Source organism: Pseudomonas sp. Z18(2022) (assembly GCF_036346535.1).
In the GTDB taxonomy this organism is placed as follows: Bacteria; Pseudomonadota; Gammaproteobacteria; order Pseudomonadales; family Pseudomonadaceae; genus Aquipseudomonas; species Aquipseudomonas yamanorum_A.
In genome coordinates this window covers 167,304-395,411 of sequence record NZ_JAOTOA010000005.1, presented here as the reverse complement: position 1 = coordinate 395,411, position 228,108 = coordinate 167,304, and the positions used below count along the sequence as shown (strand labels likewise).

Below are 228,108 nucleotides of genomic sequence, written 5' to 3'. Positions count from 1 at the left end.
GCTGGGCGTGGTCGGCGAGCTGTATATCGGTGGTGCGGGCGTGGCCAAGGGTTACCTGAACCAGCCGCAACTGACCGCCGAAAAATTTATCGTCGACCCGTTCGGCGATGGCCTGCTGTACCGCACCGGCGACCTGGCGAGTTGGCAGGCGGACGGTACCTTGCTGTACCAGGGCCGCAATGACCATCAACTGAAAATCCGTGGTTTCCGTATCGAACCCGGTGAAATCGAAAGCAGCCTGGCCAGCTATGCCGGCGTGAGAGACACCGTGGTGCTGGCCCGTGAAGACGAGCCCGGCGACAAACGCCTGGTGGCTTACTACACCGCCCAGGCGCCATTGAGCATTGAAGCGTTGCGGGCACATCTGCAAAGCCGCCTGCCGGACTACATGGTGCCGTCGGCCTATGTCTGGCTGGAGCTGTTGCCGCTGACCGCCAACGGCAAGCTGGACCGCAAGGGCTTGCCGGCGCCGGATCAGGCGTCGCTGCTCAGCCGTGGTTTCGAGGCGCCCGAGGGCGAGGTGGAAACGCTGCTGGCGCAGATCTGGCAGGACGTATTGAAGGTCGAGCGGGTCGGGCGGTTTGATCACTTCTTCGAACTCGGCGGTCATTCCCTGCTGGCGGTAAGCCTGATCGAGCGCATGCGCCAGGCCGGCCTGAGCGCCGATGTGCGGGTGCTGTTCAACCAGCCAAGCCTGGCGGCACTGGCGGCGGCGGTGGGCAGTGGCCGGGAAATCGTGGTGCCGGCCAACGGCATTGCGCCGGGCTGCGAGCGCATCACGCCGTCGATGCTGACCCTGGTCACGCTCGACCAGCCGGCCATCGAGCGCATTGTGGCCACGGTGCCGGGCGGCGCGGCCAATGTGCAGGATATCTACCCGCTGGCGCCATTGCAGGAAGGCATTCTTTACCACCATATCAGTGCCGAGCAGGGCGACCCGTACCTGCTGCAATCGCGCATGGCGTTTGACAGCATCGAGCGTTTGCAGGCCTTTATGGGCGCGCTGCAAAAGGTCGTGGCGCGCCACGATATCCTGCGCACCAGTGTGGTATGGGAAGGCCTGGACAGCCCGGTGCAAGTGGTCTGGCGGCATGCGGAGCTGGTGGTGCAGAACGTTGCCCTGGACCCGGCCGATGGCGACGTGATCGAGCAACTGCACGCGCGCTTCGATGCCCGTCACTACCGGCTGGACATCACCCAGGCGCCGCTGCTACGCATGGTCTATGCGCAGGACCCGGCCAACCAGCGTGTCGCCGCGATCCTGCTGTTCCATCACCTGGCGCTGGACCACACCGCCATGGAAGTGGTGGGCCAGGAGATGCGTGCGTTCCTGTTCAATCAGGCGGATGAGTTGCCGGTTGCGGCACCGTTTCGTACCTACGTGGCCCAGGCGCGCCTGGGCGTGAGTGCCCAGGAGCACGAGCAGTTCTTCCGTGAGATGCTCGCCGATGTCGACGAGCCCACGCTGCCCTTTGGCGTGCAGGATGTGCAGGGCGATGGCCGGGATATCGAAGAGGCCGAATTGCCGGTGGACGCGGCATTGGCGCTGCGGATTCGCGAGCATGCCCGGCAACTGGGCGTCAGCGCTGCGAGCCTGATGCACCTGGCGTGGGCCCAGGTACTCGGGCTGGTGTCGGGCCGTCAGGACGTGGTGTTCGGCACTGTATTGATGGGCCGCATGCAGGCCGGCGAGGGCGCCGACCGGGCATTGGGGATGTTCATCAACACCTTGCCGTTGCGGGTCGACGTGGGCACCAGCGCAGTACGCGCCGGGGTCAAGGCGACTCACGCCCGGCTCAGCGCGCTGCTCGGCCATGAACATGCGTCCCTGGCACTGGCCCAGCGTTGCAGTGGCGTGCCGACGTCGATGCCGTTGTTCAGCGCCTTGCTCAACTACCGCCACAGCACCCCGGGTGAAATGGCCCGCGACGGGCATGGCATCTGGGAAGGTGTGCAGTTGCTCGGTGGCGAAGAGCGCAGCAACTACCCGCTGACCTTGAGCGTGGACGACCTGGGAGCAGGCTTCGGCCTGACGGTGCTGGCCCTGGAATCCATCGGTGCGCAGCGCCTGTGCGACTACATGCACAGCGCCCTGGCGCAACTGGTGGACGCCCTTGAGCAAACACCGGAATTGTCGCTGAACCAGCTGCCGATCCTGCCCGCTCCAGAACGCGAAAAACTGCTGCGCACTTTCAACACCACCGGCCGCGACTACCCGCAAGGGCAAACCCTGCACGGTGCCTTCGAAGCCCAGGCCGGGCGCCAGCCCGAAGGGATTGCCGTGGTTCAGGACGGCCAGCCGCTGACCTACCAGGCACTCAACCACCGCGCCAATCAGTTGGCCCATCACCTGCTGGCCTTGGGCGTGCAGCCCGACGACCGCGTGGTGATCTGCTGCCGACGTGGCCCACAGATGCTGGCGGGCCTGCTGGCGATTCTCAAGGCGGGCGCCGCCTATGTGCCCGTGGACCCGGCGTACCCGGCCGAGCGCATCGCCTACCTGCTGCAAGACAGCGCCCCGGTCGCGGTATTCGCCGAAGAAAGCACCCGTGCCGTGCTGGGTGATGTGGCCATCGTCGACCTGCATGGCGCTTACCCCGACGCGACCAATCCCCAGGTCGCCGGGCTGACCCCGGCTAACCTTGCCTACGTGATCTACACCTCCGGCTCCACCGGCCAGCCCAAAGGGGTGATGGTGGAACACTGCACCGTGGAAAACCTGGTGCACTGGCACTGCGAAGCCTTTGACCTGCATGCCCGCAGCCACACCAGCAGCGTGGCCGGGTTCGGCTTTGATGCGATGGCCTGGGAAGTCTGGCCGGCGTTGTGCGTGGGCGCGACCTTGCACCTGCCACCGGCCCAGGTGGGCAATGAAAACATCGATGAACTGCTGGGCTGGTGGCTGGCCCAGCCGCTGGACGTGAGCTTCCTGCCCACGCCTGTGGCCGAGTACGCCTTCAGCCAGGACCTGGAACACCCAAGCCTGCGCACCTTGTTGATCGGCGGTGATCGCCTGCGCCAGTTCACTCACGAGCGACGGTTTGCAGTGATCAACAACTACGGCCCCACCGAAGCCACGGTGGTCGCCACCTCCGGGCGCGTGCACGCCGGCCAGCCACTGCATATCGGCAAGCCGATGGCCAATGCCACCGTGTACCTGCTCGACGCGCAGCAGCGTCCGGTGCCGGTGGGCGTGGCAGGCGAACTCTATGTGGGCGGCAGCGGCGTGGCCCGCGGGTATTTGAACCGTCCCGAGATGACCGCCGAACGCTTCCTGGATGACCCGTTCAACCCGGGCCGCATGTACCGCACCGGCGACCTGGCGCGCTGGCTGCCGGATGGCAATATCGAGTACCTGGGCCGTAATGACGACCAGGTAAAAGTCCGTGGCGTGCGCATCGAACTGGGGGAAATCGAAACCCGCCTGGCCGCCGTCGATGACATCCAGGAGGCCGTGGTGCTGGTGCGCGACGGTCGATTGGTGGCCTGGTTCACCGAACACGCTGCGCTGGACATCGAGACCCTGCGCGCCGAACTGCACAGCCAACTGCCCGAGGCCATGGTGCCTGTGGCCTACGTGAAACTCGACAGCTGGCCCCTGACCGCCAACGGCAAGCTCGACCGCAAGGCCCTGCCGGCGCCGGACCAGGCCGCCATGCTCAGCCGCGAATACGAAGCTCCGCGTGGAGAAGTCGAAACCACCCTGGCGCGGATCTGGGCCGAGGTGTTGCAGGTAGAACAAGTGGGCCGCCATGACCACTTCTTTGAACTGGGCGGCCATTCATTGCTGGCGGTGAGCTTGATCGAGCGCATGCGCCAGGTCGGCCTCAGCGCCGATGTGCGGGTGTTGTTCAGCCAGCCGACATTGGCTGCACTGGCAGCGGCGGTGGGCAGTGGCCGGGAAGTGGTGGTGCCGGTCAACCGCATCCCTGCCGATTGCCAGCGCATCACGCCGTCGATGCTGTCGCTGGTGGAGCTGGATCAGTCGACCCTCGATCAGGTCGTCGCCAGCGTGCCCGGTGGCGCGGCCAATGTGCAGGACATCTACCCGCTGGCGCCGTTGCAGGAAGGGATTCTTTACCACTACATCACGGCGGAGCAGGGCGACCCGTACCTGCTGCAATCGCACCTGGCGTTCGATACTCAGGCGCGCCTGGAGAGTTTCGCCCAGGCCTTGCAACAGGTGATCAATCGCCACGACATCCTGCGCACCGGCGTGGTCTGGGAAGGCCTGGCGCAGCCGGTGCAGGTGGTGTGGCGCAAGGCGCAATTGCAGGTCGAAGCGTTGCACCTGGAGGGTGACGTACTGGCCGGCCTGCATCAGCGCTTCGACGCCCGACGCTACCGCCTGGACATCGCCCAGGCCCCGCTGATCCGCCTGATGTACGCCAATGACCCGGCCAATCAGCGTGTGGTGGCGGTGCTGCTGTATCACCATATCGTGCTGGACCACACCGCGTTCGACGTGGTGCTGCGGGAAATGCAGGGTTACCTGCTGGGCCAAACCGCACCGCAGGCCGCGCCGATGCCGTATCGCAACTACGTGGCCCAGGCGCGGCTGGGTGTCAGCGAGCAGGAGCACGAAGGCTTCTTCCGCGAGATGCTCGGCGATATCCATGAGCCGACGCTGCCCTTCGGCTTGCAGGATGTGCAGGGCGATGGTCGGGATATCGAAGAATTCACCCACCACCTGGACGCCGCCGTCAGCCGGCGCCTGCGGGCCCAGGCGCGCCTGCTGGGGGTGAGCACCGCGAGCCTGTTCCACCTGGCGTGGGGCCAGGTACTGGCGGTGACGTCGGGCAAGCCGAACGTGGTGTTTGGCACCGTGCTGGTGGGCCGGATGCAGGGCGGCGAGGGGGCGGATCGTGCCCTCGGCGTGTTCATCAATACCCTGCCATTGCGCCTGGATATCGACGGGCAAAACGTGCGCGACAGCGTGCGCGGCACCCACGCTCGGCTCACCGCGCTGCTGGGGCATGAGCATGCGTCCCTGGCCCTGGCCCAGCGTTGCAGCGGGGTGGCGGCGCCGTTGCCGCTGTTCAGCTCGATGCTCAACTACCGTCACCGTGGCGGCGCCACCCGGTCACAGGACGCGCAACACGCCTGGGAAGGCATGCAGACCCTGACCAACGACGGGCGCACCAACTACCCGTTGACCCTGAACGTCGATGACCTGGGGGACGGTTATGACTTCACCGCGCTGACCCTGGCGCAGGTGGGCGCACAGCGGGTCTGCGGTTATATGCAGACGGCGTTGACCCAACTGGTGGATGCCCTGGAACACGCGCCGCACCAGGCTCTTGATCGCCTGCCGATCCTGGGGGATGCAGAGCGCAAGCAACTGCTGTTTGACTTCAACGCCACTGAGGTGGATTACGACCTGGCGCAGACCCTGCACGGCATGTTCGAAGCCCAGGTCGAGCGCACCCCCGATGCGCTGGCGGTGAAGGCGGGCGAGCAACGCCTGACCTACGCCGAGCTGAACCAACGGGCCAACCAGTTGGCCCATCACCTGCGCGGGCTCGGTGTGCAGCCGGATTCGCGGGTGGCGATCTGCGTCGAGCGCGGCCTGGAGATGGTCATCGGCCTGTTCGCGATCCTCAAGGCCGGCGGCGGTTATGTGCCGCTGGACCCGGCCTACCCGCTGGAGCGCCTGGCCTACATGCTGCAAGACAGCGCGCCGGCAGCGGTGCTGGTGCAGGGCGAAACCCGTTCGCTGTTGGGCAATGTGACGGTGCCGGTGGTGGATCTGGACCGGAACGCCTGGCAGCACCTGCCAGCGGCTAACCCACAGGTCGAAGGACTGACCCCGCAGCACCAGGCTTATGTGATCTACACCTCCGGCTCCACCGGCCAGCCCAAGGGCGTGATCAACGAGCACGCCGGTGTGGTCAACCGCCTGCTGTGGATGCAGGACGCCTATGGCCTGAACGCCACTGACGCGGTCCTGCAGAAAACCCCGTTCAGCTTCGACGTGTCGGTGTGGGAGTTCTTCTGGCCGCTGTTCACCGGGGCACGGTTGGTCATGGCGCGCCCCGGCGGGCACAAGGACCCGGCTTACCTGTGCGAAGTGATCGAGGCGCAACAGATCACCACCTTGCACTTCGTGCCGTCGATGCTCGACGTGTTCCTGGCCCATGGCGATGTCAGCCAGAGTGCCGGGTTGCTGCGGGTGATGTGCAGCGGCGAAGCCTTGCCCGGCAGCCTGGTGCGGCGCTTCAAGCAGCAGTTGCCCGGCATCGGCCTGTACAACCTCTACGGCCCGACGGAAGCGGCGGTGGACGTGACCGCCTGGAACTGCGCCAGGCCCGTGGTGCCGGACAACACCCCCATCGGCAAGCCGATTGCCAACACCCGCATGTACCTGCTGGACGCGCGGTTGCAGCCGGTGCCGCTGGGGGTGGTGGGCGAGCTGTTTATCGCCGGCGTGCAAGTCGCTCGCGGCTACCTGCACCGTCCTGAACTGACCGCCGAGCGCTTCCTCAAGGACCCGTTCAATGCCGGCCGGATGTACCGCACCGGCGACGTCGGGCGCTACCTGCCCGACGGCAATATCGAGTACCTGGGCCGCAACGACGACCAGGTGAAAATCCGTGGCCTGCGTATCGAGCTGGGGGAAATCCAGGCGCGCCTGACCGAGTACCCGCAGGTCAAGGAGGCGGCGGTGTTGGCCCGGGATGAGCGGCTGGTGGCGTACTACACCGGCGTGCAGGCCGATATCGAACAACTGCGGGCGCACCTGCTGGCGCGCTTGCCGGACTACATGGTGCCCGCCGTGTTCGTGCACCTGCACGCCTGGCCCCTGAGCCCCAATGGCAAGCTGGACCGCAAGGCCCTGCCGGCGCCGGGTGTGGAGTCGCTGATCGTGCGCGAGTACGAAGCCCCGGTGGGTGACACCGAAATCACCCTGGCGCGGCTGTGGGCCGAGCTGCTGAAGGTGGAGCGGGTAGGGCGACACGACAACTTTTTTGAACTGGGCGGGCACTCGTTGCTGGCCGTCAGTTTGATTGGACGCTTGCGTCAGGAAGGCATGGAAGCCGATGTGCGGGGCCTGTTCGAACAACCGACCCTGGCCGGCTACGCCGCAATTACCGAACGAATGGAGATCGTCCTGTGAGCATCATCGAACTGTTGGCGACACTCAAGGCCAAGGACGTGCAACTGGCGCTCAAGGGCGATCAGCTGTCGGTGCAAGGCAACAAACAGGCCCTGAGCGACGCGGCATTGGTGGCCTCGCTGCGCGAACACAAGCCGGCGCTGATCGAGCTGATCAAGGCCGGGGATTACTCGGCGACCAAGGCGGGTGAGGTGCAGGTGCCAGCCAATGGCATTGCGCCGGGCGCTACCTTCATCACCCCGCAGATGCTGACCCTGTCGAACCTCAGCCAGGCGTCCATCGACCGCATCCTCGAGACCGTCGAGGGTGGCGTCGCCAATGTGCAGGACATCTACCCGCTGGCGCCGTTGCAGGAGGGCATCCTCTACCACCATGTGAGTGCCGAACACGGCGACCCGTACATCATGCAGTCGCTGTTTGCCTTCGACAGCCTCGAGCGCTTCGAGGGGTTTGCCCGGGCCCTGCAACAGGTGATCGACCGCCACGACATCCTGCGTACCGGGGTGGTGTGGGAGGGCCTGGAAGAACCGTCGCAAGTGGTCTGGCGCACGGCGCGCCTGCCGGTGCAGGCGATTGAGCTGGACCCGGCCGACGGTGATATCGCTGCCCAGTTGCACCGACTGTTCGATGGCCGTCATTACCGCATGGACGTGACCCAGGCACCGCTGCTGCGGCTGGTGCGCGCCCGGGATGAAGCCGGCCAGCGCGTGGTGGCGATGCTGTTGTTCCACCACATGGCCCTGGACCACAGCGCTTTGGAAGTGGTGTGCCACGAGATGCAGGCCTGCCTGCTGGGCAAGGCCGAGCGGTTGGGCCAGGCCGTGCCGTTTCGCAACTACGTCGCGCAGGCGCGGCTGGGCATCAGCGAGCAGGAACACGAAGGTTTCTTCCGCCAGATGCTCGGCGACATCAGCGAACCCACCTTGCCCTACGGCTTGCAGGATGTGCAGGGTGACGGCGACAACATCGAAGAAATCAGCCTGGCGCTGGCCCCGCAACTGAGCCGGCGTCTGCGCGCCCAGGCCCGGCAGTTGGGCGTGAGTGCCGCGAGCCTGTTCCATATGGGCTGGGCCCAGGTGCTGGGCGTGCTGGCGGGCAAGCAACAGGTGGTGTTCGGCACGGTGCTGATGGGCCGCATGCAGGGCAGCCACGACACCGACCGTGCGTTGGGGATCTTTATCAACACCTTGCCGTTCCGGGTGGATGTGGGCGCCGAAGACGTACGCGCCGGGGTCAAGGCCACCCATGCCCGGCTCACCACCTTGCTGCGCCACGAACATGCGCCGCTGGCTCTGGCCCAGCGGTGCAGCGGCGTGGTGGCGCCGACGCCGCTGTTCAGCGCGTTGCTCAACTACCGCCACAGCGCCGGCAGCGCGAGTGCCGAGGCGGCATCGGCCTGGCAGGGTATTCAGGCGTTGCGTTCCGAGGAGCGCACCAACTACCCGTTGACCCTGAGCGTCGACGATCTGGGCGAGGACTTCAGCCTGAGCCTGTTGGCCAGTGCCCAGGTGGATCCGCAGCGGGTGTGCAGCTATCTGCAAACCGCCCTGGAAAACCTGGTGCAGGCGCTGGAACAGGCACCCGAAACACCCTTGAATCGTTTGTCGGTGCTGCCCGAGGCGGAGCAGCGCCATCTGCTGAAGCAGTTCAACGCCACAGCCGCCGACTTCCCCCAAGGCACCACCCTGCACGGGCGTATCGAAGCGCAAACCCTGCTGACCCCGGACGCGGTGGCCGCGGTATATCAAGGCCGCCAACTGACCTACGCCGAATTGAATCAGCAAGCCAACCTGCTGGCCCATCACCTGCTGGCGCTGGGGGTAAAACCCGACGACCGCGTGGCCATCGTGGCCCGGCGCGGCCTGGACACCCTGGCCGGGTTGCTGGCGATCCTCAAGTCCGGCGCCTGCTATGTACCGGTGGACCCGTCGCACCCCGCCGAGCGCCTGAGCTACCTGCTCAGCGACAGCGCCCCGGTTGCAGTCCTGACCCAGCACGCACTGCTGGAACGCCTGCCCGCGCTCGACGTGCCGGTGATCAACCTCGACCGTTTTACCTGGCATCACCATTCGGCCAGCAACCCGCACGTCGCCGTCACACCGTCCAACCTGGCCTACGTGATCTACACCTCCGGCTCCACCGGCCTGCCCAAGGGCGTAATGGTGGAGCACCACACCGTGGCCAACCTGGTGGACTGGCATTGCCGCGCATTTGACCTGTGCGCCGGACGGCATACCGCCAGCGTCGCCGGGTTCGGCTTTGACGCGATGGCCTGGGAGGTCTGGCCGGCCCTCTGCGTGGGCGCGACCTTGCACCTGCCGCCGGCTCACGACGGCGCGGAAGACATCGACGCGCTACTGGACTGGTGGCGCGCGCAACCGCTGGACGTGTGTTTCCTGCCCACGCCCGTGGCCGAATATGCGTTCAGCCAGAACATCGAACACCCGACCCTGCGCACCCTGCTGATTGGCGGCGACCGCCTGCGCCAGTTCACCCGGGCCCAGCGTTTCGAGGTGATCAACAACTACGGGCCCACCGAAGCCACGGTGGTCGCCACCTCCGGCCGGATCGAACCCGGGCAGCCGTTGCACATCGGCAAACCCATCGCCAATGCCACGGTTTACCTGCTGGACGAACAGCAACGCCCGGTGCCGTTGGGCGTTGCCGGTGAACTGTATGTGGGCGGCAAGGGCGTGGCGCGGGGGTATCTCAACCGCCCGGAAATGACCGCCGAACGCTTCCTGGATGACCCGTTCAACCCGGGCCGTATGTACCGCACCGGCGACCTGGCGCGCTGGTTGCCGGACGGGAATATCGAGTACCTGGGGCGCAACGACGACCAGGTAAAAATCCGTGGCGTGCGTATCGAACTGGGGGAAATCGAAACCCGCCTCAACCAGCTTCCGAGTCTCCAGGAAGTGGTGGTGCTGGCCCGTGAAGACCAGCCGGGCCAGCCACGGTTGGTAGCCTACTTCACCGAAAACCCGCAGTTCGATGCCCTTGAAGTGGGCGAGATTCGTGCGCATCTGGTGGCGCATCTGCCGGATTACATGGTGCCGGTGGCCTACGTAAAACTGGATGCGTTGCCCCTGACCGCCAACGGAAAGCTGGACCGCAAGGCCCTGCCAAAACCGGACCTGGCCGCGGTATTCACCCGCGAATACGAGGCGCCCCACGGCGATATTGAAAGCGTGCTCGCGCAGATCTGGGCCGAGGTGCTGCACGTGGAGCGCGTCGGGCGCCAGGACCATTTCTTCGAGCTGGGCGGGCATTCGTTGCTGGCGATGCGCATGGTGTCTCAAGTGCGCCAGCAACTGGGGGTCGACCTGGCGCTGGGTGAGCTGTTCGCCAATGCCGAACTGGCGGCGGTGGCGCAAGTGCTGGCCCAGGCGGGACGCAGCACGTTGCCGGATATCCTGCCGGCGGCACGGGACGCAGATTTGCCGCTGTCGTTTGCCCAGCAACGCCTGTGGTTCCTGGCGCTGATGGAAGGGGCCAACACGGCCTACAACATTCCGATCGGCCTGCGCCTGCGCGGACAGTTGCACGTCGAGGCGCTGCAACGGGCCCTGGCGCGGATCGTGGCGCGGCATGAGACCTTGCGTAGCCGTTTCGCCCAGCAGGACGACGACGCCTGCGTGCTGATCGTGCCGCCCGAAGAGGTGATGCCCCTGCAAGTGCAGGACCTGCGTCGTCACCCCGAAGCACAGCAGGTGCTGGACGCGCTGATCCAGGGCGAAGCCTCGGCACCCTTTGACCTGCAACGCGGCCCGCTGCTGCGTGGGCGGCTGGTGATCATGGCCGACGATCATCATGTGTTGCTGCTGACCCTCCACCATATCGTGTCAGACGGCTGGTCCATGGGCGTGTTGACCCGCGAACTGATGGCGCTGTACCAGGCCTTCAGCCGCGGTGAGGCTGATCCATTGCCGCCATTGCCGATCCAGTACGGCGACTTCGCCGTCTGGCAGCGCCTGTGGCTCAGCGGCGACGTGCTGCACCGCCAGAGCAGCTACTGGCAACACACCTTGGCCGGTGCGCCAGCCTTGTTGATGCTGCCCACTGACCGCCCGCGTCCGGCCCGGCAGGACTACGCCGGCAGCAGCGTCGACGTGTGCCTGGACGAGCGCCTGACCGCCGGGCTCAAGGCCCTCAGCCAACGCCATGGCACCACGCTGTACATGGTGATGATGACCGCGTGGGCCTCGTTGCTGTCGCGTCTGGCAGGCCAACAGGAAGTGGTGATCGGCTCGCCGGTCGCCAACCGCCAACGGGCCGAGGTGGAAGGTTTGATCGGGCTGTTCGTCAACACCCTGGCGGTGCGCATCGATACCTCGGGAGCGTTGAGCGCCGAGGCGTTGCTGGCGCGGGTCAAGGGCTTGACCCTGGACGCCCAGGCCCATCAGGACCTGCCGTTTGAACAGGTGGTGGAGATCACCCGGCCAGTGCGCAGCCTGGCCCATAGCCCGTTGTTCCAGACGATGCTGACCTGGCAGGACAGCGACGCGCCGGTGCTGGCCCTTGGGGACTTGAGCCTTGAAGGGATTGTGGAGGACAGTCACTTTGCCAAGTTCGACCTGTCCCTGAACCTCGGCGAGGCCCGGGGCGAAATCCGCGGCACCCTGGAGTACGCGATTGCGTTGTTCGATGAGTCGACGATGCAGCGTTATGTCGGCTATTTCACCCGCGTGCTGCAAGCCATGGTCGTTAATGATCAGGCGGTGCTGGAGCACGCTGATTTGCTGGACGGCCAGGAGCGCGAGCACCTGCTGTTCGACTTCAACGACACCGCAGTCGATTACAACCTCGACCAGACACTCCACGGTATGTTCGAAGCCCAGGTTGAGCGTACGCCCGATGCAGTGGCGGTGAAGGCGGGCACACAGTGCCTGAGCTATCGCGAACTGAACCAGCGGGCCAATCAGTTGGCCCATCACCTGCGGGAGCTGGGCGTACAGCCGGATTCGCGGGTGGCGATCTGCGTCGAGCGCGGCCTGGAGATGGTCGTCGGGCTTTTCGCGATCCTCAAGGCGGGCGGTGGTTATGTGCCGCTGGACCCGGCGTACCCGCTGGAGCGCATCGCCTACATGCTCAAGGACAGCGCGCCGGCGGCGGTGTTGGTGCAGGGCGAAACCCGTGCCTTACTGGGCGAGGTAAAGGTGTCGGTGGTGGATCTGGACCAGAACACCTGGCAGCACCTGCCGATGACCAATCCGCAGGTCGATGGATTGACCGCGCAGCATCAGGCCTACGTGATCTACACCTCCGGCTCCACCGGCCAACCGAAGGGCGTGATCAACGAACACGCGGGCGTGGTCAACCGCCTGCTGTGGATGCAGGACGAGTACGGGCTTGATACTCAGGACACGGTGTTGCAGAAAACCCCGTTCAGCTTCGACGTGTCGGTGTGGGAGTTTTTCTGGCCGCTGTTCACCGGCGCCCGCTTGGTGATGGCGCGTCCTGGCGGGCACAAGGACCCGGTTTACCTGTGCGAGGTGATCGAGGCGGAGCAGATCACCACCTTGCACTTTGTGCCGTCGATGCTCGACGTGTTCCTGGCCCACGGTGATGTCAGCCAGAGCGCCGGGCTGGTGCGGGTGATGTGCAGCGGCGAAGCCTTGCCCGGCAGCCTGGTGCGCCGCTTCAAACAACAGCTTCCCGGCATCGGCTTGTACAACCTTTATGGCCCCACCGAAGCAGCGGTGGACGTGACGGCATGGGATTGCGCCGGGCCCGTCACCCCGGACAACACACCGATCGGCAAGCCGATCGCCAACACCCGCATGTACCTGCTGGACGCGCAGTTGCAGCCGGTGCCATTGGGGGTGGTGGGCGAGCTGTTTATCGGTGGCGTGCAAGTCGCCCGGGGTTACTTGCACCGCCCTGAACTGACGGCCGAACGCTTCCTCAAGGACCCGTTCAGTACCGGCCGGATGTACCGCACCGGCGACGTCGGGCGTTACTTGCCCGACGGCACTATCGAGTACCTGGGCCGCAACGACGACCAGGTAAAAATCCGTGGCCTGCGCATTGAACTGGGGGAGATCCAGGCGCGACTGCTCCAGTTCCCGCAGCTCAGCGAAGCCGCGGTTATCGCCCGGGATTCACGGCTGGTGGCTTACTACACCGGCGTGCCGGCCGAGATCGACGCTCTGCGCAGCCATCTGCTGGAACACCTGCCGGACTACATGGTGCCGACGACCTTCATGCACCTGGACGCCTTGCCCCTGAGCCCCAACGGCAAGCTCGACCGCAAGGCCCTGCCGGCGCCGGTCCTTGCGTCGGTGATCGCCCGGGAATATGTCGCGCCAGTGGGCGATATCGAAGTCACCCTGGCCGGCCTGTGGGCGGACTTGCTCAAGGTGGAGCGGGTGGGGCGGCATGACAATTTCTTCGAACTGGGCGGCCACTCGCTGCTGGCCGCCAGCCTGATCGGCCGCATGCGCCGGGCCGGACTGTCGGCGGATGTGAAGGTGTTGTTTGGCCAGCCGACCCTGGCGGCGTTGGCTGCGGCGGTGGGTGGTGGCCGCGAAGTGGCGGTGCCGGTCAATGGCATTGCTGCCGATTGCACGCGCATCACCCCGGACATGCTCACGCTGGTGACCCTGGCACAACCTGTCATCGACCGTCTCGTCGCGACCATTCCCGGCGGCGCGGCCAATGTGCAGGACATCTACCCGCTGGCGCCGTTGCAGGCCGGGATCCTGTATCACCACCGGGCGGTGCAGCAGGGTGATGCGTACCTGTTGCAGGCGCAGTTCGCCTTTGCCAGCGTCGAGCGCCTTGAAGCGTTCGCCCAGGCCTTGCAGGCGGTGATCGAGCGGCATGACATCCTGCGTTCGTCGATGCACTGGGATGGGCTGGAAGAACCGGTGCAGGTGGTATGGCGCCAGGCCTCGCTGCAGGTCGAGGCGATTCAACTGACAGGCGATGTGCTGGAGCAATTGCAGACGCGCTTCCATGAGCATCGCCTGGACCTGGCCCAGGCACCGTTGATGCGCCTGGTGTACGCCGAGGACCCGGCCAACCAGCGAGTGGTTGCATTGTTGCTGTTCCATCACCTGGTGATGGACCACGTTGCGCTGGAAGTGCTGCAGCACGAGATGCAGGCCTGCCTGCTGGGCCGGCGCGAACAGTTGGGCGCGGCGGTGCCGTATCGCAACTATGTGGCCCAGACGCGGCTGGGAATGGGCGAGGAAGAGCACGAAGCGTTCTTCCGCGAGATGCTCGGTGAGGTCGATGAGCCGACGCCAGCCCTGAATGCACCGGGTGAAGCGCAGCAGGCGCGCCTGAACGTCGACCCGCTGTTGAACGGGCGCCTGCGCAGCCTGGCACGTCATCTTGGGGTGAGTGCGGCGAGTTTGATGCACCTGGCCTGGGCGCAGGTATTGGGCAAGGTCTGCGGCCGCGAGCAGGTGGTGTTCGGCACTGTGTTGCTGGGCCGGCTGCAAGGCGGTGAAGGCGCTGAACGTGCCTTGGGCGTGTTCATCAACACCTTGCCGCTGCGGGTCGACCTGGGGCAGCGCACGGTGCACGCGGCGCTGATGGCGACCCACGCCAGCCTGACCCGACTGCTCAGCCACGAGCATGCGCCTCTGGCCCTGGCCCAGCGTTGCAGCGGGCTGCCGGCCAATACGCCGCTGTTCAGCGTGCTGTTCAACTACCGTCACAGTGCGCCGCACGCTGGCGCAGTGGCCGAGGCCTGGCAGGGCATGCAGGTGCTCAAGGCCGAGGAACGCACCAACTTTGCGTTGTCCCTGAGTGTCGATGACCTGGGGGACGGGTTCAGCTTCGACGTGATGGGGCAGGGCGCGCCACGCCTCTGCGAGTACCTGCATATCGCCCTCGAACAGCTGGTGCAGGCCCTGGAACAGAATGCCGGGAGCGCCATCAGCCAACTGTCGATTCTGCCGGTGGCAGAGCGTGAAAAACTGCGGGTGGAGTTCAACGCCACCCAACGTGAATTCCCTCACGAACATACCGTGCAGCGCTTGTTCGAAGCCCAGGCCCAGGCGCGTCCGAGCGCCGTCGCCGTGGTGCATGGCGAACACACCCTGAGTTACGGCGCGCTGAATACCCGCGCCAACCAGTTGGCTCACCACCTGCGCACTCTGGGCGTGCAGCCCGGCGACCACGTAGCGATCCTGCTGCCACGCTCGATTGACCTGCTGCTCAGCCAGCTGGCGATCCTCAAATGCGCCGCCGCCTACGTGCCGCTGGACATCAACGCCCCGGCCGAACGCCAGGCCTTCATGGTGCAGGACAGCGGCGCGGTGTGGCTGTTGACCCACAGCAACGAATCCATCGATTACCCGGCCCGCCGGATCGACCTCGACACCCTGGCGCTGGACCCGCAACCGAGCCACAACCCCGACCTGTCACAGTCCTCGGAGCGGGTGGCGTACATCATGTACACCTCCGGCTCCACCGGCACCCCCAAAGGCGTGCTCGTGCCGCACCGGGGCATCACGCGGCTGGTGATCAATAACGGCTACGCCGATTTCAACGCCCATGACCGCGTGGCATTTGCCTCCAACCCGGCGTTCGACGCGAGCACCATGGACGTGTGGGGCCCCTTGCTCAACGGCGGCCAGGTGCTGGTGATCGACCATGCCACCTTGCTCGACCCGGGGGCTTTTGGCCGGGTATTGAAGGCCGGCGGGGCGACGATCCTGTTCGTCACCACCGCCCTGTTCAACCAGTACGTGCAGCTGATTCCCGACGCGTTGGCCGGGCTGCGCATCCTGCTTTGCGGCGGCGAGCGGGCGGACCCGGCGGCGTTCCGCAGCCTGCTGGCCCAGGCACCGGCGCTGCGCCTGGTGCATTGCTACGGCCCGACGGAAACCACCACCTACGCCACCACGTATGAAGTGCAGGCCATCGCCGCCGACGCCGAAAGCGTGCCGATCGGCAAGCCGATTTCCAACACGCAGATCCATGTGCTGGATGCGCAGTTGCAGCCGGTGCCAATGGGTGTGGTCGGGGAAATCTGCATTGGCGGGCACGGCGTGGCCAAGGGGTATTTGAACCGGCCTGAGCTGACGGCCGAAAAGTTTGTCGATAACCCGTTTGGCGAGGGCTTGCTGTACCGCACCGGGGACCTGGGACGCTGGTCGGCGGACGGGCTGCTGGAGTGCATCGGGCGCAATGACGACCAGGTGAAGATCCGTGGTTTCCGCATCGAGTTGGGCGAGATCGAAGCGCGCCTGGCGACCTGTGCCGGGATCAAGGATGTGGTGGTGCTGGCGCGGGAGGATGTGCCGGGGGACAAACGCCTGGTGGCGTACTACACCGGCGAGCCGCTGGCCATCGAGGTGTTGCGCAGCCATCTGCTGCAGCACCTGCCGGACTACATGGTGCCGTCGGCCTATGTGCCGCTGGAAAAAATGCCCCTGACCGCCAACGGCAAAGTCGACCGCAAGGCCCTGCCGGTGCCGGCGATGGAAGCGTTGGTGAGCCGCGTGTTCGAGGCCCCGGCGAATGAGCTGGAGCAGACCCTGGCGCGACTCTGGGCCGAGGTGTTGAGGTTGGAACAGGTCGGCCGGCATGACAGTTTCTTTGAACTGGGCGGGCATTCGTTGCTGGCGATCCGGCTGGTCAACCTGATGGAAGAGGCGGGGCTCGGGGTATCGCTGGCGGAGCTGTTCCAGCACGCCAGCGTGGCTTCGGTGGCTGCGATGCTCGGCCAGCGCACTGCGCGGGAGGACAACCGCTCGCTGATCACCGTGCGCGCCAGCGGCAGCCAGCCGCCGTTGTTCCTGGTGCATGAGTTCAGCGGCATGGACGTGTACTTCCCGGCGCTGGGCCGGCATCTGCCGGGTGACTACCCGATCTATGGCTTGCCCGGCGCGCCCCTCGGTGAGCCGCAATTGCAAACCATGGAAGGCCTCGCGGCGCGGCTGGTGAGGATTATTCGGTCGGTGCAGCCCCATGGGCCGTATCGCCTGGCGGGTTGGTCGTTTGGCGGGGTGCTGGCCTATGAAGTGGCGATGCAACTGCAGGGGCTGGACGAGCCGGTAGCATTCCTCGGGCTGATCGACAGCTACGTGCCGCGCATGACCGACCAGGGCAAGGCGCGCTGGGCCGGTCCGGATGCCCTCAAGCGGCATCTGTTGTTGCAGTGCACGGCGTATTGGAAGGCACAGGGAGGTGTGGATGAGTTGGCGAGCCTGGAGCAACTGGACGCGCAGATTGGACAGCTGGACTTTGCTGGCTTGCTGCAACGCTGCCGCGATCGGCATCTGTTGTACGCGCAGATGGCGGCGGCAACGGACGCGGATCTCTTGAGTTTTATCGAGCGGGAAGTCGGGCACGGGCATGCGTTGGCGCATTACAGCCTGTTCCCGATGCCGCTGGCGGTGCACCTGTTCAGCGCTGCCGAGCGGCCGACGGAACTGTCGCGGCGCAGCCTGGATTTGGGCTGGGACAAGGCGCTGGCCGCAGGGCAATTGCGCCGCATTGAAGTCCCGGGGGATCACCAGAGCATGATGCAGGCGCCGCATATCCAGGCGCTGGGGCAGGCGTTGGGTGAAGCCCTGGCGCTGAGTGAGGCGCCGCGTGTGGCGGAGCATCAGCCGTTGTTGCGGATTCAGAGTGGCCGCGCCGGGCAGGCACCGATCTTTTGTGTGCCGGGGGCGGGGGACAGCGTGACCGGGTTTGTGGGGTTGACCGAGGCGTTGGGCCGGGACTGGCCGATCTTTGGCTTGCAGCCGCGCGGGCTGGATGGAGAGGTGGTGCCTCACAGTCAGGTCGAGGCGGCGGCGCGCTGTTATTTGCAGGCGCTGGAGTTGGAATGTCCTTCGGGGCCGGTGCATCTGGTCGGGCATTCGTTTGGTGGCTGGGTGGTGTTTGAGATGGCCGCGCGGTTGCAGGCCCAGGGGCGTGAGGTGGCTTCGTTGACGTTGATTGACAGCGAGGCGCCCGGGGGGAATGGGGTGGTGGGCAGGCCGTATACCACGACGGCGGCGTTGTTGCGGTTGGTGGAGTCGATGCAGATTGCGTCGGGTAAGTCGCTGGGTGTTGATGCGGTGGATTTTGCCGGGCGGGATGAAGTGGAGCAGCGGCGGTTGTTGCATGCGGGGATGGTGGGGGTTGGGTTGTTGCCTGTGCGGTCTTCGGCGGATGCCATGGATGGGCCGGCGCGGACGTATGCGTCGGCGTTGCGTACGGTTTATCGGCCGGCTCAAAGGTATGAGGGGGTGGTGCGGCTGGTGTTGGCGGAGGATCCGACCCTGGATGCGGCGGGGAATCAGCGGGAGCAGGGGGTGATGGTTGATGGGTGGCGCCAGTGCACCGGGTCGTTGGAGGTTTGGTATGGGCCGGGGAATCATTTTTCGTTGCTCAAGGCGCCGAATGTGTTGAGTTTGGCGGCTTGGTGGCGGGATGGGGTTTTGGCTGGGGAGCGGGTTTTGTGAGGGGTTTTGATGGAGTACATATCCGTTTCTGCGGTAACGGCCACTTAGGGTTCCGCTCTTACAGCGGGTCACTTTTGGCAAACGCCCCAAAAGTAACCAAAAGGTCTTTGCCCCACCACTCGGTGCCTCGCTTAGGCTCGGCATGCCCGCAATCAGACCCGTCTCCGCGGGCCGCCGCGACGGGCCATCCATGGCCCGGCGCGGCTAAATCGGCATCCCTGCCGATTTACCCGCTCCACCGTGCCTGCTTGCGGCCATCGTGGTTAACGGGGCCCGCAGATCAAGATCAAAAGCAAGAGCACGGCGGCCTGAAAGCCGACCTGAGTGGTAGAAGCAAAGGCAAAAGCCGCTTTTCTGTAGGAGCTGGCTTGCCGGCGAAGAACCTGAGAGCGCCGCGTTCATTCAGGACGCCAACGTCATCGTTAACGACCATCGCCGGCAAGCCAGCTCCTACAGGGGAGGCGTGCGCGCTGTAGATTTTGATTTTGCCTTTGCTTCACCACACTCAAGCCGGCCTGTAGGCCGCTGTAAGAGCGGAACCAATATCAGCCGTTACCAAAAAAACGGATATGTACTCCGAGCCAAAAGCCGGACCAACTTCAACACCTCTCATGGTCATTTATGGAAAAGTCAAAGTATCGGAAAGCAGGATTGGCCCTGGTGTTGACCGTCGCAGCCGGCCTGATCATCTACACCGTGCAGGCCCCCGCAGACGCGCCGCAGTACCTGACCGCCACCGCCGAACGCAGTGACATCGAAAACGCCGTCCTGGCCACCGGCCTGCTGGAAGGCGTCAAGCAGGTCGACGTCGGCGCCCAGGTCTCCGGCCAACTCAAGTCCCTGAAGGTCAAGGTCGGCGACAAGGTCAAGAAGGGCCAATGGCTCGCCGAAATCGACCCACTGATCCTGCAGAACACCCTGCGCAAAGCCCAGGTCGACGAAGAAAACCTCCAGGCCCAACGCCGTGCCACCGCGGCTCAACTCAAGGAAACCAAATCCGTCTACCAACGCTACCAGGGCCTGCAGGAGGACGAATCCGTCTCCCGCCAGGACTTCGAAACCGCCGAGTCCAACTACGAAGTGCAGCGCGCCAACCTGATGTCCCTCGACGCCCAGATCAAAAGCGCCCACATCCAGATCGACACCGCCAAGATCAACCTGGCCTACACCCGCATCGTCGCGCCCATCGACGGCGATGTAGTGGGCATCGTCACCCAGGAAGGCCAGACCGTGATCGCCAGCCAACTGGCGCCGGTGCTGCTCAAGCTCGCCGACCTGGACACCATGACCGTCAAGGCCCAGGTCTCCGAGGCCGACGTGATCCACATCAGCCCCGGCCAACAGGTGTACTTCACCATCCTCGGCGAGGCCGACAAACGCTACTACGCCAAACTGCGCGGCACCGAACCGGCCCCGCAGAACTTTCTCGAAACCCAGACCGCCGGCACCCCCAAGCAAAACACCGCGGTGTTCTACAACGCACTGTTCGACGTGCCCAACCCCGACCACCGCCTGCGCATCGCCATGACCGCCCAGGTGCGCATCGTGCTCGACACCGCCAAGGCCGCGCTGACGGTGCCCGTGGCCGCACTCGGCCCGCGCAACGCCGATGGCCGCTTCCCGGTGCGGGTGCTGGATGCCAAGGGCCGGGCCAACACGCGGCAGGTGCAGACCGGCATCAACAACAACGTCAAGGTGCAGATCCTCGATGGCCTGGCCGAAGGCGACAAGGTGGTGATTGGCGATCCATCGCCTGCCGTGGCGGGGGGCTGATCGATGACTCAGCCACTGCTGGAGCTTAAAGGCATCGTGCGCAGTTTCATGGCCGGTGACCGTGAGTTCATTGCGCTCAAGGGTATCGACCTGACCATCCACGCCGGGGAAATGGTCGCGATTACCGGGGCTTCGGGCTCGGGTAAATCCACCCTGATGAACATCCTCGGCGGCCTCGACTACGCCACCGCCGGCAGCTACAAGATCAATGGCATCGAAACCCGCACCCTGGGGGATGAACAGCTGGCGGAGCTGCGTCGTGACTACTTCGGTTTTATCTTCCAGCGTTACCACCTGCTGGCGCACTTGAGTGCGTTGCACAACGTGGAAATGCCGGCGATTTATGCCGGCACACCGGAAAGCGCGAGGCACAGTCGGGCAGGGGAGCTGTTGGCACGACTGGGCTTGTCGGGGCATTTGACCCATCGCCCGAGCCAGCTGTCCGGCGGCCAGCAACAGCGGGTGAGTATCGCCCGGGCCTTGATGAATGGCGGCGAGGTGATCCTCGCCGACGAACCCACCGGCGCCCTCGATACCCACAGCGGCAAGGAAGTGATGCGCATCCTGGCGGAGCTGCACGCCGCCGGGCACACGGTGATCATCGTCACCCACGACCCGAAGGTCGCAGCCAATGCCCAGCGGATCATTGAGGTGCGCGATGGCGAGATTGTCAGTGACCGCGCCAACGAAAGTGTCGGCCTGGACCTGCCCACCGAGGCACCCATCGAGCCCAAGCGCAGCGGTGCGCGCAAGTTGGTGGCCAGCCTCGGGTTGTTCAAGGAGGCCTTCAACATGGCCTGGGTCGCGCTGATTTCCCATCGCATGCGCACCTTGCTGACCATGCTCGGCATCGTCATCGGCATCACCTCGGTGGTGTCGATCTCGGCCATCGGCGAGGGCGCCAAGCGTTATGTGCTCAAGGACATCCAGGCCATCGGCAGCAACACCATTGATATCTTTCCCGGCAAGAGTTTCGGTGACAGTCGCGCCTCGGCGATCGAGACGCTGTTGCCGTCGGATGTGGAGGCGCTGAACCAGCTGTATTATGTCGACAGCGCCACGCCGGTGGTGGGGCGCAACCTGTTGCTGCGCTACGGCAATATCGACCTGGACGCGCAGGTCAATGGGGTCAGCGATCGCTATTTCCAGGTCAAGGGCCTGAAGCTCGAAGCCGGGATTACCTTCAGCGAAAGCGACGCCCGGCGCCAGGCCCAGGTGGTGGTGATCGATCACAACGCGCGTCATCGGTTGTTCGGCCCCGGCGTGGATCCGCTGGGCCAGGTGATCCTGGTGGGCAACCTGCCGTGCACGGTGATCGGGGTGACGGCCGACAATAAAAACATGTTTGCCGCCAGCAAGGCGCTGAACGTGTGGGTGCCCTATGAAACGGCGGCAGGCCGGCTGTTGGGCCAGCGTCATCTGGACAGCATCACCGTGCGCATCAAGGATGGCCAGCCGAGCAAGGTAGTGGAAGAGAACGTCACCAAGCTGATGTTGCAGCGCCACGGCACCAAGGATTTCTTTACCAACAACCTCGACAGCATCATGCAGACGGTGCAGAAAACCAGCCGTTCCCTGGCGTTGCTGCTGTCGTTGATCGCGGTGATTTCATTGCTGGTGGGCGGCATCGGGGTGATGAATATCATGCTGGTGTCGGTGACCGAACGCACCCGTGAGATCGGGATTCGCATGGCGGTGGGCGCGCGGCAATCGGATATTCGCCAGCAGTTTCTGGTGGAGGCGGTGATGGTCTGCCTGATTGGCGGGATGATCGGCATCTCGCTGTCATTCGCCATCGGCTATCTGTTTTCGTTGTTTGTGAAAGAGTGGGAAATGGTGTTTTCCCTGGGGTCGGTGGTGACGGCGTTTGCGTGTTCGACGTTGATCGGGATTGTGTTCGGGTTTGTGCCGGCGAGGAATGCGGCGCGGCTGGATCCGATTGAAGCCCTGGCGCGGGATTAACCCGGGTAGAGATCAAAAGTGTGGGAGCTGGCTTGCCTGCGATAGCGATGTGTCAGTCAACATATCAGGTGACTGAGACACCGCTATCGCAGGCAAGCCAGCTCCCACATTGGTTCTGTGGTGTTCTAGAGACCGCTGCTTTCTTCCGTGGAATACATCCACCGCATCAACGAATGCCGACCACTGATGCCCATCTTGATCGCCGCCCGCTTGAGGTAGCTCTCGATGGTGTTGACCTTCAACGCCAACTGCTCCGCCAGTTCCGGCGCGGTGCGTCCGGCCAGCAACCCGACGCACACTTCAAGCTCGCGGCTGGACAGGGCCAGCCCGGATTGCGCAAGGCGTTCTTCAAAGCGCCGGCGCAAGGTGTCGATGCCTTGTTGCTGCGGCACTTCATTCTCCGGGCCGCTGGGTTGCAGGGCGCTGATGTGTTTTTCAACCATCGGCAGCAGCAGGGAAGAGAAGTCTTGCAGGATGATCCGTTCCTGCTGGGAAAAACTCTCGCAAGGGTTGGAGCGGTACACCGACAGCACGTAGCTGACGTCATTCTTGCGTCGGGTCAGGTGCAGTTGGGCGGCGGCCTGGGTCTCGTCCAGGTCGGGCAGCGGGGCGTGGTCCCTTGAACTCACGGGCATTTGGGTGATGTGCGTGGCGTCGACCGCCAGTTGGGTGAGGATCAGGTCGTGCAGCATGCGCGGGAAATGCCGGCTGCCGGTGCTGGCGATGACCTTGCCAATGTGGGGGAACAGGTGTGAGTTCATCATTTCATCCATGAGTTTCAAGGAGGGCGGCGTACAGGGCAGTGATATCCATGACTGCCGCCTCGTATGCTAGTACAGGCTGTCGCAAACGGGCCAATGAATGGATCAAATTTTTTGCGGGGCAGGGCGCAACGGGAAAAGCCCGACCTTTGCAGGCCGGGCTATTGGTAAACGTCGGGCCTGGTGATGAATTTACTTCAAGCGTGATGAACGTTGTGTTGCACCGCCCGGGATTTCGGCTTTTCGGCACAGGCGTGAAGGGCCTGGGCAACGTCGGCCAGCAGGTCGGCGACATCTTCCAGGCCTGCCGAGAGCCGCACCAGCCCTTCGGAAATTCCGTGATGGGCGCGTTGTTCCGGGGTGTAGGTGGAGTGGGTCATGCTGGCCGGGTGCTGGGCCAGTGACTCGGCGTCCCCGAGGCTCACTGCCCGGGTGAACAGCTTCAGGGCGTTCATGAAGCGCCGGCCCATGTCGATGCCACCCTTGAGTTCGAACGCGATCATGCCGCCCGACTGCTTCATCTGCCGCGCGGCCAATTCATACTGCGGGAAGGAGCGCAGGCCGGGGTAGGTCACCCATTCCACCAGTGGATGGGCCTGCAAGGCTTCGGCGATGGCCAGGGCGTTGCTGCAATGGCGATCCATGCGCAGTGCCAGGGTCTTGAGGCCGCGCATCAGCAGGGCCGCATCCTGGGGCGACATCACCGCGCCGGTCAGGTCCTTGAGCCCTTGCAGGCGAATGCGCTGGGCCAGGGCCTGGCTGCTGACGGCGATGCCGGCAGTGATGTCGCCGTGGCCGCTGAGGTATTTGGTGGCCGAGTGCACCACCACGTCGGCGCCCATTTCCAGCGGGCGTTGCAGGTAGGGCGTGCAATAGGTGTTGTCGACCACCACGGTGATGCCGGGTTGGCGGTGGGCGATCTCGGCGACGGCGGCGATGTCCACCAGTTGCAGGTTGGGGTTGGCCGGGGTTTCGAAGTAGATCATGCGGGTGGCCGGGTTGATGGCCTCGCGCAGGGCGTAGAGGTCGGTGAGGTCGACATGGCGCACCTTGATGCCGAACTCGCCGATGCCGTGGTGCAGCAGGGCGAAGGTGCAGCCGTAGAGGGTCTGGCTGACGATGATCTCGTCACCGGGGCGCAGCAGGGTCCAGAACGTCGCGGCAATCGCGCCCATGCCGGAGCTGAAGGCCACGGCGGCTTCGCCGTTTTCCAGGGTGGCCATGCGCGCTTCCAGCAGGGCCAGGGTGGGGTTGGAGATGCGCGTATAGAAGTGCCCGCTCTCTTCACCGGCGAAGCAGGCGGCGCCGTATTCGGCGGTGGGGAAGGCGAAGGTTGCCGACAGGTAGATCGGCGGCACGAGGGCGCCGTGGTGGTCTTGGGGATCGTAGCCGTGGTGGATGGCACGGGTGGAAAAGCCGAACGTATTGTGTTTATTTTTCATGGTCGGACGCTCCTTATTTCCTACAATGCTATGCTTATAACTGCGGCCGAACGTTCCATAGTTTGCTGGGAAAAGCCGGTAGATTGGGATGAAAAACAATAAAAACGAGGTTTTGAGGCAAGATATGCCCACTCATCTGGATCGGACTGACAAGGCGCTTTTAAACGCTTTGCAGGGTAATGCGCGGTTGACCGTGGCGGAGTTGGCGGAGCGGGTGTCGCTGACCACTTCGCCGTGTTGGCGGCGGGTGAAGAACCTTGAGGACAGCGGGGTGATCGGGGGGTATCAGGCGATCCTGTCGCCCAAGGCGCTGGGGTATGGGGTGACGGCGTTTGTCAGCATCATGATGGACACCCATTCGCGCGAAGTGGCCCGGGCGTTTGAGCAGAGGTTGCTGGAGATTCCCGAGATTGTGGCGTGTCATAACGTCTCGGGGCGGTATGATTTTTTGTTGGAAGTGGTGGCGAAGGATCTGGAGTCGTTTGGGGAGTTTGCGCGGGAGGTGTTGCAGGGGTTGCCGTGTGTTAAGGAGATTTATTCGAGCTTCTCGTATAAATCGGTGCGGCCGTTGCGGGTGATTCCTTTGCCGGGGTGATGGTGTACATATCCATTCCTGCGGTAACGGCTGCTTATGGTTTCGCTCTTACAGCGGGTCACTTTTGGCAAACGCAAAAGTAACCAAAACGCTCTGCCCCGCCTGTCGGCGCCTCGCTGTGGCTCGGCGTTCCCTCACTCCGGCATTGCTCCGCGGGCCGCCGCAACGGGGCGTCCCTGCCCCGTCGCGGCTAAACCGGCGTCCTGCCGGTTTACCCGCTCCTCAATCCCTGCGTTCGGCCTCGGGCTGAATGGGGCAGTCAGATCAAGAGCAAGATCAAAAGCAAGAGCACGGCGGCCTGAAAGCCGACCTGAGTGTTAAAAGCCAGATCAAAAGCCAAGGCAAAAGCAGAGCTGCTTTTCTGTGGGAGCTGGCTTGCCTGCGATGCAGGCAACTCGGTACATCAGATAAACCGAGGTGAGGCCATCGCAGGCAAGCCAGCTCCCACAGTTGACCGTGCCCGCTTTGGTTTCAGATGTTGATCTTGCCTTTGCTTCACCACACTCAAGCCGGCCTGTAGGCCGCTGTGCTTTGCTGTTGATCTGCTTTTGATCTTGATCTTAGGCGCCCCGTTAAACCACGCTGGCCGAACGCAGGTAGTACGGAGCGGGTAAACCGGCAGGACGCCGGTTTAGCCGCGACGGGGCAGGGACGCCCCGTCGCGGCGGCCCGCTTCGTGCTACCGGAGAGAGGGCACACCGAGCATTAGCGAGGTGCCGAGTGGTGGGGCAAGAGCCTTTTGGTTACTTTTGGGCTCCTTTCAAAAGTGACCCGCTGTAAGAGCGGAACCCATATCAGCCATCACCCAAAAAACGGATATGCCCCCCAGAGGCATACGTCATCCAACGTATTCCCCGCCCAACCCCATCCCCGCGAGACTGCTCCCACAGCCCAGCCACCCTCCGGGAGCACCTCGATGACCGACACCCTGATCAAAGTCGACCTCAACCAACCCGTCACCGAAAACGAGCAGATCCACAACCGTTGGCACCCGGACATCCCGATGGCCTGCTGGGTCAAACCCGGCGATGACTTCATCCTCGAAACCTACGACTGGACCGCCGGCGCCATCAAGAACAACGACGACGCCAGCGACGTGCGCGACGTCGACCTCTCCACCGTGCACTACCTCTCCGGCCCGGTGGGCGTACACGGCGCCGAACCCGGTGACCTGCTGGTAGTCGACCTGCTCGACATCGGCGCCAAGGCCGACTCCCAATGGGGCTTCAACGGCTTTTTCTCCCGCCAGAACGGCGGCGGCTTCCTCACTGACCACTTCCCCAGCGCGCAAAAAGCCATCTGGGATTTCAAGGGCATGTTCACCAGCTCCCGACACATCCCGGGCGTGAACTTCGCCGGCCTGATCCACCCCGGCCTGATCGGCTGCCTGCCCGACCCGGTAATGCTCGCCGACTGGAACCGCCGCGAGCAGGAGCTGATCGACACCAACCCGACCCGCGTCCCACCATTGGCGAACGCCCCCCTGGCCGCCACCGCCCACATGGGCAAGCTCAAGGGTGCCGCCCGTGACGCCGCCGCAGCCACCGGCGCCCGCACCGTGCCGCCCCGCGAGCATGGCGGCAACTGCGATATCAAGGATCTGTCCCGCGGTTCGAAGATCTACTTCCCGGTTTACGTCAACGGCGCCGGCCTGTCGGTGGGTGACTTGCACTTCAGCCAGGGCGACGGCGAAATCACCTTTTGCGGCGCCATCGAAATGGCCGGCTGGGTGCACATGAAAGTCGAGCTGATCAAGGGCGGCATGGCCAAGTACGGGATCAAGAACCCGGTGTTCAAGCCAAGCCCGATCACCCCGAACTACAAGAACTACCTGATCTTCGAAGGCATCTCCGTCGATGAGCAAGGTCAGCAGCACTACCTGGACGTCAACGTCGCCTACCGCCAGGCCTGCCTCAATGCGATCAACTACCTGACCAAGTTCGGCTACTCGCCGGCCCAGGGTTATGCGTTGCTCGGCTCGGCGCCGGTGCAGGGACATATCAGCGGCGTGGTGGACATCCCCAATGCCTGCGCGACGTTGTGGCTGCCCACCGAGATCTTCGAGTTCGACATCAACCCCAACGCCAGCGGCCCGACCAAGTTCCTCGACGGCAGCATCGACCTGCCCATCGCACCGGACCTGTAGCCATGCCGACCTACGAATATGCCTGTGAGTCCTGCGGCACCTTCACCATGCTGCGGCCTATCGCCCAGCGTCACGAGCCGAGCCAGTGCCCGTACTGCGACAGCCCCGGCGGGCAGTTGCTGCTGTCGGCGCCGGCGCTGACCACGCTGTCGGCCAACCAGCGCAAGGCCATTGCCGGCAACGAGCGCAGCGCCCATGCGCCGCAAACCGTCGGTGAGTACAAGGAGTCGCGCAAGCACCCGGCGGGTTGCAGTTGCTGCGGCACCAGCAAGCCGGTGGTGCCGAGCAAGGCCAACCCGTTGGGCCTCAAGACCAGGACCGGGCCGCGGCCCTGGATGATCAGTCACTGACCAAGGAGATTTGCAATGCGCCATGGCGACATATCCAGCAGCCCGGACACGGTCGGCGTTGCTGTCGTGAACTACAAGATGCCGCGCCTGCACAGCAAGGCCGAGGTCATCGATAACGCGAAGAAGATTGCCGAGATCATCGTCGGCATGAAGCAGGGTTTGCCCGGCATGGACCTGGTGGTGTTTCCCGAATACAGCACCATGGGGATCATGTACGACCACGACGAGATGATGGCCACCGCCGCGAGCATTCCCGGCGAAGAGACGGCGATTTTCTCGGCGGCCTGTCGCCAGGCCAACACCTGGGGCGTGTTTTCCCTGACCGGCGAGCGCCACGAAGAGCACCCGCACAAGGCGCCGTACAATACGCTGGTGCTGATCAATAACCTCGGCGAGATCGTGCAGCGGTATCGCAAATGCATTCCGTGGTGCCCGATCGAGGGCTGGTATCCGGGGGACCGCACCTACGTGTGTGACGGGCCCAAGGGCATGAAGGTCAGCCTGATCATCTGCGACGACGGCAACTACCCGGAGATCTGGCGCGACTGTGCGATGAAAGGCGCCGAGTTGATCGTGCGCTGCCAGGGCTATATGTACCCGGCCAAGGAGCAGCAGGTGCAGATGTCCAAGAGCATGGCCTGGGCGAATAACTGCTATGTGGCGGTCGCGAACGCGGCGGGGTTCGACGGGGTGTATTCGTACTTCGGGCACTCGGCGATCATCGGTTTTGATGGGCGTACCCTGGGCGAATGCGGTGAGGAAGAAATGGGCATTCAGTACGCCCAACTGTCGGTGTCGCAGATCCGCGATGCGCGGGCCAACGACCAGTCGCAGAACCATCTGTTCAAGCTGCTGCACCGTGGCTACACCGGCATGCACGCCTCGGGCGATGGAGACAAGGGCGTGGCGGACTGCCCCTTCGAGTTCTATCGCACCTGGGTGCTGGACGCGCAAAAGGCCCAAGAAAATGTCGAGGCGTTTACCCGCAATACCGTCGGTGTCGCTGAATGCCCGGTGGGGCAGTTGCCCCATGGCGGTAAAGAAAAAACGGCGGGCTGAACTGGCGAAACACACCCTCTGTGGCGAGGGAGCTTGCTCCCGCTGGGCTGCGCAGCGGCCCCAAAATTTAAGCAGCGCTACGCACTGGAGCACCAGCCCGGTCCCGCGGGAGCAAGCTCCCTCGCCACAGTTTATTCATTGTCCTTTTGATCGTTATAGGGTGAGGCATGCGGTTTACCTTTGAACCGGCCCAGGTCATGGCCTTGCTGCGCAGCCGTATCGTCGGCCAGGACGCAGCCCTGGCCCAGGTGGAAGGGCTGCTGAAGGTGGTCAAGGCCGATATCGGCGAGCGTGAGCGGCCATTGAGCGTCAACCTGTTCATGGGGCCGACCGGGGTCGGCAAGACCGAAATCGTTCGGCTGCTGGCGCAGGCATTGCACGGCCGGGCCGACGGGTTCTGCCGTATCGACATGCACACCCTGGCCCAGGAGCATTACGCCGCCGCACTCACCGGTGCACCACCGGGTTATGTCGGCAGCAAGGAGGGCATCAGCCTGTTCAACAGCGAACTGATCCAGGGCAGCTATAGCCGCCCCGGTATCGTGCTGTTCGACGAGCTGGAAAAGGCCAGCCAGGAAGTGGTGCGCAGCCTGTTGGGCATCCTTGAAAACGGTCAGCTGACCCTGGCGGGCGGCGCTCGCACCCTGGACTTTCGCAACAGCCTGATCTTCATGACCAGCAATATCGGTGCGCATCAGGCGCGTCGGCATCGACAGCGGTTTGCCCCGCTGCGCTGGTGGGGGCGCGGTGAAGCAGGGGTGTTGGAGGACGCCTTGCACAGCCACTTCGAACCGGAATTTCTCAATCGCATCGACCGCATCCTGATGTTCGAGCCCATCGATCATCAGTGGCTTGAAGCGTTGCTGGAGGTGGAACTCGGCAAACTCAATCAGCGCCTTGCCGCTCAGCAACGCTCACTGGTGCTGGATGAGTCGGCGCGGGCCTGGCTGTGCCGCGACCATGACCCACGGTTTGGGGCGCGTGCCCTGGGCCGTCGATTGCGGGTCGAACTGGAGCCGGCGATTGCCGAATGCGTATTGCGCGACCCGGGCGTGGGGGCCATGGGCGTGACGGTCGGCAGCGATCGTTTGGTGGTTTCACAACAAGCGCCTTGCATCCCCTGAATTTCAGGCTAATATAACCCGGGTAAAACAATATACTCCGGGTAAAAGTCATGAGCGCATCACACTGCACCGCCTTCCTCGGCCACCAACGCGTGGCCGCCGGCTCTTATGCCGACGTCGCCAAAACCCTGAAAAGCCTCGACCTGTCGGCGGGCAGCTTGCTGGTGTTTGATGACACCAGCGGTGTTCAAGTCGACTATCCCTGGCCCGCCGATTACGCACCCCAGCAGCCGACGGTTGCGGTGACCGAGGCCGAAGTGCCGGCGTCACCGGCTGTAGGCCGCCCGAAGCTCGGCGTGGTCGCCCGTGAAGTCACCCTGTTGCCGCGGCATTGGGAGTGGCTGGGGCAACAACGCGGCGGCGCCTCGGCGGCTTTGCGCCGGCTGGTGGATGAAGCGCGCAACGCCCATGCCGAGCATGACCAGCAACGCCAGGCGAAGGAATCCAGCTATCGTTTCATGAGCGCCCTTGGCGGCGACCTGCCAGGTTTTGAAGAAGCCTCGCGGGCCTTGTTTGCCCAGGATGGCGCTGACTTTTCCAACAAGATTGCGCACTGGCCGGTGGATGTGAAGCTGTACCTGGCCTGGTTGTCACGCAACGCTTTCCCTGCCTGATTGCATTGAGATCCGAACCTTCATGGAAGTCACCCAGAAACGACCGTTGTGGCAGATCTACCTGATCTTTTTGGCACCCATGGTGCTGTCCAATTTCCTCCAGAGCTTTTCCGGCACGCTCAACGGCATCTATGTCGGGCAGATGCTCGGCACCCAGGCGTTGGCGGCCGTGTCGGGGATGTTCCCCATCGTGTTTTTCTTTATCGCCCTGGTGATTGGCCTGGGGGCGGGCGCGTCGGTGCTGATCGGCCAGGCCTGGGGCGCCCAGGAAACCTCGATGGTCAAGTCGATCACCGGCGCCACCCTGACCCTCGGCGCCCTGATCGGGGTGATCGCGGCGGTACTGGGCAGCGTGTTTGCCCGCCCGGCGATGCAGGCCCTGGGCACCCCGGTGGATGTACTGGATGACGCGGTGGGTTATGCGCAGATGATGATGTTGATCATGCCGCTGCTGCTGGTGTTCATCCTGTTCACCCAACTGCTGCGGGGCGTGAGCGACACGGTGTCGCCGTTGCTGGCGCTGATGGTGTCGACCGCCGTGGGCCTGGTGCTGACCCCGACGCTGATCAAGGGTTGGCTGGGCCTGCCGCCGATGGGCATCCAAAGCGCGGTGCTGGCAGGTCTGGTGGGTAACGCCCTGGCGATGACCTTTCTGGTGCTGCGCCTGCGCCATAAAAACCACGTGATGGCGCCGGACCGCGAGTTGATGGCGGCGCTGCGGCTGGACCGGGTGATCCTCGGCAAGGTCCTGCGTATCGGCCTGCCAACCGGCTTGCAAATGGTGGTGCTGTCGCTGTCGGAGCTGGTGATTCTGGCGCTGGTCAACAGCCATGGTTCCCAGGCGACGGCGGCGTATGGGGCGGTGACGCAAATCGTCAACTACGTGCAGTTTCCGGCGCTGTCGATCGCCATCACCGCGTCGATCCTGGGGGCACAGGCGATCGGGGCAGGGCGGCTGGAACGTATCGGGCCGATCCTGCGTACGGGGATTTTGATCAACCTGTGCCTGACGGGAGGGTTGATAGTGCTGGGGTATGGGTTGTCGCACTGGTTGCTGGGGTTGTTCATTACCGACGTTGATGCACGGGTCAAGGCCGAGCACCTGCTGCATATCATGCTCTGGAGCATCCTGGTGTTTGGTTTTCAGGCGGTAGTGGGCGGGATCATGCGGGCCAGCGGGGTGGTGCTGGTGCCGGTGGGGATTTCGATCTTTTGTGTGTTGGGGGTGGAGTTGCCGGTGGCGTACCTGCTCAACGCCCGGTTCGGGCTGGAAGGGGTCTGGATGGCGTTTCCGGTAACGTACCTGGCGATGCTGGGGTTGCAGACCGCGTATTACCGGTTGGTCTGGCGGCACAAGCAGATAAAACGCTTAGTGTGAGGGGGGTGTTCCTACTGGACGATGAAGGGTTTTCCTGCCGGGAACTGGAAGTTTCGGAACCATTTTTCGGCAAGGCGCCACACAGCCTTGGCCCATCCGGCTTGGTCGTTGGTTGATCAACACCAGTCCTGGATGGGCGGTACAAGGTCTAATCCATTGGAGAATAACTTATGTCATCAGTTGGCAAACCCTATCAAACCTTCGCTCCGCCTCCACCGCCTCAACCCACGCCCGCTGCCCTGCCATCAACTGCCTACGACCAGGCCACGCCTGAAGACATCGCTGAGGCTTTTGTAAAGAACAGTTCCCAATTCGTGGACAAAAAGACCGGTGAGCTCACCCTGGAAAAACTGATAGCGGTGGGCAACCGTAAGCCAACCGGGAATGCTGCGACCGACGGTATCACGGCGCTGGCCCTGGCCGTGCTCCAGCACAGCCTGTTTGATGGAGACTTGATCGACAGGAGCGAGGAATTCCTCAGGACCGGTGGTAGAGGCGAGAAGACTAAAGGCGCTGACGCCAAAAAGGACTTGCCGGTCGGTGGCAGGGGGGATGGTCTGCAGCGTCACAGGGTCGAGAGTTCTGACAAGGACAACGGGCAACTGAATGCTTATCGCGACAAAAAGCCCGAGGACCTTGCCGATAACGCCATGGCGCGCTTCAGTTCATTGGCCGATGGCGATGGGTTCATTACCGATAAATCCCTGGCTGCGGTCGCCGCTGGAAAACACCAGGATGGTACTCCCGCTACTCAGTCGGAGATCAACCTGGCCAATGCGCTGATGGACGCGCCGGGTCTGTTCCGTGGGCTTGACGGGGATAAGGACGGGAAGTTTGACGGGAAGATATCCCGTGATGACCTGGCACAGTTCAAGTACACGTCGATGAAACCCGATGCGCTGCTCAAAGGTATCAATGAGCACTTTTCAGAGTTGTGGGTCAACGGGTCGAAAGACTATATCAACGTCGGCGAGCTTGAACTGGCGGCAGGCATCCAGGAGTCCTCCAAAACCTATAGCCCTGAGCTGAGAGCCCTTGCCAAGCAACTCCTCGCGCGTCCAGAGCTTCTTCGGGAGTTGGACATCGGGATCAAATCCGACGGAAAAACGCCAGGTATTGAAGATGGCCGATTTGACAAGGCCAACCTCGACTACCTGATCAAAAAGTACGCGTCGTCCGAGCAAAAAATTGCCTGAGTCCTTTCATAGGCCGTGAACTGCTCCCAAGGGTCGAACACAACCTTTGGGGGTTTTACATAAGCGCCCTGGCGAAATAACGACTGGGCACCTCGCCCAATACACGCCTGAACACCGTCGCAAATGCGCTCGGGCTGCTATAGCCCAGGTCCAGCGCCACCCTTGTCACCGTTTCGCCGTTACCCAGGTGCACAATCGCCGCCAGCAGGCAGGCTTGCTGGCGCCATTGCAGGTAACTGATGCCCGTGGCCTGGCGGAATTGCCGGGTAAAGGTACGGCGACTCATGCCGGCGCTGAGCGCCATGGCATCAATGCTGATTTCCAGCGAAGGCCCAGCCAGAAACTCCTCGCAGGCCTTGGCCAATCGAGGCTCCGCGGGCAACGGCGCACTGAGCGGAAGCACCGGCATCCGGGCGATTTCGTGCAGCAGCAAACCCATCAGGTAACTGTCGCGACCCCCCGCCGCATAACGCGCCGGCACCTCAACGGCTTTTTCCAGCAACTGCCCAAGCAACGGTGATACGTCCAGCACCTGACACGCCTGGGGCAGTTCCAGCCGCCGCGCCGCCTGCGGGCGAATGTAGGTGTTGAGCATCGTCACTGGCCCGCGCATCAGCATGGCGTGTGACACATGGGGCGGCACCCAGATCGCGCGTCGGGGCGGCACGACCCAGTTGCCGGTCGCGGTGTAGACGGTGATGACACCGAGGCGGGCATAGGCAAACTGCCCGCGCGGGTGAGCGTGGGCGGGGAACAGCTGGCCGTCGGCATAGTCGACGGCGGTCACGACCACGTCGCGCGGGGTGTTTTCGTAGGGATAAATATCGGACATGGCCTGATTCTAGCCTGTGTTGACCCACAATCGCAGGCGGGCCATCGCGGTTTGCGAAAAAATCGGTCGGATGCATGGCCTCTCGCCGTGCCACCGAGCAAACCGATCCCATCACCATGAAGTACAAACACCTGTTACTGGCCGTCCTGGTGACGGCTGTGTGGGGCATCAACTTCCCCATTACCAAGCTGGGCCTGGCCGAGATCAACCCGCTGTTGCTGACGGCCCTGCGGTTCACCCTGGCGGCGTTGCCCTGGGTGTTCCTGGTAAAACGGCCACAGGTTGCCGTGAAGTGGCTGGCGGCCTACGGCTTGATATTCGGGGTGGCGATGTGGGCCTTGATCAACCTCGGGATCGCCATGGGCGTGCCGCCCGGCAGCGCGTCGCTGCTGATCCAGTTCAGCGCGTTTTTTACCATGGGCTGGGGCGTGCTGCTGTTTCGTGAAAGCCTTTCCCTGGCGCAATTGATCAGTGTGCTGCTGGCGGCCCTGGGCCTGGTGGGCATGTTGGTGGGGGTGCAGGGCTCGGCCACGATGCTGGGGTTTGCCCTGGTGCTGTTCAGTGCGCTGGCCTGGAGCGTCGGCAATATCATCATCAAGGTTTCCCGGGTGCGGGAGATCTTTGGGTTCGTGGTCTGGGCCAGCCTGTTTGCACCGGTGCCGCTGCTGCTGTTGACGTGGCTGCTGGACGGCTCGCAAGCCTTTGTCGCCTTGCCTGCCCAATTGAACGGCGTGGCGCTGTTCTCCCTGGCGTTCCAGGTGTATGGCGCGACGCACTTCTGCTATTGGGGCTGGAACCTGTTGTTGCGCGAGTACCCGGTTTCCCGGGTCGCGCCGCTGTCACTGCTGATCCCGGTGTTTGGCATTGTCAGCTCGATGCTGATCCTCGGTGAGCGCCCCGGCGCTGCGCAGTGGCAGGCCATGGGCTTGATCCTGCTGGCCTTGATCGTCGGCCTGAAGAAGGGGCGCCCGTTGTGGGTCAGGCAGGACGGTCACGCTTGAGCAGGCCGTACAATGCGCTGTCCGAGACCTCGTCGCCCACCACCCAGCGCTCGCGCAACAGGCCCTCGCGGACAAAACCCAGGCGCTCAAGCAGTTTCGCGGAACCCAGGTTGCGCGGGTCAATGTCGGCTTCAAGGCGGCGCAGCCCGGCGGTGTCGAACCCATGGTCGATCACGGCGCGGGCGGCTTCGCTCATGTAGCCCTTGCCCCAGTGCTGGCGGTTCAGGGTGAAGCCGATCTCGGCGCGGCGGCATTGCTCATCGACATTGAACAGGTCGCAACTGCCGATCACCTCGCCGGTGGCCAGCAACTCCACCATGCACACCAGGTCTTCACCGGCAACCGAGGCCTCCATCAGTTGGCCGAAGCGTTCGATGGCCTGCTCGGCGCGAATCATGGTGGGGAAGGAAAAGTAGCGCATGGCCTCGGGATCGGACCAGATCGCAAACAGCGCGCGCCAATCATCCTTATGGGGAGGGCGCAGGCCCAGGCGCTTGGTGGTGAGGAGAACGGGGGCGAAAAAGGGCAGGGTCATAAAGTGCTCGTCCGTGAAAGTCACGGGCGCAATCCTGCCGGGATTGGGGGTGTTGTACAAGGGTCAGGAGAAGGCGGCGTCGTCCAGCGCCTGGGCCGGCAGTGCGCCGCTGGCCTTGATGGTTTTGGTGACGATGTAAGTGAAGTAGCGCTCGATGGCCAGGTCTTCCATCAGTAGCTGATCGATGAAGCGCTGGTACTGGTCGATGTCGGTGGCGCGGATCATCGCGATGTAGTCCACGCCGCCGCCGGTGGCGTAGCAGAACTCGACTTCGGGGGCGTCGCTCATGCGTTGTTCGAAGCGGCGCATGTCCTGGGCGGTGTGCCGGGCGAGGGTGATTTCCACCAGCAGTTGCTGGCTCTTGAACACCTGGTTCCAGTCGATCACGGCGCGGTAGCCCTTGACCAGGCCGGCGCTTTCCAGCTTGCGTACGCGTTCCCAGGCCGGAGTCACCGAGAGGTTGATGGCCTCGGCCAGGCTCGACTTGGTGATGCGCCCGTCCTCGGAGAGGATGCGCAGGATTTTCAGGTCATAGCGGTCAAGCTTGTGCATTGCGAGCAGACTCTGAAGCGGGCGGGTAAATATCAGGCCACTAAATTGTGGGAGCTGTCGAGCTTTAGCGAGGCTGCGATGGCGTCGGCATTGCAAACATTGATGTTGCCTGACCCACCGCTATCGCAGCCTCGCTAAAGCTCGACAGCTCCCACAGGCTACCTCATCAGCCCAATACTTCGCCGGCCACCTGGTCGATCGCGCCCTTGGTGATGTCGACAATCAGGTCGGCCTCAGCCCTGGTCAGGATCAGCGGCGGGGCAAAGCCGAGGATGTCGCCGTGGGGCATGGCCCGGGCGATCATGCCGCGTTCCAGGCAGGCGGCCGAGACTTTCGGGCCAACCTTCAGCGCTGCATCAAACGGCGTGCGTTGCTCCCGGTCGGCCATGAATTCCACGGCGGCAAGCATGCCGTCACCGCGTACTTCGCCCACCAGCGGATGGCCTTCGAGGGTTTCCCGCAGGCGGCGATTCAGGTAGCTGCCGACTTCGTCCGCGTTGGCGGTGAGGTTTTCCCGCTCCAGGATATCCAGGTTGGCCAATGCCGCCGCCGCGCAGATCGGGTGCCCGGAGTAGGTCCAGCCATGGCCCATGGCGCCCTCATGAGTTGAGGCTTTTTCAATCACGTCCCACACCTTCTCACCGATGATCACCGCCGACAGCGGCGCATACGCACTGGTCAGGCCCTTGGCGGTGGTGATCAGGTCCGGGCGCATGCCGTAGCGCTGGCTGCCCATTTTCGAGCCCAGGCGGCCGAAGGCGCAGACCACTTCATCGGCGATCAACAGCACGTCGTACTTGTTGAGTACCGCCTGGATCGCCGCCCAGTAACCGGCCGGTGGCACCACGATGCCGCCGGTGCCCATCACCGGTTCGCCAATGAAGGCGGCGACGGTGTCGGGGCCTTCGGCGAGGATCATTTTTTCCAGCTCGTCGGCGCAGTAACGTACGAATGCCGCCTCGTCCATGCCCGCCGGCGCCTTGCGGTACCAGTGGGGGCAAACGGTGTGCTGGATGCCCTGTTCCGGCAGGTCGAAATGCTGGTGAAACGCTGCCAGGCCCGTAAGGCTGCCGGTCATGATGCCCGAACCGTGGTAGCCGCGATCACGGGAGATGATTTTCTTCTTCTGTGGGCGGCCCAGCACGTTGTTGTAGTAACGCACCAGCTTGATCTGGGTTTCGTTGGCGTCGGAGCCGGACAGGCCGTAATAGACCTTTTTCATGCCCTCGGGCGCCCAGTCCATGATACGGCTCGACAGCTCGATGATCGCCTCGGTCGAGTGGCCGACGTAGGTGTGGTAGTAGGCCAGTTCCTTGGCTTGCTTGTAGATCGCATCGGCGACTTCGGTACGGCCATAGCCGATGTTCACGCAGTACAGGCCGGCGAATGCATCGATGAATTCACGGCCCTCGTGGTCGCGAATGCGGATGCCCGAGGCGCTCTGGATGATGCGGCCCTTGAGTGCGCCGCTGGCGTGATCATGGGCGTGGGTGGAGGGGTGCATGAAGTGCGCGCGGTCTTGTTCGAACAGGCTTTCGAGTGCTTGGCTCATGGTTGCTCTCCTTGGAATTGGCCTTGGTGATGCAGGCAAAAGTATTTGGTTTCGACAAAGGCTTCGAAGCCCTCGGCGCCGCCTTCACGGCCCAGGCCCGAGGCTTTCATGCCGCCGAAGGGAATCGGGTGGCCGGTGAATTTCACTCCGTTGACGGCGACCATGGCGTGGTCGAGGCGGCGGATCAGCGGGTAGATCAGGTCCAGGCGGTTGGAACAAATGTAGGCGGCCAGGCCGTATTCGGTGTCGTTGGCCATCTCGATGGCCTGTTCAATCGAGTCGAACGGCATCACCCCGGCGATCGGCGCGAAGTTTTCTTCGCGGTAGATGCGCATCTGCGGGGTCACATCGGCGAGTACCGTCGGCTGGTAAAACAGCCCGCCCAGTGCATGGGCTTCGCCGCCCACCAGGCCGTTTGCGCCCAGCTCCAGGGCATCGGCCACGCGCTCGGCGGTGACGTCGAAGGCGGCCTGGTGCATCAGCGGGCCGATATCGACGTTTTGCTCCTGGCCGCCGATCAACGCCGGGCCGACCCGCAGCTCCCGCACGGCGGCGGCGAAATGGCTGAGGAATTCGGGATAGATCGAACGCTCCACCATGATCCGGTTGGCGGCGCAGCAGTCCTGGCCGGAGGTTTGGAATTTGGCCTCCACTGCGACTTTCACGGCGTGCTCAAGGTGGGCATCGGCGCAGACAATAAACGGCGCATTGCCCCCCAGTTCCAGCGAGACCTTCTTCACGTCCTGGGCCGCCGCCTGCAATACCAGCTTGCCGACCCGGGTCGAGCCGGTGAAGCTCACCGAGCGCACGCGGCTGTCCTGCACCAGGGTTTGCATGGCCATCTGCGGTTCGCCCAGCACTACGTTGAACACCCCCGGCGGGAAGCCGGCTTCCTCGGCCAGTTGCGCCAGGGCCAGGGCCGAGTAGGGGGTTTCATGGGCGGGCTTGACCACCACCGTGCAACCGGCGGCGAGGGCGGCAGCGGCCTTGCGGGTGATCATCGCCGAGGGGAAATTCCACGGGGTCAGCAGGGCGCACACGCCCACGGGTTCCTTGAGGGTGCCCAGGTGCGCACCGGGGATATGGCTGGGAATGTTCTGGCCGTACAGGCGCCGGGCTTCTTCGGCGAACCATGGAATGAAGCTTGCGGCATAGGCGATTTCGCCGCGGGCTTCGGCAAGCGGTTTGCCCTGTTCCTGGCTGAGGATACGGGCGAGGTCTTCCTGGTGTTCGAGGATCAGGGCCGCCCAGCGCCGCAGGATCGTGGCGCGGGCATCGAGGCTCTGTTCACGCCAGGCGGGGAAGGCGCGGTGTGCGGCGTCGATGGCGGCGACAATCTGGGGTTTTTCCAGCATCGGCACATGGCCGATCAGTTGCTGGTTCGCCGGGTTGTGCACGGCCATGGTGCTGGCACTGGCGCTGTGGACCCAATGGCCGTCGACGTAGCACAGGGCCTTGAACAGCAGTGGGTGTTTGTAGGTCATCGGGTTCACTCCGGTTCGTCTGAGTGGGAGTAATGCTAGGGCAGGGGCGCGTGCGGGATTGGTGGTTTGGTGGGGGTGGGGCAGTGGGTTTTTTCTGATTGATGTCGCCCAAACAGGTTTTTTTGCGGCGGGTGAAAATCAACTGTGGGAGCTGGCTTGCCTGCGATAACGATGTTGAATTCACCACCGCCATCGCAGGCAAGCCAGCTCCCACATTGAATGGGTGCTACTTCGCGGTTTTTGCGGTGGCTATCCAGCCGTCAAAGGTCGCTTTGTTTTCTTTCATCCAGTCCTCCGCCAGCTTGCGAATATTGCGTTCGCTGGAGCCGTCGGCGCTGATGGTTTTTTCCCAATAACTCCACGTCGCCTGGGAGAACGTCATCTGCTCCACCAGCTTCTTGATCGCCGGATTCGCCGCGATGAACTGCTTGTTGCCGATCGCGTACCAGTTCCACGCCGCCATCGCCATGCGGCACGGATCGGCCCCGCCGGCACACCCGGCAACCCCGGGCGTGAGTGCCGACGTGGTGCTCGGTACATTGCCCGGCAATGCATCAAACGGCGTCGGCAACCACACCACGTCCTTGCCCGGCACCATGGTGTTGGTCATCCACGACGGTGCCCACGCATAGAAAAACACCGGCTCGCCACGTTTGAGGCGGGCGACGTTTTCGAACATCAGCGCTTCGTACTTGCCGCGAACCGGGTTCACGGTGTCCTTGAGGCCGAACTTGTCGAGCTGGTAATCCACCACATCACCACAGCCCCAACCCGGGTCACAACTGATCAGGTTGGCCTTGCCTTCCTTGCCGAACAGCCCGGCGATTTTCGGGTCCTTCATTTGCTCCAGGCTGGTGATGCCGTACGCATCGGCGGTTTTCTTGTCGATCATGTAGCCGTTGTAGCCGGCGCCGGTAATAAAGCCTGCGCCCACCACTTCGGTGCGGTCCTTCACCTTGTCAAAGCTGGGTTGCAGCATCGGCAAGGTCACGTCCATCGACAAATCCAGGTCGCCCTGGGCGGCGGCGGGGAAGAACAGCGTGGTGTTCACGGTGCTCAACTTGCTTGCATAGCCCAGGCGCTTGGTGGCCTCGATCGCGATTTTGGTCAGTACGTAGTTGCCGCCGGTGCTCTCCGATTGCACGAAGCGGATGGTCTTGCCGGTGCCGGGTAAATCTTCGGCCCACACCTGCGTACTTGCCAGGTACAACACTGCTGCAAATCCAAGCAAGGCTTTGAATGGATGCATCATGATTTCCTCTTTTTTTTCTCGTTATGGTCAGGGTTGGCAGTCAACAACGGGCATTCATGATTTTTTGTATTTTTAAGCGTTTACCGGGTTCGGATTCAGCAGGCGCTTGAACAGCGACTTGCGTTTGCGCACCGTCGGCTGCGCCAGGTTCTGGGTGATGCGGTCGAGCATCATCGCCAGCAGCACAATGGCAATCCCGCCCACCGCCGCGCGGCCCACGTCCATCCGCCCCAGGCCTTGCAGCACCACCAAGCCCAGGCCTTCGGCGCCGATCATCGCCACCACCACCGACATCACCATGGCCGTGAGCACGGTCTGGTTGAGGCCGCCGAGGATGGTCGGGATCGCCAGGGGCAGCTGGATTTCCCAGAGCAACTGGCGCTTGTCTGCACCAAAGGCGTGGCCAGCTTCCACCAGTTCGGTGTCGACCATGCGGATGCCCAGGTAGGTAAAGCGAATCAGCGGCGGGCAGGCAGAGATCACCACCGCCACTTCACCCGACACAGTGCCGACACCAAACAGCATCACCACCGGCACCAGGTACACAAAGGTCGGGGTGGTTTGCATGATGTCGAGAATCGGCCGCATCACGCCCCACACCCGTTCGCTGCGGGCGCACCAGATGCCCACCGGAATGCCCACCACCATGCAGATCACGATCGCCGTGGTGATCAGCGACAAGGTGGTCATGGCCTCGTCCCACACTCCCAGCGCGGCGATCACCACCAGGGCCACGGCGCTGAACACCGCCACTCCCAGGCTCGCGGCGCGATAGGCGATCACGAACATCAGCAGCACCATGACCGGGAACGGGATCGCGTGGATCACCGTGTCACTGAAGCCCAGCAAATGCTCCACCGGCCAGCGGATCGCCTGGAACATCGGCCGCAGATGAATTCCCAGCCACTCCACGCCCTGGCTGATCCATTGGTCTACGGGCAGAACCGCGAGGTCTTCTGAACTAAGCATGCTGTGCAACCTCCGCAGCGGCAGGGCGCGGGGCCGGGACGCTGGCTATGCAATCAAGAATGTGCGCGCTGTTGAGCGTGCCGACGAACAGCCCGTCGCCATCCACCACCGCCACCGGCAAGCCCGGCTTGAGCAGGCGTGCGACTTCCACCAGCTTGGCGTTGGCCGGCACGCACACAAACTGGCTCGACAGCCGTTGCAGCGCATCGGCACCGCCGCCCACGGCCAGCAGCGCTGCCGAGTCCAGTACGCCGACGGGCTTGCCGCCGGTGTTGAGTACGAACGCCGCCGCGCTGTCATTGCCCACCACGCGGGTGTCGCCCTGCACCAACAGGGTGTCGGCTTTCTCCATGATCGAGCGCGCATCGAACAGCCGCGAACGGTCCACCTCGCGGGTGAACGCCGCGACGTAATCGCTGCCCGGGTCCATCACGATTTCCTGGGGCGTGCCCTCGCGCACCACTTGGCCGTCGGCCATGATCGCGATGCGCGTGCCCAGCTTCAGGGCTTCCTGGAAGTCGTGGGTGATGAACAGGATGGTTTTTTTCAGGGTGCGTTGCAGGCGCAGCAACTCGTCCTGCATCTCGGTGCGGATCAACGGGTCGAGTGCGCTGAAGGCTTCGTCCATGATCAATACGTCAGCGTCGGTGGCCAGTGCACGGGCCAGGCCCACGCGCTGGCGCATGCCGCCGGACAGCTCGTGGGGATGGTGATCGGCCCACTTGGCCAGGCCCACGATGGCCAGCACTTCCAGGGCACGCTTGCGCCGCTCGGCGGCCGAGACACCCCGCAGCTTGAGGCCGAACTCGGTGTTCTCGATCACGGTTTTATTCGGCAGCAGGGCGAAGTGCTGGAACACCATGGAGATGCGCGTGCGGCGCACTTCCCGCAACTGGTTTTCGTCGAGGGTCACCAGGTCTTCGCCGTCCAGCAGGATCTTGCCCGCGGTCGGTTCGTTGAGGCGGTTGATGCAGCGCGCCAGGGTGGATTTGCCCGACCCCGAGAGGCCCATGATCATGTAGATCGCACCGCTTGGAATCGACAGCGATACGTTGTTGAGGCCGACCACGGTTGCGGTCTCGGCCAGGATCCGGTCTTTGCTGGCCCCGGCGGTCAAGAGCTGCATGGCTCTGTCCGGGGTTGAGGAAAAGACCTTGTAGAGGTTCTCAATCTTTAGTCGTTCGCTCACCAATTGCCTCCAATTGTTGTTTTGCAATCTGCGGAAAACTTCATCAATAGAAATTTTTGGGCTACTGGCAGTTAAAAATCTTCGAGCTATGACGACGCAAGGTGCAGTCGCAAAAATTTCTTGTTGGGGTGCCAAGGCACTTACAGCATGAGCGGTGTGACGAGTGCAAGGGTTGGCCGTCAACCGGTCGCTGAATCCGATGGAGCCATGCTTTCCCGGGCCTTGCGGGCCACGCGGAACGCCTCGACACCCGCCGGAACGCCGCAGTACACCGCGATCTGCACCAGGGCGGCGCGCAGTTCGTCGTCGCTCAAGCCGTTGCGGATGGCGCCGCAAAAATGCGTGCCGAATTCGTCCATGCGCCCCAGCGCCGCGAGCATCCCCAGGTTGAGCAGGCTGCGTTGCTTGAGGTCCAGGCTGTCGTCGGTCCAGACCATGCCCCAGCAATACTCGTTGAGTACCGCCTGGAAGGGGCGGGAGAAGTCGTCGGCGCGGCCCAGGGCCTGGTCGACGTAGCTATCGCCCAAGACTTGGCGGCGCATGCTTTCGCCCTGGGCCTGCAGTGATTTATCCATGATGGGTCTCCGAGTCGGTTAGAAAATCGCGTATCAGGGCGGCCACCTGTTGCGGCGCCTCGATCAGAATGCAATGGCGCAGCCCCGGCAGAATCTGCAGTTGCGAACCCTCGATGCGCGCGTGCATGAACGCCGCCATGCGCGGGTTGGAGCCGGCATCGTCGGCGCCGGTGGCAATCAGCGTGGGGCAGTGGATCCGTGACAGCTGTTCGCCGAAATCCGACTCGGCGAGGATGCGATACGCCGCGGCATAACAGCCGGGGTCGTTCTCGGCATTCAACTGACGCAGACGGGTGACGGCCTCGGGATGGCGTGCCTGGAAGTCCTCGGTCAGCCAGCGCGACAACGACGCCTCGTAATGCGCCACGGGCTCCCCGGCCTGCAACGCGGCGAGGCGTGCCTGCACCCGCTCGCGCTCCTCGGCGTTACGCCCGGCCACGGTGGACAGGAGCACCAAACGACGCACCCGCGCCGGATGGGTCAGGGCCATGCGCTGGGCGATCAAACCGCCCAACGAGAACCCGGCCAGGTCGAACTGCTTGAAACCCACGTGATCTGCCAAGGCCAGGGCCTCGCCCACCAGGTGATCAATTTCATAACGCCCGGGTGTGCGCGACGACTGGCCGTGGCCGCGCAGGTCGAAGGTCAGCACGGTGAACTGCTCCTGCAAATCGGCCACCGTCTCGGCCCACGCCTCGAGGCTGGAGCCCACGCCGTGAATACACACCAGCGGGCGCGGCCCATGCCCGTCCAGGCGATAGTTGAGCGTGACGTTGGCCACGCTGAAACGTTGTGCCTGGCCCATCACGCGCTGACCTTGTCGCGTTGTCTGGCGCGTTCGCGCTCGGCGAAGAACGGCATCACTTCATCGATGAACAGGCGCAGGGTCTGCTTCTGCAATTCAAACGGCAGGTTGAAGGTCAGGCCCAGGCAATACTGGTCGACACCGGCGGCTTCGTAGTCGAGCAGCTTTTCGATGATCTCCTCGGGGGTGCCGAACATCAGGTTGCGCCGCAGGTTTTCCGGGTTGTAGTTGTCTTTGCCGCGCACGCTTTCAAACGGCACCGGCTCCGGGAAACCGTTGTGCACGGTGCCGATGTTCTGCATCAGGTTTTCGAAGGCGCGGCCAAAGTCCATGCTGTGTTTGACCGGCAATTCCCAGTCGTTGGCGTTGGCGTACACGCAGGTGCGGCGCTGCATCATGAAGCGCGGGCGCGGCACGTGGGGGTTGTCGGCCACGGCCTTGTTGAATTTCTCGCCAAGCACGGCGATTTCGGCCGCCGGCAGCGAGAGCGGGGTGGACAGGATGTTCGCGCCGATGCTCACCGCCCAATCGAAGGTGCCCGGGTCCCGTGCGGCAACCCAGATCGGTGGATGGCCTTTTTGCAATGGCTTGGGCACCGCAGCGGTCTGCGGGAATTTCCAATAGTGGCCGTCGTGGGCGTAGTCGCCGGTCCAGAGCTTTTGCACCGCCGGCACCAGTTCCTTCATGTAGCCCACGCCTTCCTGTTGTTGCAGGCCGGGGGTCATGCGGTCGAATTCGTACTGGTAGGAACCGCGGGCAATCCCGAACTCCAGGCGACCTTGGGTCAGGTGATCACACAGCGCGGCTTCGCCCGCCAGGCGGATCGGATGCCAATAGGCCGCGGCGAGGGTCGCAGTGCCCAGGCGAATGCGTTCGGTGTGCTGGCCGAGCCAGGTCAGGGTCTGGAACGGGTTGGGCGCGATGGTGCATTCCAGGGTGTGGTGCTCGGAGGTCCACAGGGTTTCAAAGCCGCCGGCATCGGCGATCTTTGCCAGCTCCAGCAGGTTGGCCATGACGGTCTGCATCGGCACGTCCGGCGAGAAGCGTTCCATGCTCAGGGATACGGCGAATTTCATAAGGTGCTCCTTGAATAATCAGCGCAGGCGAATGACGAAGGGGTCCTGCATTTCGCCGGAATAATCGATGACCACGTTCTTGGCCCGGGAAAACTCGCGCATCACGTCAAAGCCACCGCGACGGCCATAACCGCTGTGTTTGAAACCGCCATTGGCGGACATGTAGGCCGAGCTGCGGTAGGTGTTGATCCACACCGTGCCGGCGTCGATGCGGTTGGCAAAACGCAGGGCGCGGTCGATGTTCTGGGTCCAGATGCCCGAGGCCAGGCCGTAGTGGGTGTCGTTGGCCAGGTTGAGCATTTGCTCTTCGGTGGTGAAGGGCATCACGCCCACTACCGGGCCGAACAGTTCATCGCGCATGAACGGCATGTCGTTGGTGGCGTTGGCCATCACCGTGGGTTCGAAGTACCAGCCTTCGGACAGGTTGGCCGCATTGGGGCGCTTGCCGCCGACCGCAATCTGCGCACCCTGTCTGGCGCCGCTGGCGATGTAGCCTTCGAGCTTTTGCAGTTGGGCTTGCAGGGCCAGCGGGCCGATGTCGGTGTGTTCTTCCATCGGGTGGCCGACGCTGATCTGTTGGGTGCGGGCCACCAGGGCCTCGACGAATTTGTCGTAGATCGGCGCCTCGACAAAACAGCGCGAACCGGCCACGCAACTTTGCCCGGCGGCGGCGAAGATCCCGGAGACCACGCCGTTCACGGCCTTCTCGATATCGACATCGGCAAACACCACGTGGGGCGACTTGCCGCCCAATTCCATCTGGCACGGCACCAGGTTGTTGGCGGCGTTGCCGGCGATGCGTCGGCCGGTGTCGGTGCTGCCGGTGAACACGTATTTGGCGATGTCCGGGTGGCGGGTCAACGCATCGCCGGTGACGGCGCCGTTGCCGGTGACCACGTTGACCACACCCGCCGGAAAGCCGGCTTCGATGATCAATTCGGCCAGTGCAAGTGTGGAGGCGCTGGCGTGTTCCGACGGTTTGATCACCACGGTGTTGCCGATGGCCAGGCACGGCGCGAGGGTGCCGGTGAGCAGCATCAAGGGCGAGTTCCACGGGGTGATCATGCCGACCACGCCCAACGGTTCCCGGCTGCTGTAGTTGAGCTGGTTGAGCTTGTTGACCGGGATCACCTCGCCTTGCAGCTTGTCGGCCATGCCCGCGAAGTAGATGTAGGCGTCGGGCAGGGCGCTCATCTGGGCGCGCATTTCCCGCAGCAGCTTGCCGTTGTCGCGGGTTTCCAGCAGCGCCAGTTCTTCGGCGTGCTCGGCCACAAGCTGGGCCAGGCGATACAGCAATTTGCCCCGTGCGGTGGGCGTCATGTTGCGCCACTGCGGATCGTTGAAGGTCTTGTGGGCGGAAGCGACGGCGCGGGCGACGTCACCGGCATCGGCCTGGGCAAACTGGTACCAGGACTGGCCTGTGGTGGGGTCGAAGCTGTCGACATAGGTGTCGCTGGCGGGCGCAACGAAGCGGCCGTCGATAAACAGGTTGAGGCGGTTGCCCTCAAGGGCGCTGACCGTGGTTTTCATGCAGGAGTCCTGTAGGTGCGTGTCAAAGGGGCGCGTTTTCGAGCATCGCGATGCGGCCGCTGGCGGCGGAGCCGGTGTAGATGCCGAATTGCTGGTTCTGGCGCTCGCGGGCATAGCGACGCACCACCGAGCGCAGTTCGTTGACCGGCATCTGTTCGATGGGCAACGCGTCCAGCGGGAAGACGCGCAGGGTGTCGGGCAGGCCGCTGTCGAACGGGCCGAGCTGGGCGCGGTAGATCAGGTAGCCGGGGTCGGTGTCGTCGACATCGAAGGCCGAGTACAGGAAGGTCGATTCCTGTTCCACCGGCAGCGAGCTGTTACCGGCGTCGATAAAACCTTTGCGTTTGCCGGCCACCGGCAGTGTCCAGCCGCCGTTGCCATCGGCGCGGAACAGGATCCCGCCGTCGGCTTCGATCAGGTAGCCGATGATCATCTTGTGGGAGTCCAGCCAGCTGGCCGGCAGCGGGTCCTGGATGTTGGCGTAGCGGCCCCGGCAGAAACACAGCGGCAGCTTGGGGCTGGTGCCGAAGGCACGTACCTGGCCGATCAGCACCAGGTGGTCGCCGGCTTCGATGCGCTGGTGCACGCTGCAATCGAACCAGGTCAGGCTGTCGGTGAGGATCGGTGCGCCGGTGTGCACGGTGTCGTGGTTGACGGTGTGGAACTTGTCCGGCGACTTGGAGGCAAAGGTGCCGGAGACGTCGACCTGGCCTTCATGCAGCAGGTTGACGGCGAACTGTTCGGTGTTGGCGAACGCGGTGTAGCTGGCGGCGGACTTGCCCACGCACACCAGCAGCAGCGGCGGGTCGAGAGACACCGAGGTGAACGAATTGGCGGTCATGCCGCGTGGGTTGCCGTCGGCGTCATGGGTGGTGATGACGGTGACGCCGGTGACGAAGGTGCCGAAGGCCTGGCGCAAGGCGCCCGGATCGACGGCTGCAACGTTGGCGCTGATCACGGTGCTCGGCATCGGGGTACTCCTTTGTTCTTGTGGTGTGAAGCAAGCCTACGAGGAAGGGAGACCGTGGGCTTGCGTCGAAAAATGGTAACGATGGTGAAAGTTTTGCTGTGCTTCGTAGTGCTCCGGCATTTCCATGACAAATACATCAACCCTGTGGCGAGGGAGCTTGCTGTGGAGAGGGAGCTTGCTGTGGCGAGGGAGCTTGCTCCCGCTGGGCTGCGAAGCAGCCCCCCAAAGCCAACCGGGTTCTTTCAGGCGGACTGTGGCGGGATTCATGGGGCCGCTCCGCGACCCAGCGGGAGCAAGCTCCCTCGCCACAGCAAGCTCCCCAGCCACAAGCAAGCTCCCCAGCCACAGGCAAGCTCCTGGTCACAGGCAAGCTCCTTAGCCACAATTGAGCGTCGTTCTTCAGTGAGGCGTCAGTCCTTGGGCAGTTCCGCTTCCATCTCCGCCATATCCTGGTAGCGATCAGCAATCCGTGGATGCGCACGGGAGCCGTCGCTGGCGCCAATGGCGATCAGCACTTCGTCGGGGCCCGGCGCATCGGCGATCTGGAAGTTGGCGGTGAGAAAGTGCGAGCGCTTGCCGGTTTCGCTCTTGTGCACCATCGGCAGCGAGAGCAGGGCGCCCGGGGCGTTGCGGGTGTTGGTGAAGCTCAGGTAGGCGGTGCCTTCCACGGCTTCGCGAAACAGGTTGCCGAAGCGCAGGGTGTGGATCAGGCCCGAGGCGTGCTCGATTTCACCGTTGACCCCCACCGCCGCCGCCTTGCCGAAGGCTTCGACCTTGCCGCCGGGCATCAGGGCGATCAGGCGGCGGGTCATTTCATAACCCAGGCCCGGGGCCAGGCGCAGGATTTCCGGGCGCAGGTTTTCGACGAAGCCCTGGCCGGCCCAAGGGTTTTTCAACACCGCGGCAACCACGATCAGGGTGATGGGTTTGCCGGCGTCCTTGCCGCCTTCGATAAGGGTTTCTTCGATAAAGGTGCAGTACTTCCTGACGCCCAGATTTTCCAGATTCATGATGACTCGTCGCCCTTGTGGCTGTTGGTTGTGGCCTTAGGCTAGGAGCATTGGCCAACAGCGTCTTCCGTGGTTTCGGAGTGCAAATCCACTGGACATTGCTCTGAACCGGCGCAAGTATCAGGCGGGCCTGGCAGGCAACGTGGCTGCCGTGACCTCCATGTTCGGGTGAGCGCCTTGAATCGAGAAATGCAGATACTGTCGTTGCGGGATGTGGCCAGTCAGATCAACTCCGGCGGTGACTTGCAGTCGATGCTGCACCAGCTGGTGTACGCCAGTTGCCGTCACACCCACTGGACCATGAGCTCGATCATGGCCATCGACATGGACGCCGGCTTCGGCCACGTCATCGCCCGCCACGACCCGACCCTGGTGCAGCGCCCGCTGGTGGATTGCTGGGAGCTGTCGTCCAGCCCGGTGATGACCGCCCTGCAACGCAACGAGGCGGTATTCATCCGCGACGTGCGCGAATGCGAGTACCCCGGCTACCGCCGCGAATCCCTGGAGCGCGATTACCGCACGGTGATGGTGATGCCGATGAACTGCACCGACTTCGATGGCCGGCCCATGGTGCTCAGCGTGATTTCCCGCACGCTGATGGACGTGTCGGAAGAAGACCGGGTGTTCCTCGGCATGATCATCCACCTGGGCGCCATCGCGGTGGAGCGTCAGCGCCAGCTGGAAGCCGAGCGCCGCGCCGCCGAGCGCATGCAGCAGGCCTTGAAGGTGCACACCACGATGCTGGAACACGTGTTGGGCGGCGGCTCGGTGACGTCGTTATCGTTGATGGTGGGCGACCAGTTGCCCAACCCGGTGATCGCCGTGGACTTCACCGCCAACCAGGTGGTGGCGGGGCGCTCGCCGGACACTGCGCTGTTTGATGACAACGCCTGGCAGGCCGCCGTCGCCGGGGTGCTCAGCGTGCAGATCACCAAGGCCGCCCAGGAAAGCTTGCGCAGCGCCCTGCGCAACACGGTCAACCTGTTCCTTGACGACGGCCAGCGCCAGTTTACGTTGCGGGCGCAGATCGAGCCGTTGATGGTCGACCACGAACTGGTGGGCGCGTTGGTGTTGTTCCCGGTGGCGGCGCCGGTCAACGAGCTGGATTTGCTGATGCTGGAAAGCGCCAAGTTCGCCTTGAGCGTGCAGATGATGCGCAGCTTTATCCGCTTTCGGTTTGAAACCCGCACCCAGACCGAGTTGTTGTTCGAAGTGCTCGAAGGCCGCTGGCGCGACGCCGATGATATCCAGCAACGGGCCCAACGCCTGGGGATCAGTTTCAACACCCCGCAGCAGATGCTTATTGTCGACTACGGCGCCAAGGCCCGGGAGGCGAAGAACCTGCACCACAACGTCGCCCGCATCCTGCAACGGGCGGGGATGCAGGCCACGGTGATCATCGTCGACAACGGCCTGGTGTGCCTGGTGCCGGCGGAAGGCGAGCGCTTGAGCAAGATCAAGCGGCAGATCGCGGATGACCTGGCGCACTACCTGGGCGCCGAGCCGATCCTGCTGGCCAGCGGCGTGTGCCGGGTGCTGGCGGATTATCCGGCTGCGTGGGAACGCTGCCGGCGCTTGATCGAGATTGCCCGTTCATTTGGTCGCAGCGGGCCGATCTCCGACCAGGATTTCGGGCCGATCCCGATCTTCGTCGCGGCCGTGGGCGGCGAGGATATTCGCACCTTCGTCAACGACAGCGTCGGCGCGATGCTCGCCCATGACCGCAAGCACCAGACGCCGTACCTGGAAACCCTGACCGCGTACCTGCGGGAAAGCTGCCGCAGCCAGGCGTGTGCGGATGCGATGGGGGTGCATGTGACGACGCTGCGCTATCGGCTGGCGCGGATTCAGGAGTTGTTCGGGATTGATGTGGAAACGCCGGAAAAGCGGTTTGCCACGGAGTTGGCGATTCATTTGCAACGGGTGATTGATAGCTGAAGACCCCCCGACAAAAATGCACAGGCAACGTACAGTTCTGGCAGTGCCGCCGTCGCGGGTTGATTCCCACACTGTGCCCTTCAACTGAAGGCACTACTGAGGAGTCAAGGCATGTCGGGTAAATTCAACAATCAGGTAGCTGTCGTCACGGGCGCTTCCACCGGAATCGGTTTTGCGATTGCGCAGGCATTGGTGGCCGAGGGCGCCAAACGGGTCTATATCACCGGTCGCTCGTCGGCAACGCTGGAAGCTGCGGCGGCCAGGCTGGGGGATAAAGTGGTAGCGGTGGTGTCCGACGTTGCCACCCAGTCCGACCTTGATGCACTCAAGGCATTGGTTGAACAGCAGGACGATGAACTGGATGCGGTGTTTGCCAACGCGGGTATATGCGAGAAAAACCCGCTTGGTGAAACCACTGAGGCGGCCTATCACCGCATGTTCGACATCAACGTCAAAGGCGTGTTTTTCACGGTGCAAACCCTCTTGCCATTGATGAAGGACGGCGCGTCGATCGTTCTGACCGCCTCGATCTGCTCCAGTAACGGCATGGAAGGCCTGAGTCTCTACAACGCGTCCAAGGCGGCGGTGCGCTCATTTGCGCGGACCTGGGCCAATGAACTCAAAGGCCGGAAGATTCGCTCCAACGTGCTGAGCCCAGGCTTCACCAGAACGCCGTTGATGGACAACGGCTTGAAGATGGATGCCAGCCAGATCGACGCACTCAGAAGCCACGTCGAGCAGATTGTGCCGCTGGGCTACATGGCCGAACCCGAGGAAATCGCCGCGTGCGCTCTGTTCCTGGCATCGGCTGACGCCAGGTATGTCAACGGTGTGGAACTGATGGTGGACGGCGGTCTTTCGCAAATCTGACTTCACCTCCGGTCGCTCAGGGTGAGCCGATCATCTCGTCTGCCAGGTCGGCGAGGGCGCGCAGGCGGTCCATCTGGCGCATATCCTGGTGATAACCCATCCAGATATCGCGCCCGGGTGGTGCCTCATCGGTGTCCAGCCGCCTGAGCACGGGCAGTTGATCGCCGAGGGCGCGAGGCAGTACGGCAACGCCCAGTCCCTGGGCGCACATCTGAGCCTGCACGGTGCGGCTGCTGCTGGTGAATACTGTCCTGGCGTGCGGGTACCGCTGTTGCAGCCAGAGCACGTCGGGGTAATGCGCTTGTGCGGTGTTCATGGTGATCAGGCCGACATCTTCGCCGGCAACGCCTGACCGAGCACTTGCGTACAGGCCGTAACTCAGCGTGGTAAGCCGTCGTTGGACGATATCGGGCTCGGTGAACGGAACGATCCGGAAGGCAATATCCGCTTCGCGGCGTGTGAGGTCGAACAACCGGTGCCCGGCGATGACCTCGGGTACGATCAAGGGATGGCGCCGCAACAGCTCGTCCAGCACGGGGCCGAGTACGTAACAGGCGAACCAGTCCGCCGAAGAGATCCGCAACAGGCCTTCAGGCTGGTCGCTTTCGCCTGCGATGCGCCGCTCGATCGTCAGCGCGCTGCGTTCCATGTCCTCGGCCAGTTCGAAAATGCGCTCGCCGCTGTCGGTCAGCACCAGGCCCGACGACGTACGCCTGAAGAACACCTCGCCGCCAGCCTGCTCAAGCACATGCAAGCGCCGCCCTACGGTGGGGTGGCTGACGCCCAGCAGCTTGGCCGCTGCCCCCAGCGAGCCGCCGCGCGCGATGGCCAGGAAGACGCGCAAGTCATTCCATTCCATGGGGTACCTCGTACAAAAGTGAACGGTGAAGATGCAGCAATGGCAGTCCCGTCGCAACCCTGTGGCCCCCAAAATAGACCCACAAGCTCAGGTAACTGATAAAGGGGTGGCATTGATGGACATCGGATTCATTGGCGTGGGAAGCATGGGGCGGGCAATCATCCCGCGACTGATCGGTGCGGGGCATCGCGTGAGCGCCTGGAACCGCAGCCCCCAGGCGCTGGCCGGTCTCGAGGGCGTGAGCGTACTGGATGAACCGACGGCCGCGTTCCAGCGGGCGGTGGTGATCAGCATGCTGGCTGATGATCGTGCGGCGCGGCAGGTGTTGCTGTCGTCCGATGCATTATCGGCCGCCACCGAGGGCTGCATTCATATCGTGATGTCGACGCTTTCACCGGCGCTGATCGAGCAACTGCGCGAGCGGCACGAGCAGGCTGGCATTGGGTTTGTCGCCGCGCCGGTGTTTGGCATACCTGCGGTGGCGGCCAGGGGCGAGATGAATATTCTGGTGGCCGGGTCCGCGGCGGCCATCGACAGGGTCCAGCCGCTGTTTGATGTGCTTGGAAAAAAGACCTGGCGATTGGGGGAGGACCCGGTGCAGGCCTGTATCGCGAAAATTGCCGGCAACCTGATGATCACCCAGGCCATTGAGTCCCTGGGGGAGGGCAGTCGGTTGGCCGAGGCCTATGGGTTGAGTGCTGCGGGCTTTATCGAAATGATCACCCAGACCCTGTTTGCCTGCCCGAGTTACCAACGCTACGGCCGCTCTATCGCGGACGCAAACCATGAACCGGGCTTCAAGCTTTCCCTGGGCCTGAAAGACGTCGACCTTGCCCTTGATGCCGCTGGCGACAAAGGCCTGGCGTTACCTGCCGCCGGAGTGGTGCGCGCCAGGATGTCCAGCGCGGTTGCCCGGGGCCTGGGAGAGCGGGATTGGTCGGTGTTTGCGAGCCTCAAGAACAGCCTGCAACCCTGAACCTTGAAACCCTGGCGGGAAAGAGGGCGACGGGAAGCAATTGCCCCGCTTAATAGGAAGCATTACTATTCACGCCCCGCCTCCCCAGTGCTCCCTTGATGACTCCTCAGCCGCCCCGCAGAACAGGCTTTTTCGAGCACTACGAAGAGTTGATCGGGACCTGGACGCGCCGCCTGAGAAACCGTCAGCAGGCCGAAGACCTGGCCCACGACACCTTTGTACGGGTGCTTGAGTCCAAGTCCACCGAGGTTGCGCAACCTCGCGCCTACCTGCATCAAACGGCGCGCAATATTGCGGTTGACGCCTATCGCCGCGAGGACCGTCGGGAGGCGATGGCGCTGGAAGCCTTTGATCAGAGTTCGCCCCACAGTGGCGACCCGGAGCATTTCATGCACGCGATCCAGCTGGCGGACTCTATCGAGCGGGCCTTGGCCGAGCTGCCGCTCAATTGCCGCAAGATTTTCATCTGGCAGAAAATTGAGGGCCTCACCCAGCAGGAAATCGCCGAACGCCTGGGCCTGTCTAAAAACATGGTGGAAAAGTATATGATCCGCACCCTGCGGCATCTACGTGACCGCCTGGACGCGATGGCCCCATGACCAATGCCCGCTTTGAAACAGGATCTTCCATGATGGATACCCGTGAGTGTGCCTGCGGCAGTGCAGCGGCCCGCGATGAGGCGGCGCAGTGGTTTGTGCGTGTGCAGGACGGCCAATTGAGCGTCGAAGAACGCGAGCGTTTTGATGCCTGGCGTGCAGAGCATGCCGAGCACCAGTATGAATTTGATGTGCTGCAAGGTTTGTGGAGCGCCACCGACCTGTTGCCAAAAGCGCGCTTGCAGGCGTTGTGCGATGCGCCGGAACCGCGTGCGAAGCGCCGGCCCGTGCTGCGTTATGCAGTGGCCGCCAGTGTGCTGGCAGTGGCCCTGGGCCTTGGTTTGTTCAGCGGCCTGGATCATCCGGCAACCTATAACGCCGAATTCAGCACCGCCCTGGGGGAGCGCCGGCAGGTGGCGTTGCCCGACGGTTCGCTGATGGATTTGAACAGCCGCAGCGTGGTCGCGGTGCACTATGTAAAAGGCCAGCGCGGTATCGAGCTCAAGCAGGGCGAGGCGATGTTCAGCGTCGAGCATGACACCAGCCGGCCCTTTGTGGTGGCGGCCGGGGCAGGGCAGGTGACGGTCACCGGCACGCGTTTCGACGTGCGCCGCGATGACGACCAGACCCGCGTGGTGGTCGAGGCCGGCACGGTCAAGGTGCAAGGACGCTCTTCCGATGAAATCGTGACGCTCACCGCAGGCCGGGGCACCCATGTGGATACCCAGGGCCAGGTGGCGGCTGCCTACGCCGTCAACCCCGAAGAACTGACGGCCTGGCGTACCGGCAAACTGGTGTTCAACAACGCCACCCTCGGTGAAGTGGCTCGGGAAGTCTCGCGCTACCGCGAGCAACCGTTGCGGGTCAGAACCGCTGCGGTGAGCAACCTGCGCTTGACCAGCGTGTTCAAATCCACTGACACGGATGCGTTGCTCAAGGCCTTGCCGCACATCCTTCCGGTGGCCTTGCGCACCTTGCCTGACGGCAGCCAGGAAATAATTTCACGATAGATTCAGGTTTTTTCCGAGTTCTTCGTCTTCTTGTGCAACTGCAACTGGTTTGCATTAACAGCCGCACACTCTTGCGATCACAGGACTCCGTTCGACGTGAAAAAACTCGCCGTGAAAAACAATAAATACTCCCGTTGGGCACCGCTCGCCCTGGCCCTGGCCGTCAGCGCCGCACTGCCGGCGGCCTATGCCGACGACGCGATTCATATCCAGGCCCAGTCCCTGGGTTCGGCCTTGAGCCAGTTGGGCCAGCAAACGTCCCTGCAAGTATTTTTCAGTCCCGACATGGTGGCCGGCAAACAAGCCCCGGCCGTGGACGGCAACCTGTCGCCGGAACAAGCCCTGCGCCAGTTGCTGCAAGGCAGCGGCCTGGATTACCAGATTGATGCCGGCTCCGTGACCTTGCGCCCACAGGGCAAGGGCACCGGCGAAGCAGGGTCCCCGCTGGAACTGGGCGCCACCGATATCAAGGTAGTCGGCGACTGGCTCGGCGATGCGAATGCCGAAGTGGTGCAGAACCACCCGGGCGCGCGCACCGTCGTGCGCCGTGAGGCTATGGTGGAGCAGGGCGCGATGAACGTGGGCGATGTGCTGCGGCGCATTCCCGGTGTGCAGGTGCAGGAAGCCAACGGCACCGGCGGCAGCGATATTTCCCTCAACGTCGGCGTGCGCGGGCTGACATCGCGTCTGTCGCCACGCTCCACGGTTTTGATCGATGGCGTACCGGCGGCGTTTGCCCCGTACGGTCAACCGCAGCTGTCGATGGCACCGATTTCCTCCGGCAACCTGGACAGCATCGACGTGGTGCGCGGTGCAGGCTCTGTGCGTTATGGGCCACAGAACGTCGGCGGCGTGATCAACTTCGTGACCCGCGCCATCCCGGAAAAATTCTCCGGCGAAGTCGGCACCACCCTGGAAACCGCCGCCCACGGCGGCTGGAAGCACATTGAAAACGCCTTCATCGGTGGCACCGCCGACAACGGCATCGGCGCCGCCTTGTTGTATTCCGGGACCAAGGGCGACGGTTACCGCGACCGCAACAATTCCAACGACATCGACGACGTGATCTTCAAGACCCACTGGGCACCGACCGATCAAGACGATTTCTCGCTGAACTTCCACTACTACGACGCCAGCGCCGACATGCCCGGCGGCCTGACCCAGAAGCAGTACGACGCCGACAAGTATCAATCGGTGCGTGACTGGGACAATTTCAACGGCCGGCGCAAGGACATGTCCTTCAAGTACATCCGGCAGATTGACGACCGTACCCAGGCCGAAGTGCTGACCTACTACTCCGACAGTTTCCGCGGCAGCAACATCGCCAACCGCGACCTGAAGACCCTGGGTTCCTACCCGCGCACCTACTACACCTTCGGGATCGAGCCGCGGGTGTCCCATGTGTTTGACCTGGGGCCGAGCACCCAGGAAGTCAGCGTCGGTTACCGTTACCTCAAAGAAGGCATGCACGAGCAGGCCACCAGCCTGGCGCTGGTCAACAACGTGCCGACCCCGGTGGGCCAGAGTGATGGCCACGTGTACCAGGACCGAACCGGTGGCACTGAGGCCAACTCGTTCTACATCGACAACAAGATTGATATCGGCAAATGGACCGTCACCCCGGGCATCCGCTTTGAGCAGATCCGTACCGAGTGGCACGACCGCCCGGTGGTGGGATTGAATGGCGCGATGGTTCAGGAGAAGCGTCGCGAGATCCACAACAACGAACCGCTGCCGGCGCTGAGCGTGATGTACCACGTCTCCGATGCCTGGAAACTGTTCGCCAACTACGAAACGTCCTTCGGCAGCCTGCAGTATTTCCAGCTGGGCCAGGGCGGTAACGGCGACCAGACCGCGAACGGTCTGAACCCGGAAAAAGCCAAGACCTACGAAATCGGTACCCGCTACAACGATAACGTCTGGGGCGGCGAAGTGACGCTGTTCTACATCGACTTCTCGGACGAGCTGCAATACGTCAGCAACGATGTGGGCTGGACCAACCTCGGCGCCACCAAGCACGAAGGTATCGAAGCGTCGGCCCATTATGACCTGTCGAACCTGGACCCGCGCCTCGACGGCCTGACCGCCAACGCCGGCTTCACTTACACCAAGGCTACCTCCGAAGGCGACGTTGCCTTCAAGGGGCGCGACTTGCCGCTGTACTCCCGTGAAGTGGCGACCCTGGGGCTGCGTTACGACATCAATCACTGGACCCATAACCTGGACGTCTACGCCCAGTCCGGCCAGCGTGCACCGGGCACCGGCACCACCTACATCACCCAGCCGACTGCCGATGGCCAGTACGGGGATATTCCCGGCTATGTATCGGTCAACGTGCGCAGCGGTTATGACTTCGGTGCGCAGCTGTCGAACCTGAAGCTGGGCGTGGGGGTCAAGAACGTCTTCAACCAGGAGCACTACACCCGCTCCAGCGACAACAACTCGGGGATTTACCTGGGCGAACCGCGCACATTCTTTGTGCAGGCCAGCGTAGGGTTCTGACGGATTGTTGAAGTAAACCGTTGAGAAAAATGTGGCGAGGGAGCTTGCTCCCGTTGGGTCGCGAAGCGGCCCCAAAAACAGGGCCTGCTGCGCAGCCCAACGGGAGCAAGCTCCCTCGCCACAGGTATGATGTTTTTCCTGGACTGATCGATATCAGCCTTTCTTCCTACCCTTTTTCGAACGATTTTCTGCGTCCGCAGGAACTGAATCCGACAGGTTTGCCACACAAGAAGGTGCCCACTTTCCATGGGGAACCTTGCAGCGTCGAGGTGCCTTTGATCCGAGAGTGAATCGTATCAATACGTCGAACTGGAGATGCCAATGTCGGTACTAGGACCCAATCAATCCGTTACCCATTCCCCCACTAACTCCGAGATGCACCAGGCCGGTACCGCCGCGTTGGCACTGGCACGCTCACTGGTCGGGCCGGAATCGGTCACCGTCAATTTCGGCGCCCCGGAGAATAAAACCGGCCCGATGTTCGCCGGCCCGCAGGCGCAGAGCACTGCGGACCCCCGTGGCTTCGCGCCAGGTTCGTTCCCGACGTCAAATCCGGGCGGCTTTCTGGACAACCTGATCACACAATTCCAGACATTTCTGAATAACCTGAAGTCGCTGTTCAGTCCTGCCCGGCCCAACCCCGGGTGCTGCCCTGCGGCCCCTGCCAAGCCTGAGCCAGGCTACGGTCGCCCGGATCCACAGTATTCGCGGCGCAGCAACGATCAACTGGGGGAGCTGCTCAAGGACAACTTCAACGCGTTCAGGGCGCCGGGCACCTCCCACGTCACCCAGCAAAGCCTGCAGGACATGGCGGACAGGCGGTTGACCGGCAATGAGGACAGGGATCAGAACATTCTCCTGGCCCGGGAACTGTTGCGACGTCCCGAGGTGCTTCAAGCCTTTGATCGAAGCGGTGGGACGGGCAATCTGGATGGTCGAATCACCCGCAAGGATCTCGACGCCGTGCTCAGCTCTGACAACCCGTTGAAGTATCAGAGCGACAAGCAGATCGCCGAACAGATGCTGAAGGACTTCAATGCGCTGAAGGGCGGTTTCTGGAAAAGCTCCATCAATATCAACGACCTGCACCGCATGGCTGCACTGCCTTTGACGGGGAACCCAAGACAGGATTCGCTCATCCAGTTGGCCAGGGAAGTCACCCAGCGTTCCAGTCTGTTGACGCAAATGGACAACTTCGCCAGTCAGGATAACGACGGCAAAATCGTCAAGGACGCGTTGCGCTGGCTGTCGCGCTAAACCCGTTTTAACCCGATCACGCCGCGAGTGCTTCGTGGCGCGATTTCCTGCGTTGATCAATCCGCTGTTTTTTACGCTTTCAGCCAGGGCTTAGACATGCCTTCAACTTCATTTGGATCGCCTAATCCCGCGCCTCAACCCGTCTGTCGTGCGCCGAGGGGCAGCGAAACCCTGCCATACGACGAGGGTGGCGAAGCACTGCGCGTGAAGAACTTCACCGGGCAGCACACGTTTCAGGCTCCCGCGTCTGACGACTTCATCAGAGGCCTGTTGCCCCATGGACAATTGCCTGCCACTGAGGCGGCCTCTGTGCTGCGCCAGTTTTGCTCAGTGCTGGGAACGATGGCCGGTGTGATCAAAGGCCTTTGGCAGGCGGCAAAACCGACTGTGCCGGGTTCCCGGAAAACTGACTGATTTTTCGTTTTTTACATGTTGTCATTGGAACACTGTGCTACTTCGGAACCATTGCCTTCAGGGCACCACACACCTTTGGCTTGTTTATCGCGCGAGCGATACGGCCATTACCGAGGGTAATAGCTTGGCAGCGTGGATCTAAAATTGGTGGAGATGAAGCATGAGAATTGATGGCGGGTCAGGCTACCTGCAGTCCGGCGCTGCAAGCCGATTTGACGTAACACCGGATGAGGGGGGGCGCACCGTTCAGTCCGCTTCAAATGAAGCCGCTGATGTTGGCCGGCACGTTAATTATCACGATGGCGCCACGGCGGTGCGTTCTTCCGGTTATCGGCCACCTTTGCGGTCGGCCCAGCCCTATGAGGTGGTGTCCCATCATCGTACGCTTCAGAACGCTGTTGCTCCCCGCGCCGGCCAGCCCAATCCCAACCTGCACTTGCCGGACAGCGAGTTGGTGAAAGCACTGAAAGCCGGTTTTCCCACGCTGAAAGAACTTCATGAAAAGTGACGGACTGACGCTGTCTTCGTTGCAGCGAATCGCCGGCAGAAAAATCGGCGACAACCCGAAGTTCGACAGTGCGATTCTGCTGGCCAAGGCACTTGTCCAGCGTCCGCGCCTGATCGATGCAATCACCGATCAGGACGGCCGCATCACCCTGGAAAGCCTTTCACAGGCCGAAAGCGTGGTGTTCGGCAACAGCGATCCCGGCGCCTTCAGCCCGGATCCTTTCCACGCCAAGAGCAATGCCGAGCTTGTCGTGGTGTTCAAGGCGATGTTCGACGAGCTGCGTGACCGGTCCCGGGACCGCAAGGGATTCTTTGAACACATCGGCTACGTCAACATCGAGTTGCTGGTGGCCATGAGCAAGGACCCGGACGAACTCGACAGTCAGGGTGAGCCCGTGCTGGACCCCGCCACAGGGCTGGCGCGGAAAAAATACGACGAGCAGCAGGTGTACATGGCGAAGAATATTGTGGACCGGCCGGGGTTGCTGCGGTCACTGGAAAACGCCGACGGCAGCGGTCGGCGGATGTTTGGCAGTCATCACCAGGCGGGCTGGCTCAGCAGCAAGACCCTCGATCGCTGGCTTGGGCACCAAAAAACCCGGTAAACCCCGGGTAACGCCTCCACGCGCGAGGCGTTACGGGGAAGCCCTTCATACCCGCAGTATTTTCCCGCTGATTGCCACGCCGATCAGCAACACCGCAATCAGTACAAAGGCGGTGCTCAGGCTGCTGCCGTGGGCGATAAAGCCGATCACCGCAGGGCCGGCGAGGATGCCGGTGTAACCCAGGGTGGTGATGGCGGGCACCGCGATGTGTTCCGGCATGACCGTCTGCTTGCCGACGGCGGTGTACAGCACCGGCACAATGTTCGAACACCCGGCACCGACCAGCGCGTATCCCAGCAGCGCGGTTTCCCACGCCGGGAACAGCGTTGCCAGCAGCATGCCGGCCGCCGCGAGGGCACCGCCGAACACGATCACCCGGGTTGCGCCGAGGCTGCGCACAATGCGGTCGCCGGTGAGGCGTCCGACCGTCATGGTCAAGGCAAAGGCTGCGTAGCCGAGGCCCGCATAAGCTTCGTCCAGGCCGCGCTCGGCACTCAGGAACACCGCGCTCCAATCCAGCACGGCGCCTTCGGCGAGAAACACGATGCAGCACAGGCAGCCGATAAACAGCACCACGCCGTGGGGCACGGCAAAGGCCGGCCCGGAGCTTTCACTGCCGTAAGGCAGCAAGTGCGGCCCGGCCTTGAGCAAGGCCACCGCAATGACCGCGATCACGGCGAACGTGGCCTGCAACGGCGACCAGCCCAACCCCAGCAACCCACTGACACCCGCCGCACCGACGATCCCGCCCAGGCTGAACAGCCCGTGAAAGCCCGACATCATGGTCTTGCCGCTGGCCCGTTCGACCATCACCGCTTGCAGGTTGACGGTGGAGTCCACGGTGCCGAGGCCGGCACCGAACACAAACAGCGCGGCCATCAACAGCGGAATCGAAGTGACGGTGGCCAGCATCGGCAGGCCCAGGCAGATCAGGAGCGTCCCGCCGGTGGCCACCCGCCGGATACCGTAGCGCGACGCCAGGGCACCCGCGACCGGCATGGCGATCATCGACCCCACCCCCAGGCACAGCAGCAACAGCCCCAGGGTGCCCTCATTGAGTTGGGCGCGGGCCTTGGCATAAGGCACCAGGGGGGCCCAGGCGGCGATGCCGAAACCGGCGATAAAAAACGCGATGCGGGTCGACATTTGTTCCAGCCGCCCGGGTACCACGGGCGCTGGGGTGCTGATGACGGTCATGAAAAATCCTTGGTTTTGCGTTCAACGAACGATGTGCAGCGCAACATCCTTGCACATCAGGCCGTATCGAGCGAGCCAGGTTCCCACGGGTGTTGCTTCATGGATGGCGCAGGCGACTGCGGGCATACACCGCCACAATCACGAAACACCCCATAGGCAACAGGTACGCCAGCGCCACCGTGCTGTTGTCTGCCACCTTGCCCATCAAGTAGGGCATCAGCGCGCCGCCGACAATGGCCATGATCATGAACGAACTGCCGCGCTTGGTATGGGGCCCGAGGTTTTTCACGCCCATGGCGAACAGCGTCGGGAACATGATCGACATGAAGAAGAACACCGCAATCAGCGCGATCACCGAGACACCTTCCAGGCCAATCACCACCAGCCCGCACAACGCGATATTGATCAGCGCATACGCCAGCAGCAGCTTCTGCGCGCTGACCCGTCCCATCAGCCAGGTGCTGAAGAAACGCCCGAACATGAAGGCCAGCATCGCGATCGACAGCAGGTAGGCGGCTTGCTGGTTGCCCATCTGCGCCCAGTGCTCGGTGACGTAGTTGATAAAAAATGCACCGACCCCGACCTGGGCCGCCACGTAGAAAAACTGCGTGATCACCCCTCCGACGAATTCCGGATACTGCCACAGGCCTTTGCCGGCCACTGGCTGCAGTTCCTGCTCCTGGGCGCGCAGATCCGGCAGCGGAGTGCGGGCGATCAACAGCGCCACCAGCAACACCAGCACGGCGATAACCACATAGGTGGTCTGCAGCGAACTCATGTCCGAGGCCGGCGTGCTGCCAGCGCTGAAGAACATCGCGCCGCCAATCAGCGGGCCGAAGAACTGACCCAAACCGTTGAATGATTGCGCCAGGTTCAACCGCCGCTCGGCGCCCTGGGGTTCACCCAGCACCGTGGCGTACGGGTTGGCAGCGGTTTCCAGGCAGCCCAGGCCGCAGGCGATGACGAACAGCGCAAACAGGAAAAACGGAAAACTCGCCGCCGCTGCTGCCGGCATGAACAGCAGCGCACCTGCCGCATACAGGCACAGGCCCAACAGTATCCCGGCCTTGTAGCCGTGGCGGTCCATCAACAGCCCCGCCGGCAGGGCGATCAGGAAGTACGCGCCGAAATACGCGCTTTGCAACAGCCCGGACTGGGCCTTGCTGACGTGCAGGACTTCCTGGAAGTGCTTGTTCAACACATCCAGCAACCCGTATGACAAGCCCCAGAGGAAGAACAGACTGGTCACCAGCATCAGTGCCCAGCGATAGGTCGGCACGACGCGTGCGCCGGTTGCCACAGGTGTGTCTTTGCTTAACATGACGCTTCTCCTGTTGTTTTTATGGGATCAAGGCGTGCGATGCAGCGGGTATCAGGGTTGGTCGGTGAGGCTGAAAATCTGGGTCAGCGGCTGCCATTTGCCGCCGGGATCAGTCCATGGCGTGGGGGCCTGGAAGCGCCACATCAGGGTTTCCCAGGCTTGCACCTCGGGGTTGGCGCGGGCGGCCTGGTCGAGCGCTTCGAAGCTGAAACCGGCGGCGGTGTCCATGACCATGAACAGCCGCGTGCCCAGGCGCCAGATCTGCATCTCCACGATCTGCTGGCCGCGAAGATGCTCGGCCACGGCGGGCCAGATGCGTTGATGCAACTGCTGGTACTCGACGATCAAGGCCTCATCGTCGATCAGGTCCAGGGCCAGGCAGTAACGTTGGCGGCTCATGTCAGCGCCCGGTCGAGGTGGGTGTAGCCACCGTCCACCACCAGCCATTGCCCGGTGGTGTGGGAAGCGCGAGGTGAGAGCAGAAACAACACGCTGTCGGCAATTTCCTCGGGGGTAGTCATCCGTTTGCCCAAGGGGATTTTTTCAACGATGGCGGCCAGCTTGGCCTCGGGGTTGTCGAAGCCGTCGATCCAGCGCTGGTACAGCGGCGTCAGCACCTCGGCGGGCACCACGGCATTGACCCGTATGCCGAACTCCAGCAACGAGGCGGCCCATTCCCGGGTCAGCGACAACTGTGCCCCTTTGGAGGCGGTGTAACCGCTGGTGCCGCCCTGGCCGGTGAGGGCCGTCTTGGAGCTGATATTCACGATCGCCCCGCGACTGGCCTTGAGAGCATCCAGGCACAAATGGGTCATCAGGTAGTAATGAATCAGGTTCTTTTCCAGGGATTCGACGAACGCTGCACGGCCTGCTTCCAGGCCCACACCGTCGTTGACCCCGGCGTTGTTCACCAGCCCGTCGATACGCCCGAAGCGTTGTAACACCTCGTTGACCGCCGCGCGGCAGGCGTCTTCATCGCGCAACTCGACACGGATGAAGTGGCTTTGACCTTGCTGTTCAAGCTCGGCTGCGAAGGCCGCCGACAACGGTTGATGTCCGAAAATCACCGGGATCGCGCCTTCGGCGATCAGCCCCAGGGAGATGGCGGCGCCAATCCCCGAGCCACCGCCGGTGACGATGATCACGCGGTCCTGCAAATGCAGATTCATGGGCAGTTTCCTTCAAGGTGATAGACCCGCTGGGCGGTGCCGCCCCAGATGGCCTGCTGTTCATCGGGCGACAGCGAGCCGAGGGTGTGTTGCAGCAATTGGCAGGTGCCCTGGTATTCCCCGGCCAGCAGGCACACCGGCCAGTCCGAGCCGAACATCAGGCGTTCGGCGCCGAACAGTTCCAGCGCCAGCTCTATATAAGGGCGCAACGCACCGGCGTTGCGCTGGTCGGGCCCGGCTTCGGTCAGCAGTCCCGACAGCTTGCAACTGACGTGGGGCAGGGCGGCCAGCGGCGCCAGGTGTTCGGCCCAGCGGGCCGGGCCGTTGGCGATGTCGGGTTTGCCCAGGTGATCCAGCACCAGGTGATGACGGTCGTGGCGCCGGCACAGGGCGGTGGCGGCGTCGAGGTCGGCGCAGCGGATCAGCACCTCGTAGACGTAGCCTTGTTGCTGCAGGTGCCGTAGGCCACGGGAGAATCCCGGGTCACCCATAAAGTGGGCGGGCTGGGGTTCGTCCTGGATCTGATGCCGGAAGCCCTTGAGCCTCGGTGCGTCGCGCCACTGTTCCAGGTGTTGTTCCAGGGTTGGGTCGCACAGGTCGACCCAGCCGACGACGCCGAGTATCCACGGGTGCCGGCGCGCCATTTCCAGCAGCGCGTCGGTTTCCTGCTCACCGGCGCGGGCCTGCACGGCGATGCAGCCATCCAGGCCGGCAGCGTCGAGCAAGGGCCGCAGATCCTGTGGGAGAAAGTCCCGCCGCAGGTCGGCCTCAGCCGCGCCGATCCACGGATAATCAGCGGCCCGGTAGCGCCAGAAATGCTGGTGCGCATCGAGCCTCAGAGGTGATGGGGACGACATTATTATTGTGCTCCGTCCATTCAAATTGCGTTTCAGCTTACGGCCGGTGGCGGTATTGCTCCCGGGACGCGGCTTTCATCTGGATCGAAAACCCCGGTGCCTGCGGCGGCAGATAGGCAGCGTCGCGTACCACGCAAGGTTCCTCGAAATGCTCGTGCAAGTGGTCGACATACTCGATCACCCGGCCTTCGTGGGTGCCGGCGATGCACAGGTAGTCGATCATCGACAGGTGCTGCACGTACTCGCAAAGCCCCACGCCGCCGGCATGCGGGCATACCGGCAGGCCGTACTTGGCCGCCATCAGCATCACCGCCAGCACTTCGTTGACCCCACCCAGGCGGCAGGCGTCAATCTGCACCACATCGATGGCTTCGCGCATGATCAATTGCTTGAAGATGATCCGGTTCTGGCACATCTCCCCGGTGGCGACCTTGACCGGCGCCACACCCTGGCGAATCTTGCGATGGCCTTCGATGTCGTCGGGGCTGGTGGGTTCCTCGATAAACCACGGCTTGGCGAATGCCAACTCGCGCACCCAGTCGATGGCGGTGTCGACTTCCCACACCTGGTTGGCATCGATCATCAATTGACGGTCCGGCCCCAGCACCTCACGGGCGATGCGCACGCGGCGCAGGTCGTCCTGCAGGTCGTGGCCGACCTTGAGCTTGACGTGATTGAACCCGGCATCCACCGCTTCCTGGCACAGCCGGCGAAGCTTTTCGTCGCCATAACCGAGCCAGCCGGCGGAGGTGGTGTAGCAGGGGTAGCCATTGGCTTGCAGGTTGGCCAGGCGTTCAGCCTTGCCTTCGGCGCGTTGGCGCAGCAAGGCCAGGGCTTCGCTGGAGGTGATGCAGTCGGTGATGTAGCGAAAGTCGATGCAGCGCACCAGTTGTTCCGGGCTCATGTCGGCTACCAGGCGCCATAAGGGCTTTCCTTCGGCCTTGGCCCACAAATCCCACGCGGCATTGACGATTGCGCCGGTGGCCAGGTGAATAGCGCCTTTGTCCGGGCCGATCCAGCGCAACTGGCTGTCACTGGTGACATGGCGCCAGAAGCGGCCCATGTCTTCGGCGATCCATTCCAGGGTCAAGCCCACCAGCAACGGCTGCATGGCCTGGATCGCCGCGCAGCAAATCTCGTTGCCGCGGCCGATGGTGAAGGTCAGGCCATGGCCTTCGAGCGCCGGGTTGTCGGTCTGCAGAATCACATAGGCGGCCGAGTAGTCCGGGTCCGGGTTCATGGCGTCGGAACCGTCCAGGGACTGGGACGTAGGAAAGCGGATATCTTCGACGCGAATCGCGGTAATGGTGGTCATGAACGGCTCCTTGGCTCTTGTCAGGCGTCGACCGTGGTCTGGTTCTGTTCGCCAAGGCCTTCAATGCCCAGGCGGATCTTTTGCCCGGGCTTGAGGTAGACCGGCACGGGCTTGATCCCCAGGCCGACACCGGGCGGGGTGCCGGTGGAAATCACATCCCCCGGCTGCAGGCTCATGAACTGGCTGAGGTAGCTGATCAATTTCGGAATCTGGAAAATCATCGTGCGGGTGTTGCCGTTCTGGTAGCGGTGGCCGTCGACTTCCAGCCAGATCGACAGTTGATGCGGGTCGGCGATTTCATCCCGGCTCACCAGCCACGGGCCCAGCGGGCCGAAGGTATCGCAGCCCTTGCCCTTGTCCCAGGTGCCGCCGCGCTCCAGTTGAAACTCACGTTCGGAGACGTCGTTGATCACGCAGTAGCCGGCCACGTGCTGCATGGCCTGGCTTTCTTCGATGTAACGGCCGCCCTGGCCGATCACCACGCCCAGTTCGACTTCCCAGTCGGTCTTGGTGGAGTGGCGGGGGATCTCGATGTTGTCGTTGGGGCCGACGATGGCGCTGGTCCACTTGTTGAAGATGATCGGTTCGTCGGGTATCGGCGCGCCGGTTTCGGCGGCGTGATCGGCGTAGTTCAGGCCGATGCAGATGAATTTTCCCACTTGGCCGACACAGGCGCCCAAGCGCGGGTTGCCCGGTACCAGGGGCAGGCTCGCGGGGTCGAGGTCTTGCAGGCGAGCGAGGTTGTGGGGCAGCAGGGCTTCGCCTGCGACATCACTGATGTGGGCGGACAAGTCACGCAGGCGACCCTCAGCGTCCAGCAGGGCCGGGCGTTCCTGGCCTTTTTCACCGTAGCGCAGCAATTTCATGAGTAATCCTCTTGATTCGCAAGTGGGCGGTCAGTTGCTCCAGCCGCCGTCAATGACTTGGGTGGTGCCGGTGGTAAACGCGCTGGCGTCGGAGCCAAGGTACAGCGCCAACTGGGCGATTTCCTGGGGTGTGCCCAGGCGGCCCATCGGCTGGCGCGCAGTGAAGGCGGCGTACACCTCGTCCTGCTGGCGGCCTTCGCGGCTGGCTTGTTCGATGATGCGTTGCTGCAGCGACGGCGACTCCACCGTGCCCGGGCAGATGGCGTTGCAGCGAATGCGTTGGGTGACAAAATCGGCCGCGACGGATTTGGTCAGGCCGATGACCGCAGCCTTGCTGGCGCAGTAGGCAAAGCGGTTGGGCACGCCCTTGAGGCTGGAGGCCACCGACGACATGTTGATGATCGAGCCACCGCCCGCCGCCAGCATTCCCGGCAGAAACGCGCGGATCATGCGGTACATGGCGGTGACGTTCAGGTCCAGGGCAAAGGTCCAGTCGCTTTCCGGGCACTCGAGTATGTTGCCGGCGTGCACTACGCCTGCGCAGTTGAACAGCACATCGAGAGGGCCGATCTCGGCGGCGAGGCGCTGGATGGCGCTGGCGTCGGTGACATCCAGTACCACCGTTTGCGCACCCGTCAGGTCGGCGAGCGCTTGTTGATTGATGTCGGCTGCAATCACTTTGGCTCCAGCCGCCAGGTAGGCTTCGACGCTGGCGCGGCCAATGCCCTGGGCGGCGGCGGTGATCAGCACGCGTTTACCGGTGAGGTCCATGACAGACTCCCTTGATTGTTATTATTGGCTCAATGGTCAGGCCATTAAGGACGTAAAACGCCTGCATCTGCGGCATAGCGAACCTGTGAGGGTTTGCTATGATCAGCACACTGGAAACGATCCAATGGTCAGGCCATTGATCCAATTTTTAGCATGGGTCTTCTCGGTCAACAAGCGGCTTTTTCGCGGGTTGATCATCTGGACCGTGCCATGCATGAATCGAGCTGAGCCTAGATGCCATTTCAAGTAATTGATAACCAACGTCTTTATCGACAGATTGCCGACCAGTTGCGGGCGTTGATCGACAGCGGAGAATTTCCGCCGGGCAGTCGCCTGCCGGCTGAGCGGGAGCTGGCCAAACTGTTAGGGGTGAGTCGCGCCTCCGTGCGTGAGGCGATGATTGCCCTGGAGGTGATCGGCCTGGTGGACGTGCGGGTGGGCAACGGCGTGCTGGTGTGCGAACCCGTGCAACCGAAAGTCAGCCAGGAGCCGGTGATGGCCCAGGCCACCCGGGATCAATGGAAGGAGTTCGACCCGGAGCTCAACCTGCACGTCGACTTCAATGCCGAGATTCCACCGTTTTCGTTGCTCCAGGCCCGTCGCCTGATTGAGCCGGAAGCGGCTGCTTTGGCGGCCAAACATGCCACCGACGAAGAGCTGGCGGGTATTCGCGAGGCGTTCGAGCGCAACGTGCAGGACAACCGCGAAGGCTCCCATACCCATCCGGGCGACCGACTGTTTCACATCCGCATTGCCCAGGCCTCGGGCAACCCGGCGTATGCGCTGATGATTGCGCACTTGCTGGGGCATCGTTACGGCAGCATGTTCCAGCGGTTGCAGGCGCATTACACCTCGGATGACATGCCGCATCGCTCGGAAGACGAGCATCGCAAGATCCTCGACGCCCTGGAACAGCGGGACGTGGAAGGTGCGCGACAGGCCATGCGCAAGCACCTCGAAGAGGTGGTGCGGATTTTCATGCGGACGGCGCAATGACCGTGTTCTATGACGCTCGCGGCAATATTTACGGCGTGGCGACCCCGGCACTGTTGCGCAGCAAAGGCATCGACGTGCCGGATGACGCCGCCTTGGCCGCGGGCACCCGCGATGCTTGGGCGTTGGCGGCGGTTGCCGCCGAATGCGAGTGGGGTTCTTTGCCACGCCCGGCTGGGGCCAAAGAGCATCGCTGCGACGGCTTGTTGGTGGGGCCGTTTCAGGCCGCACCGCCCTTCGACCTGTTGATCGTCAACACCGACGGTTCCCTGGCCGAGCGCAGTGGCAATGGGCTGACGATTTTTGCCCAGTCGTTGACCGACCAAGGGTTGATGACGCAGGGCTGTGACCTGCGTGTGCATCACGACAAGAAGGATGCACGGTCGCCGGTAATTACGCGGGTTGAGCGTGCGCAGTACGAACAGGTCCAGGGCTTTTGGCTGGCGCTGGGGCGTCCCGGGTTCGGGCCTTCGGCGGTGGGGGCGGTTGGCGTTGGCGTGGTCTCGCTGGAGGGGGCCGAGGTGAGCCATGTATCGCCACTGGCGGCGCTCAACCCCGAGTGGAATCACAGCCAGTTTGTGCGAGTGGGCAATCCTCATTGTGTGACGCTGGTGCAGGATGCATCGGCGTTGCCGGACAACGCGCAGATGCTCCGGCCAGGGTTGTTCGATTCGCTGAGGGCAATCGCTTTTGCGCCGCCTGCCGGGGCGGGTCAGCCCTGTATTTCCGGAGTCAACCTGCAATGGGGCGCCCGGGATTCCGGCAACCGTGTCATCGCCCGGGTGTTTGAGCGCGGCGAGGGGCCAACGGCGTCCTCCGGGACCAGCGCGAGTGCCGTGGCTTGCGCCGCCTGGTCTGTAGGATGGGTGACGGCGGGTGAGGTGGCGGTGGTGATGCCCGGCGGTACGGCACCGGTGCGCTTGCAGGCTGACGCGGGGGAGTTGCTGAGCGTCAGCCTGTTCGGAACGGCGCGGCGTTTATAAAAACTCCACCTGCGCCGGCCGGCGTTTCATCAACACTTTGCCTGCGCGAATCGAATACAGCGGCAGGCCCTGGCTGCGAATCACTTCATAGTCGCTGTCCGCCGACAGGATCAACAGGTTCGCCGGGCGTCCCGGTTCCAGGCCATAACGATCTCCCAGGGCCATGGCCTTGGCACTGTTGTCGGTGACCAGGTCCAGGGCGCTTTGCAGGTTGCGATAGCCGAGCATGTGGCAGATATGCAACCCGGCTTCCAGCACCCGCAGGATGTTGCCGTTACCCAGGGGATACCAGGGATCGACGATGGAGTCCTGGCCGAAGCAGACGTTCATGCCGGCTTCCAGCAGTTCGTTGACCCGGGTCACGCCCCGGCGTTTCGGGAAGGTGTCGAAGCGGCCCTGCAAGTGAATGCTTTCGGTGGGGCAGGAGACAAAGCTGATGCCGGAGTGGCCCAGCAGGCGGAAGAGCTTGGCGCAGTAGGCATTGTCGTAGGAGCCCATGGCCGTGGTGTGGCTGGCGGTCACGCGGGCGCCCATGTCGCGGCTGCGGGCTTCTTCGGCCAGCACTTCGAGAAAGCGCGAATGAGGGTCGTCGGTCTCGTCGCAGTGCACGTCCACCAGGCAACCGGTGCGCTCGGCCAGGTCCATCAGGAACTTCACCGAACTCACCCCTTGGTCGCGGGTGTATTCAAAGTGCGGGATGCCGCCGATCACGTCGGCGCCCAAACGGATGGCTTCTTCCATCAGCTCGCGGCCATTGCGGTAGGACTCGATGCCTTCCTGGGGGAACGCGACGATTTGCAGGTCGATGAGGTGGGTGCTTTCCTCGCGCACTTCAAGCATCGCCTTGAGCGCGGTGAGGTCCAGGTCGGTGACGTCGACATGGGTGCGCACATGCTGGATGCCATGGGCGGCCAGGGTCTGGATGGTTTTCCTGGCGCGGGTCTTGGTGTCTTCCAGGGTGATGGTGGCCTTGCGTTCGCCCCAGCACTCGATGCCTTCAAACAGTGTGCCGCTCATGTTCCAGCGGGGTTCGCCGGCGGTCAGGGTGGCGTCGAGGTGGATGTGCGGTTCGACGAAGGGTGGCACCACCAGGTTGCCGGCGGCGTCCAGGTCGTCGGGGCCTGCGATGGGAGCCGCGCCTTGTGGGGTGATGCTGGCGATCCGGCCGTGTTCCAGGTGCAGATCATGCAGGCCTTCACGGTTGCGCAGGCGGGCGTTGATGATGTGCATGGGCAAGTTCCTCTTGGCAAAAAACAGTCAGGCAGACAGCCGCCAGATCATCAGCGCGATGCCGATGTCCAGGCGGTCATAAGAATTGTCCAGCGTCAGCCCGCACAGGGCTTCGATGCGCTGGACGCGGTGCGTCAGGGTGTTGCGGTGAACCGCCAGCCGCTGGGCGGCGGCCACAAGATTACCATTCTCGTGGAACCAGGCCTCCAGGGTTGGCATCAGGCTTGGGCCATGGTGCAGGTCGTGGCGCAACAGCGGCCCCAGGCGTTCGTTGAGAAACTGGTCGAGCAGGGCGCGATCACGTACGCCGCTGAGCAACTTGAGTACCCCCAGCTCATCGTAGACACACAACCCGGCGCGCTCACTGAACCGCCGCGCCGCCGCCAACGCCTGGCGCGCTTCGTCCAGGGCCTGGGCCAGGCGAGCGGGCGAGTGCGCGGCGGCACTCAGGCCGATAAACAGTTTCAGCGGCGCCAGGCGCAGGTTCAGCGCTTTCAACCAGCCCGCCAACAACTGGCGGTTGGCCAATGCCTCGCCCGCGTCGGCCGCAGGCAACAGCATTGTCCATTGCCCGGCACGGCCCAGCACGGGCAAACGAGACGGATGCTGCGCGGAAAACTGGCGCAGACGACGGGTAATGGCATCGTGCTGACGGGCCAGCTGTGCTTCGACCACCGGCGCCTCGCCTTGGGCAAACAGTGCATCGCTGCCGTCCAGCTGCAACTGGACGAGCTGCCAATGCCCGGCCAATGGCATGCCCAATTGCGCGGCGCGGTGCAGCAGTAAATCCAGGGATTGATAGTCACCGGCCAGCAGGCGTTCCAATACATCGTGCCGCGAGCGCCCCAACTGTTGCGACTGGATCAACGCCGAACCGATGGCCTGGGTCACCAGCACCATCTTCAACGAGTACGGCTGCTCGATCAGCGGCATGCCCGCGTCTTGCGCGGCTTCCAGCAAGCGCTGCGGGATCGCCTGGATATAGTCCGCTCCCGTGAGAATCACCAGCCCGGCGACCTGGCGCTGACAGGCCTCGTCCAGCAACACCAGCAGGTTGGCCTCATCCCGGGGGTGATTGATACCGGTGATGAACACCAGTTCGCCCCCCAGCACCCATTCGGCGATGCCGCTGTTTTCCGCCACATAGGGCCAGCGCACCGCGTTCTCCAGGCCGGCTTCCCCGGCCCGCAGGCACATCGACTCCAGCCCGGGCAAGGCCAGCACATCGGCGATGGTCAGGCTCATGCCTGGACGTCAGCCAACGGTGCCCGCACGCGCAGGACGCTGGTCAGCACGATGTAGGTCAGCGACGCCGCCACAATCCCCACCAGCGGAGCGACCCACGGCGAATGAAAGGCCAGTACCGTGCCCACGGCATAGGCGATCAGCCCGGGCCAGTTGAATGCCGGCAGGCGCGTCTCGGCCAGGCGCGGGTAGTGGCCGCGGTAGCGATAGAAAAAGTCCGCCATGATCACCCCGCCGATCGGCGGAATCACCGTGCCCAGCAGGATCAGGTAGGGCACCAGCATGTCGTACATGCCCAGCAGCGCCAGCAGGGTGCCGATCACCGCGCCGGCCAGGGTCACCGTTTTGCGGCGTTTGGTGCGCAGCAGGTTGCAGCCGGCGACGGCGAAGTTGTAGATGGTGTTGTCCTGGGTGCTCCAGATATTCAGGAGCAGCATGGCCATGGCGGCCATGGCAAAACCTTGCAGCAGCAACACTTCGACCACGTCCGGTTGCTGGTAGACGATGGCGCCATAGGCACCAATCAGCACCATCAAGCCATTGCCGATAAAGAAGCCGATCAGGCTGGCCAGCACCGCGACCTTGGCCGAGCGCGAGAACCGCGTCCAGTTGGTGGCCTGGGTCGCGCCGCTGACGAAGGTGCCGAACACCAGCGTGATGGCGGTGGACAGATCCAGCTCGCCGGTCGGCACTACTGCCAGCAGCCCATCCAGACCGCCGACCTTGACAGTGGCCACCCACATCGACAGAAACAGCAAAATGCCCATGGCCGGTACGGCGATGTAGGACAGGATCTCCAACCCGCGATACCCCACGTAGGCCGTCGCGCAGAACACCATGCCGAACAGCACCATCAGCCCGAGCACGCTGCCCTGGCTCAACTCGAAATATTTGCCCAGCACCACAGCCGCCGTGGCGGTGCCCCAGGCGTACCAGCCGATCTGGGTGAAACCGAGGATCAAGTCGCTCAGCTTGCTGCCCACTTCGCCAAAGCAGAAGCGCCCCATCAGTACCGAATTCAAACCGCTCTTGAACGCGATGTAACCCAGCCCTGCGGCGTAGATACCCAATAACAGGTTACCCAGGGCCACGACGCCGAGCATTTGGGTGAAGCTGAAGGCCACTCCCAATTTGCCGCCGGCGAACATGGTGGCGGTAAAAAAGGTAAGGCCCAGCAGCACCATGGCGGTGGAGGCCAGGCCTTTGCGGGCATGCATGGGCACCTCGCTAAGAGGGTAGTCATTGCCCGGTTCGTTCTGCGTCATGTGCCTTTCTCCCTGAATGAGTGACGCAGGCCTATTGCACCCGGCGTGCCAACTGCAATGCAGTGACGTGCGCACGGTCAGCGCTGTGCACGTTGCACAGTATTTATAGCCAAACAGGGAGAGCACGCGGGAGGGATTGGTCTTTCTGCCCAGTCAGGCGCGAAAGCGGTGCAGGGGTGATACAAATTGGATCACCCGTTTTTCAATCGAACAGGGTGTGGGTGGTCTCCCCGCGGTGAAACGCAAAGGCGGCCTCAAGGTCGCTTTCAATGGTGCGGCCACGGGAGAGCGGCGGCAAGTCATCGAGCCTGAAGAAGCCGACGTCCGTCGTTTCGAAACCGGCAGCCGGCGCCACTTGATCAACTCGCTCGCACAGAAAATAGAGTTTGTAGAAGTCCCGGATATCGGGCCGGTACAAACCTTTGGCCTTATGGGTGACGCTGTACAGCGCCCGAGCGGTAACGGTCAGCCCGGCCTCTTCGCGGATTTCCTTGATGATGTTTTCAGCGGCCGACAAACCGATATCCGCATAGCCTCCGGGCAACGCCCAGCAACCATCCGTCAACTCACGCACCAACAGGATCCGGTCACCGTCAATCACCGCACCCCGTACATCAATCATCGGCGTCGAATAGCGCTTGGCAAAGTCCGGCACCAGCCCGGTGATGCGCTCCAGCGGCACTTCGCCCAACTGCGCGAGCATGCTGTGGGCGATCTGGGCGATTTCCTCGAGGCGCTCGCGCTCGAAGTCATCGGTGCAGAAATGCAGCCCCGTGGAGGCCAATGCTTGCAAGCGCTTGGCCTGGGCCAGCCAGGTGTTTTCCATGGGAATTCCTTCAGCGAGAGGCAGTGAGGTCTTTTTGCAGGTAAACCCGACGCAGGCCGTTTTCCTCGGCCCGGTGGGTTTCCACATAGCCCTTGCGGGTGTAAAGCGCTAGGTTTTCGGTCATTGCCTCATTGGTGTAGAGGCGCACGAAACCCTGATGGGCTTGCTGTTCTGTGAACTCCAGCAGCACGCGCCCGTAGCCCAGCCCCTGGGCGCTGGGGTCGACGGCCAGGTTATCCAGCAGCAGGTACTCGTCCTCATGGATCAGCACGACAAAGCCGTGCACCCGGCCGGAACTCTCCAGCACATGTACGCGTCCAGCAGCGACCTGTTGGCGATAATCATCCAGCATCGGCCCCGGCTTGCGCCCGATGCGTTCGATGTAAGGGGAGTAGGCGGCGTGGACGATGGTCTCGATGGTGGCGATATCGTCAACGGTAGCGGGGCGGATATGGGTTGGCATCGCAGCGCTTCCTGTACAAGAGGCCACGACTGTAAGGGAGTCACCGGCATAAAAAAACCACCGCAAGGGTGGTTTTTTCTAGATCACCGGCTCATTCGCCGCGATAAATGCAGCCACTGGTGCAGGTCTCATGGATGCGAATCGCGCTGAGTTCCGGCAACAACGGTTTCAATTCATTCCAGATCCATTTGGCCAGCACTTCGCTGGTCGGGTTCTCAAGGCCCGGGATGTCATTGAGGTAGTTGTGGTCCAGGCGTTCGTAGAGCGGCTTGAAAATCGCCTTGATCTCCGAGAAGTCACGGATCCAGCCGGTATGCGGGTCGAGGTCGCCGCTGAGGTGGATCGCCACCTTGAACGAATGGCCATGCAGGCGCCCGCACTTGTGGCCTTCGGGCACGTGGGGCAGGCGGTGGGCGGATTCGAATGTAAATTCCTTGAAGATTTCCACAGTATTTTTCAGCTCGGTCAGGTGTCTGGCAGGCGGCGAGTTTAACAGTTTGTTGCCACCGCGCGCGCACCCTACGTAGCAGCTGTCGAGCTTTAGCGAGGCTGCGTTTACGGTTTGTCTGGTAAACCGAGGTGCTGCCGACGCAGCCTCGCTTAAGCTCGACAGCTGCTACGGGGGGGTCAGAGAGCCAGCAGGCGTTCGCCCAATTGCCCGTTGTCGGCCAGTTGCAGGAATTCATCCCCCAGCCGCTGGCTTTCGCTCATCGCGGTTTGCCAGTACTTGTTGCGTCCCGGGTCATCACCCATGAAACGCTTGAAGTCACTGCGGTCCGGCAGTTTGCCGTGGGGCAGGCGCGCCAGGTATTCCTTCGACGGTGCCAGCAGCAATACATCCTGCAGGCCCTGTTGATTGGCGCGGCGCCACGGCAAGCCCTTGTCGAACCAGCCGGGAATGACCCTGTCGGTGAAGTGCGGGTACAGCACGATGTCGTCACCGTGGTAGGGCAGGTCGAGGTGATAGTCCAGCAGGCCGCCGTCGCGGTAGGTGCCTACGCCAGCACCCGGCAGGTCACGCACGCCTTGCATCACCATGGGGATCGAGCCGGACGCCAGCAACGCCTGGCGCAGGTTGCCCAGTTCCAGATTGAGGAAGCGTGACGGGAAATCCTTGAGCGCATGCAGCGGTGGCGCCTGGCGCGGGTCGTGGACGATCAGCCGTTCGAAGTGCCGTGACAGCCGAGCGCGGCCCCGCAGGTTGTCGGCGATCACCGAGGACAGGCCCAAACCGAGGCGACCGCGATGATCGTCGGCGAGCAGGCCGTGGCTTTTGACCACCATGATGTTCAGCCGATAGTTCGGGTTGTCGAGCACCCGGGCATCACGACCGGCCAGCAGGTCATCGAGCATGCGCACGCAACTCTGGCTGACTTCGGCCATGGTCACGCCTTTGGCAAAACTTTGTTCGTTGTACAGCCGGCCCAGGTCGAGCAGGCCTTGCACCGGGTCGGGCAGGCATGCGCTGGCAAACCGCCAGGAGCCTATCGAGGCGCCGATCAGTGCACGTTCGCGTGGCGCGCGGGGCAGCCAGTCACCGAACAGCGCCAGGTCCAGGCCCTGGATGCCCAGGGCCTTGGGGCCGCCAGCAGCACCGGGCAGGATGCCGACATCCGCAGGCGCCAGCCCCTGTTCGCGAATGCGTGCGAAAGCGCGTTTGCCGGCCTTGAGGGTCAAGGCGGGGAACTTCATATGGATAGCAGTCATACCGATCTCATCGACAGCGAGCAGGGCAGTATAGAAAATCCTGCGCGGTTGCAGGCAATGGTGTTGCGCAGAATTGCCATGGTGGCAATTCAGTTTCAGTTAAGTTGGATCCAGTACGGTGAGCCCCGTAGGCAAAATATCCTGAAACGGAGACTCACCATGAAAACCCTCACAGCCGTGATCGCCGGCAGTATCATCGCCCTCACTGCGGGCCTCGCCCAGGCCCGAGACCTGGGGCCGGACGAGGCACTGAAATTGCGCGACGCTGGTACCATTGTGTCTTTCGAGAAGCTCAACGCCATTGCACTCGCCAAACATCCCGGCGCCACCGTGCATGAAACCGAGCTTGAAGAGGAATACGGCAAGTACCTGTATCAGGTTGAACTGCGCGACGCCCAGGGCGTTGAGTGGGACCTGGAATTGGACGCCGTCACCGGGGCCGTCCTCAAGGATCATCAGGATACGTAATGAAGGTAAATCTACGCACCAGCGTTCAAGTGGCGCTGGTGCTCCTGGCATTTTGCTCAAGCCTGGCCGCTCGGGACCTGGGCCAGGACGAAGCGCTGCGCCTGCGCCAGAAGGGTGTGATCGCGCCGCTCGAGCATCTGCTTGGCCCGGCTTTCGAGCGCTACCCGGGCGCCAAGTTGCTCGACGCCGAGCTTGAGGAGCACAAGGATCATCCTGTGCGCTATATCTATGAAATCGAACTGCTGACAGTGGAAGGCGTAGTACGCGAGATCGAACTCGACGCCAACACCGGCCAACTGCTCAAAGACAAGGAAGACGACTGATGCGCCTGCTTCTGGTGGAAGACCACGTACCCCTGGCCGATGAGCTGTTGGCCGGGCTCAATCGCCAGGGCTATGCCGTCGACTGGCTGGCGGACGGGCGCGATGCGGTGTATCAGGGGCGCAGCGAACCCTACGACTTGATCATTCTTGATCTCGGCCTGCCGGGCCTGCCCGGGCTTGAGGTGCTGACGCAATGGCGCGCCGCCGGCTTGGCCACGCCGGTGCTGATCCTCACTGCCCGCGACTCCTGGGCCGAGCGCATCGAAGGGCTCAAGGCCGGAGCCGACGATTACCTGAGCAAACCCTTCCACCCCGAAGAACTGCACCTGCGTATCCAGGCCTTGCTGCGCCGTTCCCATGGCCAGGCCAATCAGCCCACCTTGCAGGCCGCCGGTTTGCACCTGGATGAGGGCCGCCAGTGCGTGATGCGTGACGGCGAGGAGATCCAACTGACTGCCGCCGAGTTTCGGCTGCTGCGTTACTTCATGCTGCACCCCGAGCAAATCCTTTCCAAAAGCCACCTGGCCGAACACCTTTACGACGGCGAGACCGAGCGTGATTCCAATGTGCTGGAAGTCCACGTCAATCACCTGCGCCGCAAGCTGGGCCGCAGCGTGATCGAGACCCGGCGCGGCCAGGGTTACCGGTTTGGCGCTGGCCCTGCATGAAGTCGATCCAGCGGCGCCTGAGCCTGGGGCTGATCAGTGTGATGGTGATCGTCGGCCTGGTGCTGGCGCAGACCAGTTTGTGGCTGTTCGAAGTGGGCCTGCAACGCTACCTGGAATCGGGCCTGCGCAATGACAGCGAGAACCTGCTGGTGGCGCTGGTGCGCGGGCCCACGGGTGTGCAACTGGATGAGCAGCGGCTGTCGCCGGCTTATCAGCGCCCGTTTTCCGGGCACTATTTCCGTATCGATTTTGGTGACACCCACTGGCGTTCCCGCTCGTTATGGGACCAGGAACTGCCGCAACTGCCCCAGGCCGGGCTCAAGGGCAACCTGCAACTGGGCCCGGAAGGCCAGCAACTGCTGGTGCTGCGTTCGGACTACAAGCGCTTCGGCCAATCGATTTCCATCAGCGTGGCCCAGGACTACACCCCGGTCAGGGAAAGCTTTCGCCTGATGCGCCAGATTGGCCTGGTAATCGGGCTGGCGGCGCTGTTGCTGATCCTGATCCTGCAACGGGTCACCGTGCGCCGCGCGTTACGCCCGCTGGAGACCGCGCGCAACCAGATCGCCCAACTGCAACAAGGCCAGCGCTCGCAACTGGATACCCAGGTGCCGGTGGAACTGGAGCCGCTGGTGGCACAGATCAACCATTTGCTGGCCCACACCGAAGACAGTCTCAAACGCTCGCGCAACGCCCTGGGCAACCTCGGCCATGCCCTGAAAACCCCGTTGGCGGTGTTGCTGAGCGTGGCCTCCAGCGAGCAGCTCAAGGACCATCCGCAACTGAGCAAGCTGCTGCGCGAACAGTTGGAGCAGGTGCAGCAACGGCTTAACCGCGAACTCAATCGTGCGCGGTTGGCCGGCGAGACCCTGCCGGGTGCCTTGTTCGACTGCGATGGTGAATTGCCGGGGCTGTTAGCGACCTTGAACATGATCCATGGCGAACATCTGGATTTGAGTTACCGCGTGCGCCCCGGTTTGCAACTGCCGTGGGACCGCGAGGACTTGCTGGAACTGTTGGGCAACCTGCTGGACAACGCCTGTAAATGGGCGGATGCCGAGATTGTGTTGAGCATCAGCGAAACCCCGGAAGGCTTTCGGCTGACGGTCGAGGATGACGGGCCGGGGATTCCCGAGAGTCAGCGCGACCAAGTGTTCAGCCGGGGCACCCGGCTGGATGAGCAGACTGATGGCCATGGTCTTGGGCTCGGGATCGTGCGGGATATTGTCGAGGTGTGGGGCGGGGTGCTGCTGTTGCAGGAAAGCGAGCTGGGCGGGCTGAAGGTGGTTATCGACCTGCCACGTCGCCAGTGAAAACCGACGTAGCAGCTGTCGAGCCTTGGCGAGGCTGCGTCGGCGGCATACCTGACACACCGCTAACGCAGCCTCGCCGAGGCTCGACAGCTGCTACGGGATACTCGGGCTTATTGCCAGAGAATCTCGCAGCTCATCAAACCCTGAACTGATCCATCAAACCCTGCTGCTGATTCGCCAGGCTATTCAACGCCTGACTGACCCGCGCCGATTCATTCGCCTGCTCGGACAGCGACTCGGTCACATCCCGAATCGTCGCCACGTTGTTGTTGATCTCCTCGGCCACTGCGCTTTGCTCTTCGGCGGCGCTGGCGATTTGCAGGTTCATGTCGCTGATCACCGTCACCGCATCGCCGATCTGGCGCAACGCGGTCACGGCCTGGCCCACCTGTTCGACGCTGCCTTGGGCCTGACGATGGCTGTTGCTCATGGAGCCCACCACATCCTGGGTGCCACTTTGCAGTTGCTCGATCACCAGGCGGGTTTCTTCCACCGATTCCTGGGTACGTCGTGCCAGGTTGCGCACTTCGTCGGCAACCACTGCAAAACCACGACCGGCCTCACCCGCGCGGGCCGCTTCGATGGCGGCGTTGAGTGCCAGCAGGTTGGTCTGCTCGGCGATCGCGCGAATCACTTCCAGTACCGAACCGATCTTCTCGCTGTTGGCAGCCAGGCCTTCAACCTGGGTCATTGCCGTGCTCATGTCAGCGGCCAGATGACCGATGCTGGTGGTGGTGCGGTCGATCACCGTCAAGCCTTCGCGGGTAGCCCGGTCGGCATCGCGGGCGGCCTGGGCGGCCTGGGCTGCACTGCGGGCGACGTCCTGGGCGGTGGCGCTCATCTCGTGGGAGGCGGTGGCCACCTGGTCGACCTGGCGGTATTGCTGCTCCATGCCGGCGCTGGTTTCGGTGGCAATCGCGGCCGACTGATCGGCAGTGCCACGGGCGTCCTGCACCGAACGTTTGACCTGGGCAATGATCGGCTGCAGCTTGTCGAGGAAGCGGTTGAACCAGCCTGCCAACTCACCGAGTTCATCGTGCTTGTCGTAGGCCAGGCGGCGGGTCAGGTCGCCTTCGCCGCTGGCAATGTCTTCCAGCATGCGCGCCACCCCGAGGATCGGCCGCGTCACGCTGCGGGCCATCAGCCACACCAGCAACAGGCCGACGATGGCGGCCAACAGGCCCAGGCTCAGTTCCAGCAGGGTGCCCTTGGCGTTGTCGGCGTCGAGCTTGACCTTCAGGGCTTCAGCCGGGGCGACCAGGACTTTTTCCGGCACATCCAGCAACACGCCCCACGGTTTGCCATCGGGAATCGGCAGGAACGGCGCCAGTACCTTGAGTTGATGGTCGGTGCGCACACTGCGGGTCTGGGTGCTGCTGGCCAGGGCGCTGATCAGTTGCGCGCCATTGGAGGTGTCGACGGTGTCCAGGCGCTGGCTGAGTTTGCCGGCGTCCGGGCTGTAGCCGGCCAGCAGGCCCACCGGGCTGATGATGCTGACGCTGGTCTGGCCGTTGTAGAGTTTCTGGCTGGCGCTCTGGCTGACCGCTTGCAGGCTGTTGAGGTTGATGTCCACCGACAGCGACGCGATGACTTTGCCGTTGACCATCAGCGGGAACACGATGCTGGTCATCAGCACCTTTTGCCCGTCGATGACATAGAAGTACGGCTCGATCACGCAGGGTTTGAGGGTGGTGCGCGGGCAGGTGAACCACGCGTTGGCTTTTTCGCCGCTGGGTCCGATGCTGGTGTCGGACATGTCGCTTTCGGGCAGCGACATTGAGGTCAGTTTGCCCGCGGTCGGCTGGGACCAGTACAGCGCAAAGCGGCCCTTGTCGTTGCTGCCCAGCTCCTTTTGATTGGCGAACAGTTCGTCCTTGCCGTCCAGTGCGTTGGCTTCAAACACCAGGGACAGGCCCAGCAAGTCCGGGTTGGCTTGCAACGCGGCCTTGACCTGGCGAGTCAGGTCTTCGCGCAGATCGAAGGCATCCAGGAAGCGTTTTTCTGCCTGTTCCCGCAGGAACAGCACCTGCCGGGAAAAACCGTGACCGTATTGATAGGCGTCCATGAACTGCTGGCGAATGCCCAAGGCCTGGACTTCACCCTGGGCTTCGATGCGCGCCTGGGCGGCTTCGTCGAGCATTTCCATGCTGGAGGCCTTCACCAGATCGGAGCTCTGCGCCATGCGGTACAGCGACAGACCCACCAGCAAGGTCACGATGCCCAACAGGCAGAGACCGGCCAGCAGGGTAATTTTCCATTGAATGGACAGCTGTCTGAGCGACATGGAGCCTTCCTTAACCTTTCGATACGACAGAGACGATCTGCCTGTATCGGCCGCTTGAAAGTTTTCTTTATTCAAGCGTTCAATTTAAAGCTGTTTGCGACGTCGTGCTTTGACATGCCCGCCTGCCTGCTGCAAAGTGCGCGCCCTCTAATAAAACTCCTTTAACACCTGATTTGCGGCAGCCGTCCCCGACAGCAGCCCGGGCAGGTGCGTGCTTTTTTTATGTTTTCTGTCTTGAGGTAACGATGATTAATGCAGTAATCGCCGCGGTCGGCACCATGCTGGTGCTCAGCCTGTCCCGCGTGCATGTGGTGATCGCGATCATTGTCGGTGCACTGGTGGGTGGCCTGACCGGCGGCCTGGGCATCGACGCAACGCTCAAGGCGTTCAACAGTGGGCTGGGTGGCGGTGCGACGGTGGCATTGTCCTACGCGCTGCTCGGTGCTTTCGCGGTGGCGATTGCCAAGTCCGGCCTGGCCCATGCGTTGGCCGACAAGGCCCTGCTGCTGGTGGACCGTCAGGAAGCCACCGGCGGCAGTCACGTCAAGTGGTTGCTGATCGGCTTGCTCTGGGTGGTGGCCATCGCCTCGCAGAACATCCTGCCGATCCACATCGCGTTTATCCCGCTGCTGGTACCGCCGCTTTTATATGTGCTGACCAAGCTGCAACTGGACCGCCGGCTGATCGCCTGCGTGATGACCTTCGGCCTGATCACGCCCTATATGTTTCTGCCGGTGGGCTTCGGCAATATCTTCCTGAATCAGATCCTGCTGGCCAACGTGGCCAAGAGCGGTGTCGACATCAGCCAGGTCAACGTCACCCATGCCATGGGCCTCCCGGCGCTGGGCATGGTGGTCGGCCTGCTGGTGGCGGTGTTTATCAGCTATCGCAAGAAGCGCGTGTACGACCTGGAGAAAATCGAGCGGGTCGAGCAGGTGGCGGTGCAATACAACCCGCTGACCCTGCTGGTGGCCGGCCTGGCAATTGCGGCGGCGTTCATTATCCAGCTGTGGCTGGACTCGATGATCATCGGCGCCCTGGCCGGGTTCCTGATTTTTTCGGTGTCGGGCATCGTGCGCTGGCGTGACACCGATGACCTGTTCACCGAAGGCATGAAGATGATGGCGATGATCGGCTTCATCATGATCGCCTCGTCGGGCTTTGCAGAAGTGCTCAAGGCCACCGGCGAAGTGCAGACTCTGGTGCAAGCCTCGGCGGCGTTTATCGGCCATAGCCGCGGTGTGGGCGCGCTGCTGATGCTGCTGGTGGGCTTGTTGGTGACCATGGGCATCGGCTCGTCGTTTTCCACGGTGCCGATCCTGGCGGCGATCTTTGTGCCGCTGTGCGTGCAACTGGGCTTCAGCCCGCTGGCCATCGTGTGCATCGTTGGCACGGCCGGGGCACTGGGCGATGCCGGCTCGCCCGCGTCCGACTCGACCCTGGGCCCGACCTCGGGTTTGAACATCGACGGCCAGCATCACCATATCTGGGACACCGTGGTCCCGACCTTCCTGCATTACAACATTCCGCTGCTGGCGTTTGGCTGGTTTGCTGCGATGACGCTCTGAGGGATTGTCCTACAGATTTATTGTAACTAGCCGTTAACCTCTTAAGTTGTCCCTTAAGAGAGAAGAGCCATGCGTCTGAGTCTAAAGGCCAAAGTACTGTCCCTTGCTGTCCTGCCCGTGTTGTTGTTTGCCGTGATCATCAGCCTGACCACGGTGTGGATCCTTCAGGAGCAGGCCCGCAAGGAGGTCGAAGAAACCCGTCAGAACCTGCTCAACGACGCCAAGACCACCTTGCGCGGCTACGTCGAGGTGGCCATGACCACCATCCAGCCGCTGTACGATGCTGCCGCCCAGGGCGACACGACGGTGCGGGCGCAGGTGGTCAAGCTGCTGTCCAACACCAGTTACGGCAAGGACGGCTACTTCTTCGGCTACGACTCCGAGACCATTCGCCTGTTCAAGGGCAACAGCCCGGACGGCGTGGGCAAAAGCTTCAAGGACAACCGCGACCCGAACGGCGTCTACGTCAACCGTGACCTGGTGAAAGTCGGCAAGGACGGCACCCACTACCTGCAATACAGCTCGACCCAGCCCGGCCAAACCGAACTGGTGCCCAAGCTGGGCTACACCGAATACTTGCCCAAGTGGGACATGGTGATCGGTACGTCGGTGAACCTGGACGGCATCGACGCCCAGGTCGCCGAGGTTCAGGCCAAGGTGGAAAAACGCATGGAAGGCGTGGTGCTGAGCATCATCGGGATTGCCGTGGTGGTGCTGTTGGTGATCGCCGCCGTGGGCATGCTGGTGGCCAATACCATCCTGCGGCCGCTCCACCTGATGAAGATCAACCTCGACGACATCGCCGCCGGTGAAGGTGACCTGACCCGCCGCCTGGCCATCACCAGCCAGGATGAACTGGGGGAATTGGCCGGCTCGTTCAACCGCTTTGTCGACAAGATCCACGGCCTGGTGCGCCAGATCACCGAAATGACCTCCCAGCTTACCGGCCTGGTGAGCCAGGTCGCCGAGCAAGCCAATCGCTCGGAAAAGGCCATGGAGCGCCAGCGCCACGAAACGGACCAGGTGGCCACCGCGATCAACGAAATGTCGTCTGCCGCCCATGAAGTGGCCCGCAGCGCCCAAGGCGCCGCCGTGGCAGCGCAACAGACCGACGCCGAAGGCCAGGCTGCGAAAAAAGTCGTGGATGGCAGCATCGCGCAGATTCACGCGCTGGTGAACGACATCCGCACCAGCGGCGTGTCCCTGGACAGCTTGCAGCAGGACGTTTCCTCGATTGTCAGCGTGCTTGGCGTGATCCGCTCGATTGCCGAACAGACCAACTTGCTCGCCCTCAACGCCGCCATTGAAGCCGCGCGGGCAGGGGAGGCCGGCCGTGGTTTTGCCGTGGTCGCCGACGAAGTGCGGGCGTTGGCCAGCCGCACCCAGCAAAGCACGCAGGAAATCCAGGGCATGATCGACCGCCTGCAAAAAGGCACCGAAGCCGCCGTGGAATCCATGCGTCGCTCCAGCGAAGCCGGCGACGGCACCTCGGCCCAGGCCAACGAAGCGGGTGCCTCCCTGGACACCATGGCGCAGTTGATCGGCACCATCAACTCGATGAACGCGCAGATTGCCAGCGCGGCTGAAGAGCAAACCGCCGTAGCCGAAGAGATCAACCGCAGCGTGCATCAGATCGCGGTGGCGGTGGACAGCGTGGCGGATGAAACCCAGCAGGGCGCCCAGACCTCCCGCAGCCTGGCGGATCTTGGGCAGCGGTTGGGGCAGTTGGTGGGGCAGTTCAGGATTTGATTGCAGGCTTTCGCCCATCGGCAACGTCCTGTTGCTGATGGGCTTGGCCAGATTGATGCATCAGGTCAACAGCGCCAACCGCTCCACCGTCTCGGGAAACTTCGCCACCAGCCGAATCAACGTTGCCGCCTGAGCATTGGGTGTGGCCCGGCCTTGCTCCCAATTTTCCAGGGTACGCGTATTGGTGCGCAGGTACATCGCAAACACCGAGCGCGACAGATTGAGTTGTTGACGCACAGCGACCACTTCGTCTGCGGTGAGCGGTGCCAGCTTGCTCAACTGCACCTTGTGGCTGCGCAGCGTTACCTTGCCTTGTCGCTCATCTGCCAGCGCGTCGAAGCCTTCGACCAGTTCGGAAAAGATGTCACATTTCATAAGATTTTCTCGCTTTGATTTCCCTGTCCAGCAGGTGTTTGAGCGCCGTTTTGTGTTGTGTGCTCAGGTCGTCCTGTTCGTGTTTGCCATAAAGGGTGAACAGCCAGAACTGCGTACCACCCGACCACCAGTAATAGATGACTCGCAGGCCACCCCGTTTGCCCTTGTTGCGTCGCTCATCGACAAAGCGAACCTTGCGTAACCCGCCGGTCCCCTCTATCACGTCGCCCGCTTGCGGGTTTCTCATCAACTCCTGTTGAAAACCGTGAAATAACTCATCACTCAGATAATCCCTGCGGTGCCGCTCAAAGGCTGGCAATTCGATAAATAGAGCATCCATGTTCTGTACGTAGCCTGCGTATAGTTTGGTGGCCCATCTGCGGTGGGTCAAGTGACCCTGCTGTGGGATGTTTCCTAAAACGCAACCACGATACGAGTGACGCAGGCAGGTTGATGCCGGAAGGGTAGGCATCTCGATGAGGAAAACTCCCTCTGTGTGGCAGACAACAAATCGATACCCCAGAAACGCAAAACGGCGCCCGAAGGCGCCGTTTTGCTTACTGCGTTTAACTAAGCGATCAACCCGCCATCACCGCATGCTGCACCAGGGTGAGCAACGGTTGTGGGTACACACCCAGGAAGAACGCCAGCAGGGCGATTGCCAGCAGCATCACGCCGCCCGCTTTCTGTTCCCAGTGCAACTCGGCGTCCACACGGCGCAGGTTTGGTTCGATCAGGTACAAGGTCACCATCACGCGCAGGTAGTAGAAAACGCCGATGGCGCTGCCCAGTACCAGGGACGCAACCAACCACCATTCGTGGGCTTCAACACCGGTGGCCACGATGTAGAACTTGCCGATGAAGCCGGCCGTCAGCGGGATGCCGGCCAGGGACAGCATCATCACGGTCAGTACGGCGGTCAGGTACGGACGCCGCCAGAACAGGCCGCGGTATTCGTACAGGGCGTCAGCGTCACGGCCTTTGTAAGGCGACGACATCAGGGTGATCACACCGAATGCACCCAGGCTGGTGATCACGTAGGTGACCAGGTACACGCCGATGGCTTCCATCGCCAGGCCCTTGCTTGCCACCAGGGCGATCAGCAGGTAACCGAAGTGCGCGATGGACGAATAACCCAGCAGACGCTTGAGGTTGTTCTGGGTCAGCGCCAGCAGGTTACCGAACAGGATCGACGCGATCGCGATGATGGTCAGCACGTTGCTGAGTACACCGGTGTTGGCCGCAGGGGAGATCTGGAACAGACGCACCATCACCGCAAACACGGCGACTTTCGACGCGGTAGCCAGGAAAGCGGCCACCGGCGCCGGGGCGCCTTCGTACACGTCCGGGGTCCACAGGTGGAACGGAACCAGCGACAGCTTGAACGCCAGGCCGATCAGCATCATGGCCAGGCCCAACTGGGCGATTGGCGCAGGGCTGCCGGAGGCTGCCAGGGCGTGACCGATACCGCTGAAGCTCAGGCTGCCGGCTTCTGCGTAGAGCAGGGCCATACCGAACAACAGGAACGCGGAACCGGCGGCCGACAGCACCATGTACTTGATGCCGGCTTCCAGGGAGCGCTTGTTGAAGAAGGCATACGCCACCAGGCCGTAGACCGGGATCGACAGCAGTTCCAGGCCGATGAACAAGCCGGCCAGGTGCTGCGCGCTGACCAGCACGATACCGCCGGTCGCAGCCAGCAGGATCAGCAGGTACAGCTCTTCGCGGTTGCCCGGGTAACCCGTGCCGCCTTCGCCGAGGTAGGCGTGGGCGAGGGTGACGCAGGCCAGGGTGGCCACGAGGATCAACGCGATATAGAGCAGCGCGAAGTCATCGACCATCAACAGCGGGGTGACTGCCAGCGGTGCGACCTTGAGTGCCGGGATAATCGACAGCAAGGCCAGGTTCAAACCTGCCACGGAAATCAGGAAGGTCTGTGAGTGGTTGCGGCGCCATGCGATCGCCAGCATCACCACCACAACGGTGAGGCTGGAGATCAGCAGCGGCGCAAGCGCGATAAAGTGTTGGATCGTGAATTCCATAGCGCTCTTACCGGGCCGAAGCGAGTTGAGTGAAGGCGGTGCTGAACCATTGCTGCACGCCATGCATCGTTGCGGCAGAGGTATCCAGGAACGGTTGCGGGTACACGCCGATGAACACCAGCAGTACCGCAAGGCCGAGCACCATGATCAGTTCGCGACCGTCCATGCCGTGCAACACGGTGTCGGACTTGGCCGGGCCGAAGTACGCGCGGTGGATCATGATCAGCGAGTAGACCGAACCGAACACCAGGCCGGAGGTAGCGATTGCACTGATCCACGGTGTATGCACGAAGGCGCCCATCAGGATCAGGAACTCGCCGATGAAGTTACCGGTACCCGGCAAGCCCAGGGAGGCGGCGGCAAAGAACAGGCTGATGGCCGGCAGGTAGGCGATACGCGACCACACGCCACCCATCTCACGCATGTCACGGGTGTGCAGGCGCTCGTACAACTGGCCACTGAGGATAAACAGTGCCGCAGCCGACACGCCGTGAGCCAGCATCTGGATCACCGCGCCTTGCAGCGCCAGTTGGCTGCCGGAGTAGATGCCGATCAGTACGAAGCCCATGTGGGAAACGGACGAGAAGGCAATCAGACGCTTGATGTCGGTTTGGGCGAAGGCCAGGAACGCACCGTAGAAGATCCCGATCAGACCGAGGGTCATGGCGATCGGCGCAAACTCGGCCGAAGCGTTCGGGAACAGCGGCAGGGCGAAACGCAGCAGGCCGTAGGCCGCGGTCTTCAACAGGATACCGGCCAGGTCAACGGAACCTGCGGTCGGCGCCTGGGCGTGAGCGTCAGGCAACCAGGAGTGGAACGGCACCACCGGCAGCTTCACCGCGAACGCGATGAAGAAGCCCAGCATCAGGATGTACTCGGTGGTCAGGGACATCTTGGTTTTCAACAGGTCGGCGTAGTTGAACGTGATCACGCCCGTGCTGTTGAAGTTGACCAGTACCAGGCCCAGGATCGCCACCAACATGATCAGGCCGGAAGCCTGGGTGAAGATGAAGAACTTGGTCGCCGCGTAGATCCGGGTTTTCTTGCCGTCCGAAGAACTGTGACCCCAGAGCGCGATGAGGAAGTACATCGGCACCAGCATCATTTCCCAGAAGAAGAAGAACATGAACAGGTCGAGGGCGAGGAACACGCCGACAACACCGCCCAGGATCCACATCAGGTTCAGGTGGAAGAAGCCCACGTGACGCTGGATCTCTTTCCAGGAGCAGAGTACCGAGAGGATACCCAGCAGGCCGGTCAGCAGGATCATCAACAGCGACAGGCCGTCGAGGGCCAGGTGCACGTTGATGCCGAAGCGCTGGATCCACACGTGCTTGAATTCAAGCGCGAAGGTCGGATCGACACCCGGTGCCGGAGCAAATGAATAGTCACCGTGGGCCCACAGCCAGAGGCCGAGCGCGAGTTCCAGGGACATGGTCAGCAACGCAATCCAGCGGGGGAGGGTGGCGCCGAAGCGTTCACCCATCCAGCAGAGCAGGCCGCCGATAAAGGGGATCAGGATTAGCCAGGGCAGAATCATGACGGGCTCGTTTCCTTTCGCAAGTTCGCAAAGTTCGCAATGTACTTAGACATGGTCAGACCGCCACCACGATGATGGCGCCGATTACCAGCACGGCACCGGCCGCCATGGAAGCTGCATACCAGCGCAATTGACCGGTCTCGCTGCGGCTCAGGGCGGTGTGACCGGCCTTCGCGGCACGCGGGATCAAACCGATGGTCTGGTCGAGCGGGTCTTTGCGCAGTACGTGGCTGATCGCAAGGTAAGGCTTGACGAACAGTTTGTCGTAGATCCAGTCGAAGCCCCAGGCAGCGAACCACCAGGCCGAAAGGAAGCGGCCAATGCCACTGTTGGCGATGGCGGTGACGAAGCGGCGCTTGCCGAGGAACAGCAGGGCGGCCAGCAGGATACCGGCGATAGCGATGGCACCCGAGGCGATTTCCAGGCTGTGCTTGGCGGCGCCACCGGCATGGCCGGCGCTTTCCGGCAGTACACCGGCCAGAGGCGGGGTGATCATGGCGCCGACGAAGGTCGACAGGATGATCAGCACCGACAGTGGCAGCCAGTGGGAAATGCCGTGGCCTGCATGGGCTTCAGTCTTGGCTTCACCGTGGAACGTGATGAAGATCAGGCGGAAGGTGTACAGCGAGGTCATGAACGCACCCACCAGGCCGGCGTACAGCAGGCCGTGGTTACCGCTGGCAAAGGCTTCCCAGAGGATTTCGTCTTTCGAGTAGAAGCCTGCGGTCACCAGTGGCAGGGCCGACAGGGCCGCACCGCCGACGATGAAGCTGGCGTAGGCCAGCGGCAGTTTCTTCCACAGGCCGCCCATCTTGAAGATGTTCTGCTCGTGGTGGCAGGCAACGATCACCGCACCGGAAGCAAGGAACAGCAGGGCCTTGAAGAAGGCGTGGGTCATCAGGTGGAAGATCGCGCCGTCCCAGGCGCCAACGCCCAGGGCCAGGAACATGTAGCCGATCTGGCTCATGGTCGAGTAGGCGAGGATACGCTTGATGTCGGTCTGAACCAGGGCAGCAAAACCTGCCAGTACCAGGGTCACGCCACCCACCAGGCCGACCAGATGCAGAATCTCCGGCGCCAGGGTGAACAGGCCGTGGGTACGGGCAATCAGGTAGACACCGGCGGTTACCATGGTTGCGGCGTGGATCAGTGCCGAAACCGGGGTAGGACCGGCCATCGCATCCGCCAGCCAGGTTTGCAGCGGCAGTTGCGCGGATTTACCGACAGCGCCACCCAGCAGCATCAGGGTCGCCAGGGTGATCCAGAAGTCGCCGACCTGGAATTTCTGCGGTGCCAGCACCAGCAGTTCCTGGATGTTCAGCGTGCCCACTTGTTGGAACAGGATGAACAGGCCGATGGCCATGAACACGTCGCCGATCCGGGTCACGATAAAGGCTTTGAGTGCGGCGTTACCGTTGTTGCGGTTGCTGTAGTAGAAACCGATCAACAGGTACGAGCACAGGCCCACGCCTTCCCAGCCGAAGTACAGGAACAACAGGTTATCGCCCAGCACCAGGAACAGCATGCTGGCGATAAACAGGTTGGTGTAGGCGAAGAAGCGCGAGTAACCGGCTTCACCGCGCATGTACCAGGACGCGAACAGGTGGATCAGGAAGCCTACACCGACGACCACGCCAAGCATGGTGATCGACAGGCCGTCGACGTAGAGGGCGAAGTTGGGCTTGAAGCCCTCCACCGACATCCACTGCCACAGCACCAGGGTGTAGTGGCCGCCTTCCGGCGGCGCGACGTTGAATTGCCAGATGACGTAGGCGGCGACAATCGCCGACAGGCCAATGGAACCCACGCCGACCAGGGCCGAGAGGTTTTCCGACCAGCGTCCACGGGAGAACGACAGCAGCAGGAAACCGATCAGGGGAAATACGAAAGTCAGAAAGATCATGTTCATCCGCGCATCTCACTGGCAGCGTCGATATCAAGCGTGTGGAAGCGACGATACAGTTGCAGCAGGATCGCCAGGCCAATACTGGCCTCGGCGGCTGCCAGGCTGATCACCAGGATGAACATCACTTGTCCATCCGGCTGGCCCCAACGGCTACCGGCCACGATGAACGCGAGTGCCGCGGCGTTCATCATGATTTCCAGGCTCATCAACACGAACAGAATGTTGCGGCGAACCATCAGGCCGACCAGGCCAAGGCAGAACAGGATGCCGGCGACCGCCAGACCATGCTCCAAAGGGATAGCAGGCATCGTCATTGCTCCTTGGCTTCGTTGCGGCCCAAGTGGAAGGCGGTGATGGCTGCAGCGAGCAGCAGCATCGAAGCCAGTTCGACCACCAGCAGGTACGGGCCGAACAGGCTGATGCCCACGGCTTTCGCGTCTACGGTGGTGTGGCCGATGGCCTGGCCGCTCTGGTGAGCGAACAGCACATACAGCAGTTCACCCAGCAGCAGGGCTGCGAGGATCACCGGGCCGAGCCAGATGCCGGGCTTGAGCCAGACGCGTTCCTGGGCGACCGAGGCCGGCCCCAGGTTGAGCATCATCACCACAAACACGAACAGCACCATGATGGCGCCGGCGTAGGCGATCACTTCCAGCACACCGGCGAACGGTGCGCCGAGGCTGAAGAAGGTCATGGCCACGGCGATCAGCGAAATGATCAGGTAGAGCAGGGCGTGCACGGGGTTAGTGTTGGTGATCACGCGAAGCGTGGACACCACTGCAATACCCGATGCGAAATAGAAAGCGAATTCCATCTTTCTTCCTTAAGGCAGCAAGCTCTTCACGTTGATCGGCTCGGCTTCGTTTTGTGCGGCGCCTTTCGGCTTACCGGCAACGGCCATACCTGCAACACGATAGAAGTTGTAATCAGGGTTTTTACCGGGACCAGAGATCAGCAGATCTTCTTTCTCGTACACCAGGTCCTGACGTTTGAACTCGGCCATCTCGAAATCCGGTGTCAGCTGGATCGCGGTGGTCGGGCAAGCTTCCTCGCAGAGGCCGCAGAAAATGCAGCGCGAGAAGTTGATGCGGAAGAAGTCCGGGTACCAGCGACCGTCTTCGGTTTCAGCTTTCTGCAGCGAGATGCAACCCACCGGGCACGCCACGGCGCACAGGTTACAGGCCACGCAGCGCTCTTCGCCGTCGGGGTCGCGGGTCAGGACAATGCGGCCGCGATAACGCGGCGGCAGGTACACCGCTTCTTCCGGGTATTGCAGGGTGTCGCGTTTGCGAAAGCCGTGACCGAACACCATCACCAGGCTTCGCAACTGGGTACCGGTACCCTTAACGATGTCGCCAATATATTTGAACATGGGTCAAATCCTCACTGAACCGCGCCCGCTGGCGTGTTCAACAACACAACGGCAGCAGTCACCAGCAAATTGATCAGGGTCAGCGGCAGGCAGAAACGCCAGCTGAAATCCATCACCTGGTCATACCGTGGACGCGGGATGGAAGCGCGCAGCAGGATGAACAACATGATGAAGAACGCGGTCTTCAGGAAGAACCAGAAGAACGCCAACTGCGGCAGGATGCCGAACGGACCGTGCCAGCCGCCGAAGAACAGCGTGACCAGCAGGGCCGAGATCAAGATGATGCCGATGTACTCACCCACGAAGAACATGCCCCACTTCATGCCGGCGTATTCAATGTGGTAACCGTCGGCCAGTTCCTGTTCCGCTTCCGGCTGGTCGAACGGGTGACGGTGAGTCACGGCGACGCCAGCAATGAAGAAGGTACAGAAGCCGAAGAACTGCGGAATGATGAACCACAGGTTCTGCGCCTGGTACTCGACGATGTCGCGCATGTTGAACGAGCCCACCTGCACCACGATGCCCATCAGCGCGAGGCCCATGAACACTTCGTAGGACACGGTCTGGGCCGAGGCCCGCAAGCTGCCCAGCAGGGCGAACTTGTTGTTGCTCGACCAACCGGCGAACAGCACCGCGTAGACCGACAAGCCGGCCATGGCGAAGAAGAACAGCAAGCCGATGTTCAGGTCCGCCACGCCCCAGGTCGGGGTGATCGGGATGATTGCGAAGGCAATCAGCAAGGCGCTCATGGCCACGACCGGTGCCAGGGTGAAGATCACCTTGTCGGCAAACGGCGGAGTCCAGTCTTCCTTGAAGAACATTTTCAGCATGTCGGCGGCGATCTGGAACATACCAAACGGGCCAACGCGGTTCGGACCGTAACGGTCCTGCCACCAGCCCAGCAGGCGACGTTCGACGAAGCTGAGCAAGGCGCCCGCCACGACCACGGCCAACAGGATCACGATGGCCTTGACCACCGCGATGATCACGTCGATCACTTCAGGGGTGAACCAGGTCATTGAGCTGCCTCCTGCAGACCGTCAACGGTAAGACCAAAGATCGCCGGAGGAATCCCCGCGAGGCCTTTTGGCAATGCAACCAGGCCAGCACCCAACTCTTCGTTGATGCGCAGCGGCAGACGCAGGGTCTTGCCGGCAACGTTCAAGCTGAGCAGGGCACCGTCGTTGACGCCCAGGCGGTCGGCTTCGGACTTGGCTACGGACACGTAGGCGGCCGGAATGCGCTCTTGTACCGGTGCGGCTTTGGAAGAGGTTTCTTCACTGCCGAACAGGTGGAAGAACGGCACAACCTGCCAGGTACCCTGGGCCGGGTTGAACGGACGCGGAACGCTGGCGAACCAGTTCAGCGAGTCACCGGTGCTTTCGATCAGGCGGGTGCCCGGGTCGCCAGCACGGATGTGACCACCGACTTCGTCCTGGAACTTGTTCCAGGCTTGCGGCGAGTTCCAGCCCGGCGACCAGGCGAAAGGCACCTGCTGACGCGGCTCGACCGAACCCGAGTAACCTTCCATGGAGAAGGCGAACGCGGTGTCGTTGTCTTGCGGCGTACGTGGTTCATGCACGCTGATGTCAGCCCGCATGGCGGTACGGCCGGAGTAACGCAGCGGTTCACGGGCCAGTTTCATGCCCTTGATGCGGAACGCGGCAGACGGTGCAGCGTCGACGATACGGGCCAGTTGCGGTGCAGCGGCGGCTGCGGCAGCGGTCACGTGGTCGAGTTGGGTCCAGTCGATCGGCTGGTTCAGCAGGGTAGCGCGCAGGGCATGCAGCCAGCGCCAGCCTTCGTGAACCAGGATGCTGGCGTCCATGTACTTCGGATCGAACACCTGGAAGAAGCGCTGGGCGCGGCCTTCCTGGCTGACCAGAGTGCCGTCGCCTTCAGCAAAGCTGGCGGCTGGCAGTACCAGGTGGGCGCGGTCGCTGGTGGCGGTTTTCTGGTGATCGGCAACGATCAGCACTTTGGCCGCGTTCAGCGCTGCGTCGACCTTGGCCGAATCAGTGCGGGTGTACAGGTCGTTTTCCAGTACCACGATGGCATCGGCGCTGCCGTCGGTCACGGCTTGCAACGCCGCGTCCAGGGACTCGCCACCGAGCATGGCCAGGCCGAGGCTGTTGGCTTCCGGCACGATCAGGCTGATGGAACCGTTCTTCTCGCGCAGCTTCAAGGCCTTGGCGATGTTGGCAGCGGCTTCGATCAGCGCCTTGGAACCCAACGAGGTACCGGCAATGATCAATGGGCGCTTGGCGGCCAGCAGGGCGTCGGCGATGCGCTTGGCCAGTTCAACGGCTTCAGCGTCCAGGCCTTCAACGGCAGGTGCGCTGGCGTCGAGGGCGTGGGCCACGGCGAAACCGATGCGGGCCAGGTCGTCGGGCGCGGCGTGTACGCATTCTTCGGCGATGTCGTCGAGCTTGGTTTCAGCCAGGGATGCAATGAACAGTGGGTTCAGCGCGTGCTGGCCGATGTTTTTCACCGCAGCGTCGAGCCATGGCTGGACGCGCATGGCGTCGGCCATGTCTTCGGCCTTGCCTTTCACCGACTGGCGCAGGGACAGGGCCACGCGGGCAGCCGTTTGGGTCAGGTCTTCGCCGAGGACGAAGATCGCGTCGTGGTCTTCGATGTCGCGCATGTTCGGAACCGGCAGCGGGCTGTCGTTCAGAACTTGCAGTACCAGGCGGATACGCTCCAGTTCACCGGCTTCGATACCCGAGTAGAAGTGCTCGGCACCCACCAGCTCGCGCAACGCGTAGTTGCTTTCGAGGCTGGCGCGGGGCGAACCGATACCGACGATGTTGCGACCGCGCAGCAGGTCAGCGGCTTTATCCAGCGCTTCGTCGAGGCTCAGCTTGGCGCCGTCGGCCAGCAGTGGCTGACGCGGGCGGTCTTCGCGGTTGACGTAGCCGTAGCCGAAACGGCCACGGTCGCACAGGAAGTACTGGTTGACCGAACCGTTGAAGCGGTTTTCGATGCGACGCAGTTCGCCGTAGCGCTCGCCCGGGGAGATGTTGCAACCGCTGGAGCAGCCATGGCAGATGCTCGGCGAGAACTGCATGTCCCACTTACGGTTGTAGCGCTCGGAGTGAGTCTTGTCGGTGAACACACCGGTCGGGCAGACCTCGGTGAGGTTGCCCGAGAACTCGCTTTCGAGGGTGCCGTCTTCAACGCGACCGAAGTACACGTTGTCGTGGGCGCCGAACACGCCGAGGTCGGTGCCGCCGGCGTAATCCTTATAGAAGCGCACGCAGCGGTAGCAAGCGATGCAGCGGTTCATCTCGTGGGAAATGAACGGGCCCAGTTGCTGGTTCTGGTGGGTGCGCTTGGTGAAGCGATACCGGCGCTCGTTGTGGCCGGTCATCACGGTCATGTCTTGCAGGTGGCAGTGGCCGCCTTCCTCACACACGGGGCAGTCGTGCGGGTGGTTGGTCATCAGCCATTCGACGACGCTGGCGCGAAACACTTTCGCTTCTTCGTCTTCGATGGAGATCCAGCTGCCGTCGGTGGCAGGGGTCATGCAGGACATCACGATACGACCACGGGTGTCGTTCTCGTCGGTGTACTGCTTGACCGCGCACTGGCGGCAAGCGCCAACGCTGCCAAGGGCGGGGTGCCAGCAGAAATATGGAATGTCGAGGCCTAGCGACAGACACGCCTGTAACAGGTTGTCTGCCCCATCGACTTCGAGCTCTTTGCCGTCTACGTGGATAGTGGCCATGGTTCAAAGTTCTTCGTTGGCCCGGTGTCAGCGGGCGTGGCTAATGGAATCTTGTTATTCATGTGCATCAACACAGCCTTGAAGGCGTCAGCACATGAGAAAGCGAAGGGCACTGACCCTTCGCCTTTTTAAGCGTTACGCGCCGACTACAATCGGCCTTGCCAGAGGCGGGACGGCGGCGCTTTTGGGCGCGATGCCGGCTTCGAACTCCGAGCGGAAGTATTTGATCGCGCTGCCCAATGGCTCCACGGCGCCCGGTGCGTGAGCACAGAAGGTCTTGCCTGGGCCGAGGAAGCCGACCAGACCCAGCAGGGTCTCGATATCGCCGGGCTGGCCTTCGCCTTTCTCGATGGCCATCAAGAGCTTGACGCTCCATGGCAAACCATCGCGGCACGGGGTGCAGAAACCACAGGATTCGCGGGAGAAGAACTGCTCCATGTTGCGCAGCAACGACACCATGTTCACGGTGTTGTCCACGGCCATGGCCAGGCCGGTACCCATACGGGTGCCCACCTTGCCGATGCCGCCGGCGTACATTTGTGCGTCCAGGTGCTCAGGCAGCAGGAAGCCGGTACCGGCGCCGCCTGGCTGCCAGGCCTTGAGGGTGTAACCGTCGCGCATGCCGCCGGCGTAGTCCTCGAACAGTTCGCGTGCGGTCACGCCGAAAGGCAGTTCCCACAGGCCCGGGTTCTTGACCTTGCCGGAGAAGCCCATGAGCTTGGTGCCCATGTCTTCGCTGCCTTCGCGAGCCAACGATTTGTACCACTCCACGCCGTCGCCGATGATCGCCGGCACGTTGCACAGGGTTTCAACGTTGTTCACGCACGTCGGCTTGCCCCACACGCCAACGGCGGCGGGGAAGGGTGGCTTGGAACGCGGGTTGGCGCGGCGGCCTTCGAGGGAGTTGATCAGTGCGGTTTCTTCACCGCAGATATAACGCCCGGCGCCGGTGTGCACGAACAGCTCGAAGTCAAAGCCCGAACCGAGGATATTCTTGCCCAGCAGGCCTGCTGCCTTGGCTTCTTCCACGGCACGGTTCAGGTGCTTGGCGGCGGTGGTGTATTCGCCACGCAGGAAGATGTAGCCACGGTAGGTTTTCAGCGCGCGGGCACTGATCAGCATGCCTTCGATCAGCAGATGGGGCAGTTGCTCCATCAGCATGCGGTCTTTCCAGGTGTTCGGCTCCATTTCATCCGCGTTGCACAGCAGGTAGCGGATGTTGATGGATTCGTCTTTCGGCATCAGGCCCCACTTAACGCCAGTGGGGAAGCCAGCACCGCCGCGGCCTTTGAGGCCTGCGTCCTTGACGGTCTGGACGATGTCGTCCTGGGCCATGTCGGCAAAGGCTTTGCGCGCGGCCGCGTAACCGTTCTTGGCCTGGTACTCGTCAAGCCATACAGGCTCGCCGTCGTCACGCAGGCGCCAGGTCAGCGGGTGAGTCTCGGCCGACCGCTTGATGCGGTTGGCAGGACCGAAGGAAGTCAGGGTCATGGGTAGCCCTCGAGCAATTGGGTGACGCCAGCAGGCTGCACGTCGCCGAATGTGTCGTCGTCGATCATCAACGCCGGCGCCTTGTCACAGTTGCCCAGGCAGCACACCGGCAGCAGCGTGAAGCGGCCGTCCGGAGTGGTTTGGCCAAGGCCGATGCCCAGCTTGTTCTGGATCTCGCTGACCACGGACTCGTGGCCACCGATGTAGCAGACCATGCTGTCGCATACGCGAATGATGTGGCGGCCAACCGGCTGGCGGAAGATCTGGCTGTAGAACGTCGCCACGCCTTCAACGTCGCTGGCAGGGATGCCCAGGATCTCGCCGATGGCGTAGAGGGCGCCGTCCGGCACCCAGCCACGTTCCTTCTGGACGATCTTCAAGGCTTCGATCGACGCCGCGCGCGGGTCTTCGTAGTGATGCAGCTCGTGCTCGATGGCCGAGCGCTCGGTTTCACTCAAGGTGAAACGGTCTGTCTGGATAAGCGTGCTATTCATGCTTAGCGGTCCACGTCGGCCATAACGAAATCGATACTACCCAGGTACGCAATCAAGTCCGCGACCATTTCACCTTTGATCACCGAAGGGATCTGTTGCAGGTGCGGGAAGCTTGGAGTACGAATCCGGGTGCGGTAGCTCATGGTGCCGCCATCGCTCGTCAGGTAATAACTGTTGATACCCTTGGTCGCTTCGATCATCTGGAAGGATTCGTTGGCCGGCATGACCGGGCCCCACGAAACTTGCAGGAAGTGCGTGATCAGGGTTTCGATGTGTTGCAGCGTGCGCTCTTTCGGCGGCGGCGTGGTCAGCGGGTGATCCGCCTTGTACGGGCCTTCCGGCATGTTGCGCATGCACTGTTCGATGATCTTCAGGCTCTGGCGCATTTCTTCGACGCGCACGATGCAGCGGTCGTAGGCATCGCCGTTCGCCGCCAGCGGGACTTCGAATTCGAAGTTCTCGTAGCCGGAGTACGGGCGTGCTTTACGCAGGTCGAAATCGCAGCCGGTGGAGCGCAGGCCAGCACCGGTGACGCCCCATTCCAGGGCCTCTTTGGTGTTGTACTGGGCGACGCCGATGGTCCGGCCCTTGAGGATGCTGTTGTCCAGGGCGGCTTTCTGGTACTCGTCCAGACGCTTTGGCATCCAGTCGATGAATTCCTTGACCAGGCGTTCCCAGCCACGCGGCAGGTCGTGCGCCACACCGCCGATGCGGTACCAGGCCGGGTGCAGGCGGAAGCCGGTGATGGCTTCGATGACCTTGTAGGCGCGCTGACGGTCGGTGAAGGTAAAGAACACCGGGGTCATGGCGCCGACGTCCTGGATATAGGTACCCAGGAACAGCAGGTGGCTGGTGATCCGGAAGAACTCGGCCATCATGATGCGGATGGTGTCGACCTTGTCCGGCACTTTGATACCGGCCAGCTTCTCGACCGAGAGCACGTACGGCAGGTTGTTCATCACACCGCCGAGGTAGTCGATACGGTCGGTGTACGGGATGAAGCTGTGCCACGACTGACGTTCGGCCATCTTCTCGGCACCACGGTGGTGGTAGCCGATGTCCGGTACGCAGTCGACGATTTCTTCGCCGTCCAGCTGCAGGATGATACGGAAGGCACCGTGAGCCGAAGGGTGGTTCGGGCCCAGGTTGAGGAACATGTAGTCCTCGTTGGTGCCGGAGCGTTTCATGCCCCAGTCTTCCGGACGGAAGCGCGCAGCCTCTTCTTCAAGCTGTTGCTTGGCGAGGGTCAGGCTGAATGGATCGAATTCGGTGGCGCGGGCAGGGAAGTCCTTGCGCAGCGGGTGACCTTCCCACGTTGGCGGCATCATGATGCGCGTCAGGTGCGGGTGGCCCGGGAAATCGATGCCGAACATGTCCCACACTTCACGCTCGTACCAGTTGGCGTTAGGCCAGATACCGGTCACGGTCGGAACGCTCAGGTCGCTCTCGGAGAGGGCTACCTTGATCATCACGTCGCTGTTACGTTCCAGCGACATCAGGTGGTAGAACACGGTGAAGTCGGCGCCGCTCGGCAGTCCCTGGCGCTTGGTGCGCAGGCGCTCGTCCACGCCATGCAGGTCATAGAGCATGACGTACGGCTTGGGCAGGTTGCGCAGGAAGCTCAGGACTTCGACGAGCCTGGCACGCGCCACCCACAGCACCGGCATGCCGGTGCGTGTGGCCTGGGCGGTGAAGGCGTCAGGGCCAAAACGGTTATTGAGTTCGACGACCACATCCTGGTCGTCTGCCTTATAAGGCGGGATGTACAGAGCACTGCCTGTAGTCATGGTTTTTTATCGCTTTCGGTCAACGTAAAGAATGAAGCCAGGTTTTCGTTCTATAAAAGAAGCGGTTCTGGATCAGACTTCGTCGGGGCTGCGCAGGTTGGTTACCTGAATACGCTGTTCGCGGCGCTGTTCCTTTTGTGACGGCATCTCGGCGCGGTATACGCCTTGATCTCCGACAACCCAGGAAAGTGGGCGACGCTCCTTGCCAATCGATTCCTGCAGCAGCATCAAGCCTTGCAGAAATGCTTCAGGGCGGGGCGGGCAGCCAGGCACGTAGACGTCCACGGGCAGGAACTTGTCCACCCCCTGAACTACGGAGTAGATGTCGTACATGCCACCGGAGTTGGCGCACGAACCCATGGAGATAACCCACTTTGGCTCGAGCATTTGCTCGTAGAGACGCTGAATGATCGGCGCCATCTTGATAAAGCAGGTACCGGCGATAACCATGAAATCCGCCTGACGCGGCGAGGCCCGGATAACTTCGGCGCCAAAGCGCGCGATGTCGTGGGGCGCCGTGAAGGCGGTGGTCATTTCCACGTAGCAGCACGAAAGACCGAAGTTGTACGGCCACAGGGAGTTTTTACGCCCCCAGTTGACCGCGCCACTCAGCACGTCTTCCAGCTTGCCCATGTAGATGTTTTTGTGGACTTGGTCTTCTAACGGATCGGAAACGGTTTCCCGTTCGCCGATGGGGTACTGCTCGTTAGGAGCATCCGGGTCGATCCTGGTGAGATTGTATTGCATCGCCAAAGCCTCATTGTTTCAGCTTCGCTTGCCGCTTGCGACGAGCTTCCGGAGCCCAGTCAAGGGCGCCCACTCGAAATAGGTAGACAAGGCCTGCCAACAGAATTGCTATGAAAACGAGGGCTTCGACAAATCCGGTCCAGCCGCTTTCGCGGACGGACACAGACCAGGCAAAGAGAAAAAGGGCTTCGATGTCGAAGATCACGAAGAGCATCGCGACCAGATAGAATTTGGCTGAGAGCCGCAAGCGGGCGCCACCTGTAGGTAGCATGCCGGACTCGAACGGTTCGTTTTTGCTGCGGCCCCAGGCTTTTGACCCGAGGAGGCTGGAGACGCCGAGCATGAAGGCGCAGAGGCCGACGACACCGAGGAGGAAAATGGCAAAGCCCCAGTTGTGGGCCATGAGTCCTGTCGCTTCGGTCATGCTGGAAATCCTTAACAGAGAGCAAAGGTCTCTGAGCTCGAAAAAGTAACGATGCAGTGACGATATGTCGCAGCGCAATCAATCGCGGTGATTTTATGGCTAAACACCGGGCAAGTAAAATTCCTATAGCGAAATTATTCGATGGAATAAGGGCATAGTGCACCTTCTTGGGGCTGTAGGCCTTGTAGGGCGGGCATTAGCGGGCATTTCACCAATTATGTTTTGTTTAAGCTGTAAAGAAGTTTTCATGCTCTAAATGATAATGAATATTGTTTGCGTGGGTTTTAAACAGCTGTTCGGGGTTTAACGGGGGAAGTTGCTGTTACTTGTGTGGGTGATGCTAGTTGGTAAAGCGGATCTTTTAACTGGTTTTGTAGGTGGGGGTACCGCTCTGGATCAATGTTTTGATCGAAAATGGGGGGTGGGAGGGGGTTGTGTACATATCCGTTGCTGCGGTAACGGCGGTTTATGGTTCCGCTCTTACAGCGGGTCACTTTTGGCAAACGCCCGGAATGCCGGCCCAGCCAAAAGTAACCAAAAGGTCTTTGCCCCACCACTCGGTGCCTCGCCTAGGCTCGGCATGCCGGAACGAAGGCCCGTTTCCGCGGGCCGCCGCGACGGGCCATCCATGGCCCGGCGCGGCTAAATCGGCATCCCTGCCGATTTACCCGCTCCACCGTGCCTGCTTGCGGCCATCGTGGTTAACGGGGCCCGCGGATCAAAAGCAAGATCAAGAGCAAGAGCACGGCGGCCTGAAAGCCGACCTGAGTGGTAAAAGCCAGATCAAAAGCCGCTTTTCTGTAGGAGCTGGCTTGCCGGCGATGCGGACAACTCGGTCTTTCAGATACACCGAGGCGATGCCATCGCCGGCAAGCCAGCTCCTACAGTGGATCGTGCTCGCTTTGGATTTTGATGTTGCCTTTGCTTCACCACACTCAAGCCGGCCTGTAGGCCGCTGTGCTGTTGCTTTTGATCTTGATTTTGATCTTAGGCGCCCCGTTAAACCACGCTGGCCGAACGCAGGTAGTACGGAGCGGGTAAACCGGCAGGACGCCGGTTTAGCCGCGACGGGGCAGGGACGCCCCGTCGCGGCGGCCCGCTTCGTGCTACCGGAGCTGAGGGCACACCGAGCCTAGGCGAGGTGCCGAGTGGTGGGGCAAGAGCGTTTTGCTTACTTTTGCGCTCTTCAAAAGTGAGCCGCTGTAAGAGCGGAACCAATAACAGTCATTACCCAAATAATGGATATACACCCAATAACCGAGGCAAAAAAAACGCCCCGAACCAGTCGGGGCGTGATTGTCATGCGGCACTGCGGTTAGGTCTTCCTTGGGGCCGCAATGGCCGTGTACTCAGTACTTAGTGAAACTGCTCTTCTTCAGTCGACCCAGTCAGTGCAGTCACGGACGAGGTACCGCCCTGGATCACGGTGGTCATGTCGTCGAAGTAGCCAGTGCCCACTTCCTGCTGGTGCGCCACAAAGGTGTAACCCTTGGCAGCGTCAGCGAATTCCTGCTCCTGCAGCTTCACGTAGGCAGTCATGTCGTTGCGGGCGTAGTCGTGCGCCAGGTTGAACATGCTGTGCCACATGTTGTGAATGCCGGCCAGGGTGATGAACTGGTGCTTGTAGCCCATGGCCGACAGTTCGCGCTGGAACTTGGCGATGGTCGCGTCGTCCAGGTTCTTCTTCCAGTTGAAGGACGGCGAGCAGTTGTAGGACAGCAGTTGGTCCGGGTATTCCTTCTTGATCGCTTCGGCGAAGCGACGAGCTTCGTCCAGGTCCGGCTTGGCAGTTTCGCACCAGATCAGGTCGGCGTACGGCGCGTAGGCCAGGCCGCGAGCGATCGCCTGGTCGAGACCGGCACGCACTTTATAGAAGCCTTCCTGGGTACGTTCGCCAGTCACGAACGGCTGGTCGTACGGGTCGCAATCCGAGGTCAGCAAGTCAGCCGCGTTGGCGTCGGTACGGGCCAGGATGATGGTCGGCGTACCGGCCACGTCAGCTGCCAGACGAGCAGCGGTCAGCTTCTGCACCGCTTCCTGGGTAGGCACCAGAACCTTGCCGCCCATGTGGCCGCATTTCTTCACTGACGCAAGCTGGTCTTCGAAGTGAACGCCGGCAGCGCCTGCTTCGATCATGCTCTTCATCAGCTCGTAGGCGTTCAGTACGCCGCCGAAACCGGCTTCAGCATCAGCCACGATCGGCGCGAAGTAGTCGATGTAGCCTTCGTCGCCCGGGCCTTTACCGGCTTTCCACTGGATCTGGTCGGCACGGCGGAACGAGTTGTTGATGCGCTTGACCACGGTTGGCACGGAGTCCACCGGGTAAAGCGATTGGTCGGGGTACATGGATTCAGCGGAGTTGTTGTCCGCAGCCACTTGCCAGCCGGACAGGTAGATCGCCTGGATACCGGCTTTTACCTGTTGAACCGCTTGGCCGCCAGTAAGGGCGCCCATGCAGTTGACGAAATCTTTCTCGGGGCGGAAGGACGGCTTGGCACCCTGGGTGACCAGCTTCCACAGCTTCTCGGCGCCGAGTTTTGCAAAAGTGTGCTCGGGTTGAACCGAGCCACGCAGGCGGACGACGTCAGCAGCGGAATAAGCGCGGGTCACGCCTTTCCAGCGTGGGTTTTCAGCCCAGTCTTTTTCAAGGGCTGCAATTTGCTGTTCGCGTGTCAGTGCCATGGGGAAAAACCTCGTCGCATAGGTCTAGGTGGAAAATTCCATTTGCCAGCCACGTATCAGTGCGTGGTTATGGCTGCTCGCTGACCAGAAGCTTAGGCGGTCAAGTCAGGCTTGGCGGGGAAGGCGACGGGATGAACGATTGGCTCAAGGGGGAGTTGAGCAGGTAAGGGCGAACTGCGAACGGTCTTCGGGCGTCGTGGGCCTTTGTACGATCCATCAGTGTGTTGCCGGGTTACCTGGGTAGCTTCCGTCCCTCGGGACAACTTCGTTCCAGTCGCAACCTCGTCAAACACACCTTGTGGGCGGTACAGACACGAATCGGCTCAGGTGGGTGGCTTTGAGCGACGATCCGAAGGCCCTTGCCAGGGCCCCTGATTAGCGGGAGCGAGGCCATCATGCCCATGCTTTTTTGGATCGTCAAATGTTTTGTAGTGCTTTTTTTAAAGCACTACATCTTTAGTCTAATACGACCCGTCAGTCAGTTTTTGGTGCTTCAGTTCAGGGTGTCGACTTTGACCCGCAAGCTCAGGTCATCACGGCCCTGAGTAGAGTAGCTGCGGGTTGTAGTGCTTTTTTCGGCCTGAGTCTGGCGATTGATACCGGCCAGGGTGATCCACTCGCCCAGGCGTCCGCTGACGGTTGTGTCGGTGCTTTGCACGTTCACTACATCGGGACGTTCCTGGCTCATGCGGTCACGGTTGGTACTGATGCTCAGGTGAACGGTCTCACCGGTGACGCTAGCTGTCACGTAGAAGCCCTGGGTCACGTTGCGATACTGGGTCTGGTTTTGCGGGCGACCGTAGGCGTCGGGCTGGGTGGTGGTGAGCGGCACGCTCTGCCCGACCTGGATCAGCGCGGGCACACCTTCGCTGGCCTGGATCTGCTGGATCCCGCCGTCGCGGCTTTCAGTGCTGTAGGTGATCACCTGGGTTTGATTATTGCCGTTGCTTTGCTGGTTGTTCTCGTTGGTGTCGACCGTGATCAGCAGGCGTTTGGACGGCGTATCCAGTTGGGAGAGCAGGGCGCGCAGGCCCTGGATCTTGTCCGGCTCGGCATTCACGATCAGTTGGTTGCCGTAGGCGCTGACGGTGCCGTCCTTGCCGATGAAGTTCTGCGCCACCGGGAGCAGGTCGGCGCTGGTGCGGTTGCTCAGGGGCACCACTTCGGTGGCGGCCATCACCGAGAAGCTGGTGGCCAGGAGCACAGTGGTGAGCAGGGTGCGTAGGGACATGTCCGTTATCTCTGCGAGTCATTTAGGCTAGATAGTGCCAGTTTGTCGGCTTTGTAGCCCGCAAGTTGAATCCTGGACGGCAAAAGGCCCCGGCATCGGTGGATGACAGGGCCTTTTGGGGTGTTGCTGATACCGCTATCGCAGGCAAGCCAGCTCCCACATTTGGAATGCATTCTCCTGTGGGAGCTGGCTTGCCTGCGATGGGAGCGACTCGGTCTAACGTCAGCCTTCGCGCACCATATCAACATGAGGAATCCCGACTTCCAGGAACTCATCGCTGACAATCTTGAAGCCCAGGCGCTCATAAAACGGCGCTGCATGGACCTGTGCACTGAGGATCTGCCGGGTCTGGCCGCGTTTCTCGGCCTCGCCAATCACCGCTTCCATCAGCTTGTCGCCCACCTTCAGGCCGCGCCAGTCCTTGAGGACTGACACGCGGCCGATCTCGCCCGTAGGCAGCAGGCGGGCGGTGCCGATGGGGAAGTCACCTTCGAACGCGAGAAAGTGCACGGCACCTGCGTCGTCAGCATCCCATTCCAGCTCCGGTGGAACCGATTGTTCAGCGATAAATACCGCTTCACGAATGCGCCGTATCTCGGCGATATCCTTTTGCCAGTCCGCGACACCTACGTGAATCTTATTCATCGGCAAACCCCAGGCTCCCTTGCTTGACCAGCTCCCACAGCAGGGCGCAGCCATCTTCATCCGCCAGCCATGGGCCGAGGTTGTCGATGTGCAGCGCGTCGGCGGCGCAAACCAGCTTCAACAGTTCCCGCAGCTTGCCCGGCAACAGGCGGCTCTGGCCGCTGGCGAACAGCAGCAGGTCGTCGTCCACTTCGGACCAGGCCAGGCGGGCGCTCGGGTTGCGGATCAGCACGGCGCCGCTTTCCAGGCTGCCCAGCAGGTCTTCTTCTTCCACTTCCGGGCCGGCGACCAGTTCCGGGTAGCGCGGCTCGGTCATGAACTGGCCGAACCAGGTCAGCAGCATGCGCTCGTCGCTCATGTGCTCGGCCAGCAGGCTTTTCAGGCGGTCGAGGGCGTCGCCCTGGATCTGGTGCGGGTCGCTGACCGGCTGGGCATCGGCGTCGGTGTAGCGCTCTTCGTCGGTCAGGTACTGGCTGAGGAAGTCGGTGAAGTGGGTCAGCACTTCAGCGGCGCTAGGCGCGCGGAAGCCTACGGAGTAGGTCATGCAATCATCGACGGCAACACCGCAGTGGGCCAGGCGCGGCGGCAGGTAGAGCATGTCGCCCGGTTCCAGCACCCATTCGGCGGTCTCTTCGAATTCGGCGAGGATGCGCAAGTCCGCGTGTTGCAGCAGCGGGCTTTCGGAGTTGCACATCTGGCCGATCTTCCAGTTGCGCTTGCCGGAACCTTGCAGCAGGAACACATCGTAGTTGTCGAAGTGCGGGCCTACGCTGCCACCCGGGGCGGCGTAGCTGATCATCACATCGTCGATGCGCCAGCTTGGCAGGAAACGAAAGTTTTCCAGCAGCTCGGCCACTTCCGGCACGAACTGGTCGACGGCCTGCACCAGCAGGGTCCACTCACGCTCGGGCAGGGTGCTGAAGGCATCTTCGGCGAACGGGCCGCGACGCAGCTCCCACGGACGCTCGCCGTGTTCGATGATCAGGCGCGACTCGACTTCTTCTTCCAGCGCCAGGCCGGCCAGTTCGTCGGCGTCGATCGGGCTTTCGAAGTCAGGAATGGCCTGGCGGATCAGCAGGGGTTTTTTCTGCCAGTAGTCGCGCAGGAACTCGCGTGCCGTGATGCCGCCCAGAAGTTGAAGAGGAATATCAGGATTCATGTGTAACCTATTGAAAAAAAGCACTTTTCAGACGGGAATAAAAACGCCCGGCGCTGCCGGGCGTCTCAAAGGGTCAAGCAGCTGTCAGATGCGTTTGGCTTGGGCCACAGCGTTGCCGATGTAGTTGGCCGGGGTGAGCAGTTTCAGCTCAGCCTTGGCGGCGGCTGGCATGTCCAGGCCGTCGATGAAAGTTTGCAGCGCTTCAGAGGTGATGCCCTTGCCGCGGGTCAGCTCTTTGAGCTTCTCGTACGGATTTTCGATGTTGTAGCGGCGCATCACGGTCTGGATCGGCTCGGCCAGGACTTCCCAGCAAGCGTCCAGGTCAGCGGCGATTTTCTGCGCGTTGAGCTCCAGTTTGCTGATGCCTTTGAGGCTGGCTTCGTACGCGATCACGCTATGGGCAAAGCCCACACCGAGGTTGCGCAGTACGGTGGAGTCGGTCAGGTCGCGCTGCCAGCGGGAGATCGGCAACTTGCTGGCCAGGTGCTGGAACAGGGCGTTGGCGATACCCAGGTTGCCTTCGGAGTTTTCGAAGTCGATCGGGTTGACCTTGTGCGGCATGGTCGACGAACCGATTTCACCGGCAATGGTGCGCTGCTTGAAGTAGCCCAGGGAGATGTAGCCCCAGATATCGCGATCGAAGTCGATCAGGATGGTGTTGAAGCGCGCAATCGCGTCGAACAGCTCGGCGATGTAGTCGTGGGGTTCGATCTGCGTGGTGTACGGGTTGAAGCCCAGGCCCAGCTCGTCTTCGATGAAGGCGCGGGCGTTTTCTTCCCAGTCGATCTCAGGGTAGGCCGACAGGTGAGCGTTGTAGTTGCCTACGGCGCCGTTGATCTTGCCCAGCAGCGGTACGGCAGCGACTTGAGCGATCTGACGCTCCAGGCGGTACACCACGTTGGCCAGTTCTTTACCCAGGGTGGTCGGCGAAGCCGGCTGGCCGTGGGTGCGCGACAGCATCGGCACATCGGCGAAACGGATCGCCAGTTCGCGGATGGCGTCGGCGGTCTGGCGCATCAGGGGCAGCATCACGTCATCACGGCCTTCGCGCAGCATCAGGGCGTGGGACAGGTTGTTGATGTCCTCGCTGGTGCAGGCAAAGTGGATGAACTCGCTGACCTTGGCCAGTTCCGGCAGCTTGGCCGCTTGCTCTTTGAGCAGGTATTCGATGGCTTTTACGTCGTGGTTGGTGGTGCGCTCGATCTCTTTCACACGCTCGGCGTGCTCCAGAGCGAAGTTTTCCGCCAGGGCGTTCAGCACTGCGTTGGCTTCGGCGGAGAACGCCGGCACTTCGCTGATTGCAGGGTGAGCGGCCAGGCGCTGGAGCCAGCGCACTTCAACCAGAACACGAGCACGGATCAAGCCGTATTCGCTGAAAATAGGGCGCAGGGCCTGGGTTTTGCCGGCGTAGCGGCCGTCAACAGGGGAAACCGCAGTGAGCGAAGAAAGCTGCATGGGGTGTTCTCGGACAGTCGGGCAACGAAATGGGGCGCGTATCATACATGAAAAAATCCGCCGGTCCGTTGCCAACTGACCGGCGTATTACGCGTGGGGCTATAAAAAATCGGTTGCTGCGACTTATTCGTTGCGCATCAACGGGTAAAGCTCTTTCAGCAATTTGCGCCGGCTGATCACCAACTGCCAGCGATGACCGCCCAACTGGCGCCACAACCGCGCCGAACGAATGCCGGCCAGGAGCAGGGCGCGGATTTTCGAGGCGTTGTTCGGTTGTTGCAGGTTACGCATGTCGCCGTGCACCTGGATCCGCTGGCGCAGGGTACTCAGGGTGTCCTGGTACAGCGCGCCGCAGGCTGCGATCACGTTTTCGTGGGCCGGGCCAAAATGCTCGACCTGGGACTGAATCTGCGGCAGGCGCTTGCCGATGGTTTCCAGCAGGTCGTCGCGTTTGGCCAATTGACGCTCGAGGCCGAGCATCGACAGGGCGTAGCGCAGCGGCTCGCGCTGCAAGGTGCTGGGGTCGCGCTCGAGGGCGCCGACCAGCGCGCGATAACCTTCACGCAGGGCCAAGTCATCGCCACCATACACTTCCAGGGTGTCCTTGGGGTCGCGGATCAGCAGGCTGCCGAGCATGCAGGTCAGGCCCGCCTCGGTGACCTGGCCGGTCTTGGCGATCTTGTCCACCAGCACCGCAGCGAGAAACACGCCGCCCAATGCCGTCAATTGCTCCTGGGTCGGGCTCATGCCTGGCTGCTCCAGGGTTCGGCAACTTCGATCACTCCGCCCCCCAGGCAAATCTCTGCGTCGTAGAACACTACCGATTGGCCCGGCGTTACGGCACGTTGCGGGTCATCGAAGGTGGCGCGATAGCCCGTGGCGGTTTTTTCCAGGGTGCACGGCTGGTCGCTCTGGCGATAACGCACTTTGGCGGTCAGGCGGCGCGGGCTGCTCAGGTCGACCGGGTTGACCCAGTAGATGTCCGAAGCGAGCAGGGCGCGGGAGAACAGCCATGGGTGGTCATTGCCTTGGCCCACGATCAGCTCGTTGTGCTCCAGGTCCTTGACCAGCACGTACCACGGCTCTTCGCCGGCGTCTTTCAAGCCGCCGATGCCCAGGCCCTGACGCTGGCCGATGGTGTGGTACATCAAGCCGTGGTGACGGCCGATGACTTCGCCTTCGGTGGTCTTGATCTCACCCGGTTGCGCCGGCAGGTATTGCTTGAGGAAGTCGCTGAAACGGCGTTCGCCAATGAAGCAGATCCCGGTGGAATCCTTCTTCTTGGCAGTGGCCAGGCCGTGTTTCTCGGCAATTGCGCGCACTTCGGGTTTTTCCAGCTCGCCCACCGGGAACAGGGTCTTGGCGATCTGTTCGCCGCCAACGGCGTGCAGGAAGTAGCTCTGGTCCTTGTTGGCGTCCAGACCCTTGAGCAGTTCGGTGCGGCCATCAATGTCGCGACGGCGCACGTAGTGGCCAGTGGCAATCAGGTCGGCACCGAGGATCATTGCGTAGTCGAGGAACGCCTTGAACTTGATCTCGCGGTTACACAGGATGTCCGGGTTCGGCGTGCGACCTGCCTTGTATTCGGCCAGGAAGTGCTCGAACACGTTGTCCCAGTACTCGGCGGCGAAGTTGGCGGTGTGCAGCTTGATGCCGATTTTGTCACAGACGGCCTGGGCATCCGCCAGGTCGTCCATGGCGGTGCAATATTCCGTTCCATCGTCTTCTTCCCAGTTCTTCATGAACAGGCCTTCCACCTCATAACCCTGCTCCATGAGCAGAACGGCGGAAACGGAAGAATCCACGCCGCCGGACATACCGACGATGACGCGCTTCTTTTGTGTGTCAGAAGGGGCTGGATCACGCATAGGATTTCAACGGGTGTCTTTAAAAAGGACGCGATTCTAGCAGGCTCGCGTCTGCAAGGCTAAAGAGAAGGGCGGATCAATTCGAGGCTGTGGCGTTGGCCGGCCAGATAATCGTCGATGCAGCGGATAATCAGCTCGCTGCGCCAGTCCTCGCGCAGGCCCATCAATTCGTCGCGCGTCAGCCAGCGGGCGCGCACGATGCCGTCGTCCAGCTGATAGTCCGGGTGGTGTTTCAGGGCCTTGGCGGTGAAGCACACGCGCTGATAGGTCACGCCGTTGCTGGGGGCGGTGTACAGGTAAATCCCGACGATCCCGGTGGCTTCGACGTCCCAGCCGGTTTCCTCGAGGGTTTCGCGCACGGCGGCCTCGGTCAGGGTTTCGTTCGGGTCGAGATGGCCAGCGGGCTGGTTGAGCACGGCGCGGCCGCCCTTGAGTTCCTCGACCATCAGGAAGCGGCCGTTGTCTTCGACGATGGTGGCGACGGTGATGTGGGGTTGCCAGGTCATAGGTGCCTCAATGTGTAGTAACTGAAGAAACTCGTTCAGTGTGGGAGCTGGCTTGCCTGCGATAGCAGTCTGTCAGTTGACCCAGATGCAGCTGAACCACCGCTATCGCAGGCAAGCCAGCTCCCACATTTGATCGGGGTTGTTCTATGAAATAGGGGGCACAAACAGAAACCCCGGCACATGGCCGGGGCTTCTTTGCATCCTTACAACCTTACTTCAACTTGGCAATTGCCGCATTGAGGGTGTTGCTTGGGCGCATGGCCTTGCTGGTCAGCTCCGGGTTCGGCGCGTAGTAGCCACCGATGTCCACTGGTTTGCCCTGGACGGCGTTGAGCTCGGCAACGATGGTCGCCTCGTTCGCGGTCAGGGTTTTGGCCAGTTCACCAAACTGCGTTTGCAGTGCAGTGTCTTCGGTCTGGGCAGCCAGGGCTTGAGCCCAGTACAGCGCCAGGTAGAAGTGGCTGCCGCGGTTGTCGATGTTGCCGACTTTGCGCGATGGCGACTTGTTGTTGTCGAGGAACTGGCCGGTGGCCTGGTCCAGGGTCTTGGACAGTACCAGGGCTTTCGGGTTGTTGTAAGTCACCCCCAAATGCTCGAGGGAAGCGGCCAGGGCCAGGAACTCGCCCAGGGAATCCCAGCGCAGGAAGTTCTCTTCAACCAGTTGCTGTACGTGCTTCGGAGCCGAACCGCCGGCGCCGGTTTCGAACAGGCCGCCACCGTTCATCAGCGGCACGATCGACAGCATCTTGGCGCTGGTGCCCAGTTCCATGATCGGGAACAGGTCGGTCAGGTAGTCGCGCAGTACGTTGCCGGTCACCGAGATGGTGTCCAGGCCCTTGCGGGTGCGCTCCAGGGTGAACTTCATCGCGTCGACCGGCGACATGATGCGGATGTCCAGGCCTTCGGTGTTGTGGTCTTTCAGGTAAGCCTGAACTTTCTCGACCACCACACCGTCGTGAGCGCGCTGTGGGTCCAGCCAGAAGATGGCCGGGGTGTTGCTGGCGCGGGCACGGTTGACGGCCAGTTTGACCCAGTCCTGGATCGGCGCGTCTTTGGTCTGGCACATGCGGAAGATGTCGCCGGCTTCGACAGCCTGTTCCATCAGCAGGTTGCCCTTGCTGTCGGTGACGCGAACCACGCCGTCAGCCTTGATCTGGAAGGTCTTGTCGTGGGAACCGTACTCTTCGGCTTTTTTCGCCATCAGGCCAACGTTCGGCACGCTGCCCATGGTGGTTGGGTCGAAGGCGCCATTGGCCTTGCAGTCTTCGATCACTGCCTGGTAGATGGTGGCGTAGCAGCGATCCGGGATCACGGCCTTGGTGTCGTGCAGTTGGCCGTCGGTGCCCCACATTTTGCCGGAGTCACGGATCATGGCAGGCATCGAGGCGTCGACGATGACGTCGCTCGGCACGTGCAGGTTGGTGATGCCTTTGTCCGAGTTGACCATGGCCAGGGACGGACGAGCGGCGTACACCGCCTGGATGTCGGCTTCGATCTGCGCTTGCTGATCGGCCGGCAGGGCCTTGATGCGGGCGTACAGGTCGCCGATGCCGTTGTTCAGGTTAAAGCCGATCTGCTCCAGCACGACAGCGTGCTTGGCCAGTGCGTCTTTATAGAACTCGGCAACGATCTGGCCGAACATGATCGGGTCGGAGACCTTCATCATGGTGGCTTTCAGGTGGACCGACAGCAGTACGCCTTGTTTCTTGGCGTCTTCGATTTCAGCGGCGATGAAGCTGCGCAGGGCATTCTTGCTCAGCACGGCGGTGTCGATGATCTCGCCAGCCTGCAAACTGGTTTTTTCTTTCAGGACGGTAGCGGTACCGTCCTTGGCGATCAGTTCGATCTTGACGGCGTCAGCCGCTTCGATCTGTACGGCTTTCTCGCTGCCGTAGAAGTCGCCGTTGCTCATGTGGGCCACGTGGGACTTGGAGTCCGCAGCCCAGGCGCCCATTTTGTGCGGGTGCTTGCGTGCGTAGTTCTTGACCGACAGCGGTGCGCGGCGGTCGGAGTTGCCTTCGCGCAGTACCGGGTTCACGGCGCTGCCCTTGACCTTGTCGTAACGTGCACGGGTTTCTTTTTCCGCGTCGGTGGTTACGGTTTCCGGGTAGTCCGGCAGGGCGTAGCCCTGGGCCTGCAGTTCCTTGATCGCAGCTTGCAGCTGAGGAGTCGAGGCGCTGATGTTCGGCAGCTTGATGATGTTGGCTTCAGGCGTAACGGCCAGGTCGCCCAGTTCGGCGAGGTGGTCCGGGATAGCCTTGGCGCCCAGTTGCTCGGGGAAGCTTGCGAGGATGCGCGCGGCCAGGGAGATGTCGCGGGTTTCCACGGCAATATCAGCGGAAGCGGTGAAGGCCTCTACGATAGGCAGCAGTGAATAGGTGGCGAGGGCTGGGGCTTCGTCGGTGAAGGTGTAGATGATCTTCGAGCGGGTGGGCATATTCGGATTAACTCTCTTCTTTGCTGAAAGCATGCGCAGAAACTCGAGATGCGCCGGGTAAAGCGCGTTCGTTCAAAGTCATCCATGAGCGAAATGTCGAAGTTTCTTCGCGGTGATGTTGGGTTGCATCAGTCGAGCGTCAAGCGGGTGGGCTGCTGTGGCAACCCGGCTTATTCAGGCGGAGGGCTACAATGTAGAGCGGTCGGCCGTCGTGACTCTTTGGTCAGCGGCGGCATTATACATAGGTCGCTATGCTTACGCCGAGCCTTCATACAAAAGGTGTGTCGTCCATTGGTCTAAAGGTCGCAGGCACCGGGTTGCGCCTAAAGTCGCATGATGTGCTCAAGATTGGCGCTTTTCCCTTTGCTTTCAAGCTTGTAGGCCGCTAAATGTGCTGTTTTCGACGCAAATGTGCAGGGCCTGAGGTTTCAGTCCTCATTTATCTGGAGTAGGCTCGAACGCAGCCAGATGTTCAATCCATAGATGGAGTTCAGCATGGGATACAAGAAGATTCAGGTTCCGGCAGTCGGCGACAAAATCACCGTCAATGCAGACCATTCTCTCAATGTTCCTGACAACCCGATCATCCCCTTCATCGAGGGTGACGGTATTGGCGTCGACATCAGCCCGGTGATGATCAAGGTGGTCGATGCAGCTGTTAACAAGGCTTATGGCGGCAAGCGCAAAATCTCCTGGATGGAGGTTTATGCCGGCGAAAAGGCCACTCAGGTTTACGACCAGGACACCTGGCTACCCCAGGAAACCCTGGATGCAGTCAAGGATTACGTGGTTTCCATCAAGGGCCCGCTGACCACCCCTGTAGGTGGCGGTATCCGTTCGCTGAACGTAGCCCTGCGCCAGCAACTCGACCTTTATGTATGCCTGCGCCCGGTGCGCTGGTTTGAAGGCGTACCAAGCCCGGTCAAGAAGCCCGGCGATGTGGACATGACCATCTTCCGCGAGAACTCCGAGGACATCTACGCTGGCATCGAGTGGAAAGCCGGCTCCCCGGAAGCAATCAAGGTCATCAAGTTCCTGAAGGAAGAGATGGGCGTCACCAAGATTCGTTTCGACCAGAACTGCGGGATCGGCGTCAAGCCGGTGTCCCTGGAAGGCACCAAGCGCCTGGCGCGCAAGGCCCTGCAATATGTAGTGGATAACGACCGCGATTCGCTGACCATCGTGCACAAAGGCAACATCATGAAGTTCACCGAAGGTGCCTTCAAGGAATGGGCCTACGAAGTGGCGGCCGAAGAGTTCGGCGCGACCCTGCTGGACGGCGGGCCGTGGATGCAATTCAAGAACCCGCGTACCGGCAAGAATGTGGTGGTCAAGGACGCCATTGCCGATGCCATGCTCCAGCAGATCCTGCTGCGCCCGGCTGAATATGACGTGATCGCCACCCTTAACCTCAACGGTGACTACCTGTCCGACGCCCTGGCGGCGGAAGTGGGCGGTATCGGTATTGCGCCGGGCGCCAACCTGTCCGACACCGTGGCGATGTTCGAAGCCACCCACGGTACGGCGCCGAAGTATGCCGGCAAGGACCAGGTCAACCCGGGTTCGCTGATCCTTTCGGCGGAAATGATGCTGCGTCACATGGGTTGGACCGAAGCGGCCGACCTGATCATCAAGGGCACCAATGGCGCGATTTCGGCCAAGACCGTGACCTATGACTTCCATCGCTTGATGGACGGTGCAAAGTTGCTGTCGTCGTCGGCGTTTGGCGATGCGCTGATTTCACATATGTAAGTGGATAGGCAGGCATGAAAAAACCGGCCCTGGTGGCCGGTTTTTTTTAGAGCGTTTGCTCAGCGGCTGATCAGGCCGTCTGTTTTTTTGATTGTTGAGCGACGTCTTCTTTCACTTGGCTGGTGCTGGTGGGAGCACCAATTTGGCTGGTGCTGACGGGAGCACCGATATTCACCGCATGCAGGCCTTTGGGTCCCTGAATGATTTCAAAGGAAACCGGCTGCCCTGCTTTCAGTGTCTTGTAGCCATCCATCTGGATGGCCGAGTAATGCGCAAAAAGGTCTTCAGTCTTACCGTCTTCGTTGATGAAGCCGTAACCCTTGGCATTATTGAACCACTTGACCTTACCGCTTGCCATACCCATATCCCTCTGCACCAGACTCCATCACTGGAGTATCATCCAGTTTATCCGTCCTAACCCGAATAAATAAGGTTGACTGCGCGGACCTTTTTTACCCACTGTGGGTTCTATTGGTTGTAACACTGATTTGCCGATAGTCAAGGCGACCAGTCAGTCAGAGTTGAAATTCGGACAGGCCGCCCCCACCACTGTATTTGAACCACTGACGAACCTTTCTTTCCATGCATGCAATCAGCCAGATTCGACTAACATTCAATCAGGATCGCCCGGATCATCAAGAAGACGACGACGGTTCTGCAGGCATTGCTGTTCAGGAGGCCAAGCCTGCTTTACAGGCGCCGCCGATGTACAAGGTGGTTTTGTTCAATGATGACTACACACCGATGGATTTCGTCGTCGAAGTGCTCGAGGTGTTTTTTAACCTGAACCGCGAGTTGGCGACCAAGGTAATGCTGGCCGTTCACACAGAAGGACGGGCAGTATGTGGAGTGTTTACCCGCGACATCGCCGAGACAAAGGCCATGCAGGTCAACCAGTACGCCAGGGAAAGCCAGCATCCGCTACTCTGTGAAATCGAGAAGGACGGTTAACTCCGACCACTTGGGTATGAGGTGAAGCTATGTTAAACCGCGAGCTCGAAGTCACCCTCAATCTTGCCTTCAAGGAGGCCCGTTCGAAACGTCATGAATTCATGACCGTCGAGCACCTGCTGCTGGCACTTTTGGATAACGAAGCTGCCGCCACCGTACTGCGTGCGTGTGGTGCCAATCTCGACAAACTCAAGCATGACCTGCAGGAGTTTATCGACTCCACCACGCCGTTGATCCCCGTTCATGACGAGGACCGCGAGACCCAGCCAACCCTGGGCTTCCAGCGGGTACTGCAGCGTGCCGTTTTCCACGTACAGAGCTCCGGCAAGCGTGAAGTCACAGGGGCCAACGTGCTCGTGGCGATCTTCAGCGAGCAGGAAAGCCAGGCTGTATTCCTGCTCAAGCAGCAAAGCGTTGCCCGTATTGATGTCGTCAACTACATCGCCCATGGCATTTCCAAAGTGCCGGGGCATGGCGATCACTCAGAAGGTGAGCAGGATATGCAGGATGACGAGGGCGGCGAGTCTTCTTCTTCGAGCAACCCGCTGGATGCTTATGCCAGCAACCTCAACGAACTGGCGCGCCAGGGGCGGATCGATCCGCTGGTAGGGCGCGAACTGGAAGTTGAGCGCGTGGCGCAGATCCTGGCGCGCCGTCGCAAAAACAACCCGCTGTTGGTGGGTGAGGCAGGCGTGGGTAAAACCGCGATTGCCGAAGGCCTGGCCAAACGCATTGTTGATAATCAGGTTCCGGACCTGCTGGCCAACAGCGTCGTCTACTCCCTTGACCTGGGCGCGTTGCTCGCCGGGACCAAGTACCGTGGCGACTTCGAGAAGCGCTTCAAGGCGTTGCTCGGCGAGCTGAAAAAACGCCCGCAGGCGATCCTGTTCATCGACGAAATCCACACCATCATCGGTGCCGGTGCAGCTTCCGGTGGCGTGATGGATGCTTCGAACCTGCTCAAGCCGCTGCTGTCTTCGGGTGATATCCGTTGCATCGGTTCGACCACGTTCCAGGAATTTCGCGGGATCTTCGAAAAAGACCGTGCCCTGGCGCGTCGCTTCCAGAAAGTTGACGTGTCCGAGCCTTCGGTTGAAGACACCATCGGCATCCTGCGCGGGCTCAAGGGGCGTTTCGAAGCGCACCATGGCATCGAGTACACCGATGAAGCGCTGCGTGCCGCCGCCGAGCTGGCGTCGCGCTACATCAATGACCGGCACATGCCGGACAAAGCCATCGATGTGATCGACGAGGCGGGCGCCTACCAGCGCCTGCAGCCGGTGGAGAAGCGTGTGAAGCGCATCGACGTGCCTCAGGTCGAGGACATCGTGGCGAAGATCGCGCGGATTCCGCCAAAACACGTCAACACTTCCGACCGGGAGCTGCTGCGTAACCTGGAGCGTGACCTCAAGCTGACCGTGTTTGGTCAGGATGCGGCCATCGACTCGCTGTCCACCGCGATCAAGCTGTCCCGTGCGGGCCTCAAGTCGCCGGACAAGCCGGTCGGTTCCTTCCTGTTCGCCGGGCCTACCGGTGTCGGCAAGACCGAAGCGGCGCGGCAACTGGCCAAGGCCATGGGCATCGAGCTGGTACGTTTCGACATGTCCGAGTACATGGAGCGTCACACCGTGTCCCGCCTGATCGGTGCGCCTCCGGGCTATGTCGGCTTCGACCAGGGCGGCCTGTTGACCGAGGCGATCACCAAGCAGCCACATTGCGTACTGCTGCTCGATGAAATCGAGAAGGCGCACCCGGAAGTCTTCAACCTGCTGTTGCAGGTGATGGACCACGGCACCCTGACCGACAACAACGGGCGCAAGGCGGACTTCCGCAACGTGATCGTGATCATGACCACCAACGCCGGTGCCGAAACGGCCGCGCGGGCTTCCATTGGCTTTACTCATCAGGATCACTCTTCCGATGCAATGGAAGTGATCAAGAAGAGCTTCACGCCGGAATTCCGCAACCGCCTGGATACCATTATCCAGTTTGGTCGCCTCAGCCATGAGGTTATCAAAAGCGTGGTGGACAAGTTCCTCACCGAGCTTCAGGCGCAGTTGGAAGACAAGCGCGTGCAGCTGGAAGTCACCGACGCGGCGCGCAACTGGCTGGCGGAAGGTGGCTACGACGCGGCAATGGGCGCTCGGCCAATGGCTCGCCTGATCCAGGACAAGATCAAGCGCCCACTGGCGGAAGAGATCCTGTTTGGCGAACTGGCAGACCATGGTGGCGTGGTGCATATCGATCTGAAGGACGGCGAGCTGACCTTCGACTTCGAAACCACGGCTGAAATGGCCTGATAGCTGACTGCAATAAAGCAAAAGGCGCCGAGAGGCGCCTTTTTGCTATCTGGAAAACGGGTGGGTCGATACCTATCGACCGGTGAAGATCAACTGTGGGAGCTGGCAAGCCAGCTCCCACAGGGTCAAGTGGCGACTGTTAAATGGCGCGCACACAAAAACGCCCGGCATAACCGGGCGTCTTGTATTGACTTGATTAACGAGCGCGGTAAGTGATGCGCCCTTTGCTCAAGTCATAGGGCGTCAGTTCGACGCGCACTTTGTCACCGGTAAGAATACGAATGTAGTTCTTGCGCATCTTGCCGGAGATATGCGCGGTTACGACGTGCCCATTTTCCAACTCCACACGAAACATGGTGTTGGGCAGGGTGTCGACGACAGTGCCTTCCATTTCGAAGCTGTCTTCTTTCGACATGCAGTAAAGCCCTCGGTATCCAGTGAATGGCCCGGTGCAACTGCGCCAGGCAAAAGCGGCGTGCATTGTGCCCGAAAAAGGGTGTTTAAGCCAAGAGGTTCTAGTTCAAGGTGACCCATCTTTGGTTAATTAGCAGCTCTATGGGCCGATATTGGGTCTTGTAGTTCATCTTTTTGCAGTTTTTGATCCAGTATCCGAGGTACACCGCCTCCAATTCCAGGCGCAAGGCTTCGCCGATTTGCCACAGGATCGCAAAGCGTCCCAGGCTGCGCCGTTCCTCGGCGGGCTCATAAAAGGTGTACACCGCCGACAGCCCGTTGGGCAAAAGGTCGGTAACGGCGACGGCCACCAGGCGTCCTTCCAGGCGGAACTCGTAGAAGCGCGAGAAGGGCAGGTCGCGCACCAGGAAAGTGGAAAACTGGTCGCGGCTGGGCGGGAACATGTCGCCGTCGGCGTGGCGTTGTTCGATGTAGCGTTGGTACAGGTCGAAATACTCTTCGCTGAAGCCCGGTTTGGCGGCGGTGACGGTCAAGTCGGCGTTGCGCTTGAGGATGCGTTTCTGATTGCGGTCCGGCAGGAACTGCGCCACCGGGATACGCGCCGGTACGCAGGCGTTGCAATTCTGGCAGTGGGGCCGGTAGAGGTGGTCGCCGCTGCGCCGGAAGCCCATTTCCGACAAATCGGCATACACATGCACGTCCATCGGCTGGCTGGGGTCGAGGAACAGCGTGGTGGCCTGCTCATCGGGCAGATAGCTGCAAGAGTGGGGTTGAGTGGCATAAAACTTCAAACGCGCCAGCTCGGTCATGATCAACCCTCGGATAAGCTTTGAAATAAGTGTAAGCCAGGTGCGGGGAAGTCGCCTAGGAAACCCATGGCGCAGAGCTGGTTTGGTCTAAATGGTCGCGAAGATAGTGGGCGAAGTCGTCGCGGGGAATGGCGCGGGCGCCGAGGCTGTGCAGGTGGTCGGTGGGCATCTGGCAGTCGATCAGCACGAAGCCCCACGCCTGCAATTGCCTGACCAGGGTGACGAAGCCGTATTTCGAAGCGTTGTCGGCACGGCTGAACATCGATTCGCCAAAAAACAACTGGCCCATCGCCAGGCCGTACAGGCCGCCCACCAGCTCCCCCTCATCCCAGACCTCCACCGAGTGCGCATAACCGCGCTGGTGCAGTTGCAGGTAGGCGCTTTGCATGGATTCGGTGATCCAGGTGCCATCGGCGTAACTGCGTGGCGCCGCGCAGGCCTGGATGACAGCGGCAAAATCCTGGTCGAAGGTCACGCTGTAGCGCTGCTGGCGCAACAATTTGCCCAGGCTGCGGGAAACATGCAGCTCCTCGGGGAACAGCACGGTGCGCGGGTCAGGGGACCACCAGAGGATGGGCTGGCCTTCCGAGAACCAGGGAAAGCAGCCATGGCGATAGGCCTGGATCAAGCGGTCTGCCGACAGGTCGCCACCGGCGGCGAGCAGGCCATTGGGTTCGCGCATGGCCTTGGCCAGCGGTGGGAATGTCAGGGTGTTGCGTTGTAACCAGGTCAGCATGGCATCCAGGCTTACGGAAGGGGAGGGCGGTAACGGCGATGTTGCCCGTTGCGAGAGCTGTGATTATTGTCGACGTAGCGCCTGGGGGCTACCCCGAACATGGGATCGGTACAGATAAGCATGAACCGGTGTTTCTGCAACTCTATGCCAGGGTCGTGGTCGTAATCGCGTACGTCGGTCGGCAAGCTAGCCTGGATTGGCAAAAACAGCTCATAAGCCTTTGTCAGCAAAGACAATGCATGCTCAAATTGAACGGTATGAAACCGAACATTGGCTATGCTGTGTAACGTGGGCCCAAGTGCGTGGCATCACGCACACAAACCCGTACAATGCGGCCATTGGGGCGTTATCGCCGTTTCATGAATCAGTTGCAGGGTGTTAAAAGTAGCTTCACTGGCACTCGTTCATTTTTACCTGCCCGGATTGGGCAGTGTTTTGCAGTCATTCAATAGATGGACGCGCTAAAGGCGCAGGAAAAGACCCGTTTTGAAGAAATCCGCCGCAACACCTAAAGCCGCAGTCGTGCCCGCCTGGCGCCAGCACCTGCACTACCGACTCAAGGAAGGTGCACTGATCGCCATCGGCGCCCTGTGCCTGTTCCTGATGATGGCCTTGCTCACCTATGGCAAGGACGATCCGGGCTGGAGCCACAACAGCAAGATCGAAGACGTGCAGAACTTTGGTGGTCCTGCCGGCTCCTACAGCGCCGATATCCTGTTCATGGTGCTGGGTTACTTCGCTTATATCTTCCCGCTGCTGCTGGCCATCAAGACCTGGCAGATCTTTCGCCAGCGCCACGAGCCGTGGCAGTGGAGCGGCTGGCTGTTCTCCTGGCGCCTGATCGGCCTGGTGTTCCTGGTGCTGTCGGGCGCGGCCCTGGCCCATATCCATTTCCACGCACCCACCGGTTTGCCGGCCGGTGCCGGCGGCGCATTGGGCGAAAGCCTGGGCGACCTGGCCCGCAGGACCCTGAACATCCAGGGCAGCACCCTGATGTTCATCGCGCTGTTTCTGTTTGGCCTCACCGTATTTACCGACCTGTCCTGGTTCAAGGTCATGGACGTGACCGGCAAGATCACCCTCGACCTGCTCGAACTGTTCCAGGGCGCGGCCAATCGCTGGTGGTCGGCCCGGGTCGATCGCAAACGCATGGTTGCGCAACTGCGCGAGGTGGATACCCGCGTCAACGAGGTGGTGGCCCCGAGCACGCCAGACCGGCGTGAGCAGGCCAAGGTCAAGGAGCGCCTGATCGAACGCGAACAGGCCCTGACCAAGCACATGTCGGACCGCGAGAAGCAGGTTCCGCCGGTGATCGCCCCTGCGCCAACCAAGGCCCCCGAGCCAAGCCACCGCGTACAGAAAGAGAAACAGGCGCCGTTGTTTGTCGACAGCGCCGTGGAAGGCACCTTGCCGCCGATCTCGATTCTCGATCCTGCGGAAAAGAAACAGCTCAACTATTCCCCTGAGTCCCTGGCGGCCGTCGGTCACCTGCTGGAAATCAAACTCAAGGAATTCGGCGTTGAAGTCTCGGTGGATTCGATCCACCCGGGGCCGGTGATTACCCGTTACGAAATCCAGCCGGCTGCCGGCGTGAAGGTCAGCCGCATTTCCAACCTGGCCAAGGATTTGGCGCGTTCGCTGGCCGTGACCAGCGTGCGGGTAGTGGAAGTGATCCCGGGCAAGACCACTGTCGGTATCGAGATTCCCAACGAAGACCGGCAGATCGTGCGCTTCTCCGAAGTGCTGTCGACCCCCGAATACGACAACTTCAAATCGCCTGTCACCCTGGCCCTGGGCCATGACATCGGCGGCAAGCCGGTGATCACTGACCTGGCAAAAATGCCCCACTTGCTGGTGGCCGGTACCACCGGTTCCGGTAAGTCGGTGGGTGTGAACGCGATGATCCTGTCGATCCTGTTCAAGTCTGGCCCGGACGACGCCAAGCTGATCATGATCGACCCGAAAATGCTCGAGCTGTCGATCTACGAAGGCATTCCGCACCTGCTGTGCCCGGTGGTGACCGACATGAAGGACGCCGCCAACGCCCTGCGCTGGAGCGTCGCCGAGATGGAGCGGCGCTACAAGCTGATGGCGAAGATGGGTGTACGTAACCTGTCGGGCTTCAACGCCAAGGTCAAGGAAGCCCAGGACGCCGGCACGCCGCTGACCGACCCGCTGTACAAGCGCGAAAGCATCCACGACGAAGCGCCGCTGCTGACCAAGCTGCCGACCATCGTGGTGGTGGTCGACGAATTTGCCGACATGATGATGATCGTCGGCAAGAAGGTCGAAGAGCTGATCGCCCGTATCGCGCAGAAAGCGCGGGCTGCGGGCATCCACTTGATCCTCGCGACCCAGCGTCCGTCGGTGGACGTGATCACGGGCCTGATCAAGGCCAACATCCCGACCCGCATGGCGTTCCAGGTGTCGAGCAAGATCGACTCCCGGACCATCATCGACCAGGGCGGCGCCGAACAGCTGCTGGGCCACGGTGACATGCTCTACATGCCGCCGGGCACCAGCCTGCCGATCCGTGTTCACGGCGCCTTCGTCTCCGACGATGAAGTGCACCGTGTGGTGGAAGCCTGGAAACTGCGGGGCGCCCCGGAATACAACGACGACATCCTCGCCGGCGTCGAAGAGGCCGGCAGCGGCTTTGACGGTGGCAGCGGCGGTGGCGACGATGATGCCGAGACCGATGCGCTCTACGACGAAGCGGTGCAGTTCGTCCTTGAGAGCCGCCGCGCCTCGATCTCCGCCGTACAGCGCAAGCTGAAGATTGGCTACAACCGTGCCGCCCGCATGATCGAAGCCATGGAAATGGCCGGCGTGGTCACCTCGATGAACACCAACGGCTCGCGCGAAGTCATTGCGCCAGCGCAGATGCGTGACTGATTACGTGCCGCGTGGCAACACGCGGCACGCCTTGCAAACGAATCTATGAGGACTCCCATGCGTCTTATCCGCATGCTGTTGTTGCCGGCACTGGCCCTGACTGCTGTTTCGGCTCACGCTGATCCGGCTTCCGTTGCGAGCCTGACCAACCTGCTGGACAAATCCAAGACCCTGACTGCACGCTTCTCCCAGTTGACCCTGGACGGTGGCGGCACGCAGTTGCAGGAAACTGCCGGCGAAATGGCCGTGCAGCGTCCAGGTCTGTTCTACTGGAAAACCGATGCGCCTAACGACCAGACCATCGTCTCCGACGGCCAGAAAGTCACCCTGTGGGACCCGGACCTGGAGCAGGCGACCATCAAGAAACTCGATCCGCGCCTGAGCCAGACGCCAGCATTGCTGCTGTCGGGCGATGTGTCGCAGATCAGTGAGAGTTTCGACATCACCTCCAAGCAGGCCAGTGGCGTGATCGATTTCACCCTCAAGCCTAAATCCAAGGACACGCTGTTCGACAGCCTGCGCCTGTCGTTCCGCAACGGCGTGATCAACGACATGCAGTTGGTCGACAGCGTCGGCCAGCGCACCAACATCCTGTTCACCGGGGTCAAGGCCAACGAGCCGGTGGCCGCGTCCAAGTTCAAGTTCGACATCCCGAAGGGTGCCGACGTGATCCAGGAATAAACTGCCTAGAGGTTTCAAACGCTGCCCATGGACCTGTTTCGAAGTGACCCGATTGCTCAGCCTCTGGCGGCGCGCCTGCGCTCGACCAACCTGGACGAGTACGTCGGGCAGGAACACCTGCTCGCTCGCGGCAAGCCTTTGCGCGAAGCCCTTGAGCAGGGTGCGCTGCACTCGATGATTTTCTGGGGGCCGCCGGGCGTGGGTAAAACCACCCTGGCGCGGCTCCTGGCGAAAGTCTCGGATGCACACTTCGAAACGGTTTCGGCGGTGCTGGCCGGGGTCAAGGAAATCCGCCAGGCGGTGGAGGTCGCCAAGCAGCAGGCCGGGCAATACGGCAAGCGCACCATCCTGTTTGTGGACGAAGTGCATCGCTTCAACAAGTCGCAGCAGGATGCGTTTTTGCCCTATGTCGAAGACGGCACCCTGATCTTTATTGGCGCCACCACTGAAAACCCGTCCTTTGAACTGAACAACGCCTTGCTGTCCCGAGCGCGTGTCTATGTGCTTAAAAGTCTCGATGAAGCGGCGATGCAGAAGCTGTTGCACCGCGCACTGAGCGAAGACAAAGGCCTGGGTAAGCGCCAGCTGAGTGTCAGCGAGGAAGGTTTCAAGATTCTGCTGACGGCGGCTGACGGCGACGGCAGGCGTTTCCTCAATCTGCTGGAGAACGCTTCCGACCTGGCAGAAGATGGCAGCGAAATTGGCGTCGACCTGTTGCAAAGTCTGCTTGGCGATACCCGCCGGCGTTTCGACAAGGGCGGCGAGGCGTTCTACGATCAGATTTCCGCATTGCATAAATCGGTGCGCGGCTCCAACCCCGACGGCGCGTTGTACTGGTTTGCACGCATGATCGACGGTGGTTGCGACCCGCTGTACCTCGCCCGGCGTGTGGTGCGCATGGCCAGCGAAGACATCGGCAATGCCGACCCGCGCGCGCTGAGCCTGTGCCTCGCGGCCTGGGAAGTGCAGGAGCGCCTGGGCAGCCCGGAAGGCGAGTTGGCGGTGGCCCAGGCCATCACGTACCTGGCCTGCGCGCCGAAAAGCAACGCGGTGTACATGGGCTTCAAGTCCGCATTGCGTGCTGCCGCCGAGCATGGCTCCCTGGAAGTGCCGCTGCACCTGCGCAACGCGCCGACCAAGCTGATGAAGCAGCTCGGCTACGGTGATGAATACCGCTACGCCCATGATGAGCCGGACGCCTATGCGGCTGGCGAAGATTACTTCCCGGATGACCTTGAGCCGCAGCCGTTCTACCAGCCGGTGCCCCGCGGCCTGGAGCTGAAGATCGGCGAGAAGCTCAATCACCTCGCCCAACTTGACCGGCTCAGCCCGAAACAGCGGAGAAAGTAGTGCTCAGAACGATTCTTGCCGTGTCCGTGGCCGGCATCGCTGGTACATTATTGCGTTTCGCCACCAGCACGTGGGTCAGCGCCAACTGGCCAAAGCATTTTTATGCGGCGACCCTGGCGGTCAACCTGGTGGGCTGTTTGATCATCGGCTTGTTGTACGGGTGGTTTCTGATTCGCCCGGAAGTGCCGATTGAGATTCGTGCCGGCTTGATTGTCGGCTTTGTAGGCGGTCTGACGACCTTTTCATCCTTTTCACTGGACACGCTGCGCCTGCTGGAAAGCGGGCAGGCACCGGTCGCCTTCGGGTACCTGGCCATCAGCGTGTTCGGCGGGCTGCTCGCCACCTGGGCTGGCCTGTCCTTGACCAAACTTTGATAAACGAGAGACCGACATGCTCGATTCCAAACTGTTACGTAGCAACCTTCAGGACGTAGCGGACCGCCTGGCATCCCGTGGCTTCAGCCTGGATGTTGCGCGCATCGAAGCGCTGGAAGAACAGCGCAAGACCGTCCAGACCCGCACCGAAGCACTGCAGGCTGAGCGTAATGCGCGTTCCAAATCCATCGGTCAGGCCAAGCAGCGCGGCGAAGACATCGCGCCGTTGATGGCGGACGTCGAGCGTATGGGCAGTGAATTGTCCGAGGGCAAAATCGAGCTGGAGACCATTCAGACCGAACTGGATTCGATTCTGCTGGGCATCCCGAACCTGCCGCATGAATCCGTGCCGATCGGCGAAGACGAAGACGGCAACGTCGAAGTCCGTCGCTGGGGCACACCAAAGGCTTTCGATTTCGAGATCAAGGACCACGTCGCCCTAGGCGAATTGACCGGTGGCCTGGATTTTGAAACCGCGGCCAAAATGTCCGGCGCCCGCTTTGCCTTGCTGCGCGGTCCGATCGCGCGCATGCACCGTGCCCTGGCGCAGTTCATGATCAACCTGCACACCGCTGAACATGGCTACGAAGAGGCTTACACCCCGTACCTGGTTCAGGCTCCGGCGCTGATGGGCACCAGCCAGCTGCCGAAGTTCGAGGAAGACCTGTTCAAGATCAGCCGCGATGGCGAAGCCGATCTGTACCTGATCCCTACCGCCGAAGTGTCGCTGACCAACATCGTGGCCGGGGAAATCCTCGACGCCAAGCAGCTGCCGATCAAGTTCGTCGCCCACTCCCCGTGCTTTCGCAGTGAAGCCGGTGCTTCGGGCCGCGACACCCGCGGCATGATCCGCCAGCACCAGTTCGACAAGGTCGAGATGGTGCAGGTGGTCGAGCCGTCGACCTCCATGGAAGCCCTGGAAGGCCTGACCGCCAACGCCGAGCGCGTCCTGCAACTGCTGGAGCTGCCGTACCGCGTTCTGGCGCTGTGCACCGGCGACATGGGTTTCAGTGCCGTGAAGACCTACGACCTGGAAGTGTGGGTGCCGAGCCAGGACAAATACCGCGAGATTTCGTCGTGCTCCAACTGCGGTGATTTCCAGGCCCGACGTATGCAGGCGCGTTTCCGTAACCCGGAAACCGGCAAGCCTGAGCTGGTTCACACCCTCAACGGTTCGGGCCTGGCTGTAGGCCGTACCCTGGTGGCGGTGCTGGAAAACTACCAGCAGGCTGACGGTTCGATCCGCGTACCTGAAGTGCTCAAGCCGTACATGGCGGGCGTTGAGGTCATCGGCTAAATGGAATTTCTGCCGCTGTTTCATAACCTGCGCGGCAGTCGTGTGTTGGTCGTCGGTGGCGGGGAGATTGCCTTGCGCAAATCCCGGCTGCTGGCCGACGCCGGCGCGTTGTTGCGGGTGGTTGCTCCCCAGATTGAAGACCAACTGCGTGAGTTGGTACTGGGCAGTGGCGGTGAACTGATTTTGCGCGGTTATCAGGAGGCTGACCTCGACGGTTGCACCCTGATCATCGCCGCGACCGACGACGAGCCGCTGAACGCGCAAGTGTCCAGCGATGCTCGGCGTCGTTGTGTGCCGGTGAATGTGGTGGACGCGCCGGCCTTGTGCAGCGTGATCTTCCCGGCGATTGTCGACCGCTCGCCCTTGGTGATCGCCGTGTCCAGTGGCGGCGATGCGCCGGTGCTGGCGCGGTTGATTCGCGCCAAGCTGGAAACCTGGATCCCGTCGACTTACGGCCAATTGGCCGGGTTGGCTGCGCGGTTTCGTAGCCAGGTCAAAGGCCTGTTTCCGGATGTGCAACAACGTCGCGCATTCTGGGAAGAAGTATTTCAAGGCCCGATTGCTGATCGGCAACTGGCCGGGCAGGGTGATGAAGCCGAGCGTCTGCTGGTGGAGAAAATCAACGGTGCGCCGCCCCATGCGCCGGGCGAGGTTTATTTGGTGGGCGCAGGTCCGGGTGATCCGGACCTGCTGACCTTCCGCGCCTTGCGCTTGATGCAACAGGCCGATGTGGTGCTGTACGACCGCCTGGTGGCGCCTGCGATTCTGGAACTGTGCCGTCGCGATGCCGAGCGGGTGTATGTCGGCAAGCGTCGCGCCGACCATGCGGTGCCGCAAGACCAGATCAACCAGCAACTGGTGGATTTGGCCAAGCAAGGCAAGCGCGTGCTGCGGCTCAAGGGTGGCGATCCGTTTATCTTTGGTCGTGGTGGTGAAGAGATCGAAGAACTGGCGGCCCATGGCATCCCGTTCCAGGTGGTGCCGGGTATTACCGCGGCCAGCGGCTGCGCGGCGTATGCCGGGATTCCGCTGACCCACCGCGACTATGCACAATCGGTTCGCTTCATTACCGGGCACTTGAAGGACGGGACTTCGGACCTGCCGTGGAGTGATCTGGTAGGACCTTCGCAGACGCTGGTGTTCTACATGGGCTTGATTGGGTTGCCGATCATCTGCGAACAATTGATCAAGCATGGCCGTTCAGCGGATACGCCGGCGGCGTTGATCCAGCAGGGCACGACGTCCAACCAGCGGGTGTTTACCGGCACCCTGGCTGACCTGCCACGCATGGTGGCGGAGCATGAAGTGCATGCGCCGACCCTGGTGATCGTGGGAGAAGTGGTGCAGCTGCGTGAGAAGCTGAAGTGGTTTGAAGGCGCTCAGTCCGAGGTCTGACACCAATCCTGTGGCGAGGGAGCTTGCTCCCGCTGGACTGCGCAGCAGTCCGCTCTTTTGGGGTCGCTTCGCAACCCAGCGGGAGCAAGCTCCCTCGCCACAGGGTGTTTTCAGCTCAAGATGCCTTTCCCGCTCAACCGCTCCCGGTCATGCTCCGCCTCAAACCTTTGCAACGGCCCCTTCGGCACAATCCCCGTCGGATTAATCGTGCGATGACTGGCATAGTAGTGCCCCTTGATGTGGGCAAAATCCACCGTCTCGGCGATCCCCGGCCACTGGTACAGCTCCCGTAGCCAATTCGACAAGTTCGGATAATCCGCAATCCGCCGCAGGTTGCATTTGAAGTGGCTGTAGTACACCGCATCAAACCGGATCGCCGTGGTGAAAAGCCTTACATCGGCTTCCGTCAGGTATTCCCCCGCCAGGTAACGATGCTCACCCAAGTGCTGTTCCAGGTGATCCAGCTCGGCAAACACATCATCAAATGCCGCTTCATAAGCCTTTTGCGACGTGGCAAAACCTGCGCGGTACACGCCGTTGTTCACGGCGGGATAGATCCGCTCGTTCAGTGCATCGATAGTCGCGCGCTGTGCTTCGGGATAGAAGTCCAGCTGATTGCCGGTCAATTCGTTAAACGCACTGTTTAACATGCGGATAATCTCCGCCGACTCATTGCTGACAATCCGCTTGAGCTTCTTGTCCCACAACACAGGCACTGTCACGCGCCCGGTGTAGCTGGCGGTATCGGCGGTATAGCGTTGGTGCATGTAGGTGAAATCGTCGAGCTTGTCGCCGCTGGAGCCATGGGCCTTGTCGAAGGTCCAGCCGTTTTCCAGCATCAACCAACTGACCACGGACACATCGATCAGGCTTTCAAGGCCTTTAAGCTTGCGCAGAATCAACGTGCGGTGCGCCCAGGGGCAGGCGAGGGAAACGTACAGGTGATAGCGGCCGGCTTCGGCCTTGAAACCGCCTTCACCGGTCGGGCCGGGCTCGCCGTCGGCGGTCACCCAGTTGCGGCGTTGCGCCTGCTCCCGTTGGAAGGCGCCGTCTGCGCTACTTTCGTACCACTGGTCATGCCAGCGTCCTTCGATCAGCAAACCCATGACTGACTCCTTGGCTAATAAGCGTTGGAGTGCAGTCTAAAGGTCTGAGTTCGAACAAAAAGCGCAAAGGCTGGGGGTTAATGATCGACTAAATCGATTTGTTCCGGGCATCCCAGTACTGCTGGGCCAGTTCGAACGCCTGCTCCCGTGGGTGGCCGAGGCCGCGCAAGGCCAGGGCCATGGTGGCGATCAGTGCCAGTTGCGGGTAGCTGTCCTGCACTTCGCCGCGCCATAGCGCCTTCAGGTGTTCGGGCTCGAGGGTGGCGGGCTTGACGTGGCGCTGGGCGGAGAGGGCAGGCCACTCTTCATCCCAGCTTTCGCCGCCGGTGGTGCCGTACAGATGGCTGATGGTGTCCGGGTTGATTTCGATCTCGCCGCCGTCGCCCTTGACCACGATGGTGTTGTCGCCCAGCAGACCGCTGGCATCGCGATGCACGCCCTGGTAGCCCGGATGGAAGATGCTTTGCAGGCCGCAGCGGGCGCTCAACGGGTTGATGATGCGTGCCAGCGAGTGGATCGGCGAGCGCAGGCCCAGGGTGTTGCGCAGGTCGATCATGCGCTGCAGTTGCGGCGCCCAGTCCCCCAGGGGAATAAACGCCAGGTTGCCTTGTTCAAGGGCGGCCTCGACCTGTTGCCAATTACGGCACAACGGAATCTGCAAGCCTTCCAGCAATTGCTCGGTGTAGAGCCGGCCCGCCGTATGCGCGCCGCCGCCGTGCATCAGGATGCGCACGCCGTTCTGTGCCAGGCATTTGGCCGCCAACAGGTACCACGGCAGGTGGCGTTTTTTACCGGCGTAGGTAGGCCAGTCGACATCCACATTGAGTGACGGTGCATTCAAGCGCTCGCGCACGGCTTCGGTGAAGCCCGCCAGCTCTTCCGGGCTTTCTTCCTTGTGCCGCAACAGCATCAGGAAGGCGCCGAGCTGAGTGTCTTCGACCTTCTCATCCAGCAGCATACCCATGGCTTCCCGGGCTTCCTCACGGGTGAGGTTGCGGGCGCCACGCTTGCCTTTGCCGAGGATGCGTACGAACGGCGCAAACGGGTGTTCGGCGGGTGTTTCAGTGATCAACGGGGCAAAATCAGTCATAAGCAATTCGTCGGCCTGGGCAGGCCCGCCAGCTTGGCGGCGAGTTTGGCGGGAGTGCCTTTGAACAGTCGGTTGAGGTGCAGGCTGTTGCCCTTTTCCGGGCCCAGCTTCAAGGCGGTGTACTTGATCAGCGGGCGGGTGGCGGGCGACAACTGGAATTCGCTGTAGAAGCCTCGCAGCAGCTCGAGGATTTCCCAGTGTTCCGGGGTCAGCTCCAGGTCTTCGGCGGTGGCGAGGGCGGTGGCCACGTCGCTGGACCAGTCGCTCAGGTGGGCGAGGTAGCCGTCCTTGTCCAGTTCGAGGGTGCGTTCGCCTACGGTCAGGGTGTTCATAGCCAGGTGTTGACCTTGTCGTAATCGATAGACAGCTGGACAAAGGCTGGGTAATCGACGCTGGCGGCCCAGGTTGGTACCGCAAGATTGCGCGCCTGACTATCTTCGGCCAGCACAAATACCTTCACACCCTTGGCTTGCAGGGCCTGGCACGGTGCGCTGGCGGGTTGCAGGGCGTAGGCGCCGTCGCCGCACAGCAGGATCGCGTCCCGCGCGCCACAGAGGCGCAGGCAGCTGTCCAGCCGGCTGTCGGTAAAAGGGGAGTGGGAAACCACATGCAAAGTCGACATCAGAGGGTAATCACCTGGTCGTAACGGTCAATCATCTGTGAGATCTGTTCGCTGCTCAGCGACTGCGCGTTGCAGCAGGAAGTCAGGCCGCGCACGGCGAGGCTGTGGCTGCAGGCAAACACATCCTCAACGCCAAACAACTCCAGGGCCTGGAGGTTGGCGCTGAGGTCTTTCTGTTGCACGGCCTTGGCGTCCTGGCTTGCGGCCAGTTGAAACACGCCATCATCCAGAAACAACAGGCCAATCGGCAAATCAAACGCACCGCCCGCCAGCACGATATCCAACGCTTCGCGGGCACTGGGGCCGGACCACGGCGCCTGGCGGCTGATCACCAGCAAGGATTTCGACATGTCACGGCCCTCCAAAGCAGATCAGGCGATCAGCGGCCTGGGCGGCGTCATGCAGTTGCCCAAGCCCGGACAGCGCCCAGGGCGCCTCCAGGTTCACCGCGTTGCGTTGATAGCGGGTGGCCTCTTCGGCATTCAATACCCCACGGCGCAGGGCCGCCGCAATGCACACCACGCCATCGAGCTGATGTTCGCTGACAAATTCGCGCCACTGGCGGGCGATGTCCTGCTCGTCCTGCGGCGCAACAATGTTATCGGACGCGCTGTAGACGCCATCCTGATAGAAAAACAGCCGCACAATCTCATGCCCGCCCGCCAGCGCAGCCTGGGCGAACAGCAAGGCACGGCGCGAGGAGGGCGCATGGGGAGCTTCGAAAAGCGCAATCGCAAACTTCATGGAACACTCTGAAGGCAAAACCTGTGGCAATGATAAAGCCGCAGGCAACAAAAAGCCCGCCGAAGCGGGCTTTTTGCATGGCGCTGCGATCAGTCGTCGCGGCCCATGATGCCGAAGATCTGCAACAGGCTGATAAACAGGTTGTAGATCGATACATACAGGCTGATGGTGGCCATGATGTAGTTACGCTCGCCACCCTGGATGATCGCGCTGGTCTGGAACAGGATGCAGGCCGAGGAGAACAGCACGAAACCGGCGCTGATCGCCAGCTGCAGGCCGCTGATCTGGAAGAACATGCCTGCCAGTACGGCTGCCAGCAACACGAAGAAACCGGCGGTGATGAAACCACCCAGGAAGCTCATGTCCTTGCGGGAGATCAGCACGTAGGCCGACAGGCCGCCAAATACCAGGGCAGTCATGGCAAATGCCGAGCTGACCACTTCCGCGCCGCCGGCCATGCCGAGGTAACGGTTAAGGATCGGGCCGAGGATAAAGCCCATGAAACCGGTCAAGGCAAACGCCGACACCAGGCCCCAGGCCGAGTCGCGCAGCTTGTTGGTCAGGAAGAAAAGACCGTAGAAGCCGATCAGCACCACAAAGATGTTCGGGTAGCCGACGCGCATCTGCTGGGCGACGAAGGCCATCACGCCGCTGAACGCGAGGGTGAGAGCGAGCAAGCCGTACGTATTGCGCAGGACGCGGCTAACCTCTAGCTGCTCAGCCTGCGCGTTTCCATTCACTGCGTAATTCTGTTCGCGCATGGCGACACTCCTTCAGTTTTGAAACATTCAGTCGCAAGGATCATAACAGACGCTCTGTAACAAGCTATGGCGAGAGTTTGACAGTGTGTTTCATTCGGGTATTATGGCGCCCGCTGAGACAGGATGGGCTACGCTAATCCTGTGTTGCACAAGGGAAATTGGCAGAGTGGTTGAATGCACCGGTCTTGAAAACCGGCGAACGTTAATAGCGTTCCCAGGGTTCGAATCCCTGGTTTCCCGCCAAGATTGACTCAAGAGCCCCGCTATTGCGGGGCTTTTGCGTTTCTGGGGTTTGGGAATAGTGGCGGCACGGAGAAGGGCAGATACAAGAAGCCCGGCGCTAGGCCGGGCTTCGATGTAACAGCGCCAGAAACTAGCGATGCTTGTTCTTGTGTTTATGCTTGTTGTTACCTTTGTGCTTCTTGCCATCCGATCGATGATTGCTCTCATCGTCCGCCAGGTTGTTACCTAGCGCGCCACCCGCAGCGCCGCCGAGACCTGCACCGATCGTCGAGCCAGTGGGGCCGCCGAGACGATTACCAATGAGTGAGCCACCAGCCGAGCCGATACCGCCACCTAATGCGGCTTCCGCTCTGTTGCCTCTTTGAGCACCAACGGCACTACCGGCAGCCCCCCCTACGCCTGCGCCTACCGCTGCGCCAGTTGAGCCGCCAAGCTGTTGGCCTACGATGTTGCCAAGTGCACCACCAACGCCACCGCCAAGAGCGGCTGTGCCATCTCCGGCAGCCATTGCTCCTTGCGACATGAGGAGACCCAAAGCCAGGGCGGGTAGTGTCATTTTCATTTTGTGAACCTCAATGGGTTGTCAGCAGGCGCTCACGGTTTAAAGCACGCCTGATGGTGGGACTAAAGTAAAAGTTTGAAGTTCTCTGGGGGCGGTGACTACGCGGGAACGATTGTAACAATGTATGCCGTGGTGGATTCGGCTACGGAGGACGGACTCACCAACGCTGCCCGCTTTCACCTCATCCGCCCACCCAGTCAGCCGCTCCGCAATCCTCATCAGCTCCATGACTCCAAGGGCGGCAGGTTCCATAAACTATTTATGCTGAAGATGTCCAAATGCCATCACTTCGCTACAATGCGCGCCGGTTGAGCTTCAGCCATGCCAATGAAGGCGCAACGGAGTGACGGTATGAAGATGGGAATGGTGGCGGGCGCCACACTGCTAACAACAATGATGCTCTTGGGAGGATGCGCAAGTATCGTGAGTGATAGTAAGCCAAAGGTTGGATTGTACAGCCTGCCGACAAATGCCAACTATGTAATCAAGGACAGCAAGGGAAGCGTACTACTGAAGGGCGTCACACCAGGAACGGCGCTTCTGGAGACGAGCCGAGGCTACTTTAAAAGCCAGAGCTATATCGTCACCTTCCAGAAGGACGGATACACAGAGACGACTGTTCCTCTGAAGTCTACGGTTAGCGGCTGGTACTGGGGAAATCTGCTGATTGGCGGTTTGATCGGCATGCTGATCGTAGATCCGCTGACAGGCGCGATGTACACGCTGCCTGAAGACGCTACTGGAAACCTGTCGGCTGTTGCATTGCCTCAAGCTTCGTTGCAGCCAGTACCGAGTGTACGTATAGATTGACGTGGCTTGTGGCAACTTTTTTACGAGGGATCGTTATGCGCCGTGTAATCGGAGCGTTATTGCTTGTGGCCATGGGTGGGTGCTCCACATCACCAATCTCTGCCGAAAATGCAGACCCGGTGCCGTCCACAAGGTTGTATGCGTTCACCGAGAAGAATGCCGCTCAACTGGTGGTGACCAGGGACTCAGGCATCTACGGAGCCGAGGTCCGGTTTATTTTGCATATCGATGGCAAGCCTTCCGCTGAGTTTCACCCAGGAGAGGTCGCCAGATTTGGACTGGCGCCGGGCAAGCATATTCTTGGTGTTTCGAAATATATGATCTTTGGTACGTCAAGAATCATCGAGTCAGAAGTTGATGTGAAAGCGGGAGATCTGGTTCGCCGCAGAATTTCCCAACATGGCAGCAGCTTCTCTTTCACCCCGACGGCCTACTAAGAGCGTTCGCTACCCAGGCCGGATTCGCAGTGCCCGGTTGATTCATTCACCGGGCACTCCAGCCTGCTTAGAAGATATTCAACGGATACTCGGTAATCAGCCGCGTCTGCACCAGATGCCCGCCGGTGGACGCATCGCCATCGTGCCAAGCTTCCCGCAGGCGAAACGACAGTTTCTTGGCCGGCCCACTCTGTACGACGTATTTCACTTCGGCGTCAGTTTCGTGTTCCTGGTCGTTGGCACCATAGAACCCGGTGTAGGCCGAGTTGCCGGGCGTATGCGTTCCGTCGATGCCGGAACCGCGGATATGACGGGCCATAAAGCTCAGGCCAGGGGCGCCAAAGGTGCTCATGTCCAGGTCGTAGCGCATCTGCCAGGACCGCTCGCCCGGGCCGTTGAAGTCGGAGTACTGCACCGAGTCCGCCAGGTTGATCGAGTTGCCATAGCGGCCCGCGCCGACACCGGCGTTGGTCTCGCCAAAGCCGACATAGTCGAACGGCTCGTCACCGTGGACCTTCTGCCCGGCCAGGGTGAAGGTCTGCGCGCCCAGGGTGTAGGCAGCCGCCAGCGAAGCCGCGGTGGTGTCGATGGTCCCGGCCTTGGCGCTGCCGTCGTCCAGGGTGCGATAGAGGTTGAAGTCCAGCCCGACGGATTGGTCAGCGGTCAGTGGATGAACAAGGTTCAGGTTGACGTAGTACTGATTCCAGACGTCTTCCAGGTGCGCTCCGTACAGCGACGCGGTGAATTCCTTGCTGAACTGGTACTTGCCCCCCGCGTAGCTGGCCGAAGCTGCGCTCACACCGGCGTAGCTGGCGAGAATGTCGCCGCTGCGCGATGTGGTGGTGGTACCGGTGCCGGAGGTGTAATGGCCGGCCTCCAGGTTCAGGCCGGTGATTTCATGGCTGTCGATCTGAAAGCCTGACGCGGTCTGTGGCAACAGGTAGTTATCGGCCGTGGCGAACACGGGCGAGGTGGGCTGCAAGTCGCCGACCTTGAGCGTGGTATTGGAAATACGGAACTTGATGTCTCCGCCGGCCTTGGCGAGGCCGTGGTCCGGATTGCCATTGGCGTCGGATGGAATGTTCGGGCCACCGGCACGGTCGGTGTTGCCGTCGATGCGCAGCGCCAGGTCGGCAAACGCATCGATGCCGATGCCGACGGTGCCTTGGGTGAAGCCCGAACTGTAGGTCGCCATCAGCGCCTGGCTCCAGTCACGGGTATGGGCGCCATTGCCGTTCTGGTTCCAGAACAGGTTGCGGTTGAGGATATTCAAACTGCTGTCGGCGACAAACCCCTTGGAGTCGGACTGATCGCTTGCGTAGCTCATCGCCGGCAAGGCAAATGCCAGCGCCACGGCCAAGGTATTGAGTTGAAGTGCCGGTCGGCGGTTTTTCATTATTCTTGCTCCAGTGCACGAATGTTGTGGGAGCATTAAGGCGACAGCCCGGGCCATCAACAAATGAAACTGGATGAATATTTTGATACCCCCTTTGCTGAATCCCAGGCAAATAAAAGCCCGCGACGGGGGCGGGCTTAAAGGTATTCACGCTCGTACAATCTTTCCCGCCTTTACCTCATCCGCATACTCGCTGAGCTTTTGCTGCTGGGCTGCGAGCAATGCACCCATCTTCATCAGGGCGATCGCTTCGTCTGGCGATTTGGCAACCCCGGCGAGAGTGGCCAGTTCATTGACCGACCAGGCGATAACGGCCGTCGCATCTTCGAGGTCGTAGAACAACTCCTGCTGTGCGGTTCTTGGGCCGTCGAGCTTTTCCATCAGTGTTGCCATTTACTCGTTCTCCCTTCAGTGCGGCAGCTCAAACACCGTCGCGCCAATCCTCCTGCAAGCCGGAAGACACGGCAATCGCGATTTTTCCCTGAATGCCGTTATTGGGACTTTCCAGCCGGGAATGGGCGAGCGGAATGTCGGCAAGGGAATACACCGCGCCAATGTGTGGCCGCAGTTGACCGTGCTCTATCAGGGCACTCATTTCATCCAGTTTTCCGCGGTTCTGTCGGGTGAACACGAAGTGATAACTCGCGTTCTTGCCCCAGGCCTGAACGAGGTTTTGGGGCTGTGCAATGTCCACAATCGTGACCACGCGACCCAGTTGCGCAAGCGCGTCCGGGCTACGGGACAGCGTGTTGCCGCCGATGGTATCGAACACGACATCGACGCCACGGCCACCGGTTTCTCGCAGGATGGCGTCGACGTAATCCTCTTTTTGGTAGTCGATGATCACATCGGCCCCCAGGCTGCGTGCGAACTCAACGTTTACGTCGCGCACGGTCGTGAACACCTTGGCGCCCATGGCTTTTGCCAGCTGGATCGCCACGTGGCCGACGCCTCCTGCGCCGCCGTGCACCAGAACGCTTTCTCCCACCCTGAGTGCCGCACGCACCACCAGTGCTTCCCAGGCTGTGCCGCCGACCAGGCTCAGGCTGGCCGCCTCAAGGTGACTCAGGGAAGGAGGCTTCCTGCCGATTATGCTTTCGGCAGCCACGTGGTACTCGGCGTAGCTGCCTGGCCCGTCAAATATCTGCGGGGTGTACCAGACTTCGTCCCCTGGCGAAAAGGCCGTCACACCTGGGCCAACTGCTTCAACGACACCCGATACGTCATGCCCGGTAATGGCGGGTAGGGGTACCAGGTCAGGGTAGTCGCCACGTCGGACCTGATAATCCAGCGGGTTGATGGAGGTTGCGTGGACGCGGACCAGCACGTGTCCTGCATGTGGCACTGGCGTGGGTACGTCGCAGAGTTCGAACGATTCCGGGCCGCCAAATGAATTGAGTATTAACGCCTTCATTGTATTGCCTCATTTCGATAAAAAGGGATATCGCGAAATCTCGATATTATGCGGTAAAAAAGTTACAGCTCTTTCCCCATGATCTCGGCAAGCTTGCTGATGGTTGCTTCATTGCGCTTGTAGTAGGTCCACTGGCCGATACGCCGGACTTCCACCAGGCCCACTCGTTGCAGGGTTGCGAGATAACCGGACACCGTCGACTGGGACAGCCCTATGCCTTCCTGAATACTGCTGACGCACACGCCCACCGCGTGAACATCACCTTCATCTTGTGGAGGGAAGTTCTTTTCGGGGTCTTTCAAACCTTTCAGGATTTGGAGGCGTGTCTGGTTTGAGAGGGCTTTGAATATTTCGAGTAAGTCCATGAGCTGAGGATATCGAGATTTACCGATATGTCAATGCGCAGTTGCGTACCGTTGTCATGGGTGTCCACTCTCGGTCCGGCGGGTGTAAAAGCGCTTTCTCGAACCCTTGCTAATCTTTCTGAAGATTTCACCGCAAGGATCGTCCATGCAGCGCTGTGTCTCAGGAGATAACCCATGACTGCCAAGGACATGCCTGAAGGGCAATTGGTGCCCGGCTACGTCACCTTTGTCGGGAGTGAGGCATCGTGGGCCACAGGGCAATTCATGAGCTTCAGCTATAGCGTCAATGGTCAGCATTTTCACAAGTCTCTCAATGAGACGGTTGACGCGTGGTCAACAGCAACGCTTCGTAAAGCTACCGAAGGCCTGCGGGTAGGCGACCGCGTGTCGGTCTGGTGCTCTCTCACCGACCCGGGCGTGTGCTGTATCGGCGAAAAGCCTGCGGAAAAACCACGGATCTTGCGCTTGATAGAGACTCTGGGATCGTTAGGGCCGTTATGACACTGAGCCTCACCGTTCGTCCATCACCCGGCACTTCTCAGCCCCGCAGCGTTTCCCATGTTCAAGCACGGACATCCCGCGCGCGAGAACGGAGAGCCAGCATGGAAATTGACGAGAAGGCCCCTGGGAACGTCTCCCAGCAAGGCGTAACGCGCGGTACAGACAATGAAACCGGCCATGATCCCCGGCGCGATCAGCCCGAGGTGCCTCTACCACCGGACGACGACGCGCCTCTGGAAGAGGACATGTCGGACGTAGACGCCGCCGATTCTGTCGCGAGTGAACACCCCGACAACTGATGTGAGGCCCGCCCAAGCCAGCCCGGCCACTGTGCCGGGCTCTTTTGTCGCCAACATTCCTGCCGCCCCCACTGCACTTTTTCCCATTCTTCCGATCTATCTCTGTCCCGACCACACTAATTCCCGCGTGGACAGCAGACCCAGACCTGGTGCCGATGGATCGCACGTTACTTGTTCTTATCACTCGATGGATGCGCCAGCCGCTATTGCTGGCGGCGGTTTTGATGCTGTGCATCAGCGGTTGCAGCCAGCAGCAGGGGCGCGATATTGCCAAGCAGTTCAGCAATGGCAAGCCCGATGAATTTTTCCAGACCAGCGTCGATCGCATGGCCACCCTGGGCATGCGCGACAACCTGCAAAGCCTGTATTTGCTGATGAGCAAGCTCTACCTGCGCAACCCCAACCAGTGGCGCCAATCGGGTTACCCGGATGCGGTGACCGCCGCCCGGCAGATCCGCCAGGCCATCGAACTTCGTCAACCGCTGCCCGCCCTGGGGGATCGCCGCGACCTGGCGGCGCTGAGTTATTCCTTGAGCCCGGAGTTTCGCGGCGACCGGGTGGGGGCGTTCATCTACGCGATCGGCAGCATGCTGGTGACTGCGCACGGCGGGCGCACCGAGTTCTATATAACCGACTCGATCAACCCGCAGTTCGTCAGCAATGCCGCGCGTAATATCGAGAAGGCAACCTGGCTGCTCAGCCAGCGCCAGGATGCCAATGGCTCGTTATTGCTGTTCTCCAACGAGATCTCGGAGGAGGCCAGCAACCTGAGTTTCGCCGTCGAGTTCGGCAAGATCGTCGCGCGCCTCGACCTGTTGACCCAGATGCTCGACGAACGCTACCGGCGCATCGGCCTCAATTACGCGCAAAGCCTGCTGCTGATGAACTTCCTGCCGGTGCAGTAGCGCGTCGGGTTTCTATCACACGCCGGTTTGCACCTTCGCGCCGGCCACGGTTTTCTTCGGTGCGCGCATCAGCAGCGGGCCGAACGTCGCCAGCAAACCGAGCATCACCAACGGGAAAAACATCAGCTTGCTCAGGCCGAAGTTGCTGACGATCACCGTGATGGCGGCCGGGCCCACCAGCATCCCGGAAAAGCCGATGCAGTTGACGATCCCGATATTGCGCCCAGCATGTGCCGGATCCCGGCGCCCGGCGGCAGAGATCATCAACGGTGCGATGCACGAAAGACCGAGGCCGAACATCGCGAAGCCGATAATACCGGTGACGGCCGTGCCGCCCAGAATCGTGATGATCATGCCGAGAACACACAAGGTGCCGCATCCAAACACCACCTGCGCATTACCGAACGCGGCGGCGAGGCGGTCGCCAAAAAGGCGCCCCACGAATGACGCACCGACAAACAGCGAGACCGCCATGCCCGCAGTCGAGGTGGTGGTCTCGAACTCCCGGCGAATGTATTCCTGGCCCCAGTCGGCAATCGCATTTTCACCCATCATGCTGCCCAGCAGCAGGGTGCCGAGGGCGATCATCACCAGCAGCGTCCTGGCCGAGGGGCCTTTGCCGGTTTCGTCCCGGGACTGGCTGCCGGCTTGCCAATCGTCGAGCTGGGCGTCTGGCACATCGTGCTTGCCCAGCAACCACCGGCTGAACACACAGCCCAGGATGAACATTGCGAGGCCCAGAATGGTGTAGGGCACCAGCACGCTGTCGGTGTAGAACCGGGTCAGCCAGCTGCACGCCATGCCCAGCAGGAACCCGCCCAGGGAATAGCAGGCATGGAAGCCGGACATGATCGAGCGTCGATAAAACCGCTCCACCTGCACGCCATGAGCATTCAAGGCGGTATCCAGGGCGCCGCGCAACAGCCCCAGCACCGAGCCGAAACACAGCGCAAACCAGAAGCCGTTGACGAAGCCCAGCGGGATAATCGAGAGCGGATAGGCGAGGGCGCCAAGGGTGATCACCGGCTTCGCGCCGAAGGTGTCCAGCAGCCGCCCGACCAGCAACGCACCGGCCGCGGAGCCGACGCCGACCCCGAGCGCGATCAGGCCGAAACTCGAGTCCCCGAGTTCTCCCGTCAAGCCCAACTGGGTCCTGAACACGCTTACGCCGGTGGACCAGATGTACATCATGGCGCCGATCATCATGAAGCCGAGAAAGGTGGCGATACGTGCTTTGCGAATACGCGGGGGAATCGGTGTTTTCTGAAGAGTGTTTATCACGCGGCATGGTCCCTATTGTTTTTGTGGGGGTGATTATGCACTGAGGGGTTATACGAATAACCTTGTGAAAGTAAAGCCCGCCCCCTGTGGACTGTCAATCCTTTAGCAATCCATAAAATGTAACAGTAACAAGGCAGTGGCCGAGCGCTTGATTTTAAGTTATACGTATAACTCTATTGTCCGGATATTGGGGTTTCCGTGTCGTCTCAAGAGTTGTTGTTGCCGTGCTCCACACCGCACATGTCGGCCTATCGCCTGACGTTTTTGCTGTCTGGCCTGTGCATGGGCGCCTGGGCCCCGCTGGTTCCCTATGCGCGCAGTCGCGCCGGAGTGGATGACGGTGCCTTGGGCATCCTGTTGCTGTGCCTGGGCCTGGGGTCGCTGGTGATGATGCCGCTGGCGGGCATCCTCAACGCCCGCAAAGGCTGCCGCTTTACCATGCACATCGGGATCGCCCTGGTATTCCTGACGCTGCCGCTGCTGGCGACCACCCATTCATTCGTCGGCTTGATGCTGGCCCTGACCGTCTTCGGTGCCGGATGCGGGGCGGTCGACGTGACGATGAATGTGCAGGGCGTGATGGTTGAGCGAGCCACCGGCCGGTCGATGATGTCGGGCTTTCATGGCTTGTTCAGCCTGGGCACCATCGTCAGTGCCGCGGGAATCACCGCGCTGCTCTGGCTGGGCGCCACGCCGTTGCTGGCCAGCAGTGCGGTGATGGCGGCGCTGGCGGCGTTTGTCCTGAGCTACGGGCGCCAGATGCTCGGGCGCAGTGGCGATGAAGGCAGCCCGATTTTTGTACGGCCCACGCGCAAGGTCCTGGTGCTGGGGGTGTTGTGCCTGTTCGCCTTCCTGGCGGAAGGGGCGATTCTCGACTGGAGCGCGGTGTTCCTGACCCAGGTGCGTGAGGTACAACCTTCCATCGCGGGCCTGGGCTACGCATGTTTTGCGGTGATGATGGCGTTGGGACGCTTGAGTGGCGACCGGATTCTGCTCAAGCTCGGCGCCCGGGTGGTGCTGGTGGGCGGCGGCTTGATTGTGATCCTGGGCTTCCTCACGGTGGTGTTGGCGACGAACTGGCTGGTGAACCTGGTGGGGTTCGCGGTGATCGGTATTGGCCTGGCCAACATCGCGCCGGTGTACCTGTCGTTGGCGGGCGCGCAAAAGACCATGCCGGGGGAGTTGGCGATCGCCGCGGCCACCAGCCTCGGTTATCTGGGTATCCTGATGGGCCCGGCGGTGATCGGCTTCTTCGCCCACGCGACAAATTTATCCTGGGCGCTGCTGGCGGTTGCCTCGCTGATGATCGCCATTATGTTCAGTGCCACACGACTGGTTCCGAAGGTTTCCCCGCAACGGGTACACTGAGCGCCTGTTTTTTCATGACCTCGCATGAGGTTTCAAAAGGATTGGGAAGCAAGCGATGGCCGTTTCAATGAAAGACGTAGCACTGGCGGCAGGGGTGTCCCAGCCTGCGGTGTCTTACGCCTACAACCGACCCTCCAAACTGTCCCCGGCCCAGCGCGAGCATATCCTCGAGGTGGCCGCGTCATTGGGCTACCCGGGCCCCAATGTGCTGGGGCGCAGCCTGCGCTCGGGCAAGATCGGCGCCATCGGGTTGATGATGATGGACAAGTTGTCCCTGGCCTTTGCCGACCCCTGCACCATTGCCATGCTGCGTGGCATCAGTGAAGTCGGCGAGTTGGAAAATGTCGCGCTGACATTGTTCCCGCTCAACAACAACCGCCTGGTGGGCCGGGGCCAAGCCGCGAACCACGGCAGCCTGGCCCTGCGCGGGCTGGTGGATGGCCTGATCATCTCGACCCTGCCCGATGACCACCCGGCGGTGCTGGCGGTGGTCAAGCACAGCATTCCGTTCGTGGTGATCGACTCGCCGCTGGTGGACAATTCATTTTTTGTCGGCATCGATGACCGCGGCGCCGCCCGCACGCAGATGCAGCATCTGCTGGACCTGGGTCACCGCAAGATCGGCGTCATCATCGATCGCCTCAACCCCGACGGTTATCGCGGCCCGATTGACCAGCAACGTTTCAAGAGCGCCAGTGAGCGGATTGTTCGCGAGCGCCTCACCGGTTACGTGGAGGCCGCCGCCGCTGCCGGACTGGCGTTCGAAGACCTCAGCGTGATCGAAGCCGGCGGGCTTGATTCCACCTCGGGGCAGGCCGCCGCGTTCACGTTGCTGACCTCCAATGAGGTCACGGCCGTAGTGGCGTGTTCGGATGTGATGGCAATTGCCTGCATGAAAACCGCCCACGCCCTCAATCGCCAAGTCCCGGAGACGCTTTCGGTGATCGGCTTTGACGATATTCCCGAGGCGGTGCAGCTCGGCTTGACCACCATTGCACAGCCCATGGTGGAGAAGGGCGTGTACGCCGCACGCATGCTGACCGAGCAACTGAACGCCCCGGCCGATGCGCCGCTTGCCCCCGAGCAGAAGATCTTCGCCACCAAGCTGGTGGTGCGCACCTCGACCCGCAGTCTCCAGCCGGCAGAGGCCTGACCCCCCCTGTAGGAGCTGGCTTGCCTGCGATGCAGTCGACTCGGTGTGTCAGTGATATTGAGTCGATGCCATCGCAGGCAAGCCAGCGCCTACCTTTACCCGGGCAGTCCCTTGAAATGTGCCGCCACCCTGAGGGCATTCGCCGCAATGGTCAGCGCCGGGTTAACCGCCGCCGACGACGGGAAGAATGAGCTGTCCACCACCCACACGTTCGCCAGGTCATGCAGCTTGCAGTTCAGGTCCAGCACGCTGGTGGCCGGATCGGTACCCATCACGGCCGTGCCGCATTGGTGGGAGTTCGTCGCAATCCCCATCCGCGCCTTGAGGATCAGTGGATACCCCGCGTCACGCATGGTCTGGGTCGCCTTGCTCACCAGTCCTTCATGGGCCTTGAGGTTGTTCGGCGTCCAGTGAACCTTGATCGCCCCGCGCTGCGTGTCGTAGGTCACGCGGTTATCCGGCGTCGGCAGATCCTCCGAGGTCAGGTACAGGTCCACGCTGTGATCGGTGATATAGCGTGAAGCGAATTTAGGCAGCCAGGGCCGCATCGCGCTGATCATCGGCTCACGGATTTTCCCCAGCATCTGCACGTTACCCAACGGGAACGCATTGTGCGGGCTGGCGCTGTACCAGTCGTTGAGGGCCAGGGTTTTCTGGAAGGTCACGTTGTTCCGGCGCCGTGGGTCCACCGCCAGCATGAAGGTGCTGTTGTGCACCATGTAGTTACGCCCCAACTGTCCGGAGCTGTTGCCCAGGCCATGCGGGTGTTGCGGGTTGGCCGACTTGAACAGCAACGCGGCACTGTTGACCGCGCCGCACGCCAGCACGAAGCGCCTGGCACGTAACGTCACCTCGCGCCCGTCGAACAGGCCCCGGGCCTCGGTCACGGTTTTTCCATCGTTATCGGTGTTCAGTTGCCTGATCGTGGTACGGGTCATCAGCCGAATGCTGCCACCGCGCAGGGCAGGCCTCAGGGCGCTCACTTCGGCGTCGGCCTTGGCATCGACCAGGCACGGATAACCGTCGCAGGTTGAACACAGCACGCAATCGCCGCCATCGCCATAGTCCACCGCCGCCGGCATCACGAACGGCTTGAGCCCGGCGCGCTGCATGCTTTGTTCCAGGGCAACCAGCGCCGGGTCATGCTTGAGTGCCGGTTGCGGATAGGGCCCCGAACGCCAGGGTTCGCTGGGGTCGATGCCGGCCTGGCCATGCACGCGGTAGAGCTTCTCGGCTTCGGCGTACCAGGGTTCAAACTCGGCATAGCTGACGGGCCACGCAGGCGACACGCCCTCGGCATGCTGGATCTCGCCGAAATCCGCCTCGCGAAAGCGCGGCAGCATGGCGCCGTAGAATTTGGTGTTGCCGCCGACGTAATAAAACACCCCCGGCGAAAACGCTTGGTTGGCTTGGTCCAGCCACGGTTCGGCATTGCGATAACGGCCCTGGCCGAACACCGCTTCGGCGCTCCAGTTCTGGATCTCACGGGGCAGGAAGTCACCCCGCTCGACGATCACAATATCCAGCCCGCTGTCACGCAGGGCGTGGGCGAAGGTCGAACCGCCCATGCCCGAGCCGATAATCACCACATCACAGTCGATCCTGCCATCTGCATCAGGTGTCACCACGTCGAGGGCGCGCGGTTCGCGCGGCGCCCCCGGTTGTGGATTCAGCTCTGCATGATGCGAAATCAATGCATCACTCATTTGAGCCGCTCCGGTGTTTACAGGTGTTGTTCGGAATTACGGATCTGCCAGTACTCATCCTGGCGTTCGTCGGTGATGTATTCCGGGATCGGGAAGTCCCACCAGCCCGGCACCCATGGGCCTGCCGCATCGCGGTCGGTCGGCACTTCGATCAGCACCGGCACGTTCAAATCCAGGGCTTCCTGCAGGATCGGCTCGAGGTCTTCCGGGCGTTCCACACGGTAGGACTTAAGGCCGAAGGCCTCGCCCACCGCCTTGAAGTCCGGGCTGTAGGGCGTGCCGTCCGGGTGGTTGAACTCGGTGCCGATATGGCGGCTGGTCTGCTTGCGTTGGCCACCGCGAATCGACATGTAGCCGGCGTTGTTCTGGATCAGGAACACCACCGGAATATTATTGGTCACGCAGATCGCAATTTCCTGGGAGGTCATCAGGAAATCGCCATCCCCGAGGATGCACACCACCGGCTGGTTGGGCGCAGCCAGCTTGGCACCGATGGCCGCAGGCACGGCCCAGCCCATGGACGAGAAACCGCCGGAGGTCAGGTGCGTACGCGGAGTATAGACGGGGAAGGTCTGCTTGACCGCGCCCTGGGTGTTACCGGAACCGACCACCACGATGGTGTCCCGCGGGAACACTTTACGCAGCGCGCCGAGCGGGCGTTGGGAGGTGAACGGGAAGCGATCGGAGTCACGCCGGCCCGCCAGTTTGGTTTCCCATTCTTCCTGGTAGCCCCGCAGGTCGCTCAGATACGCTTCGCGCTCGACCGTCTGGCCTTTCAGGCCTTCCACGATGGCGGCGAGGGCGTATTTGGCGTCGGCGCAAATGCCCACGGTCACCGGGTAGTTCTTGCCGATCTCGTGGGGGTCGATGTCGATGTGGATCAGCTTCGACGGCGGGATCGCAAAGGTGACGCCCTTGGCATAGCTGGACGACGACCAGTCGGTAAAGCGGCAGCCCACGGCAATGATCACATCGGCGGTGGACGCGACTTTATTGCCGCACAGGGTGCCGGTCTGGCCGACGCTGCCGACGAACAGCGGGTGGTCTTCCGGGAAGCCGCTTTTGCCGTTCCAGGTGGTCACCACCGGGATTTTCCAGGCTTCGGCGAGGGCGAACAGTTCCGCACTGGCTTCGCCGGTAATCACGCCGCCGCCGATCACCAGCACCGGGCGCTTGCTCAGTTTCAGCTCTTCCACCGCGCGGGCCGTGGCTGCCGGATCCGGGAAGCATTTACCGATCGGAGTCCGTTCCTCGAGGGCATGCAGGGTCACTTCAGCGGCCTCGGCCTGCACGTCCATCGGGATTTCCAGGTGCACCGGCCCCGGGCGCCCGGTGACCATCGCGCTCCAGGCGCGGTGCATCATGAACGGCAACTCTTCAACGCGGGTCGCCACCCAATGACGCTTGGTCACGGCCTCGGCGATTTTCGGGAAGTCGTTGTCGGTGTAGCGCTCCAGCTCCTGCAACAAACCGTGGCCACGCATGTGAGTGGGTGGCCCGCCGGTGATCAGCATCAGGCTGGTGGAGTCGGTAAACGCGGTGGCCATGCCGATCACCGTGTTGGCGGCACCGGCACCGATGGAGGTCACCGCTGCCATCGGCTTGCCGCTCACCCGGTAGTAACCATCGGCAAGGTGTACCGCGCTTTGCTCATGGAACACTTGGATGAACTTGAGCTTGGAGTCTTCCTCGAGGAAGGCGTCGGTCAGGGTCCAGATACCGTGGCCGGGGATACCGGCGACGTATTCGACGCCATAGTTTTTCAGGGTTTGAGCCACGATCTGGCTGCCGGTCAATTTGGTCATGACAGGACTCCTTGGGTTGATGAAACAGAGGGGGTTGCGTCGGCGGTGCTGGCTGCACGCCCGCGTGTCGCCCAGTTCAGGCCTTGCTTGGTCAGGCGGCGGATGTTCGGGTCGGCCAGGTTGCTGGTGTCGTGCCCGATGGAGTGATAGAACACCCGGCCCTGGCCCCACTGGCGTACCCAGGCCACCGGGCTGCGATGGCCGTTGAGCCAGGGGAACGGGTTGCCGTCGAAGGTGGTTTCAGCCAGCACCTGAATGTTCGGGTCGACCTGCATGTAATACTGCTCGGACCGCACCTCGAAATCCTCGACGCCCTGAGTGACCTCGTGGCTGTGGTCGATGATGTTGACCTGGTACGGATGGGGAAAGCCTTCGCCCATCGGGTGTTCCAGGAACGAGCCGCCGAGTACCCAGTGGTACTTGAGGCTGGCGCGAAATGCCGCGCCGGCCCCGTGCCAACCCACCAGGCCGGTGCCGCTTTCGATCGCTTGCAGCAGGCGGTTTTCCTGGGAGGCTGTCAGCGTCTCGGTGGTGACGGCGTTGTTCCAGCCGATCACGATCAGGTCATAACCGGTCAAGTCCCTGTCCAGCGTGAAGATGTCGGTGGACTCTTCGACCTCGAACTCCAGCTCCTGGAAAACAGTGCGCGCCCATGCCGCAATTTCGTAGGGGAAATGGCCGGGCCAGCCACCGAATAGATACAAGACTCGACTCACGGTTGATCACCTCTCTACGTTGGGTGTGATTATTAGGTTATACGTATAACCGCTTATTTAACCTATCACTCCGAATCCCTAAGTCAATGGGGCTTACACATTTTTCATCGCCGGTTATACGAATAACGTCAGCTGCTCGGCGGAGTGCTTCAACACTGCGTCGGTGCTGCGTCAGGTTGCGTCACCAATAGGGAGGCTGCGAAATTGTCCGGGGCAGGGGGGTAGGAAAAGATGGTTGCCAACGTCGGGGGCATGTCGCGTGCCCTCAAGAACCACCTGGAGCCACTGATGATTCGTTACCTGAAAAAACCTAAACCGGTCGAAGCCCAAGCCGAGATTGCTGCCCAAGTGCGCGATACCGTCGAGCGCATCATCGCCAACGTCGCCCGTAACGGCGACGCGGCCGTGCGTGAATACTCCAATCAGTTCGATCAGTGGTCGCCGGTGTCTTTCCGCCTGACCGACGAAGAAATTGCCGCCTGCGTGGCGAGCCTGTCCGAGCAGGAAATCGGCGACATCACCTTTGCCCAGGCCCAGGTGCGGCGCTTTGCCGAGGTACAAAAAGCCTCGATGCACGACGTGGAAGTCGAGACCTTGCCGGGTGTGATCCTCGGACACCGCAATATCCCGGTGAACTCGGTGGCTTGCTACATTCCTGGCGGCAAGTACCCGTTGCTGGCGTCGGCGCACATGAGCGTGCTGACAGCCAAGGTGGCCGGGGTGAAACGTGTGGTCGCGGCCGCACCGCCGTTCGATGGCAAGCCCCATCCGGCCATCGTGACCGCGATGTACCTGGCGGGCGCCGATGAGATCTATTGCGTCGGCGGGGTACAGGCCATTGCCGCGTTTGCGTTGGGCACCGACACCTTCAAACCGGTGGACATGATCGTCGGCCCGGGCAACGCCTATGTGGCCGAGGCCAAGCGCCAACTGTTCGGCAAGATCGGCATCGACCTGATTGCCGGGCCGACCGAAACCCTGGTGATTGCAGACGACAGCAGCGATGTGGAAATCATCGCCGCCGACTTGCTGGGCCAGGCGGAGCACGGGGTCAATTCCCCTGCAGTATTCCTGACCAACAGCGCCGAACTGGCGGAAACCCTGCCGGTGGAAATCGAACGCCAGCTGGCGATCCTGTCCACCGCGCCGGTGGCTTCGGTGGCCTGGCGGGACTATGGCGAAATCATCCTGTGCGACACCGTTGACGAACTGGTGCAGGAAGCCGATCGCATCGCCTCCGAACACGTGCAGGTGATGACCCGCGACCCGCTGTACTTCCTGGAACACATGACCAACTACGGCGCGTTGTTCCTCGGCGAGCGCACCAACGTTTCCTATGGCGACAAGGTCATCGGCACCAACCACACGCTGCCCACCACCGGCACTGCGCGTTACACCGGCGGCCTGTGGGTCGGCAAGTTCATCAAGACTTGCACCTACCAGCGGGTACTGACGGATGAAGCGTCGGTGCTGGTGGGCGAATATTGCTCGCGTTTGTGCGGCATGGAAGGGTTTGCGGGGCACAAGGAACAGGCGGATATCCGGATCCGTCGCTACAAGAAGCACGATTGAGTCGTGTTGGAACGATCAGGGCTCCCCAATCGGGGAGCTTTTTTTTGTCTGCGATGGGGGCCGAAAAATCTGATCAGCCTTTATGGTTTTCTCTCAGGCAAAAAAACGCCGGACCAGGCTCCCGTGAAAGAGCGGCTGATCCGGCGTAAAAATGAACCTCGGATGCTTCAATACCTTCAGGCAGGAATCACCACAAAGCTTTCCGGCTTGCAGGTCAGTGCCACGTTCGTGCCTGGTGGCAGGGCGTGGCTGCCGGGTGTGGGCAGTTGCTGGCACTTGAGGTCGAGGGTACCGCCGGCCACTTCCACGCGGTAGATCACCCGGTTGCCGATAAACGACGTGTCCTTGACCTTGCCGGCAAACGCGCCGTCGACCAACGGGGCGCCCAGGGCCGGCTCGAGGCCGATGGTTTCGGGGCGGATCGACACATTCACCGGCCCTGCACCCAGGTCGTTCTTTGCCGTGTGGGCATAGCGCCCAAAGGGCAGGTCGACCACGCCACCCGACCCATACGTACCGTTGACGATATTGGTGTCGCCGAAGAACCTGGCGGCAAACAGCGTGCGCGGCGACCAATACATCTCCTGTGGCCCACCGATCTGCTCGATGCCGCCCTTGTTCAGCAGCACCACGCGGTCCGACAGGATCATCGCTTCATCCTGGTCGTGGGTCACATACACAAAGGTCGTGGAAGTCTCTTCGTGGATACGCTTGATCTCGTTGAGCATGTGGTGGCGAATCTTCAGGTCCAGGGCCGCCAGCGGTTCGTCCAGCAGCAATACCGCAGGGCGATTCACCAGCGCACGGGCCAGGGCCACGCGTTGCGCCTGCCCGCCGCTGAGTTCGGAGATCCAGCGGCTCTTGAAGCTTTCCAGTTGCACCAGCTCCAGGGCCTTGTTCACTTCACGCTTGATCTCATCCTTGGGCTTCTTCTTCAGGCGCAGCCCGAAGGCCACGTTGTCGAACACGTCCAGGTGCGGGAACAGCGCGTACTTCTGGAACACCATGTTCACCGGGCGGTGTTCCGGCGCCAGGGCCGTGGAGTCCTTGCCGTCGATCACCACCTTGCCGGTGGTGGGCTCTTCGAAGCCGGCAATGATCCGCATCAGGGTGGTCTTGCCGCAGCCGCTGGGGCCGAGCAGGGTCAGGATCTCGTTGCGTTTTACCGTAAGGTCGACTTTGCCCAGGGCGGTGAGGTTGCCGTAGCTCTTGGAAATTCCGGTCAGTTCAATACTGTTGGTCATGGTGATTACTCTGCAGTTTCAGCACGTTCAAGTTCGAGGCGGCGACGACGCAAGGTCATGACCAGGCCGGCGATGGCGATGATGGCGATGGTCACCACCAGCATGAATACCGAGGCGGCATTGATGGTGGGGCTGACGGCGCGGCGCATCATTGAAAGAATCATGAGGGGCAGCGTGGTGTCGCTGCCGGTGACGAACACGGTGATCAGGAACTCATCCATCGACAGTGCTACCGCGAGGATCGCGGCACCGGCGATGGTCGGGCCGATGATGGGCAGCGTCACCAGCCAGAACGCCTTGAGGGGCGAGGCGCCGAGGTCACGCGCCGCCTCTTCGAACGACAGGTCGAAATACTCCAGCCGCGAGCGCACCGACTCCACGAAAAACGGAAAGGTGAACAGCGTATGGCCGATGATCACCGTCAGCAGCGAGCGCGGCAGGCCGATCAGCGAGAAGAAAATCACCAGCGCGATCCCCAGGAACAGCCCGGGCAAGGCGATGGGGGCGAAGTTCATGAACGCGAACACCGCCTTCACCCGGCCTTTCATGCGCATCAGCGCCAGGGCCGAGAATGTGCCCAGCAGCGTGGTGAGCACGGCCGAGCCGGCGGCGACGATCGCGCTGTTGGTCAGGGCCGTCATGAAGTCCGAACTGCTGAACAGCGCCTCGTACCAGCGCGTGGAAAAACCCTCGAACGGGAACGACAGCGAGGCGGACGAGTGGAAGCTGAACAGCGCGATAATCGCGATGGGTGCGTAGAGGAACAGCATGTAGACGTAAGTGAATAACCGGATCATGGCGAGTTACCTTTTTTGTGGGCGGCAGTCAGTCGTGGTAACGCTTGCCGGGTGCCAGGTTCGCTGCGCGCAACACCCCCAGCAGCAACGCGTACACCAGCATGAACACGACCAACAGCAGATAGGCCATCGCTGCCCCCAGTGGCCAGTTACCCACCGAGCGGAACTGGTTGGCGATCACCAGCCCGGTGGTCATCGCGTCCCGGCCACCCAGCAGTTGCGGGGTCACGTAGTCGCTGGCGGCCAGCACGAAGGTGAACATGAATGAACTGACGATGCTCTTGTGGGCCATCGGCATGATCACCCGCCACAAAATGGTGGCGCCGCCGGCGCCCAGGTCGGCGGCGGCTTCCAGGTAGTCCTTCTTGATGTCCCGCAGGCCCGACACCAGCAGCAACAGGGTGAAGGGCAGCATGATGTGCACCAGGGTCAGCACCACCGCGAACTTGCTGAACACCAGCCATTCCAGCGGCTGGTCGATCAGGCCGAAGTGCAGCAGGGTCGAGTTGATCACGCCGTTGGTGCCCAGGATCGAGCGCCACGCGTAGACCCGGACCAGGTAGCTGGAAAACCACGACACCAGCGCCAGGTACAGCACGGCGTTGGAGCGTGTGCGGTACACGATGTAATAGGCCACAGGCGCACTGATCACGGTGGAGAGCAGGGCGGTCCAGAAGCCATTTTGCAGGGCGATCCACAGCGAGTCATAAAACCCGCTGGCGCCCAGGGCCTTGGCGTAGTTGGCCAGGGTGGCGGCGGGTTCCATGCTGAAGGTCTTGGCGGTCCAGAAGCTGGCGATCAGCAGCAGTGCCGACGGAACCAGGAAGAACACCACCAGAAACAGCAACGGCGGCGACGCCAGCCAATACCCGCTGAGGGTTTTCTTGTCGATCTTCACGTGTTTGCCGACCCTTGAATCCCGGTCGTCCAGGGGCATGGACTCGGTGTTGTTGACTACGGTCATGATGAGGTGCCTTTACGGTTTTTCTTCGATAGTCAGGGCGCTTTGAACGGTGGGGTGGGCGTTTGCGAACCCAGCCCCACGGTTGCCTGCACCGGGGTACCAAGTGCTCTAGAACGAGCCTTTGAAGTTCGCCCACTGATCGATCCATTCCGCATAGGTCACATACTTTTCCGAGCTCAGGGGCGGCTGGCCGTAGAGTTTGGATTTCTCGAAGAAGCTGTCCAGGTTCCCGTAGTCGAAGGTGTTTCTCAGGTCCTCTGGCAGCAGGGGTATTGCCTTGGGATTGACCACGCCGGAGAACATTGTGGTCGCCATCCTGGCCTGGGTTTCGGCCTCAAGGGTCTTGTTAATGAATTCCAGGGCCAGGGGGATATCCTTGGCGGTTTTCGGGATGAACAGTGCATCGCACCAGACGGCCGCGCCTTCGACGGGCACCGACAGTGCGGTGGTCACGCCGCGCTTGGTGGTTTCGCTTGGCGTGTTGGCCGAGGCCGAGAACACTGCGTCCACCTCACCGGACACCAGCAGCGATACCGCGTCTCCTGAAGAGGCGGCAAACACTCGGCACTGGTCACGGTACGGCTTGAGCTTTTCGAAGGCGTCGTTGAATTCGGCGTGGGTCAGGTTGGGGTACTTGTCGCCGTAGCCGGCAATGGTTGCGATCAGTGACCAGTTGGAGGTGCCGTCATCGACGAACGTCAGCCGACCCTTGAGTTTCGGGTCCAGCAGGTCGGTGTATTGGGTCGGCTTTTTGACGCTCTTGGGGTTGTAGACAATCGTGTTCATGCCCCACAGCAACGGGATGCCCCATTGCTTGCCGTCCCAATACCAGCGGCTGCCCTTGTAGAACAACGGCAGGGTATTGTCGGCGGAATAGTTGGGGATCTTCGAGGTGTCGATAGCCTTGAGCAGGCCCATTTCCTGATAGATCTTTTCGTAGCCCAGGGCGTACATGGTCAGGTCGAGCTGCACCGGATCGGTGCCCGCCAGCCGCGCGGTGATGTCGTCCTGGTTGCTGGCATAGCTGGAGCGTACGGTGACGCCACGCTGCTTGCGCCATTCGGCGAGTTCCGCGTCGCCGGTTTCACCTTCCCAGCCGAGGATTTCCAGATGCCCGGTGGTGGCGGCAAATGCGCTGGGCACGAATGAGCCGAGGTACAAGCCTGCAGCAGAGGCGGCAGCGCCCAGCAGGAACGAACGCCGTTTCAGGCTGAGGGAGTTGAAATCAATGCCGGTCAAACCATAACCCGTCTCTATTTCTTTTTTCATTTCGAGTTCCTGCCTGGGGTGGTGGGTGCAAACGTTGAGCGACTTGCAAGGCATGGGCCCGGCGGGGTTGCCGGGTGCGTCCTTTTGTGTGCAGTCAGTTGGATCGGCAGTGTTATGGCCAGCATTGGTTCCATGCTGCTGGGGAGGGTGGTAAGGCCTCCACTGGTCCGATTGACTCTTCCTTGGCTGGGCGACGCACACTTTTTTCAGGGCAGCGGGTTGCAGGCCTGAAGCGGTGCGCCCAGCGCTTGATAGGCTCGGCTTGTTGTTTTCATGGGTTGAGTATTGAGCTGGGAGGCGGAGGGCTCAATTTCGCAGGGGGGTTAAAAGCGACGCACTCTGACGCATTGGAGTGACCTAAGCGGCGCACGTGGGGCTTGGTTTTTTTGGGTACATATCCGTTATTTAGGTAACGGCGGCTTAGGGTTCCGCTCTTGCAGCGGGTCACTTTTGGCAAACCCGCTTGCGGCCATCGTGGTTAACGGGGCCCGCAGATCAAGACCAAAAGCCAGAGCACAGTGGCCTACCGGCCGGCTCGAGTGGTAGAAGCAAAAGCAAGGACCCACGCGGACCAAATGTGGGAGCGGGCTTGCTCGCGAAGGACTCACAGGCGCCGTGCTCTTCCAGAAGCCCCCGTCATCGTTAACGACCTTCGCGAGCAAGCCCGCTCCCACATTTGGACCGTGCGCGCTTTGGCTTTGGTATTGATTTTGTTCTACACCACTCAAGCCGGCCGGCAGGCCGCTGTATTCTTGATAACGGATATACACGCCAAACCCAACAACACCCCACAGCCCCCCGCATCTGCGTCAATCTGCGTCTCTTTTACCCAAGGTGCGAAATTGAGCCCACCCCGCATCAGGCGAATACTCCAAGCCTGATCCCCGGCCCAGACGCCGCGCACTCGCTGGAGTATCAAGTGAAACTCACAGGTGGCCAAATTATCGCCAAGGCACTCAAGGCCAACAGCGTCGACTACGTAGTCGGCCTCCCGGGCGACGGTGCCCGATCCCTGGTCGAAGCCCTGCTGACGCCCGGCACCGACATCCCGTTCATCCACGTCATCCAGGCCCACAGCGCCGTACACCTGGCCGACGGTTATTTCCGCGCGTGCGGGCGCCCCATGGCTGTTGTACTCACGGGCCCCCTGGGCGTCCCGTCAGCCCTGGGAGCCCTCGCCACCGCGCACCAGGACTCCTGCGCCCTGCTGGTCATCAGCAACACCCAGGCCGATACGATAACGGCCGACGTCATGAAAGATCATTCGACGGTTGAGACGATCCAACAGCTCCCCAAAGCCCTGCGCCAAGCCTTCGACACCATGCTGAGCGCCCACCCCGGCCCGGTCAGCCTGTTCATCGACGATACCCTGCAAAGCGCCTCCACCCACGCCAGCCTGCCACCCGCCACCCTGCGCGCAGAACCCCAACCCACCCCGCGAAAAATCACCGTGCTGCGCGAAGGCCGCACCTCACGCTCCGTGCTGGAAAACGATGCGATCCTCGTCCTCGGCGCCGGCCCCATCCAGCCCATGGCCCGCGAAATGTTCCCGGTGCATTACCCCGGCAAGCACCTCTGCGCCGGCAATCCCGCCACCCTCGGCTGGGCTGTCCCGGCGGCGATCGGCGCCAAGCTCGCCATGCCCGCACGACAAGTAGTCTGCGCCGTGGGTAATCGGGATTTCCTGCAGTCGATGCAAGAGATGGCCGTGTGCGTGATGCACAGCATTCCGGTGGTGTTCCTGGTCTTCAACAGCAGTGTTGACGAAGCCGTGACTGACGTACAGACCTCACCCCTTGAGCAACATCGGGCCGGTGAGTTCAACCTGCCCGATGGCAAGCCCTACGCCCCCGACTTTGCCGGTATCGCTCGCAATTTTGGTCTTGAGGCCTGGCGCGTCGAGCACGCATCACAACTCAACGCAGCCCTGGTCAAAGCCCTGAACAGCAAGGGCCCGTCGCTGGTGGAAATGATGACCGCGCGCCAGCCCCGGCAAGTCCCTCAGTCCTGACCGCCCCACACAATGGTGGCGTTGTCGCCGGTCATGTATTCACGTACGTCCAGCGGGATCGACTGATCGCTGGGCAGCAGCACCGTTGCGTTGCGCAAGTGGTGCTTGCGGATCTTGCCCTTGTCCACCAGCCCCAGCGCCATGCGGGTGGAGAAGGGCTGACGGAACGACGAAGATGCCACCCCCGTCACCAACCCATAGAGAAAACGGATCGGCCGACGGTGCTGCGGTGTCAGGATCGAGAACGTCATCTCGTTACGCTGCTTGCCTTCGAAATCCACCATGAACAGGCGATCGCCCAGCAACAAACAGAACCCGTGGTAGGTAAATGAATAACCGATCTTGCCGCTGCCATCGCGCAACGGGAAACGTTCCACGGTGACGTACTGCACCATCGAATCGGCGCGGTACAGGCAGGTGACCGAACGCAGGATGCGCCCCTTGTAGATCGATGAATTGTGGTAGCGGTAATACACCCCCAGATAGTCTTCGAGCACGTCCGCCGATTGCTTGGCCAGCGGCAGGAAATGATTGAACTGCTCCGACGCACGTAAGCCCGTTGGCAGCTCGTTTTCATAACCTTCATAGAACTTCTTGAACTCGGCGGGCGGGCGGAAAAGGTCTTCCGCTTCCATCATGAAATAGCGGCCGATCTTTTGCAGAATCTTCTGCGACGGAACGTGCTGGCCCACCAGGTACTTGTTGAACTGCTGGCGATTCACATCAACTTTGCGGCACATGTCGGCCACCGACCGGCAGGACTCCACCAGGGTGCTCAGGTTCTTCTGCACATTGGCCTGCAAGTCACTGCGCGCCTGCTGTCGCTCGGGGTGTGAGGTGGCGGCGGCCAATGACAGGGGTGATGACTCTGGGCGACTGGGCATTGTTATCTCGATGTACTTGGCTGGGTTAAGGCGCCCGTTATTAAAGTTATAGCGCGGTTATCGAATAACCTTTTGCATAACCTTAATAACCGTTTAAGCATTTGAAACTTTCGGTAATTACCAAAGCATCTTTCATGCCGTTTGTTTAAGTTACAACATGAAGTTTTAGAATAACTGAATGCGTCAGATTGTAAGCGCTTTTGCTGAGGGTTCAGTGCCGGCGGGTTGTGGTTTTCAGCGTTCGATCCGCAGCATGGGCTGCCCGCCCAGTAACACATTCAGCAGCGGCGGGTAACACCGTGTGCTGCGTGGGAGTGCTTCAGTCCGCGTCAGGTATCGCCAAGGGTGCGAAATGGTGGAAACAACTATCGCCCTTGATACTTCCCCAGTGCTTGGTGTCGATGAGCGCATCCACCGACTTGAGCGCTCCGCTCACCCTAACGCTGTTGAGGAAAAGCAATGTCAAGCGAACTGCATAACGCCGCGTATTCGGTACTGCTTCCTGCATTCGGGGATCTGCACCTGGACGACGCTGTGCGCCGTTACCTGAGCCGTGGTGGTGTGTCCCTGTTGCTCGGAGAAACCCGGGATGAATACGTGGGCCGAGGCATGAGCCCGGCCCGCCAGGCAGCCGAGTCCAAGGCTGATTTTGTCAATGTCGTCAAGGAAGCCACGGCGCTGGCGGGCACTGCGGTGCTGATCGCGGTGGACCAGGAGCTCGGCGGGATCGAACGCCTGCACCAACTCGTCCCGGCGGTCGCCTCCCGTGCGCAACTCCGGGACCTCAGTGCCCAGGACATCGAACAACGTTGCTTCGAGATGGCCACCGTAGCCCGTGAGATGGGGGTGAATCTGTTCCTGGCGCCGATCGTGGATGTGGTCACCGGTGCCAATCCGTGGTTGCACAACCGGCACCTGGGTGCTGACCCGGTGGAAGTCAGCCGGGTGTCCTGCGCGTTTATCCGCGGAGTGCAGCGTGCCGGCGTGATCGCCACTGCCAAGCACTTCCCTGGGCATTACGTCACCGAACACGATCCGGCCATTGCCGAAGCCACCGTACCGGGCCCGCTGGAATTGCTGCATGACAATCTTGAAGTGTTCAAGCAGGTCATCGCCACCGGCGTAAAAGCCGTCATGCCAGGCCCGGCAGTGTTCCCCTCGATCGATGCCAATCAATCGGCCTCCACCTCGTCGAACGTCATCGGGTTGTTGCGTGACACCCTCGGTTTCGAAGGCCTGATCATTTCCGATGACCTGGACGCCGTGTCGATTCTGCGGGGCAACACCGTCCCCGACACTGCCGTCGCGTCGCTGGTGGCCGGTGCGCACCTGTTGCTGGTGTCCAGCGAGTCGGGCCTGGACAGCATTGCAGACGCGATTGTCGCCGCTGTTCACGAAGGCACGCTGAATCGCCAGGTGCTGTTGGGTGCCGCCGCCAAGGTCCGCCAGTTGGCCAGCGCAACCCAAGGGGCCAACCATGAGCGCGAATGACAGCAAGGCCTACGGCGTGCTGTTTCCGGTGTTGCTGGAGGTGCAAATGACGGACGACGTGCGCCGGTTTCTCGGGAATGGCGGGCGCAGTCTGTTGTTTGGCGAGACGGGCGAGGAGTACGTCAGCGGCAAAATGAGCGCCAGCCGCCTGCACACCGAAACCCTGGACACCTGGCAACGCTTTACCGGCACGGCCACCGCCCTCGGCGGGCCGCTGCTGCTGGCGGCCGATGCGGACATCTCTGCCGTGCACCGTTTGCAAGGCCTGACGCCGGCACTGCCTGAACCCGACGTGGCCCGGGCGATGGACTGTGCGGCGCTGGAACACGCCTGCTTCAAGGTCGCCACCGCCGTGCGGCAGACCGGGGTCAACCTGTTGCTGTCGCCGACCGCCGATGTGGTCGGTGGGCCCAATGTGTGGTTGGCGGGGCGTACCCTCTCGGACGACGTGCAGCAGACGGCGGCGATGGTCGGTGCGTATGTGCGTGGCGTGCGGCGGGCCGGGATGGCCAGCACCCTGAAGCACTTTCCCGGGCACCCGGTGCTGTTCCAGCAGCCATCGACTGAAACGGCGGTGGTCAGCGAGTCCATGCAGCAACTGCGTGCCTATTGGCCGGGGTTCCAGGCCGGGATCGATGCCGGGGCGGATGCGGTGATGATGGGCCCGGCGATCTTTGCCGCGTGCACACCGCCCACGGCCGCATCGGTGTCGCCGGAGCTCATTGGCGTGTTGCGCCAGGAGTTGGGCTTCAACGGGCTGGTGATGACCATCGACCTGGATCACCGTTCCACCCTCGGGCAGTTGTCCCTCGGCGAGGTCGCGGTGGCTGCGTTGAACGCCGGGGCCGACCTGTTACTGATTTCCGCCAGGGCCATGCCGCAGGTGCCGCAGATCGTCCGGGCGATTGTCGCCGCCGTCGCCCAGGGCATCTTGCCCCAGGCGCGGCTGGATGCGGCGGCGCTGGCGGTGGGTGCGTTGGCTGATCGTTATTCAACCGTAGGAGCGTCATATGGAACCTCAAACTAACGTCCTCGCTCTGCATTCCACGGTGGCCAAACACTCGACCCTGGCGATGGATATCGACATCGCCCAGGCCCTGGATTTTGACGCGCTGGAGATCAACAGTGGCAAGCTGGAAGCCTATCTGCAGGCCGGCTATTCGGAATCGGAACTTCAAGCACTGCTCAAGGATGTGCCGGTCACCGGCATTGGCTACCTGCGGGATATCGAGCGCCAGGGCGCCGAGCGCGAGGACCTGTTCAACGAGGCCCGACGGCTGTTTGAGCTGGCGAACCTGGTGGGTGCCAACGGCGTGCAAGTCCTCACCGGCCCGATCAATGTGCAGGCGGTGATTGATTTTCAGGCCACCGGCAACAGCACGCATTACTCGGGTTTGCTGGGGCGCGATTCAGCCGAACAGTACGCCTTGACAGCCAGCAACCTCGCGGCGCTGGCTGACCTGGCGGGTGAACACGACTTGCTGCTGTACCTCGAAGCGCTGTCCTGGACGCCACTCAACACCCTCGACCATCAGCTGCAATTGATCGAGCGCACCGGGCGCCGCAACGTGAAGCTGGTGATCGACTATTGGCATTGCTTCACCAGCGGCGTGGCGCCAGCCGATGTGGCCAGGCTCGACAAGGACGTCATCTACGGCGTGCATGTCTGTGACTCACTGGCCTTTGCAGGCGGCATTCCGAATGAAGAAGTACTGCGGGATGTCCCCACCGGCAGTGGCGTGCTCGACCTGGCTGAATGGACCGCCGCCGTAAAGGCCACCGGTTACACCGGGTGGTGGAGCTGCGAGTTGTTCTGCAAAAAACAGCAACAGCAAAACAGCTACGTCGTCGCCCAACAATTGAAGGCGCTGTTGAGCGGCCTGGTCGGTCGATAACGCGCGTTTCAACACTGGCTGAATACTAAAAAGATCTGAGGTTGTCATGGTGGATTTCATCGTAATCGGGGGCGGTTCAACCGGCTGCACGGTCGCATCGCGCCTGAGCGAGGACAAAGGCGCGTCGGTGGTGCTGTTCGAGGAAGGGCCGCGTGATCGCAGCCCTTACATCCATATTCCCGGTGCCTATTACAAGACTGCCCAGGGGCCGCTGCTCAAGCGCTATGCCTGGGAGCCGACCGAGGACCAACACCGAAGCGAAACGCCGACCATGGTCCAGGCCAGCGTGCTCGGCGGTGGCAGCTCGGTGAATGCGATGATTTACATCCGTGGCGTGCCCGCCGACTACGACGGCTGGGCCGAGCAGGGCGCGGCCGGCTGGTCGTACAAGGACGTGTTGCCGTACTTCAAAAAGGCCGAGGACAACGAGCGGTTTTGCAACGAGGTGCATGGCGTCGGCGGGCCGTTGGGGGTGTCGGACCCGATTAACATTCACCCCTTGACCAAAGTCTGGCTGCGGGCCTGTCAGCAGTACGGATTGCCCTACAACGAAGACTTCAACTCGGGCCAGCCCGAAGGCTGCGGGCTGTACCAGATCACCGCCAAAAATGGTTTTCGCAGCAGTGCCGCCGTGGCTTACCTGGTGCCGGCCAAGTCGCGCAAGAACCTGACGGTGAAGACCGGTTGCCGGGTGCTGCGCATCTTGATGCAGGGCAACAAGGCCGTCGGCGTCGAATACCTGGAGAAGGGCGTGCGCCAGGTGATGCACGCCGACAAGGAAATCGTGCTGTCCTGCGGCGCCATCAACTCACCACGGTTGCTGATGTTGTCCGGTATCGGGCCCGCCGCGCAGTTGCAACAGCACGGCATTCAAGTCGTCCAGGATTTGCCCGGCGTAGGGCAGAACCTGCAGGACCACATCGAAATATCACTGGTGTATGAACTGACCGGCCCCCACAGCTATGACAAGTACAAAAAGCCGTGGTGGAAGCTCATGGCGGGGTTGCAGTACGCGCTGTTCCGCCAAGGCCCGGCGGCCTCCAACCTGATTGAAGGCGGGGCGTTCTGGTGGGGCGACAAGACGGCGGCGCACCCGGATATCCAGTATTTCATGGTGGTGGGCGCGGGCATCGAGGAGGGCGTGGACTCGGTGCCCGGCGGCAATGGCTGCACCTTGAACCTGGGGCAGATACGGCCAAAGTCCAGGGGGTATGTGGCGCTGTATTCCGCCGACCTGATGTCGCCGCCACGCATTGTGCCCAACTACTTTTCCGATCCGTACGACATCGAAAGCCTGGTGGACGGTTGCCTGGTGGGCGAACAGATCATGGCCCAGGCGGCCTTCAAACCCTATGTGGCACGGCGGCATGTGCCGGATGTCAGTGTCCGTTCACGGGAAGCGATGAAGCAGTTCTGTCACCAGCAAGCACATGCTGCGCTGCACCCTTCCGGCACCTGCCGCATGGGCGTGGATGAGTTGGCGGTGGTCGGGCCGGACCTCAAGGTGCACGGCATCGAAGGGCTGCGGGTGGCCGACGCGTCGATCATGCCGACCCTGATTTCAGGCAATCCCAACTCGGTGTGCATCATGATCGGCGAAAAAGTCGCCGACATGATCAGGGCCGCCCGATAGGGTGGCCCGGGCGGTAATACCTGCCTCTTTTTGGGTCAGGTGTAGGCGCCGATCAACCAGAGTGTGAAACAGCTGGCGAGGGCGAACAGCCCAAGAGCGATGCCGATCTTTGCCTGCAACTCGAGGGGCATTGCCCTCGGGTCCTGATGTTTGTTCATGGAATCAACGGACTGTACACGGCCGTTGATCAATTGGGCGGTTGCAAAAAACAAACTGTGCATGGCCTGTGCCTCGTGGGTCGTTTCTGCTCAAGTCGAGGCCGATAGCGGCCACTGGCTTGAGCAGAGCAAGCTCCATGCCATTGCCCGCGCCTCAGCGACGCCCGGTCCGCGTACTCACATCCACCCACACCGCCAGCACCAGAATGCTGCCCTTGACGATCATCTGCCAGTAGCTGTCCACGTCGAGCATCGACATGCCGTTGTCCAGGCTGCTGATCACCAGCGCGCCAAGCAGGGCGCCGTACACGGTGCCCGAGCCGCCGCGCATCGAGGTGCCGCCAATGAAGCACGCCGCGATGGCGTCCAGCTCGCCCATATTGCCCGCCGACGGTGAGCCTGCCGCCAGGCGTGCAGTGTTGACCAGCCCCGCGAGGGCGCACATCACGCCCATGATCCCGAAGATCCACAGCTTCACCGCCTGCACGTTGATCCCCGACAGGCGCGTGGCCTCCATGTTGCTGCCCACCGAGTAGATGCGCCGGCCAAATACGGTCTGGCTGGTGACGTAGCTGAACACTCCCAGCAGTACCAGGAGCAGCAGCACCGGCACGGGAATGCCGTCGTAGCTGTTGAGGGTGTAGACGAAGCCGGCCAGCACGAAGCCGATCAGCACCACGCGCACGCTGTCGCGCAGCATCGACGGCAATGCCAGCCCGTGCAGGGCGCGGTTGCGGCGCTGGCGCCAGGTCAGGAAAAGCGCGAGCCCGAACAGCAACACACCGAGAATCACCCCGACCACCGTCGGCAGATAACCCTGGCCGATGTACACCAGCTCCGGCGATACCGGCGCAATCGTGGTGCCGCCGGTAATGCCCAGCAGCACCCCGCGAAACGCGAGCATGCCGCCCAGCCCGACGATGAACGAGGGGATGCGCAGGTACGCGGTCATGTAGCCGTTGCCCAGGCCAATCAGCAAGCCGCACAGGGCGACGATGGCCAGGTTGAGCGGCAGCGGAATGTGATAGACCACATCCAGGATCGCCGCCACGCCGCCGAGCAAACCAAGCATCGAGCCCACCGACAGGTCGATCTCGCCGCTGATGATCACCAGCACCATGCCGCAGGCCAGGATGCCGGTGATGGACATCTGCCGCAGCAGGTTCGACAGGTTGCGCGGGGTCAGGAAGCCGCCTTCGGTCTGCCAGCTGAAAAACACCCAGATCAGCACCACGGCGATCAACAGGGCGAGCATTTTGTAGCGGGTGAAAAGCTGTTTGACCTGATTCATTTACGCGGACTTCCGATCATTATTATTGTCATGCCCGTTCGGTTGGCTGAGGGCGGCGGCGAGTACCTGTTCCTGGGTCAGGCCCTGGTTGATGAAGTCGCCGCGCAACTGGCCTTCGCCAATCACCAGCACCCGGTCGGACACCCCCAGCACCTCGGCCAGCTCCGAGGACACCATGATGATCGACACGCCTTCGGCCGCCAGCGCGCCCATCAATTTGTAGATCTCATATTTGGCGCCCACGTCCACGCCACGGGTGGGTTCATCGAGGATCAACACCCGGGGTCGGGTCAGGAGCATTTTGGCCAACACGGCTTTCTGCTGGTTGCCGCCGGAGAGGCTGGTGATCGGCAGGAACGGGTTCGCGGTCTTCAAGTGCATGCGCTTGATTTCCTGCTCGACGCTGCCCAGTTCCGCCTCGGCGTCGATGCGCGTCAGGTGCGAGAAGCGGTCCAGCACCGCCAGGGTGATGTTCTGCCCCACGCCCAGGTCTGGCACGATGCCCTGGCGCTTGCGGTCTTCCGGGACCATGCACAACCCCGCGCGAATCGACTTCAGCGGCGTGCGGGTATCGATGGGTTTGCCGTCCAGCCACACCTCGCCTTCACAGCGCCCGGGGTAGCTGCCGAACAGCGCCGACACCAGCTCCGTGCGGCCCGCGCCCACCAGCCCGGCGATGCCGAGGATTTCGCCACGGCGCAGGTTGAACGAGACATCGTCCACGCGCTTGCGCCCCGGGTTGTCGACGTCGTAGCAGGTGATGTTGCGCGCCTCGAACAGCACCTCGCCCACCGCGTGGGGTTCGGTGGGGTAGAGGTTGCTCATCTCGCGGCCGACCATCTGGGTGATGATGCGCGACACGTCCATCTCGGCCATGGCCGTGGTCGCGATGTGCTTGCCGTCGCGGATCACCGCGATGGTGTCGCAGATGGCCGAGACTTCATCGAGCTTGTGGGAGATGTACACGCAGGCAACGCCCTTGGCCTTGAGGCCACGGATGATGTCCAGCAGCACCTCGATTTCCGAGCGGGTGAGGGCCGAGGAGGGCTCATCCAGAATCAGCAGGCGCGCCTGTTTGTTCAGCGCCTTGGCGATTTCCACCAGTTGCTGGTAGCCACCACCGTATTGCGAGACGGGCAGGGCGATGTTCATGTCCGGCACTTTCAGTTCGCGCATCAGGGCTTCGGCGCGGTGCATCATGGCGGGGTAGTTCATGCGCCCGCCGGGCAGTGTCAGCTCGTGACCCATGAAGATGTTTTCGGCCACCGAGAGGTCGGGCACCAGGGTCAGTTCCTGGTGGATGATCACGATGCCGCAGGCTTCCGTTTCGGCGATGGAATGCGCGCGCAACGGTTGGCCATCCCAAAGGATTTCGCCGTCCCAGGTCCCATGGGGATACACCGCCGACAGCACCTTCATCAGGGTCGATTTGCCGGCGCCGTTCTCGCCGCACAACCCCACGCATTCCCCGGGTCTTACCTTGATGTCGATGCCGTTCAGGGCTTTGACGCCACCAAAGGTTTTGACGATGTTGTTCATTTCCAGCAAGTAGTCGGACATGGCGGGTACTCATTCCACAGCGAAAAGGCGGGTGGCGTGCGGGAGCGGCCGCAAGCCGCTCCTGCAGTGAGCCGTACGCTTACTGCCCGGCGATTTGCGCTTTGGTGTAGAACCCGTCTTCTTCCAGCACGTTGACGTTGTCTTTGGTCAACGCGGTCGGCTTGAGCAGGATGCTCGAGACCTGTTTGCTGCCGTTGTCGTACTGCGAGTTGTAGGCCGGTTTTTCGTCCCGTACCAGTTGCACCGAGAGCTTGGCGGCCTCGGACGCCAGCAGTTTCAGGGGCTTGTACACGGTCATGGTCTGGGTGCCGGCGATCACACGCTTGATCGCGGCAAGGTCAGCGTCTTGCCCGGAGACCGGCACCTTGCCCGCCAGTTTTTGTGCCGCCAGGGCCTGGATCGCGCCGCCGGCGGTGGCGTCATTGGAGGCGACGATGCCGTCGATTTTGTTGCTGTTGGCGGTCAGGGCATTCTCGACGATGCTCAGGGCTTCGGTAGGGTTCCATTCCTTGACCCATTGCTGGCCGACGATCTTGATGTCGCCCTTGTCGATGGCAGGCTGCAGCACCTTCATCTGGCCCTGGCGCAGGATCTTCGCGTTGTTGTCGGTAGGCGCGCCGCCCAGCAGGAAGTAATTGCCTTTAGGCTGCGCGTTCAATACGCCCTGGGCCTGCATCTCGCCGACCTTTTCGTTATCGAAGGAGATGTAGGCGTCGATATCGGCATTCAAGATCAGCCGGTCGTAAGACAGCACTTTCACCCCGGCTTTCTTCGCTTCGGCCACCACGTTGTTCAGCACCGTGGCGTTGAACGGCACGATCACAATCACATCGACGCCCCGGGAGATCAGGTTTTCAATCTGCGAGATCTGTCGCTGCTCGTTGGCGTCCGCCGATTGCACATAGACCTTGGCCCCCAGTTGCTCGGCGGCGGCGGTGAAGTAATCACGGTCGCGGGCCCAGCGTTCAAGGCGCAGGTCGTCGATGGAAAAGCCGATTTTCGGATGGGCAGGATCGGCCATGACCGAATGGGAGAGCAGTGCCAGAACGCTGGTGAATAAGACAGTTTTCAGGTGTTTCATGATGGTGAGTCCCTTTTATTGTTGTTTAGACGCACTGCTGGACCTGGAGCGTAGCGGTCATGGGTAGATAAAGCGATTCACTACACCTTCGAGCATCTCCTGGCGGCCGCTGACCGCTTGCGGGTTGAGTTGGTGGCTGAAGGCATGCTCGGCCAGCGACTCCAGGCTGAAGTCGCCGCCGAGCACCGCACGCCCGAACGACTTGTCCCAGCCAGCATAACGCTGGGCCTTGAACTGCTCGAGGGCATCGTTCTGCACCATGGCGGCGGCGCGCTCCAGGGACAGCGCCAGCACGTCCATCGCGGCCACGTGGCCATGGAACAGGTCCACTTCGTCGAGGCTTTGGCGACGCACCTTGGAGTCGAAGTTGTAGCCGCCACCCTTGAAGCCACCGGCCTTGAGCACCTCGTAGGTGACCAGGGTCAGCTCTTCGACGCTGTTGGGGAACTGGTCGGTGTCCCAGCCGTTCTGCGGGTCGCCGCGGTTGGCGTCGATGCTGCCGAAAATCCCCAGGGACGCGGCGGTGGCGATTTCATGATGAAAGCTGTGGCCGGCGAGGGTGGCGTGGTTGGCCTCGATATTGACCTTGATCTCTTTCTCCAGGCCGAACTGATGCAGGAAGCCAAACACGGTGGCGGTGTCGTAGTCGTACTGGTGCTTGGTCGGCTCCTGCGGCTTGGGTTCGATAAACAGCTCGCCGGTGAAGCCGATCTTGTATTTGTGCTCGACCACCATGCGCATGAAGCGCCCGAGTTGCTCGCGCTCGCGCTTGAGGTCGGTGTTGAGCAGCGTCTCGTAACCTTCGCGGCCGCCCCACAGCACATAGCTGGAGCCTTTGAGGCGGTGGGTGGCGTTCATCGCACTGAACACCTGGGCGGCTGCGTAGGCAAACACTTCCGGGTTGGGGTTACTGGCGGCGCCGGCGGCAAAGCGCGGGTTGCTGAAGCAGTTGGCGGTGCCCCACAGCAGCTGGATGCCGGTCTGTTCCTGATGGCCTTCGAGCTGGTCGACCATCCGTGCAAAGTTGTCGCGGTACTCCGCCAGGCTTGCGCCTTCGGGGGCAACGTCGGTGTCGTGGAAGCTGTAGTAGTCGATGCCCAGCTTGGAAAAAAACTCGAACGCCGCCTCGGCCTTGCCGCGTGCCACCTGCAGGGCTTCACCCGGCTGCTGCCAGGGCCGCTGGAAGGTGCCGGAGCCGAACATGTCACTGCCGGGCCAGACGAAATTGTGCCAATAACACGCGGCCATCCGCAGGTGCTCACGCATCGGTTTGCCGAGGATCAGCTTGTTCGCATCGTAGTGCCGGAAGGCCAGGGCAGAGGTGCTATCCGGGCCTTCGTAGAGGATTTTTTCGACAGCGGGAAAGTAGGGCATCGCCAGATCCTTGTTGTTATGAGTGCACGTTAACCTTGCCTCGATACTAGCAACGGCCCCCGGCCAACCGATTATGAAAATCACCAGAGCGGGGTTCGATTTTGAGTGGCTTTGGGCGCATAGTTGGGCGATACCTCGCCAGGAGCCGCCCCTGTGAAAACCCTTCCGCCGGTGCACCGGATTGCCCTGCTGTTCAACGGCAACAAGATCTACGATCGCGGCATCATCACCGGGATCGGCAACTACCTGAGCAGCACGCGGGTGTCGTGGGATCTGTTCCTGGAGGAGGATTTCGTTTGCCGGCTCAAGGGCATCGAGCGCTGGCATGGCGACGGTATCATTGCCGACTTCGACGACCCGGCGATGGGCCCGGCGCTGGCGGGCGTGCACTTACCGGTGGTGGCGGTGGGCGGGTCTTACGAAGATGAGCGGGCTTACCCCCGGCATATTCCGTACGTGGCCACCGACAATTTCGCCCTGATCAAGCTGGCCTACGAACACCTGATCGAAGCCGGGCTTACGCGCTTCGCCTGCTTCAGCCTGCCGCAAGCGGATATCAACCGCTGGGCCCAGGAGCGTGAAAAAGCCTTCCGCCGCCTCCTGGAGCGCGACGGCCTGCCCGTGGAGGTGTATCGCGGGCTGGGCACCAGCGCGCCGCTGTGGGACTCGGCGGTGGAGCAGCAGATCGCCTGGCTGCACAGCCTGCCCAAGCCCATCGGCATCATCGCGGTCAGCGACGCCCGTGCCCGGCAGTTGCTGCAAGCCTGCCTCACGGCGGGCATCCCGGTGCCGGAGCAAGTGGCACTGATCGGCATCGACAACGACCCGCTGACCCGCACCCTGACCCGCGTGCCACTGAGCTCGGTGATCCAGGGCACCGAAAAAATGGGCCGCACCGCCGCGCGTTTACTGCATCAGATGTTGCACGGCATGCCTTCGGCGGGCAGCCAGATCCTGGTGCCGCCGGAAGCGGTCAACGTGCAGACCTCCAGCCTGCACCAACCCCTCGGCCATCCCTATGTGATGCAGGCGTTGCACTTCATTCGCCAGTACGCCTGCCAGGGCATCAAGACGGCTCAGGTCGCCAACTACGTCGGGGTGTCGCGTTCGTCCCTGGAAGCGCATTTTCGCAGCGAACTGAACCGCAGCGTCCATGACGAAATCCTGCGCTTCAAACTCGCCGCAGCGGTGGCAGGCCTGGAAAATACCGGAGCGGGCATCGCGGATATCGCCTACGACTGCGGCTTCAAATCGGCGCAGTACCTGCACACGGTGTTCAAGCGCGAGTTCGGGTGTACGCCGAGGGAGTACCAGGTGGGACAGGTTGAACGCGATTCAAGCGATGTCATTTCTTTGTCGCCTTGAGTCCCTATTTTGTCCTGAGCCTCGCTCCAGAACTTCAAGGGATTGAATCGTCTTATGCCGACTCTTACACGCAGGACCCTGTTGCAAGCCGCCGCTATCGGATCCGCCTACACCCTGTTGCCCGACTCCATTCGCCAGGCCCTGGCGATCCCTGCCAACAACCGCACCGGCACGATCATGGACGTTGAGCATGTGGTGATCCTGATGCAGGAAAACCGCTCATTCGATCACTACTTCGGCACCTTGCCCGGCGTGCGTGGGTTCAGTGACCGCTTCACCATTCCACTGCCGGGCGGGCACCGGGTGTGGGAGCAGCAGGGCGTGGGGCGGCGGATTTTGCCCTATCACCTGGACAGTTCCCGTGGCAATGCGCAGCGGGTCAGCGGCACGCCTCATTCCTGGGTTGACGAGCACGCCGCCTGGGGCAGTGGCCGGATGCAGGCCTGGCCGACGTTCAAGACGCCCACCTCGATGGGCTACTACCGCGAGCAGGAAGTGCCGTTCCAGTTCGCCCTGGCCAACACCTTTACCCTGTGCGATGCCTACCATTGTTCGGTGCACGCCGGCACCAATCCCAACCGACTGTTCCACTGGACCGGCACCAACGGCCCGACCGGTGCGAACGTGGCGGCGGTGGTCAACGAGTGGGACGGCCCCGGCGCGGTGAGCGTGGGCTACACCTGGAAAACCTACCCCGAACGCCTGGAAGAAGCGGGCGTGAGCTGGAAGGTTTATCAGTACTTGCCGGATAACTTTGGCGACAATCCTCTGGCCGGGTTTCGTCAATTTCGTGCGGCCAGCGTCGCGGCCGGCAACCCCGCGGTGCCACCGAAGGACTTCAAGGACTTCGTGCCCTACAGCGATCAACTGAATGCCCGCGTGCCGCTGTACAAAGGCAACGGCAACACACTCCCGGCCGTCAGCGGCAGCGACCTGGAAGCGATCATCCAGGGCTTTCGCAAGGACGTGAACGACGGTCGCCTGCCCCAGGTCAGTTGGCTGGTGGCCCCGGCCGATTACTCCGAACACCCCGGGCCTTCCAGCCCGGTGCAGGGTGGCTGGTTCACCCAGGAAATCCTCAAGGCGTTGACTGCCAACCCGGATGTGTGGAGCAAGACGGTGCTGCTGGTCAACTACGATGAAAACGACGGTTTCTTCGACCATGTGCCGTCGCCATCGGCCCCGTCCAAGCGCCTGGACGGCAGCTTTGCCGGCAAGTCCACGGTGAAGTTCGACAGCGAGATCTTCACCCACCCGGCGCCACCCGGTTCAAGCCAGCAACCCGCGCCCGACGGCGGGGTGTACGGGCCCGGTCCACGGGTGCCGATGCTGGTGCTGTCGCCGTGGAGCCGTGGCGGCTGGGTCAACTCCCAGGCGTTTGATCACACCTCGGTGCTGCAATTCCTGGAGAAGCGCTTCCACGTGCGCGAGCCCAATATCAGCGCCTGGCGCCGGGCCGTGTGCGGCGACCTCACGTCGGCCTTCAACTTCGTCAACCCCAACACCGAAACCCTGCCGCCGCTGCACACCATCAGCCGCCAGGCCGCTGACACCCTGCGCCAACGCCAGGAACAACTGCCCCAGGTCGCCGTGCCAACGGTGGGCCAGCAACAGGCACCGTTCCAGGCGCGCATGGCGCGACCCTCCCGGGCACTGCCGTACCAGTTGAACGTCGAGGCTTCGGTTGACCGTCGCGCCAGTTCCGTGACCCTGGACTTCTTCAACAATGGCGAACAAGGCGTGGTGTTCCACGTCTACGACCGCTTGCACCTGGACGACATCCCGCGCCGCTACACCGTGGAGGCCGGCAAGCACCTCAGCGACACCTGGCAAGTGGCGGGGGCCTACAAGCTCTGGCTGTTGGGGCCGAATGGCTTTCACCGTGCATTCAAGGGGAATCTGCTGCGGCGTGAGCCCGAGTTATCCCTGGCCTATCACGGCGATACGTTGCTGCTGACCCTGGTCAATCCTGGCAAACGCACGGCGTCGGTGACCATCGAGCGCTGCCCGTACACCAGGCAAGGGCCCTGGCTGCTGGAGATTGCCGGCGGCAGCACCGTGCAGCGCACGTTCTCGTGCCAGCCCAATGGTGGTTGGTATGACTTCAAGTTGCGTGATGAGCACGGTTGGGTGCGGCGAGTGGCGGGGCGGATTGAAACCGGGGCGCACAGCATCAGCGATCCGTTGATGGGGAAGCGTGGGTAAGGATTGCTTCTGGCATAGGGGGTGAACGCGTGCCGGTAAAATAAGGAGCCAGATGGGAAATTTCGCCATCAGGTGATATCATTTGGCCACTTATTCGATCGTAAAAGGGATTTTATGCACGCGTTTCTTTCCAAAACCTTCGGCGCAGTCAGCGCCTGATTGGCTCCATCCAGTCAACGCCTTTAACGGGCGCCTGGCTGATGCCGGGCGCGGGCAACCCAGCATCTTGAAGCGAGTCTTTCCGTGAGCGAAGTGATCACCAGCGTGTTACAGCAGGCAGCACAGAATTTTGCCGCCAGCCTGGACGAGTTTTACCCGTCCTACGGCAGCAACGGCCTCAATGAGCGCAACCTGACCTACCAAATGGCCAAGGCGTTTGACGCGCGAAGCAATGCCCATGCCTTCATGGAAGTGCCCTTTCTCAACCCGGTAACTGAGCGCTACGAGTTCCGTATCGACTGCATGTTGTTCGACCCGACAACTGTTGCTTTCGTGGAGTGCAAGCGACTCTACAGCCCGGAAAAGGCAGAACAACTGCGCCTCGATTTCCACCGGATGAGCGCAACCAACCTGGCGCCGGTGCTGGAGAAATTCAGCCATGCCGGAAGCCCTGGGCGAAGCGTATATCGCGTCATGCTGGCGGAGACCTGGCAAAAAGCTACGGTGGACTGGTGGACAGCCAAGGACAGCAGCCGCAGTTGGGACAATGAATGGCTGCCGGATGAGCGGGGCGTCTTTGAGGTCAAGACTTTCGAGAACGGCAACACATTGTATTGGCTGTTTGCGTATGAGCTGCTGGAGCTTGCTTGATCGCCATGGTCTGAAGCAGTGGCCCGCTAGCCGTTGACCTGCACGGCAAGCGTCGCGCGCTCTTTGGTCAGCGGGTTAAGTACGCCAGGGCCATCGGCGGAATGAAGGTACAAAAAGTAGTGGCCGTTGTGGTCGCGCAGGATCCGGTAAATCTCGGGTGGCCTGCGCGTACCCCGGGCCAGGTTTCGGTCTACAAGCAGCTCGTAGGTCTCGATGTGCAGGCGTTGCAAGGCGGCTTCAAAGTCGGCTTTGACGGCCAGCTTCCATCGCCGGACCCGAAGGATTTGAAAGAGGGCAGCGAGCAGAATGAACAGCGCCAGGCCGACGAGTGCGAGGGGTTTCGGTCCCTGTTCCATGGGTGACTCCGTGTTCTGTAAGATTTCGTAATCCCTTTCCCTGTTTATTGTAGGAGCAGGGCTATCCATCAATGCAGTGCTTGAAACAAAAACCACACGGCAATAGCCTCGCTTTTTTCCTGACACTGAGGCCTGGCATTGGGTAAGCGAAAAACGGTTTGGCCCACGGAGCGGGAAGTTCGACTGCGCTTTATCCTGCTGGCAATCATTGAAACCGCCTGTGATCGAGGCGTTCCCATCGAGCGGCTGTTGCTTTCGTACATCCTGCTGCGCAATACGCCGACCCCGGAGCAGTTGTGGGCGGCAATCAGTGACACGCTGCTTCTCGACCAGATGCGCGGCTTTCGATTTGAGCCCGGGTCGGAAGCCGATCAGTTGATGCGCAAACTCGGTGATGATGCTGTAACGAAAGGGATTGGAACCTGAACGGTTCCAATCCCTTTTTATTTATGGCTTGCCCGCAACCAGCTTCGGCGTGCGCGGCGGTACCAGGCGCTTGCTCCCCGTCGACTCATACGCCGACGCCAATCGCAGCAGCGCCGAATCGTCATACGCGCGGCCGGCAAAGGTCAGGCCCACCGGCATGCCGATATCCGCCATGACGCCCATCGGCACCGTCACCGTTGGCACCCCCAGGTGACGGATGGCGAGGTTGCCGTTGGCCACCCACACACCGTTGCTCCAGGCGATATCCGCCGACGCCGGGTTTACGTCCGCATCGGCCGGGCCCACGTCGGCGACGGTGGGGAAGATCACCGCGTCCAGCCCCAGCTTATCCATCCAGTCTTCAAGGTCGATGCGCCGTGTCTGCTCCAGGCCGCGCAGGCCGTCGGGCACGCTGCTGATCTTGTCCCACGGGGTGATGCCGCGTTCGGCCATGCGCACGTACTCGTCCATGCCGGCGGCCAGGTCGTCTTCGCGGTTGGGCAGGGTGCCGGGGTCGTGGGGGAAGATCTTCGGGCCGTCGACATCGGCCAGGCGGTTCAACGCAGGGTCGTTGTTGGCCCGCAGGAAATCATCGAACGCCCAGGCCGACAGTTCCCACAATTCATCGTGGAGGAATTCCTTGGACACCAGGCCGCGGGTAAATACTGTCGGTGCGCCCGGGCGGTCGCCTTCGCAATTGGAGACCAGCGGGAAATCCACCTCGAGCACTTCTGCGCCCGCGGCTTCGAGCGCCTTGCGAGCGGCTTCCCAGAGGTCGATCACCGAGGCGCGGGTTTTGATTTGCTGGCCGGTGGGGCCGCCGATGCCTGGGGCGTCGCTGGTACCTGCCTCGGGGTCGGCGTTGATGTACATGCGCGGCACGCCGAAGCGTTTGCCGGCGAGTGCATCGCCGGTGGCGGCCAGGGCGCCATAGGATTCGGGGCGTACCGAGGCGACACTTGGAATCGGTACCCAGGGTTGCATCCGCCACAGGTCGCCGCGTGTGTCGGGGTCTTCTTCCACCACCACGTCGAGCACTTCAAGCAGGTCGGCCATGGTGCGGGCGTAGGGCACCACCACGTCCATTGTCGGGGTCAGCGGCCAGTTGCCGCGCACCGAGATCACGCCACGGGACGGGGTGTAGGCACACAAGCCGTTGTTGGAGGCCGGGCCGCGCCCGCTGGACCAGGTTTCTTCCGCCAGGCCGAACGCCGCGAAGCTGGCCGCAGTGGCCGTGCCGGCGCCGTTCGAGGAGCCCGAGGCGAACGGTGCGGTGAGGTAGTCGGCGTTGTACGGGCTCTCGGCCCGGCCATATACGCCGCGCTGCATGCCGCCGTTGGCCATGGGCGGCATGTTGGTCTTGCCCAGGCAAATGGCGCCGGTTGCACGCAGCCGCTCGATGGTGAACGCGTCGCGGTAGGCGGTCAGGTTGGCGAATGCCGGGCTGCCGGAAGCGGCGGTGAGGCCCTTGACCAGGTAGCTGTCCTTGGCCGTGTAGGGAATGCCGTCGAGCGGCCCCAGGGTTTTGCCATTGGCCCGGCGAGCGTCGCAGGCTCGGGCTTCCTCAAGCGCTTGCGGGTTGCGCACCACCACCGCGTTGAGGGCTGTGGCGGTATTGGGGGCATCAAAGGCGTCGATCCTGGCGAGGTAGGCTTCTACCAGCTCAACCGCCGTGGTCTGGCCGGACTCAAGCGCAGCGCGCAACTGGGCAATGGAAACTTCGGTTACTTCGATCACGTGGTTATCGCCGGGGGCAGAAAAGGGGAGGGCTTGAGTGCTGACTCAATCCGTTCAGTGAAACTAGCTTACTGATAGATTTTTCGTAGCGCCAGCGCATGGCATCCCTTACTGTGGTTCCTCTTTTTCCTTATCGATAACGGTGCTGTTTATGTCCGATGAAGTGCGGCTTGTCGTCATCATCAATACCAAGCCTGGGCGGGGTGCGGACCAGTTGACCGCGTTTGCCAGGCTCGCTCCGCTGGTGCGGGCTGAAGCGGGTTGCATCCAGTACGACCTGCATCCGGTGGAAGGCAACAGCGACAGTTTTGTGTTGATCGAGACGTGGGCTTCAAAGGCGGCGCTCAAGGATCACCACGCAGCGCCTCACATGCTCGAAGCCGCGAAGCACAACCCGACATTTCGTGCCGGCCCCTCCAACGTTCTGGTGCTGGAACCCGCCGTCCAGACGCCCTGACTTCAACCCGGTGGCTCAAGGGGTTATCATTGCCCCTTCATTTTTTGCTGCCCGGAAAGATTTCGATGTTGTTTACAAGGACTGTCATGTCGAGCGCACTGCTCGCCGTTCTGGCCACCCAGGCTTACGCGTCCAACCTGGACCTGACCTACGAGGCACCCATCCTCAGCGCTGTACCCCTCACGCCGCAGGCTGAGCCCAAGCCGCGTTTCCCGGTCAAAAGCGTTGCGCCGGTGACCGTGGAAAACAGCTGCACCGGCCGCGAGTGCACCTACGAAGGCGACATCAGCCTGCCCCGTGAGGAGCAGACTGTGCGGCGCATTTCCATCGGTATTCAATAAGACCTGCTGGCGCCTCAGACAATCCCATACCGGGGCGCCGGCTTGCCCGTCTGCGTGGCTGCAAACAATGCGTCGCGCGCGGCGTCATAAGTGTCCCACAGCGAGCCATCGGCCACCGACGGCCAGGTGATCGTCTCGCCCTGATCAAGTCCGGCCAATGCCGCGTCCACCAGATTCTCGGTGGTCATGACCGACTCTTTTTGCAGCGCGGAAAGCGGAATGCCCGACTCGTCCCAAATTTCGGTAGCGGTGGACGCCGGCAGCACGATCTGCACTTTCACTCCGGTTTCTGCCAACTCCGATTGCAAGCCACGGCTGAACGCCAGGACATAGCTCTTGGTGCCGCTGTACACCGAACTGACCGGCAGCGAATGCACGCCCAACACCGACGCCACGTTGATGATCACGCCTTCATTACGCACCAGCATGCCGGGCAGCGCCGCGTGGGTCAGGCGGGTGAGGGCGGTGATGTTCAGGGCGATCTGGGTGGTGGAGTCCTCGACGGAGGATTGAGCCAGCGGGTGCAGGCGGGCCAGGCCGGCGTTGTTCACCAGCACCTGGATCGCCGGATTGCTGGCCAGCAGGCTTTCTACGCGGGCCAGGTCAGCAGGGTTCACCAGGTCGGCGCCAAGGGTCTGGACCTGACGCCCGTGGGTTTGCGTGATTTTTGCGGCGAGGGCTTTCAGCCGGTCTTCGCGACGGGCCACCAGGATCAGATCGTAGCCGCGAGCCGCCAATCGGTCGGCATACACCGCACCAATACCGGATGACGCGCCAGTGATAAGGGCAATTTTTGTGGAAGCGGGGGTCGACATGAACGGCTCCAAAAGATGAGTACTCAACCAATATTGTTGAGGGCTCAAGTTATAAGCTCGGCATTTGTCCTTGTCAATGGTTTAGTACTCAATCATTCTAGCGGCATGGAGGAACTGAAAATGCCAACCGAGAAGATCAATACCGATAAAGCACGCGCCGAACTTTTGGATTTGCTGGGTGACGTGGCGTGCACCAACAACGCGTTGCGCCGTGCCGCCAGGCGGCTGGGGCAGCTGTATGACGAAGCGCTGGCGCCGATTGGCCTGAAGGCCACGCAGGTCGGCTTGCTGGGTGAAATCACCCGGCTGTCGGCGGTGGATGAGCAGGGCGGGCCGACGTTGCAGGAGCTGGCCGGACGCCTGGCGATCCTGATGTCAGCGCTGACCCATGCCATGAAGCCGCTGGTGCGCGACGGGATTGTCGAACTGCGCCCGGACGCCCTGGACAAGCGCACCAAACGCTGTGTGCTCACGCCCAAGGGCGAAGCGCTGTTCAGCGAGGCGCTGGTGTACTGGGCCTCAGCCAATAATCGGGTGGAGGACGTGCTGGGGCATGACTCGGCGGCGCAGCTGCGGGGCATGGCGGATCATGTCGCCTCCGAAGCATTTCTGGCGGACTACAACAGTCGCTCTGTCCAGGCATAAGCCAGATCCTTTCGTTATTAGACAGACGCCGTTCGCGCATCCGATGCTGAGCTCCTCTCGATCAGGGGCTTTCCATGAGCACTCCACGCCAACTGAAACTGGGCGCGTTCATGCGCCCGGTCAGCATCCACACCGGCGCCTGGCGCTATCCCGGCGCTTACCGCGACGCCAACTTCAACTTCGCGCACCTCAAGCAGTTCGCCCAGACCCTGGAGAAGGCGCGTTTCGATGCCTTCTTCATGGCCGACCACCTGGCCCTGCTCAACATGCCCATCGAGGCGTTGAAGCGCAGCCACACGGCCACCTCGTTTGAGCCGTTCACCTTGCTGTCGGCCCTGAGCCAGGCCACCGAGCACATCGGCCTGGTCGCCACCGCGTCGACCACTTACGACGAGCCATTCCACATCGCCCGTCGTTTCGCGTCCCTGGATCACTTGAGCAATGGTCGCGCCGGCTGGAACATCGTCACCACCGCCAACCCGGATGCCGCGCAGAATTTCGGCCTGGAACAGGCCTACGCCCACGACGAGCGCTACGCCCGTGCACGTGAGTTCTACGATGTGGTCACCGGCCTCTGGGACAGTTGGGCCGATGACGCCTTCATCCGCGATGCCGACAGCGGCGTGTACTTCGACCCCGACAAACTGCACACCCTCAACCATCAAGGCCGCTACCTCAACGTGCGCGGCCCGCTGCACATTGCCCGGCCGGTGCAGGGCTGGCCGGTGATCGTGCAGGCCGGGGCCTCGGAGCCCGGGCGGCAACTGGCGGCAGAAACCGCCGAGGTGATTTTTGTCGCGCCGGGTACGCTGGAGGAGGGGCGTAAGTTTTATGCGGATATCAAGCGCCGGATGCTGGCGGTGGGTCGGCATCCCGACCACCTGAAGATTCTGCCCGGGGCCTTTGTGGTGGTCGGCGATACACAGGAAGAAGCCCGCCGGATTCGTGCGCACCTCGACAGCCTGGTGCATTACGAAAGTGCAATTGCCTCGCTGTCGATAGCACTGGGCACCGACGCAACCAGGTTTGATCCGGACCAGTACCTGCCACCCATTCCCGAAACCAATGCCAGCCAAAGCTCCCGGGAGCGGGTGCTGGCGCTGGCCGATCGCGAGCAACTGACGGTGCGCCAACTGGCCCAGCGCCTTGGTGGTTATGCCGGCTTGTCGTTTGTCGGCACGGCCCACAGCATTGCCGACCAGATGCAGCAATGGCTGGAGGAAGAGGGCAGCGATGGCTTCAACATCATGTTCCCGTGGCTGCCGGGCGGGCTCGATGATTTTGTCGCCAAGGTGGTGCCCGAGTTGCAGGGGCGCGGGATCTTCCGGCGGGAGTACGAAGGCTCTACCCTGCGGGAAAACCTCGGATTGCCGCGTCCGGCGAACCGCTTCTTCGCCGGATGACCGTGTATTTTCACGGTGGTTAGATCGTTTATTTCCTTCTGATTGGAGGCCATTCCCCAATCGCATATCCATCGCGCCGGTTTCGAACCAGTAACGGAGTCAGTCGGCGCGATCACTTCAAAGCCTCTGTCATCACGGAATTATCGGCTGCCTCGCTCCGATAAATCCCCATGCAGCGTCTATTCTTGCTGCTGGGCCAGCGCCTTGCGCCGTTGTGCGGCATCTCTAGAATCGGCCCCAGAACTTACTCATTTCCTGTCGATTACGGAGTTTCGAACATGATGAACGCCATGCAGATGCCAATGAACAACGCGATGCCAATGATGCCGATGATGGGCATGCCGATGATGATGGCCACCATGACCTGCAAGATGACCGACGAGGCCATGATGTGCACCATGAAGCCGGCCGCGGGCATGGACATGGCGATGTTCAAGAACAACGCCGAAATGATGGCGATGATGATGAACTGCGGCATGCCGATGATGATGCAGTGCGCCAACATGTCGATGATGTGCATGTCGCAAGACGGCATGGCGATGATGAACAGCATGTCCTCCATGAACATGCCGATGATGATGCCGATGGGCATGCCCATGCCGATGATGAAGTGCGTCATGGAATGCAAGATGGAAGCAGACTGCATGACCTGCAAGATGATGCCGATGCCAGGCATGAGCATGGACATGATGAACAACTGCTGCATGTTGATGATGAAGATGATGAACGACTGCGCCATGCCGATGATGATGAGCTGCAACGGCATGCCGATGATGTGCTGCACCTGCTGATTCGGTTGGCGTGAAATCAAAAAGCCCCGGCGAGTGCCGGGGCTTTTTGCGTTTCAGTCCAGGCGTTCCGGGTAGGTGATCACCAGGAACGCCACGGCCTCGCTGTCTGCGGGGTTGCGGTAGCGGTGGGGCTGGTCGGCGTAGAACAGGATCGAGTCACCGGTGGAAAGCAGGTAGCGTTCTTCGTTGACGCTGACTTCCAGCACGCCCTGGGCCACCACCAGGTTCTCCTGGATGCCCGGCCCGTGACCTTCTGAAACTTCTTCGCCGAGCGCCTTCAGGCGTATCTCGTAGAACTCCGACTGGCGCGCCATATCGTAGGGAAACAGCGCGCGGCTGATGAAGGTGCCGTCGGCACTCACCAGGCGTTTGCTCTGTTGCGCCGGCAGCAGTTCAACCCCTTCGAACGCGCGATTTTCCAGAAAGGCCGCCACCGAGACTTTCAGGCCTTTGGCGATTTTGCACAGCACTTTGATCGACGGCACGCTGCGCCCGGATTCAATCTGCGCGAGCATCGCGCGGCTTACACCGCAGTTGCGCGCCAGTGCATCCAGCGACAGGTAGCGTTTACTGCGCAGGCGTTGCAGGTTGTGGGCGACGCACTGGCCGATGGCGTCGTCGTCGCCGTTGTTGCAATCCTTGGGTTTGGCGGGGAGGTCGGGCACTTCGGGAATCGCATGCAGGAAATTCATGGCCTCACGCCCGGCGGGTATCGCTGGAGGTGGTGACGTGCGCGGTAAACACCGCGACCCCGGCCCGTGCCGCGTACATCGCCCACATCAACTCAGCCGCTGCGCGTGCCTGGCGGCGTTTGCGGTGGAGGGTGAAGTCGATGACGGTGGCGGATGTTTGCATGACGTAAATCTCTGGGGACTCAATGGCCCTACAGTAATCCGTGGCGCTTATTTCCATAAATACTGAGTTTGCATTTGGTAATTCGATTTTGGACTTAACGCCGATTGACGGCTGTTCGTTCATCAAGGGTGACCCGCCGGGCTTCACAGGCTTCCCACCACAGACCTTGTGCCGGACCGAGCCCGTCGCAAAAACGAATTCCAAGGATTTACCCCCATGCCCCCCGCGTTTCCGTTCCCCGCCCGAAAAGCCTGGCCCTTGCTGGGCTTTGGCGCCGCCCTGAGCTTCAGCCCCGTGACCCAGGCCGACGACACGCTGCAACTGGCCCCCGTTGAAGTCAGCGGCACCGAGGTCAGCGCCGACGAACTGGCCCAGGCCGAGCTCAAGAGCGTGCCCGGCGCCACCAATTACATCGACATGGGCAGCGTCGATCAGGGCCGGGTAAGCACCAACGAAGACGTGTTCAAGTACCAGGCCGGCGTATACGCCAAGGCGGCGAACAACGAAGGGGTGAAGCTTTCCATTCGTGGCTCGGGCATCAACCGCGGCCCGGGCGCTCACGCCTCCGGCCTGTACGAGACCTTCGACGGCCTGCCGCTGACCGGCCCCGGCGGCACGCCCTACGAACTCAAGGACCCGTTGTGGCTCAGCCGGGTGGAAGTGCTGCGCGGCGCCAACGGTTTTGACCGGGGCGCACTGGCCCTGGGCGGGGCGGTCAACTACGTCACCCACACCGGCTACGACGCTCCCAAATTGCAGGTGCGTTACGAGGCCGGCAGCCATGGCTACGCCCAGCGGGAGATCAGCTCGGGGCAAGTGCTGGGGGATGCCGACTACTACATCAGCCTCACCGACTCGCACTATGATGGCTTCGAGAACCACAGCGCCGGCAGCGGCAAAGGCATGGCGGCCAACTTCGGCTATCGCTTCAACCCTGACCTGGAAACCCGCTTCTACTTTCGCTACCGAGAAACCGACAACGACTCCCCCGGCAAGCTGACCCGCGACCAGATCAGCCACGACCCGCGCGCCGCTGCCGCGCTCAACCTGACGCGGGACTCGAAACGTACGCAACCGGGCTCGACCTGGATCGCCAACAAGTCCACCTTGCACCTGGACGATAACGCCCGGGTCGAGGTCGGGCTGGCGTATCACGACTACCCGATGGACCTGCGCGAAGGCACCAACCGCCTCAAGGTCGCGTACACCGACGTCAGCGGCACCGTGAATTACATCCGCCAGGACACGTTGTTCGGGCGCGACAGCAAGACCACCCTCGGTTTGCGCACCACCCAGGCGATGCCTAACAACGGTGGCTCGGAATTCGTGCGGATCCCCACCGGCAATACGGCGGGCTACGCGCCCGGCACTAAGACCCGCGACTATAGCTACCTGGGTTCCGACACCGTGCTGCATATCGGCAATGACCTGGAGCTGGTGCCGGACCTTTGGCTGACCACCGGGCTGGCGGCGATCTACACCCGCCGCGAAACCGAAGTCAGCTACCCAGAAACCCACACACCCGTCAGCCAGCACGATTGGGATTACGCGCCACGGGTCGGCCTGCGCTATGACTTCAGCCCGCAATTGCAGGTGTACGGCAACCTGAGTCGCTCGGTTGAGCCGCCTCATGCATGGTCGATGATCTGGGGCTCCAACAAGTATTTCCCGGCAAACAGTGGCCCGGCGAGCGGGTTACAGCGTGAAGGCGTAAAACTGAAAAACCAGACCGCCACCACCTTGGAAGTCGGTGGCCGCGGTGAAGAGTGGTTCGGCCAGTGGGACCTGGCGCTGTACCGTTCCGAGGTGCGCCACGAATTGCTCAGCGTCGAAACCCAGGCCGCGACGTCCACCACGTCCGCAGTCATCGCCGAATCCAACGCCAGCCCCACCGTGCACCAAGGCCTGGAACTGAGCCTGATCAGCCCGCTGTGGGACGGCGGCCGCACCGGCCAGCTTGCCTTGCGCCAGGCCTATACCTACAGCGACTTCCACTACCGCAACGACGACCGCTTCGGCGACAACACCTTGCCCGGCGTCCCCAAGCACTACTACCAGGCGCAACTGCGCTACAGCCACCCGAGTGGTTTCTACACCAGCCTCAATGGCGAGCATTCATCGCGGGTGGCGGTGGACTATGCCAATTCCTACTACGCGGCGGCCTACACGCTGCTCGGTGCGACGCTTGGGTATGACGCGCCGAAGCACGACTGGCAAGCCTGGGTCGACCTGCGCAACCTGACCAATCGGCGTTACGCGAATACGGTCACGCCGGGTTATGACGACAAGGGGATGGATGTGGCGCGGTCTACGCCGGGGGATGGCATGGGCGTGTACACCGGGGTTTCCTGGAGCTGGCGCTAGTAAGCCGGGCGAAGGTCAAATGTAGGAGCTGGCTTGCCTGCGATAGCATCACCTCGGTGTTACTGAAACACCGAGTCGCCTGCATCGCGGGCAAGCCCGGCTCCCACATTGGATCGGGTTTTACGGCCTGATTTTTTTGCTTTTAGCGCTGTTTTTTTTGTAACAATTGCGTGTATAAGATAAAGCCTGCTCAACTGAAAGATCATTGTTCATGAGCAGTTAGTTGCTGGCGCCATCGGCGCGGGTAGTTAAGCGGGTACGCACATGGAATGTCGCCGTACGCGCAAGCACAGTTATCCAGTCATCGACTTTATAGGCTGTCCTTTTATTCAGGGTGGCTTACGTAATGTTGGGATCAATTGCGCCCGTTTTATCAACTTAAACTTAATTAATCTGTTGTAGATGGAGTATTACCATGCAAAGGAAAGCACTGTTCAAATACGTCGCGTTGTTGTGGGTGCCGCTGATGGCGGGCTGTATCAGCACCCAGCCTTCACAGGTGCCGGAGCGCGCCATCCAGGTACCGCTGGAGCAGGCCACCACGGTCGATAACTGCTCCGAGGGTTGCCCTTCCGGCGGTGGGCCGCTGACGTTGAATCGCCTGGCCTACACCCTCAATAACAACGCCTCGACCAAGTTTGCCAACTGGGTGGCCTACCGGATTACCAAGTCCACACCGGCCAGCGGGCGCCCGCGCAATTGGCAGACCGACCCCGACATCCCGGCGGGCGAAACCCTTGACCCGGTTGACTATAACGGTGCCAACGTGGCGCTGAAGGTCGACCGCGGGCACCAGGCGAACCTCGCGTCGATGGCCGGCGTGGCCGATTGGCAGGCCCTCAATTACCTGTCCAATATCACCCCGCAAAAGTCCGATCTGAACCAGGGGCCGTGGGTACACCTGGAGGATCAGGAGCGCAAACTGAGCGAGGACGCGACGGTGGATGAGGTGTATGTGATGACCGGCCCGCTGTATGAGAAATTCATCGGTACTTTGCCGGGCACGAATAAGGTCCACACGATCCCCAGCGGTTACTGGAAGATTGTTTCCGTGGGCAAGTCGCCGCAAGACGGACTTTACGCTTCCTTCATCATGAATCAGGAAGCACCCAAAGGCGCCAACTTCTGTGATTACCGCGCAACGGTGGAACAGATTGAACAACGTTCCGGGCTGACATTCTGGAGTGAGTTGCCGCAAGCCGTGCAAGTGGCACTTAAGTCAAAGCAAGGGCAATTGCCGCAGAGGATTGGTTGCAAGTAATCACCTTGCTGTAGAAGTTGGTCGTTAATTATCCTCTTCATTAAGTTGGCAGGCGCGGGAGTGCCTGTTGACTCATGGTTGTTTTAACTAAGTGAATAATATTAAAGAGCGTACCGCGTATCTCTCGCTCGGCTGACCGCACATCACTCATGATGGCCTGGACTTGCTCCTCCCTCGTTTTACTGTCATCGTTCGCGCAATTGGTAATCTTTCTTGTTTGAGAAATTTTTGCGCATGCATGACTTTCCTGTCGCTGAAGGTGATATAGCCCGTCGCCAGCAGACCATCACCGCCCTCTACAGCGACCATCATTCCTGGTTGCACGGTTGGCTGCGCAAGAAACTCGGCTGTTCGCAACATGCCGCCGACCTGGCTCACGACGCGTTTATCCGCATCCTGTTGCTGGCCGAACCTCATACCATCAAGGAGCCCCGGGCGTTTCTGGCGACGACGGCGGGGCGCCTGATGATTGATGGCGCACGTCGGCGGCGGATCGAGAAAGCCTACATGGAAGCCCTGGCGATTCAGAGCGAAGACGCCGGCATGCCTGACCCTGCGGCAATTCATGTGGCCCTCCAGGCCCTGGAACGGATTGCCGAGATGCTCACCGGCTTGCCCGCCAAGGCTCGCGAAGCCTTCCTGCTCAGCCGCCTCGACGGGCTGACCTACAGCGAAATCGCCGATCAACTGCAGGTGTCATCCAGCACGGTGAAGAACTACATTTCCAGCGCGTTGGTGCATTGCTACCACACCCTGCACGGGGCGGACCCGCTGTCGTGAGTTCCGAGCAGATCATCAGTGAAGCGGCCCGCTGGCTGACGTTGTTGCACGATGACGCCGTGACCGAGGCCGACCGCGCCGCCTTCGAGCATTGGCGCCAGGCCGACCCACGGAATGCCGTCGCCATTGAGCGCATGCGCAGCCTGTGGGGCAGCCTCGACGCATTGCCCGCCGCCCCGGCACGCATTGCCCTGAACCGCGCGTTTGCCCCGCAAAAACCACGGTTTGCTGCCCGAGGCACCCAGGCCCTCGCGTTACTGGGTGTGTTGCTGTGCGGCTGGGCAGGCTTTGAGCGGATGCCGGTGTGGATGGCCGACCAGCGCACCAGCATCGGTGAACGCCGTCAGGTGGCACTGACGGACGGCAGCCAGGTACAGCTCAACAGCAACTCGGCGCTGGACGTGAAGTTCGACGGCCACCAACGGGTGATCGAATTGTTGCAGGGCGAGATGTGGGTCGAGGTGGCCAAGGACGCGCAACGGCCGTTCGTGGTGCACACCGACCAGGGCACGGCCACGGCGTTGGGCACGCGGTTCCTGGTGCGCAAGGCCGAGGATGGCTCCACCGTGGTCAGCGTGATCGAGTCCACCGTGGCCGTCAAAGGCAGCCGCGCAGGCGAGGTGAAAGTGCCGGCAGGGCAGAAGTCGACGCTCCGTGACGGACAGGCCGGCGAGCCGCAAGCCATCGGCAATGCCGACCCGGATGCCTGGACCCGCGGCCTGCTCAAGGTCGACGACCAACCCCTGAGTGACGTCCTGCAAACCCTCGCCGGTTACCGCCACGGCCTGGTGCGCTTCGACCCGCAGGCACTGAAAGGGATGCGCGTGTCGGGGGTGTTCAAGCTCGATGACACCGGCGCGGCACTGGCGTCACTGGCGGATAACCTGCCGATCAGGGTGGAGTACTTCACGGATTTGGTGGTGGTGATCAAGCCGCTGTAAAAAACCTGAATAAAAACTGCTCTCATTCATACCCGATTTTCCGACATGGCCGTCATGACTAATAGAACCCCATTTTCCAGGACTTCTCATGTCGCGCCTTGCTCGTCCCTTACAGCCACTGGCCCTTTCAGTGGCGATGGCTTTTGCCGCCGTACCCCTGCTGACCATTCAAGCGTCCTTTGCTGCTGAAAGCGCCGCGTTCGCCATTCCCGCCGGCGACCTGAGCCAGGCCCTCAACAGCCTCGCCGAACAGGCGGGCCTGGTATTGGCGTTTGATTCGAGCCTGACGCGCGGCAAGCGCAGCAACGGCCTGAACGGGCAGTACAGCACCGACGCCGCACTGGCCCAACTGTTGGCCGGCAGCGGCCTGCAAGCCCTGAAGATCGCCGATGACCGCTACCGCCTCGAAGCCATCCCGCCCAGCGATGGCGCCATGGAATTGCAGGCCACCACCATCAGCGGCGCGTACCAGGCGCAAAGCCCCACCGGCCCGGTGTCCGGCTACGTGGCCACCCGCAGCCTGTCGGGGACCAAGACCGACACTGCGCTGATCGAAACCCCGCAGTCGATCTCCGTGGTCACCAAAGACCAGATGCGCGCGCAGAACGCCGAGAGCCTCAACCAGATCCTGCGCTACAGCGCCGCTGTGATCCCGGAAACCCGTGGCTCCACCGCCTCGCGCCTCGACCAGTTGACCATCCGTGGCTTCGCCCCGGCCACCTACCTCGACGGCCTGCGCATGCCCTCAAGCCGGGATGCGTTGCCGCAGAAAGACGCCTTCGACCTGGAGCGCGTCGAAGTACTGCGCGGGCCGGCGTCGGTGCTGTACGGGCAGGGCACGCCCAGTGGTGTGATCAACATGGTCAGCAAGCGCCCGCTGGACACGCCGTTCCATGAAGTCGGCGTCGAGTACGGCACCTTCAACAAGAAACGCACCACCTTTGACTTGAGCGGCCCGCTGGACGATCAAGGCGTATATTCCTACCGCGTCGCCGGCCTGTTCGACGATGCCGACGGGCAGATCGACCACACCGAAACCCGTCGCCAGTCCCTGTCCACCGCCTTCACCTGGCGCCCGGACGACAACACGTCGCTGACCTTGCTCGGGCATTTCCAGAAGGACCCCAAGGGGGCGTCCTACGGTTCGATGCCGGCCTGGGGCTCGGTATTGCACAGTCCGACCGGGCGCAAGATCGACGTGGATTTCTATGACGGCGAGAAAAGCTTCGAGAAGAGTGACCGCGAGTATTACTCCATCGGCTACGCCTTCGAGCACCACTTCAACGATGTCTGGACCGTGCGCCAGAACGCCCGCTACCTGCGCAGCGAAGGGCAATACCGCAGTCTCTACAGCAATTACCTGGAGAGCGATTACCGCACCATCCGGCGCTCTACCATTGCCAGTGACGTGAACATCGACGCCTACGCCCTCGACAACCAGTTGCAGGCCAGATTCGACACCGGCCCGCTGCAGCACACCGTGCTGATGGGCGCCGATTACCAGAACACCAGCACCGACACCAAGTCGGGCAGCGGCGTGTACACCGCCGGCCCTACGCTGGATATTTTCGACCCGGTTTATGGCGCCGCAGTGCCGGTGCCGGCCTACACCAGCGACGCTACTTCCCGCAGCGAGCAAACCGGCGTGTACCTGCAGGAACAGATGAAGTGGGACAAATGGGTGTTGTTGATGGGCGGGCGCTATGACTGGGCCACCACCGACAACAGCACCCTGGCCATGACTACCCAGAAGAAGACCAAGTCTTCCCAGGACAGCAAAGCCTTTACCGGCCGCCTGGGCCTGGTCTACCTGTTCGATAACGGCTTGGCGCCTTACGTCAGCTATTCGGAATCCTTCCAGCCGCAATCCGGCACGGGCTACGGCGGTTCGACGTTCCAGCCCACCGAAGGCAAACAGACGGAAATCGGCATCAAGTACCAGCCGCCGGGCAGCAACAGCTTTATCACCGCGGCCATCTTCGACCTGCGCCAGACCAATGTGCCGACGCTGGACCCGGACGCTTCCCACCTGTGCAACGGCTCGCGCTGCCAGATCCAGGACGGCGAAGTGCAGTCCCGTGGCTTCGAACTGGAAGGCAAGGCCAGCCTGAACGACAACCTGGACATCACCGCAGCCTACGCCTACCTGGATAACCGCATCAGCAAGTCCAACAACACCGTGCGTTATGCGCCCATCAGCGACATCGGCGTGGGCCCGGCGATCGCGGCCGAAGGCACCACCACCTACGCCGTACCGCGCCATACCGCCTCGGCCTGGGCGGACTACACCCTGCACGACGGCACGCTGAAAGGCTTCGGCGTGGGGGCCGGTGCGCGTTATGTCGGCTCATCGTGGGGCGATACCGCCAACACCCTGAAAGTGCCGGGCTACACCTTGTTTGATGCGGCGGTGCACTACGACATTCCGCACATCAATCGCCAGGGTGACAACCTGCGCCTTGCGGTGAACGCCACCAACCTTGCGAATAAAGAGTATGTCGCGTCCTGCTATTCCTACTCGTGGTGCTGGTATGGCTCACAGCGCACCGTGCAGGCGAGTGCCACGTATCAGTGGTAAATAAAAAAGGCCTTGGCGAAAGGATTCGGGAGCAGCAGCGCCAAGGCCAAAAACCAGAGCGTTCGCCGATCAGGCCATAAGCGTATCCAGGATGCGTTTTCCCAGGGCTTCGGCGACCGCCTCGGATTCGATATTGGCAAAGCCCAGCAACAGCCCGGGGCCGGTCTGGCCTTGAATATTCCAGTCGCTCAAGGCCTCTGCATAAATGCCCGCCTGCGCCAGGCGCTCCACGCACACGCGGTCTGACTGTTGCGCGTTCAGGCGCAGGATCAAATGCATCCCGCCCGGTTGGGCATCGATCGAAATCTGCTCGCCCAGGGCCTTGCGCAGCCCCCTGGCCGTGGCCTCCCGACGCTCACCGTAGAGTTTGCGCATACGCTGGATATGCCGCGCAAAATGCCCTTCGGCCATGAACGTCGCGACGATCGCCTGGGTCAGTTCCGGGCAACCGCCGAGGAAGGTCTGGCTGACGTGTTCGAAGCGTTCCACCTGCGCGTCGGGCACCACCAGATAGGCGAGGCGGATCCCCGGAAACAGCACCTTGCTGAACGTCCCGGCGTAGAGCACCCGGCCGTCGCGGTCCAGGCTCTTGAGGGCCGGCAGCGGGCGGCTCACGTAGCGGTATTCGCCATCGTAGTCGTCTTCGATGATCCACGCCTGCTGGCGGCTGGCCCAATCCAGCAGTTCCAGGCGCCGGGGCAAGGACAGCGAGACACACAGCGGGCTTTGATGGGCCGGCGTGACCACCACCGCGCGGGCGCTTTTGCCCTGTTGCACGGCCTGGGATACCTGCATGCCGTCCTGGTCCACCGGCACCGGTATAGCCTTGATATTCAGGTAATCCAGCAATGGCCGGGTGAACAGGTAGCCTGGGTCTTCCACCAGCACTCGGTCGCCCGGTTCCAGCAGTGCGTGGGCGATCAGGCCGAGCGTATTGCGATAGCCCGAGGTGACGAAGACTTGCGCAGGTGAGCAGTGGATGCCCCGCGCCATCTGCAAGTAGCTGGCAATCGCCGTGCGCAGGGAGTTCAGGCCGTAGACGCACGGGTTGGCCATGTCTGCGACCTGGGTGGCACGCACGCAACGGGCGGCGATTTTCGACCAGATCTTGCGCGGGAACGCATCCAGTGCCGGCAGGCCCATTTGAAACGGTAGCACGGCGGCTTTTTGCCTCACGGCATTGTGGTCGCTGATGGCGGTGGGGCGCTCCGGCAGGCTGGCCTTGATCCCTTCAGCCACCACGGTGCCGGCCTGGCCACGGGCCTGGATATAGCCTTCGGCTGCCAGCAGCGAATACGCGGTGTCGATGGTGCCCCGGGCCAGCCCCAGTTCCTTGGCCAGGGCCCGGGCCGCGGGTATGCGTTCGCCCGGCTTGAGCAGCCCGTCGGCAATTGCGCTGCGGAACCGCCAGTACAGTTGCCGATAAATCGGCTCCGAAGCGCCAGCGTCCAGCGGTGAAAGGGCTTTGATCGAGGTGCTCATCCGGTGGTGGGTCCTGTTCAGGTGGCGAAGTAGTCGTGCAGCGCCTGGTCGGTCTGGAGGCGGGTCTGGGCCAGGCTTTCCGGGCGTGAAGCGGTGCCTTCGACGGTGAAGAAGGTCACGTCATGCAGGCCGATCATGCCCAGGATGGTTTTCAGGTATGGCGTCAGGAAATCCGGCTGGTGCGCACGCTCCCCGGAAAATCGCCCGCCCGAGGCCACGGCCACGAACACTGGCCGGTCCTGCAACAAGCCGATCTTGCCCTGGGCCGAGATATCGAAGGTGCGGCGCACCCGCGCAATATGATCGAGCCACAGCTTGAGGGCCGCAGGCACCGAATAGTTATGCATGGGGGTGGCGATCACCACGATATCCGCCAGTTCCACTTCCCGGACCAGGCGTTCGGACTGGGCCATCGAACCCTCTTGCGAGACGTCCACCAGCGACTGCTGGGACGTTGCGTAAGGCTCGTCCACCGGCGCCAGGGCATTTCCAGCGATCAGGCGCTGCACCACCTCGGCGGCCGGGTGCCGCTGGCGCAGGCATTCGATGATCTTGTGGGAGAGCGCGTTGCTTTCCGACGCTTGCCCGCGAGGGCTGGCGCTGACATGGAGGATATTCATGGTGCGGTGCTTCCTGAATGGATGGCCTTCAGTCTACGAACCCCATGACCCAGGCCAAAGAGCCAAGAATCAAGATTCAGAGTAGGCCATGGCGGCGCATTCATGGCCTATTGTTCAAGCCAGTTCATGGATCTTTTGGGGTAGGCCATGGCGCCGCAAGATGGCGGCTTCATCCAACTGCTACAGGATTTCACCATGACAACACGTCTCGACTACTCCAAGGCTTCCCCTGAAGGTTACAAAGCGTTCGGCGGGGTTTACGTCTACCTGCAGAACAGTGGCCTGTCCAAGGAGCTGATCGACCTGGTCTACCTGCGGGTTTCCCAGGTCAACGGCTGCGCCTTTTGCATCGACATGCACTCGCGGGACCTGCTCAAGCAAGGCCTGGCCGTGGACAAGCTGGTGCTGGTGCCGGTCTGGCATGACGCTGGCACGGTCTTCACCCAGCGTGAGCGCGTGGCGCTGGCGTTTGCGCAAGCCGTTACCGCCAGTGATGTTTCGGACGCTGACTACGCGGCGGCTGCCGCCGAGTTCAGCGACAAGGAACTGGCCGACCTCACCTACGGCATTGCACTGATGAACGCCTTCAACCGCCTGGGCATCACCTTCCGCACCACGCCGGCGGCAGCCGCCAAGGCTTAAGCCGCTTCGTTGTGGCGAGGCGGCCGGGCCCCTCGCCACATCCCCCACTGTATTTCCTGAGGGCTCACCCCATGGCATGGCTACTTCTCGGCTTGGCCGGCATCCTTGAAATCGCCTTCGCGTTCGCGATGAAGGCCTCGGATGGCTTCACCCGATTCACCCCCGGATTGCTCACCGTGGTGACCGGTGTTTCCAGCGTGATCCTGCTTTCGATGGCGCTGCGCACGCTGCCGGTGGGCAGCGCCTACGCGGTCTGGACCGGAATCGGCGCGGCCGGCACGGCGATCCTGGGCATGGCGTTGCTGGGGGATTCCACCGCGCCGTTGCGGGTGTTGTGCATTGTGCTGATCCTGGCAGGTGTGATCGGTCTCAAACTGGTGTCGGTAAATTAACCGAGAAGGCAATTTGCTGGCCCCTTTGTAACAAAATCCTCGCCAAAATCACTTTTATTTTCAGGTGGTTAGGCGGGATGCAAATGCGCAATGTTGGAATCATGCTGATCGCCTGTTCCCTGGCGGGTGGGGCGGTTTCGGTTCAGGCACGGGAGCTGCGGGACAACGACCGGTATATGTGCAGCTGGGGGGCGGGCACGGCGGCCCGGGCGCAGGAGTTGAAGCTGTCGGGCGTCTCGCTGTATGCCGCGCGCCAGAAACTGAAGACCTACCAATTCAAGAAACCCTGGATGCACATGATGGCCATGGGCATCACCGAACAGACCTACGACAGCCGTTCGCGGGTCAAGCCCGAGGTGATTCGCCAGAGTTTTTACCAGGACTGTTTGCGCTACAAGCTGGCGCGTAAATAACCCCTATTTATCCAGCAGTAACTGGAACCTGGAGTACGACTGATCGTAGGCGGGCTCCCATGGAAAGTGCCCTTGTTTGTCCGGCCAGACCATTTGCAGCGCGGGGAAGTCGGCCTTGATCGATGCACCGCCCAGTACAAAATCTGCGTAAGCCTGTCCAACTTCGCCCTGGAGCCAGTGCGCATACTGGCCCCAGGTAACCGAAGAGGCACATGCCATGACCCGCTACGTCATCACCCCGAACGAAATCCCGTCCCTAGCCATCCAGGGCGACGACGCTCGCTTCCCCCTGCGCCGGGTGTTCTGCGTCGGGCGCAACTACAGCGAGCACGCCCGCGAAATGGGCCACGACCCGGACCGCGAGCCGCCGTTCTTCTTCATGAAACCGGCCGATGCCGTGGTGCCTGCCGAAGGCGTGATCGCTTATCCGCCGCTGACCGCCGACCTGCACCATGAAGTCGAGTTGGTGGTAGCCATCGGCAAGGGCGGGGTGGACATCGCCCCGGAAGACGCCTTCGCGCATATCTGGGGTTACGGCCTGGGCATCGATCTGACCCGCCGCGACCTCCAGGCCCTGGCGAAAAAGGCTTCTCGTCCGTGGGAATGGGCCAAGGCTTTCGATGAGTCGGCACCCTGCACCGCGTTGCGGCCGGTGAGTGCCGTCGGCCATCCGGGCAGCGGGCGTATCTGGCTCAAGGTCAATGGCGAGCAGCGCCAAGTGGGCGATCTGGCGGACCAGATCTGGTCGGTCAGCGAGGTCATCAGCCATGCGTCCAGATCCGTGGCGCTGAAGGCCGGCGACCTGATCTTCACCGGCACCCCGGCGGGCGTCGGCGCCTTGCAACCGGGCGATGTGGTGACCGCCGGAATCGACGGCCTGGCGGAGCTGAGCTTCACCCTCGGCCAGGGTTGACGCTACAGTGGTGCCAGGCCCTTCGAGAAATACGTATGCCCGGCACCCGCATCACCACCTACGGCATGGAACAGCGCAGCGACCGCTCCGACTTCTACATCCGCGACAAGCGGGGCAGGGCGGCGCTGACCAGTCCCCATCGCCACGAATACTTCCAGATCCAGATCAACCTGGGCGGCGACACCGTGCAGCACATCGGCGGTGCGGTGCGCCCGTTCCCGAAGAAGGCCCTGGCCTTTATCCTGCCCCATCGCCTGCACGTGATTCCCCATCCCGAAGACGGCGACTTCATGCTGATCAATTTCAGCCAGGGGTTTTTCCTGCCGCAACTGACCTGCGACCCGCTGGACCTGGAAGACATACCCATTGGCCAGGCGCCGGAACTGTCGCCGTTCCGCTTCCAGGAACAACTGGACTTCATCCTTGAGGACGCGGCATTCGAGGAAGTCAAAACCTGGCTGGAACACATGCGCACCCTGGACGCCCACCGCAGCTTCGGCGCCCGGGAGCGGCTCAAGGGTTACCTGTTCCAGTTGATCGGGCTGGTGTGCCAGCAGTATGCCGAGCCGCTCCAGGCCTTTGCCGCCAACAACGCCACCCGCCGTGGCCGCAAGGATGCGCTGGCGCGGGTCCAGGGCTACATCCGTGAGCATCTGCACGAGCCGTCGCTGAACCTGACCGATGCCGCGGCGGCGGCCTTCCTGTCGCCCAACTACCTGACCCACCTGCTGCGCAAGGAAACCGGCAAGCCTTTCTCCCAACTGGTGCTCGACCGGCGCATGCAGCTGGCGCGCACGCTGCTGCTCAACAGCCCGCAGATGATCGGTGCGATTGCGCACCGTTGCGGGTTTACCGACGAGGCCTATTTTTCCCGGTGTTTTCGCAAGGCCCACGGGCTGGCGCCGGGGCAGTTCAGGCGGCGTGAGCAGGACTGACGGTGTTTTACAAATCCAACACAACCCATGTGTTTCAATTTACATACAATTGAGCGTCTCGGTGAGAAGCTTGGCGATGATGTTCGCTATCAGAAACACAAGGTGCAATGAGTGTATGAGTGAGCTGGAACCCCCTCCATCCAACGCCTTCCGCTATTTTGTTGTCGGGGTTCTGTGTGTGGCGGTGATGCTGGGGGCCTATTTCGTGCGGCTCAATGCCCAGGTGGACCGGCAGCGGGAAGAAGCAGCGGAGCGCCTGGCGTTATGTCGCCAGGCAGCCAGCGTTTCGCGTACCACGCCTCAGGACGAATTGGTGCTGGTGGATCCGTGCAAACATTTGACTGAGCATTACTTGAAGAAGCCCACGCACTTTTAATCAATACCCTTATTTTTATCGCGGAATTAAACAGCGCAAGTTTGTTTAACTTAGGGTTTGTTGCACCAAAAAGTGGCGCTTTGAATAATCGGATCCATTAAAAAAGTGTGGTTATTGAAGGGCTTAGGCGCGGCTTGATCCGACGAAAGGCTTAAAAATATCTTGTTACAGATTGCTCCGGTCGGTATTATTGCCGGGCGTTCACCTCCCACGGTTTATGCATTTTTAAATCCCAAGTTTCCATCAGCTACTTGGGATTTTTTTTGCCTGGAATTTGGTGTTTTCGACAGCGATTCCCTTGCACGTCCTGTCGCTTCCACTGAGCATTCTCACTGCTGCCAGGTTGGTTTTCCGTCGTCCTGGTATATCCCACCCTACGCTACCCCGGCATGCCCGAGGAAAAATAAGCATTTAAGACGTGATAATAAATTTGGTATTAAATTTCCAACAGTATTTGTGAGAAATGTGTTGTTGTACTTTGCAGGCGTGCGCGTTTCTTTATGAAAAGTATTAAACGTACTGCACTCGATTGCCCTTTTTTCGGCGGGTATAGAAAACATTGATTTGTGAGTGTAGTGGGCTTTTTTAGGTGGCTGGTGTCGTATTGGTTTAGTGATATTTTCTTACGTAAAATTTTGAAGACGTATTTTTTTTGTCGTTTTTTGAGTGGAGTAAAAATACCGGATTTAGATCTAGTTACGAATCGAGGCTTGATTGCTTTTTTGGCCGTGTCACCTTGTTTCGGCGAATAGAGTGTTCGCTCGTTTCCGGGTGTTTAATCTGAAAGGGTATTATATGTCGAACTTACAAGCGCTTCATAATTCCACCATGACCAATGGTTATGCGGATAATTACTCAAAGTCTGCCTCTGAAGAGCCCAGCAAAACACAGCCTTCAAAAGGTTATGGTGACGGCCAGCCAACTCAGCAGAGTTCAGGCACCGGACGTAAGTGGCATGATCTTAATAATGATGGTGTTACGAGCCTCTCTTACCAGAATGGTGTCTATCATTCTTCCGAGCGGGGGAAGGGCTTACTTCCTTTTATGTTGGATGAGTCAAAGGTCAAAAGCGCTCTGCAGGATTGGTCGGATGTTGCCAACGTTACATTTACAGAGAGTAAAAATCCTGCAAATGAGGGGCACCTTAAGCTGGCTGTTCACACGTATCCTAATACACCTGATGGCGTGCCCAAAGAACCAGGATCTGAAGTGGTCTTTTTTCAGACGGCAAGGGGGACGGACGCTCCATCAATATCCAAACAAAAAATCATGCGCGAAGTGGGGCATGCAATGGGGGTTCAACGTCCCGACCATGCACCTGGCTCGTTGATGGACGATATAGAGCAAGCCCAGAAACTATATGGTGCAAATTACAATACGCGTAATACCGACACGGTTTATGGCTTTAATTCAAATGCTGATCGCGATCAGTATAGTTTGAAGGACCCTGATACGTATCGAATGATGCCGAGGCATATGCAAGAGGCTAATTCTGCGCCGGAATTTAGTGTGTGGGATGGTGGCGGTAATGACACGTTTGACTTTTCAAAGTTTACTCAGGACCAGACCATTAATCTGGGGGCAGGAACGTACTCCAATGTGGGGAGTGGTGTGAATAATGTGTCCATTGCCAGAGGCGTGACGATCGAAAATGCCAAGGGAGGAACAGGTAACGATAAGATTATCGGTAACCAGGCAAATAACGTCATCGTGGGTGGCGGCGGTCGGGATCAACTATGGGGCGTAGGGGGGAACAACACCTTTAAATATAACGAAGTGTCCGACTCTACTCATGATAAAGCTGACTGCCTGATGGATTTTGTCAGTGGCAAGGACAAAATTGATATCACCGAAGCCATGACCAAAGCTGGTGTTGCGCCGCGACTGGTGCAAAATTTTACTGGCACGCCCGGTGATGCGGTAATCGGGTTTCACCCGACCGATAAACTTTACTATCTGGCTATTGATACCTCAGGTAACGGCAAAACCGATTTCCTTATTAAAAGTACCAAGCCTATTGTTCCAAACGACATCGTCGTGCCTCGTTAAGCGTTGCCGTCTTTTGGCGGCGTGACGAATCGGTGCAGGCCGGGAGTGTACGGCCGGCACCTACGTTGTGGGTATGGGGGGCTCAGTCGGTGATCGTGGCTATCTCGGCGCGCATCCGCCCGTTGCGTTTGGCTTGATACAGCAATCTGTCCACCTGTTCGACAAACACCAGGGCTTCGCTTCCCGGGCTTACCGTCCGGGTGCCTACCCCCAGGCTTAGCGTCAGCAGGTCGGACACCGCCGAATTCCCATGCTTGATCTGTTGCTGGCGGATCAAGTGCAGGCAGCGCTCGGCCACACGCAGGGCAGACTCGGCGTCGGTTTCCGGCAATAACCACACAAACTCTTCACCGCCGATGCGCGCAATGAAATCCCGTGGCCGGTTGGCCGCCCGGGAGAGCGTGCTCGCCACTTGCCGCAGGCATTCGTCACCCTTGATATGCCCGTAGAGGTCGTTGTACTGCTTGAAATAATCGATATCCAACAGGATCAACGACAGCGGCAACTGGCTGCGCAGGGCGCTGGTCCACTCACGCGCCAGCACGGTGTCGAACATGCGCCGATTGGCGATGCCGGTCAGGCCGTCCTGGAAGGAATATTCCTCCAGCTGTTTCTGCAAGCGGATCAAGTGCTCTTCGGTCTTCTTGCGCTCGCTGATATCGAACATGAAGCCGATCAGTGCTTGCACCTCGCCATCCTTGCGCTCCACGTGCACCACGTCGCGAATCCACACGTACTCGCCGCTGGCGGTCAGCGCGCGGTAATCGGCTTCGTGGTCGACCCCGGCGCGGGACTGCGAGACGCAGAAGTTGACCACGTATTCGCGGTCGTCCGGGTGCATGCGTTCTACCCAGTCATCCACGGTGGCCCAGCTCTGGGGCGTCCAGCCCAGCAACGTCTCGATCTGCGGGCCGATGTAGCTGAAGGTCATGGTTGCCCAGTCGATGCGCCAGGGAATCGCCTTGGTGGATTCCAGCAAGGTCTTGTACACGGCGCTGTCGGGTTCGCTCGGCGGTTCGATGCTCATGGGGATGCTCTTGATGGCGGCAAAAACCCAGAGCATCTGGCCATCATCGACAGGAATCAAGTGCTACGCGCGGCATCGGATGAGAGGTCGTGGTGTGGTTTTTCTGGCGTCAGCCGGCCAGCGGTTTCAGGCAAAATGAGCACCAAGTATCACTTTTGACTTAATTCCCCGGCAGGTTGAAAAAGCTCATCTACCCTAGACGGATCACGTCCACTGAGCCTGGTCCAGCGAAGGGTGCCCGCATGGTCTCGATAGCCGAGTTTCGCCACATCATGGAGTCGGGTTTTCTGCCCCTCGCCTGTGACTGCTCACTGAACAGCGACGGTTCGCTGCGCATCAACATCTTCGACCCGGCCTCCGGGCGCGTCGACCTGCTGCTGACCCGCGTGTCGCCCCAGGGTCTGGACAGCATCCGTTCCATCTCAAACCTGATTGGCGAACTGCGCACCGAGATCAAGGCCGGGCGCAGAGGGTTTGCGGCGGTCAGTTAGCGATCAGGAGATCGCTTGTGCCGTCGGAGTGGTCACCACCCCGTAACCGCGCCAGCAGCAATGCTCGCGGTGCCCCGGCAGGAACACGCAGCCGCCAAGGTTCATGAGCAGGACGGCGGCAACCAGCAGTGAAATTCGACGAGACATGGTGATTTCCTCAAGGTAGTGAACGTTGCCGATCAGCCGATACGCCTGCTGATTGCCAACGGTTAACCCTTGAACGCGACCGCCCGGCCAAATCCGTCGCAGCTTTTTGCATATTTCATCAAACCCCCGCAAACCCTGGGCAATACTGGCCCTGCCTGCCGTGCCGAGTGGTCGCGAAAAATTTTGATTTTGACGCGACGGATTTCCCCGGCACCCGCCGTTCAACCCTGCAGCAGCGATCACTGGCGATCGCCGATGAAGGAGTTGTCATGAGACTTGCACGACCGCTGGCCAAACTACGTTATGCCCTGTTGATCCCGCTGGCGCTGGCCGCCCTGGTCAGCACGCCGACCTTTGCCCAGACCGAAGTGATCATCCGCGATGCGCCGCCGCCGATGCGTGTCGAGGCGGTTCCCGTCGAGCGTCCTGGCTATGTGTGGGATCGCGGGCACTGGCGCTACGAAGGGCGCGGTTACGTGTGGGTGCCGGGCCACTGGCAGCCGGTGATGCGCAACGCCCGTTGGGAACCTGGCCACTGGGAGTCGCGCGGCCCCAACTGGTACTGGATGGAAGGGCACTGGATCCGCTGACCGTCCCGTCAACCTGACCCTTAGCCACCGGACCGAGACTTGCCCTATTGAAAGACACTGATCCGGACGTTGAGCTGTTGGCCCGCATCGGTAATAACGAACCGGCGGCCATCAACGAAATGGTGACGCGCAAACTTCCGCGTTTGCTCGCGCTCGCCAGTCGGATCCTCGGGGATGCCGACGAGGCCAGGGACGTGGCCCAGGAAAGCTTCCTGCGGATCTGGCGCCAGGCTGCAAGCTGGCGCAGTGGTGAAGCGCGTTTCGACACCTGGTTGCACCGCGTGGTGCTCAACCTGTGCCACGACCATTTGCGTCGGCGCAAGGAGCGCCCGTTGCACGACGAGGAGGCGATGAGCGAGGTGGTCGACACAGCGCCTGCGCCCGATGAACAGCTGGAAGCCGCCGCCCGCAGTAAGCACATGGCGGCGGCGTTGGCGTCGCTGCCCGAACGCCAGCGTGAAGCGATTGTGCTGCAGTACTATCAAGAGCTGTCGAATATCGACGCCGCGGCGCTGATGAACATCAGCGTCGAGGCACTGGAGAGCTTGCTGTCACGGGCCCGGCGCAAGTTGCGCAGTTACCTTGACGACACACCCGGGCCCGCCCGCCCAGGAAGGGGAAAACCATGACGCCCGAACGATTTGCCCAATTGGCCGAGGCTTACGGCGGCCACTTGCACCGTTGGCCCCGCGCCGAACAGGCCCAGGCCCAGGCACTGCTCGATACAGGCGATGCCGGCCTCCTTGAGGTGCTGCACCAGGCGCGATGGCTCGATGGCCAGTTGGATGGGTATCAACTGGCGCCTGTCGACCCGGCGCTGGCGCGACAGATCCGTCAGTCGTTTCCCCAGCGCCAGTCGTTCTGGGCGCGTTACGCCGGCTGGCTGTCGCCTGCCGGTTTTGTCGGCGTGGGCATTGCCGGGATCGCTGCCGGAATCCTGGTGGCGTCGTTGAGCGTGCCGCTGCCCATGCTCGGTCCTGAAGTACTGCCCAGTGTCTTCGACCAGGGCGACGCCGAAGTCGTCTTCACCGTCAACGCCGAGGAAAGCGAGCAATGACCCCGTCACCCAAATACCTGAAGCCGCTGCTGGTTGTGTCGGTGTTGTTCAACGTGTTTTTGATCGGCGGGGTCGGCGGTGGCCTGTACCACTGGCTGGCGAATACCAAGCCTGCCGAGGCCGTGGTGAACCAGCATGGCTTGCGCCAGGCGATGGTCAAGCTGCCGCCGGAGCGGCGTAAGGAGTTGCGTCAGTTGCTGCGCCAGAACCGCTCAGACAGCCAACCGCTGGTGCTGGCCGGGCGCGAGGCGCGGCTGGATGTGATCAAGCAACTGGAGGCGCCTACCCTGGACCGTGAGGCACTGGTGAGCGACTTGGGCAAGGCTCGGGAAGCGGACATGGCGCTCAGGGCGCTGGTGGACAACACCCTGGCGCAGTTCGCCAGCACCTTGCCCCGGGATGAGCGCCAGCGACTGGTGGAAGCGTTGTATTTGAAGGGGCAGGCGAAGGGCTCGGTAGCCAAAAAGAACTGAGACGGGCGACGGATTTTCCCGGATGGCCGCGTTTAACCCGGGTAAGCCCGCCACTCAGGCGACGGCTAGTCTCATTGGGGAACCGTGCCATGTCCCGGATATTCAAGGCCACGCTGGCCGCCACGTTGATGGCCGCTGCGTTGTCCGGTTGTATTGTCGAACCTGTTCATCCGCGTCGTCCGCCGCCGTTGGTTGAAGTAGTGCCGGTGGCCCCGGCGCCGGGGTATCAGTGGGTGCGGGGGCACTATCGCTGGGGGAACGGGCAGTGGTTGTGGGTGCCGGGGCATTGGCGGTATTGATCCTTCACCACTTTCAGTTACAACACCGAACCCATGTGGGAGCTGGCTTGCCTGCGATGCAGGCGCCTCGGTATACCTGACAAACCGCGGTGATGCCATCGCGGGCAAGCCCGGCTCCCACATTTGACCGGGGCAGGCGATCAAATAACGCATACCCCAATGCCCTCAACACTCAGTCAGTACTTTCCTGAACGTCTCCACCAACGGCCGCAAATTGATCCGATGCCACGCCGCCCACAGCGGTGTGGTGTACGTCAGCCACGGCAGTTCCCGCAGCACCACGCCCGGTGGTGCATTGCGGCTCAAACCCTTTTGCACCATCGCCACACCCAACCCCGACGCCACCAATCCCAGCGCGGTAAACGGCTCGCTGGCTTCCATCGGAATCTGCGGGGTAAAGCCCGCCCGAATGCACGCCGCAACGAAGTCATCCGCCGGGTTCGCCCCGGGTTTGCGTTGCACGCCAATCCACTGCTGTTCGGCCAGATGTTCGGGCAGCAACTCGCTGACGCTGGCCAGTGGATGCTGCTCGGGCAGCGCCAGCAACATCGGATCGTCCAGCACTTGCAACGCCACCAGGTCGGGGTCATCTGCTGCCGGTGGTTCACCCACCAGCGCGATGTCCAGGCTGCGCTGGCGCAAGCCTTCCAGTTGCTCGATGGAGGGCAGGTTGTACAGGGCGATATGCACGTTGGGCCGCGCGTCACGCAGTACCTTCAGGGCGTTGGGCAGCACGCCGGCGTGCATGGCGTTTTCGATGTAGCCGATGCACAGGCCGCCTTCTTCGCCTTTGCCCAGACGCCGGCCGAGGGATTCCAGACGGTTGGCGTGGGTCAGCAGGGCCTTGGTTTCGGCCAGAAACGTCTGGCCATCGCGGGTCAGGCGGATGCGCTGTTGGCTGCGCTCGAACAAGGTCAAACCCAGGCGCTCTTCCAGTTGGGCGATTTGCCGGCTCAGGGGCGATTGGGAGATGTGCAACCGTTCGGCAGCACGCCCCACGTGTTCTTCTTCAGCGACTACAACGAAGTAGCGCAGTTGGCGGAAATCGATCATGTCAGACCTGTAGGGACTCAAGTTGGTCGCAGTATGTCTTGGACGGTCCGATCTCCGCAATCTACGATCTGCTCAACGGTCAACACAGCGACCTTGAACAATCTTGAGGATTTACCCCATGAGCTTGAAAGACAAACTGCCCGGCGTGCTGGGTTTTGGTACCGCCCCATTGGGCAACATGTTCCGCGCGATTCCTGAAGAAGAGGCGCAAGCCACCGTTGAAGCGGCCTGGAACCAGGGCGTGCGTTACTTCGACACCGCGCCGTTCTACGGTTCGGGTCTCTCGGAAATTCGACTGGGCCAGGCCCTTTCGAAGTACAACCGTGACGACTATGTGCTCAGCACCAAGGTCGGCCGGGTGATCCTGGATGAAGTGGAAGAAAGCGCCCGCGACCTCGGCGAGAAAAGCGGTGTGTTCGAACATGGCCGGCCGAACAAGATGGTCAACGACTACAGCGCCGATGCCACCCTGCGTTCCATCGAAGACAGCCTTAATCGCCTGCAAACTGACCGCCTCGATATCGTGTGGATTCACGACATCGCCCAGGACTTCTACGGCGACCAATGGCTGGACTACTTCAACCAGGCCCGCACCGGGGCTTTCAAAGTGCTGACCCGCCTGCGTGAAGAAGGCGTGATCAAGGCCTGGGGCTTGGGCGTCAACCGCGTCGAGCCTTGCGAGCTGACCCTGGACCTGACCGAAGCCCAGCCCGATGGCTTCCTGCTGGCGGGCCGCTACACCTTGCTCGACCACGAGCGTGCCTTGCAGCGCCTGATGGACGCGGCTTTGGCGCAGAACGTCGAGATCGTGGTCGGCGGCCCGTACAGCTCGGGGATCCTGGCCGGCGGCGCACATTTTGAGTACCAGAAAGCCAGCCCGACGATCATCAGCAAGGTCGAGCAGATCAAGGCGATTGCCGCTGCCCATGGCGTCAGCGTGAAAGCCGCTGCGCTGCAATTCTCCCTGGCCCACCCAGCGGTGGCGGCAGTGATTCCGGGTGCCAGTCGTCCGGGTCGAATTGCCGAAGACGTCGCGGCGTTGTCAGAGAAGATTCCCGCAGCCTTTTGGCAGGCCCTGCGCGACGCCCGATTGATTTCGGCCCGTGCACCGCTGCCGCTCTAACCACAGGAACGCGAACGATGAAAATTGATATCAGTGGCAAAGTCGCAATCGTCAGTGGCAGCACTGCCGGGATCGGCCTGGGCATCAGCCAGGCCCTGGCGCAATCCGGTGCCACGGTGGTGGTGATCGGGCGTGAATCGGGCAAGGTCGACGAGGCGCTGGCGACGATTCGCCAGGCTGTACCCGGTGCCGAGTTGCGCGGGTTGGTGGCAGACCTCGGCACGGTGGAGGGCGCTGAAAAACTGTTCGCCGCCGAGCCCCGGGCCGACATCCTGGTGAACAACCTCGGGATCTTCAACGACGTCGATTTCTTCGACGCCCCCGACAGTGAGTGGACGCGTTTCTACGAGGTCAACGTGATCTCCGGCGTGCGTTTGTCGCGGCACTACACGCCGGGCATGGTCAAGCAGGGCTGGGGGCGGGTTATTTTCGTATCGTCGGAATCCGGGGTGGCAACGCCGGCCGACATGATCAACTACGGCGTGACCAAAAGCGCCAACCTGGCGGTGTCCCATGGCTTGGCCAAACGGCTGGCGGGCACCGGCGTGACGGTCAATGCGATCCTGCCGGGGCCGACCTTTACCGATGGCCTGGAGCACATGCTCAAGGACGCGGTGGCCAAGTCCGGGCGCAGTGCGCGGGACGAGGCTGATGTGTTTGTGCGCAACGCCCGGCCGACGTCGATCATCCAGCGCGCAGCAAATGTGGATGAAGTGGCGAATCTGGTGGCGTACATTGCTTCACCGTTGTCCTCTGCAACCACCGGTGCCGCGTTGCGGGTCGACGGCGGTGTTGTCGACAGCATGGCGATCTGATTTTTCTTGAATGGTTTGGAGTGTGAATCGTGGCAAAAGCATCTGCTGTTATTGAAGTTCCGGTTTCGGCCGAACAGGTTTGGCAATTGGTGGGCGGCTTCAATTCGCTGCCGGATTGGTTGCCCTTTATCGTCAAGAGCGAGCCGAGTGAAGGCGGGCGTGTGCGCCATCTGCAAACGGCGGATGGCGGTGTGGTGGTGGAGCGGTTGCAAAGCTTTGATAACGTCGCGCGCACCTACAGCTACTCGATCAGCGAGTCGCCGTTTCCGGTGAGTGAGTACCTGGCGACGTTGAAGGTGGAAGGGCTGACTGCCAGCTCTGCGAAGGTGACCTGGTCGGGTGTGTTTACCCCGGTGGCCGGTGTGACGGATGCGGCGGTGGAGGAGTTGTTTGCCGGTGTGTATAGCGGTGGGCTTGAGGCACTGCGGGGCAATTTCCCAGGCTGAAATATTGGCTTGGGGTCAATGAGGTCAAATGTGGGAGCTGGCTTGCCTGCGATAGCATCAACTCGGTGTAACTGATAAACCGAGGTGCCTGCATCGCCGGCAAGCCAGCTCCTACATTGGGTTTGGGGTGTTCTTCAGGCTTCGGGCATCAGTTGTTGGCGGCATTCGAGGATCAGCTTGGCGCCGCCGCTTTCGCTGCTGCCTACTTCCAGTTTAAAGCCGTGCAGGTTGATGATCGCGGCCACGATCGACAATCCCAACCCGAACCCGCCTTGTTGCTGATTACCTTCGTCCACTCGATAAAAGCGTTGGAACACTGCGGCACGTTCCGCTGCAGGAATCCCGGGGCCGGTGTCGAGTACTTCGATGCGGGTGCTGCCGGCATCGTTCACGCCACGCAGAATCACTTTGCCGCCCGGTGGGGTGAATTTGATCGAGTTGCTCAGCAGGTTGGCCAGGGCCTCGAACAGCAAGGCGCGGTCGCCGGTGATCCAGGGCAACGAGGCCGGCACTTCCAGCAGCAGTTCCATCTCGCCTTCTTCTGCCAGGGGCAGGTAGAAGTCATGGAGCTCCTGCAGCAAGGGCAGGGGGTCGAGCACCAGGAAGCCGGAGCGACGCTGGTGGTCTTCCAGTTCGGAAATCCGCAGCAAGCCGCGAAAGCGTGCCATCAGGGTGTCGGTCTCGGCGATGGCCGCGTCCAGTTGCAGGGCGTGGGGGGCGTCTTCATCGGCCTGTTGCTGGATCCGGTACAACTGCGCCCGCAGGCGGGTCAGCGGGGTACGCAGGTCGTGGGCGATGTTGTCGCACACGCCCTTGACCTCGTTCATCAGTTTCTCGATGCGGTCGAGCATCGCGTTGACGATGGCCGCCAGCATGTCGAGTTCGTCGCGTCGGTCCGACAGCGGCAAGCGATGGGTCAGGTCGCCGGCCACGATGGCTTCGGCACTCGCCTGGATCCCTCGAATCCGCCGCAACGGGCGCCGCCTGAGCAGGTGCCAGCCGGCCGCGCCGGGAATGATCGTCAGGGTGATCCCCCACAGCAAGGCATGCAGGATGATGCGCGTCACGCCGAACAGCGAGCCGTTGGCGCGCACCAGGATCAGCCAGCGCCCGTCTTCGGTGTGGGTGGCCACGGCGTCGCAGCTGTCGCGGGGCAGTTTCGGGTCGTCGGAGTCGATGCAGTTGGCCAGGGCATGGATGTGCCCGTCCATCGGCAGGTCCGGCGGTATCACGCGGATCGGGCCACTGATGGGGTTGAACTGATTGTCGAACAGGCCGTAGGCGTCAACGCCTTTCATGTCGAAAGTCATGCTGGTGGTCAGGGCTTCCACCAGTTCTTCGCCGTCAAAGCGCTGGAACAGGTGCTGGCGCTGCATCAGCGAGTGGCGCGAGAGGTCGCCCAGGTAACCGGACACCTCGTAGTACAGCACGCCCATGAGGATGCAGCTCCAGGCCACGAACAACGAACTGTAGAGCGCCAGCAGCCGGCTGCTGGAAGAGCGCCAGCCTTTAGAGGGGTTCAGCAATGACATACCCGGAACCTCGTACCGTGCGGATCAGCGGCGTGAGGCCCGGCGGGTCGATTTTTTTGCGCAGGCGACCGATGTGCACATCGATCAGGTTGGTGCCCGGGTCGAAGTGATACCCCCAGACTTCCTCGAAGATCATCATCCGCGACAGGATTTGCCCGGTGTTGCGCATCAGGAATTCCAGCAGTTTGTATTCCGTCGGCAACAGGCTCAGGGGCTGTTCGGCGCGGCTGGCTTCACGGCTGATCAGGTTCAGTTCCAGATCGGCCACGCGCAGGGCGGTCTCGAATTCCTTGACCGTGCTTTTGCGGCGCAGCAGCACTTCGACGCGGGCGGCCATTTCGTCGGAGGCGAACGGTTTGGTCAGGTAGTCATCCCCACCGGCACGCAGGCCGCGTACCCGTTCATCCACATCGGAGAGGGCGCTGATCATCAGGATCGGCGTGGATACGCCAATGGTGCGCAGGGTGGTGACGATGGCCAGGCCATCCAGTTCCGGGAGCATGCGGTCGAGGGTGATCAGGTCGTAATCACCGCTGACGGCACGGACCAGGCCTTCGCGGCCATTGTCTACCCAGTCAACGTCCAGTCCATGGCTACTCAGCTCGGCAACGATCTCGCGGGCCGTTACGGCGTCGTCCTCGATGGTCAAAATGCGGGTCATAAGGATTACCTGGTGAGCGATTCACACTGAAGTGCGGGCATTTTGCCAAGAAATGATAGCCCGCTTCCTAAATAAAAATTTATGTAGGCATAAACGACACAATTCACCTTACCCCGCTGAATCTGAACGAATGCTGTGCGTGTAGGAATTTATCCTTCCAAGCCTTGCGCGCGGGTCGTTTCCTACGGGGAATGCATAACGCCCGCCGCTCCCGGGCATTTCTTGCAAGTTGCATGGTTCAAATTAGTTCAAATTACTTAACTAATTGAAATATATGGAGTTTTATTTTAAAGGCTCCTGGCACGGTGCCTGCACTGTCCCTTTTGAGACTTGTAACACTATTTTTCATGCCTGGAGCAAAACAACAATGATTACATCCTCATCCACGCTGCAAGAGTCGAGCGCGCTCTCCGGGGTTTCCTGGGGGGCGATTTTTGCCGGGGCTGCCGCCGCGGCCGCATTGTCCTTGATATTGGTGCTGCTGGGCTTCGGCCTGGGCTTTTCGGCGGTATCGCCGTGGGCCGACAGCGGTATCAGCGCCAAAGGGCTTGGCATTTCCACCATTGTCTGGCTGGCGGTTACGCAGATCATCGCGTCGGGGATGGGCGGTTACCTCGCCGGTCGCCTGCGGGTGAAATGGGCCAATATGCACGGCGATGAGGTGTACTTTCGCGACACCGCCCATGGCTTCCTGGCCTGGGCCGTGGCGACACTGGTGACGGCGGTGCTGATCGTCGGTTCGGTCAGCAGTGTGGTCAGCGGTGGTGTGAAGGCGGGTGCCAGTGTGGCCTCGGGTGCTGCCAGTGGCATGAGCCAGGTGGCGGGTGCTGCGTCCAAGGGGGAAGACTTCGGCTATTACGTCGACAGCCTGTTCCGTGATGATCGCCCGGCAGCCGTCAGTGATGACGCGGTGCATGGTGTGGTTGCCCGCATCTTTGCCCGTACCGTGAGCAACAACGGCCAGTTGGCGCCGGAAGACCGTGCGTACCTGGCGCAATTGATCAGCCAGCGGACCAACCTCAGTCAGGCCGATGCCGAGGCGCGTGTGGACCAGGTTTATGGCCAGGCCCAGAAGGCGCTGGAGGATGCCAAGTTGAAAGCCAAGCAGGCTGCTGACACTGCGGCGAAAGTCGCTGCCTATACATCGCTGTGGACCTTCGTGGCGCTGTTGATCGGTGCGTTTTTTGCCAGCCTCGCTGCAACCTTTGGCGGTCGTCGCCGGGATGCGGTGGTGTATCTGGAAACCACTGCACACACCACGTCCGTTCGTTAATTCAAGGAGACTGTCATGCGCTCATTACTGCTGTTTTTCCTCGGTGTGCCTATCCCGGTCATTATCCTGATCGCGATCTTCATGCACTGATCCTGTTGTCTGTTTGACCCAAGCCGCGCCTGCTCCAGCAGGCGCGGCTTTTTGCTGTTTGTTAATTGTTGCTTAACCGCCTTTTGTCTAGACTCCCGCCCCATGAGCCGCTATCTGCGTTTTTTTCTCGTCCTGTTGTTGAGCCTCTCGCTTCCCCTGACCGGGATGGCGGGCGTGCCGTCGAGCAGCGAGCCGTGCCCGATGCAGATGTCCGATATGCAGATGATGAGCGACATGTCTGCGGACTGTTGCGCGGACGGTGCGGGCCACGCCGATCATGGCAAGAGCTGCAAGCCCGGCCAGGAATGCAAGACCGGCGGCATGCTGCAGCTTTCGATGCCCGTGCTCAAGTCACCCGTTGCTGGCTCCCATCCGGTGGTTGCCGGCCTGGGGTCTGATTTCATCCCCGACCGCACGCCGTCCGGCGTCTGGCGTCCGCCCCGTACCTGAATCCTGTTGCACCTGAAGACTCGTCCCCGACGCGGGATGGCCTTGCTGTGGGCCGCGTAAAGCGGAGTGCAGCGCAACAGAACAGGAAACTTCAAGATGAATTCCCTATGCGTGCGTGCCCTGGTGGTGGGCGTGCTGGCGTGGCCGACGCTGGCGTCTGCGCTGACCCTGGATGAGGCCCTGCGCCTGGCGCAAAACAACGCGCCGTCGCTGGCGGCCGAATCCGCAAAATTGCAGGCTGCTGGCCAGGCGGCGATACCGGCAGGTGAGTTGCCGGACCCGAAACTGGTGGTGGGCCTGCAGAACTTCCCCATTGGCGGGCCCAATCGCGGCACGCTGTATGGCGATGACATGACCGAGCAGATGATCGGCATCCAGCAGCAAGTGCCCAGCCGCGACAAGCGCAAGGCGCGGGTGGAGTTGGCCTCGGCCAGCGTGGACACGGCGGCCGCCGAAGGCCGCATCGAGCGCCTGAACGTGCGCCAGGCCACCGCGCAAGCGTGGATTCGCGCCTATGCGGTGGAGCGCAAAGAGGCCCTGTTCAAGGACTTCTATCAGCAGAATCGCCTGCTGCAAGACACCGTGCGTGCGCAGTTGGCCGGTGGGCGTGGGCAGCCTTCCGACACGGTGATCCCCAAACAGGAAGCCGCCGACCTTGCCGGGCGCGAGGACGAACTCATCCAGCAACGCGCCCAGGCCCGCGCCGCCCTCAAGCGCTGGATCGGCCCGGCCGCCAGCGAAGCCCCCAGCGGCCAGTTGCCGAACTGGACAATCGACACCCATGGCTTCACCCACAACCTGCACCAGCGCCCGGAACTGCAAGCCTTTGTGCCGCGTACCCGCGAGGCCGAAGCCCGGCTGAACGAGGCCAGGGCGCAGAAGACTTCGGACTGGAGTTGGGAGGTGGACTATCAGCACCGTGGCCGTGAATACGGTGATATGGTCAGCCTGCAATTGACCTTCGATCTGCCGATCTTCCCCGGTCGCCGGCAGAACCCCGGCATCGCCGCCAAGCAGGCTCAACTCGACCAGCTGGACGCCGAGCGCGAAGCCAAGACCCGCGAACACACCCAGGAACTTGAAGACGACCTGGCCAACTATCAGCGCCTGGACCGCGCTGTGCAGCGTAGCCAGGACAGCCTTGTGCCGCTGGCCGAGGAGAAGGTTGCCCTGAGCCTGGCGGGTTACCGCGCGGGCAAGGGCGACCTGATGAACGTGGTCAGCGCCCGCCGTGAGTGGGTCGAGGCGCGCTTCAAACAGATTGATGCCATTGAGCAGCGCGCCCTGACCGGCGCCCAGCTGTATTTCGCTTACGGGGAACCCGCCAATGAATAACCGAATCGTGAACATGGCGCTGTTGGGCGGCGTCCTGCTGCTGGGCCTGGGGGGCGGCTACTGGCTGGCGCAGAAACCGGCCATGGCCGGGGCGATGCAGGCGCCGCAGGAGAAAAAGGCGTTGTACTGGTACGACCCGATGTACCCGCAGCAGAAATTCGACAAGCCGGGCAAGTCGCCCTTTATGGACATGCAACTGGTGCCGCGTTATGGCGGCGAGCAGGGCGCAGCGGCGGACACTGCGGCGATTCGCATCGATTCGAGCCTGACCCAGAACATCGGCGTACGCCTGGCGAGTGTCAGCCGCGGCGTGTTGGCGTCGAGTCTTGAACTGTCGGGAATCCTCGCCTTCAACGACCGCGATGTGGCAGTGGTGCAGGCCCGGGCTGCCGGGTTTGTGGAGCGGGTTTACGCCCGTGCGCCGGGTGATGTGCTCAAGGCCGATGCGCCCCTGGCCGACATTCTGGTGCCGGAATGGGCTGCCGCCCAGGAAGAATTCCTTGCCCTGCGCCACAGCGACGCCGGCCTGTTGGCCGCCGCCCGCCAGCGCCTGCGCCTGAGCGGCATGCCCGCCGGGTTGATCGCGCAAATGGAGCGCAGCGGCCGGGTGCAATCGGTGATGACCATTACCAGCCCGCTGGCCGGCGCGTTGCAAACCCTGGACGTGCGCGAGGGCATGACCGTCGCGCCGGGCCAGACCCTGGCGCGGGTCAATGGCCTGGGCACCGTGTGGCTGCAAGTCGCCGTGCCTGAAGCCCAGGGCGCTGCGTTGGCGGTCGGGCAAACCGTCGAGAGCCGGTTTGTTGGTTTGCCGGGGCAGGTATTCAGCGGCACCGTCAGCGCGATTCTGCCGGCCACCGCCATGGACAGCCGCACCGTGCAGGTTCGGGTCGAGCTGCCCAACCCTGATGGCCGGTTGCGGCCCGGCATGACCGCTCAGGTGCGCCTGGCCCAATCCACCGGCCAGTCGGTGCTGTTGTTGCCGAGCGAAGCGCTGATTCGTACCGGCAAACGCGTGCTGGTGATGGTGGCCGAGGAGGGCGGACGTTATCGCCCGATAGAAGTGCAGGTGGGTGCGGAAAACCAGGACCAGACCGTGATCGTCGCAGGCTTGCAGGAAGGCCAGCAGGTGGTCGCATCGGGTCAATTTCTGCTGGACTCTGAAGCAAGTTTGAAGGGAATTACCACTCAATCGTCCGACGGTTTTTCACATGAGGGGGCCATGGACGGTATGAGCATGCAACCGGGAGCTCGACCATGATCGCCCTGTTGATTCGTTGGTCGGTGGCCAACCGCTTTTTGGTTTTGCTGGCGACTTTATTCGTCACCGCATGGGGCTTGTGGTCGATCCAGAACACGCCGGTGGACGCCCTGCCGGACCTGTCGGATGTGCAGGTGATTATCCGCACGCCGTACCCGGGCCAGGCGCCGCAGATTGTCGAGAACCAGGTCACCTACCCGATGACCACCACCATGCTCTCGGTGCCGGGGGCGAAGACCGTGCGCGGCTTTTCGTTCTTCGGCGACAGCTACGTCTACGTGCTGTTTGACGAAGGCACCGACCTGTATTGGGCACGCTCGCGGGTGCTGGAATACCTGAGCCAGCTGCAGGCGCGCTTGCCGGCGTCGGCCAAGCCGGCGCTGGGCCCGGACGCCACCGGTGTGGGCTGGATCTACCAGTACGCCCTGGTGGACCGCACCGGCAAACATGACCTGGCGCAGTTGCGCTCGTTGCAGGACTGGTTCCTCAAGTTCGAACTCAAGACCCTGCCCAACGTCGCCGAAGTGGCGACCATTGGCGGCCAGGTCAAGCAATACCAGGTGCAGATCGATCCCCTGGCCCTGGCCAGTCGCGGCATCACCCAGGCGCAAGTGGTGGAGGCCATCGGCAAGGCCAACCAGGAAACCGGCGGCTCGGTGCTGAACATGGGCGAGTCGGAATACATGGTGCGCGCCTCCGGCTACCTGAAGACCCTGGAGGACTTTCGCGCGATTCCCCTGCGGCTCGACGCCAACAACGTGCCGGTGACCCTCGGTGATGTGGCGATAATCCAGCTGGGCCCGGACATGCGCCGGGGCATCAGCGAGCTGGATGGCGAAGGCGAGGCGGTGGGCGGGGTGGTGATCCTGCGCAGCGGCAAGAACGCCCGCGAGGCCATCGCGGCGGTGAAGAGCAAGCTGGAACAACTGAAAACCAGCCTGCCGCCCGGCGTGGAAATCGTCACTACCTACGATCGCAGCAAACTGATCGATCGCGCCGTGGACAACCTCAGCCACAAGCTGCTGGAGGAGTTCCTCGTGGTGGCGCTGGTGTGCGGGATCTTCCTGTGGCACCTGCGCTCGTCCCTGGTGGCGATCATCTCGTTGCCGGTGGGGGTGTTGATTGCCTTTATCGTGATGCGCTTCCAGGGCATCAACGCCAACATCATGTCCCTGGGCGGGATTGCGATTGCCATCGGCGCGATGGTGGATGGCGCAGTGGTGATGATCGAGAACGCCCACAAGAAAATCGAGGCCTGGCACCACGTGCATCCGAACCAGGAATTGAAGGGTGAAGAGCACTGGAGGGTTATCACCGACGCGGCGGTGGAGGTGGGGCCGGCGCTGTTTTTCTGCCTGCTGATCATCACCTTGTCGTTTATCCCGGTGTTCACCCTGCAAGCCCAGGAAGGCCGCTTGTTCGGGCCGCTGGCCTACACCAAGACCTACGCCATGGCCGCGGCGGCGGGGTTGTCGGTGACCTTGATCCCGGTGCTGATGGGGTACTGGATTCGCGGGCGCATCCCCGACGAGCAACGCAACCCGCTGAATCGCGGCCTGATCAAGCTCTATCAGCCGGCGCTCGAGGCCGTGCTGCGCTGGCCGCGCATGACCTTGCTGGTGGCGCTGTTGATGGTCGCCAGTGCACTGTGGCCGGTGTCGCACCTGGGGGGTGAATTCCTGCCGCCGCTGGATGAAGGCGACCTGCTGTACATGCCTTCGGCGCTGCCGGGGTTGTCGACGCAAACCGCGGGCGCGTTGTTGCAGCGTACCGACCGATTGATCAAGAGCGTGCCGGAAGTTGCCCATGTGTTCGGCAAGGCCGGCCGCGCGGAAACCGCCACCGACCCGGCGCCGCTGGAAATGTTCGAAACCACCATCGAGTTCAAGCCGCGAGACCAATGGCGCCCGGGCATGACCCCGGAAAAACTGGTGAAGGAACTCGACCGGGTGGTGCAGGTGCCGGGCTTGACCAACATCTGGATCCCGCCGATCCGCAACCGCATCGACATGCTCGCCACCGGCGTCAAAAGCCCGATTGGCGTCAAGGTGGCGGGCACCAGCCTGATGCAGATCGACGCCGTGACCCAGGCCGTGGAAAAGGTCGCCAAAACGGTGCCCGGCGTCAGCTCGGCCTTGGCCGAACGCCTGACCGGCGGGCGCTACATCGACGTGGACATCGACCGCCCGGCGGCTGCACGCTATGGCCTGAACATCACCGATGTGCAGTCCATCGTTTCCGGGGCGATTGGCGGTGAAAACATTGGCGAGACCGTCGAAGGCCTGGCGCGGTTTCCCATCAACCTGCGCTACCCGAAAGAATGGCGCGACTCGGTGAGCGCTTTAAGCAGCCTGCCGATCTACACGCCTTCGGGCAGCCAGATCACCCTGGGTACCGTGGCCAAAATAAAGGTCACTGAAGGCCCGCCGATGCTCAAGAGCGAAAACGCCCGACCTTCCGGCTGGGTGTACATCGACGTGCGCGACCGCGACCTGGCGTCGGTCGTGAAGGATCTGCGTGAGGCAATCAACCGGAACGTGCAACTTCAGCCGGGCATGAGCCTCAGCTATTCGGGGCAGTTCGAGTTCCTGGAGCGGGCCAATGAACGCCTGAAACTGGTCGTGCCGGCGACCCTGCTGATCATCTTCGTGCTGCTGTACCTGACGTTCCGCCGGGTGGATGAGGCGCTGCTGATCCTCGCCACGTTGCCGTTCGCGCTGACCGGCGGGGTCTGGTTGCTGTACTGGCTGGGCTTCAACCTGTCGGTGGCGACCGGTGTCGGGTTTATTGCGTTGGCGGGGGTATCGGCCGAGTTCGGCGTCATCATGCTGCTGTATTTGAAAAACGCCTGGGCCGAGCGCCAGGGAGGAGGGGACCAGGCCTTGCTGGAAGCCATCACCGAAGGCGCCGTATTGCGCGTACGCCCCAAGGCGATGACCGTGGCCGTGATCATCGCCGGCTTGTTGCCGATCCTGCTGGGCGGCGGCACCGGCAGCGAAGTCATGAGCCGGATTGCCGCGCCCATGATCGGTGGCATGCTCACCGCACCGCTGCTCTCCCTGTTCGTCATCCCGGCGGCGTACCGCCTGATGCGCAAACCTCAAAGCTGACAAAAATCAAATGTAGTAGCTGGCTTCTGTGGGAGCTGGCTTGCCTGCGATAGCGGTGTAACAGTCAGCGAATATGCTGGCTGACACACCGCTATCGCGGGCAAGCCCGGCTCCCACATTTGATCTCCTCTATCCTTTAAACCTCACTCAGCCTGACCCACCGCTCCTCCCGAGCCGCCACCCGAATTGCCGCCGCCAACCGCTCCACCTCCCAAGCCGCCGCAAAATCCGTCCCATCACTGCCTTTGCCAGCCAGCGCCATCACCAGCTCATGCACCTCCAGCGTCTTCAACTCGTTGTACCCCAACTGATGCCCCGGCGCCGGACTGAACGCCGCATACCCCGCAAGCGCAGGCCCCGCCAGCAACCGTTGAAACCCCTCCTGCCCAACCCGGAACAGCTGCAATTCATTCAACCGCTCCTGATCAAACAACAACGTGCCCCGCGTGCCACTGATCTCAAAGCTCAGGTGATTCTTATACCCATGCTTCAGCCAACTGCTGCTCACCGTCCCCCGCGCACCGTTGGCAAACCGCAACAACGCATGCACCTGATCATCCACCGCAATCTCCCGCAGCGTCTCACTCCCCGCCGTGGCTGGCCGCTGCCCGTGCACCGTCTGCGTATCGGCACACACACTTACGACATCCCCCACCAGATAGCGCGCCATGGACAGCAAATGACTGCCCAGGTCCGCCAAGGCCCCACCGGCATGCCCCACCTCACAGCGCCACGACCAGGGCGACGCTGCATCCGCCATGAAATCCTCGCTGAATTCCCCTTGGAAACTGATGATCTCTCCCAACTCACCGCTGTCGATCAACTGCCGGGCCAGGCCAATCATCGGGTTGTGCTGATAGTTGTAGCCCACCCGGGTCACCACCCCGGCCTTGCTCGCCGCATCGCGCATGGCCGCCGCCTGTTCCAGGCTCACGGCCAACGGCTTCTCGCAATACACCGCCTTGCCTGCCGCCAGGGCAGCCATGGCCATCGGATAGTGCAAATGGTTGGGAGTGGTGATGGCGACGACATCCACCTTGGGGTCGTCGATCAACTGCTGCCAGTCGCCATGTGCCTGGGCAAATCCCCAGTCGCTGGCGCAGCGCTTGGCGCGTTCGGTATCGGCATCGGCCAGGGCGGCCAGGGTAAGCTTCACCGGCAGCTCGAACACCGCCCGCGCGTTATTGAACGCCAGGGCGTGGGCACGCCCCATAAAGCCTGTGCCAATCAGGCCGATTCCGAGTTCGCGCATAGCCAGGTACCTTCGAATTATTGTTGTCAGAAGCCTATTTATGGAATAAATATTCCCAATATTCAATAGATAGAATAAAAATTCATTCCCGCGAATCACAGTACCCCTGTGGTGAGGGAGCTTGCTCCCGCTGGAGTGCGAAGCGCTCCCAAGATTTTGGGGCCGCTACGCAGCCCAGCGGGAGCAAGCTCCCTCGCCACAACAGCCCACCCTCCAAGGATCACCGCTACTGATAGCATTACATTCAGCACCGGCTTAACCCCTTCCAGTTAACAAAACATAACGTAGCGCCGATTGTCAGACGATTCCAAAGCCCGCTAGGATGGCCCAGCTTGCCCAAGGCGCTCTAGATTGCAGGTTTCAGGGCTCCTCACGGCAAGACGACCTAACAATAATAAATGGGAGAAAGGTCTATGAGTGAGCCTGTCATGGGTGTGGTGTTTTTCCGCCCGAAGGCCACGCGCAGGGTCGCATTGCTGGCCACAGCGCTCTCGTTGCTGGGAGCTGTCGCGTTGTCGACAGCGGCCCACGCCGCCACTGAAACCCCCGCCGCAGCGGTGTTTGCCATTGATTCCCCCAAGGCCGCCAAAAGCCTGATGATCGACGTGGTGCACGCAGGCAAACGCCTGGTCGCCGTCGGTGATCGCGGGCACATTCTCTATTCCGACGACCAGGGCGCCACCTGGACCCAGGCCAAAGTGCCCACCCGGCAACTGCTGACGGCCGTGTTTTTCGCCGACGACCAACACGGCTGGGCCGTGGGCCATGACGCACAGATCCTCGCCAGCACCGATGGCGGCGTGACCTGGACCCAGCAATTCCAGGACCTCAAGCGCGAAGCGCCGCTGCTCGACGTCTGGTTCAAGGACGCCAGCACCGGCTTTGCCGTGGGCGCCTACGGTGCGCTGGTCGAAACCACCGACGGCGGCAAGACCTGGGACGACGTCAGCGACCGTCTCGACAACGAAGACCAATACCACCTCAACGCCATTGCCCAGGTCAAAGACGCCGGGCTGTTTATCGTCGGCGAGCAGGGCAGCATGTTCCGCTCCCATGACGAGGGGCAAACCTGGGAAAAACTCGAAGGCCCCTACGAGGGCTCGCTGTTCGGCGTGATCGGCACTGCCCAGGCGCAAACCCTGTTGGCCTACGGCTTGCGCGGCAACCTGTTTCGCTCCACGGATTTTGGCAGCACCTGGGAGCCGGTGGAATTGAACGCCACCCGTGGCGCGCTGGAGTTCGGCCTGTCGGGGGCGACCCTGCTGGACGACGGCTCCATCGTGGTGGTGGGCAACGGCGGCAGCGTGGTGGTCAGCCACGACGACGGCCTGACCTTCAGCGTATTCAATCGCCCGGACCGCATCTCGCTGTCGGCGGTCACGGCGGCGGGCAACGGCAACTTGATTCTGGCGGGGCAGGGCGGCGTTCGCGTGGCCAGTCCAACCGGCGCCGAGCCGACAAAACAATAAGAAGGCGGGGACACAATGAGCAGTCATCACAACGACAAGGCCACGTTTCTCGAGCGCCTGATTTTCAATAACCGCCCGGCAGTGATCACGATCTGCCTGTTGGTGAGTATTTTCCTGTTCTGGCAGGCGACGTTGATTCGCCCGTCCACCAGCTTCGAAAAAATGATCCCCTTAAAGCACCCCTTCATCGAGAAGATGATGGAGCACCGCAACGACCTGGCGAACCTGGGCAACACCGTGCGCATTTCGGTGGAAGCCAAGGACGGTGACATCTTCACCAAGGAATACATGGAGACCCTGCGCCAGATCAACGACGAGGTGTTCTACATCTCCGGCGTCGACCGCTCCGGGCTCAAGTCCCTGTGGAGCCCCAGCGTGCGCTGGACCGAAGTTACCGAGGAAGGTTTTGCCGGCGGCGAAGTGATCCCGCAGAGCTACAACGGCTCGCCGGAAAGCCTCGACCAGCTGCGCAACAACGTGCTCAAGTCCGGGCAGGTGGGGCGGCTGGTGGCCAACGATTTCAAGTCGAGCATCGTCGACATTCCGCTGCTGGAGTCCTATCCCGACCCGCAAGACCAGGGCAAGTTGCTGGCCCTGGACTACCGCAAGTTCTCCCATGAACTCGAAGACAAGATCCGCGACAAGTTCGAAGCGCAGAACCCCAACGTCAAGATCCATATCGTCGGGTTTGCCAAGAAGGTCGGCGACCTGATCGACGGCCTGGTGATGGTGGTGCTGTTCTTCGGGATCGCCTTCGTCATCACCCTGGTGTTGCTGCTGTGGTTCACCAACTGCCTGCGCAGTACCGTCGCGGTGTTGAGCACCACGCTGGTGGCGGTGATCTGGCAGTTGGGGCTGATGCATGCCCTGGGTTTCGGGCTGGATCCCTACTCGATGCTGGTACCGTTCCTGATCTTCGCCATCGGCATTTCCCACGGCGTGCAGAAGATCAACGGGATCGCCCTGCAATCCAGTGATGCCGACAACGCCCTGACCGCAGCCCGGCGTACTTTCCGCCAGTTGTTCCTGCCGGGCATGATCGCGATCCTCGCCGATGCGGTGGGTTTTATCACCCTGCTGATCATCGACATCGGCGTGATCCGCGAACTGGCCATCGGCGCCTCGGTGGGGGTGGCGGTGATCGTGTTCACCAACCTGATCCTGCTGCCGGTAGCGATCTCCTACGCGGGCATCAGCAAGCGCGCCATCGAGCGCAGCAAGAAAGACGCCCACCGCGAACACCCGTTCTGGCGCCTGCTCTCGAAGTTCGCCAGCCCCAAAGTCGCCCCGGTGTCGATTGCCCTGGCGCTGGTCGCCTTCGGTGGCGGCCTCTGGTACAGCCAGAACCTGAAGATCGGCGACCTCGACCAGGGCGCGCCGGAACTGCGCCCGGACTCGCGCTACAACAAGGACAACAACTTCATCATCAACAACTACTCCACCAGCTCCGACGTGCTGGTGGTGATGGTCAAGACGCCGCCCGAAGGCTGCTCGCGCTATGAAGCCATGGCGCCCATCGACCAGTTGATGTGGAAGATGCAGAACACCGAGGGCGTGCAGTCGGCCATCTCGCTGGTGACCGTGTCCAAGCAGATGATCAAGGGCATGAACGAGGGCAACCTGAAATGGGAAACCCTGTCGCGCAACCCCGACGTGTTGAACAACTCCATCGCCCGTGCCGATGGCCTGTACAACAACAATTGCTCCCTGGCGCCGGTACTGGTGTTCCTCAACGACCACAAGGCCGAGACCCTCGATCGCGCGGTGCATGCGGTGCAGGACTTCGCCAGGGAGAACAACAAGGACGGCCTGGAATTCATCCTCGCCGCCGGTAACGCCGGGATCGAGGCCGCCACCAACGAGGTGATCAAGGAGTCCGAGCTGATCATCCTGATCCTGGTGTACCTGTGCGTCGCCACCATGTGCATGATCACCTTCCGTTCCTGGGCGGCGACCCTGTGCATCGTGCTGCCGCTGGTGCTGACCTCGGTGCTGGGCAACGCGCTGATGGCGTTCATGGGCATCGGCGTCAAGGTTGCGACCTTGCCGGTGGTGGCGCTGGGCGTGGGGATTGGCGTGGACTACGGCATCTACATCTACAGCCGCCTGGAGAGTTTCCTGCGGGCTGGTTTGCCGTTGCAGGAAGCCTATTACCAGACCCTCAAGTCCACCGGTAAAGCCGTGCTGTTCACCGGCCTGTGCCTGGCCATCGGCGTGTGCACCTGGATCTTCTCGGCGATCAAGTTCCAGGCCGACATGGGCCTGATGCTGACCTTCATGCTGCTGTGGAACATGTTCGGCGCGCTGTGGCTGTTGCCGGCGTTGGCACGCTTCCTGATCAAGCCCGAGAAGCTGGCGGGGCAGAAGGGCAATTCGCTGTTCGCTCACTGATCCAACGCTGTTCGCCAAAACGCCGTGGCCTGTGCCACGGCGTTTTGCATTGCGCGGGCTTAGGCCGATGCAACGATTTGACCTATCATGAGGTCTTTCCCCTTGATGATTGATGGTTATGACTGCCGACACCGCTACCTTGCTCAACGCTTTTGAAGACTGCCAGATGGTCGAGATCGATGGCCTGCATACCTTCGATTTCAGCCTGGATGACCAGAAGTTACTGATCATCTGCATGGACGGTCGTGCCGAGAAGCGCTGGAGTTTCAGCCTGGAGCAGGTCAAGGCGGCGACCTTTGATCAGACCTTGCAAAGCTGGACCCTTACCGGTGACTCGGGCGAACACCGCCTGGTCTGCATGAGCGGCGTTACCGGCAACAATAATGACGAGGATGAAGCGGATGATGATGCGTAAATTCTGGCCCCTGCTGATGGCCGGCAGCGTAGGCGCGATGTCGGTCCAGGCCGCGCCGGTGGACACCTTTGAATTGCTGGTGGGCAGCTACACCGCCGGCACCAGCGAAGGCATCTACCGCCTGCAGTTCGACAGCCGCACCGGGCAGTTCAGCGGCCAGCCGGTGCTCGCCGCCAAGGCAGCCAACCCGTCGTGGCTGACCCTGTCCAAAGACCAGAAACACCTGTTTGTGGTGAATGAAAACGGCCCGGGCCAGAAAGACCCGGTAGGGCGCGTGAGCAGTTACAGCATCGACCCGAAGAACCATCAACTGACCCTGATCAACCAGGTGCAGAGCCTGGGCAACGAGCCGACCCATTCCAGCCTGGCCAGTGACGGGCGTTACCTGTTCGTGGCCAACTATTCGGTGCTGGAAGATCCAGGCGGCAGCCTCGCGGTATTGCCGGTAGACGCCGAAGGCAAGCTGTCACCGCCGGTGCAACTGAGCGGGCACCCGGCCAGCCGGGTCAACCCTGAACGCCAGGCGTCCAACCACGTGCACTCGGTGGTGTCTTCGCCGGACGGCAAATACGTGTTTGTCCAGGACCTCGGTGCGGACAAGATCTTTGCCTACCGCTACGACCCCAAGGCCAACCATGAACTGCCGCTGACCCCGGCCGACCCTGCGTTTGTGCAACTGCCTCCGGGCAGCGGCCCGCGTCACCTGCTGTTCACCGCGGATGGCAAGCACGCCTGGCTGACCACCGAGATGAGCGCGCAGGTTGCGGTGTTCGACTACAACGATGGCAAGCTGACCCAGAAGCAGTTGGTCAACTTCGCTGACGGCCAGCCGGTGTCCGACAAGGCCGGCGCTGCGCTGCACACCTCAAGCGACGGCAAGTTCCTCTACGTGAGCAACCGTGGCACCGCCAACCAGATGCTGGTATTTGCCATCGACCCCGCCACCGCGCAGTTGAAAGAGATCCAGCGCCGCTCGGTGGAAGGTGATCACCCCCGGGAATTCGCCCTGGACCCCAGCGGCAGGTTCCTGCTGATTGCCAACCAGAAGAGCAACCAGATTGTGGTCGTCGAGCGCGATCCCAAGACCGGTCTTTTAGGCAAAACCACGCAGAAACTGGCGATTGATGCCCCCAGCGACCTCAAGTTCCTGGTGCGACACTAAGCCACAGGCCCCGCAGTGCGGGGCCTGCCCCCTTGTATTAATCGTATTGATAGCGGCTAGTGTTTCAATGAATTTCTAAGGCTAACCCCTCGGGCGTAAGTTTGGTTCCAAGGCCAACACAGGCCACCAAGCCAACCGAACACAAGGGTTACCGACATGAACTTCAATCTCTTCTCGATCATCGCCGCTTCCGCTGTTTCTGCCACCGTAGCGTTGCCAGCCAGCGCCAGCGTTGAGATCAGCAGCAAAAAATCCAGCACCAGCGCCTACACCCAGAAATACCTGCAACAAAGCGCCAACTTCTACGCAGCCCTGGACCACAAAATCCAGAACTGAGCGCAATACTCTTTAAGAGCAGGTTTGTTGTGGCGAGGGAGCTTGCTCCCGCTGGACTGCGCAGCAGTCCCATTTTTGGGGTCGCTTCGCAACCCAGCGGGAGCAAGCTCCCTCGCCACAAAAGCTGGCTCTGACCTCAAGGTTTTGCCATCACCGCGACAAACAGCGGCGACTCCAGAAACCGCCGCAACCACCCCTGCAACCGCGGATAAGGCGCCCGGGCAAACCATTCCCGATCCACGTGGGCAAACTGCCTTATAAACGGCACCAGTGCCACATCCGCCAGGCTCAAATGCCCGGCCAGCAAATACTCCCGCCCGGCCAGCAATCCCTCCAGCTTCAACAAAAACACCTCACCTTGCGCCCGATAAACCTCCATCGGCTGCTCCGGATAACGCTCGGCATACTTGTATCGATTCAATTGACGTTTGAAGCCCTGATCATTCTCGTCAATCAGCGCCTGCGTCGCCGCCTCATCCGCCAGCAACCAGCCCTCGGGATCATTTTGCGCCAGCGCCCAGCGCATAATCCCCAGGCTCTCATCGATCACCCGGCCATCCACACTCAGCACCGGCACCGTGCCCTTGGGTGACAGCGCAAGCATTTCAGCCGGCTTGGCCTTGAGGCTCACCTCGACAATCTGCACCGCTACCCCGCAATACCGCAGGGCCATCCGCGCCCGCATCGCATACGGGCAACGGCGGAACGAATACAACACCGCCTGGCTCACTTGACCTCCAGGGTGCTCAAGCCATTGCCCTGGCGCTTGACCTGAATCTGCACCGGAATCCGTTCGTGCATTTCCTGCACGTGGGAAATCACCGCCACCTTGCGGCCCTGAGCCTGCAAGCCGTCAAGGGCGTCCATCGCCAGTTGCAGGGATTCGGGGTCGAGGCTGCCAAAGCCTTCGTCGATAAACAGCGATTCGATCTTCAACGTACTGGAGGCCATCGACGCCAGGCCCAACGCCAGCGCCAGCGACACCAGGAACGTCTCGCCACCGGACAACGAGTGCACCGAGCGCAGTTCGTCGCCCATTTCCGTGTCGAGCACCAGCAGGCCCAGCATGCTGCCGCCGCGTTTCAGGCGGTAGCGGCGCACCAGTTGGCGCAGTTGCACGTTGGCGTGGTGCACCAGCAGGTCGAGGTTGTAGGCCTGGGCGATCTTGCGGAAGGTATCGCCGGTGGCCGAGCCGATCAGCGCATTCAGGCGTGCCCAGCGTTGCCATTCTTCGTAAGCCTTGGCGATTTCGGCCGCCAGCGCCTGGTTGGCGTCCTGGCGACGCTGGTCATCGGCTTGCTGTGCGCGCAGTTCGGCGCAGTGTTTTTCGCCAATGGCCAACGCTGCGTTGAGTTCGGCCAGGGCGCTGTCCAGTTGCTCGGCGTCGAGGTTGCCGTTGTGCAGTGCCTGGTGATCCTTGAGCCGCTGTTCGCGCTCCTGCAGCAGCACCTTGGCCTGTTCGACGGCTTTTTCGCTGTGTTGCAGTTGCTGGCGAAGCTCGGCCACCTGTGGCTCATCGAAGGCCACCAGGCGCGCCAGACCTTGGTCATCGAGTTCCGGGTGCAAGGCACGCCAGTCACCGAGGCGCGTAGTGAGGGCCTGTTGCTCGGTGTCCAGAGCCTGTTGGCGCTCCTGCAGTGACTTGAGGTCGGCGGCCAGTTGGATCAACTGGTTGCGGGTGTCCTGCAACTGTTGGTTGGCCTCGGTCTCATGCTGCCGCGCCTGCTCGACGGCCTGGTCCAGTTGCTGTTGCCAGTGTTCGGCGCTGGAGTTTTCCCCCAGCAGCCCGGCGAGTTTTGCCTCGGCAGCCTGTTGCAGGGTGCTCTGTTCGGCGAGCTGTTTCTGCAAGGTCTCCAGTTGCTGCTGGCGATGTTGCTGGCGGTCCGTTTCCTTGTCGATGGCCTGCTGGCGCTGGAGCTGTTCGGCCAGTTCTTCTTTCTGGTTATCCAGCTGCTCCAGGCGCTGGCTGACTTGTTGGTCGAGCAACATGAAGGTCGCCGCCGGCTCGCTGCGCAGGCCATCGAGGGTCTCGGTGGGCAACAGGCTGGCGAAGGCGTTGAGCTCTTCGTCCAGGCGTTCGCGGTCGTTGGCCAGTTCCCGCTGCTGGTCGATAAGCAATTGGCGCGCCTGTTGGCTGGCGTCCTGGGCGGCTTGCAGTTGCTGCTGCATGCGCCCGGCGTTTTGTTGCAGGTTGAGCAGGGCGCCCTGGCGTTGTTCATCCTGGCTGAGGCTCTGGCTGAGCTGGCTCAGTTGCTGGGCAAGCCAGGCATCACGTTTGGCTGCATCCTGGTTGAACAGCGAGGCTGACAACGGATGGGCTTCAAGGCTCGGAGCCAGGGCCTGTTGTTCTGTCGCGACATCTTGTTGTTGGCGCAAAAGCTCTTTTTGCTGGGCAATCAGCTCCCCCAGCTCCGTGCGCAGCCCGTCCATCTTTTCTTTTAGTGCATCAACGGCTTTGCGGGCATTGGTCACTTCATCCTCATCGTGGCGCTCAAGGCTGCTGAGCAATACTTCGGATGAGTGATAAGGGTGTTCGATGCTTCCACACACGGGGCAGGGTTGCTCGGACTCTAATTGTTCGCGCAACGTTTGAACGTTGATATCACGGGCCAGTCGCTGACGTTCCAGCAACTGCTGAATAACCGAAAGGGTTTGCTCGGCTACCGCAAGGTCCGCCTTGGCTTGAACGCCGACTCGGTTGAACTCTTCACGTTGTTGCTTGGCGGCCTGCTGCTTGGCAATAAGGTCATTGGCGCGCACGTCCAGCTTTTGACTGGTTTCCCACAGCCGCGCCAGGTCTTCAAACGCGCGATGTTGCTTGCGATTGTCCTGCAGCAGGCTGCCCAGCAATTGAATCTGCTCGGCCACCGCATGAGGCTCGGCGCCGGCTTCGTGGTACAGCAGGTCGAGGGCTTCACGTTGCTCGGTCCACTTTTCACCGAGGCGGGTGGCGCGCTCTTCCAGTTGCGGCAGTTCAGCCTGGCCTTTATTCAGGCGGTTGCCGATCAGCATCAACTGTTGCAAGCGGTCGCGGTACGCGCTCCAGGCGTCGCTCAAAGGCGCAAGCGCGGCGCTGCGCTCAAGCTCCGCGGCCAGCCGGTTCAGGCGTTCGGCGACGAGTTTTTGCTTGTCGAGCAAGCCGGTCAATGTCGCCTGGCCTTCCACACAGGCGGCTTCGCCCAGCTGTTTTTCTTCACTGCGCCTGGCCAGCTCACGGGTCAGGTGGGCGAGGGTGGTTTGCTCCTCGAACGCCTGGCGCAGCAAGGGCACGGCATCAGCTTGCTGTTTCAGGGCCTGGGCGAGGGCGGCGTGCACGTCGGTCTGTTGCTGTTGCAGTTGCGTCTGGCAGGTGTGCAGCGCGGCTTGCTGCTCAAGGTGCTGCTGGATCTGTGCGGCGAGGGGCTGCAACTGTGCGGTCAGTTCGGCCTGGCGGGCGAAGTGGTGACGTTGCGGCGCCAGTTGTTCCAGGCGGCTGAGGTCCAGGCGTTGCGGGCCCTGGCTTTCCCAGTGTTGCTGGGCCTGTTGCAGCTGTTCGGCTGCGCCTTGCTGGCGCTCCTGCCATTCCCGCAGTTCCTTGAGCCAGGTGTGCTGCAGCTCAAGCTGCTTGAGTTGCGCCTGTTGGGTCTTGAGTTGCTGCTGGGCGGCGGCCAGTTGTGCGTCCAGTTCGGCGCGGGCTTCGGGGGCCAGTGGGGTAAAGCCGGTGGCCTGGTCTTGCAGCTGCTTGTGGGCGTCCCGGGCATCCTTGGCCTTGTCGAAGGCGCGGCGGCCGAGCTGGGTGTAGAGCGCGGTGTCGGTGAGCTTTTCCAGCAGTTCGCTGCGCTCGTTGTCGTTGGCCTTGAGGAACGCGCTGAACTCACTTTGGGCCAGCAACACGGCGCGGGTGAACTGCTCGAAGTTCAGGCCCAGGGCCAGTTCCAGCTGGGTTTTGTATTCGGTTTTCTGGCTGGCCAGCAGTTGCTCGCTGTCCAGGTCGATCAGGCTTTGCCGGCTGTTTTGCAGCTTGCCGCTGGCCTTGTCCCGGGCGCGGTTGGCTTCCCAGCGGGCGCGGTAGCGGCGGCCGCTGACGCCGACAAAATCCACTTCGGCATAACCCCCGCCGGTGCCCCGGCGAACCAGGGTGCGCGGGTCGCCGATGGAAATGTCGGTATCGGCATCCGGCATTTTTGCCTGGCCGGTATCGCCCAGGCGCGGCACGGCGCCAAACAGCGCCAGGCACAGGGCATCGAGCAAGGTACTTTTACCGGCGCCGGTGGGCCCGGTAATCGCGAACAACCCGGCGCTGGCCAGGGGCTCGGCGGTGAAGTCGATTTCAAACGGGCCCGCCAACGAGGCGAGGTTTTTCAGGCGAATGGCGAGGATCTTCATGGCTGTTCGCCCTCCTGTTGCACTTCCTGGAGCAGCACGGCGAAGTCCTTCAAGGTTTGTTCGTCCACTTCACTGCCGTAGCTTTCCTGCCAGGCGCGGCTGAACAATTCCTGGGGCGTGAGCTGGTCGAGTTCGATCAGGCGGTCTTCCTGGCTGTCTTCGCGGCTGCCGCTGCCGGCGTATTCGGCGGCGATGCGCACCAGGCGCACGGCTTTGCCTTGCAGGGCATTTTCCACTTGCTGGCGCAGGTCGGGTTGCGGCTCGTCGAGGCGCACCCGCACTTCCAGCCAGGGCTGGCGCTGGGTTTCGGCCAGCAGGTCGATGTCGGGCAAGTCGGCCAGTTGCTTGAGGATATCGGCCAGGGGTGCGGCTTCCAGGCGTTGCAGGTTGACCGAACGGGGGATCAGCCGTGATTCGACGCTGACCAGGGTTTCGCCGTCCAGCTGCACGTCGAGGATCTGATGCTGGTAGCCGATTTCCGAAAATGACAGCGGGATCGGCGAGCCGCAGTAGCGAATCCGCTCCTCCCCATTCACCCGCTGGGGTTTGTGCAAATGGCCGAGGGCCACGTAACTGACGCTGGCATCGAACAGGCTGGCGGGCAGCGCCTCGGCATTGCCGATGATCAGGCTGCGCTCGGAGTCTTCCGACACCGAGCCGCCGGCCATGTGCGCATGGCTGATGGCAACCAGCGCCTGGCCTGGCTGGCGCTTGGCGTTGGCGGCGGCGATCAGCCATTCATGCACCTGACCGATGCCCCGCAGGTAATCGTCCCCCAGTTGCGCGCCGGTCACTTCGGCCGGGCGCAGGAAGGGCAGGGCCAGGCACCAGCCGGCGATTTCACCGCTGGCATCGGGCAATGGAATCAGCAGGCGTTCGACATCCAGTTGCCCGTCATCCAGCCACAGCACCCGGCCCAGGGCGTGGGTGCGCAGACGGCGCATCAGCGGCGCTGGCAATTCGATGCGTGAACCGGAATCGTGGTTGCCGGCGATCATCACGATGGTCAGCGCGGGGTTTTGCTCGTGGGCGCTGATGATGAAGTCATACAGGCGCTCCTGGGCCTTGAGCGGCGGGTTGACCGTGTCGAAGATATCGCCGGCGATCAGCAGCACATCAGGGCGGTGCAGGCCCAACTGGCCCAGCAGCCAGTCGAGGAAGCAGGCGTGTTCGAAGTCGCGTTCCTGGCCGTGGAGGTTTTGCCCAAGGTGCCAGTCGGAGGTGTGAAACAGACGCAAGGCGATCTCCGTAAAAAAGAGGGTGACCGCTCAAGACAGGATGGCGGTACGCAGAACCGCCAATTCTACTGTGCTAATGAACCTATTGCGCGCACACCCTGCTTTTTGTGGCGAGGGAGCTTGCTGTGGTGGGGAGCTTGCTGTGGTAGGGAGCTTGCTGTGGCGAGGGAGCTTGCTCCCGCTGGGGCGCGAAGCGGCCCTGATCCGGCTGATGCGGTTTTCCAGGAAGAAGCGCATTTGCCTGTTTTGGGGCCGCTTCGCAGCCCAGCGGGAGCAAGCTCCCTCGCCACAGCAAGCTCCTCGCCACAGCAAGCTGTCTCAACCTCATTAAGGTGTTTGGCGAAATTAAACGTCGCGCATTAGAAGGCCAAAGCGCAGGTCCATTTCCGCCGGGATCGGCAGATACACCGTATGCCCGTCGCCCGGCGCCACCTCGATCGCCTCGCCCTTGGCGTTGTGCAGCGTGGCCAGGTCGAAGTGGAAATTCCCCGCCGGGGTCATCAGTTCCAGGTGATTGCCCACGGCAAACCGGTTCTTTACCTTGACCTCGGCCAACTCGCCGCGCCGCTCACCGGTCAGCTCGCCGACGAACTGCTGGCGTTCTGAAACCGAGCTGCCGTTCTGGTAGTTCTGGTATTCATCGTGCACGTGCCGGCGCAGGAAACCTTCGGTATAGCCGCGCTGGGCCAGGGATTCGAGGTTGGTCATCAGGCCCCGGTCGAAGTCGCGCCCGGCCACCGCGTCATCAATCGCCTGGCGATACACCTGGGTGGTGCGGGCGCAATAGAAGTGGGATTTAGTGCGGCCTTCGATCTTCAGGGAATGCACGCCCATGCCCGTCAGCCGCTCCACGTGCTGCACCGCCCGCAGGTCCTTGGCGTTCATGATGTAGGTGCCGTGCTCGTCTTCGAAGGCGGGCATCTGTTCATCAGGGCGGTTGGCCTCCTGCAACAGGAACACCTGATCGGTGGAGGCGCCGAGGCCCAGGGTCGGTTCGGGCGCGTACTGCTGCACGATGTCGCCCGTGGCATTTTCCACGGCGGGAGTGGCCTGGTATTTCCAGCGGCAGGCGTTGGTGCACGTGCCCTGGTTGGCATCGCGCTTGTTCATGTAGCCCGACAGCAGGCAGCGCCCGGAATAGGCCATGCACAGCGCGCCGTGCACAAACACTTCCAGCTCCATGGCGGGGACGTGCTGGCGAATTTCTTCGATCTCTTCCAGCGACAGCTCCCGCGACAGGATGATCCGGCAGATGCCCTGGGCCTGCCAGAACTCGACGCTGGCCCAGTTCACGGTATTGGCCTGCACCGACAGGTGGATCGGCATGTGCGGGAAGTGCCGGCGCACCAGCATGATCAGGCCCGGGTCGGACATGATCAGCGCGTCCGGGCCCATGGCGATCACCGGGGCGAGGTCCTTGAGGAAGGTTTTCAGCTTGGCGTTGTGCGGCGCGATATTCACCACCACGTAGAAACGCTTGCCCTGGGCCTGGGCTTCCTGGATGCCGAGGGCGAGGTTGGCGTGGTCGAACTCGTTATTGCGTACCCGCAGGCTGTAGCGCGGTTGCCCGGCGTAGACGGCATCGGCGCCGTAGGCAAAGGCGTAACGCATGTTTTTCAGGGTGCCGGCGGGGGCGAGCAGTTCGGGGGCGATAACGGGGGGCATGGGTTAGGGTCGCAAAAGGGCGGCAGGGTAGCCGGGCCTGCCGCACGGTTTATTGATCCAGGTCTAATAAATAGGGCACTCGCAGGATTTGCGGCGGACTAAGCATCAAGGTGCACATGAGTGTCCTGTGTTTTTGAGATGGATCGGCCATGAATCAAACCAACCTGCAATTCAAAACCCTGTTGTTGCTGCTCGCCCTGGTGACCATCGCGTTTATCTGGATTCTGCTGCCGTTCTACGGCGCGGTGTTCTGGGCGGTAATCCTGGGGATCATCTTTGCGCCGATGCAACGGCGCTTCCAGCAACGTTTTGGCTGGAACCGCAACTTCACCTCGCTGGCGACCCTGACGGTGTGCCTGGTGATCGCGATTTTGCCGGTGATCATCACCAGCGCCTTGCTGGTGCAGGAGGGCGCCACGCTGTACAAGAACGTCGAGAGCGGCAAGCTCGACGTCGCCGGGTATATCGAACAGTTCAAGAATTTCCTGCCACCGTACTTCCAGCACCTGCTGGACCGCTTTGGCATGGGCAACCTGGAAGGCCTGCGGGAGAAGATCGTCAAGAGCGCGATGCAGGGCAGCCAGTTTTTCGCGACCCAGGCCTTCAGCTTCGGCCAGGGCACGTTTGATTTCCTGGTGAGCTTTTTCATCATGCTGTATTTGCTGTTCTTCCTGCTGCGGGACGGTCCGGAGTTGGTGCGCAAGGTGCGTACCGCGGTGCCACTGGCCGAACCGCAAAAACGTCGCCTGCAACTGAAATTCAACCGGGTGGTGCGGGCCACGGTGAAAGGCAACGTGCTGGTGGCGGTGACGCAAGGCGCGCTGGGTGGTTTGATTTTCTGGTTCCTGGACATTCCCAGTGCCTTGCTCTGGGCGGTGTTGATGGCGTTTCTTTCGCTGCTGCCGGCGGTGGGCGCGGGGATTGTGTGGGGGCCGGTGGCGGCGTATTTCCTGCTCAGCGGGTCGATCTGGCAAGGCGTGGTGCTGGGGCTGTTCGGGGTGTTTGTGATCGGGCTGGTGGACAACGTGTTGCGGCCGATCCTGGTGGGCAAGGACACCCGGATGCCGGATTACCTGATCCTGATCTCAACCCTGGGCGGGTTGTCGATCTTTGGCCTGAACGGTTTTGTCATCGGGCCGCTGATCGCTGCCTTGTTCATGTCCAGTTGGGCGCTGTTTGTCGAAACCAAACCGCGGGTGCAACTGCCTTAGGCATGAAAGCAATCAGCCATCTTGACCGACAGGGCCTGGGCGGCCGGTAACGAGGTGAGCGGGCCGCTGATGGCTTCGCCATCGCGTACCAGGTACCAGCAGGCGAGCAAACCCAACTCCCGGAGTGGGGCGGGAACGGCACTGCCGATAACGGACATGATTTGGATAGTGGGCATGACGACCTCCGATAAGCTATGGAGGTGACATTACGGTGCGCGGGCCTTAAGGGAAAATTAACCTGCTCGATAGTCGACATCACTGTTATCGAGCGATCGGTCAGTCGACAACCTGGTCGAGCATGTGCACCACTTCCTGCTCACTGAGCAGGCCCTTGCGCACCAGGTTTTCCGTCAGCAAGGACAGGAACTTGGCGTTGCGATGGCCTTCCAGGGCCTTGAGTTCGGTCAGCACGCTATAGACCTTGCTCGACGTGCAGAGGCCAGCGGTGCGATGGGGGTTTTGCGTGAGCATGGTCGGTCGTCCTTGTTGTTATTGACTGGACAATGGTGATAGTGGAAGCCGTTCAAGACACAAACATGACAGCGCGAGCCCTGTTCGGGCAAGTGCCTATTGAGATCAATGATGTGGGATTTGGCCACAGCCATTGTCCTTATAACGACCTTGGCGAGATTTATTCAGACCAACAGGCCAAAAAAAGGCCCCGCTTTTAGGGCGGAGCCTGTTCAGGTGTGTCAGTTCATGCTTACCAGCCGCGGCCGTAGTAACCGTGTGGAGGGCCGTAGTAGCCACGCGGTGGGCCGTAGTAGACCGGCGCCGGGCGGTAATAAACCTGTTGTTGCACATACACAGGCGGTGGCGGTGCGTAATAGACCGGCGGCGGAGCGGCATACACCGGCTGCGGCTGGACATACACCGGCTGTTGCACGTAGACCGGCTGCTGCTGGCTGGCAACGATCGAGCCGCCTACCACTGCACCGACAACGGCACCCAGTGCAAGTGGAGCACCCCAACCACCACCGTGGGCGGAGGCTTGTCCTGCTATAGCGAGTGCGCCGATAAGCAAGGCGATCTTGGGGATTTTACGAATCATGGTCATTCCTCGGTTAGCCCCTGCGCTTGTGGTCTGCAATCAATAGACTCAAGGATTGTCGCGGGGATACTTTTAAGACAGCGTATTTCTGAAAAACAGCACAGCCGATAGGTAAAGGTTGTGTAAGGTCTGTATCGGCGCGCTTACACAAGCGGCCGGGCACAATGCGTATGATCCATGGCAACCCGCCGGCGCGGGTAATCCGTCTATCCGAAACCGCCTCTGGAAGGGCTTCAAGGAGTTACCGATGCAGATGAACCCCAACAAGGACACCCAACTGTGCATGTCACTGTCGGCGCGCCCCGGGAATTTTGGCCTGCGTTTTCATAACCACCTGTACGAACAGTTGGGGCTGAATTTCTACTACAAGGCCTTCAGCAGCCACGACTTGCCGGGCGCCGTCGGTGGCATTCGTGCCTTGGGTATTCGTGGGTGTGGCGTGTCGATGCCGTTCAAGGAGGCCTGCATTGCCCTGGTGGATGAGCTGGACGATTCGGCGCGGGCCATTGCGTCGATCAATACCATCGTCAACACCAACGGGCATTTGAAGGCCTACAACACTGACTACATCGCCATCGAGCAACTGCTGAAGAAGCATGAAGTGCCCAAGGATTCGACCTTCGCCCTGCGCGGCAGC

The 228,108-nt window shown here is 61.8% G+C and carries 202 protein-coding genes, 1 tRNA gene and 2 pseudogenes (2 of these 205 running past the window's edge); 95 read left to right on the top strand and 110 right to left on the bottom strand.

Features of this window, described 5'->3' with window-relative positions; genetic code table 11:
• From V3W39_RS15010 to V3W39_RS14995, 4 genes are all read left to right on the top strand, one after another.
• Positions 1–7,117, top strand: partial view of an amino acid adenylation domain-containing protein gene (locus tag V3W39_RS15010; RefSeq protein WP_330212875.1) — the 3' portion only. 5,807 nt of this gene lie to the left of the window's left edge; 7,117 of the gene's 12,924 nt are visible here — the last part of the coding sequence; its start codon lies off the left edge, out of view; its stop codon occupies positions 7,115–7,117.
• Complete coding sequence (locus V3W39_RS15005) at positions 7,114–18,531, top strand: amino acid adenylation domain-containing protein (RefSeq protein ID WP_330212874.1); 11,418 nt, start codon at positions 7,114–7,116, stop codon at positions 18,529–18,531. Before V3W39_RS15010 ends, V3W39_RS15005 begins: the two co-directional genes overlap by 4 nt.
• A 621-nt stretch (positions 18,532–19,152) precedes the next feature.
• Positions 19,153–20,304 (top strand): macrolide transporter subunit MacA, encoded by a 1,152-nt coding sequence (gene macA, locus V3W39_RS15000; RefSeq protein ID WP_177042716.1) that lies wholly within the window; start codon positions 19,153–19,155, stop codon positions 20,302–20,304.
• Positions 20,305–20,307: 3 nt separating this feature from the next.
• A complete protein-coding gene (locus tag V3W39_RS14995; protein WP_177042715.1) occupies positions 20,308–22,266 on the top strand; it encodes a MacB family efflux pump subunit in 1,959 nt (652 codons plus the stop codon).
• A gap of 125 nt (positions 22,267–22,391) precedes the next feature.
• Here the strand turns inward: V3W39_RS14995 and V3W39_RS14990 are convergent, their stop codons facing one another.
• Both V3W39_RS14990 and V3W39_RS14985 read right to left on the bottom strand, forming a co-directional pair.
• Entirely contained in the window at positions 22,392–23,039 is a 648-nt protein-coding gene (locus V3W39_RS14990; RefSeq protein WP_330212873.1) for a helix-turn-helix transcriptional regulator, read from the bottom strand.
• Between the two features lie 185 nt (positions 23,040–23,224).
• The gene (locus V3W39_RS14985) at positions 23,225–24,469 is read right to left on the bottom strand and encodes a methionine gamma-lyase (protein WP_330212872.1); all 1,245 of its coding nucleotides are present in this window, start codon (positions 24,467–24,469) and stop codon (positions 23,225–23,227) included.
• 124 nt (positions 24,470–24,593) lie between these two features.
• Here V3W39_RS14985 and V3W39_RS14980 point away from each other — a divergent pair, with 124 nt between their 5' ends.
• From V3W39_RS14980 to V3W39_RS14945, 8 genes are all read left to right on the top strand, one after another.
• On the top strand, positions 24,594–25,064 hold the full coding sequence (locus V3W39_RS14980) for an Lrp/AsnC family transcriptional regulator (protein WP_177042727.1): 471 nt from the start codon (positions 24,594–24,596) through the stop codon (positions 25,062–25,064).
• Between the two features lie 916 nt (positions 25,065–25,980).
• Positions 25,981–27,210, top strand: coding sequence for a formamidase (gene fmdA / locus V3W39_RS14975; RefSeq protein ID WP_177075853.1), 1,230 nt, complete (start codon positions 25,981–25,983; stop codon positions 27,208–27,210).
• Positions 27,211–27,212: 2 nt separating this feature from the next.
• Positions 27,213–27,560 carry an FmdB family zinc ribbon protein gene (locus tag V3W39_RS14970; RefSeq protein WP_177075851.1) on the top strand — a complete coding sequence of 116 codons (348 nt, stop codon included), beginning with the start codon at positions 27,213–27,215 and terminating at the stop codon, positions 27,558–27,560.
• A 15-nt stretch (positions 27,561–27,575) separates the two neighbouring features.
• Positions 27,576–28,619: an aliphatic amidase gene (locus V3W39_RS14965; RefSeq protein ID WP_177042710.1), complete on the top strand. Its 1,044-nt coding sequence runs from the start codon at positions 27,576–27,578 to the stop codon at positions 28,617–28,619.
• Between the two features lie 167 nt (positions 28,620–28,786).
• Positions 28,787–29,743 (top strand): AAA family ATPase, encoded by a 957-nt coding sequence (locus V3W39_RS14960; protein WP_330212871.1) that lies wholly within the window; start codon positions 28,787–28,789, stop codon positions 29,741–29,743.
• A 50-nt stretch (positions 29,744–29,793) separates the two neighbouring features.
• Positions 29,794–30,357, top strand: coding sequence for a DUF2239 family protein (locus V3W39_RS14955; protein WP_330212870.1), 564 nt, complete (start codon positions 29,794–29,796; stop codon positions 30,355–30,357).
• A gap of 22 nt (positions 30,358–30,379) precedes the next feature.
• Complete coding sequence (locus V3W39_RS14950) at positions 30,380–31,735, top strand: MATE family efflux transporter (RefSeq protein ID WP_259195645.1); 1,356 nt, start codon at positions 30,380–30,382, stop codon at positions 31,733–31,735.
• A gap of 170 nt (positions 31,736–31,905) precedes the next feature.
• Positions 31,906–32,931: a hypothetical protein gene (locus V3W39_RS14945; RefSeq protein ID WP_330212869.1), complete on the top strand. Its 1,026-nt coding sequence runs from the start codon at positions 31,906–31,908 to the stop codon at positions 32,929–32,931.
• A gap of 55 nt (positions 32,932–32,986) precedes the next feature.
• Here the strand turns inward: V3W39_RS14945 and V3W39_RS14940 are convergent, their stop codons facing one another.
• Entirely contained in the window at positions 32,987–33,763 is a 777-nt protein-coding gene (locus V3W39_RS14940; protein WP_330212868.1) for an AraC family transcriptional regulator, read from the bottom strand.
• A 116-nt stretch (positions 33,764–33,879) separates the two neighbouring features.
• Between V3W39_RS14940 and V3W39_RS14935 the strand changes: the two genes are divergently transcribed.
• Complete coding sequence (locus V3W39_RS14935; protein WP_330212881.1) at positions 33,880–34,764, top strand: EamA family transporter; 885 nt, start codon at positions 33,880–33,882, stop codon at positions 34,762–34,764.
• On the opposite strand, the gene V3W39_RS14930 is transcribed toward V3W39_RS14935, so the two are convergent.
• The 13 genes from V3W39_RS14930 to V3W39_RS14870 form a co-directional block, all read right to left on the bottom strand.
• Positions 34,742–35,299: a GNAT family N-acetyltransferase gene (locus tag V3W39_RS14930; RefSeq protein ID WP_330212867.1), complete on the bottom strand. Its 558-nt coding sequence runs from the start codon at positions 35,297–35,299 to the stop codon at positions 34,742–34,744. The genes V3W39_RS14935 and V3W39_RS14930 overlap by 23 nt on opposite strands.
• Before the next feature lie 63 nt (positions 35,300–35,362).
• On the bottom strand, positions 35,363–35,851 hold the full coding sequence (locus V3W39_RS14925) for an Lrp/AsnC family transcriptional regulator (RefSeq protein ID WP_294739801.1): 489 nt from the start codon (positions 35,849–35,851) through the stop codon (positions 35,363–35,365).
• 166 nt (positions 35,852–36,017) lie between these two features.
• Positions 36,018–37,403: an aspartate aminotransferase family protein gene (locus V3W39_RS14920; RefSeq protein WP_259195650.1), complete on the bottom strand. Its 1,386-nt coding sequence runs from the start codon at positions 37,401–37,403 to the stop codon at positions 36,018–36,020.
• A complete protein-coding gene (locus V3W39_RS14915; RefSeq protein ID WP_330212866.1) occupies positions 37,400–38,887 on the bottom strand; it encodes an NAD-dependent succinate-semialdehyde dehydrogenase in 1,488 nt (495 codons plus the stop codon). The genes V3W39_RS14920 and V3W39_RS14915 overlap by 4 nt, the downstream gene beginning before the upstream one ends.
• 226 nt (positions 38,888–39,113) lie before the next feature.
• Entirely contained in the window at positions 39,114–40,139 is a 1,026-nt protein-coding gene (gene proX / locus V3W39_RS14910) for a glycine betaine/L-proline ABC transporter substrate-binding protein ProX (protein WP_330212865.1), read from the bottom strand.
• Positions 40,140–40,211: 72 nt separating this feature from the next.
• Entirely contained in the window at positions 40,212–41,108 is an 897-nt protein-coding gene (locus V3W39_RS14905) for an ABC transporter permease (RefSeq protein ID WP_177075836.1), read from the bottom strand.
• Positions 41,101–42,234 (bottom strand): quaternary amine ABC transporter ATP-binding protein, encoded by a 1,134-nt coding sequence (locus V3W39_RS14900; protein ID WP_330212864.1) that lies wholly within the window; start codon positions 42,232–42,234, stop codon positions 41,101–41,103. The genes V3W39_RS14905 and V3W39_RS14900 overlap by 8 nt, the downstream gene beginning before the upstream one ends.
• A gap of 242 nt (positions 42,235–42,476) precedes the next feature.
• Entirely contained in the window at positions 42,477–42,872 is a 396-nt protein-coding gene (locus V3W39_RS14895) for a carboxymuconolactone decarboxylase family protein (protein WP_330212863.1), read from the bottom strand.
• On the bottom strand, positions 42,865–43,677 hold the full coding sequence (locus V3W39_RS14890; protein WP_330212862.1) for an alpha/beta fold hydrolase: 813 nt from the start codon (positions 43,675–43,677) through the stop codon (positions 42,865–42,867). Before V3W39_RS14890 ends, V3W39_RS14895 begins: the two co-directional genes overlap by 8 nt.
• Positions 43,677–44,753, bottom strand: coding sequence for an LLM class flavin-dependent oxidoreductase (locus tag V3W39_RS14885; RefSeq protein WP_177042695.1), 1,077 nt, complete (start codon positions 44,751–44,753; stop codon positions 43,677–43,679). Before V3W39_RS14885 ends, V3W39_RS14890 begins: the two co-directional genes overlap by 1 nt.
• A gap of 18 nt (positions 44,754–44,771) precedes the next feature.
• A complete protein-coding gene (locus V3W39_RS14880; protein WP_330212861.1) occupies positions 44,772–46,283 on the bottom strand; it encodes an aldehyde dehydrogenase in 1,512 nt (503 codons plus the stop codon).
• Between the two features lie 22 nt (positions 46,284–46,305).
• Positions 46,306–47,253 (bottom strand): flavin reductase family protein, encoded by a 948-nt coding sequence (locus V3W39_RS14875; protein WP_177042693.1) that lies wholly within the window; start codon positions 47,251–47,253, stop codon positions 46,306–46,308.
• 410 nt (positions 47,254–47,663) lie between these two features.
• A complete protein-coding gene (locus V3W39_RS14870; RefSeq protein WP_177042692.1) occupies positions 47,664–48,263 on the bottom strand; it encodes an amino acid synthesis family protein in 600 nt (199 codons plus the stop codon).
• A 189-nt stretch (positions 48,264–48,452) separates the two neighbouring features.
• On the opposite strand from V3W39_RS14870, the gene V3W39_RS14865 reads away from it, so the two are divergent.
• Entirely contained in the window at positions 48,453–50,201 is a 1,749-nt protein-coding gene (locus V3W39_RS14865; RefSeq protein WP_330212860.1) for a helix-turn-helix domain-containing protein, read from the top strand.
• A gap of 111 nt (positions 50,202–50,312) precedes the next feature.
• Complete coding sequence (locus V3W39_RS14860; RefSeq protein ID WP_177042690.1) at positions 50,313–51,071, top strand: SDR family NAD(P)-dependent oxidoreductase; 759 nt, start codon at positions 50,313–50,315, stop codon at positions 51,069–51,071.
• A 16-nt stretch (positions 51,072–51,087) separates the two neighbouring features.
• On the opposite strand, the gene V3W39_RS14855 is transcribed toward V3W39_RS14860, so the two are convergent.
• Positions 51,088–51,930 (bottom strand): LysR family transcriptional regulator, encoded by an 843-nt coding sequence (locus V3W39_RS14855; RefSeq protein ID WP_294735972.1) that lies wholly within the window; start codon positions 51,928–51,930, stop codon positions 51,088–51,090.
• A gap of 31 nt (positions 51,931–51,961) precedes the next feature.
• Between V3W39_RS14855 and V3W39_RS14850 the strand changes: the two genes are divergently transcribed.
• The 7 genes from V3W39_RS14850 (at position 51,962) to V3W39_RS14820 (ending at position 59,797) form a co-directional block, all read left to right on the top strand.
• Positions 51,962–52,906 carry an NAD(P)-dependent oxidoreductase gene (locus tag V3W39_RS14850; RefSeq protein WP_330212880.1) on the top strand — a complete coding sequence of 315 codons (945 nt, stop codon included), beginning with the start codon at positions 51,962–51,964 and terminating at the stop codon, positions 52,904–52,906.
• Between the two features lie 98 nt (positions 52,907–53,004).
• On the top strand, positions 53,005–53,505 hold the full coding sequence (locus V3W39_RS14845) for a sigma-70 family RNA polymerase sigma factor (RefSeq protein ID WP_177042688.1): 501 nt from the start codon (positions 53,005–53,007) through the stop codon (positions 53,503–53,505).
• A gap of 32 nt (positions 53,506–53,537) precedes the next feature.
• Complete coding sequence (locus V3W39_RS14840; RefSeq protein WP_330212879.1) at positions 53,538–54,512, top strand: FecR family protein; 975 nt, start codon at positions 53,538–53,540, stop codon at positions 54,510–54,512.
• Positions 54,513–54,608: 96 nt separating this feature from the next.
• The gene (locus V3W39_RS14835) at positions 54,609–57,014 is read left to right on the top strand and encodes a TonB-dependent siderophore receptor (RefSeq protein ID WP_177113173.1); all 2,406 of its coding nucleotides are present in this window, start codon (positions 54,609–54,611) and stop codon (positions 57,012–57,014) included.
• Positions 57,015–57,389: 375 nt separating this feature from the next.
• Positions 57,390–58,271, top strand: a complete 882-nt coding sequence (locus V3W39_RS14830) for a type III secretion protein (protein WP_256348057.1) — start codon at positions 57,390–57,392, stop codon at positions 58,269–58,271.
• Positions 58,272–58,845: 574 nt separating this feature from the next.
• A complete protein-coding gene (locus tag V3W39_RS14825) occupies positions 58,846–59,193 on the top strand; it encodes a hypothetical protein (RefSeq protein WP_177113171.1) in 348 nt (115 codons plus the stop codon).
• Positions 59,183–59,797, top strand: coding sequence for a type III secretion effector protein (locus V3W39_RS14820; RefSeq protein ID WP_177042685.1), 615 nt, complete (start codon positions 59,183–59,185; stop codon positions 59,795–59,797). The genes V3W39_RS14825 and V3W39_RS14820 overlap by 11 nt, the downstream gene beginning before the upstream one ends.
• A gap of 45 nt (positions 59,798–59,842) precedes the next feature.
• Here the strand turns inward: V3W39_RS14820 and V3W39_RS14815 are convergent, their stop codons facing one another.
• The 8 genes from V3W39_RS14815 to V3W39_RS14780 all read right to left on the bottom strand — a co-directional run bounded on the left by V3W39_RS14815 (position 59,843) and on the right by V3W39_RS14780 (position 67,293).
• Entirely contained in the window at positions 59,843–60,994 is a 1,152-nt protein-coding gene (locus V3W39_RS14815) for an MFS transporter (protein WP_177042684.1), read from the bottom strand.
• A gap of 97 nt (positions 60,995–61,091) precedes the next feature.
• Positions 61,092–62,315: a sugar MFS transporter gene (locus V3W39_RS14810; RefSeq protein ID WP_177075820.1), complete on the bottom strand. Its 1,224-nt coding sequence runs from the start codon at positions 62,313–62,315 to the stop codon at positions 61,092–61,094.
• Positions 62,316–62,366: 51 nt separating this feature from the next.
• The gene (locus tag V3W39_RS14805; RefSeq protein WP_177042682.1) at positions 62,367–62,714 is read right to left on the bottom strand and encodes an L-rhamnose mutarotase; all 348 of its coding nucleotides are present in this window, start codon (positions 62,712–62,714) and stop codon (positions 62,367–62,369) included.
• The gene (locus V3W39_RS14800; RefSeq protein WP_177075818.1) at positions 62,711–63,484 is read right to left on the bottom strand and encodes an SDR family oxidoreductase; all 774 of its coding nucleotides are present in this window, start codon (positions 63,482–63,484) and stop codon (positions 62,711–62,713) included. The genes V3W39_RS14805 and V3W39_RS14800 overlap by 4 nt, the downstream gene beginning before the upstream one ends.
• On the bottom strand, positions 63,481–64,341 hold the full coding sequence (locus tag V3W39_RS14795; RefSeq protein WP_330212859.1) for an amidohydrolase family protein: 861 nt from the start codon (positions 64,339–64,341) through the stop codon (positions 63,481–63,483). The genes V3W39_RS14800 and V3W39_RS14795 overlap by 4 nt, the downstream gene beginning before the upstream one ends.
• 37 nt (positions 64,342–64,378) lie before the next feature.
• Positions 64,379–65,656: an L-fuconate dehydratase gene (locus V3W39_RS14790; RefSeq protein ID WP_259195660.1), complete on the bottom strand. Its 1,278-nt coding sequence runs from the start codon at positions 65,654–65,656 to the stop codon at positions 64,379–64,381.
• Positions 65,657–65,676: 20 nt separating this feature from the next.
• Entirely contained in the window at positions 65,677–66,522 is an 846-nt protein-coding gene (locus V3W39_RS14785; protein ID WP_177133173.1) for a fumarylacetoacetate hydrolase family protein, read from the bottom strand.
• Positions 66,523–66,552: 30 nt separating this feature from the next.
• Positions 66,553–67,293, bottom strand: coding sequence for an SDR family oxidoreductase (locus V3W39_RS14780; protein ID WP_259195661.1), 741 nt, complete (start codon positions 67,291–67,293; stop codon positions 66,553–66,555).
• Between the two features lie 234 nt (positions 67,294–67,527).
• Between V3W39_RS14780 and V3W39_RS14775 the strand changes: the two genes are divergently transcribed.
• Together V3W39_RS14775 and V3W39_RS14770 are read left to right on the top strand one after the other, a co-directional pair.
• Positions 67,528–68,289 (top strand): FadR/GntR family transcriptional regulator, encoded by a 762-nt coding sequence (locus V3W39_RS14775; RefSeq protein ID WP_076016736.1) that lies wholly within the window; start codon positions 67,528–67,530, stop codon positions 68,287–68,289.
• Positions 68,286–69,269: a diaminopimelate epimerase gene (locus V3W39_RS14770; protein WP_330212858.1), complete on the top strand. Its 984-nt coding sequence runs from the start codon at positions 68,286–68,288 to the stop codon at positions 69,267–69,269. Before V3W39_RS14775 ends, V3W39_RS14770 begins: the two co-directional genes overlap by 4 nt.
• On the opposite strand, the gene codA is transcribed toward V3W39_RS14770, so the two are convergent.
• The 7 genes from codA to V3W39_RS14735 form a co-directional block, all read right to left on the bottom strand.
• Positions 69,264–70,499, bottom strand: a complete 1,236-nt coding sequence (gene codA / locus V3W39_RS14765; protein WP_330212857.1) for a cytosine deaminase — start codon at positions 70,497–70,499, stop codon at positions 69,264–69,266. The two genes, V3W39_RS14770 and codA, sit on opposite strands and share 6 nt — an antisense overlap.
• A 27-nt stretch (positions 70,500–70,526) precedes the next feature.
• Positions 70,527–71,744 (bottom strand): PucR family transcriptional regulator, encoded by a 1,218-nt coding sequence (locus tag V3W39_RS14760; protein WP_330212856.1) that lies wholly within the window; start codon positions 71,742–71,744, stop codon positions 70,527–70,529.
• A complete protein-coding gene (gene codB / locus V3W39_RS14755; protein ID WP_330212855.1) occupies positions 71,741–73,009 on the bottom strand; it encodes a cytosine permease in 1,269 nt (422 codons plus the stop codon). Before codB ends, V3W39_RS14760 begins: the two co-directional genes overlap by 4 nt.
• 202 nt (positions 73,010–73,211) lie before the next feature.
• Positions 73,212–73,835 carry an NUDIX hydrolase gene (locus tag V3W39_RS14750; RefSeq protein WP_294735929.1) on the bottom strand — a complete coding sequence of 208 codons (624 nt, stop codon included), beginning with the start codon at positions 73,833–73,835 and terminating at the stop codon, positions 73,212–73,214.
• 10 nt (positions 73,836–73,845) lie between these two features.
• Positions 73,846–74,298, bottom strand: a complete 453-nt coding sequence (locus V3W39_RS14745) for a GNAT family N-acetyltransferase (RefSeq protein WP_330212854.1) — start codon at positions 74,296–74,298, stop codon at positions 73,846–73,848.
• Between the two features lie 91 nt (positions 74,299–74,389).
• Positions 74,390–74,746: a 6-carboxytetrahydropterin synthase QueD gene (queD, locus tag V3W39_RS14740; RefSeq protein WP_003190259.1), complete on the bottom strand. Its 357-nt coding sequence runs from the start codon at positions 74,744–74,746 to the stop codon at positions 74,390–74,392.
• A gap of 179 nt (positions 74,747–74,925) precedes the next feature.
• Positions 74,926–76,005: a patatin-like phospholipase family protein gene (locus V3W39_RS14735; protein WP_177121842.1), complete on the bottom strand. Its 1,080-nt coding sequence runs from the start codon at positions 76,003–76,005 to the stop codon at positions 74,926–74,928.
• 159 nt (positions 76,006–76,164) lie between these two features.
• Between V3W39_RS14735 and V3W39_RS14730 the strand changes: the two genes are divergently transcribed.
• The 4 genes from V3W39_RS14730 to V3W39_RS14715 are packed head-to-tail and all read left to right on the top strand — an operon-like array spanning position 76,165 to position 78,777.
• Entirely contained in the window at positions 76,165–76,473 is a 309-nt protein-coding gene (locus V3W39_RS14730; RefSeq protein WP_177042669.1) for a PepSY domain-containing protein, read from the top strand.
• A complete protein-coding gene (locus V3W39_RS14725) occupies positions 76,473–76,796 on the top strand; it encodes a PepSY domain-containing protein (RefSeq protein ID WP_330212853.1) in 324 nt (107 codons plus the stop codon). The genes V3W39_RS14730 and V3W39_RS14725 overlap by 1 nt, the downstream gene beginning before the upstream one ends.
• Positions 76,796–77,464, top strand: a complete 669-nt coding sequence (locus V3W39_RS14720; protein WP_330212852.1) for a response regulator transcription factor — start codon at positions 76,796–76,798, stop codon at positions 77,462–77,464. The genes V3W39_RS14725 and V3W39_RS14720 overlap by 1 nt, the downstream gene beginning before the upstream one ends.
• Complete coding sequence (locus tag V3W39_RS14715) at positions 77,461–78,777, top strand: sensor histidine kinase (protein WP_177133189.1); 1,317 nt, start codon at positions 77,461–77,463, stop codon at positions 78,775–78,777. The genes V3W39_RS14720 and V3W39_RS14715 overlap by 4 nt, the downstream gene beginning before the upstream one ends.
• A gap of 136 nt (positions 78,778–78,913) precedes the next feature.
• Here V3W39_RS14715 and V3W39_RS33805 read toward each other — a convergent pair whose 3' ends face one another.
• Positions 78,914–79,669 (bottom strand): methyl-accepting chemotaxis protein, encoded by a 756-nt coding sequence (locus V3W39_RS33805; RefSeq protein ID WP_371321516.1) that lies wholly within the window; start codon positions 79,667–79,669, stop codon positions 78,914–78,916.
• Between the two features lie 102 nt (positions 79,670–79,771).
• Positions 79,772–79,918: pseudogene (locus V3W39_RS33800) on the bottom strand (HAMP domain-containing protein); the annotation flags it as partial.
• A gap of 1,391 nt (positions 79,919–81,309) precedes the next feature.
• On the opposite strand from V3W39_RS33800, the gene V3W39_RS14705 reads away from it, so the two are divergent.
• The 3 genes and pseudogenes from V3W39_RS14705 to V3W39_RS33790 all read left to right on the top strand — a co-directional run bounded on the left by V3W39_RS14705 (position 81,310) and on the right by V3W39_RS33790 (position 84,378).
• Positions 81,310–82,629, top strand: coding sequence for a Na+/H+ antiporter family protein (locus V3W39_RS14705; RefSeq protein ID WP_169389406.1), 1,320 nt, complete (start codon positions 81,310–81,312; stop codon positions 82,627–82,629).
• A 69-nt stretch (positions 82,630–82,698) separates the two neighbouring features.
• Positions 82,699–83,520: pseudogene (locus tag V3W39_RS33795) on the top strand (cache domain-containing protein); the annotation flags it as partial.
• 36 nt (positions 83,521–83,556) lie between these two features.
• Positions 83,557–84,378, top strand: coding sequence for a methyl-accepting chemotaxis protein (locus V3W39_RS33790; protein ID WP_371321515.1), 822 nt, complete (start codon positions 83,557–83,559; stop codon positions 84,376–84,378).
• Positions 84,379–84,438: 60 nt separating this feature from the next.
• Here the strand turns inward: V3W39_RS33790 and V3W39_RS14695 are convergent, their stop codons facing one another.
• The 24 genes from V3W39_RS14695 to V3W39_RS14580 form a co-directional block, all read right to left on the bottom strand.
• A complete protein-coding gene (locus V3W39_RS14695) occupies positions 84,439–84,753 on the bottom strand; it encodes a helix-turn-helix domain-containing protein (RefSeq protein ID WP_330212851.1) in 315 nt (104 codons plus the stop codon).
• Complete coding sequence (locus V3W39_RS14690; protein WP_330212850.1) at positions 84,743–85,093, bottom strand: toxin; 351 nt, start codon at positions 85,091–85,093, stop codon at positions 84,743–84,745. The genes V3W39_RS14695 and V3W39_RS14690 overlap by 11 nt, the downstream gene beginning before the upstream one ends.
• A 238-nt stretch (positions 85,094–85,331) precedes the next feature.
• A complete protein-coding gene (nuoN, locus tag V3W39_RS14685; protein WP_017476148.1) occupies positions 85,332–86,795 on the bottom strand; it encodes an NADH-quinone oxidoreductase subunit NuoN in 1,464 nt (487 codons plus the stop codon).
• Between the two features lie 7 nt (positions 86,796–86,802).
• Positions 86,803–88,335 carry an NADH-quinone oxidoreductase subunit M gene (gene nuoM / locus V3W39_RS14680; protein WP_017476147.1) on the bottom strand — a complete coding sequence of 511 codons (1,533 nt, stop codon included), beginning with the start codon at positions 88,333–88,335 and terminating at the stop codon, positions 86,803–86,805.
• Between the two features lie 55 nt (positions 88,336–88,390).
• Positions 88,391–90,244, bottom strand: a complete 1,854-nt coding sequence (gene nuoL / locus V3W39_RS14675) for an NADH-quinone oxidoreductase subunit L (protein ID WP_003219559.1) — start codon at positions 90,242–90,244, stop codon at positions 88,391–88,393.
• Entirely contained in the window at positions 90,241–90,549 is a 309-nt protein-coding gene (nuoK, locus tag V3W39_RS14670; protein WP_003219560.1) for an NADH-quinone oxidoreductase subunit NuoK, read from the bottom strand. The genes nuoL and nuoK overlap by 4 nt, the downstream gene beginning before the upstream one ends.
• A 2-nt stretch (positions 90,550–90,551) precedes the next feature.
• Positions 90,552–91,055: an NADH-quinone oxidoreductase subunit J gene (gene nuoJ, locus V3W39_RS14665; RefSeq protein ID WP_003219561.1), complete on the bottom strand. Its 504-nt coding sequence runs from the start codon at positions 91,053–91,055 to the stop codon at positions 90,552–90,554.
• Between the two features lie 9 nt (positions 91,056–91,064).
• Positions 91,065–91,613, bottom strand: coding sequence for an NADH-quinone oxidoreductase subunit NuoI (gene nuoI / locus V3W39_RS14660; RefSeq protein WP_003174725.1), 549 nt, complete (start codon positions 91,611–91,613; stop codon positions 91,065–91,067).
• A gap of 11 nt (positions 91,614–91,624) precedes the next feature.
• Positions 91,625–92,632 (bottom strand): NADH-quinone oxidoreductase subunit NuoH, encoded by a 1,008-nt coding sequence (gene nuoH / locus V3W39_RS14655; RefSeq protein WP_003219563.1) that lies wholly within the window; start codon positions 92,630–92,632, stop codon positions 91,625–91,627.
• A complete protein-coding gene (gene nuoG / locus V3W39_RS14650) occupies positions 92,629–95,343 on the bottom strand; it encodes an NADH-quinone oxidoreductase subunit NuoG (RefSeq protein WP_177075797.1) in 2,715 nt (904 codons plus the stop codon). Before nuoG ends, nuoH begins: the two co-directional genes overlap by 4 nt.
• Positions 95,344–95,478: 135 nt before the next feature.
• On the bottom strand, positions 95,479–96,834 hold the full coding sequence (gene nuoF / locus V3W39_RS14645; RefSeq protein ID WP_177075795.1) for an NADH-quinone oxidoreductase subunit NuoF: 1,356 nt from the start codon (positions 96,832–96,834) through the stop codon (positions 95,479–95,481).
• On the bottom strand, positions 96,831–97,328 hold the full coding sequence (gene nuoE, locus V3W39_RS14640; protein ID WP_003174721.1) for an NADH-quinone oxidoreductase subunit NuoE: 498 nt from the start codon (positions 97,326–97,328) through the stop codon (positions 96,831–96,833). Before nuoE ends, nuoF begins: the two co-directional genes overlap by 4 nt.
• A gap of 2 nt (positions 97,329–97,330) precedes the next feature.
• Positions 97,331–99,115, bottom strand: a complete 1,785-nt coding sequence (gene nuoC / locus V3W39_RS14635; protein WP_177042661.1) for an NADH-quinone oxidoreductase subunit C/D — start codon at positions 99,113–99,115, stop codon at positions 97,331–97,333.
• Positions 99,116–99,187: 72 nt separating this feature from the next.
• Positions 99,188–99,862 carry a NuoB/complex I 20 kDa subunit family protein gene (locus tag V3W39_RS14630; protein WP_003219572.1) on the bottom strand — a complete coding sequence of 225 codons (675 nt, stop codon included), beginning with the start codon at positions 99,860–99,862 and terminating at the stop codon, positions 99,188–99,190.
• 10 nt (positions 99,863–99,872) lie between these two features.
• A complete protein-coding gene (locus tag V3W39_RS14625) occupies positions 99,873–100,286 on the bottom strand; it encodes an NADH-quinone oxidoreductase subunit A (RefSeq protein WP_003219575.1) in 414 nt (137 codons plus the stop codon).
• A 1,356-nt stretch (positions 100,287–101,642) separates the two neighbouring features.
• On the bottom strand, positions 101,643–102,968 hold the full coding sequence (aceA, locus tag V3W39_RS14620; RefSeq protein ID WP_003219577.1) for an isocitrate lyase: 1,326 nt from the start codon (positions 102,966–102,968) through the stop codon (positions 101,643–101,645).
• Between the two features lie 493 nt (positions 102,969–103,461).
• Entirely contained in the window at positions 103,462–104,199 is a 738-nt protein-coding gene (locus V3W39_RS14615) for a secretin N-terminal domain-containing protein (RefSeq protein ID WP_177076741.1), read from the bottom strand.
• Between the two features lie 222 nt (positions 104,200–104,421).
• Positions 104,422–104,844 carry a GNAT family N-acetyltransferase gene (locus V3W39_RS14610; RefSeq protein WP_177113148.1) on the bottom strand — a complete coding sequence of 141 codons (423 nt, stop codon included), beginning with the start codon at positions 104,842–104,844 and terminating at the stop codon, positions 104,422–104,424.
• Positions 104,837–106,003: a ribosomal protein uL16 3-hydroxylase gene (locus tag V3W39_RS14605; RefSeq protein ID WP_177042659.1), complete on the bottom strand. Its 1,167-nt coding sequence runs from the start codon at positions 106,001–106,003 to the stop codon at positions 104,837–104,839. Before V3W39_RS14605 ends, V3W39_RS14610 begins: the two co-directional genes overlap by 8 nt.
• Before the next feature lie 84 nt (positions 106,004–106,087).
• Positions 106,088–107,458 (bottom strand): adenylosuccinate lyase, encoded by a 1,371-nt coding sequence (gene purB / locus V3W39_RS14600; protein WP_177042658.1) that lies wholly within the window; start codon positions 107,456–107,458, stop codon positions 106,088–106,090.
• Between the two features lie 123 nt (positions 107,459–107,581).
• Positions 107,582–108,205 carry a high frequency lysogenization protein HflD gene (hflD, locus tag V3W39_RS14595; protein WP_010172715.1) on the bottom strand — a complete coding sequence of 208 codons (624 nt, stop codon included), beginning with the start codon at positions 108,203–108,205 and terminating at the stop codon, positions 107,582–107,584.
• Positions 108,202–109,326: a tRNA 2-thiouridine(34) synthase MnmA gene (gene mnmA / locus V3W39_RS14590; protein WP_177076742.1), complete on the bottom strand. Its 1,125-nt coding sequence runs from the start codon at positions 109,324–109,326 to the stop codon at positions 108,202–108,204. Before mnmA ends, hflD begins: the two co-directional genes overlap by 4 nt.
• Before the next feature lie 59 nt (positions 109,327–109,385).
• Positions 109,386–109,832 (bottom strand): NUDIX hydrolase, encoded by a 447-nt coding sequence (locus V3W39_RS14585; RefSeq protein ID WP_177042656.1) that lies wholly within the window; start codon positions 109,830–109,832, stop codon positions 109,386–109,388.
• A gap of 211 nt (positions 109,833–110,043) precedes the next feature.
• The gene (locus tag V3W39_RS14580) at positions 110,044–112,269 is read right to left on the bottom strand and encodes an NADP-dependent isocitrate dehydrogenase (RefSeq protein WP_177076744.1); all 2,226 of its coding nucleotides are present in this window, start codon (positions 112,267–112,269) and stop codon (positions 110,044–110,046) included.
• A gap of 495 nt (positions 112,270–112,764) precedes the next feature.
• On the opposite strand from V3W39_RS14580, the gene icd reads away from it, so the two are divergent.
• A complete protein-coding gene (gene icd, locus V3W39_RS14575) occupies positions 112,765–114,021 on the top strand; it encodes an NADP-dependent isocitrate dehydrogenase (RefSeq protein WP_010172708.1) in 1,257 nt (418 codons plus the stop codon).
• Between the two features lie 70 nt (positions 114,022–114,091).
• On the opposite strand, the gene cspD is transcribed toward icd, so the two are convergent.
• Complete coding sequence (cspD, locus tag V3W39_RS14570) at positions 114,092–114,379, bottom strand: cold shock domain-containing protein CspD (protein ID WP_177042654.1); 288 nt, start codon at positions 114,377–114,379, stop codon at positions 114,092–114,094.
• 224 nt (positions 114,380–114,603) lie between these two features.
• On the opposite strand from cspD, the gene clpS reads away from it, so the two are divergent.
• Both clpS and clpA read left to right on the top strand, forming a co-directional pair.
• Complete coding sequence (clpS, locus tag V3W39_RS14565) at positions 114,604–114,972, top strand: ATP-dependent Clp protease adapter ClpS (RefSeq protein WP_003219604.1); 369 nt, start codon at positions 114,604–114,606, stop codon at positions 114,970–114,972.
• Between the two features lie 29 nt (positions 114,973–115,001).
• A complete protein-coding gene (gene clpA / locus V3W39_RS14560) occupies positions 115,002–117,272 on the top strand; it encodes an ATP-dependent Clp protease ATP-binding subunit ClpA (protein ID WP_010172706.1) in 2,271 nt (756 codons plus the stop codon).
• A gap of 196 nt (positions 117,273–117,468) precedes the next feature.
• Here clpA and infA read toward each other — a convergent pair whose 3' ends face one another.
• From infA to aat, 3 genes are all read right to left on the bottom strand, one after another.
• Positions 117,469–117,687, bottom strand: a complete 219-nt coding sequence (gene infA / locus V3W39_RS14555; protein WP_002553999.1) for a translation initiation factor IF-1 — start codon at positions 117,685–117,687, stop codon at positions 117,469–117,471.
• Between the two features lie 100 nt (positions 117,688–117,787).
• Positions 117,788–118,495 (bottom strand): arginyltransferase, encoded by a 708-nt coding sequence (locus V3W39_RS14550; protein ID WP_177042653.1) that lies wholly within the window; start codon positions 118,493–118,495, stop codon positions 117,788–117,790.
• Positions 118,496–118,550: 55 nt separating this feature from the next.
• A complete protein-coding gene (aat, locus tag V3W39_RS14545) occupies positions 118,551–119,231 on the bottom strand; it encodes a leucyl/phenylalanyl-tRNA--protein transferase (protein WP_330212849.1) in 681 nt (226 codons plus the stop codon).
• Between the two features lie 486 nt (positions 119,232–119,717).
• Between aat and V3W39_RS14540 the strand changes: the two genes are divergently transcribed.
• Genes V3W39_RS14540 through cysG form a run of 6 tightly spaced genes read left to right on the top strand, consistent with a single transcriptional unit; the run spans position 119,718 to position 127,223 of the window.
• Positions 119,718–122,126 (top strand): DNA translocase FtsK, encoded by a 2,409-nt coding sequence (locus V3W39_RS14540; RefSeq protein WP_010172485.1) that lies wholly within the window; start codon positions 119,718–119,720, stop codon positions 122,124–122,126.
• Positions 122,127–122,183: 57 nt separating this feature from the next.
• The gene (gene lolA, locus V3W39_RS14535) at positions 122,184–122,807 is read left to right on the top strand and encodes an outer membrane lipoprotein chaperone LolA (RefSeq protein WP_177042651.1); all 624 of its coding nucleotides are present in this window, start codon (positions 122,184–122,186) and stop codon (positions 122,805–122,807) included.
• A 27-nt stretch (positions 122,808–122,834) separates the two neighbouring features.
• Positions 122,835–124,157 (top strand): replication-associated recombination protein A, encoded by a 1,323-nt coding sequence (locus V3W39_RS14530; RefSeq protein WP_177042650.1) that lies wholly within the window; start codon positions 122,835–122,837, stop codon positions 124,155–124,157.
• Positions 124,157–124,531 (top strand): fluoride efflux transporter CrcB, encoded by a 375-nt coding sequence (gene crcB / locus V3W39_RS14525; protein ID WP_010172479.1) that lies wholly within the window; start codon positions 124,157–124,159, stop codon positions 124,529–124,531. The genes V3W39_RS14530 and crcB overlap by 1 nt, the downstream gene beginning before the upstream one ends.
• 16 nt (positions 124,532–124,547) lie before the next feature.
• Entirely contained in the window at positions 124,548–125,828 is a 1,281-nt protein-coding gene (serS, locus tag V3W39_RS14520) for a serine--tRNA ligase (RefSeq protein WP_177042649.1), read from the top strand.
• Positions 125,829–127,223: a siroheme synthase CysG gene (gene cysG, locus V3W39_RS14515; protein WP_177076746.1), complete on the top strand. Its 1,395-nt coding sequence runs from the start codon at positions 125,829–125,831 to the stop codon at positions 127,221–127,223.
• Between the two features lie 110 nt (positions 127,224–127,333).
• Here cysG and V3W39_RS14510 read toward each other — a convergent pair whose 3' ends face one another.
• From V3W39_RS14510 to V3W39_RS14480, 7 genes are all read right to left on the bottom strand, one after another.
• Positions 127,334–128,329, bottom strand: coding sequence for a glutathione S-transferase family protein (locus tag V3W39_RS14510; protein WP_330212848.1), 996 nt, complete (start codon positions 128,327–128,329; stop codon positions 127,334–127,336).
• 88 nt (positions 128,330–128,417) lie between these two features.
• The gene (locus V3W39_RS14505) at positions 128,418–129,419 is read right to left on the bottom strand and encodes a glycosyl transferase family protein (RefSeq protein ID WP_177113133.1); all 1,002 of its coding nucleotides are present in this window, start codon (positions 129,417–129,419) and stop codon (positions 128,418–128,420) included.
• On the bottom strand, positions 129,416–129,751 hold the full coding sequence (locus V3W39_RS14500) for a TusE/DsrC/DsvC family sulfur relay protein (protein WP_177134449.1): 336 nt from the start codon (positions 129,749–129,751) through the stop codon (positions 129,416–129,418). Before V3W39_RS14500 ends, V3W39_RS14505 begins: the two co-directional genes overlap by 4 nt.
• A complete protein-coding gene (tusB, locus tag V3W39_RS14495) occupies positions 129,748–130,041 on the bottom strand; it encodes a sulfurtransferase complex subunit TusB (protein WP_177042644.1) in 294 nt (97 codons plus the stop codon). Before tusB ends, V3W39_RS14500 begins: the two co-directional genes overlap by 4 nt.
• On the bottom strand, positions 130,041–130,391 hold the full coding sequence (gene tusC / locus V3W39_RS14490) for a sulfurtransferase complex subunit TusC (protein WP_330212847.1): 351 nt from the start codon (positions 130,389–130,391) through the stop codon (positions 130,041–130,043). Before tusC ends, tusB begins: the two co-directional genes overlap by 1 nt.
• 1 nt (position 130,392) lies before the next feature.
• Positions 130,393–130,785, bottom strand: a complete 393-nt coding sequence (gene tusD / locus V3W39_RS14485; protein ID WP_330212846.1) for a sulfurtransferase complex subunit TusD — start codon at positions 130,783–130,785, stop codon at positions 130,393–130,395.
• A gap of 89 nt (positions 130,786–130,874) precedes the next feature.
• Entirely contained in the window at positions 130,875–131,546 is a 672-nt protein-coding gene (locus tag V3W39_RS14480) for a Bax inhibitor-1/YccA family protein (protein WP_003219636.1), read from the bottom strand.
• 152 nt (positions 131,547–131,698) lie between these two features.
• Between V3W39_RS14480 and V3W39_RS14475 the strand changes: the two genes are divergently transcribed.
• Positions 131,699–131,789, top strand: a tRNA-Ser gene (locus tag V3W39_RS14475).
• A 130-nt stretch (positions 131,790–131,919) separates the two neighbouring features.
• On the opposite strand, the gene V3W39_RS14470 is transcribed toward V3W39_RS14475, so the two are convergent.
• Positions 131,920–132,351: a hypothetical protein gene (locus V3W39_RS14470; RefSeq protein ID WP_259200279.1), complete on the bottom strand. Its 432-nt coding sequence runs from the start codon at positions 132,349–132,351 to the stop codon at positions 131,920–131,922.
• Between the two features lie 351 nt (positions 132,352–132,702).
• On the opposite strand from V3W39_RS14470, the gene V3W39_RS14465 reads away from it, so the two are divergent.
• A complete protein-coding gene (locus V3W39_RS14465) occupies positions 132,703–133,161 on the top strand; it encodes a hypothetical protein (protein WP_330212845.1) in 459 nt (152 codons plus the stop codon).
• 35 nt (positions 133,162–133,196) lie between these two features.
• Positions 133,197–133,598, top strand: a complete 402-nt coding sequence (locus V3W39_RS14460) for a hypothetical protein (protein WP_259200275.1) — start codon at positions 133,197–133,199, stop codon at positions 133,596–133,598.
• 67 nt (positions 133,599–133,665) lie between these two features.
• On the opposite strand, the gene V3W39_RS14455 is transcribed toward V3W39_RS14460, so the two are convergent.
• The 4 genes from V3W39_RS14455 to V3W39_RS14440 form a co-directional block, all read right to left on the bottom strand.
• Positions 133,666–134,994 carry an OprD family porin gene (locus V3W39_RS14455; RefSeq protein ID WP_177120158.1) on the bottom strand — a complete coding sequence of 443 codons (1,329 nt, stop codon included), beginning with the start codon at positions 134,992–134,994 and terminating at the stop codon, positions 133,666–133,668.
• Positions 134,995–135,141: 147 nt separating this feature from the next.
• Complete coding sequence (locus V3W39_RS14450) at positions 135,142–135,387, bottom strand: hypothetical protein (protein ID WP_330212844.1); 246 nt, start codon at positions 135,385–135,387, stop codon at positions 135,142–135,144.
• A 28-nt stretch (positions 135,388–135,415) separates the two neighbouring features.
• Positions 135,416–136,408: a zinc-dependent alcohol dehydrogenase family protein gene (locus V3W39_RS14445; RefSeq protein ID WP_330212843.1), complete on the bottom strand. Its 993-nt coding sequence runs from the start codon at positions 136,406–136,408 to the stop codon at positions 135,416–135,418.
• Between the two features lie 62 nt (positions 136,409–136,470).
• Positions 136,471–136,773 carry an ArsR/SmtB family transcription factor gene (locus tag V3W39_RS14440; protein ID WP_330212842.1) on the bottom strand — a complete coding sequence of 101 codons (303 nt, stop codon included), beginning with the start codon at positions 136,771–136,773 and terminating at the stop codon, positions 136,471–136,473.
• Positions 136,774–136,947: 174 nt separating this feature from the next.
• Between V3W39_RS14440 and V3W39_RS14435 the strand changes: the two genes are divergently transcribed.
• The 3 genes from V3W39_RS14435 to V3W39_RS14425 all read left to right on the top strand — a co-directional run bounded on the left by V3W39_RS14435 (position 136,948) and on the right by V3W39_RS14425 (position 138,478).
• Entirely contained in the window at positions 136,948–137,274 is a 327-nt protein-coding gene (locus V3W39_RS14435; RefSeq protein WP_330212841.1) for a hypothetical protein, read from the top strand.
• Positions 137,275–137,375: 101 nt separating this feature from the next.
• Positions 137,376–137,573, top strand: a complete 198-nt coding sequence (locus V3W39_RS14430; protein WP_063031373.1) for a hypothetical protein — start codon at positions 137,376–137,378, stop codon at positions 137,571–137,573.
• A 191-nt stretch (positions 137,574–137,764) separates the two neighbouring features.
• On the top strand, positions 137,765–138,478 hold the full coding sequence (locus V3W39_RS14425) for a hypothetical protein (protein ID WP_442968403.1): 714 nt from the start codon (positions 137,765–137,767) through the stop codon (positions 138,476–138,478).
• A gap of 15 nt (positions 138,479–138,493) precedes the next feature.
• On the opposite strand, the gene V3W39_RS14420 is transcribed toward V3W39_RS14425, so the two are convergent.
• Positions 138,494–139,756: an MFS transporter gene (locus V3W39_RS14420; RefSeq protein WP_330212878.1), complete on the bottom strand. Its 1,263-nt coding sequence runs from the start codon at positions 139,754–139,756 to the stop codon at positions 138,494–138,496.
• 243 nt (positions 139,757–139,999) lie between these two features.
• Here V3W39_RS14420 and V3W39_RS14415 point away from each other — a divergent pair, with 243 nt between their 5' ends.
• Entirely contained in the window at positions 140,000–141,127 is a 1,128-nt protein-coding gene (locus V3W39_RS14415; protein WP_330212877.1) for an MFS transporter, read from the top strand.
• A 55-nt stretch (positions 141,128–141,182) separates the two neighbouring features.
• On the top strand, positions 141,183–142,280 hold the full coding sequence (locus tag V3W39_RS14410; RefSeq protein ID WP_330212839.1) for a LacI family DNA-binding transcriptional regulator: 1,098 nt from the start codon (positions 141,183–141,185) through the stop codon (positions 142,278–142,280).
• A gap of 95 nt (positions 142,281–142,375) precedes the next feature.
• On the opposite strand, the gene V3W39_RS14405 is transcribed toward V3W39_RS14410, so the two are convergent.
• Genes V3W39_RS14405 through V3W39_RS14395 form a run of 3 tightly spaced genes read right to left on the bottom strand, consistent with a single transcriptional unit; the run spans position 142,376 to position 146,507 of the window.
• The gene (locus tag V3W39_RS14405; protein WP_330212838.1) at positions 142,376–143,986 is read right to left on the bottom strand and encodes a GMC family oxidoreductase; all 1,611 of its coding nucleotides are present in this window, start codon (positions 143,984–143,986) and stop codon (positions 142,376–142,378) included.
• 17 nt (positions 143,987–144,003) lie between these two features.
• On the bottom strand, positions 144,004–145,791 hold the full coding sequence (locus V3W39_RS14400; protein WP_330212837.1) for a thiamine pyrophosphate-binding protein: 1,788 nt from the start codon (positions 145,789–145,791) through the stop codon (positions 144,004–144,006).
• On the bottom strand, positions 145,788–146,507 hold the full coding sequence (locus V3W39_RS14395) for a ThuA domain-containing protein (RefSeq protein WP_177134474.1): 720 nt from the start codon (positions 146,505–146,507) through the stop codon (positions 145,788–145,790). Before V3W39_RS14395 ends, V3W39_RS14400 begins: the two co-directional genes overlap by 4 nt.
• Positions 146,508–146,795: 288 nt before the next feature.
• On the opposite strand from V3W39_RS14395, the gene hisD reads away from it, so the two are divergent.
• Positions 146,796–148,079 carry a histidinol dehydrogenase gene (gene hisD / locus V3W39_RS14390; RefSeq protein ID WP_259200428.1) on the top strand — a complete coding sequence of 428 codons (1,284 nt, stop codon included), beginning with the start codon at positions 146,796–146,798 and terminating at the stop codon, positions 148,077–148,079.
• 176 nt (positions 148,080–148,255) lie between these two features.
• Here hisD and V3W39_RS14385 read toward each other — a convergent pair whose 3' ends face one another.
• The 4 genes from V3W39_RS14385 to V3W39_RS14370 form a co-directional block, all read right to left on the bottom strand.
• Complete coding sequence (locus V3W39_RS14385) at positions 148,256–149,323, bottom strand: ABC transporter ATP-binding protein (RefSeq protein ID WP_330212836.1); 1,068 nt, start codon at positions 149,321–149,323, stop codon at positions 148,256–148,258.
• Between the two features lie 5 nt (positions 149,324–149,328).
• Complete coding sequence (locus V3W39_RS14380; protein WP_177134478.1) at positions 149,329–150,120, bottom strand: ABC transporter permease; 792 nt, start codon at positions 150,118–150,120, stop codon at positions 149,329–149,331.
• Between the two features lie 28 nt (positions 150,121–150,148).
• Positions 150,149–151,084, bottom strand: a complete 936-nt coding sequence (locus tag V3W39_RS14375) for an ABC transporter permease (RefSeq protein ID WP_330212835.1) — start codon at positions 151,082–151,084, stop codon at positions 150,149–150,151.
• 108 nt (positions 151,085–151,192) lie between these two features.
• A complete protein-coding gene (locus tag V3W39_RS14370) occupies positions 151,193–152,353 on the bottom strand; it encodes an ABC transporter substrate-binding protein (protein WP_330212834.1) in 1,161 nt (386 codons plus the stop codon).
• A gap of 919 nt (positions 152,354–153,272) precedes the next feature.
• Between V3W39_RS14370 and V3W39_RS14365 the strand changes: the two genes are divergently transcribed.
• Positions 153,273–154,364, top strand: a complete 1,092-nt coding sequence (locus tag V3W39_RS14365) for a thiamine pyrophosphate-dependent enzyme (RefSeq protein ID WP_330212833.1) — start codon at positions 153,273–153,275, stop codon at positions 154,362–154,364.
• Here the strand turns inward: V3W39_RS14365 and V3W39_RS14360 are convergent.
• The gene (locus V3W39_RS14360) at positions 154,355–155,221 is read right to left on the bottom strand and encodes a helix-turn-helix transcriptional regulator (RefSeq protein WP_032899479.1); all 867 of its coding nucleotides are present in this window, start codon (positions 155,219–155,221) and stop codon (positions 154,355–154,357) included. The genes V3W39_RS14365 and V3W39_RS14360 overlap by 10 nt on opposite strands.
• A gap of 486 nt (positions 155,222–155,707) precedes the next feature.
• On the opposite strand from V3W39_RS14360, the gene V3W39_RS14355 reads away from it, so the two are divergent.
• From V3W39_RS14355 to V3W39_RS14340, 4 genes are read left to right on the top strand one after another with little or no spacing between them, the layout of a single operon-like run.
• Positions 155,708–156,739 (top strand): glycoside hydrolase family 3 N-terminal domain-containing protein, encoded by a 1,032-nt coding sequence (locus V3W39_RS14355; protein WP_330212832.1) that lies wholly within the window; start codon positions 155,708–155,710, stop codon positions 156,737–156,739.
• Positions 156,726–157,766, top strand: coding sequence for a glycoside hydrolase family 3 N-terminal domain-containing protein (locus tag V3W39_RS14350; RefSeq protein WP_330212831.1), 1,041 nt, complete (start codon positions 156,726–156,728; stop codon positions 157,764–157,766). Before V3W39_RS14355 ends, V3W39_RS14350 begins: the two co-directional genes overlap by 14 nt.
• Positions 157,750–158,634: a sugar phosphate isomerase/epimerase family protein gene (locus V3W39_RS14345; RefSeq protein ID WP_330212830.1), complete on the top strand. Its 885-nt coding sequence runs from the start codon at positions 157,750–157,752 to the stop codon at positions 158,632–158,634. Before V3W39_RS14350 ends, V3W39_RS14345 begins: the two co-directional genes overlap by 17 nt.
• Positions 158,635–158,680: 46 nt before the next feature.
• Positions 158,681–160,267 carry a GMC family oxidoreductase gene (locus tag V3W39_RS14340; RefSeq protein WP_330212829.1) on the top strand — a complete coding sequence of 529 codons (1,587 nt, stop codon included), beginning with the start codon at positions 158,681–158,683 and terminating at the stop codon, positions 160,265–160,267.
• A gap of 35 nt (positions 160,268–160,302) precedes the next feature.
• On the opposite strand, the gene V3W39_RS14335 is transcribed toward V3W39_RS14340, so the two are convergent.
• From V3W39_RS14335 to xylA, 5 genes are all read right to left on the bottom strand, one after another.
• A complete protein-coding gene (locus V3W39_RS14335) occupies positions 160,303–160,488 on the bottom strand; it encodes a hypothetical protein (protein WP_330212828.1) in 186 nt (61 codons plus the stop codon).
• A gap of 91 nt (positions 160,489–160,579) precedes the next feature.
• Positions 160,580–161,716, bottom strand: a complete 1,137-nt coding sequence (locus V3W39_RS14330; RefSeq protein WP_177042630.1) for a sugar ABC transporter permease — start codon at positions 161,714–161,716, stop codon at positions 160,580–160,582.
• Positions 161,717–163,276, bottom strand: a complete 1,560-nt coding sequence (gene xylG, locus V3W39_RS14325) for a D-xylose ABC transporter ATP-binding protein (protein ID WP_330212827.1) — start codon at positions 163,274–163,276, stop codon at positions 161,717–161,719. It lies immediately after the preceding gene.
• Positions 163,277–163,355: 79 nt separating this feature from the next.
• Positions 163,356–164,357 carry a D-xylose ABC transporter substrate-binding protein gene (gene xylF, locus V3W39_RS14320; protein WP_169389012.1) on the bottom strand — a complete coding sequence of 334 codons (1,002 nt, stop codon included), beginning with the start codon at positions 164,355–164,357 and terminating at the stop codon, positions 163,356–163,358.
• A 57-nt stretch (positions 164,358–164,414) separates the two neighbouring features.
• Entirely contained in the window at positions 164,415–165,731 is a 1,317-nt protein-coding gene (gene xylA, locus V3W39_RS14315) for a xylose isomerase (RefSeq protein WP_177042628.1), read from the bottom strand.
• Positions 165,732–165,884: 153 nt separating this feature from the next.
• On the opposite strand from xylA, the gene V3W39_RS14310 reads away from it, so the two are divergent.
• The 3 genes from V3W39_RS14310 (at position 165,885) to V3W39_RS14300 (ending at position 170,111) form a co-directional block, all read left to right on the top strand.
• Entirely contained in the window at positions 165,885–167,096 is a 1,212-nt protein-coding gene (locus V3W39_RS14310) for a XylR family transcriptional regulator (RefSeq protein ID WP_177076794.1), read from the top strand.
• Between the two features lie 54 nt (positions 167,097–167,150).
• Positions 167,151–169,301 carry a phosphocholine-specific phospholipase C gene (locus V3W39_RS14305; protein WP_330212826.1) on the top strand — a complete coding sequence of 717 codons (2,151 nt, stop codon included), beginning with the start codon at positions 167,151–167,153 and terminating at the stop codon, positions 169,299–169,301.
• A 243-nt stretch (positions 169,302–169,544) separates the two neighbouring features.
• The gene (locus V3W39_RS14300) at positions 169,545–170,111 is read left to right on the top strand and encodes a hypothetical protein (protein WP_259199001.1); all 567 of its coding nucleotides are present in this window, start codon (positions 169,545–169,547) and stop codon (positions 170,109–170,111) included.
• Between the two features lie 26 nt (positions 170,112–170,137).
• On the opposite strand, the gene V3W39_RS14295 is transcribed toward V3W39_RS14300, so the two are convergent.
• Complete coding sequence (locus V3W39_RS14295) at positions 170,138–170,467, bottom strand: hypothetical protein (protein ID WP_259199000.1); 330 nt, start codon at positions 170,465–170,467, stop codon at positions 170,138–170,140.
• A 138-nt stretch (positions 170,468–170,605) separates the two neighbouring features.
• Here V3W39_RS14295 and V3W39_RS14290 point away from each other — a divergent pair, with 138 nt between their 5' ends.
• Positions 170,606–170,893 carry a hypothetical protein gene (locus tag V3W39_RS14290; RefSeq protein ID WP_330212825.1) on the top strand — a complete coding sequence of 96 codons (288 nt, stop codon included), beginning with the start codon at positions 170,606–170,608 and terminating at the stop codon, positions 170,891–170,893.
• A 21-nt stretch (positions 170,894–170,914) separates the two neighbouring features.
• On the opposite strand, the gene V3W39_RS14285 is transcribed toward V3W39_RS14290, so the two are convergent.
• The gene (locus tag V3W39_RS14285; RefSeq protein WP_177042624.1) at positions 170,915–172,630 is read right to left on the bottom strand and encodes an amidase; all 1,716 of its coding nucleotides are present in this window, start codon (positions 172,628–172,630) and stop codon (positions 170,915–170,917) included.
• A 151-nt stretch (positions 172,631–172,781) separates the two neighbouring features.
• On the opposite strand from V3W39_RS14285, the gene V3W39_RS14280 reads away from it, so the two are divergent.
• Complete coding sequence (locus V3W39_RS14280; protein ID WP_330212824.1) at positions 172,782–173,087, top strand: putative quinol monooxygenase; 306 nt, start codon at positions 172,782–172,784, stop codon at positions 173,085–173,087.
• 86 nt (positions 173,088–173,173) lie between these two features.
• Positions 173,174–173,428, top strand: coding sequence for a hypothetical protein (locus tag V3W39_RS14275; RefSeq protein WP_177129454.1), 255 nt, complete (start codon positions 173,174–173,176; stop codon positions 173,426–173,428).
• A 14-nt stretch (positions 173,429–173,442) separates the two neighbouring features.
• Here V3W39_RS14275 and V3W39_RS14270 read toward each other — a convergent pair whose 3' ends face one another.
• On the bottom strand, positions 173,443–174,243 hold the full coding sequence (locus tag V3W39_RS14270; RefSeq protein ID WP_330212823.1) for an SDR family NAD(P)-dependent oxidoreductase: 801 nt from the start codon (positions 174,241–174,243) through the stop codon (positions 173,443–173,445).
• A 120-nt stretch (positions 174,244–174,363) separates the two neighbouring features.
• Between V3W39_RS14270 and V3W39_RS14265 the strand changes: the two genes are divergently transcribed.
• A complete protein-coding gene (locus tag V3W39_RS14265; protein ID WP_177129452.1) occupies positions 174,364–174,888 on the top strand; it encodes a MarR family winged helix-turn-helix transcriptional regulator in 525 nt (174 codons plus the stop codon).
• Positions 174,889–174,962: 74 nt separating this feature from the next.
• Complete coding sequence (locus tag V3W39_RS14260) at positions 174,963–176,291, top strand: LLM class flavin-dependent oxidoreductase (protein ID WP_330212822.1); 1,329 nt, start codon at positions 174,963–174,965, stop codon at positions 176,289–176,291.
• Positions 176,292–176,553: 262 nt separating this feature from the next.
• On the opposite strand, the gene V3W39_RS14255 is transcribed toward V3W39_RS14260, so the two are convergent.
• The 3 genes from V3W39_RS14255 to V3W39_RS14245 are packed head-to-tail and all read right to left on the bottom strand — an operon-like array spanning position 176,554 to position 177,937.
• Positions 176,554–177,075 carry a hypothetical protein gene (locus tag V3W39_RS14255; protein ID WP_177120256.1) on the bottom strand — a complete coding sequence of 174 codons (522 nt, stop codon included), beginning with the start codon at positions 177,073–177,075 and terminating at the stop codon, positions 176,554–176,556.
• 60 nt (positions 177,076–177,135) lie between these two features.
• Positions 177,136–177,774 (bottom strand): helix-turn-helix domain-containing protein, encoded by a 639-nt coding sequence (locus V3W39_RS14250; protein ID WP_256348054.1) that lies wholly within the window; start codon positions 177,772–177,774, stop codon positions 177,136–177,138.
• Between the two features lie 4 nt (positions 177,775–177,778).
• The gene (locus V3W39_RS14245; RefSeq protein WP_167410161.1) at positions 177,779–177,937 is read right to left on the bottom strand and encodes a hypothetical protein; all 159 of its coding nucleotides are present in this window, start codon (positions 177,935–177,937) and stop codon (positions 177,779–177,781) included.
• Between the two features lie 216 nt (positions 177,938–178,153).
• On the opposite strand from V3W39_RS14245, the gene V3W39_RS14240 reads away from it, so the two are divergent.
• From V3W39_RS14240 to V3W39_RS14220, 5 genes are all read left to right on the top strand, one after another.
• Positions 178,154–180,301, top strand: coding sequence for a TonB-dependent receptor family protein (locus tag V3W39_RS14240; RefSeq protein ID WP_330212821.1), 2,148 nt, complete (start codon positions 178,154–178,156; stop codon positions 180,299–180,301).
• A 415-nt stretch (positions 180,302–180,716) separates the two neighbouring features.
• Positions 180,717–181,562: a DNA/RNA non-specific endonuclease gene (locus tag V3W39_RS14235; RefSeq protein ID WP_330212820.1), complete on the top strand. Its 846-nt coding sequence runs from the start codon at positions 180,717–180,719 to the stop codon at positions 181,560–181,562.
• A 234-nt stretch (positions 181,563–181,796) separates the two neighbouring features.
• A complete protein-coding gene (locus tag V3W39_RS14230) occupies positions 181,797–182,342 on the top strand; it encodes a sigma-70 family RNA polymerase sigma factor (RefSeq protein WP_177042616.1) in 546 nt (181 codons plus the stop codon).
• Positions 182,339–183,283, top strand: coding sequence for a FecR family protein (locus V3W39_RS14225; RefSeq protein WP_330212819.1), 945 nt, complete (start codon positions 182,339–182,341; stop codon positions 183,281–183,283). The genes V3W39_RS14230 and V3W39_RS14225 overlap by 4 nt, the downstream gene beginning before the upstream one ends.
• 88 nt (positions 183,284–183,371) lie before the next feature.
• Positions 183,372–185,861 (top strand): TonB-dependent siderophore receptor, encoded by a 2,490-nt coding sequence (locus V3W39_RS14220; RefSeq protein WP_177076817.1) that lies wholly within the window; start codon positions 183,372–183,374, stop codon positions 185,859–185,861.
• A gap of 69 nt (positions 185,862–185,930) precedes the next feature.
• Here V3W39_RS14220 and pdxR read toward each other — a convergent pair whose 3' ends face one another.
• Both pdxR and V3W39_RS14210 read right to left on the bottom strand, forming a co-directional pair.
• Positions 185,931–187,343, bottom strand: a complete 1,413-nt coding sequence (pdxR, locus tag V3W39_RS14215; protein WP_330212818.1) for a MocR-like pyridoxine biosynthesis transcription factor PdxR — start codon at positions 187,341–187,343, stop codon at positions 185,931–185,933.
• A gap of 17 nt (positions 187,344–187,360) precedes the next feature.
• Complete coding sequence (locus V3W39_RS14210; protein ID WP_177042612.1) at positions 187,361–187,963, bottom strand: FMN-dependent NADH-azoreductase; 603 nt, start codon at positions 187,961–187,963, stop codon at positions 187,361–187,363.
• A 195-nt stretch (positions 187,964–188,158) separates the two neighbouring features.
• Here V3W39_RS14210 and V3W39_RS14205 point away from each other — a divergent pair, with 195 nt between their 5' ends.
• From V3W39_RS14205 to V3W39_RS14195, 3 genes are all read left to right on the top strand, one after another.
• Positions 188,159–188,605 (top strand): carboxymuconolactone decarboxylase family protein, encoded by a 447-nt coding sequence (locus V3W39_RS14205; protein WP_330212817.1) that lies wholly within the window; start codon positions 188,159–188,161, stop codon positions 188,603–188,605.
• A 71-nt stretch (positions 188,606–188,676) separates the two neighbouring features.
• Positions 188,677–188,997, top strand: coding sequence for a DMT family transporter (locus V3W39_RS14200; RefSeq protein ID WP_177042610.1), 321 nt, complete (start codon positions 188,677–188,679; stop codon positions 188,995–188,997).
• An 83-nt stretch (positions 188,998–189,080) separates the two neighbouring features.
• On the top strand, positions 189,081–189,410 hold the full coding sequence (locus tag V3W39_RS14195) for a hypothetical protein (protein ID WP_177042609.1): 330 nt from the start codon (positions 189,081–189,083) through the stop codon (positions 189,408–189,410).
• Positions 189,411–189,413: 3 nt separating this feature from the next.
• Here V3W39_RS14195 and V3W39_RS14190 read toward each other — a convergent pair whose 3' ends face one another.
• Complete coding sequence (locus V3W39_RS14190; RefSeq protein ID WP_256348316.1) at positions 189,414–189,629, bottom strand: DUF4262 domain-containing protein; 216 nt, start codon at positions 189,627–189,629, stop codon at positions 189,414–189,416.
• Between V3W39_RS14190 and V3W39_RS14185 the strand changes: the two genes are divergently transcribed.
• The 4 genes from V3W39_RS14185 to V3W39_RS14170 all read left to right on the top strand — a co-directional run bounded on the left by V3W39_RS14185 (position 189,628) and on the right by V3W39_RS14170 (position 193,683).
• On the top strand, positions 189,628–190,323 hold the full coding sequence (locus V3W39_RS14185; RefSeq protein WP_177042608.1) for a fumarylacetoacetate hydrolase family protein: 696 nt from the start codon (positions 189,628–189,630) through the stop codon (positions 190,321–190,323). The two genes, V3W39_RS14190 and V3W39_RS14185, sit on opposite strands and share 2 nt — an antisense overlap.
• A gap of 35 nt (positions 190,324–190,358) precedes the next feature.
• Positions 190,359–191,258, top strand: coding sequence for a helix-turn-helix transcriptional regulator (locus V3W39_RS14180; RefSeq protein WP_177042607.1), 900 nt, complete (start codon positions 190,359–190,361; stop codon positions 191,256–191,258).
• A 115-nt stretch (positions 191,259–191,373) separates the two neighbouring features.
• Positions 191,374–191,634, top strand: a complete 261-nt coding sequence (locus tag V3W39_RS14175; protein ID WP_177112981.1) for a hypothetical protein — start codon at positions 191,374–191,376, stop codon at positions 191,632–191,634.
• Between the two features lie 753 nt (positions 191,635–192,387).
• Positions 192,388–193,683: a M10 family metallopeptidase C-terminal domain-containing protein gene (locus tag V3W39_RS14170; protein WP_330212816.1), complete on the top strand. Its 1,296-nt coding sequence runs from the start codon at positions 192,388–192,390 to the stop codon at positions 193,681–193,683.
• An 82-nt stretch (positions 193,684–193,765) separates the two neighbouring features.
• Here the strand turns inward: V3W39_RS14170 and V3W39_RS14165 are convergent, their stop codons facing one another.
• On the bottom strand, positions 193,766–194,710 hold the full coding sequence (locus V3W39_RS14165; protein WP_330212815.1) for a GGDEF domain-containing protein: 945 nt from the start codon (positions 194,708–194,710) through the stop codon (positions 193,766–193,768).
• Between the two features lie 242 nt (positions 194,711–194,952).
• Between V3W39_RS14165 and V3W39_RS14160 the strand changes: the two genes are divergently transcribed.
• Positions 194,953–195,201 (top strand): DUF1652 domain-containing protein, encoded by a 249-nt coding sequence (locus V3W39_RS14160; RefSeq protein ID WP_017477131.1) that lies wholly within the window; start codon positions 194,953–194,955, stop codon positions 195,199–195,201.
• A gap of 3 nt (positions 195,202–195,204) precedes the next feature.
• Here the strand turns inward: V3W39_RS14160 and V3W39_RS14155 are convergent, their stop codons facing one another.
• Positions 195,205–195,348: a hypothetical protein gene (locus V3W39_RS14155; protein WP_166742173.1), complete on the bottom strand. Its 144-nt coding sequence runs from the start codon at positions 195,346–195,348 to the stop codon at positions 195,205–195,207.
• Between the two features lie 269 nt (positions 195,349–195,617).
• Here V3W39_RS14155 and V3W39_RS14150 point away from each other — a divergent pair, with 269 nt between their 5' ends.
• From V3W39_RS14150 to V3W39_RS14130, 5 genes are all read left to right on the top strand, one after another.
• Positions 195,618–195,938 carry a YXWGXW repeat-containing protein gene (locus V3W39_RS14150; RefSeq protein WP_177042603.1) on the top strand — a complete coding sequence of 107 codons (321 nt, stop codon included), beginning with the start codon at positions 195,618–195,620 and terminating at the stop codon, positions 195,936–195,938.
• A 47-nt stretch (positions 195,939–195,985) separates the two neighbouring features.
• Complete coding sequence (locus tag V3W39_RS14145; RefSeq protein WP_330212814.1) at positions 195,986–196,567, top strand: RNA polymerase sigma factor; 582 nt, start codon at positions 195,986–195,988, stop codon at positions 196,565–196,567.
• A complete protein-coding gene (locus tag V3W39_RS14140) occupies positions 196,564–196,995 on the top strand; it encodes a hypothetical protein (RefSeq protein ID WP_330212813.1) in 432 nt (143 codons plus the stop codon). Before V3W39_RS14145 ends, V3W39_RS14140 begins: the two co-directional genes overlap by 4 nt.
• Positions 196,992–197,468 (top strand): periplasmic heavy metal sensor, encoded by a 477-nt coding sequence (locus V3W39_RS14135; RefSeq protein ID WP_177042600.1) that lies wholly within the window; start codon positions 196,992–196,994, stop codon positions 197,466–197,468. The genes V3W39_RS14140 and V3W39_RS14135 overlap by 4 nt, the downstream gene beginning before the upstream one ends.
• 89 nt (positions 197,469–197,557) lie before the next feature.
• On the top strand, positions 197,558–197,767 hold the full coding sequence (locus V3W39_RS14130) for a YXWGXW repeat-containing protein (protein WP_076016843.1): 210 nt from the start codon (positions 197,558–197,560) through the stop codon (positions 197,765–197,767).
• Positions 197,768–197,932: 165 nt separating this feature from the next.
• On the opposite strand, the gene V3W39_RS14125 is transcribed toward V3W39_RS14130, so the two are convergent.
• Positions 197,933–198,820: a LysR substrate-binding domain-containing protein gene (locus tag V3W39_RS14125; protein WP_330212812.1), complete on the bottom strand. Its 888-nt coding sequence runs from the start codon at positions 198,818–198,820 to the stop codon at positions 197,933–197,935.
• 118 nt (positions 198,821–198,938) lie between these two features.
• Between V3W39_RS14125 and V3W39_RS14120 the strand changes: the two genes are divergently transcribed.
• Genes V3W39_RS14120 through V3W39_RS14110 form a run of 3 tightly spaced genes read left to right on the top strand, consistent with a single transcriptional unit; the run spans position 198,939 to position 201,204 of the window.
• Positions 198,939–199,943: an aldo/keto reductase gene (locus tag V3W39_RS14120; protein ID WP_330212811.1), complete on the top strand. Its 1,005-nt coding sequence runs from the start codon at positions 198,939–198,941 to the stop codon at positions 199,941–199,943.
• A gap of 17 nt (positions 199,944–199,960) precedes the next feature.
• The gene (locus tag V3W39_RS14115; protein WP_218170914.1) at positions 199,961–200,758 is read left to right on the top strand and encodes an SDR family NAD(P)-dependent oxidoreductase; all 798 of its coding nucleotides are present in this window, start codon (positions 199,961–199,963) and stop codon (positions 200,756–200,758) included.
• Between the two features lie 29 nt (positions 200,759–200,787).
• Positions 200,788–201,204, top strand: coding sequence for an SRPBCC family protein (locus V3W39_RS14110; protein ID WP_177112962.1), 417 nt, complete (start codon positions 200,788–200,790; stop codon positions 201,202–201,204).
• Between the two features lie 134 nt (positions 201,205–201,338).
• Here V3W39_RS14110 and V3W39_RS14105 read toward each other — a convergent pair whose 3' ends face one another.
• Positions 201,339–202,736: a sensor histidine kinase gene (locus V3W39_RS14105; protein WP_177042584.1), complete on the bottom strand. Its 1,398-nt coding sequence runs from the start codon at positions 202,734–202,736 to the stop codon at positions 201,339–201,341.
• On the bottom strand, positions 202,714–203,397 hold the full coding sequence (locus V3W39_RS14100; RefSeq protein ID WP_003219726.1) for a response regulator transcription factor: 684 nt from the start codon (positions 203,395–203,397) through the stop codon (positions 202,714–202,716). Before V3W39_RS14100 ends, V3W39_RS14105 begins: the two co-directional genes overlap by 23 nt.
• Before the next feature lie 367 nt (positions 203,398–203,764).
• On the opposite strand from V3W39_RS14100, the gene V3W39_RS14095 reads away from it, so the two are divergent.
• From V3W39_RS14095 to V3W39_RS14075, 5 genes are all read left to right on the top strand, one after another.
• Positions 203,765–204,670 carry a hypothetical protein gene (locus tag V3W39_RS14095; protein ID WP_259198982.1) on the top strand — a complete coding sequence of 302 codons (906 nt, stop codon included), beginning with the start codon at positions 203,765–203,767 and terminating at the stop codon, positions 204,668–204,670.
• A gap of 192 nt (positions 204,671–204,862) precedes the next feature.
• Positions 204,863–205,210 carry a hypothetical protein gene (locus V3W39_RS14090; protein ID WP_177042582.1) on the top strand — a complete coding sequence of 116 codons (348 nt, stop codon included), beginning with the start codon at positions 204,863–204,865 and terminating at the stop codon, positions 205,208–205,210.
• 96 nt (positions 205,211–205,306) lie between these two features.
• On the top strand, positions 205,307–206,545 hold the full coding sequence (locus V3W39_RS14085) for a TolC family protein (RefSeq protein ID WP_330212810.1): 1,239 nt from the start codon (positions 205,307–205,309) through the stop codon (positions 206,543–206,545).
• Entirely contained in the window at positions 206,538–207,806 is a 1,269-nt protein-coding gene (locus V3W39_RS14080) for an efflux RND transporter periplasmic adaptor subunit (RefSeq protein ID WP_330212809.1), read from the top strand. The genes V3W39_RS14085 and V3W39_RS14080 overlap by 8 nt, the downstream gene beginning before the upstream one ends.
• The gene (locus tag V3W39_RS14075) at positions 207,803–210,916 is read left to right on the top strand and encodes an efflux RND transporter permease subunit (protein ID WP_330212808.1); all 3,114 of its coding nucleotides are present in this window, start codon (positions 207,803–207,805) and stop codon (positions 210,914–210,916) included. The genes V3W39_RS14080 and V3W39_RS14075 overlap by 4 nt, the downstream gene beginning before the upstream one ends.
• 136 nt (positions 210,917–211,052) lie before the next feature.
• On the opposite strand, the gene V3W39_RS14070 is transcribed toward V3W39_RS14075, so the two are convergent.
• Positions 211,053–212,168 (bottom strand): Gfo/Idh/MocA family protein, encoded by a 1,116-nt coding sequence (locus V3W39_RS14070; protein ID WP_177076866.1) that lies wholly within the window; start codon positions 212,166–212,168, stop codon positions 211,053–211,055.
• Between the two features lie 428 nt (positions 212,169–212,596).
• On the opposite strand from V3W39_RS14070, the gene V3W39_RS14065 reads away from it, so the two are divergent.
• The 5 genes from V3W39_RS14065 to V3W39_RS14045 all read left to right on the top strand — a co-directional run bounded on the left by V3W39_RS14065 (position 212,597) and on the right by V3W39_RS14045 (position 217,941).
• Positions 212,597–213,637: a WD40/YVTN/BNR-like repeat-containing protein gene (locus tag V3W39_RS14065; protein WP_256352032.1), complete on the top strand. Its 1,041-nt coding sequence runs from the start codon at positions 212,597–212,599 to the stop codon at positions 213,635–213,637.
• A 15-nt stretch (positions 213,638–213,652) separates the two neighbouring features.
• A complete protein-coding gene (locus tag V3W39_RS14060; protein WP_177120188.1) occupies positions 213,653–216,028 on the top strand; it encodes an efflux RND transporter permease subunit in 2,376 nt (791 codons plus the stop codon).
• 118 nt (positions 216,029–216,146) lie between these two features.
• Entirely contained in the window at positions 216,147–216,443 is a 297-nt protein-coding gene (locus tag V3W39_RS14055) for a DUF5629 family protein (RefSeq protein ID WP_010172342.1), read from the top strand.
• Positions 216,430–217,605, top strand: a complete 1,176-nt coding sequence (locus V3W39_RS14050) for a lactonase family protein (RefSeq protein ID WP_330212807.1) — start codon at positions 216,430–216,432, stop codon at positions 217,603–217,605. Before V3W39_RS14055 ends, V3W39_RS14050 begins: the two co-directional genes overlap by 14 nt.
• Positions 217,606–217,761: 156 nt before the next feature.
• Positions 217,762–217,941 (top strand): hypothetical protein, encoded by a 180-nt coding sequence (locus tag V3W39_RS14045; protein ID WP_177042573.1) that lies wholly within the window; start codon positions 217,762–217,764, stop codon positions 217,939–217,941.
• Positions 217,942–218,077: 136 nt separating this feature from the next.
• Here the strand turns inward: V3W39_RS14045 and V3W39_RS14040 are convergent, their stop codons facing one another.
• From V3W39_RS14040 to trhP, 4 genes are all read right to left on the bottom strand, one after another.
• On the bottom strand, positions 218,078–218,671 hold the full coding sequence (locus V3W39_RS14040; RefSeq protein WP_330212806.1) for a glutathione S-transferase: 594 nt from the start codon (positions 218,669–218,671) through the stop codon (positions 218,078–218,080).
• Positions 218,668–222,306 carry an AAA family ATPase gene (locus V3W39_RS14035; RefSeq protein ID WP_330212805.1) on the bottom strand — a complete coding sequence of 1,213 codons (3,639 nt, stop codon included), beginning with the start codon at positions 222,304–222,306 and terminating at the stop codon, positions 218,668–218,670. The genes V3W39_RS14040 and V3W39_RS14035 overlap by 4 nt, the downstream gene beginning before the upstream one ends.
• Positions 222,303–223,544 (bottom strand): exonuclease SbcCD subunit D C-terminal domain-containing protein, encoded by a 1,242-nt coding sequence (locus tag V3W39_RS14030; protein WP_330212804.1) that lies wholly within the window; start codon positions 223,542–223,544, stop codon positions 222,303–222,305. Before V3W39_RS14030 ends, V3W39_RS14035 begins: the two co-directional genes overlap by 4 nt.
• A gap of 345 nt (positions 223,545–223,889) precedes the next feature.
• Positions 223,890–225,209 carry a prephenate-dependent tRNA uridine(34) hydroxylase TrhP gene (gene trhP / locus V3W39_RS14025; RefSeq protein ID WP_177042569.1) on the bottom strand — a complete coding sequence of 440 codons (1,320 nt, stop codon included), beginning with the start codon at positions 225,207–225,209 and terminating at the stop codon, positions 223,890–223,892.
• Positions 225,210–225,358: 149 nt separating this feature from the next.
• Between trhP and V3W39_RS14020 the strand changes: the two genes are divergently transcribed.
• On the top strand, positions 225,359–226,420 hold the full coding sequence (locus tag V3W39_RS14020; RefSeq protein ID WP_177120193.1) for an AI-2E family transporter: 1,062 nt from the start codon (positions 225,359–225,361) through the stop codon (positions 226,418–226,420).
• On the opposite strand, the gene V3W39_RS14015 is transcribed toward V3W39_RS14020, so the two are convergent.
• The 3 genes from V3W39_RS14015 to V3W39_RS14005 form a co-directional block, all read right to left on the bottom strand.
• Entirely contained in the window at positions 226,417–226,596 is a 180-nt protein-coding gene (locus tag V3W39_RS14015; protein ID WP_134868689.1) for a hypothetical protein, read from the bottom strand. The two genes, V3W39_RS14020 and V3W39_RS14015, sit on opposite strands and share 4 nt — an antisense overlap.
• Before the next feature lie 100 nt (positions 226,597–226,696).
• Complete coding sequence (locus V3W39_RS14010; RefSeq protein ID WP_330212803.1) at positions 226,697–226,891, bottom strand: hypothetical protein; 195 nt, start codon at positions 226,889–226,891, stop codon at positions 226,697–226,699.
• 232 nt (positions 226,892–227,123) lie between these two features.
• Complete coding sequence (locus V3W39_RS14005) at positions 227,124–227,477, bottom strand: hypothetical protein (RefSeq protein ID WP_010172321.1); 354 nt, start codon at positions 227,475–227,477, stop codon at positions 227,124–227,126.
• Between the two features lie 241 nt (positions 227,478–227,718).
• Between V3W39_RS14005 and V3W39_RS14000 the strand changes: the two genes are divergently transcribed.
• A protein-coding gene (locus tag V3W39_RS14000) for a shikimate 5-dehydrogenase (RefSeq protein WP_330212802.1) crosses the window boundary here: on the top strand, positions 227,719–228,108 show its start. The gene runs 429 nt beyond the window's last position; the window shows 390 of its 819 coding nt (coding positions 1–390); its start codon is at positions 227,719–227,721; the stop codon falls past the right edge of the window.

Excerpts from the sequence above, each read along its gene's own strand:
- macA (WP_177042716.1), top strand. The coding sequence starts at position 19,153 with ATGGAAAAGTCAAAGTATCGGAAAGCAGGATTGGCCCTGGTGTTGACC.
- V3W39_RS14995 (WP_177042715.1), top strand. The coding sequence starts at position 20,308 with ATGACTCAGCCACTGCTGGAGCTTAAAGGCATCGTGCGCAGTTTCATG.
- V3W39_RS14990 (WP_330212873.1), bottom strand. The coding sequence starts at position 23,039 with ATGGATGAAATGATGAACTCACACCTGTTCCCCCACATTGGCAAGGTC.
- V3W39_RS14985 (WP_330212872.1), bottom strand. The coding sequence starts at position 24,469 with ATGAAAAATAAACACAATACGTTCGGCTTTTCCACCCGTGCCATCCAC.
- V3W39_RS14980 (WP_177042727.1), top strand. The coding sequence starts at position 24,594 with ATGCCCACTCATCTGGATCGGACTGACAAGGCGCTTTTAAACGCTTTG.
- fmdA (WP_177075853.1), top strand. The coding sequence starts at position 25,981 with ATGACCGACACCCTGATCAAAGTCGACCTCAACCAACCCGTCACCGAA.
- V3W39_RS14970 (WP_177075851.1), top strand. The coding sequence starts at position 27,213 with ATGCCGACCTACGAATATGCCTGTGAGTCCTGCGGCACCTTCACCATG.
- V3W39_RS14965 (WP_177042710.1), top strand. The coding sequence starts at position 27,576 with ATGCGCCATGGCGACATATCCAGCAGCCCGGACACGGTCGGCGTTGCT.
- V3W39_RS14960 (WP_330212871.1), top strand. The coding sequence starts at position 28,787 with ATGCGGTTTACCTTTGAACCGGCCCAGGTCATGGCCTTGCTGCGCAGC.
- V3W39_RS14955 (WP_330212870.1), top strand. The coding sequence starts at position 29,794 with ATGAGCGCATCACACTGCACCGCCTTCCTCGGCCACCAACGCGTGGCC.
- V3W39_RS14950 (WP_259195645.1), top strand. The coding sequence starts at position 30,380 with ATGGAAGTCACCCAGAAACGACCGTTGTGGCAGATCTACCTGATCTTT.
- V3W39_RS14945 (WP_330212869.1), top strand. The coding sequence starts at position 31,906 with ATGTCATCAGTTGGCAAACCCTATCAAACCTTCGCTCCGCCTCCACCG.
- V3W39_RS14940 (WP_330212868.1), bottom strand. The coding sequence starts at position 33,763 with ATGTCCGATATTTATCCCTACGAAAACACCCCGCGCGACGTGGTCGTG.
- V3W39_RS14935 (WP_330212881.1), top strand. The coding sequence starts at position 33,880 with ATGAAGTACAAACACCTGTTACTGGCCGTCCTGGTGACGGCTGTGTGG.
- V3W39_RS14930 (WP_330212867.1), bottom strand. The coding sequence starts at position 35,299 with ATGACCCTGCCCTTTTTCGCCCCCGTTCTCCTCACCACCAAGCGCCTG.
- V3W39_RS14925 (WP_294739801.1), bottom strand. The coding sequence starts at position 35,851 with ATGCACAAGCTTGACCGCTATGACCTGAAAATCCTGCGCATCCTCTCC.
- V3W39_RS14920 (WP_259195650.1), bottom strand. The coding sequence starts at position 37,403 with ATGAGCCAAGCACTCGAAAGCCTGTTCGAACAAGACCGCGCGCACTTC.
- V3W39_RS14915 (WP_330212866.1), bottom strand. The coding sequence starts at position 38,887 with ATGACCTACAAACACCCACTGCTGTTCAAGGCCCTGTGCTACGTCGAC.
- proX (WP_330212865.1), bottom strand. The coding sequence starts at position 40,139 with ATGATGCATCCATTCAAAGCCTTGCTTGGATTTGCAGCAGTGTTGTAC.
- V3W39_RS14905 (WP_177075836.1), bottom strand. The coding sequence starts at position 41,108 with ATGCTTAGTTCAGAAGACCTCGCGGTTCTGCCCGTAGACCAATGGATC.
- V3W39_RS14900 (WP_330212864.1), bottom strand. The coding sequence starts at position 42,234 with ATGCAGCTCTTGACCGCCGGGGCCAGCAAAGACCGGATCCTGGCCGAG.
- V3W39_RS14895 (WP_330212863.1), bottom strand. The coding sequence starts at position 42,872 with ATGGATAAATCACTGCAGGCCCAGGGCGAAAGCATGCGCCGCCAAGTC.
- V3W39_RS14890 (WP_330212862.1), bottom strand. The coding sequence starts at position 43,677 with ATGGGCCAGGCACAACGTTTCAGCGTGGCCAACGTCACGCTCAACTAT.
- V3W39_RS14885 (WP_177042695.1), bottom strand. The coding sequence starts at position 44,753 with ATGAAATTCGCCGTATCCCTGAGCATGGAACGCTTCTCGCCGGACGTG.
- V3W39_RS14880 (WP_330212861.1), bottom strand. The coding sequence starts at position 46,283 with ATGAAAACCACGGTCAGCGCCCTTGAGGGCAACCGCCTCAACCTGTTT.
- V3W39_RS14875 (WP_177042693.1), bottom strand. The coding sequence starts at position 47,253 with ATGCCGAGCACCGTGATCAGCGCCAACGTTGCAGCCGTCGATCCGGGC.
- V3W39_RS14870 (WP_177042692.1), bottom strand. The coding sequence starts at position 48,263 with ATGAATCTGGAAAATCTGGGCGTCAGGAAGTACTGCACCTTTATCGAA.
- V3W39_RS14865 (WP_330212860.1), top strand. The coding sequence starts at position 48,453 with ATGCAGATACTGTCGTTGCGGGATGTGGCCAGTCAGATCAACTCCGGC.
- V3W39_RS14860 (WP_177042690.1), top strand. The coding sequence starts at position 50,313 with ATGTCGGGTAAATTCAACAATCAGGTAGCTGTCGTCACGGGCGCTTCC.
- V3W39_RS14855 (WP_294735972.1), bottom strand. The coding sequence starts at position 51,930 with ATGGAATGGAATGACTTGCGCGTCTTCCTGGCCATCGCGCGCGGCGGC.
- V3W39_RS14850 (WP_330212880.1), top strand. The coding sequence starts at position 51,962 with ATGCAGCAATGGCAGTCCCGTCGCAACCCTGTGGCCCCCAAAATAGAC.
- V3W39_RS14845 (WP_177042688.1), top strand. The coding sequence starts at position 53,005 with ATGACTCCTCAGCCGCCCCGCAGAACAGGCTTTTTCGAGCACTACGAA.
- V3W39_RS14840 (WP_330212879.1), top strand. The coding sequence starts at position 53,538 with ATGGATACCCGTGAGTGTGCCTGCGGCAGTGCAGCGGCCCGCGATGAG.
- V3W39_RS14830 (WP_256348057.1), top strand. The coding sequence starts at position 57,390 with ATGCACCAGGCCGGTACCGCCGCGTTGGCACTGGCACGCTCACTGGTC.
- V3W39_RS14825 (WP_177113171.1), top strand. The coding sequence starts at position 58,846 with ATGAGAATTGATGGCGGGTCAGGCTACCTGCAGTCCGGCGCTGCAAGC.
- V3W39_RS14820 (WP_177042685.1), top strand. The coding sequence starts at position 59,183 with ATGAAAAGTGACGGACTGACGCTGTCTTCGTTGCAGCGAATCGCCGGC.
- V3W39_RS14815 (WP_177042684.1), bottom strand. The coding sequence starts at position 60,994 with ATGACCGTCATCAGCACCCCAGCGCCCGTGGTACCCGGGCGGCTGGAA.
- V3W39_RS14810 (WP_177075820.1), bottom strand. The coding sequence starts at position 62,315 with ATGTTAAGCAAAGACACACCTGTGGCAACCGGCGCACGCGTCGTGCCG.
- V3W39_RS14805 (WP_177042682.1), bottom strand. The coding sequence starts at position 62,714 with ATGAGCCGCCAACGTTACTGCCTGGCCCTGGACCTGATCGACGATGAG.
- V3W39_RS14800 (WP_177075818.1), bottom strand. The coding sequence starts at position 63,484 with ATGAATCTGCATTTGCAGGACCGCGTGATCATCGTCACCGGCGGTGGC.
- V3W39_RS14795 (WP_330212859.1), bottom strand. The coding sequence starts at position 64,341 with ATGTCGTCCCCATCACCTCTGAGGCTCGATGCGCACCAGCATTTCTGG.
- V3W39_RS14790 (WP_259195660.1), bottom strand. The coding sequence starts at position 65,656 with ATGACCACCATTACCGCGATTCGCGTCGAAGATATCCGCTTTCCTACG.
- V3W39_RS14785 (WP_177133173.1), bottom strand. The coding sequence starts at position 66,522 with ATGAAATTGCTGCGCTACGGTGAAAAAGGCCAGGAACGCCCGGCCCTG.
- V3W39_RS14780 (WP_259195661.1), bottom strand. The coding sequence starts at position 67,293 with ATGGACCTCACCGGTAAACGCGTGCTGATCACCGCCGCCGCCCAGGGC.
- V3W39_RS14775 (WP_076016736.1), top strand. The coding sequence starts at position 67,528 with ATGCCATTTCAAGTAATTGATAACCAACGTCTTTATCGACAGATTGCC.
- V3W39_RS14770 (WP_330212858.1), top strand. The coding sequence starts at position 68,286 with ATGACCGTGTTCTATGACGCTCGCGGCAATATTTACGGCGTGGCGACC.
- codA (WP_330212857.1), bottom strand. The coding sequence starts at position 70,499 with ATGCACATCATCAACGCCCGCCTGCGCAACCGTGAAGGCCTGCATGAT.
- V3W39_RS14760 (WP_330212856.1), bottom strand. The coding sequence starts at position 71,744 with ATGAGCCTGACCATCGCCGATGTGCTGGCCTTGCCCGGGCTGGAGTCG.
- codB (WP_330212855.1), bottom strand. The coding sequence starts at position 73,009 with ATGACGCAGAACGAACCGGGCAATGACTACCCTCTTAGCGAGGTGCCC.
- V3W39_RS14750 (WP_294735929.1), bottom strand. The coding sequence starts at position 73,835 with ATGGAAAACACCTGGCTGGCCCAGGCCAAGCGCTTGCAAGCATTGGCC.
- V3W39_RS14745 (WP_330212854.1), bottom strand. The coding sequence starts at position 74,298 with ATGCCAACCCATATCCGCCCCGCTACCGTTGACGATATCGCCACCATC.
- V3W39_RS14735 (WP_177121842.1), bottom strand. The coding sequence starts at position 76,005 with ATGACTGCTATCCATATGAAGTTCCCCGCCTTGACCCTCAAGGCCGGC.
- V3W39_RS14730 (WP_177042669.1), top strand. The coding sequence starts at position 76,165 with ATGAAAACCCTCACAGCCGTGATCGCCGGCAGTATCATCGCCCTCACT.
- V3W39_RS14725 (WP_330212853.1), top strand. The coding sequence starts at position 76,473 with ATGAAGGTAAATCTACGCACCAGCGTTCAAGTGGCGCTGGTGCTCCTG.
- V3W39_RS14720 (WP_330212852.1), top strand. The coding sequence starts at position 76,796 with ATGCGCCTGCTTCTGGTGGAAGACCACGTACCCCTGGCCGATGAGCTG.
- V3W39_RS14715 (WP_177133189.1), top strand. The coding sequence starts at position 77,461 with ATGAAGTCGATCCAGCGGCGCCTGAGCCTGGGGCTGATCAGTGTGATG.
- V3W39_RS33805 (WP_371321516.1), bottom strand. The coding sequence starts at position 79,669 with ATGGAGCAGCAATACCGCCAGGTCGACCAGGTGGCCACCGCCTCCCAC.
- V3W39_RS33790 (WP_371321515.1), top strand. The coding sequence starts at position 83,557 with ATGACCTCCCAGCTTACCGGCCTGGTGAGCCAGGTCGCCGAGCAAGCC.
- V3W39_RS14695 (WP_330212851.1), bottom strand. The coding sequence starts at position 84,753 with ATGAAATGTGACATCTTTTCCGAACTGGTCGAAGGCTTCGACGCGCTG.
- V3W39_RS14690 (WP_330212850.1), bottom strand. The coding sequence starts at position 85,093 with ATGGATGCTCTATTTATCGAATTGCCAGCCTTTGAGCGGCACCGCAGG.
- nuoN (WP_017476148.1), bottom strand. The coding sequence starts at position 86,795 with ATGGAATTCACGATCCAACACTTTATCGCGCTTGCGCCGCTGCTGATC.
- nuoM (WP_017476147.1), bottom strand. The coding sequence starts at position 88,335 with ATGATTCTGCCCTGGCTAATCCTGATCCCCTTTATCGGCGGCCTGCTC.
- nuoL (WP_003219559.1), bottom strand. The coding sequence starts at position 90,244 with ATGAACATGATCTTTCTGACTTTCGTATTTCCCCTGATCGGTTTCCTG.
- nuoK (WP_003219560.1), bottom strand. The coding sequence starts at position 90,549 with ATGCCTGCTATCCCTTTGGAGCATGGTCTGGCGGTCGCCGGCATCCTG.
- nuoJ (WP_003219561.1), bottom strand. The coding sequence starts at position 91,055 with ATGGAATTCGCTTTCTATTTCGCATCGGGTATTGCAGTGGTGTCCACG.
- nuoI (WP_003174725.1), bottom strand. The coding sequence starts at position 91,613 with ATGTTCAAATATATTGGCGACATCGTTAAGGGTACCGGTACCCAGTTG.
- nuoH (WP_003219563.1), bottom strand. The coding sequence starts at position 92,632 with ATGACCTGGTTCACCCCTGAAGTGATCGACGTGATCATCGCGGTGGTC.
- nuoG (WP_177075797.1), bottom strand. The coding sequence starts at position 95,343 with ATGGCCACTATCCACGTAGACGGCAAAGAGCTCGAAGTCGATGGGGCA.
- nuoF (WP_177075795.1), bottom strand. The coding sequence starts at position 96,834 with ATGACCCTGACTTCCTTCGGTCCTGCCAACCGCATCAAGCGGTCGGCC.
- nuoE (WP_003174721.1), bottom strand. The coding sequence starts at position 97,328 with ATGAATAGCACGCTTATCCAGACAGACCGTTTCACCTTGAGTGAAACC.
- nuoC (WP_177042661.1), bottom strand. The coding sequence starts at position 99,115 with ATGACTACAGGCAGTGCTCTGTACATCCCGCCTTATAAGGCAGACGAC.
- V3W39_RS14630 (WP_003219572.1), bottom strand. The coding sequence starts at position 99,862 with ATGCAATACAATCTCACCAGGATCGACCCGGATGCTCCTAACGAGCAG.
- V3W39_RS14625 (WP_003219575.1), bottom strand. The coding sequence starts at position 100,286 with ATGACCGAAGCGACAGGACTCATGGCCCACAACTGGGGCTTTGCCATT.
- aceA (WP_003219577.1), bottom strand. The coding sequence starts at position 102,968 with ATGGCACTGACACGCGAACAGCAAATTGCAGCCCTTGAAAAAGACTGG.
- V3W39_RS14615 (WP_177076741.1), bottom strand. The coding sequence starts at position 104,199 with ATGTCCCTACGCACCCTGCTCACCACTGTGCTCCTGGCCACCAGCTTC.
- V3W39_RS14610 (WP_177113148.1), bottom strand. The coding sequence starts at position 104,844 with ATGAATAAGATTCACGTAGGTGTCGCGGACTGGCAAAAGGATATCGCC.
- V3W39_RS14605 (WP_177042659.1), bottom strand. The coding sequence starts at position 106,003 with ATGAATCCTGATATTCCTCTTCAACTTCTGGGCGGCATCACGGCACGC.
- purB (WP_177042658.1), bottom strand. The coding sequence starts at position 107,458 with ATGCAGCTTTCTTCGCTCACTGCGGTTTCCCCTGTTGACGGCCGCTAC.
- hflD (WP_010172715.1), bottom strand. The coding sequence starts at position 108,205 with ATGAGCCCGACCCAGGAGCAATTGACGGCATTGGGCGGCGTGTTTCTC.
- mnmA (WP_177076742.1), bottom strand. The coding sequence starts at position 109,326 with ATGCGTGATCCAGCCCCTTCTGACACACAAAAGAAGCGCGTCATCGTC.
- V3W39_RS14585 (WP_177042656.1), bottom strand. The coding sequence starts at position 109,832 with ATGACCTGGCAACCCCACATCACCGTCGCCACCATCGTCGAAGACAAC.
- V3W39_RS14580 (WP_177076744.1), bottom strand. The coding sequence starts at position 112,269 with ATGCCCACCCGCTCGAAGATCATCTACACCTTCACCGACGAAGCCCCA.
- icd (WP_010172708.1), top strand. The coding sequence starts at position 112,765 with ATGGGATACAAGAAGATTCAGGTTCCGGCAGTCGGCGACAAAATCACC.
- cspD (WP_177042654.1), bottom strand. The coding sequence starts at position 114,379 with ATGGCAAGCGGTAAGGTCAAGTGGTTCAATAATGCCAAGGGTTACGGC.
- clpS (WP_003219604.1), top strand. The coding sequence starts at position 114,604 with ATGCATGCAATCAGCCAGATTCGACTAACATTCAATCAGGATCGCCCG.
- clpA (WP_010172706.1), top strand. The coding sequence starts at position 115,002 with ATGTTAAACCGCGAGCTCGAAGTCACCCTCAATCTTGCCTTCAAGGAG.
- infA (WP_002553999.1), bottom strand. The coding sequence starts at position 117,687 with ATGTCGAAAGAAGACAGCTTCGAAATGGAAGGCACTGTCGTCGACACC.
- V3W39_RS14550 (WP_177042653.1), bottom strand. The coding sequence starts at position 118,495 with ATGACCGAGCTGGCGCGTTTGAAGTTTTATGCCACTCAACCCCACTCT.
- aat (WP_330212849.1), bottom strand. The coding sequence starts at position 119,231 with ATGCTGACCTGGTTACAACGCAACACCCTGACATTCCCACCGCTGGCC.
- lolA (WP_177042651.1), top strand. The coding sequence starts at position 122,184 with ATGCGTCTTATCCGCATGCTGTTGTTGCCGGCACTGGCCCTGACTGCT.
- V3W39_RS14530 (WP_177042650.1), top strand. The coding sequence starts at position 122,835 with ATGGACCTGTTTCGAAGTGACCCGATTGCTCAGCCTCTGGCGGCGCGC.
- serS (WP_177042649.1), top strand. The coding sequence starts at position 124,548 with ATGCTCGATTCCAAACTGTTACGTAGCAACCTTCAGGACGTAGCGGAC.
- cysG (WP_177076746.1), top strand. The coding sequence starts at position 125,829 with ATGGAATTTCTGCCGCTGTTTCATAACCTGCGCGGCAGTCGTGTGTTG.
- V3W39_RS14510 (WP_330212848.1), bottom strand. The coding sequence starts at position 128,329 with ATGGGTTTGCTGATCGAAGGACGCTGGCATGACCAGTGGTACGAAAGT.
- V3W39_RS14505 (WP_177113133.1), bottom strand. The coding sequence starts at position 129,419 with ATGACTGATTTTGCCCCGTTGATCACTGAAACACCCGCCGAACACCCG.
- V3W39_RS14500 (WP_177134449.1), bottom strand. The coding sequence starts at position 129,751 with ATGAACACCCTGACCGTAGGCGAACGCACCCTCGAACTGGACAAGGAC.
- tusB (WP_177042644.1), bottom strand. The coding sequence starts at position 130,041 with ATGTCGACTTTGCATGTGGTTTCCCACTCCCCTTTTACCGACAGCCGG.
- tusC (WP_330212847.1), bottom strand. The coding sequence starts at position 130,391 with ATGTCGAAATCCTTGCTGGTGATCAGCCGCCAGGCGCCGTGGTCCGGC.
- tusD (WP_330212846.1), bottom strand. The coding sequence starts at position 130,785 with ATGAAGTTTGCGATTGCGCTTTTCGAAGCTCCCCATGCGCCCTCCTCG.
- V3W39_RS14480 (WP_003219636.1), bottom strand. The coding sequence starts at position 131,546 with ATGCGCGAACAGAATTACGCAGTGAATGGAAACGCGCAGGCTGAGCAG.
- V3W39_RS14470 (WP_259200279.1), bottom strand. The coding sequence starts at position 132,351 with ATGAAAATGACACTACCCGCCCTGGCTTTGGGTCTCCTCATGTCGCAA.
- V3W39_RS14465 (WP_330212845.1), top strand. The coding sequence starts at position 132,703 with ATGAAGATGGGAATGGTGGCGGGCGCCACACTGCTAACAACAATGATG.
- V3W39_RS14460 (WP_259200275.1), top strand. The coding sequence starts at position 133,197 with ATGCGCCGTGTAATCGGAGCGTTATTGCTTGTGGCCATGGGTGGGTGC.
- V3W39_RS14455 (WP_177120158.1), bottom strand. The coding sequence starts at position 134,994 with ATGAAAAACCGCCGACCGGCACTTCAACTCAATACCTTGGCCGTGGCG.
- V3W39_RS14450 (WP_330212844.1), bottom strand. The coding sequence starts at position 135,387 with ATGGCAACACTGATGGAAAAGCTCGACGGCCCAAGAACCGCACAGCAG.
- V3W39_RS14445 (WP_330212843.1), bottom strand. The coding sequence starts at position 136,408 with ATGAAGGCGTTAATACTCAATTCATTTGGCGGCCCGGAATCGTTCGAA.
- V3W39_RS14440 (WP_330212842.1), bottom strand. The coding sequence starts at position 136,773 with ATGGACTTACTCGAAATATTCAAAGCCCTCTCAAACCAGACACGCCTC.
- V3W39_RS14435 (WP_330212841.1), top strand. The coding sequence starts at position 136,948 with ATGACTGCCAAGGACATGCCTGAAGGGCAATTGGTGCCCGGCTACGTC.
- V3W39_RS14430 (WP_063031373.1), top strand. The coding sequence starts at position 137,376 with ATGGAAATTGACGAGAAGGCCCCTGGGAACGTCTCCCAGCAAGGCGTA.
- V3W39_RS14425 (WP_442968403.1), top strand. The coding sequence starts at position 137,765 with ATGCGCCAGCCGCTATTGCTGGCGGCGGTTTTGATGCTGTGCATCAGC.
- V3W39_RS14415 (WP_330212877.1), top strand. The coding sequence starts at position 140,000 with ATGTCGGCCTATCGCCTGACGTTTTTGCTGTCTGGCCTGTGCATGGGC.
- V3W39_RS14410 (WP_330212839.1), top strand. The coding sequence starts at position 141,183 with ATGGCCGTTTCAATGAAAGACGTAGCACTGGCGGCAGGGGTGTCCCAG.
- V3W39_RS14405 (WP_330212838.1), bottom strand. The coding sequence starts at position 143,986 with ATGAGTGATGCATTGATTTCGCATCATGCAGAGCTGAATCCACAACCG.
- V3W39_RS14400 (WP_330212837.1), bottom strand. The coding sequence starts at position 145,791 with ATGACCAAATTGACCGGCAGCCAGATCGTGGCTCAAACCCTGAAAAAC.
- hisD (WP_259200428.1), top strand. The coding sequence starts at position 146,796 with ATGATTCGTTACCTGAAAAAACCTAAACCGGTCGAAGCCCAAGCCGAG.
- V3W39_RS14385 (WP_330212836.1), bottom strand. The coding sequence starts at position 149,323 with ATGACCAACAGTATTGAACTGACCGGAATTTCCAAGAGCTACGGCAAC.
- V3W39_RS14380 (WP_177134478.1), bottom strand. The coding sequence starts at position 150,120 with ATGATCCGGTTATTCACTTACGTCTACATGCTGTTCCTCTACGCACCC.
- V3W39_RS14375 (WP_330212835.1), bottom strand. The coding sequence starts at position 151,084 with ATGACCGTAGTCAACAACACCGAGTCCATGCCCCTGGACGACCGGGAT.
- V3W39_RS14370 (WP_330212834.1), bottom strand. The coding sequence starts at position 152,353 with ATGAAAAAAGAAATAGAGACGGGTTATGGTTTGACCGGCATTGATTTC.
- V3W39_RS14355 (WP_330212832.1), top strand. The coding sequence starts at position 155,708 with ATGTCAAGCGAACTGCATAACGCCGCGTATTCGGTACTGCTTCCTGCA.
- V3W39_RS14350 (WP_330212831.1), top strand. The coding sequence starts at position 156,726 with ATGAGCGCGAATGACAGCAAGGCCTACGGCGTGCTGTTTCCGGTGTTG.
- V3W39_RS14345 (WP_330212830.1), top strand. The coding sequence starts at position 157,750 with ATGGAACCTCAAACTAACGTCCTCGCTCTGCATTCCACGGTGGCCAAA.
- V3W39_RS14340 (WP_330212829.1), top strand. The coding sequence starts at position 158,681 with ATGGTGGATTTCATCGTAATCGGGGGCGGTTCAACCGGCTGCACGGTC.
- V3W39_RS14335 (WP_330212828.1), bottom strand. The coding sequence starts at position 160,488 with ATGCACAGTTTGTTTTTTGCAACCGCCCAATTGATCAACGGCCGTGTA.
- V3W39_RS14330 (WP_177042630.1), bottom strand. The coding sequence starts at position 161,716 with ATGAATCAGGTCAAACAGCTTTTCACCCGCTACAAAATGCTCGCCCTG.
- xylG (WP_330212827.1), bottom strand. The coding sequence starts at position 163,276 with ATGTCCGACTACTTGCTGGAAATGAACAACATCGTCAAAACCTTTGGT.
- xylF (WP_169389012.1), bottom strand. The coding sequence starts at position 164,357 with ATGAAACACCTGAAAACTGTCTTATTCACCAGCGTTCTGGCACTGCTC.
- xylA (WP_177042628.1), bottom strand. The coding sequence starts at position 165,731 with ATGCCCTACTTTCCCGCTGTCGAAAAAATCCTCTACGAAGGCCCGGAT.
- V3W39_RS14305 (WP_330212826.1), top strand. The coding sequence starts at position 167,151 with ATGCCGACTCTTACACGCAGGACCCTGTTGCAAGCCGCCGCTATCGGA.
- V3W39_RS14295 (WP_259199000.1), bottom strand. The coding sequence starts at position 170,467 with ATGGAACAGGGACCGAAACCCCTCGCACTCGTCGGCCTGGCGCTGTTC.
- V3W39_RS14280 (WP_330212824.1), top strand. The coding sequence starts at position 172,782 with ATGTCCGATGAAGTGCGGCTTGTCGTCATCATCAATACCAAGCCTGGG.
- V3W39_RS14275 (WP_177129454.1), top strand. The coding sequence starts at position 173,174 with ATGTCGAGCGCACTGCTCGCCGTTCTGGCCACCCAGGCTTACGCGTCC.
- V3W39_RS14270 (WP_330212823.1), bottom strand. The coding sequence starts at position 174,243 with ATGTCGACCCCCGCTTCCACAAAAATTGCCCTTATCACTGGCGCGTCA.
- V3W39_RS14265 (WP_177129452.1), top strand. The coding sequence starts at position 174,364 with ATGCCAACCGAGAAGATCAATACCGATAAAGCACGCGCCGAACTTTTG.
- V3W39_RS14260 (WP_330212822.1), top strand. The coding sequence starts at position 174,963 with ATGAGCACTCCACGCCAACTGAAACTGGGCGCGTTCATGCGCCCGGTC.
- V3W39_RS14250 (WP_256348054.1), bottom strand. The coding sequence starts at position 177,774 with ATGAATTTCCTGCATGCGATTCCCGAAGTGCCCGACCTCCCCGCCAAA.
- V3W39_RS14245 (WP_167410161.1), bottom strand. The coding sequence starts at position 177,937 with ATGCAAACATCCGCCACCGTCATCGACTTCACCCTCCACCGCAAACGC.
- V3W39_RS14240 (WP_330212821.1), top strand. The coding sequence starts at position 178,154 with ATGCCCCCCGCGTTTCCGTTCCCCGCCCGAAAAGCCTGGCCCTTGCTG.
- V3W39_RS14235 (WP_330212820.1), top strand. The coding sequence starts at position 180,717 with ATGCAAAGGAAAGCACTGTTCAAATACGTCGCGTTGTTGTGGGTGCCG.
- V3W39_RS14230 (WP_177042616.1), top strand. The coding sequence starts at position 181,797 with ATGCATGACTTTCCTGTCGCTGAAGGTGATATAGCCCGTCGCCAGCAG.
- V3W39_RS14220 (WP_177076817.1), top strand. The coding sequence starts at position 183,372 with ATGTCGCGCCTTGCTCGTCCCTTACAGCCACTGGCCCTTTCAGTGGCG.
- pdxR (WP_330212818.1), bottom strand. The coding sequence starts at position 187,343 with ATGAGCACCTCGATCAAAGCCCTTTCACCGCTGGACGCTGGCGCTTCG.
- V3W39_RS14210 (WP_177042612.1), bottom strand. The coding sequence starts at position 187,963 with ATGAATATCCTCCATGTCAGCGCCAGCCCTCGCGGGCAAGCGTCGGAA.
- V3W39_RS14205 (WP_330212817.1), top strand. The coding sequence starts at position 188,159 with ATGACAACACGTCTCGACTACTCCAAGGCTTCCCCTGAAGGTTACAAA.
- V3W39_RS14200 (WP_177042610.1), top strand. The coding sequence starts at position 188,677 with ATGGCATGGCTACTTCTCGGCTTGGCCGGCATCCTTGAAATCGCCTTC.
- V3W39_RS14195 (WP_177042609.1), top strand. The coding sequence starts at position 189,081 with ATGCGCAATGTTGGAATCATGCTGATCGCCTGTTCCCTGGCGGGTGGG.
- V3W39_RS14185 (WP_177042608.1), top strand. The coding sequence starts at position 189,628 with ATGACCCGCTACGTCATCACCCCGAACGAAATCCCGTCCCTAGCCATC.
- V3W39_RS14190 (WP_256348316.1), bottom strand. The coding sequence starts at position 189,629 with ATGGCATGTGCCTCTTCGGTTACCTGGGGCCAGTATGCGCACTGGCTC.
- V3W39_RS14180 (WP_177042607.1), top strand. The coding sequence starts at position 190,359 with ATGCCCGGCACCCGCATCACCACCTACGGCATGGAACAGCGCAGCGAC.
- V3W39_RS14175 (WP_177112981.1), top strand. The coding sequence starts at position 191,374 with ATGAGTGAGCTGGAACCCCCTCCATCCAACGCCTTCCGCTATTTTGTT.
- V3W39_RS14165 (WP_330212815.1), bottom strand. The coding sequence starts at position 194,710 with ATGAGCATCGAACCGCCGAGCGAACCCGACAGCGCCGTGTACAAGACC.
- V3W39_RS14160 (WP_017477131.1), top strand. The coding sequence starts at position 194,953 with ATGGTCTCGATAGCCGAGTTTCGCCACATCATGGAGTCGGGTTTTCTG.
- V3W39_RS14155 (WP_166742173.1), bottom strand. The coding sequence starts at position 195,348 with ATGTCTCGTCGAATTTCACTGCTGGTTGCCGCCGTCCTGCTCATGAAC.
- V3W39_RS14150 (WP_177042603.1), top strand. The coding sequence starts at position 195,618 with ATGAGACTTGCACGACCGCTGGCCAAACTACGTTATGCCCTGTTGATC.
- V3W39_RS14140 (WP_330212813.1), top strand. The coding sequence starts at position 196,564 with ATGACGCCCGAACGATTTGCCCAATTGGCCGAGGCTTACGGCGGCCAC.
- V3W39_RS14135 (WP_177042600.1), top strand. The coding sequence starts at position 196,992 with ATGACCCCGTCACCCAAATACCTGAAGCCGCTGCTGGTTGTGTCGGTG.
- V3W39_RS14130 (WP_076016843.1), top strand. The coding sequence starts at position 197,558 with ATGTCCCGGATATTCAAGGCCACGCTGGCCGCCACGTTGATGGCCGCT.
- V3W39_RS14125 (WP_330212812.1), bottom strand. The coding sequence starts at position 198,820 with ATGATCGATTTCCGCCAACTGCGCTACTTCGTTGTAGTCGCTGAAGAA.
- V3W39_RS14120 (WP_330212811.1), top strand. The coding sequence starts at position 198,939 with ATGAGCTTGAAAGACAAACTGCCCGGCGTGCTGGGTTTTGGTACCGCC.
- V3W39_RS14115 (WP_218170914.1), top strand. The coding sequence starts at position 199,961 with ATGAAAATTGATATCAGTGGCAAAGTCGCAATCGTCAGTGGCAGCACT.
- V3W39_RS14105 (WP_177042584.1), bottom strand. The coding sequence starts at position 202,736 with ATGTCATTGCTGAACCCCTCTAAAGGCTGGCGCTCTTCCAGCAGCCGG.
- V3W39_RS14100 (WP_003219726.1), bottom strand. The coding sequence starts at position 203,397 with ATGACCCGCATTTTGACCATCGAGGACGACGCCGTAACGGCCCGCGAG.
- V3W39_RS14095 (WP_259198982.1), top strand. The coding sequence starts at position 203,765 with ATGATTACATCCTCATCCACGCTGCAAGAGTCGAGCGCGCTCTCCGGG.
- V3W39_RS14090 (WP_177042582.1), top strand. The coding sequence starts at position 204,863 with ATGAGCCGCTATCTGCGTTTTTTTCTCGTCCTGTTGTTGAGCCTCTCG.
- V3W39_RS14085 (WP_330212810.1), top strand. The coding sequence starts at position 205,307 with ATGAATTCCCTATGCGTGCGTGCCCTGGTGGTGGGCGTGCTGGCGTGG.
- V3W39_RS14080 (WP_330212809.1), top strand. The coding sequence starts at position 206,538 with ATGAATAACCGAATCGTGAACATGGCGCTGTTGGGCGGCGTCCTGCTG.
- V3W39_RS14075 (WP_330212808.1), top strand. The coding sequence starts at position 207,803 with ATGATCGCCCTGTTGATTCGTTGGTCGGTGGCCAACCGCTTTTTGGTT.
- V3W39_RS14070 (WP_177076866.1), bottom strand. The coding sequence starts at position 212,168 with ATGCGCGAACTCGGAATCGGCCTGATTGGCACAGGCTTTATGGGGCGT.
- V3W39_RS14065 (WP_256352032.1), top strand. The coding sequence starts at position 212,597 with ATGGGTGTGGTGTTTTTCCGCCCGAAGGCCACGCGCAGGGTCGCATTG.
- V3W39_RS14060 (WP_177120188.1), top strand. The coding sequence starts at position 213,653 with ATGAGCAGTCATCACAACGACAAGGCCACGTTTCTCGAGCGCCTGATT.
- V3W39_RS14055 (WP_010172342.1), top strand. The coding sequence starts at position 216,147 with ATGACTGCCGACACCGCTACCTTGCTCAACGCTTTTGAAGACTGCCAG.
- V3W39_RS14050 (WP_330212807.1), top strand. The coding sequence starts at position 216,430 with ATGATGATGCGTAAATTCTGGCCCCTGCTGATGGCCGGCAGCGTAGGC.
- V3W39_RS14045 (WP_177042573.1), top strand. The coding sequence starts at position 217,762 with ATGAACTTCAATCTCTTCTCGATCATCGCCGCTTCCGCTGTTTCTGCC.
- V3W39_RS14035 (WP_330212805.1), bottom strand. The coding sequence starts at position 222,306 with ATGAAGATCCTCGCCATTCGCCTGAAAAACCTCGCCTCGTTGGCGGGC.
- trhP (WP_177042569.1), bottom strand. The coding sequence starts at position 225,209 with ATGCCCCCCGTTATCGCCCCCGAACTGCTCGCCCCCGCCGGCACCCTG.
- V3W39_RS14020 (WP_177120193.1), top strand. The coding sequence starts at position 225,359 with ATGAATCAAACCAACCTGCAATTCAAAACCCTGTTGTTGCTGCTCGCC.
- V3W39_RS14015 (WP_134868689.1), bottom strand. The coding sequence starts at position 226,596 with ATGCCCACTATCCAAATCATGTCCGTTATCGGCAGTGCCGTTCCCGCC.
- V3W39_RS14010 (WP_330212803.1), bottom strand. The coding sequence starts at position 226,891 with ATGCTCACGCAAAACCCCCATCGCACCGCTGGCCTCTGCACGTCGAGC.
- V3W39_RS14005 (WP_010172321.1), bottom strand. The coding sequence starts at position 227,477 with ATGACCATGATTCGTAAAATCCCCAAGATCGCCTTGCTTATCGGCGCA.